Consider the following 228,461-nt stretch of genomic DNA (forward strand, 5'->3'; position numbering starts at 1 on the left):
TGCAGTGCGAGTGTCCGAGTACGGCGGGCCGGAGGTTCTGGTGCCGGTGGAGTTGCCCGACCCGGTGGCCGCCGCTGGTGAGGTCGTGCTGCGAGCCGAGGCGATCGACACCATCTACCTCGAGACGCAGATTCGCGGTGGCTGGGGCGAGATGTTCGGCATTGAGCTGCCGTATGTGCCAGGCGGTGCGGCCGCGGGGACTGTGGTCTCCGTCGGTCCGGGCGTCGATCCGTCCTGGCGCGGCCGGCTGGTGCTGGCGCGGCTGGGCACCCAGGGTGCGTACGCCGAACTCGTCCGCACCAGCATCGACCAGTTGGTGCCTGTCCCCGATGGCCTCGGTCTGCGGGAGGCAGCCGCTCTGGCGCACGACGGCGTCACTGGCATAGGAATTCTGGAGGCCATGGCTATCAAGCCGAGTGAGCGAGTGCTCATCCTCGGAGCTGCGGGCGGGATGGGAACGCTACTCGTTCAGCTCGCGCATGCGGCGGGTGCGCAGGTGGTCGGAGCTGCCCGGGGTGCGCAGAAACTGGGCCTGGTCAAGCGACTGGGCGCGGACGCAGTGATCGACTACTCCGAGGCCGGGTGGGTCGAGAACGTGCAGGCGGCCTTCGGTGGTCTGCCCGTTGACGTACTGCTCGACGGCGTCGGCGGTGCACTTGGTACTGAGGCGTTCGCGCTGGTTGCTCATGGTGGCCGCGTCTCTGCCCACGGAGCAGCGAGTGGTGGGTTCGCCGAGCTCGACGAGGCGGATGTGAGCGCGCGGGGAATCCTGGTGCGAGGGATCGAAGACGTACAGTTCGAGACGTCGCAGGCGCAGCGGTTGGCAACCGAGGCGCTCGCCCAGACCGCTGCCGGGAGTGTCCGCCCGGCGATTGCCCGGGAGTTCGCGCTCTCGGATGCGGCCGAGGCGCACCGTGCGATCGAAGCTCGTTCCATTCCAGGGAAGGCCATCCTGATTCCCTGATCAGTCCACCAAGGGGGCGCAAATGACCAACAGTGCGATGGGAACATCATTCGGCGCGGCGACCACTGCCTACGAGGCAGGTCGTCCCTCCTATCCAGCGGCCGCCGTCGACTGGATGCTCGCCGGTGCCCAGCGCGAGGTGAGCGACATCGTCGACGTGGGTGCGGGCACCGGCAAGCTCACCGCGGCGTTGGTGGGCGACGGCCGCAGCGTCACCGCCATCGACCCGGACGAGGCGATGCTCACCACCCTGGCGGGTAACCTGCCGGAGGTGAGCACCGCCGTCGGGACGGCCGAGAGCCTGCCGATGGCGGAGGCGAGCCAGGACGCCGTGGTGCTCGGGCAAGCCTGGCACTGGGTGGAGCCGGCCACAGCATCGGCAGAGATCGCGCGCGTGCTGCGGCCGGGTGGCGTGCTCGGGCTGATTTGGAACATCCGCGACGAACGCACCGACTGGGTGGCCCGGATGAGCCGCATCATCCACCTCAGCGCTGCCGAGCAACTTATCTCCGGTACGGGGCCGCAGATCGCTGCGCCGTTCGGCGAGGTGGAGCAAGAGCGGATCGAGTGGACCCGCACCATGGACCGCGCCACGATCGAGGCGATGGTCGCCTCGCGCAGCTACTACATCACCGCAAGTGACGACGATCGGCGGCGGATCGACGACGGCCTGGCCACGCTCCTTGACGAGCTGGGCCTGACCGCCGCTGATGCCACCATCGACTTCCCCTACGTCACGGTGGCCTACCGCGCCACCTGCTGATTCTCACCGGGCTGACTCGGTTGCTCGTCGGGCGTCTGCGCAACCACCGGTCGGAGATCGCGCGGTCGTGCGGTGAAGAGCGCCACTACGGTCAGCGCCGCCCAGAGCGCTGCAATCACTGCGGCCGCACCCTGCAGGCTCCACGCCTCGGTCAGCGCCGCGGCCCCCATGATGCCGATCCCTGGTGCGAGGCTGAGCAGCGCGTTCTGCGTGCCCATGACGCGCCCACGCAGAGCGTCCGGGATGTGTTCGAGCGAGAGCACCCCCACCAGTCCACCGAAGAGACCGCTGGCCAGCCCCACCACGAATGCGCCGATGAGGATCAGCGGTGTGGAGTGCAGCGTCGTGATGACGATGAACCCGAGCGTCGCACCGATCATCCCGGTCCGCAGCCACGCAGCGCGGGCACCGCCCGGCTTTGCGAGGACTGCGTAGATGCCGCTGCCGATCAGGAGCCCCACCGCGAGTGCGCTGAGCACGAACCCGAGCAGCGCCGTCTCATTCACTGCCGTGAAGTGCACGGGAAGAACCAGACCCTGAAAGCTCGCCAGCACCACGCCGCTGACCACACTGATGGCCGTGAGCAGGATCAGGATCCGGCTGCGCACCAGCGTCGACAACCCTTCGCGGAACTGATGGACGGCACCACGTGGCGCGGATGAATCGGTGGCGGCGGAGATGGCGCCGAGGCGCTTCGGGATGGTGAAGGTGATGAGCGCGGCGACCAAGGACGTGCCTGCCGTCACCCACAGCACGCTCGACCCCTCCAGCAGCGCCACCAGCGTGCCTGCGATGGCCGGGCCCACCACGAGCACCGCGGCGCCGATCGACTCCCGGATCCCGAGCAGCCGTTCCTTCGTGAGCCCGCTCTCGGCCACGATCGCCGGCAGCAGGGCCTCACGAGCGGTTTGGCCGGGGATATCGCCGAGCGAGCCGATCACGCCGAAGAGGACGAAGATGCCGACGGTGAGATCGGTGAACAGGTCGATGAACGGCAGCGCGGCTACGGAGGCGGCCGAGACCAGGTCGGTCACCACGGAGGAGGTGCGCCGGTTGATCCGGTCGATCACCACGCCCATGAAGATCCCTGCCAGGAAGGCCGGGACCGCTGTGGCCGCGGCCACGGTGCCCGCACCCAGCACACTGCCGGTGCTCTGCAGCACCACGAGCGGGATAGCGATCGCGGCGATCGAGTTCCCGAGCAGGGAGAAGACGTAGGACGCGAAGTAGGTGAGGGAGTAGCGCATGCCCTCATCTGAAACTATGACGTTACGACAAGGTCAAGGCCCGTGGTTAAAGCTCGTGGTCGAGGCGCGCGAGGACGTCGAGCTGTGGCTCGGTGAACGCCTGCGCCCGGTACTGCTCGAGCAGGTCGTTGACCCGGGCGTTCTGCAGGTCAGGCATCGGTGCGGCGGCGAGCAGAGTTCGCAGCTCGTTCGCGATCCGATCGCGCTCTGCCTCCGGTGTGGACTCGGTGACCGCCAGCAATCCGCCGATCGCTGCGGACAGGAGGTTCCGCAGTCGCGGGTCGGTTCCCATGGCCTCGGCGTGTGCGCGCACCTGCGCATGGGTGGCTGGATCGCCGGCGCTCATCAACAGAGTGAGGTCGGCCTCCAGGCGTCTCGCTGCCGCGTCGGTGAGAAAGTTGCGCGCCAGCTCGTCCAGCTCCCCGTAGTTCGCCGGCGCTTCGGGTAGCGGCGACGTCCGGGCCGCGCGGACGATCTCGAGCTGGCGGGTGAGCGTGGCGATCTGATCGCGCAGCGCCTCCTCCAGACCGGCGAGCTCGTCCTCGATGCCGCTGCCGGGCAGGTCGAGGAGCCCGCGGATGCGATCGAGCCCTAGCCCGAGTCCGACGAGGTGACGGATGCGAAGGAGGCGCGTTGCGTCCAGTACCGAGTACTCGCGGTAGCCATTGATCCGCCGCTCCGGCTCCGGCAGCAGCCCGATCTGGTGATAGTGCCGCACGGTGCGTGAGGTCACGCCCGCGAGCTCGGCCAGCTCTCCGATCCGCATCCGCACCTCCTGGTGGCAGCCTATGCGGCGGTCGTGACCCCCTGATACCCCCGTGCTCGCCGTTTCACCACCTTCTGCTCGCGGTTCTGCCACCGTGCAGCGAGCCCCTCACGGCGGCTGACACTCAGCGAACGGCGATGGCATCGATCTCGACGAGCAGGTCCGGATGGCCGAGAGCACTGACCTGCGAGAGAACCCCAGGAGGGCTCACCGATGCTGCGGCGAACGCGCGGTCGAGTACCTCGCCTGCGCCGGCCTGGAACGCTGCGACGTCCGTGACGTGTGTGTTGAGCTGGACGACGTCGCTCAACGTCATGCCGGCGGCTTCGAGAACCCGGTGGACGTTGGCGAGAGTGAGTTCAACCTGCGCGCGCAAGTCGCCCGGGTGCTGCGGTTCGCCGTCGTCGGACATCGCCGTCTGACCGGACACGAACAGCCACGATGAAGGTGCGGTGACCAGCACGCCCTGATCGTCGGCGAAGTGCCAGTTGAAGGGGTTGATGCTCGTCTTGTCAGCCATGTGCGTCTCCCATCTGTCCGAGCGCCCTGCCAGGACGAGGTCGACGCTAGAATCTCAACCATGGTTGAGGTCAATTCGCGCTCGACGCTGACGCCCGGCGAGGTTGCCGCTCGTGCCGGGGTGGCCGTGTCGGCGCTGCACTTCTACGAGCGCGAAGGCCTGATCAGCAGCACCCGGACAGCCGGGAATCAGCGCCGGTACCGCCGCGACGTGCTCCGCCGGCTCGCTTTCGTGCGGGTAGCGCAGCGCGTGGGCATCCCGCTGGCCCGCGTGCGCGATGAACTGTCCCGCCTCCCCGACGAGCGCACTCCGAGCCGACGAGACTGGCAGCGGCTCTCCGCGGCATGGCGCGACGAACTCGAGGAACGGATCCGCCGGCTCGAACAACTTCGGGACGACTTCACCAGCTGCATCGGTTGTGGCTGCCTCTCCCTGCGGCAGTGCGCGCTCGCCAACCCGGGGGACGCGTTGGGCGGGCACGGGCCGGGCCCGCGTCTGCTCGAGGAGAACTCGCGCAGCTGATCCCGCGGCCTGACCATGCTCGGCCCGCCGTTCTGCTGCGCGAACCCTGACTACGCCGGGGGCGTGCCCTTGGGTGCGGGGCCGAGGTCGCTGAGTAGGTCGCCCATGCGCTTGTACGCACGGTTGCGGTAGGCGATCAGTTCGGCCTTGGTCTCCTCGTCGAAGTCGCCGGTCAGGCCCTTGCCGTTCTTCGCCCCATGCCGTCCGGCCGCCACGGCGTCGGAGATCAACGACGGCGTCCCGAGCCTTTCGCCGTACGCCTCGCCCAGGGTGGTGTAGCCATTGGCGTAGACGTCCAGGCCGGCCTGGTCGGCGATGGCGAACGGGCCGAAGAAGCCCAGCCGGTAGCCGAACGTGGTGCGCACGATCGTGTCGACGTCCTCGACGGTGGCCACGCCCTCCTCGACGACGGCGGTCGCCTCCTTCAGGAGGGCGTACTGGAGGCGGTTCAGCACCATGCCCGGGGTGTCGGCCACCTGGGCGCCCTCGCGGCCGATGCGCACGAGGAGAGCCTTGATGGCGTCGACGACCTGCGCCGTCGTGGCCTCCCCGGCGACCAGCTCGACGCCTGGGATGAAGGGCGCGGGGTTGGAGAAGTGCACGGTGAGGAAGCGCTCGGGGCCCTGCACGGCGGGGACGAGCACGTGCACGGGGATGGTGGAGGTGTTGGTGCCGATGATCGCGTCGGGGCGGGCGGCGGCGCTGATGCGGGCGAGGACGTCGTGCTTGACGTCGGCGCGCTCGAAGACGGCTTCCTCGATGAGGTCGACGTCCGCCACGGCCTCCTCGAGGGAGTCGGCGGCGGTGAGGTTGGTGCGGATCCGGTCGGTGCTGCCCGGCTCGTAGAGGCCGTCGGCCTCGAACTCGGCGGCCTCGCGCAGGAGCCGTTCCAGGCCGGCTTGGGTGGCCTCGGGGGTGGTGTCCACGATCGTGGTGCGGATCCCGGCGTTGGCGAAGATCTGCGCGATCCCGCCGCCCATGTAGCCGGCGCCGACCACGGTGACGGTCTCGATGGTCCTGCTCATACTTAGCTCCTCAGCGGGTGGGCTGGTCGGGTCGGTTCAGGGCCGAACCCAGCACTTGACGGATGTAATCACGATTCTCGGCGCACACGCCGATGGAGTCACTGCCGTAGTGCTCGGTGCAGAACGGGCCGCGGTAGCCGAGTTCAATCGCGCGGCGGATGACCGCGCGGTAGTTGATCACGCCGTACTTCAGCGGTACCGGGGCGGAGGAGTAGGAACCGGTGGCCGGGTCCTCGTCGCGGGTGTAGCTCTTGATGTGCCAGAAGTTGCAGTACGGCAGCACCGTCTCGAACAGGTCGATCATGCCGGGTGAGCTGGGGATCGGGCGGTGCAGGCGCACCAGGTTGCCGATGTCCGGGTTGAGGCCGACGGCGTCGTGGCCGACGTCTTTGACGAACTGCACCGCATCCTCGGGGGTGCCGACGTAGGTGTCCTCGTACATCTCCAGGCTGACCTGAACGCCGTTGGCGGCGGCATGGTCGCCGAGCTCGCGAATCCGCTCGATGGCGAGGGGGCGCAGTTCCGGGTCGTCCACGTGCCCGGGCTCGAGCCAGAACCACAGTGCCTTCTGCTGCGCCGGGGTGAGGCCCTGCATGAAGCCGACGTTGACGATCGAGGCGCCGACCTCGGGGGCGATGTCGAGGAAGCGGTGGGCGTCGGCGAGGTTCTGCTCGCCGTTGGCCCGGTCGACCACGCTGCTGCGCGTCATCGAGATGGAGGAGATGCCCAGGCCCTCGTCGGCGAGCACGCTGCGGAACTCAGCCAGTCGCTCCGGGCTGAGCTTGGCGAGGGAGAGCCAGGCGTCGGTGGGGTCGATGTGATCGAAGCCGAGTTCGCGCACCTGGCGCAGCTGGCCGGCCCAGGTGGCGGCGGGGGCGTCGATCGTGGGGGTGCCATCCGGCGTCGTAGCGCCGAAGGTGAGCATGTTGCAGGCGATCGGCCAGGTCTCGGCCGTCCAGTCTGCGGGGTCGTGGGGCGTCGTTGCTCGCGATTCCATATTATATAGGATATCACTCTCGACTGGAGGCTGCGGGGTCAGACGGTCGTCGGCGATGCTTGGGCGCCGGCACTGGCCCTGTGCGTTGGAGTGGACTCCACCGAGTGCTGGCCCAAGAGACTGCCACGCGGTTCGTGGCGTGGTTCAGGGCGGCGCGGGGGTCTTCGGCGCGGATGGAGTCGCTGCCTTCAGGACGTTGCTAGCGGCATTCGCAGGGACGGCAACAGGGACGCACTGGTACTCGCGTTCACGTTTGCCGACGTTTCCGATACGAGGCTGCTGTCAGCAGTTTCTCATTACCGCTCGCAGGCTCCACTACGGGCTCTTCGGACTTCCGGTGGGGATCAGGCCTTGAGTCCTCCGGCGACGAGGAGTACGCGGAGTCGGTAGTTGGTGAGGTTGCGGTAGCCGCGGGCGAGGCGTCGGTGGAGTTCGATGATGCCGTTGATGGCTTCGGTGCCGCCGTTGTTGGATCGGTCGGTGGTGAAGTAGGCCAAGAACGCGTCCTTCCAGCGGCGTAGCGTCCGTCCAAGGCGGGCGACCTCGGGGACCGGGCGGGTGTGGAAGATCGCCAGGATGCGTTGGGCCATCGTGCGCCCAGCGCTCAGGTCGGCGCAGCGGTAGGCCGCTCGTAGGTCTTGGGTGCACCGCCAGGCGAGGTAGACACTGGTGGGCCTGGTCAGCCTCGATCGCTGTGGCCAGGCGGGCGAGTTGGCGGTCGGTGAGGTTCTCCGCCTCGGCGCGCAGGATCCTCTGGATACCGTAGAGCGGATCACCCTTGCGGCCGCGGTGGCCGAGGGTCTCTTGCTGGACCGGCGGCGGCCCTCATCAACGGTCTGGGTGCCAAGCTTGACCACGTGGAAGGCGTCGAGCACGGCGTTGGCGTCGGCGATCGCGGTCTTGTAGCCGGCGAACGGGTCCAGCGCCGCAACCTCGACTCCGGCACGGAACTCGGCACTGCGGTCGGTGAGCCAGTCGGCGTAGGCCTTCTTCGACCGCCCGGGCCGTAGGTCCAGCAGCCGGGCGCGGACCTTGCCCTCGGCGTCGCGGGTCAGGTCGACCATGCCGGTGAGCTCCTTCGCGCCACGGCGACGCGGGTTGCCGTGGTGCCAGATGTGCTCATCGACGCCGAGGCTGACCACTCCGGCGAAAGCGGGACTCATCGGCGGCCAGCTAACGTAGCCCTCGCGCAGTCCGGGTCGGGGCAGCGCAAGGTGCGCTGACGCCAGATCACCCGCACTGGCACGAAGCCGGGCACATCATGCAGCTCGCACCTTCGCCGCCCGCGGCTGGGCGTGACGACCCCACGGTTTGGACAGCCCGTCAGCTGCCAAGGCGTGGAGACCGTGACCGTCACGAGCACGTCGGTGCGCTCGACGGCCTCCACATGAATGCCCGGATACCCAGGAGTGTGTCGCAGCGGACGTAGGGATCAGTGGTGGGCGCATCGCTGCACCCCGTAGCGTTGGTCAACGTCGAGGTCCTCGGAGTGAACAGTCTGCTTGGTCGCTACTGATCATCGAGGACCTCGATCCCTACCCACCCTCAGCTACCTCCGCGAGTCCCGCTCCCCACCAGAAGTCCGAAGAGCCCCTTACCGCTCGCGTCCTGCTGGCCGCGAGTAGGGCGCGGCCATTCCGGCGGAAAGAAGCGCGCTGCCTAGATTCTCGATCCCGATCGCGATGACCTGGGGTGAGGGGCCCGTCGCACTCAGCCCAAGAAACTCGCCAGTGACGACTTCGACCGCGACAGCAACGCACATCACCCCAACCTCGCTCTCCTCGCGATCTACGGCGAATCCCCGTTCCCTCGTAAGTTCCAGTTCATAGGCTAACTCGGCGAGATTGGTGATTGAGTGTTCGGTACGTGCCTCGAGTGCTCGAGAGCCTTTGAGCAGTCGGTCGTCCTTCTCATCCAACGTTGCCGCCAGCAGCGCCTTGCCAACGCCGGTGACGTGCGCCGGGTTGACACCCCCGATGACGGAGTTTGTCCTCAAGCCGTCTATCGGGTTCACTTTGTCCAGGTAGACCACTGACGTGTCCATGAGCCGTGCCAGGTGGACCGTCAGTCCGGACCACCGCGACACCTGGACCAACTGGTCATGAAACGAAGCGACGATCGGCGACTCTGCCTGGAACCGGAAGGCGACCTCGAGCGCCGCCGGCCCGAGCATGTATCGGGAGCTGGGACCGTCCTGATGCACGAAGTCGCGACTCTTCATTGCGCTGAGCACACGATGCATCGTCGACTTCGAAATGCCGGTCGCAACCGCAATCTCGCCGAGGCTCATGCCAGCAGCGTTGTCGCCCAGGAGGGTCAGAACCCGCAAGGCGCGATCCACGCCCTGGTGGGACTCGCTCTTCGTCATCCCGTGATCCTCTCGCACTTAGCCTCGATCCACCGACCGGCACTGATGTGTTGGGCGAGTTTGGCGCGGTCGTTGTGGGGGCCTTCGGGCGCGAGGAGCTCGGCGGTCTGCCCGGCTTTTCCACTGAGGTTCCTCGGTCGTAAGGACGCGTGCCTGGGGTCAGGTGGCGGGAGAACGAGCTTGTAGAGCGAGGCTTTGGCCCAGGGCCAGTGGAGGGGTAGGTGCAGGCGCAATCGCCGGGCAGAGGTCGCGATCCGGGCGGGGATGTTGATGAGTTTGCGGCGGATCGTCGCCGTCGTGGCCCGCAGCAGGGAGGGCGCCTGGGTGGTCAACGTGGCTGCGGCGCGGGTGAGGTTGAAGGCGATGACGGCACAGATGAGCCAGGCGGCGTTGGCGGTGGACTTCCCCGAGGGCAGGTGGGCCAGCGCCTAGGCCCTCAGATCGGCATTGACGTTCTCGATGATCGCGTGAGCGCGGTGGACTTGATCGGCGGTGACGGTGTCGCGCTCGTCGGTGTTGGTGGTGGTGAAGAAGGCGTGGAAGCGCCAGGTGTCGAACAGTGTCTGCTGACCGTGGCTGTTCATGGGGTTGAGATCAGGGATGCGGCGAACCACCAGGCGGCCGGGGACCTGCTCGGCGTTCTTCTTGGCGGAGGACGCGGTGAAGGGAACCTCAGCGACCTCAGCCCGCGAGACCCAGCTGCTGGTGGTTTCGTCGTAGATCGCATCGGAGTATCTGATCGGTGTCCAGGCGTCCTCGCTGATCGAGGCGATGGCGCGTTTGACGGCCGGGTCCATCCGCACGGGGATCGAGACCTGCGCCCGGTCTTCATCACGGCGCTGACCATGGCGTGGGAGTAGAACGCCGAGTCGGCCCGTACCAGTGCTTCTCGCCCGGCCAGGTGGCTGCGGCGCACCAGGGCGAGAGTGTCGGTAGCAAGTCGGGCCGCCCCACGCGGGGACCCGGCCGAGCCTTTACGCAGGCGCTGGGCGGCGATCACCGGGGCGATGTGATCGGTGGAGACCGTGGCCAGCAGCGCGTTCAGACCCCGGATGCCGGAGTAGCCGAAGGAGGCACCTGCTTGGCGTAGCCGTGGACCTCGATGATGGTGTCGTCGATGTCGACCATCACCGTGCCGGCCTGCTCCGCGGTGCCGAGCAGACCGGTGTGCTCGGCGAGGTTCGGCAGCAACCGTGAGGCCACCGCGTCAGCCTGCCGGACGTGCCCGATGGTGAAGGACCGCAGGAACTGCCCCAGTGTCGAGGGCGCATAGCCGCGGTCGAAGACCTTACCCATCCCGCCGTGGCGCAGCAGCGCCATGTCATCAGTACGGCCGGCACCGGCGACCATGCCAGCCACCAGCGAAGACAATTTCAAACCGGCGTTGGCGCCCTTGTCGCTGGGCACGCTCAGCCGCTCATCGGCAAGGGTGCGCAGTCCCGCCTTGCGGGCCAGGGCCATCAACGGGACCAAACCCGCTGTCGACACGAGATTCGGCTCGTCGAAGGTCGCAGACGTCACGGGGCGGATGTGAGAAAGCTGCACCTACGAGATGCCCTTCTTGAACTGGCGATACGGACCCTAAGCAAGCCGTGCCTTCCCAGGTCAGAGGGGCATTCTTGAGTTCCCGCGCCCACACGCAACGCTCACCGATCGGTGGATCGAGGCTTAGCCGACTCTTCCTACCTGAGACGGGCGCGCGACAGTCCGCGCCCGTGAGCACCACGTGCTGTCGGTAATGCTCGCGGTTGCAGAGCCCGCGGGCAACTCGGCGATGGAGATCGAGGGGTCGCCCCTGCCTTCAAGGGTCTGCCGAGTCGCGTGAGTGACACGCGTTCGCTCAGAGCGCGTTCCGTTAGGCGGAACGCTGGTCGCATCAACGGAACGTCTGCTAATCTCGCACTCACACCTCAGAGTTGAGAATGGAGTTGGAAGATGACCCATGTGTCACGCCGACAAGCGCTGCGTCTCGGAATCTTCGCCACGATGACCACCACCGGAGTAGGTGTGCTGACTGGCTGTGGGTCCGAGGGTGGTGACGCCACACCGACTGCCTCCGGCAGTGGCAGCGGCAATGGGCCGCTTCTGCCGACGTATATCGAGTACACCGGAGTCACACCAGATCTCTCTTCGACGCCCGAGGGCGCGCTCGCCGGCTACTTCCGTTACCCGGACCCACAACCGCGTGCGGGCGCCGAGCATCCGGCTGCTGGACTGGACTCGGTTGAGATCCTGTACCCGACGTACCAGCCTGTGCCCCTCGAGGTCTCGGAGAACCCGTTCTGGCAGGAACTCAACGACCGAGCGGGCGCCTCAATGGACCTGCTCATGACCCCTGCGGCCAACTATGACGAGAAGTTCCAGACGATGCTTGCAGGTGGCACCCTTCCGGAGATCACGGTCATCAGCGGAACGCCGCCCCGACTGTCACAGATCCTCAGCAGCCAGTTCGCAGATCTCTCGGAGTATCTCGCGGGTGACTTGGCGGCTGAGTATCCCTCACTTGCCAACATCCCAACCGTCTCCTGGCAGAGTTGCGTTGTCGGCGGTGTCCTCTACGGCGTCCCGCAGCCTCGACCCATCGCAGGCGGTCCGGCAATGTTCTACGACGAGGCACTCGTCAACGAACTAGGGCTCGACCCGAATCCGACGAGCATGGACGACTATCGCCAACTGATGCGCGACGCTACGGACGAGAGCGCGGGAAGGTTCGGCTGCAGCAACCCGGAGCGAATGCTCATACACGTGGCCATGATGCTAGGTGCCCCAAACAAGTGGCGACAAGCAGACGACGGGTCGTTCGTCAGCGCAGTCGCTGATGAGCGAACCAAGGAGGCTCTCGCGATCACCCGATCGATGGTCGAGGATGGTATTTTCCCGCCAAACTGGGTGTCGAGCACGTACTCGGACAAGCGTGACACCTTCACCACTCGGAAGGCGATCTTTCACCCCGACGGCGACGCCGCATGGAGCCTCTTCCAGGGCCAACTGGAGGCAACTGTCTCGGCCTTGCCCAACCCTGGGCCGGACGGCCAAGCCGCGCCGCATCACTGCGGCAATCCCCGGCAGGGCATGACCGTCATTCGCAGGGACCTCGAATCAGAACGGATCAAGCGGTTGTTGTCGACGCTCGACTGGCTCGCGACGCCGATCGGCACCCTCGAGCACCTATTCCGCAAGTTCGGTACCGAAGGATCCCTCTTTACCTGGGACGGAGGCATTCCATCGCCTGTCGAAGGTGCGACGAGCCAGATCATGGACCTCCAGTACATAGTTGACGGGCCGTCCGGATTGGGCCCGGCGATAGAGGACGATGTACGCCATCGCTACGAGTGGTACGCCGCGAACTCAGAGAACCTCGAACTCGACGCCTCTCTTGGCCTCTACTCCGAGACACAGGCTGAAGTGGGGGGCAACCTCACCGCGGACGTCGCGGCGATGCAGCTAGACATCCTTGCCGGTCGCAAGGACATCGGTGAGTGGGATGACTTCGTGACGACCTGGCGTGCCAACGGCGGCGACGCCGTTGCGGCAGAGCTCCAGGAAGAAGCTAGTCGATAGATGGTCAACTTGAACATCGGTGTCATCGGGCTCGGAGCGAGGCTGCGGGTGATGCTGAGATACCTGCGCGATGCAAATCCCGACACACTCGTGACCGCCCTCGCCGATCCGGACTCAGACGCCGCAACCTGGCTTGAGTCCGTACAGGGGGTTCGACCCCGCATCCTCGACATCGAGACGCTGGTCAACTCATCACGTATCGACGGCGTCATGATCGGCACACGGGACTACCAGCATGCTGAGCAGGCAGTTGCAGTTCTGAGGACAGGACTCCCCCTGTTTCTTGAGAAGCCCGTCGTCATCGACTGGGACCAGTGGTCGATGCTGGACACCTCCTATGCGATCAGCAGTTCACCAACGGTCATCTCGTTCCCGCTGCGCCGCTCAGCCATGATTACTCAAGTCAAGGAGCTCGTCGGAGCCGGTCGGATCGGCGAGATTCAACACCTTCAGGCCATCAACAATGTTCCCGCCTACGGCATCGGCGCCTACTACCACGGATGGATGCGGGAAGAGGCTCTTACCGGTGGGCTCTGGATGCAGAAGGCAACGCACGATCTCGACTACCTGACCTATCTGATTGGGGAGGAGCCCGCCCGAGTCTCCGCAGACGAATCGAAGACCAAGTTTGTTGGCTCACGACCGGCGGGGCTTCGATGCGTGGAATGCGATGAACGACTGAACTGCCCCGAAGGTCCAGAAACGTGGGTCGCTGGAGGCGGCAAGCCGACCGCGAGATTCGAGACCTGGCGCTGTGTATTCGCTAGCGATACCGGCAACCATGACTCCGCATCGGCGATCATCAAGTACAAGTCGTTGGTGCACGCGTCATACACACAGAACTTTTATAGCAGGCGCCAGGCAGCAACACGAGGCGCCATTGTCACCGGGACCACAGGGTCAATTCGATTCGACTGGTTCCGCGGAGTGGTCACGCTGACGCCCCACTACGACGACGCCGAGGAGCGCTACACCATCAACGGGGACGAAGACGGCCACTTCGGCGGCGACCTTGAGCTCGCGCGCGACTTCATCGCCGCTTGTCGCGGGGACGAACGGCCCGGAAGCGCCGATCTGCGCGATGGCTTGACCAGTGCCGCTATCGCGCTTGCCGCGCGCGACTCGTGCGCCACTGGTGCCAGGTCTCGTGTGCCATCCCCCAAGTCCGGAGGTAGGACGTGACCGCGAGAGCCAGCGCAGACCAGGTCGATGTACTCATCGTGGGCGGTGGTCTAGGAGGGGTAGCTGCTGCGATGGCACTCTGCGATCACGGCCACCGCGTGCTGATGGTTGACGAGTACCCTTGGATTGGCGGACAACTCACCGCGCAAGCGGTGCCCCCGGATGAGCACAAATGGATCGAGACCACCTCGCCCACGAGGTCCTACCAACGACTCCGCGAACGTATCCGTGAGCATTACCGTCGTAACTATCCCCTGACAGCTGTCGCTCGCGACGACTCGTTGCTCAACCCCGGACGGGGCACGGTCAGCAGGCTGTGCCACGAGCCTCGCGTCGCGGTCGGTGCAATCTACGAACTCTTGGCGCCCTTCTTGGCAGCGGGGAACTTGGAGGTCTGGACGCAGACACGCGTCGTTGAGGTAGAGACCGCTAACGACACCATCAACGCTGTTCGCCTCGCAACGCCGCTCGGTGAGCGCCATGTGCAGGCACGGATCTGCGTCGACGCCACTGAACGCGGTGACATCATTGCCTTGGCGGGCGCCGAACACGTAGTGGGCGCCGAGGCGCAGGTAGATACCGGCGAGCCACACGCACCCGCTGTGGCCGATCCGTTCGACCAGCAGAGCATGACATGGTGTTTCGCGCTCGAGTGGGGATCCGACGACCACCACGTGATTGATCGTCCGCACGACTACGAGCGCTGGCGATCGCTAGATGCGCCCTACACTGATGCGCTCCAGTTCTCGTGGTCGGGCGTCGATCCGACGACCCTCCAGCACCGACTCATGGGCCTATTCGAGGGTGACCTCGACGGGTATCGCGTGCCAGACATGTGGCACTATCGCCGAGTGCTCGCGAGGTCCACCTTTGAGATCGGCGCCGTCCGCGAGGTTTCCATGGTCAACTGGCACCAGACCGACTACTGGCTTCGGCCGACCGTAACGCCGGACCTGCATGACGATCGCGCGCAGTTCGAGCGCGCCGCTGAGGAGGCTAAGCAACTCTCTCGATCGTTCCTCTACTGGCTCCAGACCGAAGCGCCCAACCAAGGCGGGGGAGTGGGATACCCAACTCTTCGACTTCGGCCGGACATCACCGGAACGAGCGATGGCTTCGCGATGGCGCCTTACATCCGCGAGTCCCGGCGGATCGTGGGGCTGGGTCGGGTTAGCGAACTCGACATCGGGGTCGACGCCCGCGGTCATCGACGCCCCGAGGCCGTTCCCGACACGGTCGGCATCGGGCACTACCGCATCGATCTGCACCCCAGCGCAAGTGGGCGCAACTTCGTCGACGTCGATTGCTTCCCGTTCCAGATTCCGGCCAGGGCGATGCTGCCTGTACGCATGCGGAACCTGCTACCCGCCAACAAGAACATCGGCACGACACACATCACGAACGGTGCGTTCCGGTTGCATCCGGTCGAGTGGAGCATCGGCGAAGCCGTCGGCGTGATGGCAGCTGCATGCCTTCGAAACGCCACTCCTGTGCAAGCGCTAGCACATCCGCAGGCTGTCGAAACAATTCAGGGCGAACTGGCGAACCGCGGCACTTCCCTCTCGTGGCCGGACTGGATTGTCGACGACTACCCACGCTCCCGAACGCTGTTCGTGTAGCGCGACGAAAGGTCCTTCACGATGGAAACCAGTGAATCGACGTACGCCATGATCAAACGGTCGGTCATACGCGGAACAGGCGTGTTGTCGGCGGAAGGAACCATCCTTCAAGTCGAGACCGAGGCGGCGGCGGCTGCGCCACCTTTCGACGACATGCGAGCACGGTGGGCACAGGGCCTGATCGGTGCCAACATCGAGTCGACCGCACCCGAGTACGCTGCCATCATCTCCGAGATCAATTCGAAGACCGAGTACGCACTGGCCCGTCTGGAGGCGAGCTCGACCTCGACGGCGGTGTTCACTGACATTCCGCTGGGTAGCAAGTCCCAAGCCCTGGTAGCAACGGCCGTCAGAATCCAGGAGATGGCAACGGCGTTCGCGGTACCTGGAACTGATTACACCAGTGACGGCACCGTGCTGAACAACATCATCGAGGCACTCGAAGCACTTCACCGCATTGAGTACCACGTCGGAGCGACCGAGTACGACAACTGGCACAACTGGGAGATCGGCTGCCCACAGGTCATCATCGACACCTTGATCCTGTGCCACGAAGGTATCCCGACAGCCTTGCGCGAGAGTCTCGCGGCGACGGTCGACTACTTCACCCCCGACCCCAACTACATGACCTTGCGGCAGGGGACGAACAAACTGGCGACTGGTGCCAATCTTGTTGACCTGTGCCGAGTCGTCGCTGTGGCAGGACTCGCCGTCGAAAGCCCGACCCGGGTCGCCGCCGCCGCATCAGCGCTCCCTCGCGCCTTCGGCACCGTCACAGCCGGAGACGGCTTTCACGCTGATGGTGGCTTCATCCAACACAACCATGTGCCTTACACAGGTGGCTACGGCCTCGCGCTTCTCAAGAACGCCGCACTCGTCCTTCCCGTTCTCGCGGGCACCACCTGGGAAGTGACTGACCCCCGGGTGCTCGAACTGTATGACGCGATCGAAGCGGGCTACATCCCCGCAGTGTTCAACGCCCGGATGATGGACTCGCTACGGGGACGCTATGTCGCGGTGGAGACGTCTAGCGAGTACACCACGGGACACTTGACCTTGGAGTACGTTCTGCGGCTCGCGGACGGTCTCGATCCGGGCCGACGATCGGCCTGGCGGGCTGTCTGCAAGGGCTGGCTGGATCGGTGCGCCGTCGACCCGATCAACGACGGCCGCGGAGTCCTCGACAGGCTTCCGCGCGTTGCGCTCTTCAATGATGTGCGGAACGACAGCACCGTGGCCGTCGCCCCAGAGCCGGTCGAGCACCGTAGCTACGGCAGTATGGCCCGCTCGATGCACCGGCGAAGCGGATGGGCCGTCACCGTTGCGGCCAGCAGCAAGCGCATCGCCTACTTCGAGCACGGTGGTAGCACCGGGGAGAACCTGCGAGGTTGGCACCAGGGGCTCGGCATGACCTACGTCTATGACGACGACTCAGCGCAGTACGCCGATTCCTTCTGGCCAACCGTCGATCCCTACAAGCTTCCAGGAACCACCACAGACCAGGCCCCACTCGCGGACGGCGCAGGCGGAGCGTACGGAGCGGCGCTTCCCGCGAGCGCCTTTGGAGGAGGCACCACCGATGGCGAGGACGGCTGTCTGGGTCAGGTCCTGTCTGGGCTGCTCACCGAGATCCATGCCACCAAGTCTTGGTTCTTCATCGAAGACGTCGTCATCCAGCTCGGCGCCGCGATCTCAGGCGCTAGCGGCCATCCGATCTACTCCGTGCTCTCTAACCGGAAGGTCCCCACGTCGACGGCACCCGCAGTGCATGTCGACGGTGTGCAGCAGCCCGTGGCTGCGGCATGGTCTGGTGACTTTACGGACCCAAGTTGGACCCACGACGGCAGGCATGGCGTTGTGCTTCTGGAGTCGAGCCCGGTATCAGTCGCCTTCGAGGAACGATCAGGAAGCTGGGCAGCCATAAGGCGTGGAGGGTCGACCGATGCCATCACCCGCTCATATCTGACGCAATGGATTGACCACGGAGTGGATCCTGAGGATTCCTCTTACGCCTTTGCCCTCCTGCCGACCGCAAGCGCGAAGCGGACTGCAGCGTTCGCGCGCAACCCAGGAGTCACGGTGCTGTCCAACTCGGCAGACATCCAGGCCGTGCGCAGCGACCGGGCACGTCTGGTGGCTGCCAACTTCTTCACGCCCGGTAGTCTCACCGTAGGACGCCGACCCCGCGTCATCTACGCGGACGCACCGTGTTCTGTCATGATTCGACGCAAGGGCGGATGTCTCCAGGTCAGCCTCTCCGACCCGACCCAGGAGTCGACATCTCTCGAATTGCGCCTCGAGGGGCTTGGGGCCTCCCGGTCCAGCGGAGATAGGACCGTAGCCGTTGCCCAGGAAGGGATGACAGCAGTCCTCACCGTGGACGTCTCAGGCGGCGACGGTAGGAGCCATCACGTGCAACTTGTCCAGGGGGTCTAGCGTGTCCGTTCAAACCTCATCGCAACGGGCCCGGTGGCGAAGGGTGTGGCGAAACCGCACACTTCTGTTGTTCGCTCTTCCGGGCATGATGGTCTTCATCGGATTCTTCTACCTGCCGCTGCTCGGAAATGTCATTGCGTTCAAGGACTACCAGCCTTTCATTGGCATTCTTGAGTCCGAGTGGGTGGGGCTCGACAATTTCCGGGTGCTGTGGAGCGGTGATCCGGAGTTCTTGAATGCTCTGAAGAACACCCTCATCATCACGGCTCTTCAGTTGATGTTCACGTTTCCGGTCCCCATCGCGCTAGCGCTGCTGATGAACAGCTTACTATCGCAGGCATTCAAGCGCTGGGTCCAGTCGATTCTCTATCTGCCATACTTCCTTTCCTGGGTGGTGGTAGTTGCGATCTTTCAACACATCTTGGGATATAATGGCCCTCTCGAATCCTTCATGGCTGCGATCGGTGGACCGGAGCCGCAGATCATCGGCAACCCTGACTTCTTCAAGCCGCTACTCATCCTGCAGGACATTTGGAAGAACGCGGGTTGGGGGACGATCCTGTTTCTTGCGGCCCTAGGTGGTATCGACGAAGGGCTGTACCAGGCTGCCGCCGTCGACGGCGCATCCCGATGGCGTCAACTGTGGCACGTTACGCTGCCCGGTATCCGTTCCGTCGTAATTCTCATTCTCATCCTCAGGATCGGCGACATTCTCACGGTCGGCTTTGAGCAGATCATCCTGCAGCAGCAGGCGGTCGGTCGGGACGTGTCGGAAGTGCTCGACACGTACGTGTACAACAACGGGATCCTCGGTGGAGATTGGGGAACGTCGGCCGCCGTCGGGCTCGTCAAGGGGGTCATCGGCGTCGGCCTCGTGCTACTCGCCAACAAGCTCGCGCACATGTTCGGAGAAGCTGGCATCTATCGGAAGGCCCAAAGATGAGCGTGATGGAACGTGGCCACGCCCATACCGGTCCGGAGGCCGCGACAACGCGATCGCCAAAGCGCGGCCGACGCTCTGGAGGTCTCTACGTCGGCTACAGGTCGCACTGGGCGGCCGAGGGCGCCAAGATGCTGGCCCTGGGGCTGTGCTGCCTGGTGGTCCTGGGACCATTCGCCATGGTTGTGGCAACGTCTCTCGCTGACCCTGAACAGATCGCTCGTGACGGTGGCATGGTTCTTTGGCCGGAGGTCCCGACCCTGGAGGCATACCGTGCGATCTTCACCGGTGGTCAGATCAGTGGAGCGATCGGCGTATCCGCTTTCGTCACCATTGTCGGCACTGCGGTCGCGCTCTCCGTTACCTCGCTCTTGGCCTACGCGCTTTCGCGACGAACAATGCCTTTCCGGGGGGTTCTCCTTGGAGCGGTCCTACTCACGATGCTGTTCGGCGTTGGAATCATTCCGCTCTATCTCACGGTGAAGACGTTCCACCTGCTCGACTCTCTGTGGTCCCTGATAATCCCAGTTAGCGTCTCTGCGTTCAATGTGATCGTCATGCGCCAGTTCTTCCAGAACCTGCCTGATGAGATATCTGAAGCCGCAACGATCGACGGCGCTTCCGAATTGAAGATATTCACTACTATCATTGTGCCGCTCTCCAAGCCGATCTTCGCCGCCATCGGGCTCTTCTATGCCGTCAACTTCTGGAACACGTTCTTCTCCGCATTATTGTACATCAACGACCAGAGTAAGTGGCCCATTCAACTAATCCTACGTCAATACCTTGTGAACAACGCACAGGTTGGCTTGGATGAAGTCGCGATGGCGGGTGAGATGCCGCCCGCCCAGCCGTCACTCCAAATGGCGATCTTGGTCGTTTCGCTTATCCCGATCGTGTGCGTCTATCCATTCCTTCAGAAGCACTTCACGAAGGGGATGCTGACCGGTGCGATCAAGGGCTGACAGATGCACCTTCGGAAGACGCGGCAACGTTCTCGCTCTGTCGGCGCACTCTGAACGGAAATATGGCGCGGAGTCAAGGGAAGTGGAGTATGTGCATGAACGCTGATCAGGGCATCGATGCAACGTTCGGAGCTCTCCCGGCAGCCGTAGTCCCCCCTGCGCTCCATTGGGAGACTACTGCGTGCGAGCTCCCCGCCCGCCTTCCTGAACGGATTCTTGTGACCGGAGCGGGAGGAACGCTAGGGGGTGACGTTGTGGGGCTGCTGGCTGCGCTTGGTGCGCATGTCATCGCCCTCTCGACTACCTGGCGGCGGCCTTCTGTAGCCGCTGAAGCCGTCACCGCGGATGCTGCAGATGCTGACGCGGTTCGCTCGGCGTGTGCGGGCGTGGATGCAGTTGTTCATATGGCCGCAATTCCTGGAACGGACCTCGCGGACCCGTTCCTGGGCTACACCACCAACACAGCGAGTACCTTCAACGTTCTTCAGCAGGCAGGCGAGCATGATATTCAGAGGGCCGTCGTGGCCAGCAGCATCAACGCCTTCGGTGTGCCTGCGAACCATCGTGAAATGCTCCCGGCGTACTACCCAATTGACGAGAATGTCCCCAGAGCTCTAGACGACTGGTATTCGCTGTCGAAGGCCAGCGATGAGCTCACGACCGAGATGGCTGCTAGCCAGTTCGCCATGACGGTGATCGCACTGAGGTTCCCGCTCACCACCCTCCCATCGAGGGTTCGCGCCCTCGCTGAGCCGCACCAGCAACGCCACGTCAGAGAAGGTTGGTCTTACCTTGATCGTCGAGATGCCGCGGTCGCCGTGGCTCACGCGCTCGTGGTCGATCTGACTGGGGCACACATCATTGGCTTGGCTGCCTCGGATACCTATCGCAGCGAAGACACCGAGCAACTGCTCGATTGCTACGCCCCCAGGGTGCCCCGCCGACGCCGATTCGAGGGCCGCGAGTCCCTGATCGACACCTCCCGTGCCGAGAACCTGCTCCGTTTCAGACCACGTCATCGCTGGACCGACCCCGACCCGCCCACCATCCCTTGAGCAGGGACACACCACCAGGAGTCATGATGTCAGCTGGACCGACCGAACGCCCAGATGCCTTCGCCTCGCCGTGGCCTGTGCCCGACGACGTCCGGATCACAGGGGTGAGGACCATCGTTACGGCACCCTATGGCATCCCTCTCGTAGTCGTTCGCGTGGATACGAGCGAACCGGGCTTGTACGGACTTGGGTGTGCGACGTTCACTCAGCGGTGGAAGGCGGTAGTCACCTACGTCGAAGAACACCTGGCACGGCTGGTGATCGGTCGCTACCCAGGGGACATCGGCGATCTCGTGAGGCTCGCAAAGTTCTCCTCCTATTGGCGCGAGGGCGCCGTCGGAAACAATGCAATCTCGGGCCTAGACGAGGCACTCTGGGACATCGCGGGGAAGCGCGCGGGACGACCGGTCCATGAACTTCTCGGAGGAAAGGTACGTGCTGCCGCCGACTGCTACGTGCACAGCTTTGGCCTGGACATCGAACAAGCTGTCTCGCACGCACTCGAGAAGGCAGAAGCCGGATGGCGCTACGTTCGGATCCAGGTCTCGCAGCCTGGTGCAGGTAGCTATGGATCCTCTCCGCTCGGAGGAGTCACAAGTGCATCCGCTCCCTACCCGCATGGGTGGCGGGTCTCGGAGTACCTGCGCCTCGTTCCGCGCCTCTTCGAGCAGGCGAGGAAGGTGCTGGGCGACGACGTCGAACTGCTGCACGACGTGCACTCACGGCTCTATCCGAAACAGGCCGTCACACTCGCACGATCGCTCGAGGCCTTCAATCTGTACTTCCTAGAGGACGTGCTTCCCCCTGAGCACTGGGACGCTCTCCCGGAGGTGCGTTCCGCGTCTCCGATACCTCTCGCTGTCGGCGAACTCACCACCTCCGTGACAGATGCCGCCCGTCTAATCATGAACGGCGCCGTCGACCTGATCCGCTGCCACATCTCCGCGATCGGAGGCCTCACGCCTGCGCGGAAGCTCGCTGCCGTAGCTGAACTCGCAGGCGTCCGCACTGCCTGGCATGCGCCAGGCGACACGTCACCAGTCGGAGTCGCTGCGAGTGTCGCGCTCGACGTTACCAGTCCGACGTTCGGCATTCAGGAGTGTCACGAGTTCGATGAACTCACCCAGGAGGTCTTTCCCGGCACGATTGTCCCGCAGCAGGGATGGTTAGCGCCGAACGAAGCGCCGGGATGGGGGATAGACCTCGATGAGTCCTTAGCGCTGCGCTTTCCGCCGAACCTGTCGCCGTTCGACAGCTGGGCGGCGGGCGTGCGGAGTCTCGATGGCGGCCTGCTAGCACCGTGAATCAGACCGACAGAGATCGATGAATGGATGGATTGTATGAGGTGTCGTAACGTGGGCTGGAGCCGGGATGGGTCGATGCTTGCCGCTCGTCTCAGGGTAGCGCGAGGCCGCAGGCAGTCTTGGGGTAACCCGGTCGGAACTCGCTGATGCCGCTCTTCGACAAACCCCTTGCGCAACTGCATGCCTACTACCCGGATATCGCAGAACCCGATGACTTCGACGACTTCTGGCAGGCGACTCTCTCTGAAGCCCGTGCGTACCCGCTGGGTCTCGAACTGTCGGGGCGCGCTGACACGATCCGTCATATCGATGTGTTCGACGTGACGTTCTCTGGCTTCGGCGGTCATCCGATCAAAGCCTGGTATGCCCGCCCGGCCGGCGTCAGCGCAGACCTGCCCCTCGTGGTCAGCTTCGTCGGCTATCACGGAGGAAGGGGGTATCCGTGGGATCACACCACCTTCCCGTCGGCAGGATACGGCTACTTGCGCGTCGACTCGCGGGGACAGGGATGGCTCCGGGCCGCCCCCGGGCATACGCCCGATCCCGTAGGACACGCACCAGCGGCCCCTGGGGTTATGACGCGTGGCCTTGAGAGTCCAGCCGACTACTACTACCGACGTCTCTATACAGACGCCGCGAGATCCATCGAAGCTGGTCGCGAACTACCGGGTGTCGCAAAGGATGCGGTTGTGGTCGCTGGCGGGAGCCAGGGGGGAGGTATTGCGATCGCTGCCGCAGCGATTGTTCCCGATGTAGCTGGCCTCATGACGGACGTTCCATTCCTGCAACATATCCGAAGAGCGGTTGATATAGTCGGCACAGCCCCCTACAGCGAATTGACCGATTATCTCGCTGCGCACCGAGACGCTGTCGACCAGGCTTGGCGCACAATTTCCTACTTCGACGGCGTAAACATGGCTGCCCGCGGCACCGCGCCGTCGCTCTGGTCTGTCGCGCTCATGGACACAACGTGCCCACCGTCCACCGTGTACGCATCGTACAACCGTTACGGCGGAGAGAAGCAGATAGAGGTATATCCATACAATGGGCACGAAGGAGGAGGCTCCTATCATACAGGGCTGAAGCTGAAATGGCTCGCCGAGCGATTCTGACTGGAAGGTCCACGGCGGTTCGGATGGTGTCGCCAGGAGCCGAGAAATGCTCGGAGCGGCTGCATCTTCCGATGCCTCTCAGTCGCCGAGGCAATTGCACGACGGCACGGTGAGGTCCTGGAGCACTAGATATCGACGGCCTCTGTGTGCAAACTCCGATAGTTCTTCCCAATCGGAATGTTGATGCTATCCGATTTAACCAAGAGACAAGGAGTACAAGATGCTAGACGATCATGAACAATCGAAGGGGATCGCGCGCAGAACTCTGTTCGGCGGAGCGATACTGGGAGCTGCTACATTCGCTACGTTCGCCGAATTGCGGCCCCAGGGTGCCGCCGCAGCAGCTACGTTTGACGAAATGCGCACCGCGTGGGTGGCCCAACTAATTGGGGCGGGCATAGACCCACTCGATCCCGACTATGCGCCGACGATCGCAGAGCTCGATACGTCGGCTGCGGAGTCGATCGCAGAGATCGACCGTACAATCGGCCGCACGAGTGTCTTCACCGATTACCTCCTTGCGACTGATTCTGCGAACGTCCGTAAAACAGCAAAGCGGCTGCAAATAATGGCTACGGCCTATCAGGTTGACGGCACAACACAATATCAGCAGCCCTCTGTCCTGACGGATATCATCGACGGACTACAGACCTTGCACGACAACGCCTATTACTCCGGCGCTGCGGAATACGATAACTGGTACGATTGGGAGATCGGTGCGGCCCAGGCGATCAATGACACCGTGGTTCTCCTGTTCGCCGACGTGCCGGCAACGTTGAAAGCCGACCTGGTGGAAGCGGTCGACTATTTCGTCCCGGATCCCCGCTACCGCACGGCGAATCAGCCGGTCGGACCGCAACTCCAGACGGGCGCGAACCTCATCGACAGTTGCCGGACCGTCATTATTCGAGGAATCATCGCCGAAGATGGGGCGAAGGTTGCGCAAGGAGCGGACGCCCTGCCAGCTGCGCTCGGGAGGGTGACCCACGGCGACGGCTTCTACGCCGACGGTGGCTTCATCCAGCACAACCACGTCCCATATCACGGCGGCTACGGTCTCGCCTTGGTGAAGAGTGCTGTGATGCTCCTTCCGATGCTCTCCGGCACCACCTGGGAGATTACCAGCCCGAACATCGCAGATTTGTATGACTCGATCGAGATCGGTTTCGTCCCGTTGGTCTTCGGTTCGCAGATGATGGACATCGTGCGTGGGCGCTACGTCGGCTTGTACGGAACTTCCGATCACCTCACCGGCCACCTCGTAATCGAGTACATGCTTCGGCTCGCTCAAGGGCTCGAAGGGACTCGTGCGGCGCATTGGCGGTCAATCTGCAAGGGATGGATCGAACGCGACACGTTCGATGTTGCCATCGCCGACGGTCGTGTGCCGCTCGATGTTCTCCCACGAATCGGATTAATCCGCGAGTTGATGGATGATTCGACAATCGTCGGGGCTGCCGAGGAAGTCGGACACAGAACGTTCGGAAGCATGGACCGTGCGGTTCATCGGCGGCCCGGTTGGGCCCTGGCGGTGGCGATGAGCAGCCAACGCATTTCCTACTACGAGTGGGGCCCGTTGGGTGAGAATAATCACGGCTGGTTCCAGGGCTCGGGGGTGACCTATCTATACGACGAACAAGATTCGGGGCAGTTCGCGGACAACTATTGGGCTACGGTAAATCCCTATAGGCTGGCGGGAACCACCGTGGACAACCGACCTGCCGCAAAGGGCGATGGCGGGCCCTACGGTGCAGCTGTCCCAACGAACGCTTACGCCGGTGGTGCCAATCGGGACGGGTATGGACTGGCTGGACAGAGAACCTCGGGTATTCTTACCGACATGGTGGCGAGCAAGTCGTGGTTCTGCCTGGACGACTGCATAGTGGCCTTGGGATCCGGCATCACCAGCTCCAGCGGCTACGTCGTTGAGACCACCGTTTCTAACCGCAACTTGCATGACAGCAGCACGTCTCCGGTGATCGTCGATGGGGCCGCCCAGCCAGAAACCACTCCGTGGGCGCATACGTTCACGAGTCCCGGTTGGCTGCACGACGGGCGCCACGGATATGTATTCCTCGACGCCTCCCATTCCTTCACGCTCAAACTGGCAAGGGAGCAGCGCACTGGGTACTGGACCGATGTCCACGATGCTGCTGAGGAGATCGACCCGGTGACGAATCATTTCGTCACGTCCTGGATCGATCACGGGAGCAATCCGGTCGGTGAATCGTACGCGTATGCGCTGTACCCCGGCGCGGCGCCAGGATCGATGGCTGCGACAGCCGCCGCCACCGATATCGAGATCATCTCCGATACCTCCGATCTGCACGCGATGCGTCACGCTGGAACGGGTATTGTGATGGCGAACTTCTTCGTGGCGGGCCGGTTCGACATCACTGCGACCATGGCTGCAGCGGCGTATGCTCCAGCTGCGTTCTACTTCCGCCAGGTTGGCGGAGCCATCTCTATCGCGATCTCCGACCCGACGCACCTGAGTGAATCGGTTCGGGTTAACCTTTGGAAGTGTCCGATCATCTCTTCCGCCGGCGACCCGACGGTGACCGTGACGACCAGTTCGCTAACCACATCGATCATCGTGGATACCTCGGCCAAGGACGGAGCCTCCCATCTCGTTCAGCTCGCGACATGACCACAGCGAGGGGTTAGGGGGTGCTAGTCCCCAGCGATGGGTTGCTGAGCCTCGATCCACCGATCATCTTGAGGTGTTGGGCGTGCCGCAACGCGAAGAAGCCCTGTCGGTGACCGTGCGCTTGAACCCCCAGTCACGAAGGCGATCGCCACGATCGGCGACGAGGCGTGGACTCCGATCGAATATACCGACGGCATCTTCGACCCGAGTTGGCTCACGGGATGGATCGACCGATGGCTCTGGGTCTCTGACCTGCGGTGATGCCGTCTCGACGATCGCGATCGGGGCACTAATCGGTGCCACGAGATCCGTTGAGATTGGCCTCGGGGGCACGACGAGGGCGACCTGGCGGTAGCCAATCGGGGGCGAGCGAGAACGATTTGGCACCTGTTCGCACGTCGGCTGTGGCACCTCATGGCGCCCACGCACCCTCAGGAACGCCGGATGCCGCTATGCCCTGGGTTGTGAGGGTCACGTGTGTCCGCCCTCCGGGGGTGGCGATCGTGGCGTCAGCGTCGCTACCTAACCCACGAGAGTGACTGATCGCATGCCTCCTACGGGCCGATCGGGTACTCAAGGTGAGCCAACTCGGGACAGGCGAACCGCGCGCTGCACATGTTCGCCGTCTGCCGGCTCGGGTCTGCTGCACGGATGGGTGACAGCGGTTAGCTACGCAGCCGAGTGGCTGGTGTGGTCATGATGGTCTCGTACTCGATGGGGGGCAATCGGCCGAGGCGGTCTTGTCTGCGGCGGCGGTGGTAGGTGCGCTCGACCCAGGTCACGATCGCGATCCGGAGTTGGTCGCGGGTGGACCAGGTGTGCCGGTCCAGGACGTTCTCCTGCAGGAGTGAGAAGAAGCTCTCCATGACCGCGTTGTCGCCGGCTTATCCGGCTAATCGTCTCCGGGTCTGGGTTTGGCCGGGTAACGCGGTTATCCGCGGGTGAGTCGGCGGAGCTGGGTGTCGTGGTGTCGAACGGTGTCGGCGAGGGTCTGGACGGCCTGGCGGAGGGTGGCGAGCTCGTCGGTGATCGCGGTGATGCTGCCGTCCGGCGGGGTTTGCCGGTGGTGCTCGATGGTGGCGCGGAGCTCAGGGTTGCGGTAGATCGTGGACCGGGAGATGCCCGCGCGGGATGCGACCGCGGCGATCGTGATGGGGTGTTTGTCGCGGGTGAGGTCGGCGCAGGCTCGTTCGATCTGGTTCAGCGTGGGGGCAGTCATCCGGTCTGGGTCTCCGTGTCGGCGATGAGCGCGTCGAGGCGGGCGATGAGTTTGTGGTGGCGTTCGGCTTCGTCGATCCATCCTCGCTGTTGTGCATCGCGGGCGAGAGCTTCGGCGTCGACGCGTTGCGCGGCGAGGATCGGCAGTGAGGAGGGCTCGGAGCGGTAGGACGGGCAGTGCTCGCAGATGTTCGCGTAGGTGCATGCGCCTTGCGCGGGGGCGCGGAGGCAGAATCCGCCGGCCATGCGGGACTTCAGCAGCGGGGTGTCACGCCAGTCACGGCTGCCAGTGATGGCCGTCAGCGGCAGTTGGGTGCGCCCGGCCATGTCTCCCGCCGTTGCGGCCGGGGTGTTCTGTTTCGCGAGGTCGAGGGCGCGTTCGTATTCGGTGCGGACGGTCGTGTCGAACAGCCGCCCGTAGCGCAGGCTCATCTCCGCGCTCTGATGGCCGAGGAGTGCCATGAGTGCTTGCAGGGAGACACCGGCGTTGACCAGCGCGGTCGCGTAGGTGTGCCTGAGCTGGTGAGAGGTGACGTGCCCGAGCCCGGCGACCTCAGTGGCGTGGTCAAGCTCGCGACGGACGCCCTGTTGTGTGAGTCTGCGGCCGAGGTAGGTGAACAGGAACTGCGCGGGCCGCCGATAGCGGGGGTGCGGGAGCGGACGACCATGGGAGCGGATCTGGGTGACCCGGTCGATCACCTCGAGCGTTTCGGGGTCGAGAGGGACCATGCGTTCGGTGGCGAGCTTGCCGAGCGGAACCTTCAACCAGGCTCCGTTCCCGTCGATCTCGTGGACGCAGTCCAACTCGAGATCGAGCAGTTCCCCGATCCGCAGCCCGCAGGCGCGCTGCAACCGTAGCGCCAGCGCGGCCAACTCGTTCTCAGGATGCTCGGTCAAAGCCGCAGTGAGCCGCCGGTCGGCGTCGATCGGGAGGTAGCGGGGCAGCACTTGCGGGAGTTTGGGGATGTCGTCGCGGAACAGCACTTTCCGCGAGGGTGCGGCGTCCCAGCCCCATTCGGTGATGTCGCGCAGGAACGTCGCGACAGCAACGACCCGTCGGTTGCGGTCCCCGATGCTGATCGGCGCACCGTCCTTGTCGCTGACCGCGTCGACCAGCGACGCGAGGAACGGTTCGACGTGACGGCGCCGATCCAACTCCCTCACCGACGTCAGAACCGGATCCGTCTGGGTGAGGAACTCGCCGAAGTGCTTGAGCCGGGTCGCCATCGCCGACACCGTCTTACGGTCACAGGTTGCCCGCTTGCGTTCCAGATACCCGACCAGCTCGGCCCGTAAGGGTGCGGAGACCCCAGCGAGTCGCTCCTCGTAGGGGACGGGACCGCCGCTGCGAGGCGGGGAGTCGACAACACCGAGATGGAACAGCACCATCTGGGTTGTGCTGATCGCGGCGAGGTAGTGGTTCGCGCCGCGCCCGGTGATGTGCTCGCGTTCCCGGCAAGCCGCCGCGAACTCGGCGAGATCGCCGAGAGTGAGCTGCCGCATCGGTTTGCCCGTCTGAATCAGTAGCCGTGCGGGGACCTGGGAGCCGGTCGCGAGGCGAGTGCGGGCGGTGAACCCGAGATGCTCCGCGGCATCAAGGAACCCATCGATCTCGGCCCGCAGCGGGCTGGTCTCTATCTCCCGCCAGAGCGGCGACAGCTTCCGCGACAGCAGATAGTCGTAACCGGGGCGCAGCCGGCCGTGGAGCATCAGGAACGTGATCACCGGCCGCGCCGCCGACCCCGCCGACAACCGCTCCGCAAGCGACTCGTTCGCCCAGTCCTGCGGCTCCGGCCAGCACTCGAAGAACCGGTGCGCGGCGCGCTCGTAGGACAGGTTCCCTCGACCGGTCGCGGTCAGATGGTGCAGATACGCATCCCGCAGCTGATCGCCTCGCAGGGAGGCGATCCCGGTGTCACCGCTGCTGGGAGCGGATGCGCATCCGAGCCGCATCGAACTCCGCCTTCACATGAGCAGGAGCAAGGTGGACATAGCGGGCGGTGGTGTCGACATGCGCGTGACCGAGTAGCGCCTGCATCACCGACAGATCGACCCCCGCCTCGGCCAGGACCGTCCCGAACGTGTGCCGCAACGCGTGCGGGTGCCCGCCCGTCACCCCGGTCAGGCCGCGGTGGTAACGGAACACCGTCCGCAACCCCGCCGCAGTGAGTGGGTTGCCGCGGTTCGGGCCCTTGCCGACCAGGAACAGCGTCTCGGAGTCGGACTCGGGCCGTTCGGCGAGGAGGTAGACGTCGATCACCGAAGCGACATCCGGATCCAACGGAACACGGCGCTGCTTCGCGCCCTTCCCGGTGGCTGTGACCCATCGGCCGCCGATGTCGACGTCCTTCACCCGTAGGCCGAGGACTTCCATCGATCGCAGCCCGCACCACAGCATCAGCCCCGCGATCGCCCGATCCCGCCAAGTCCGCAGACTCCCCACCAGCGTCGCCGCGTCCTGCGGTGACAGCGCGACCGGCAGCCGGCGTGGTTCCCGCAACCGCAGCGCCGATCGTGGGACCGGACGGCGAACCGTGTGAGCGAGCATCCCAGAGCGTTCCCCGCTCGTTCGCCACCGAGCCTCGCTGCCCCGCGGGACCGGGTTCCGCCTCGCAGGATCTCGCAGCCCCGCATACGTGAACAGGCCGGAGATCGCCGCCAGCCTGCGGTTGATCGTCGTCGCCGCGTAACGATCCAGCCGACGCCCGTCCATCCCGACCACGTTCGGGCTCGGCCTGCCCGGCAGGCTCGCCTCCCGACACGCCCGCAAGAACCCTAGTAGATCGTCCGTGGTGACCTCCTCGAGTGGACGCTCCTGCCCGGTCAGCCAGCGGCAGAACGCGAGCAGGTCATACCCATACGAGCGGACCGTCGCCCGCGAGTAGTTCCGATCCAGCAGATGGCTCAAGTACTCATCTACGAGCACGAACCCCGTGGCGGACTCACCGGCGAGCACCCATCCCTCGCCGCGTTCCTCCAGCCGTAACCCGCCCCTGGGCTCCATGCCACAGGTGTAGCACCACCGACCCGAAGCAACGCGCAAACACCGAGCACCGGCGTGTCGCTGACCTGCACCGACACCACCATTAGCCGGTTAAGAGGGACGCGCCGACTCTGCCCATCGAACCGACCATGTCGTGACGAACCAAAGCGCGAACGAACTTTCGACTACGAAATTGCGACCCACGGTCCGTATGCACCACGCATCCAGCCACGTCGCCGCGCCTGCTGGCAGCGTTGTTCAGGGCAGCGACAGCCAGTCGGGACTTCATCCTCGAGTCGATCGAGTACCCCACGATCCGGTTGGAGTAGACGTCCTTGATCGCACAGAGGTAGAGCTTGCCCTCATTCGTCCAGTGCTCGGTGTAGGGGTCGGGCCGGGGCGCCCTGTCAGCGTTGCGGCTGGTGGGTTTCCCCGGCCCGCCCTCCGAACCGGACGTGCTCATTCCTGAGCATCCGGCTCTCCATCTGGTTCAGGCCGTTGTAGTACTCGGCCGTGGCATCCAGGGATTCGGGATCTTGGCTCCCCGGTAGCGATAGCGGGTCACTGGGACTTGCCATGCGCGAAAGAACTCGATCCCGTCCGCCGCGATGTGCCAGCCGGGCAGGAAGTGGCGGACCACGGTGTGCTTGTTCAGCTTGGGGTGGCGCTTGTTCAGCCAGCGGACGATTCGCCAGAAGGCGAAGTGGTCGACATAGCCGAAGGTGCGCTTGGAGGCCCCGTGCTGGAAGTAGTTGCACCAGCCCCTGATCGCCGGGTTGAGCCGGCGCAGGAGGTCTGCGAGCGTGCGATGTGCGTTCCGGCGGGTCAGTAGCCGGATCTTCGCCTTGATCGAAGCAACAGACTTCTTCGATGGGTAGGTGTAGACCGTCTGCTTGGTCCCGCCGCGTCCTTGCCAGGTCCGGCGTTGGATGTGCCAGCCGAGGAAGTCGAACCCGTCCTCGATGTGGGTCAGGTGGGTCTTCTCCTCCGACAGGCGTAGGCCCATCGGTTCCAACACGTTGGCCACTTCGCTGAACAGCGCTTCGGCAGCCGCGCGTGGCCCGCGGACGAGAACGACGAAGTCATCGGCGTAGCGGATGAGTTTCATCGTCGCGCCCCCGGCACGCAGGTGCTTCGCGCGTGTCCATGATGGTCCGAGCGCTTCCCACTTGGTGGTGAAGTGCTCGTCCAGCACGGACAAGGCGATGTTGGCCAGCAGTGGTGAAGGGATCCCTCCTTGCGGGGTGCCGGTGCGGGTGTCCCTGTTCAGCCCGTCCTCGGTGAGGACACCTGCCTTGAGGAACGCGCGAATGAGCCCCAGCACGCGCTTGTCGGCGATCCGGCCACGGACCCGGCCCATGAGGGCGGTGTGGTCGATCTCGTCGAAGCACGCCTTGATGTCACCCTCGAACACCCACTCATAGGAGCGGTTGCCCGTCGTGTAGTAGTGAATCTCGGCGACCGCGTCCTGGGCTCGTCTTCTCGGCCGGAACCCATACGAACTGGGTTGAAAGTTGGCTTCGAAGATCGGCTCCAGCACCAGCTTCAAGGACGCCTGAACGATTCGGTCGGTCATCGTCGGGATCCCCAGCGAACGGGTCTTCCCGCCCGCTTTCGGGATCCGACGTTCCCGGACCGGCACCGGCGTGAACTCACCGGACTTCACCAGGCGGCGAAGTTCGGCGAGCATCCCGATCACATCCTCCGGGGCAACGAATCGCGGCACGATTCCGTCTACCCCGGCGGTGCGACCGCCCTTGTTTCCCCGCACCCGGTCCCACGCCGCCATCAGGAACGCGGGATCGTGCACGAGGTTGAACACATCATCGAACCGACGGCCAGGATTGGCCGCCGCCCAACGGTGCAGCTTCGTCTGCATCGCAAGTACCCGCGACCACGCCACCGTCGTCTCGACGAGCTCGCTGGGCCACGGAACACCCGTAGTCACCGGTGTGACTCCTTCTCATGCATCGGTTGCTGCTGAATCAGACTGGGCCCCTTCGCCATGTGGTCGGCTTTCCCGACCTCGGACTACTACGGGCCCTCCGCCCCCTGCCGCCGGCATCAGTCGGCGACGGACCTTCCCACCGCCCAGGGCTGGCTGCCCGGGGCCGGCGGGGACCGTCGGCAGGGTTCCCACGTTCACTGTTGACCGTTCGACGGGATCGGTACCCAGCTATGCCCCTGCACCCTCGCCATGACTACGCCGCAGGCCTTCGCCATGGCCTCCCGGCCCGACGACATTCTCCAGACCAGAAGTTCCCCAACCCGACCCCAAAGGGTCGGGCGGGTGCGCGGTGCGACCCAACCCATGTCCGCCAGATTCCGGGCTGGTGGGCTCTCTTGAGGGGCGTTCAGACACTGGTTCCTCGCGTATACCTCTCCGTCTCGCTAGCCGAGCCCGCACCATCTGGCAGTACTGGTACGACTCGTCGTTGTCAGGGCCGCTGTCCACCCTCACCCCCGTCCCGGGGATCAGGCTGCCCTCAGCTTCACCCCACTGCTGCGACAGCGGAGCGGCGGTGGTCTCTCACCTCCACTCGGTTCAACAGCGCCTCGTGGCGCACGATGTCGCCGATCCACAGCTCGTTGGTGGCATCGGCGGTGAACACGTGCCTGGTCGCGCCGTGCTTGTCGACCACGGCGCACAGATCGTCGTGGACGGGCGGTCCGGGCTTCTTGCCGCATCTGCCACTCTTCTTGCCGAACGCCGACCACCAGCGGTTGGCCGAGCAGATCCGCCACGCGGTCCGCTCAGCCATTGACTCGCCAGCATCGCGGGCCTCATCGACCAAGAACCTGTACCCGAACTCGCCGATCATCACGGTGAGCATCGAACAACGCGTTGGCCCGGTAGGCCTCCTCGAATTCAGCCACCGTGATCGGGCTCCCAAGCCAACGGTAGTAGGGCTGGCGAGCGAGCTTCAGTACCCGGCACGTCACCGCGACGGGGATCCCGTCACCGGCAAGCTCGCTCACGAGCGGGTACATCACTTTCCCGGCAGGTTCGCCTGGGACAGGTAGGCCGCGGCACGGCGCAGGACTTCGTTCTCCCGTTCCAGCAGACAGATCCGCTTCCTGGCTTCACGTAGCTCCCCGGACTGCAATGCACTCGCGCCGGGGCGTTCACCCTCCTCAATGTCAGCCTTCTTCATCCAGGAGTACAGGGTGGTGAAGTGGATCCCGAAGTCTTCGGCGATCTGGGAGAGCTCGACACCGGGCTCACGGTTCCGTGCGACCTTGCCGACATCGTCACGGAACTCCTTGGGGTAGGGCTTCGTCACAGTGACATCCTTCCAGCCCAACGCCAGGTTAGGCAGATCGGGTGTCACCCATCCGTGCAGCAGACCCCAAAATGCCGGAACAGACCGTATGACCGGCATCTCCTCGGCGAGGAGCAAGACAGAGCACTTTGCTGCCGTGCGTTCGCAGGTGGCGGACATCAGGTGCACCGGTATTGGGATCGCGCAAACAAGGGCTTCGAGGTCGTCGACCTGCACGCGGCTGTGGATTGGGTCGCTACGGAAGGCGACGCCCGTGGCGGTGGCATGGGCGAGCACGAGGATGCTCGGCGGATGGCTGACGGCCGGGCGCTAGAGGGGACCAGCGCCCGCTTCGGGCGCCCCCGGGCATGGTGACGACGACGTTGCCGATCTTGCGGCCCGTGTCGACATAGGCGTACGCCTCTCGAAGGTCGCCGAAGTCGAAGACGCGGTCCACGACGGGGCGGTAGGCGCCGCGGCCCATCAGCCGGCGCAGGTGCGCGGCCAGGGCGGCGTCGGCGCGAGGGAGCGGGAAGAGTGCGTGATGCCGGTCCAGCGCCCGGGCCACCGGTCCGACTGCGGCGAGAAGGAGATTCTGGCCTCCGCGGCCCATATCGTTGGAGACATAGCTGCCGCCGGGTCGCAGCAGTGGGCGAGCTGCCGCGAACGAGAGGTGACCACTGGCGGCAATGACTGCGTTGTAGTCGCCCCCGACCGAGTCGAGCCTGGCCCCGTCGCCCACATTGACCACGCGCGCTGCCCCGATCTCGGTCAGGTCCGGACGGTCCGGGGGACGCTGGTCGCAGACTGCGGTCACCTCCACCCCCTCGGCGTGGAGGAGCTGCACGAGCGCGGTCCCGATGGCGCCGGTAGCACCGTGAACCAGGACCCGATCCCCCGGCCCCACCTTGGTGACGCGAAGGCAGGCATGTGCGTAGTGCGCCCCCTCCATCCCTGGCGCCGCGTCGGCTGGATCCCATCCTTCGGGAACCGGGGCGACCAGCCCGTCCACCGGGACGGCAACCAGCTCGGCGTGGGCACCGGGACGCCCATCGATGAACCCGAACACCGCGTCTCCGACGGCGTAGGACTCGACGCCTTCGCCAACGTCGACGACCACGCCGGCGTACTCCGACCCCAACAGCTGGACTCGGGGCCGGGGCGAGCCCCACACGAGCCGGTTGATCCACGGTGCCCCGACCGGTACGCACAGTCTGTGCGGTTCACAGTGGTGGCGTGCGCGCGCACCACGATCTCGCCCCGGCCGGCAACCGGCTCGGGGACATCGTCGAAACCGACGACCTCCGGGCCGCCATACCGCCTCCGAATCGCTGCACGCACCCACCCACCCAGTATGACTACACAGCGCCTCGATCGGCCCGCTGCCTCGGAACGGGTATCGCCAAAGCTCTGTAGATCGCGCTCGCGAATGCGTCGCGCCGCCGTCATGCCCATGCCACTCAGGCGGTGCGCCCGAGATCTCGTTCTCTCGCTCGGGCTCAGCTGCAAGACCTTCGGACTGCTCTCAGCTCCGGGTCATGATCGCTCATTGAGGACGCGTCGGACGAAGTCGGCTTTCCCCGCCGTGTATGCCTCACGGTCAGTCGCGTGTTCCGCGGCCAACGCCTCTTTCAACGCCGCGTAGCCTCGCACGAGCGCAGGGTCGGCGCGAAGCGCGTCGCGGAACGCGAGCTGTTGGGCCCAGCGGGCACTGCCGGCTTCCACCAGGTGCAGGTGCGCCGCACGACGCTCGTCCACCGCGTGAACCAGGAAGCGACGCCATGGTCTGGCGTCGAGCTCGGGTGGGACGAGGTGCCAGTCAGCTCCCGACAGTTCCTGTGCGATGGCCTCCGCGCAACCGAGGTCGACCACCGCCGCCTGGACGTCGATGATCGGTTTGGCCGCAAGTCCCGGTACCGCGGTAGAACCGACGTGCTCGGTCGGGGCTACCAGCCACCGGGCGAGCGTGGCATCCAGCTCCTGGCACAGCCGCGCACCGCGCCGCTGCCATTCCTTGTGCGGTGACTGAACATGGACCTGCTCCGTTGCCCACCGCGGCCATTCCTGCATCGGAACATCGTGCCACTCGCTGATCCTGTGCTGCCGCCGGGGTGGGCTCCGCTGCCGCTAGCCTGCAAAGAATCCACGTCAACTGAAGGAGGCCGCCTCGGTGGGAGTCGCCTTGCCTGTGCTCGCGGTCGTCGTCGGGGTCCTAGGCGGCATAATGGGTGCGGGTGGTGTGCTGTTGCCGCCAGGGCTCCGGATCGGTCGGCTACCTGCAGACGGGCCTGACCGATATACGGCTGGGCACGGTGCTCGGTGCGCTCGCCGGGCTCGGGGTTGTGGCCGGAGCAGTGGTCGCCACGCGTATTCAGGCCGACGGGCTGCGGCGGATCATCGCGGTGGCATGCATCGCAGCCGGGATCTTCCTGATAGTCCGCGCAGCCCTATGAGCCGTTGGACTCCTCATCCATGGCCGGTGGCCGCGCGACCACCCTGGCGCTGACCGTACGTAGTCGTCGACGGGCCGCTCGGGCGTGCGGTTGTCGGCGACCACGAAGAGTCGCGTCAGCGGGAGCGGCCGAGGGTGGCGAGGAGGTCTTCGTGGAGTTCGAACCAGACGCGGTGTGCGGACTCGCGGTCGGTCGCTGTCACCCAGGAGGGGTCGGTCCGGGCGCGATCGAGCGCGGCGCTGAGGCGTTCGTAGTAGCCGGCGAACCGAGGTAGGTGGAGCACGAGGTGCTTCTCGAGCGTGGCCCACGCTTTGCCGGCGCGGGCGAGTTCCTCGACGGTCTCGGCGAGGCTGGTGGCCTGCTCACCGATACCCATCTCGGTCAGTTGCCAGCGTGTGCAGGCGCTGGTGACTTGCCGGTTGAGCGATTCGAACTCGGTCCTCACCGCTTCCACCTCGACACGGGCACCCGCACGGTCCAACTCCTCGGCCAGCAGCACCTCACCCAGTGTCTTGCCGGCTTCGGTGAGCGACCATCCGCCGTCATTCTCGAACTGGCTCCAGACAACCTGCCCGGCCGCCTGGGCATCGAGCAGGGCTTCATCGACGTTGGCGGGCGGGATGCCCGCCCGCTCGCTCACGGCAGCGTTTCCCGCGTAGCCGAGGATCCGCACCGTGTGGAGGACCTGCAGCTGCACATCGTTCGGTGATGTCATCGAGTCTCCAGTGCGGTGATGGTTCCGGCGGTGCCGTCGACCTCGACGAGCACGCCGTCCGGCAGACCCAAGGCGGAGGCGACGTCGGTGATAGCGGGGATGCCCAGCTCGCGGGCAATGATCGCCGCATGCGAGAGGACCCCACCGCGCATGATGACGACCGCTGCCGCTCGCGCGAGCAGCGGCGTCCATGCCGGTGACGTGGCCCGGCAGACCAGCGCCTCACCTGGTGCGAACCGGGAGAAGTCGTCCAGGCCCTCGATGATGCGCAGACGCCCATGTGCGATGCCTGGGCTCGCGGGCGTGCCGGACGCCAATCTCATCGCAGGTGTCATTGCCGGGCTTGGGGCAGCCGCGAGGGCACGGTCGGTGGCCGAGGCCCCGGTGATCGGACGGGCCTGCAGCACCCACACCTGACCGTCCGCGATCGCCCACTCCACGTCCTGCGGGCCGCCGAGGAGCTGCTCGGCGGACATCGCGGCCCGGCCCACCACTGTCGCCTGCTCGGAAGTGATCACGCTGTGCGCGGTCAGGCATTGAGGGTCGCCGCCGGGAGTGATCCTCCACCGCTCAGGATCCGCCTGTCCGGACACGAGCCGGTCACCCAGGCCGTGGACGGCCTCGATAACGACGCCCCCTCGCCCGGTGACGGGATCGCGGGTGAAAGCCACACCAGCCGCGGCCGGGCGCAGCATCGGCTGCACGATCACGGCAACCCTGCCCGGGGGCGGCTGGCCGATGACGGACGCATATGCACCCGCCTGCTCGACCGAAGCGGCGGTCTTGCGCACCTCGGTCTCGACCTGCGCCGTCGGGACGTTCAGGCTGGTGTGGAACTGGCCGGCGAACGAGGACTCGTGCCCGTCCTCGACGGTCCCCGAGGACCGCACGGCGAAGCTGGGCCCGCCGAGCGCATCCAGGACGTTAGGCGCCTCCTGCTCCCAGCCCGCGCCCGCATCGACCGGCAGCACGAAACCATCCGGGACCGCGAACCCGGCCCGCAACAGCTCACCCAGCACCACGGCCTTCGACCCGCACGCCGCGTCCGCCTCTCGCAGCGGGACGAACGCGGTCACGACGGAGCGTCCAGGCGGGCGAGCACACGCGACATCCGCTGCTGCGCGGCCTGCCCTGACCCCAATCCCAGGGCTCCGGCCATCTGCTGGAACGTGACGCCCGCAGCCCTGGCGGCGAACAACAGGCCCGCCTCCACCTGGTCCAACTCGGCCCGGGCAGCGCCGATCAGCCCCAACCCAGCCATCACAACCTCAGCGTCGACATCCTTGTCGCTCGCCTTCCATGCCGCGAGCCGCACGAGATCACAGTCGCTCGCCGGCTGCCCAGGATGTTGCCACGGCCGCTCGGACAGTTCGTCGCCACCGACGGCACCCAAGGCGGTGCGGTGAGCAGCGAGGGTGGCGGCGCGGGAGTGGTCATCCGGAGTCATGGACCCATTCCAGGTCATCAACATTGTGTTGTCAACATCGTGTTGATATTGCTTGGCTCTGGCCCGCATCAGCGACGGAGCAATGGCATATACTGCCAATGGAGGTGGTCGTCATGGCGACGAGGAACGTTGTTCTCGGTCAGCATCAGCACGAACTCGTGGAATCGCTCGTGAAGTCCGGCCGCTATCAGAACGCTAGTGAGGTGCTGCGCGAAGGTCTTCGACTCTTGGAGCGCGAGCAAGCCGAAGAGACGGCCAAGATCTCCGTGCTGCGCCAAGCCGCAGAGCAGGGCTGGGTGGACCTTGCGTCCGGGCGCTTCGATGACGTCGATAACGAGTCGCTCGACGACTTCGTCGGACAGCTTGGCCGCCGTGCGGCGCAGACCCAGTCGCCGGCCTGATGGTGGGGTATCGGCTGACCCATGCCGCCCAGGCCGACATTGTCTCGATTCTCGCCTGGTCGCACGAGAAGTTCGGTGAGGAAGCACGTAGGCGCTACGAGTCGCTGATCGCTGCAGCCATTCGAGACGTGGCTACGCACGGTGACGAGGTGGGGCGGGTGGTTCGGCCCGAGTTGGGTGAGGGAGTGTTCTCCTGGCATCTGGCACAGAGCCGCACTCGCGCGCCCGGTGGACGGGTTCACCGTCCGCGGCATTTCCTGATCTGCCGACGCGACGGTGACGTCCTGGTCGTCGGTCGGGTCCTCCACGACGCCATGGAACTACGACGGCACCTCGATCCTCAGGGACCCTGGGAGTAGTTGCCGCAAGGGGATGGACCTGCGGGACGCCAGCAGTGCGCGGGACCCAGGTGGCTTTGGTCCTTCCGCTCGCTATGGATCCCGACTCACTTCTGTACCGCGCTCGCGCGGCGCCCGACGGACCCGTACCGACCGCTGTGACGTCACCACGGGATGACGTAGCCGGTCGAGCCCTGCACAGCGCCGAACCCGACGATCGCAACAGCCACGAGGATCACCATTGCCGCAGCGGTCAACCACCAGCGGCGACGCCCCGCGGTCAAGGCGAGGGCGATCGACCCTGCGTAGACCCCCGCGACGAGGATCGTCCACAGCGCCCCGGTAGACGCCCGGTCTGCAACAGTGCAGCCCGGCGGCGGTGGATAGATCGCGGGGCAGGGAACTCCCATGGGGACCGCCACCAACCAGATGGCGGCCAGGGCGACCGCGAGGACGACAGTCGCGAGAATGACCACGCCTCGCATGCGAGCACCGCGGTACCGCGGTTGAGTCACCATCGGTCATACCGCGATGCTAATCCGCCCCCTTCAGTGGCAACAGTGTGGATGACGGCATCGGCCGCGCTCTCGAGGTGCGGCTGCAGTGAGCGGATGCGCTGTCAGCGCTCAGGCCGCCGCCCGCCCCGCCTGCCGACGCCCCGCCAGAATCAGTCCCACGAATGCAGCCGCCGCAGCAAGCATCAGGACCCCGTTGCCAACCAGCACCAGCGTCCACCCGTGACCGAACCCGTCCACAGCGACCGACTCGCTGATCGCGGCAACGTCACCGGTGGCGAGCCGATCCGCCGTCCGTGGGCCCACCCGTGAGGCGATCGCGACCACCAGACCGGCACCGAACAGGGCCAGCACGATCGAGGTCGCCCCCGATCGCGCTGTGTTCAGCAGACCGGCCGCCATCCCGATGCGGTCACTGTCCACACGCGACATCAGCTGGGCGTCACTGAGGGCAGTGAGCGAGCCGATCGCGAAGCCGAGCGCCGCCGTCGGGATGAGGGCCACCCACACCTCCCCGACCGTGGCCAGCAGACCAAAGGCGAGGTACGCCGTCGCCGCGAGAACGAGGCAGCCGGCGGCGATCTTCGGGGCGGAACCGCCGCGGTTCACCCAGCGGGAGACGATCATCGGCACGATGAACAGCGGGACCGTGAACGCGAGCATCCACGTGCCGGCCGCGGCCGCGTTCAGGCCGTGCACCACGAGCAGGTACGTCGGCAGGTACACGGTGAAACCGGACATCCCGGCCGCCGCCATCACAGCGCTGATCAGCCATGCCGAGGCGATCCGGTCGCTCAGCAGGCTCAGCTCCAGCAGCGGTGCCGAGACCCGCAACGCGCGGATGATGAACAGCGCCAGGATCAGCGCCGCACCCACCAGCTGACCGCCACCGACGGGAGCGTTGCCCGAGGTCATCGAGGAGATCCCGAGCAGCAATAGGCTCAGGCCCACGATCAGCATCCCCGCGCCGATCAGGTCGAACGGTCGCGGCTTCTCCGCCCGCGACTCCTTGATGAAGAACGTGCTCGCCACCATCAGCAGTGACGCAGCCGCGAGCACACCGAACGTGCCGCGCCACCCGACAGCGCCCACGATCCACCCCGCAGCCGAGGGCCCGATGGCCATCCCGATCCCGCCCGCGGCCCCGCAGAGCGCGAACGCCTTCACCCGGTCCGAGCCGGTGAAGGAGGTCGTCAGCACCGCCGCACCGCAGGCCATCAGACCCGCCGAACCCACACCCGCACTGATCCGCGCCGCATTGAGCACCACGATCGTGGGCGCGATCGCCGAGATCGCGATCCCGGCGGTGTAGACGCTCGCGGAGACGCGCAGCACCAGCCGCCGCCCGAACCGGTCCCCGAGCGCACCGGCGATCAACACCAGGCACGTGGTGGCGAGCAGATACCCGGTCACGAACCACTGCATCGCCGCGGGACCGGCCTGCAGCTCGGCCGAGATCGCCGGCAGTGAGATCGCTGTTCCCGACATCGTCAGGGTGCCCACCACGTACCCGGACAGCACGCAGAACAACGCGGCCCACTGACGAGCCGTCCACCGAGTCGCCGACCCCGGCCGGGAGGGGCGTCGCCGCAGCGCGAGCCGGCGTCGCGGGGCGTGGTGGACCGAAGATGTCACGGATCCCCAGCGTACCGCCGGCCGAGGGCCGACGTCGATGTGATGGTGATGACGGCGGAGCGCCACGTTCACCGACGCCGGAACTGTTGTCGGAAGATCAGCGGAGGGCGACCAAAGCCCGCCTTGCAGCCCACGTGGTCACGCTCCTGTCCCCGGCAGGTGCAAGCTCAGGTGGGGTATGGCCGCGAGCACGGCATCGACGATGAGCTCAGCTGTTTCGTCGAACCCTTCGCGCGGCATCCGGATCGTCGGAGCGGAGACGCTGATCGCGTTCAGGGTGGGGACCGGGAGAGGGAGGGCGATCGCCACTGCGCGCATCATCTCGGCGCTCTCCTCGTCGTCGACTCCGTATCCGCGCTCGCGGGTGCGCGCGAGTTCCGCATGCAGTTGATCAGGGGAGGTCAGCGTGTGCGGGGTCAGTCGCTGACGATCGGCACCTAGCAACGTGTCCACGGCGTCCGGCGGCATGGTTGCCAGCATCGCTTTGCCCATGGCGGTGGCGTGGGACGGAAGGCGACGCCCCACGGCGCTGAACATCCGCAGATGGTGAGTCGACTCCCGCTTGGCCAAGTACACGATGTCGGTTCCGTCCAGGCGGCCGAGATGGGTGGCCTCACCAAGCCGGTCTGAGATCTGCGTCAGCACCGGTTCGGTCAGATGTACCACCTCGTCAGCGTCGACGAACTTGGTTCCGGCCTGGAGAGCGCTGAGACCGACGCTGTATCTGGAGCGCGTCACTTCGTCGGTCTGCACCCATCCCCGGCGTTCCAGTGTGGCCAGCAGCTTGTGCAGACTGCTCTTCGGCACGGTGAGCTCGCGGGAGATCTCGGTGAGTGTCAACCCGCGATCGGAGTGCGCCAGCAGTTCAAGAATGTCGAGGGTCCGTTCCGACGACTTCACCCCGAGCGGTTGCGCACCCTCATCTGCCATGCGCAAAGGCTACCAAGCCGTACACATATGGGAACACAGTTCCTTCAGGGGGTTGACCCGCTCATGCGACGAGGCGTAGCGTCCACCTATAAGAAACGCGTTCCCATATGGGAACCGAGCAAGGGAGCTCATCGTGCGTGTTCGCAAGCAGGTCACCGTTCTCGGCACTTTGGCGCTGGTCAGCGCATCGTTGGCCGCGTGTGGTGGGGAGAACGAGTCGTCGGACGAGATCGTGACGCTGACCTACGCCACGCCGGTGGTGGACGAGATTCTCGAGACGGGCGAACGCCCGTTGATCGAGGAGTTCGAAGCGGCGCACCCAGGCATCGAGGTCGAGATCGAGCAGACCCCGTTCGCCGAGTACAACACCAAACTCACCACCGAGATGAGAGGTGGCGGCGGACCCGACCTGGGCCGTGTGAATCACACCGACATCCAGATGTATGCCGCAGCCGGCTTTCTACGCCCCCTCGACGACCTCGTCGCGGACGGAACTCTTGCCACGGACCGGCTCATCTCCGGCTTGGTGGACGTGGGACAGGTCGAGGGCGCGCAACTCACGCTTCCGCTCACGACGGATGCCCGGGTCCTCTACGTCAATCTCGGGCTGCTCGAGGAGGCCGGCGTGAACGCGACGCCACAGACCTGGGACGAGCTGCTCGAGGCAGTCCAGGCCTTCGCTGGCACAGACATCTACGGCTATGGCTTCCCAACCGACAACGACTACTCCCTCGCCTACGAGGCTGCCGGGCCCTACATCAACACAGCAGGCGGCGACATTCTCGACGCCGACGGCCGACCCGCTGCTTCCGGCAATCCCGGGACCGCCGACGCCCTGACCCTCCTGCAGGACATCGTCGCCACCGGGGCAGTGCCCCCGGGCCTGGACAACATTCCCGGAGACACCCTCTCCCAGTTGTTCGCCCAGCAGGAACTGGCCATGATGCTTGGCGGCCCCTGGGTACGCAGCCAGATCGAGAGCTACAGCGACGACCTCGTCTACGGCGAGGACTGGATCACCGCTCCGGTTCCGGTCCAGGAGGCCGGCGACGCTTCCTCATCCGCCGCCGGCGGGTGGCAGATCGGGATGTTCGAGGCCACAGAGCATCCCGAGGAAGCGGCCGCCCTGCTCGCCTGGCTGACCGAACCGGAGAATTTGCAGGCGCTCAATGTGGACGAGGCGTTCCCTCCCACGACGGACGGCCTCGAGGTGGCTCCGTGGGGTGAGGACGAGTTCTACTCCGCCTTCGCCGAGGTCCTGCCGAACGCCCAGGTGCCGATCACCCCGGTGGCCCGGGTCGCCGAGATCGCTGCCGCATTCGAATCCAGTCTTGAGCCGGCCGTCATCCAACCGGGCAACTCCATCGAGGAGGCGCTGGCTGCCTTTGACGCGAGTGCCGAAGAGATCCTGCAATGAGTCCGGCGACGATCCGATGACCGTCGCTACCGTTCAACGGCGAACAGGTGTGCGCCGCCCCGTCGCCTGGCCGTATGCGCTCCCGGCACTTCTTGCCCTGGTGGTGCTGCTCGTCTACCCGTTGGGCTACAACATCTGGCTGAGCATGCACATCGACCGGTTGAGCCCGGAAGATGGCACGTTCGTCGGATTCGCCAATTACGTGCAGGTGTTCCGCCAGGGTGACCTGGTTGGCACCCTTGGGCGCACACTGGTGTTCACGTTCGGGTCCATGATCTGCCAGTTCATCGTGGGCTTCGCAGCGGCTCTGGCCATGGAGCACTTCCCCCGTGGAAGCCGTGTACTGCGCCCCATCCTGCTGGCACCGTGGGTGATTCCGGCTGTGGCCGTCGGAGCGATCTGGCTGTCCATCCTCAATCCGACCAACGGAATGGCCAACGCCATGCTCGCCGTGGTCGGGATTGCGCCGGTGGAGTGGCTCTCGCACCCTGCGCTTGCGATGGGAGCGCTGATCGTGGCGAACACCTGGAAGTCGGCCCCGTACTGGATGCTGATGATCTCCGCCGGCCTCAAGACTGTTCCCAGGGAGACGGCGGAAGCTGCCCGGGTGGACGGCGCGAACTACGCGCGGCTCGTCTGGCACGTGTACTTGCCCGGGATCCGCGCCGTCCTGGCTACGACCGCGCTTCTGGCCTTCATCTGGACGTTCAACTACTTCGACCTGGTGTATCTGCTCACCAACGGTGGACCGGGTGATGCGACGACCACCCTGCCGTTCGCCATCTGGGAGTCCTCCCTCAAGTTCAGCAGATTCGACCAGGCCGCCACCTACTCCGTGCTCTCGGTCCTCGCCACAGGGCTGGCGATCGTCATGTACTTCCGCCTCGCGAGGAAGGCCCAACGATGAGCACGGCCACCATGACCGGGCCCGTTTCGTCCACCCGTCGCCGCAGACGCAGGCGCCCATGGGCGGCAGCGCTGGTGCTGGGCATCATCATGCTCGGCACACTGCTGCCGGCCTACTGGATGGTCTCCACCGCCCTGAAGCCGGCAGTGGAAGTCGCATCCATCCCGGCGACGTTGTGGCCCCACGATCTCTCCTTCGAGCAGTTCGCGGACGTGCTCGCCGACGGAGCGATCACCAGCGCCTCCTGGCGCTCGTTGCTCATCGCCGTGCTCACCACCTCCATCGTGGTGGTCCTGGGATCACTCTCCGCCTATGCCGCGACACATCTGAGGTTCCGGGCAGCATCGAGCCTGCTCTCGATGAGTTTCATCACCCAGCTCTTGCCTCAGGCGGCGACGCTGGTGCCGGTCTTCATCCTGTGGAGATACCTCGGCCTCATGGATTCACTGCCCGGGCTGATCCTGGTATACGTCGGATTCCAGCTTCCCGTGGCTGTCTGGCTGATCACCGGCCATTTCGCTGGCATACCCTGTGAGGTCGTCGAGGCTGCAAGTGTGGACGGGGCGCGACCGGCCACGACTCTCTTCCGCGTGATCATGCCGATGGCTGCCCCCGGCGTGGCGGCTGTCGCGATCTGGGCCGTGATCGCGGTGTGGAGCGAACTGTTGTTCGCGCTCGTGCTGCTCAGCAGCGACAACCAGACCGTGCCGGTCGCGCTGGCCTCGGTGGTCGGCCAGCACACCACCAACTGGGGCTACCTGCTCGCGGCCGCGACGGTCGCTTCCCTGCCACCTCTGATCCTGTTCTTCTTCCTGCAGAAGTACTTCTCCGACGGCATCTCAGGCGCCGTCAAAGGCTGACACGAAGGGTTCGCGTTCATGGACATCGACCGCATCAGCATCATCCCGACCTCGCACCTGGATCTCTTCTGGCTGGGTGACTACCGCAACTGCCTCAGCCGGGGTGACGAGCTGATCCGCCGCTACCTCGACCGTGCCGACGAGTCCGGGGACGAGACCTTCGTGATCGACACGGCGATCTTTGCTGAGCACTTCCTGCGCACTCATCCTCACTACGAGCCGCTCGTCCGCCGGCTCCTGGCAGAAGACAGGCTTGAGATCGGCGGTGCGTACATCGATCGCTGGGAGAATCTGGTGCTCGGTGAGTCCATCATCCGAAACATCCAGATCGGGCGCCGCTGGGCCAAGGACCGGCTGGGTATCGATGTCCGGCTGGCCGCACATCCGGACCTCCCGGGCCTGAACGCCCAGACAGCCCAGCTCTACCGGCAAGCGGGTATCGACTACTACGTCACCTCCCGCAAGATCTTCCACGAGGGGCGCATCTGGCGGCACGTCGCGCCCGATGGCACCGCGATGCACGTGCTCAGCTGGCCCGTCCACTACGTGTTCGTGCCGTTCGCCGAGGGAACCATGGAGCCGAGTGCCCACGACCACTTCATCGGCGATCGCACGCTGAGTCATCACGAGCTGCGAGAGCGATATCCGCACGGGACGCTCGCGATGGCCGGCTCGGCCGGTGATCTCACCGCTCCGGACACCTTCATCCAGCGGTACGGCAAGGATCTGCGCGCCTATGTCGAGCAGTACCGAACCATGTTTCCCGATGTTGAGATCGACTACGCGATCCCGGCCACGGTGGTCGCGCCCTACCTCAACGAGCATGCCGTGGTGGAGGAGCGTTCGGGGACGTTCCCGAGCGTCTGGGGAGTGGCACCCGACGAGGAGATGCGCTTCTTCCACCGCGTCCGCGCGATCGAGCGTGACCTGCTGGACGCCGAGACGGCGGCTGTGATCGCAGCTGCCGCCGGCCGGCCGCCGCTGCCTGCATCTGCCACCGCATGGCGCGGGCTCTACGGCGAAGATGCCTTCTATGCTCCGAACGACTACGCCCCACCCGGACGCGAGTTCGAGTGGCTGTGGCGGATGCAGGTGTTCACGCAGGACCACAACGGGGGTGGGGAGGACGGTGCACTCTCGATATTCCAGAAGAAGGTCCGCCATGATCGGGTTCGTGCCTATACCCGGGAGGTGCTCGACCACGCTGTTGCCGCTGATCGCATGGACCGCCCGCTCGTCCTGACGAGCCGGTTCGACTCCGCCCCCCTGCTTGAGGCCGAACCGCGCGACATACTGCTCGCATACCTGAGATCGGAAGCGGACGCTGACTCGTGGCAGATGCGGGCGCACCCGGACGGGCGAGAGTCCGTGGTCGTCTCGGCCCTCATGCCGGACTCCATCGGCCTGCACGACCTGCGGACCAGGCCGATCCCGCACCGGATTGAACTGACCGAGAACGCCGACCGCATCACCGCCAGGTCCGATGACCTGACCCTGGAGGTGGATCGCGCCACCGGAGCCAGCACCGTCCATGACCGGGCCACCGGCTTGTCTACACCGATAGCCGAACTTCCCTATGCAGTCCGTGAACTTGGCAATGATGTGACTCTCGCGACGGACGAGACCGAGCGGATCGATGCCGAACTGATCGTGGTCGAGGCGCGCGATGTGGGCCCGCTGTGCGCCCAGGTCGCTGTCGAGTGGGAGTTGCTCGGCGTTCGCTGGCGCGAGCTGTTCACCCTGTGGGCGCATGCCGGATCAGTCGATCTCGAGATCGACGTCGAGTGGCCGGCCCTGGAGGACTGGCAGATCAGAATGCCGGTGCTCGGTGCTGTGGACCGGGCCCAGCTGCGGTACGGGACCGCGTTCCATGGGTCCGGGTGGGACGACATCCCAACTGGCGCTGGACCACTGCAGCAGGACGAGGTCTCTGCGGAGGACTTTGCCTCCTATCGTGAAGTGCAGCACTGGCTCGCCGCGTACCACCCGGAGACCACGGTGGCCCTGCTCACCGAGCATCCGGCCTTCCGTAGTGTTCCCGGAGAGACCTCTGTGGTGCTGCTGCGGACACCAGCATCATGTGGTGACCGGCGTCTGCACTGGACGAACCCGGGACGCACGACCTGGGCCTTCCAGGTCCAGGTGATTCCAGGCTCTGACCCGCATGAGCCAGCGCGCCGCGCTGACCGCCGATGGCGTGCCCCTCGCCTGATGTTCGGTGGTGCCGCGCCACGGGAGATCCTGCACAACCTCGGGGACCCCGTCCGGGTATCGGCCCTCTACCTGGATGACGACGGCGCCGCGTGCCTGCGCGTGGTGAACCAGAGTGATTCGACGGCGCACGTGCAGCTTGCCGGTGAGCTGGCCACCCGCGGGGGCGCCACTGTTGACCTCCAGGGCAGCGTGCTGGAGCACCTGGAGTACCTCGACGGCGGACTGCCGCTGGCGTTGGAGCCGTGGCAGATCCGGACCGTTAAGTTCGACACGCCCTCAGCGAGCAAGCCTGAAGGCGAGGTCTCCTCGTGAACGCACCGGTCGCCGTCGACCTGGACGTGGTGCGCCGTGAGCTTACCGCGGCGGTGCTCTCGGACGTGCTGGACCAGCAGGGCCTGCGGCACCAGGCGCTCGGGGCGGGCCTGACTCTGCTCGACCAGGACACCACGATCGCTGGATACGCCTTCGGCGTGCACATTCAGCGCGTCTACGACGTGCCGGCCGAACCCTTCGCGGGACTGGTCGCAGCCCTCGACGCGATCGGCCCGGACGAGGTGTTCATCACCCCCACCCAGCGGGCCACCGATATCGCCGTGTGGGGGGAGCTGCTGTCCACGGTGTGTCAGCGCCGTGGCGCGGCCGGGGCAATCACCGACGGGCTGGTGCGGGACGTGCGGGCAGTGCGGGAGCTCGGCTTCCCCGTGATCAGCGGCGGCACCATCCCGTACGACAGCCTGGGCCGCCACGAGATCCTCGCCCATCGGGTGCCCTGCCTGATCGACGGCGTCCGGATCGAGCCGGGTGACCTGGTGGTGGCCGACAGCGATGGCACCGTGGTGGTTCCGCGGGCGATTGCCGCGTGGACGGTGCAGTCTGCCCTGCAGAAGCGGCGCGGCGAGCACGCTTTCCGGGACGCCGTCCGGCAGGGCATGTCCGCGACCGAGGCGTTCGCCCGGTTCGGGGTGCTGTGAGAGGAGACAGACCGATGATGATCGATCTTGACGGAGCGCGCGCATTGGTGACCGGTGCGACACATGGAATCGGAGCGGCTATTGCCCGCGCTCTCGCACGTGCGGGAGCGCACGTGGTGCTACACGGGCGTGACCATGACGCCGGAGCGGAGCTCGCGCACACTCTCGGCGGCACCTTCGTGGCCGGGGATTTGACCGACCCGGCCACCCCCGCACGGGTGGTGGACCAGGCGCGCCGCGGCGGCGACCTGGACATCCTGGTCAACAACGCCGGCTTCGAGGTGGGAGCCACCATTGCCGAGCTGGAGCCGGCGATGCTGGAACGCCTCATGCGGGTGAACTTCCTCGCACCGGTGGAACTGGTGCGCCGCTGTCTACCCATGCTGGAGGCCTCCCGATTCGGCACCATCGTCAACGTCACCTCGATCCACGAGTCCGTCCCGGTGGCCGGCAACGGCGGGTACGCCTGCGCCAAGGCGGCGCTCGCGGCCTTCACCCGAACCGCCTCGATCGAGCTCGGACCGCGCGGGGTGCGGATCAACAACCTCGCCCCGGGCGCCATCCGCACCGCGATGAACACCGATCTCATCGACGAGATCGGCACGGACCGGTTCCAGCGGTGGATCCCGCTCGGCCGGGTCGGCGACGCCGCGGACGTAGCTGACGCCGCGCTCTACCTGGTCAGCGGAATGAGCGGCTATGTCACCGGCACCACCCTGACGGTCGACGGTGGGTACACCAACCACCTCGTGCGCTACGCGCCCGATCCCGGACCCCCCTGAGACCCCGCGATTCGCCGCGTGTGCCGCCTGCTCCGCCAGCAAAGTGAGGACGTCGATGTTCCAGCTCAGTGAGTTTCTCTCACCCAGACCCGAGCCGTGGTGGCCGCTGCTACGGCAGGTAGGGATAGACCATGTGGTCGCGATGATGCGTGGCGGTGAGCAGGAGCAGCGCATGTACGCCTCGGTCGGTGGCACCGAGAGAGTGCCGGACGGCGCCGACGGCGTTCAGCCGTGGTCCGAGGAGGCACTGAAGCAGGACGTGGGCACCTTCGCCGAGCACGGATTCACGGTCGCTGCCGTTGAGGACACCCCGCCGCTGGACGCGGTTCGGCTGGGCCGTCCGGGCAGGGACGAAGTCATCGAGCAGGTTTTGGAGCAGGTCCGGGCTATGGGGCGGCTCGAGATCCCGGTGCTCTGCTACAACTGGATGGTCCACTCGAGCTGGTCGCGTACCCGACCCGACATCCCCACGCGTGGCGGGGCGCTGGTAACCGGGTTCAGCCGTGCGGAAGCGGAGCGGGCGGAGCGGTTCGTGGTGGATGCGACCGGCGAGAGCCTGTGGTCGGCCCTGGAGTACTTCCTCGCCGCGGTGCTGCCGGTGGCCCGTGAGGCGGGCGTCCGGTTGGCGCTGCACCCGGACGACCCACCGCTGCCGCAGGTGCGGGGGATCCCGCGGATCATGAGCTCGGTCGATGCGTTCCGGCGGCTGCGTGGCCTGGACGACAGCCCCGCGAACGCGATCACGTTCTGCCAGGGAAACTTCACCCTAATGACGCAGGACCTGCCAGCGACGATTCGCGAGCTTGGTGACGCGATCGCGTTCGTGCACTTCCGGGACGTGCGCGGCAGCGCCGCCGATTTCGTCGAGACCTTCCACGACGACGGGCAGACTGACATGCCTGCGTGTTTGCGTGCGTATCAAGACTCCGGCTTCGAGGGGCCGATGCGGCCGGATCATGTGCCGACGATGGCTGGGGAGTCGAACTCGCGTCCCGGCTATGAAGTGCTCGGGCGGCTGTTCAGCGCCGGGTATGTGCGAGGTCTGGAGCAGGCCATCTATGGTCACCCGAGCGTGCGGGATGCGGGCGGATCGCTCCGGCCGGCCCGACGTTCCTGACGTGACCTGATTGAGCGCCCACCCCGTGCCAGGCCCAACCGACGGCGCATGTTCCTGGGTGCGCGATCAGCCCTGCCCGGCGTCCCGCAGCGTCCGCTCGCGCACCCCCGCCAGGTGCACGGTCATGGCCGATAGCGCCGCCTCCCGGTCACCGGACTCGACCGCGTGCAGCACCGCCTCATGCTCGGCGATCGCCAGATCAGCGTCGCTGTGCCGCTGCTCGACGAACTGCCGCAGCCGCTCGCCGTGGATGCCGATGTGCCCGGCCATCTGCTGCAGGTACCGGTTCCCGGTCGCCGTCAGGATCGCATCATGAAAGGCCCGGTCCGCAGCTAGGTAGGCACGCAGGCGCGTCACCTCGCCTGCGCCCTCGGTGAGGTCGTCCGCCTGACGGCGTTGCTCACCCACGTGCGCGGCCAGCGCCTCCGGCAGGGCCCGCCAGGCCTCGTCCGGGACCGCCCGCAGTGCCCCCAGCTCCAGCAGCAGCCGTGCATCGAACAACTCGTCGATGGCGCCGGCATCGAGTGGCGGAGCCACCTTGTACCCGCGCAGCGCGCTGCGCATCACCAGCCCGGTCGACTCCAGCTGCACCAGCGCCTCGCGGATCGGGGTGGGGGAGACGTCCAGCCGGGTGGCGAGCGCATCGATGCCGAGCTGCGTGCCCGGCGCCCACTCTCCGGCCACGAGCAGCTCGAGCAGCGCGTCGTAGACCTCGTCGCGCAGCGCCCGCCGCGCGGCCCGCTGGTCAGCCATCCTCAGCTCACATCCGCTCCGGTGCCGCGATCCCCAGCAGGTCCAGCCCCTGGGCCAGGGTGCGCCGGGTCAGGTCCACCAGCGCCAGGCGGCGCTCGCGCACCGACCCTGAAGACGGCAGCACCGGGCAGGCCTCGTAGAAGTCAGTGAAGGCTCGCGCCAGCTCGTACAGATAGGTCGTCAGCCGGTGCGGCTCCAAGTCCTCCGCCACCGCGGCGAGCACGTCTCCCAGACCATCGATCGCCAGCACCAGCGCCCGCTCAGCCGGCTCCAGGGCGACGTCGGAGATCGCGGAAGGGACGCCGTCGGGAATCTGCACACCCTGCGAGGCGGCCCGGCGCAAGATGGAGACCATCCGGGTGTGCGCGTACTGCAAGTACACCCCGGTGTTGCCGTTGAAGGCGGTCATCCGCTCCGGGTCGAAGACGTAATCCTTGGTGCGTGAACCAGACAGGTCCGCGTACTTGACCGCCCCGATCCCAGCCTGCTCGGCGATCTCGGTCAGCGCCGCCTCATCCAGTTCGCTGCCCTTGGCCTCGGCGCCCTCACGCACCACGGTCGCGGCGGCGTCGACGGCCATATCGAGCAGGTCCATCAGCCGCACGGTCTCCCCGGAGCGGGTCTTGAACGGCTTGCCGTCCGGGCCCAGGATCGAGCCGAAGGAGATGTGGCGGGCGTCCACCTCCTCGGTCAGCCAGCCGGCGCGGCGGCCCGCCTCGAACAGCAGCCGGAAGTGCAGGCTCTGCCGGGCGTCCACGAGGTAGAGGATCCGATCCGCCTCGAGTTCGCTGATGCGGTACTTGAGCGTGGCCAGGTCGGTGGTGTCGTAGCCGTAGCCGCCGTCGCGCTTGCGCACCATCAGTGCCGCCGGCTGATCGTCGGGGCCCTTCACCTCGTCCGAGAGCACCACCAGGGCGCCGTCGGAGGTGACCGCGATGCCGGCCTGCTCCAGTTCGGCCGCCACGGCGTCGAGCTGGTCGTTGTAGGAGGACTCGCCGCGGGAGTCCGCAGCGCGCAGCAGGATCCCGAGTCGGGTGTACACCTGGTCGAAGTAGAACTCCGACTCGGCCACGATCTCCTTCCACACCATCAGCGTCTCTTCGTCACCGGCCTGCAGGGCGACCACGCGGGCACGGGCGCGGTCAGCGAACGCCTCGTCGGCGTCGAAGGTCTTGCGCGCTGCCTTGTACAGGGAGTCCAGGGCGGAGACGGTGGTGGCGTCAGCAGAGCCAGCGAGATCGCTGTGCCGCCACAGCTGCTCCGGGTGCTCGGTGATGTACTGGATCAGCATCCCGAACTGGGTGCCCCAGTCACCCAGGTGGTTCTGCTTGATCACCTCGGAGCCGAGGAAGCTCAGCACCCGGGTGAGCGCGTCGCCGATCACGGTGGAGCGGATGTGCCCCACGTGCATCTCCTTGGCGATGTTCGGCCCGGAGTAGTCGATCACCGTGCGCACGCCCGCCTGCGTGGCCGGCACCCCGAGGCGTGCGGAGGCGCGCCGCGCCTCCACCTGGGCCCAGAGCGTCTCATCCGAGATCGTCAGGTTCAGAAAACCCGGCCCGGAGATTTCCACCTTCCCGACGGCGGAGCCTGCCGTGATCTGTTCGCTCACCTTGGTGCCCACCTCGCGCGGGTTCGCCCCGACCTTCTTCGCCAGGGCGAGCGCGGCATTGGCCTGCAAGTCGGCGTGGTCGCTCGGGCGGATCAGCGGGTCGGCGCCGGCCTGCTCGGGGTAGGCAGCCGAGATGGCCGCGCCCACGGCGTCGGTGAGCTGCTGGGAGAGCGAGGGGACGGCGTCGGGGGCGGGGGAGATCTCAGACACGCCTGTCATCATCCCACTCGAGCGCGGAACGGGAGAACCTCCGCTGACGGGACCGACACGGATACGTCATTCTGCGGGCTCATGCTGCGCAAGACTGTCGCAGCTGTGTCGGTCCCGTTCTCATGAGCAGAGCATGGCGAAAGAAGCGCCGTAGCCGGTGAAGAACAGCAGAGTCTTGGCCGGTCCTGTGTGCTTGACCTCCTTCACTGCGTCAGGGTTAACTTGACGCTATGAGGTTCACGGCCAGTGCCTTCCGTCACGGGATCACTCAACGCCAGATCGAGACGGCGCTGCAGGTACCAATGCGGATGGTCGACCAGGGTGGAGACCTTCGTCTCATCATTGGAGCCACCGAGTCCGGGAACCTCCTCGAGATCGTGATGGCCGATCCCGAAGCTGCCGATGAGCGCGTCATCCACGCAATGCCCCTGCGCCCGAAGTTCTACCGCTACCTGTGAGGTGATCCCCATGATGAACAAGCACATGTCCGATGCCGAGCGCGCTGACCAGTTCCTCGACAACCTCGACCCCGATGTGACTCCAGCCGACGACCCCAGCGAACTACGCCGAATTGGTCTGGCCCTGCGTGACATTGAGGCGTCCCAGAACGAGCTTCGCGACGCCGTCGCGGCTGCGCGCACCGCCGGACGCTCCTGGTCCCAGATCGGGATGGTCCTCGGTGTCAGCAAGCAATCCGCGCAGGAGCGGTTCGGGACTAGAGCCGCAGCTGGCTGACGACCGGTCGCCGCGAGATGTCACACAGAGAGCGCCTCGTGAGTTCTGAATAAGAATCACCACATCGACCTTGGATTCCTGCTCAGCTGCGGAACCACTCCTTCAACGCCGGGTACAGCTGGGCGTAGGACTGCGCTGCGGGCGCATAGACAGCCACCAGTTCCGGGGTCGGCTGCACGCGCCGCTCCACGCCAGACATCGCCTCGGCCGCCGCAGCCACCCCACCGGGAACGAGACCCACGGCGCTCGCGGCCAGGATTGCCGCCCCGAGCGCGGTGGCCTCAGTGGTGGCGCTGATCGCCAGCGGCCGGTTCAGCACCGAGGCGAGGATCTCGATCCACGCACTCGACGCCGACCCGCCGCCGAGCACCACGATCTCCTCCACCCGCCCGGCCGGGACCTCCAGCCGGTCCAGCAGCACCTTCGTCTCGAAGCCCAGCCCCTCCAACACGGCCCGGTAGAACTCGCCCGCGCCGTGACTCTCGGTGAACCCCGCGAACGTGCCGCGCGCCTGGTCGTCCCAGAACGGGGTGGCCGAGCCGCTCAGATAAGGCAGGTAGCGGAGGCCACCGGCACCCGGATCGGTCGAGTCCAGCAGCTCCTCCAACCCGGCCGGATCCTCCGGGATCGCGCCGGCGAACGCCTTCCGGAACCACGCCACCGAGAGCGCCCCGGAGTTGATGAACCCCTCGATGGTCACGCCCTCACCGAGCGGTGAGCCGAGCAGCCGGTAGTCCCAGCTCGCGTACGCTCCCTCGGCGGCGTGCACCCCCAGCGTGATCGACGTGCCCAGGCTCAGGTAGGCCAGCCCCTTGCGAGAGACTCCAGCGCCCAGACCGCCGCTCTGCCCGTCGCCGGCACCGGCGATGATCGGCAGGCCCTCCGGCAACCCGGTCAGCTGTGCCACGTGCGCCGTGAGATGCCCGACCACCCCACCGGGCGGGACGAGCGTGGGCATCTGCTCCCGCCGCAGCCCCACCCGGGCGAGCAGCTCGTCCGACCAGTCATTACTGGCCATATCCACCAGCCCCATCGGATCCGCCGAGGCGGTCGACGTCGCGAGGTTCCCGGTCAACCGGTGGGTCAGGAAGGCGTGCACATCGGCCACATGTTGTGCTGCGGCGAGCGTCTGCGGCTCGTGGTCGGCGAGCCAGCCGAGCTTGTAGAAGCTGGGTGTGGTCGAGGGCGGTTTGCCGGAGATGTGGTGCACCGTCTCGTCCCCGAGCCGCTCCACCTGGGCGCCGGCGCGGGCATCGAGCCAGAGCATTGCCGGGCGCAGCGGCTGCAGCTGTGCGTCCAGGCAGACGAAGGACTCCCGCTGGTGCGTGATCCCGATCGCGCGGACCGTGTGCCCGGCCGCTGCCAGCTCGTTCGCAGCCCGGGTGAGCACGTCCAGCGTGGAGGCCCACCACTCCTCGGCGTCCTGTTCGTGCCACGTCGGCTCGGGCGAGTGGCGCTCGATCGAGGCGCGCGTGAGTGCGTGCACCTCACCGCTGGGTCCGAAGGCCACGGCCTTCGTTCCGGTGGTGGAGGCGTCGATCCCGATCACCACGTCCATGTGCTGCCACTCCTTCGTCGTGAAATCCGGTGACGGCGTCCCGCACCCCTGCGGGTCCGTCCGCCCTGGCGAGCAGGGCTGCCTCAGGTCGGTGTGGCCGGTGCCACCCAGGCCTCAGAGTGCGCCGCGGATCACCGCCAGCGGGTCCTGCGCACCGTCGAGGACGGCACGGATCGCCGCCAGCAGTGTGAGCCGGTCAGCGATGCTACCGAGCCGGGAGTCCACCAGCTGCGCGGCGAGCCCACTCGCGGCCACCCCTTCGACCGTCTGACCGGCCTCGCGCATGTGCTCCAAGGCCTCGGCCGCGGTCTCGCCGGCACCGATTCGGGCGCCGTAGACCTTGTTCCGGCCCGACAGTCCGGTGACCTCCAGGTCCCCCACGCCGGGGAGCCCGAAGGCCGTCTCCACCCGGCCACCGAGCGCCTCGGCCACCAGTCCCATCTCCTCGGAGGCGCGGGCGAAGATCGCGGACTTGAGGTTGTGCCACGGTTCCCCGGTGGACTGCTCGAGCCCGTCGGCATAGCCGAGCGCGATCGCGTACACGTTCTTCAGTGGGGCACAGACCTCCAGCCCGGCCTCGTCGTCGCTCACGCTGGGCCGGTAGTCCGGGGTGCGCATCAGGTCGGCAAGCGCGGTGGCTGCCCGCCCGTCGTCGGTGGAGGCGAAGGCGGTGGCGGTGAACCGGCCTGCGGCCACCTCGTTGGCCTTGCACGGGCCGCCGATCGCGACGATCACGGCGCCCGGGTCCTCGATCGCCTCGCGGACGGCCTCGGGCATCAGGTCGATGGAGCCGTCCATGCGCTGGTGGAAACCCTTGCTCACCAGGCCGAGCACGGGTCGGTGGGCCGGGTCGGCCGAGCGGGTCAGGTGCGGCGCAGCACGGCGACTCACCTCCAGCACCCCCACCGAGGCGACCGCCACGATCACCGCATCCGCGCCCGCCAGGGCATCGGCGATCCGGTCGCTCGTGAACACCTCGGCCCCCCGGGCCAGGGGGACCTTCGTGCCGGGGTGAGGGCCGCCGTCGGCGAACTCTTGAAGGAAGTGATCGTCCAGCCAGGTGCCCCACAAGGCCACCTCGTGGCCGTTCGCGCGCAGCGGAGTGGCCAGCGCCGAACCCATGGCACCGGCGCCGAGGATCGTCACGCGCGCCATCAGGGCACCAGCGCAAACTTCGAGCCACGGCCGGCGGCCATGTCTTCCAGGCTGTCCACGAGGGCCTCCAGCGGGCGGGTCTCGGTGATCAAGGACATCCCGTCCACCCGCCCGGTGGCCAGCAGCTTCACCGCAGTAGCCACGTAGCGCGGCTGGTGGTGGAAGACGCCCTTCATGGTGAGCTCCTCGTAGTGCACCCGCGAGGTGTCCAGGCTCATCAGGGCCCCCTTCGGGGTGCCACCGAACCAGACGGCGGTGCCTCCCGGGCGGACTGTATCCAGCGTCTGCTCCCACACCGGAGGCAGGCCGACCGCCTCGATGCCGACGTCGGCTCCTCGCTCACCGGGGGTGTGGGCACGGATGGCCTCCAGGCGAGCGTCGTCGTCGAGGTCGGTGATGTTCACTGTGCGCTCGGCGCCGGCGGCCAGGGCTTGCTCCAGGCGCCAGGCGCTCTGATCCACGCTGATCACGTGCGCGCCACGCAGGGTGGCCAGGCGCACGAACATCAGCCCGATCGGGCCGGCGCCGTGCACCACCACGGTGTCGCCGAGCTCGATGCCGGATTCGGCCATCCCGTGCACCACGGTGGCCAGCGGCTCCAGCGGGGCGGCGGCCTCGAATGGCAGGGTGTCGGGGATCTCGTAGGTGTTGCGCGCCACGATCGGGGCGGGCACCACGATCTCCTCGGCGAAGGCGCCGTTGAGGAAGACGAGGTTCTCGCACAGGCTCTCCCGGCCGATGGTGCACGCCCAGCAGTACCCGCACGGGGCGGTGTTGGCAGCGACCACCCGCATCCCGGGGGTGAACGACTCGACCCCCTCACCCACCTCGGTGACCACACCGGCGAACTCGTGCCCGAACCGGGCCGGCAGAGTGGGGAACAGCTTCGGGTGCCCGCGGCGGTAGGACTTCAGATCGGTGCCGCAGGTCGCGGCGGCGCGTACCTCGACGGCGATCTCTCCCGGGCCGGGCTTCTCACGTTCGATCTCCTCGATCGCGAGCTCCCCGGGGCCGCGGAAGATCGCGGCCCTCATGACGCTGATCCGTTCGGCTGGGGACCTCGGGTCATGGTCAACTCTCCTGTTCCTCGGTGACTTCGGCGACGATGACGGTCTCGACGTGCTCGCGCAGACGGCGCAGGTCCGCAGGATCGATGCCGTCGTCGACGACGACGGCATCCATCTCGGACAGGCCGGCCTGACGGTGCAGAGCACGCCGGGAGAACTTGGTGTGGTCGACCAGCAGCACCGAACGCGCGGCCTGGTCGATGAGGGAGCGCTTGACCTGCAGCGGCCCCTCCTCCGGGTGGAAGACCGCGCCCTGCCCGACGGCGGTGGCCGAGAGGAAGAAGACGTCGATCTGGATCGATCGGATCGCTTCGTGTGTGCTCGATCCCTGGAAGGACTGGAAGTCGGGGGAGAACGTGCCGCCCAGGCCGAACATCGTGGCGTGCCCGGTGGCGGCGACCTGCTCGATCACGGGCAGGAAGTTCGAGACGATCGTCAGTTCATCCCGTGCGGCGAGGCCGTCCACCAGCGCGAGGGCGCTGGTGGAGTCGTCGAGTGCGACCACCCGGGTGAGGTGGTCGGCGTCCAGTGCCTCGAGCCAGGCGAGCGCGGCGTCGGCCATAGCGCGCTTCTGCGGCAGCATGTGATGCCGGCGCAGCGCCACGTTGCGTTCCACTTCCTCGATGGGGGTGGCCTTGGCACCGGAACGCACCTTGGAGACCACCCCTCGAGCGTCGAGCTCGTCCAGGTCCCGGTGGATGGTCATCGGGGTGACGCCGAAGTGCTCGGCGAGTTCGTCGATGCGGATGAACCCCTTGGCCGAGACGATCTCCGAGATCTCGCTGCGTCGTTCCTGCGCGGCCTGGCGCCGTCTCATGCTGCCTCCTCGCGATCACATGTCGTCATCGGCCTAGTGTGACCTGTGCAGGAACGTAACACAGTGAATGTTAGAACGAAAGACTTGTACCGTTAGGAATCATCCTCTACAGTCCCTTTTCATGTGATGCGCGTTGTCGCGCCGATCACCACACACGCACCGAGACGCACGCATACCGAGACGAAGGGGTCCCCGCGTGGTACCAGCACTGCAAGTGGATGGCCTGTTCAAGGCCTTCGGCGGTGTGCCCGTCCTGCATGAACTGAGCTTCGCCGTGGAGCCCGGGTCGGTGGTCGTGCTCGCCGGTGAGAACGGAGCCGGCAAGTCCACGCTGTTCAACATCGTGATGGGCCGCCTGCCTGCCGACTCCGGAACCGTCACCCTCCGGGGAACCGAGCTCACCCACCCCTCCCCGCGGCACGCCCGTGACTTGGGTGTCGCGCTCGTTCCCCAGGAATTGGCGCCGTACGAGGACCTGTCCGTGGCGGAGAACATCGCCGTAGGCCGCGAACCCCGGGCTGCCGGCTTCGTGCTGCGTCGCCGCCAGATGCGCGCCCACGCCCGCGAGTTGCTCGCCGAGTTCGACGTCGACATCGACCCTGACCTGCCGATGAACCGGCTCTCAGTGGCCCTCACGCAGATCGTGGAGATCGTCAAGGCCACCAGCTCCGGGGCAAAGATCCTGCTGCTGGACGAGCCGACCTCTTCCATCCCCGAAGCTGAGGTGGAACGGCTCTACCAGGTGATCCGCCGGCTCCGCGATCGCGGGGTGGCCATGGTCTACACCACCCACCGGATGCAGGAGATCGAGGCCATCGCCGATCGTGTGGTGGTCCTCCGCGACGGTGGGCTCACCCTGGACGAACCGGCACGAGAGGTGCAGCCCCACCAGATCGTCACCGCGATGATCGGCCGGGAGCTCGGCACCATGTTCCCCGAGCGTCCCGCTCCGGGGACGACCCCGGTGCTGGAGGTCAACGAACTGCGCCGCCGACCCGGCCGGCCAGCCGTGGACCTCACCGTCCACGCCGGCGAGGTGGTGGGGCTCGGCGGGCTTGTGGGTGCCGGCCGATCGGCCACCCTCAAAGCCATCTTCGGAGCCAACCGCGCCGCCGCCGGGACCGTCACCGTCAATGGCAAGGCGCTGCACCGGCAATCCGTGCGCGCCTCCATCGACGCCGGCCTCGCCTTCGTGCCGGAGGACCGCAAGCGCGACGGCCTCGTGCTCGGCCGCTCGATCCTCGACAACATGACGCTGCCCTACATCGCCGACTACTCCCGGTTCGGGGTCATGCGCTCCAGTGCCCGCACCGCGGCCGCCACCCGGCACGTGGAGGACATGCGGCTGCGCTACCGCTCCCTGCACCAGCTCACCGAGACCCTCTCCGGCGGAAACCAGCAGAAGATCGTCATCGCCCGCTGGATGGACCGCTCACCGGCCGTGCTCCTGCTCGACGAACCCACCCGCGGCGTGGACGTCGGTGCCCGGAGCGAGATCTACCGCATCATCAGCGAGCTCGCGGCGACGGGCCTCGGTGTGCTCGTCGCGAGCTCGGACATGCCCGAGCTCATCGGGCTCACGCACCGGGTGCTGGTCATGCGCGACGGAGCGATCGCCGGTGAACTCGACCGCGCCGATCTCGACGCCCCGGACGCTCAAGCTCGCATCTTCCACCTGGCCAGCGGTGAGGACGCCGCCCGCCACACGACCGAGGAGGGTCGATGACCAGAACCACGCCCGCGTTCCTTGCGAACGTCCGGCAGCTCGCCGAAGGCAAGTCCGCACGCGAGGTGGCCACGGGGCTGCTCGTGCGCAACGCCATGGTGCTCATCCTGCTGGTGGTGATCTGCTACTTCGCCTACCGCAGCGCGCGCTTCGCCACGCTCGACAACGTCACCACCATCCTCATCGCTGCCGCTCCGTTCGCCCTGATCGCACTCGGGCAGACGCTGGTGATCCTCACCGGCGGTATCGACCTCTCCGTCGGATCCGTGATCGCCGTCAGTGCCATGAGCGCGGCCTGGACGGCCGTACGGGTCCCTGACCAGCTCTGGCTCGCACCGGTCGTGGCGACCGGTGTGGGACTGCTGGCGGGCGCCGTCAACGGACTGCTGGTGAGCAGGTTCTCCGTGCCACCCTTCGTGGCCACCCTGGGCATGCTCACCGCCGCCTCCGGTTTCGCCTACGCGATCGGCAACGGCGCACCGATCAACGGCGTACCCGACGGCTACGGCGCGTTCGCCAACACCGAGGTGCTCGGGATGAAGATCCCGGTGCTGCTGATGATCGTCGGCTTCGCCACCTTCTGGTTCGTGCTCCGGCACACCACGTTCGGCCTGCGCATCTACGCCATCGGCGGCAACTCCAGTGCCGCGGCGCTCGCCGGTGTCCCTACCGAGCGGACCCGCGTGTGGGTGTACCTGATCAGCGGAGGCCTCGCCGGGGTGTCCGGGCTGATGATCTCCTCCCGGGTGATCTCCGGATCCCCCACCCTCGGTCAGGGCTACGAGCTGGACGCCATCGCTGCCGTCGTGATCGGTGGCGCCAGCCTCTTCGGAGGCCGCGGCACCGTCTGGGGCACCCTGCTCGGCCTGATGCTCATCCAGACCTTGAACAACGGCCTGCAGATCCTCGTGATCCCCCCGTACTGGCAGGCCGTCATCAAGGGCGCCCTGATCGCGGCCGCGGTCGCCATCGACGTCTGGGCCACCAGACGCACCCGTTCCTGACCATCACCGACCCCCGCAAGAGATCCACCACCTGCAAGGAGGCACGAAGGTGCGACACCACACGAAGACAATGATGATTGCTGCCACTCTCGGCGGCGGGCTACTGCTCGCCGGCTGCGGCGCCGGCGATCCCGATGCCGGAGACGACTCGCTGCAGATCGGCGTCTCCGTCTACGACATGAGCTCGTTCATCACCCAGGGCCAGGAAGGGATGGAGGCCTACGCCGAGGCCAACGACATCGAGCTGCTGTGGAACTCCGCCGGGCTCGACGTCTCCACCCAGGCCGATCAGCTCGACCAGTACATCAACGCGGGCGTGGATGCGATCGTCGTGGTCCCCGTGCAGGCGGACTCCCTCGGTCCACAGCTCGTCGCCGCCTCAGATGCCGGCATCCCCGTGATTCCCGTGAACGCGGCCCTCGACGACACCACCAACGTCACCGCCTCGGTCCTGCCCGATGACGTGGCTGCCGGTGAGAGCGAGGCGCAGATGATGGTCGACGAGCTCGGTGGCGAGGGCAACGTCGTCATCCTGCAGGGCCCGCTCGGCCAGTCCGCCGAACTCGACCGCACCGAGGGCATCGAGAACGTGCTCGCGGAGAACCCCGGTATCGAGGTCCTCGCGATGGACACCGCGAACTGGACCCGCGACGAGGCCGTCAACCTCATGGCCAACTGGATCTCCGCCTTCGGTGAGGACATCGACGGCGTCATCGCCGAGAACGACGATATGGGCCTGGGTGCCCTCCAGGCGCTGAACGAGGCCGGAATGAGCGTGCCGATCGTCGGCATCGACGGCATCGAGGACGGCCTGGCCGCCGTCGCCGCCGGCGACTTCATCGGCACCCACCTCCAGCACGGCCGGGTCGAGCTGGGCGCCGGGCTGGCCGTGGCCGAGCGCGCCGCGAACGGTGAGGACGTCGAGGAGCTCTACACCTACGTCATGCCCACGGTGACGCCGGACAACGTCGAGGACGTGCAGGCCAACGTGGTCACCGACGTCGAGGCCTTCCTCGACCGCCTGCCCGAGCTCATCGAAGCGAACCTCGCCTCCGGCGACCTGTCGAACGAGGAGTGACCTATCGCCGTCGGGTGCCGGTTGCCGGTACCCGACGGCGCCTTTCGATCATGAGGAGAACGATGACCATCCATGACGCCGCCCTGGACGCCTGCGTTCGCGTTTCCCGCACCCTGGGCTCGGACCCCTCCCTGGTGCTGCACGGAGGCGGCAACACCTCGGTGAAGTCCACCCGCACCGACGTCACCGGCGAGAGCGTCGAGGTGGTGCTGACCAAGGGAAGCGGGTACGACCTCGCCTCGATCGTGCCGGAGGGGTTCACCCCGCTGCGCAAGGATCGGGTGCTGGCGCTCGCCGAGCTTGCCGAACTCGATGACGTGTCCCTGGTCAACGAGCTCAAGCAGGCGTCCATGGATGCCTCCGCCCCCTCCGCCTCCATCGAGGCGATCCTGCACGCGCTCATCCCGCACCGGTTCGTGCTGCACACCCACGCCGACGCGATCGTCACCCTGACCAACCAGACCGACGGCGAGCGGCTCACCGCCGAGACCTTCGGCGAGGACGTCTGGGTGCTGCCCTACGTCAAGCCCGGCTTCGCGCTCGCCCGCCAGGTGGCTGTGGCGCTCGCGGACGTGGACGTGCGCGCGCTCCGGGGCATCGTGCTGCGCAACCACGGCCTGTTCACCTTCGCCGATGATGCCGACGAGGCGCTGGCCACGCACCTGGAGCTGGTGCGCACCGCTGCCGCGGCACTGCCACAGATTCCCGACGGCGTCCCCTCGCCTGACGTCGACCCGCTCGCCCTGGCGGGGCTGCGGAAGGAGATCAGCGAGGCGGCCGGCGCGCCGATGGTGCTGCAGCGCCGCACCGGCACCGCGGTGGACGCCCTGCTGGGGCGCGCCGACCTCGGCGAGATCACCCAGCGCGGCCCGCTGACCCCCGAGCACGTCATCCACACCAAGCGGGTGCCGATGATGGGCACGGATGTGGCCGCCTATGTGGCGGGCTACCAGGCCTATGTGGATGAGCACCGCGGGCTGGTCGGTGGAGAGCTCACCCCGATCGACCCGGCGCCTCGGGTGATCCTGGACGAGACGCTGGGATTCCTCACCGCGGGCCGCACCGTGAAGGCTGCGAACGTGGCCGCGGACATCTACGAACACACGGCCGCCGGGATCCTGCGAGCGGAGGCGATGACCGGATTCCGGACCCTCTTGCCGGCCGAGGCGTTCGACATCGAGTACTGGGTGCTGGAGCAGCGCAAGCTGCGCGCCAAGGGCGACCCACCGCCGTTCGCGGGTGAGGTGGCGCTGGTGACCGGTGCCGCCTCGGGGATCGGACGCGCGTGTGCACAGGCGCTACGGGAGGCGGGGGCCGCCGTCATCGCCCTCGACCGGGACGCTGCGGTCACTGAAGCGAACGCGCCGGACTGGTACGGCATCGTGTGCGACGTTTCCGACGCCGACGCGGTGCGGGCCGCGGTGGCCGAGGGGGTGGGCCACTTCGGTGGCCTGGACATCCTGGTGCCCGCTGCCGGGGTGTTCGCTGCGAGCCATCCGATCGACGGGTTCCCGGCCGGGCCGTGGGCCACGAGCCTGGACGTGAACGTCACCGGGTTACTGACCCTGCTCGGCGCCGCGCACCCGTATCTCGCGCTCGCCCCGCGGCAGGGGCGCGTGGTCCTGGTTGGGTCGAAGAACGTGCCGGCGCCCGGTCAGGGTGCGGCGGCGTACTCGGCCTCCAAGGCTGCGGCCACCCAGCTCGCCCGGGTGGCGGCGCTGGAGTGGGCGCCGGACGGGATCCGGGTGAACACAGTGAACCCGGACGCCGTCTTCGACACCGCGCTGTGGTCGCCGGAGCTGCTGGAGCAGCGGGCTGCGAAGTACGGGATGTCGGTGGCCGACTACAAGCGGCGGAACCTGCTGCGCGCGGAGATCACCAGCGCCGACGTCGGTGACCTGGTGGCGGCGATGTGCGGCCCGCTGTTCGCCGCGACCACGGGCGCGCAGGTGCCGATCGACGGCGGCAGCGACCGGATCGTCTGAGAGGACCCTGCCCGGGCCCCCCAACAAGAAATCCCTCGTCGATCTGGTCAACCAGATCGACGAGGGATTTCCTTCGTGTGGGTCAGGACTTCGTGTCGCGGGTCTCCTCGGCGGCGTCCTTGACGTCCTCAGCTGCATCCTGCGCAGCGTCCTTGGTCTGCTCGGCAGCGTCCGTCACGGCTTCACCGGCGTCATCCGCAGCGTCCTTGGCGTCATCGGCCACGTCCTGTGCGGCGTCAGTTGCGGCGTCCTTGACCTTGGCCGCCTTCTCGGCCACGGCGCCGGCAGCGTCGGTGACTGCATCCTTGGCCGTGGCTGCGGCACCAGCGGCTGCTCCTGCGGCCTCCTCGGCGACGTGCTTGGCCTTCTCCGCGGGGGCGGGAGCGTCGTCCCAGTACTCCTCGGCCCACGGGTCATCGACCGGCTGGGTCCGCTTCCAGATCAGCACCCCGGCTCCGGCGACCGCAGCTCCGGCGAGTACCCATCCGATGGTCTTGCCGACCTTGTTGCTCTTCGTGGCCTTCTTCTCCTGGGCGGCGACGGCGTCGCTGGCGGCGTCCAGCACCGAGTTCGCCTTGCTCTGCAGGCCGTCAGCACCGGAGTTCGCAGCCTTGGCCGCGTCCTCCATCGCCTGCACCACACGGGGCAGCACCTTGTCCACGATGGCGTCGTGCGCCACGTCGACCGCGCCCTTGCTCTTCTCGGCGTACTCGGCGACCTTCGGTGCGGCGGCGGTGACTCCGGTGCGCCATGCCTTCTCCACCCGGGGCGTTGCCCACTCGACGGCGGAGTCCACACGCGGGGAGGCCCATTCCTTGGCCTTCTCCACCTGCGGGCCGGCCCACTCCTTGCCCTGGTCGGCGAGCTGACGCGCGACCTTGCCGGCCTCCTCGGCCTGAGCCCGAAGTTGTTCGGCGTTGACCTTCTCCTTGCGCGACATTTGACTCCCTAGCTCACGTCCCGCGGGCATCCACGGATTCTGGCGATGTGGTTCGGATGGTCCACCCCCTATCGTGCCACCCGGTCATGGGAAGTGCACACACTTGCGCGATCGGAGCGGGCCGGTCGCCCGGTCGATCGGTGTGTGCGGCTCGGGAGATGTCTGACCGGTCGGGATGCGAAGATGTCAGGTATGGACGCGATTCTGCATACCTCTGCCGGCGACATTACTGTCGAGCTCTTTCCCTTCCACGCCCCGAAGACGGTGAAGAACTTCACCGAGCTCGCGACGGGTGCGCGTAGCTGGACGCACCCGGAGACCGGGGCCGAGAGCAACGACCCGCTCTACGACGGCACCATCTTCCACCGTGTGATCCCGAACTTCATGATCCAGGGTGGCGACCCGCTGGGCACCGGTACCGGCGGCCCGGGCTACCGCTTCGACGATGAGATCCACCCCGAACTGCACTTCCAGGAGCCGCACGTTCTCGCCATGGCGAACGCGGGTATCCAGATGGGCCGCGGAACCAACGGCTCGCAGTTCTTCATCACCACGGCGGCCACGCCGTGGCTGCAGGGCAAGCACACCATCTTCGGCAAGGTCAAGGACCAGGCCTCGGCCGCCGTCGTGGACCAGATCGGTTCTGTCTCCACCGATCCCCGCAACGACCGCCCGGTGGAGGACATCGTGATCACCTCCATCGAGATCATCGAGTGACACTCCTTCGATGACTAGCTACCCCGCGGCCCCGGCCCCGGGGGGTGGCGGACAGGCCGGTCCTCCGGTCTGCCCACGCCACCCGGACCGGGTCTCCTATGTCACCTGCCAGCGCTGCTCGAGGCCGACCTGCCCGGAGTGCCAGCGGCCGGCGGCCGTGGGGGTGCACTGCGTCGATTGCGTGCGTGAGGCGAATCGTTCGGTGCGGCCGACGCGGACTGTGCTCGGCGGGCGGGTGAGTGCGAGCGATCGACCGGTGGTCACGATGACCATCATCGGGATCTGCGTGGCGCTGTTCCTTGCCTCGTACGTGTTGCCGATCATGCCCTTCTTCCGTCTGGACACCACCCAGGTGGCCGATGAGCCATGGCGCATGATCACCTCAGCATTCCTGCACAACGGGTGGCTGCACCTGCTGCTCAACATGTATGCCCTGTGGATCGTCGGTCCCTTCCTCGAGAACATGCTTGGGCGTTGGCGCTACGTGGCTCTCTACCTTGTGAGTGCGCTCGGGGGATCGGTGGCGGTGCTGCTGCTGACATCCGGTGCCTATGCGGTCGCCGGCGCCTCCGGTGCCGTCTTTGGCTTCTTCGGCGCGATCGCCGTGGTGCTGCGCCGCACCGGGCGGGATGCCCGGCAGATCCTCATCGTGATCGCCATCAACGTGGTCTTCGGATTCGTCGTGGCGGGCATCTCCTGGCAGGCCCACCTCGGTGGACTGGTGGTGGGGACCGCGCTCGGTGCGCTGTTCGCATACCTGCCGAAGGAGCGCCGCTCGGTTGGTGCTGTGCTCGGTGTGGCGGGGATGACGGTGCTGCTGCTCGGCGCCAGCGCCGCCCTGCTGGTCTAGTCCTGCGATCGACCGATCGTTCGCGCGAACGTCGAGCAACTCAGCGTTCGCCGGCGATGGACGTGCGGGTGCGAACTACACGCGTGTAGTTCTCCACAGGTTCACCCACAGCTGGGGAAATCACACGTGTGTAGTTCTCCACAGGTGGGTGCACAGCCTGTGGGTACGTCGCGGGCAGCTGACCCGCGCGCATCGGTGCGTCGGTGAGATCACCGGGGGCGACTGGCCGGTGATGCTTGCCGAACATCGACGGTCAAGTCACCGGGGGTGAGTTTTCGGTCGGTCCTGGGCTGATCATCGACGATGAGGTCACCCAGGGTGAATTTCTGGTCGGTCCTGGGCAATCGCGCATGCGGTTGGCCCGATCGAGTTGGCTGGCCTTCTCGTGATGGGGGCCAGGCCGTACCGCATCGGAAGCACAGATCCGCAGAATCACGGGCAGGTAAGCGCTAGAAATTCCTTTGCTGGACCTCTGGACATCATCGTGTACAGCGCTGTAATGTCTCGAACCGACACCGAAGTCGTCCTCCGGGAAGGATCGAGCACCGCTCATGGCATCGAGCACACCCCCCAACATCGTGGTCCTGATGACCGACCAGCAGCGCGTCGGCTGCACGGCGGCTGAGGGCGGTCCGGACACGATGCCTCGCCTCGATGCGCAGCTGGCCGGGGGAGTGCGATTCGACCGTGCCTACACCAGCTGCCCGGCCTGCGTGCCCGCGCGCACGAGCCTGCTGACCGGCCGGTTCCCCTCGGCCCATCGGGTGCGCCAGAACAGCACCGCCCAGCACGCCTACTACAGCACCGACCTGCTGGAGATGCTGCGCGCAGCCGGGTACTCGCTCCACTTCAGCGGCAAGCCGCACATGCATGCCGGGCCGGAGGACTTCGACACCTTCCACGGGCCGTTCCTGCACGACGGCGGCCCAGACGAGTCGGGAGAGCATGCGGGCTTCGACGCCTGGTTGCGCGAGCTGGACCACGCCGTGGCCACCGAGCCCTCCCCCTTCCCGGCGCGTTCACAGCTGCCCTCGCGCATCGTCGACGGCGCGATCGCCGCGATCGCCGCGATCGACTCCTCGAGACAGGATCCCTACTTCCTGTGGGTGTCCTTCCCGGAGCCGCACAATCCGTATCAGGTGCCCGAGCCCTACTTCTCGCTCTTCGACGAGGAGGACGTACCCGAACGCATGGTCGGGCCCGAAGCCCTGGACCGGATGGGGTGGCGGTTCCGGTGGCTGCACCGCCTCATCGAGGACAAGCGCCCGGGGTTCGATCAGCAGTGGCGCCGCTACCGAGCCAATTACCTGGGGATGCTGCGCCTGATCGACGATCAGATCGGCAGACTGCTGGATCATCTCGACACCCGCCCTGGCGGACTGGAGAACACCGTCTTCGTGTTCCTGACCGACCACGGTGATTTCGTCGGCGACTACGGCCTCCAGCGCAAGGGAGCCGGCGTGCCGGAAGCGTTGATGCGGATCCCGTTGTCGATCGCAGGGCCGTCCGTGCAGCCTCAGCAACGCGGCGAACTCGTCTCCATCGTGGACCTGCTGCCCACCCTCGCGGAGTGGATCGGAGCGCGGATCCCGGCGGGGGTACAGGGCCGCTCGCTGGCGCCGCTGCTGCGTGGGGAGGACGCTCCGCCGTCGGAGTTCGCCACGATCTACGGAGAGCACGGCTATGGCGGGGTCTCCTACGACGAGGACGAGCGTCCGCCGTTGCACTTCTCCTACGAGGGAGCCACGTTCGACGAGCTGAACAGCGTCACCCAGAGCGGGGAGATGCGCATGGTCGCCGACGAGCGTTACAAGCTGGTCGTGGACGACGCCGGCGAGGTTCAGCTCTACGACCTGCACAGGGACCCCGCCGAGACCCGTGATCTCAGCGGTGATCCCGACTACCGCCACGTACAGGACCGCCTGTACCACCAACTCGTGCAGTGGCTGCTGCGCGTGGCCGACGACCTGCCCGAAGGCAACTACCAGCCGAAGACCCGCCCCCACAACTGGCGCTGGGCCTGACTCAGCACCCCGACCAATGGAGGTCACCATGGCACACATCGATCGACGGACATTCCTCGGAGTCAGCGGAGCCGCGCTAGCCACCACGGCGCTCGCGGCATGCGGCTCCGGCGGTGACAGCGACGGCAGCTCGCTGCGGGTGGCCTGGTACGGCGGCCAACCTGCGCACGAAGGGGTCGAAGGGGCGCTCGACGCCTACTCATCCGATCATGGCGATATCAGCGTCAGCACCGAGAAGGCTGCCTTCGGCGATTTCTGGGACCGCCTTGCCACCCAGGTCGCCGGTGGTCAGGGTCCGGACGTCATGCGTATGTCCATGACGTACTTCGCTGAGTACGCCGACCGCGGAGCTCTGCTCGACCTCTCTGACTTCGTCCCTGACGTGATCGACACCTCCCCCCTCGACCCCGACGTCGCGACCTCTGGCCAGCTCGAGTCCGGCCTGTTCGGCATCGGCCAGTCCTCCATCACTCACGCCACCTTCCAGAACACGACGCTGGCCGAAGAGCACGGGTTGCAGATTCCGGACCAGTGGTCGTGGGAGGACTTCATCGAGTTCAGCACCGCATTCGCCGATGCTGCCGGACCTGGCAAGTACGGCACCACGGACGCGGGAGGGAACTTCCAGCAGTTCGAGGTGTGGGCGCGTCAGCACGGCACGGATCTCTTCGACGACCAAGGTCTGGCCGTCGGAGCGGACATCATCGAGGAATGGCTGGTGATGTGGGCTGAGCTGCGCGCCTCTGGGGCAGCGCCGCCCCCGGACGTCACGGCGGAAAGCAGCGGCTTCGAAACCTCTCCGCTCGCTCAGCTCAACGCGGCCATCACGTTCGGATGGGTCCAGCAGGTGGCCTTCTACCAGCCGGTGATCCCCGACCATCCGCTCCGGGTCGGGGCGGTCCCCGGGATGACAGCGGGTTCCCTGGAGGGGCAGTTCCTCAAGGCCCTCGACTTCTGGGCGGTTTCGGCCGAGTCCGCGAACGCCGACCGGGCCGCCGAGGTCGTCAACTTCCTGCTCAACGACGAGCGCGCCGTGACCTCGATCGGCCTGACTCTGGGGGTGCCGCCGTCGGAGTCCTCGCGCGAGCTCCTCGGGGTCGACCCGGACACCGCTGAAGGGCGTGCGATTGAGTACGTGAACGCGATCGCGGGTCAGACCGGCTCCTCTCCGCGGGCCTGGCCGACTGGGTACGGAGAGTTGCAGAGCACCGCCTTCCCGCGGATGAACGAGGATGTGGGCTTCGGCGACACGACGCCAGCCGAGGCGGCCGCCGCCTTTGTCGACGAGGCGGCGCGCGTGTTCGGATCATGACGGCGGAGCTTCCCTTTCGTAGCAGGCTCCGCGCGAGCCTGCCCGCCTACGCCTTCCTCTCGCCGTGGCTGGTCGGCTTGTTCGGGCTGACCCTTGGGCCGATGCTGCTCACGCTGTACTACTCGTTCACCGACTACAGCCTGCTCGCAGCCCCGGAGTGGCTTGGACTTGACAACTACACTCGGCTCGCCGGCGATCCGCGGTACCTGGACTCGCTCGTGGTCACCGGCACGTACGTGCTGTTCTCCGTGCCCTTCGAGTTGATTGCCGCGCTGACGGTGGCGATGGTTCTCAATCGGGGAATGCGTGGCCTGACGTTCTACCGCGCGATCTACTACGTCCCCAGCTTGCTCGGCGGCAGTGTGGCGATCGCGATCCTGTGGCGGCAGATTTTCGGCAGTGACGGACTGGTGAATCAGGTCCTGGCGATCTTCGGCTATGAGGGATCGGGCTGGATATCCTCACCCGATACGGCGCTGAGCACCCTGATCATCCTGCGCATCTGGCAGTTCGGTGCTCCGATGGTGATCTTCCTGGCCGGGCTCCGGCAGATCCCGGCCGAACTCCTCGAGGCCGCCGCGATTGACGGCGCTGGAAAGGTGCGGCGCTTTCTCGCGATCACGCTGCCGCTTCTCACTCCGATCGTCTTCTTCAACCTGGTGCTGCAGATCATCGGCGCGTTCCAGGCATTCACGCCGGCCTTCATCGTCTCGGGTGGGACCGGTGGCCCCAGCGACTCGACGCTCTTCTACACCCTCTATCTCTACCAGCGTGCCTTCGGCAGTTTCGAGATGGGCTACGCCGCCGCAATGGCCTGGGTGCTGCTCCTCATCATTGCCGCATTCACCGCGGCGAACTTCATGATGAGCCGCCGCTGGGTGTTCTACTCCGACGAGGGGAAACGATGACCGCCGTGAGCACGAGACGTTCCGGAGCCACCGCTCTCTCGCGCACTACCGGGCACATCGCCATCGCGCTAGTCGGGCTGCTGATGTTCTATCCGCTGCTGTGGATGCTCTCGAGTTCCTTCAAGCCGGTCTCGGAGATCTTCGGGCCAGGCTCCGGAGCGCTCATTCCTGGCAGCCCAAGCCTGGACAACTACAGCGAAGGGTGGACCGGCCCCGGGCTGCCGTTCACCCGTTACCTGATCAACTCACTCATCGTGTGCACGCTGACCGTTCTCGGTAATGTCCTCAGCTGTTCTCTGGCTGCGTTCGCGTTCGCGCGCATGCAGTTTCTCGGTCGGAAGGCGTTCTTCGCGGCCATGCTCGCCACCGTGATGCTGCCTCAGCACGTGACGTTGATCTCCCAGTACGCCATCTTCCGAGATCTGGGTTGGCTCGATACCTATCTACCGCTCGTGGTCCCCAAGTTCCTCGCCACCGAGGCGTTCTTCGTCTTCCTCATGGTGCAGTTCATCCGAGGAATACCCCGAGAGCTGGACGAGGCGGCGCGCATCGACGGTTGCTCATGGTGGGGCATCTACCGCAAGATCGTCCTTCCACTGCTCAGTCCTGCACTGGTCACGACTGCAATCTTCTCCTTCATCTGGGCCTACAACGACTTCCTCGCCCCGCTGATCTACATCTCATCTCCGGAGAAGCTCACTGTCCCGCTGGCATTGCGCACGTTCCTCGACTCGTCGGGGCAGTCGGCGTGGGGCCAGCTGTTCGCCATGAGCATCGTGACCCTGATCCCCGTCGTGGCAGCATTCGTCATCTTCCAGCGTCGCATCGTCGAAGGAGTCTCGACCACCGGCCTCAAGTAACGTGACGCCTATGACCGCGGACCCGAAGGCGCCCAGGCCCCGGTTGACGGACGTCGCCGAGATCGCTGGCGTGTCCATGAAGACGGTCTCGAACGTCATCAATGGCTACGTCCACGTCACCGAGGCCACGCGGCAGCGTGTGCAGGCGGCCATCGACGAGGTCGGCTACCGCCCCAACCTCTCAGCCCGCAATCTCGCCCGGGGCCGTGCCGGCGTGATCGCCCTCGTGGTGCCACGGTTGGAGATGCCGTACTTCGCCTCTCTCGCGGGGCGGGTGATCGAGAAGGCCGAGGCGCGGGGGTGGTTCGTCCTCATCCACGAGACCGGGGGAGAGCTCGCCGCCGAGCGCGCGGCCCTGGAGGGACACTTCCCGCAGCGGATCGACGGCCTCATCGTCAGCGCCCAGCACCTGACCCCCGATGACGTCCGCGCCCGGGCGGACGGGACACCGCTGGTGCTGCTCGGTGAGCAGGACTATCGCCACGTGGCCGACCACGTTGCGATCGACAACGTCGCGGCCTCGCGCGCCGCGGTCGAGCACTTGATCGCACAGGGATGCCGCAGGATCGCCATGGTCGGCGCCCGCCCGGAGGCCCCCGACGACCCTCGTGCCGAGGGTTACCGCCAGGCGCTCACAGCAGCTGGACTGCCCATCGATGGCACGCTCATGCGCCCCATCCACGGCAACCTCGGCGAGGAAGGTGAGCGAGCGACCCAGCGACTGCTGGCGGAGATCCCGCAGCCGCCGGACGGGCTGTTCGCCGTCACCGACTGGGTCGCGCTCGGCGCGATCCGCGCCCTGCAGCTGGCGGGCCTGCGCGTGCCTGAGGACGTCGCCGTCGTCGGTTTCGACGACATCCCTTACGCGCGCGCGGTCACGCCGTCGTTGACCACGATCGCACCAGATCGCTCCGCGATCGCCGAGCTCGCGCTCCGGATGCTGGAGGCCCAGTCAGCCTCGGGGGAGACTGTGCCGATGGACGAGAACGTTCCATTCGAGCTGGTCGTCCGTGAGTCGAGTGCCCGCCGCGCGAGTCCAGGTCGTCCTTCCGCCTGACCGCAGCGACACGGGTGCGCCAATATGCGGCACGATGGTGCCGCAGACCGGTGGATCCGTGTCGATTGCGCCATGGTATGCGGTGATGGGCCCAGCCGGTCCCAGGGTGGCCGTCAGTCGGCTTGTGCCGCTCCCCAGCCATGCCATCGGTCCAACTCGACCAGTACGCTCACGCGGGCACGATCGCGCACCGGATACGGGTTGCCCCCGTAGTGCCGCGACAGGCGATCGATGTCGACGAGTCCCTCATCGTCACGGATCTCAACAACACGACCCTGCACGCTGACATGCGTGTACCAGTTGTCCTCGGCGATCGCAGTGAGGGAGACGTGCGGGTTGGAGCGCAGGTGCTGCAGTCGCGCCCGGGCGCCGTCCAGGTTCAGCAGCAGTCGCCCGTCCTCCTCGATGAGGTACCACGTGGCCACCGAGACGGGGTAGCCATCCGGGTGAACGGTCGCCATGACCGCTGGGTTGGGCTGGCGGAGCACGTCGAGTGCCTTCTCGCTCAGTGGCGTGCGGGGCATCAGCGCCACCGCATCGTCATCACGAATCCGATCATCATCAGACCGAAGCCGACGGCCAGGTTCCAGGATCCGATACCGGGGATGGGGCCGCCAGACTGCCAGATGTAGGTGGTCACCACCCACACGAGCCCGAGGACCATCAGCGTGAGCATCGTGGGCGCCCACCAACTCGGGTTGGCCTTCGGTGCCGCGGGCTCAGGCGGCGGCGTGTAGCTGGGCTTCTTGCGGGACTTCGACTCAGGCATGCTGGAGATCTCCTCGTGACGTCTGGGGCCAATCCTACGGGCAGAACTCAGGCGACGCTCCTACCGGCAGAACTCAAGCGACGCGGCGGAACAGCGCGAACCCGTCCCAGCCCTTGGAGCCGACCGTCTGCAGTGCGGTGCCGTCCAGGCGTGGGTCACTGGCCGCGAGAGCCAGCGCCTCGTGAACGCCACGCACGTCCGGTTCCTCAGCCGAGGCGGCGTCGGCGATGCGCCCGGAGCGGACCACATTGTCGAGCACGATGAGACTGCCGGGACGGGTCAGCTCCAGGGCAGCGCGCAGGTAGGTGGCGTTGCTGGGCTTGTCCGCGTCGATGAAGACCAGGTCGAACGGCTCCTGCCCGGTGTCGATGAGCCGTTGGGCGCTCTCCGCCGCGGGACCGAGCATGATGTCGACGACGTCGCCCACACCCGCGTGGTCGAGGTTGCGCCGTGCGACGGAGGCATTCTGCTCCGAGACTTCCAGCGTGACCACTCGACCGCCCGGTCCGACGGCACGAGCGAGCCAGATCGTGCTGTAGCCGGCCAGGGTGCCCAGCTCGAGTACGCGGTGTGCTCCGATGGCGGCGGCGAGCATGGCCAGCAGCTTGCCCTGATTGGGAGCGACCGCCGCTCCCGGCATCGTGGTCTCGGCGGCAGCCTCACGGGCCGAGACGAGGGCGTCGTCCTCATCGACCAGCGTGGCCACCAGATAGTCGTCGACGGCGATCTGTGCATCGGTGCTCATGGGCCCATCGTGACACGCGTGATCGAGGCGCGCTCGAGTGTGCCGCAGGTCCTGACCGGACGCGCCCTGTCCGGAGCCAGAATGCCCACCTATGCTGGAGCCATGAGCGCACGCGGCACAGACGCTCACCGGACCGGCATCTCGCTGGGGGTGGGCGTTGTCGGCGTGCTCGCGGGGCTGCTATTCGCCACCAATGCATCCCTGTTCGCGGATCAGCAGGGCCGTCAGCCGACCGACTTCGAGGATCTGGTGCGTTCGGAGGCCTCACGCCTGGACGAGACCAACGCCCGGTACCAGGCGCTCGACGACGAGGTGAACCGGCTGCTGGCGCAGGAGTCGGAGGCCGGCAGCGCCGGGACCATCACCACTCAGATGCGGTTCGCGGCCGGGCGCACGGCGGCGACCGGACCGGGCGTCACGGTGTCGTTGTCGGACTCCCCGCTCATTCACGACGTGCCTGAGGGATTCAGCGCGGACGCCCTCCTCGTTCATCAGCAGGATCTCGAGGGCGTCATCAACGCGCTCTGGTCCGGCGGTGCCGAGGCGATCACCGTGCAGGGCCACCGGCTGGGACCGCTGACGAAGATCCGCTGCGTGGGCAACGTGCTGCTGGTGGACGGAAATGTCTACTCCCCGCCGTATGTCATATCCGCCATCGGGGAGAGTGACGCGCTGCGCGCCGGGCTCGACCAGTCTGACGCCGTGCGTGTCTATCGCGACTATGTGGACCAGGTGAGCCTGGGATACTCGGTGGTGGACGAGGATCAGCTTGAGATGCCGAGGATCGAGGGGGGCCTTTCCATGGAGTACGCACGGCTACCGGGCGAAGAACCGATCAGCTGGCAACAGCCCGCGTCAGACCAGAGAGACGGAGAGAACTCATGAGCCGTCTGGACGAGATCGCCCAGGAACAGCAAGAGGAAGCGGCACAAGTGGCTCGTCGTCAACAGGCCAAGCGGCCCCGCCCCAGTGTGGGCGCCCGGATCGTCGGCGGGATCGGTGAACTGCTGATCACCGCCGGTCTGCTGCTCGGTCTTTTCGTGGTCTGGCAGCTGTGGTGGACCGATGTCGAAGGCGCGCGTGAGGCCGGCGATGCTGTTTCAGAGTTCACCGAGGGACTCGACGTGGAGATCCCCGAGGTCGCCGGTGAGGAGCGTACTGAGGAGCCCCCGCCCGAGCCGGAGCCGGTGGAGCTTTCCGGTGACACCTTCGCAGCCTTGTGGGTGCCTGACTGGGGACTTGACTACCGGTGGCCGATCGCCGAGGGTGTGTCGCGCGATAGCGTGCTGGACGCCGGAATGGTCGGTCATTACCCGGACACGGCGATGCCGGGTCAGATCGGCAACTTCTCGGTGGCCGGGCACCGCCAGACGTACGGCCGGCCGTTCTTCCACATCGATACCCTCGCCGCCGGTGACTCGATCATCGTGCAAACCCACACCGCCTGGTACGTCTACAAGGTGACCGAGTACGACATTGTGCAGCCCACCGAGGTGGACGTGATCGCGCCGGTTCCCGGCGAACCCGGTGTGGAGCCAGGTGCGGCGATGTTGACGCTGACGACCTGCCACCCGTTGTGGTCGACCGCCGAGCGCTACATCGTGCACGCCGAGCTGGACCACTGGATCCCGCTCGAGGACGGTATGCCTGCTGAACTGTTGGAGGACTCCTGATGTACGCGGCAATCTGGCGGATCCTGCCCGGGCCGAAGGCCGTGAAGGCGCTGCTGTCCCTGATCCTCGTGGCCGCGGTGGTGGCGGTGCTGTTCCTGTGGGTCTTCCCCGCGGTCGCTCCCTACATGCCGTTCAACGACCAGACGGTCGGGACGTCCTGATGACCCGCGTGCTCGTCGTGGACAACTACGACAGCTTCGTCTACACGATCGTGGGCTACCTGCAGCAGCTGGCGGCGGAGACCGTGGTGCTGCGCAACGACGACCCGACGCTCGCCGGGGTGGGCGTGCTGGACGGCTATGACGGCGTACTCGTCTCACCCGGACCGGGGACGCCGAAGGAGGCAGGTGAGTCGTTGCGGGTCATCGAGCGCTGCGCCGAAGCGGGTCTGCCGATGCTGGGCGTGTGCCTCGGCCACCAGGCGCTCGGGGAACTCTTCGGCGGCGTGGTGACCCACTCACCCGAACTCATGCACGGCAAGACCTCCGAGGTCTCCCACGACGGCGCAGGCGTCTTCGCCGGTCTCCCCTCACCTTTCACCGCGACCCGCTATCACTCGCTTGCTGTCCAAGCCGACACGGTCCCCGAGGAGCTGGACGTCACCGCGACGACCGCCAACGGCATCGTCATGGGACTCCAGCACCGCACGCTGCCGCTGCACGGCGTGCAGTTCCACCCGGAGTCGGTGCTCACCGAGGGTGGGCACCGGTTGCTCGCGAACTGGCTCGCGGTCACCGGGGACGAGAAGGCCGTGGAACGCTCGGCGGGGATGGCCCCGCTCGTCGCTCGCTGACCGAGCGACGTCAGCCGCTGAGGGAGCCTCAGTCGCCGGAGTTCTCGCCGTTCGGATCGCCGGAGGCATCGCCGCCGTCGGTACCTGCTCCCGCGTCGGGGCCGCCACTGGTGTCGCCACTGCCGTCGGTCGCGTCGCCGCTGTCTGCACCGGCATCGTCGGTGGGTTCGTCCGTCGGTTCCTCGGTGGGTTCCTCGGTCGGCTCGGGGGCCGGGATCGAGACGACCAGCTCGACCTCGGAGTCGATCGGGATGGTCCCCTCACGGCTCTGGCTCAGCACCCGTCCCGGTGTGCCGTCGTCCTCCTGCTCGGTCACCCGCCAGCTCAGGCCCAGCTCGCGCAGCGTGTTCTGCGCCTGCTCCAGATCCTGATCGGTGAGGTCCTCCAGCACCACATTGCCAGTGCCAACGACGATCACGATCGCCCCGTCCGCCGGATGTTCGGTCTGGGCCGCCGGATCGGTCTCGATCACCTCGTTCTCTTCGACCTCCGGCTCATCGCGGGTCTGCACGCTGAAGTTGGCGGCGTCGAATCCTGCGTCCACGAGCTCCTGCCGGGCCTGTTCTTGCGTCAGGCCAGAGACATCCGGGATGGTGAACGAGTCCGGGCCGGCCGAGAACACCACGGTGACGGGACTTCCGGCCTCGACCATCGTGTCAGTCTCGGGAGACCAGGAGAGTGCTTCCCCGGCCGGAACCTCATCGCTGGCCTCGGGGTCGCCGACCACGAGCTCGAGCCCATCCTCGCCCTCGATCGGGACGCCCTCCTCGTCGACGGGCACCGTCTCGGCCAGGGTCGTACGCGCCTCGTCCTGCGTCATTCCGGCCAGGTCCGGTACAGCCACCTGCGGCGGTGCGTCGGGCTCGGCCGGTGGCCGGTTCACCAGCAGCAGCACGATGGCGACGGCGGCGATCACCCCGATCGCCGCAAGGATCCAGATGAGCGCCTTGTTGGAGCGCGGCTCGTCCTCTTCGGCCGTCTCGGCGCGGGCGTCCCGCCGGCTCGGCGGCGGTTCGGCGCCCATCCCGCCGAGCACCTGTGTGGCACCAGCCGCGCCAGCGGCAGCACCGGCGAGCGCCCCGACGGCCGGCGCGCGGACCACACCGTCGGAGACGGCAGCGTCCAGGTCGGAACGGAACTCGGCCGCCGAGGAGTACCGCTGGTCGCGGTCCTTGGCGAGCGCCTTCATCACAATCCGGTCGAGAGTCTCCGGGATGTCCGAGGCGAGACTGCTCGGGGGCCGGGCGTCCTCGCTCACGTGCTGGTAGGCCACCGACACGGCCGAGTCGCCGGTGAACGGCGGCTGCCCGGTGAGCAGCTCATACAGCAGGCAGCCGGTGGAGTAGAGGTCAGAGCGGGCATCGACCACCTCGCCGCGGGCCTGCTCCGGGGAGAGGTACTGGGCGGTGCCGACCACAGCCTGGGTCTGTGTCATCGTCGCGGCCGAGTCGGCCATGGCGCGGGCGATGCCGAAATCCATTACCTTCACCGCGCCGGTGGGGGTGAGCATGACGTTGGCCGGCTTGATGTCGCGGTGGACGATCCCGGCGTGGTGGGAGTACTCCAGTGCGGCCAGGACCCCTTGGGTGATCTCGGCCGCCTCGTCGAGGGGGAGCGCGGTCCCGTCCCGCAGCAGGTCGCGGACGGTGTGGCCCTCGACATACTCCATCACGATGAACGGAAGCGTCGTCTCCGTGCCGTCGGAACCGGTGATCGTCTCGTCCCCGGTGTCGTAAACCGACACGATCGCCGGGTGATTGAGCGACGCGGCGGACTGCGCCTCGCGCTGGAACCGGGTGTGGAAGCTGGGGTCCCGCGCCAAATCGGAACGCAGCACCTTGATGGCCACAGACCGGCCGAGCCGGTTGTCCTTGCCGATGAACACCTCGGCCATGCCGCCACGGCCGATCGGCTCGCCGATCTCGTAGCGACCGGCGAGGACCCGGGGAACGTCGTTGGCCACTTAGCGTTCCTTCACTCTCTCGGCTGGGGACTCAAGCCGTTGCACAGGCCGGACCAGGAGGGTCACGACAGCTGCTGACGGCGTTGCTGCAGCGCCCAGCCTACTGAACAACAGCACCAGCAGCGTCGTCAGCACCACAGCGGCGACCACGAGCGCGATCCAGCGCCCTGTCCGGCCCAGCCGGTCGAGCAGCCCGACCGGACCGTGTCGCGGGCTGCCGTGGGCACTGCCGTGGACGCCGGAACGCAGGTCACGGCGGGTGAGCGGATCGCCCGTTGCCGACGGCCGCGATCGGTTCTGCGGAGGTTCGTGCTGTGCCGAGGTCGGGCGATCGGAGACTGGGCGATCGGCCGCAGCCGTGTCACCGGGTGGGGCCGCGCGCTGACCTGTGCCCTCGCTGCCGGCCACCGGCCGCCATCGGGGTGGAGCCAGGTCGTCCTCGTGGGAGTCCGCATCCGCGCGCCCGCTCGCCTCAGACTGGTCCGAGGAGGGGCGACGTGCGCGTGCCGCGACGAGCGGATTCTGTCGGGCAGCCTCGGCCAGGGTGCGGCGGTGCTCACCGGTCGTCGTGGCCGGAGCTCCCCGGTGCGAAACCGGTGATCGCACGGAATCGGCAGCTCCGGAACCCACGCCCTGGGCGGGTGCACGGGTCGAGGCGGTATCCGCCGTCGGGCCAGGGTTCTCCCGCAGCCGGGAATCTGACGACGTTCCCCCAGCGGGCGGGTCCGGGACGTCCGGCGGCGCCATCGGTGCCTGAATCGGAAGGGGCGCGGCGACGGCGGTCGCCGGCGGTTCGTCGCTGCTCTCCTCCGCGAGCGGTACCCGCAGCGACTCCGTCAAGGTCTCCAGCGCGCGCGCCAGGGACGCCGCCGACCGAGGTCGCTGCTCGGGATCCTTGGCCAGCATCTGCATCACGATCTCCTGGACGCGCTCGTCCAGGTGGGAGGGCAACGGCGGCACCGGCTGGTTCACGTGAGCAAACGCGATATCCACCTGCGATGAGCCTGTGAACGGCCGCCGGCCGGCCAGCGCCTCGAAGGCGACAACGCCGAGGGCGTAGATATCACCAGCGCCAGTGGCTGCACGACCCATGGCCTGTTCGGGCGGCAGGTACTGCGCGGTGCCCATGACCATCCCGGCCGCGGTCATCGGTGCCTGGTTCGCCCCGAGGGAGATCCCGAAGTCGGTGATCTTCACATAGCCATCGCGTGTGAGCAGGATGTTCGAGGGCTTCACGTCTCGATGCACCACACCGGCCATGTGTGCGGTGTGCAGGGCGCGCGCCGTCTGCGCCAGGATCGGCAGCACCTGCGCCGGTTCCAGTGTGCGCTCGCGTCGCAGCAAGTCCTCCAGGGACTCCCCGATCACCAGCTCCATGATCAGGTAACCGGAACCGCGCTGCTCGCCGTAGTCGTACATCGCGGCGATGTTCTGGTGCGAGAGAGCGGCCGAGTTGCGTGCCTCGGTGCGCAACCGTTGCAGGAAGTGCGTATCGCCGGCGAACTCCGCCCGCAGCACCTTCGCGGCCACATGACGGCGTAGGTGCAGATCCGTAGCGACCCAGATCTCTCCCATGCCACCGGTGGCGAGCCGCTCGGTCAGCTCGTATCGTCCCCCGAGCAGCAGTCCTGCCGTGGGTGTCATTCGGCCAGCACCGCCTGGATGATCTGCCGTGCCACCGGTGCCGCGACGGACGCCCCGGTGCCCTCCTCGCCGTACGCTCCGCCGTCCTCGACCACGACGGCCACGGCGATCTGTGGATCGTCTGCCGGGGCGAAGGCGGTGAACCAGGCGTCCGGGGCGACGTCCTCCGCTGAACCGGTCTCCGCCGTCCCGGTCTTGCCCGCCACCTGGACGCCCGAGATCTGCGCGGGTGATCCGGTCCCGTTGGCGACGACGTTGACCATCAGGTCACGCATCGTTGCGGCGGTACTGGCCGAGATCGGCTCGGCGAAGACCTCGGGCTCCGTCCGCGCCGTCACCTGCAGGTCCGGTCCCCGTTCGGTGGCGATCAGATACGGGCGCATGAGGTCGCCGTCGTTGGCCACGGCTGCCGAGACCATGGCCATCTGCAGCGGCGTGACTCGTACGTCGAACTGCCCGATCGCGCTCATGGCGGTCTGCGCGGGGTCCGGGTCGGCGGGGAAGCGGCTCGGGGTGACCGACATCGGCACATCGAGCGGCTCCCCGAAGCCGAAGGCCTCCGCCTGCTCGCGCAGGGCGTCGTCACCGTGCTCGACGGCGAGCATCGCGAAGGGCGTATTGCACGAGACCTGCAGGGCGTACTCGAGCGTCACGGTCTCCCCGCCGCACGTACCGCCTCCGGGGTTGCGCAGCATCGTGTCCTGCGTGCCGGGCAGCAGATACTCCGTGGGTGCCTCGATCTCGGTCTCGGGGTCGTAGTCGCCCGTCTCAAGCAGCATCGCCAGGTCGATCAGCTTGAAGGTCGAGCCCGGTGCGTACAGGTTGCCGCCGATGGTGCGGTTGAACAGCGGATCCCCCTCGTCTTCCAGCAGCGCCGTGTAGGCGGCGTCCGCGTCGGCACTGGAGTGAGCGGCGAGGGCGTTCGGGTCGTAGCTCGGGCGAGAGACCATCGCCAGGATCGCTCCCGTGCGCGGGTCGATTGCCACCGCCGCACCCCTGCGTCCGTCGAGCGCGTCCCAGGCCGCCTGCTGCGCGGCAGGGTCGATGGTCAACTCCACCGATCCGCCGCCCTGCTCGGCGCCGGTGAACAGGGTCCGCACCCGGGAGAGCAGCAGCGAGTCGTCCGTGCCGTTGAGCACGGTGTGCGCGGCACGTTCCATACCAGTGGCCTGATAGAGCCCGTACCAGCCGGTGACCGGGGCGTACAGCGGACCGTCGGCGTAGACGCGCTGGAACCCGAACGGGTCATCGACCGGTTCGGAGAAGGCGACAGGCTCACCGGCGACGACGATCGGGCCACGGTCCTGACCGTGGTCGCGGTACAGCGTGCGCACATTCCGTGAGTCGGCGTTCAGGGACGACGCCTGGAAGTACTGCACCCAGGTGGCGCCGCCCATGAGGGCCACGAACATGACGATCACGAGTACCGAGAGCCGGCGAAGTGGTGCGTTCATGGGCGCTGGACCACCTCGGTGTGCTGGTCGTCGTCGCCGTCTTGGTCGTGCGCGTCGTTCGCGGGCACACGGGGGACGTCGTCGGCGGTGTCGTACACCGCGGCGGGGGTGCCACCTCGGCGGCGAAGGCGACCTGCGCCGTCGGGGCCCTCGCCTGTGCCCTCGTTCTGGGCACTCAGGGCAATCCGCGCGGTCTCGGCGCCGACCACCTCTCCGCCTCCCTCGGCGGCGGGGCGGCGGGAGGAGTCCGAGATGCGCACGAGGAGGCCGATGATGATCCAGTTCGCGACGAGGGACGAACCGCCGGCCGCCATGAACGGCATGGTCAGCCCCGTCAGCGGAATGAGGCGGGTGACACCACCGACGACGACGAAGCACTGGAACGCCAGGGTGAACGCGAGCCCGGAGGCGAGGAGCTTGCCGAAACCGTCCCGGACCCCGATCGCCATCCGCAGACCGCGCTGGGCGAGCACGAGATAGATCAGCAGAATCGCGATCAGCCCGGTGAGCCCGAGCTCTTCCCCCAGGGCGGACACGATGAAGTCCGAGTTCGCGTGGGTGGTCAGATGCGGGAAGCCCTCACCCCAGCCGGCGCCCATCAGACCGCCGAGCGCCAGCCCGAAGAGGCCGCGCACCAGCTGCCCGGAGCCGCCGAACTCCCGGTTGTAGATCTCGTTGTCGAGGGCGTTGAGCCAGATATCGAAGCGATCGGCCACGTGGCCGAACAGGTTGACCGCGAGCAAGGCGCCGGCCGCGAACATCAGCAGGCCGATGATGATCCAGCTCGCGCGTTCGGTGGCCACGTACAGCATCGCGACGAACAAGCCGAAGAACAACAGGGACGTGCCCAGGTCGCGCTCGAACACGAGCACGCCGATCGCCACCGCCCACGCAAGCAGCAGCGGGCCGAGGTCGCGGACCCGGGGGAGCTGCAGGCCGAGGATCTTCGGGCCGGCGAGAGTGAGGACGTCCCGGTTGGTCACCAAGTACCCCGCGAAGAAGATCGCGAGCAGGATCTTGGCGATCTCGGCCGGCTGGAAAGAGAGCGGGCCCACTTCGATCCACAGTTGAGCACCGTTGCGGTTGACACCCAGACCGGGCGTCATCGGGAGCACCAGCAGCACCAGCCCGGCCACCATCGCGGTGAACGTGTAGCGGCGTAGCGTGCGGTGGTCACGCAGGGCGATGATCACAGCGGCGGCGAGCACCGCACCCAGTGCCGTCCACATCAGCTGGCGGGGGCCGGCGGCGAAGGGGATCCCGCGGGCCGTCATGCCGATATCGATGCGGTGGATCATCGCCAGGCCGATCCCGTTCAGCGCGAGCACCAGCGGCACGAGAAGTGGGTCGGCGTAGCGTGCGCGCCAGCGCACCACCAGGTGCAGCACCACCGCCACCGCGGCGAGGATGAGTGCGTACCGGCCGAAGTCCTCAGGCAGGGCGTCGCCGGTGTTCAGACCCACCAGGGCGTATCCGCCCACCCCCAGGGCGACGGCGAGCAGCAGCAGCCACACCTCGGCCGCTCGACCGGTGCGGATCCTGCTCGGTGCGACGGTCGCCATCAGGTGAGCACCGCCGTCAGGGGGGTGGCCACGGAGCCTGGGACTCCGGTGGCGGTGGGATCTGGTGAGGGATCGTCCGTCGAGGTATCCGACGGTTCCTCGCTGGGGTCGCCGCTGGGGTCCTCGGCAGGTGGTGCGGTGGGGCCCTGCGGGAGCTGGTCACGCAGACCGGCGATGATCTCCTCCGCGTCGGTCAAACTGGTGGCCGCGATGTGGGCCTCCACCCGGGCGCGCGCGAAGGTGGGTAGATCGGCCAGCGGGACGTCGGTCACCTCGTGGACCTCGGAGAGGGCGATCGGCCCCAGTTCCTGGGGGATGCCCTGGTAGATCACCACGTTCTCACCGTCGGTGCCCACGTAGTACTGGGTCTGCGACCAGCGGTACCCGATGGTGGCGGCACCTGCGATCAGGGCGAGCAGCACCACCGTGGTGATCCCCCAGCGCAGCACTTTGCGGATCGCAGGTTCGGGCGGGTCGAGTTCGGCGAGGGCGTCCCGCTCGGTGCGTCCGACGTCGTCGGTGCCGTCCTCGGCGCTCTGTGCTTCGCGGGCCATGGCCGCGGCGCGCGCCGCGGCGCCCGTTCCACCGCGGGTGGGACGCTCCCGGTCCACGGCGGCGGCGCCGACGATCTGCGGGGCCATCTCCGGTAGATCGGTGGCGTCCACCACATCGGCGATGACGACGGTGATGTTGTCCGGTCCCCCGGCGCGCAGGGCGAGGTCGACGAGCGCGTCCGCGCACCGGCCAGGGTCGGTGTACTCACGCAGGCAATCGGCGATGGTGTCGGTGGAGACGTAGGAGGACAAGCCGTCCGAGCACAGCAGCCAGCGGTCACCGACCCGGGCCTCGCGCACGGACTCGTCCAGGGTTGGCGCGTCGGGGTCGTCCCCGAGCACCCGCAGGAGTACCGACCGCTGCGGGTGGTGCTCGGCTTCCTCCTCGGTCAACTGACCGGTCGTGACGAGGTGGTGGACGAGCGTGTGGTCCTCGGTCACCTGGGTGAGGGCGTTCTCGCGCAGCAGGTAGGCGCGGGAGTCGCCAACGTGGACCATGCCCATCTTCCTGCCCGAACGCAGCAGCGCGATGACCGTGGTGCCGAGCCCGTGGAGTTCGGGCCGGTCGCCGGTGTAGTCGAGCAGGTCGGAGTGTGCCGCCGAGATGGCCCGGCGCAGCTGGTCGAGCAGATCGTCGCCGCCGTGCGCTTCACCATCGAGAGCGGCCAGATGGGCCACCGCGACCGATGAGGCGATGTCTCCGCCGGCCGGTCCGCCCATCCCGTCGGCGAGCACGAGCAGCTGGGGCCCGGCGTACCCGGAGTCCTGGTTGACGGTGCGGACCAGCCCCACATCGGAGCGGGCCGCGTACCTGAGTGCGACGGACACGGCGGGGCCTACCGTTGCAGCTCGATGATCGTCTGCCCGATCCGGATCGGAGTGCCGGTTTCCACCGGGACTGCCTCGTGCACGCGCGTGGATCCCAGATAGGTACCGTTCCGCGAGCCCAGGTCCTCGACCCACCAACGGCCCTGATCGGGGAAGATCCGGGCGTGCCGTGCCGAGCAGTAGTCGTCCTCGAGGACGAGCGTGGACCCGGGGGCCCGTCCGATGAGGACGGCGGAGCCTCCGAGCTGCAGGGTGGTGCCACTGAGTGGGCCGGCCGTCACGCGCAGCCGGGTGGGGTTCTGGCTACCGCGGGCAGCTGCGGGGCGCTGCTGTGCCGATGGCCGGGGTTTGCTGCCGGTCAGTACGGAGCCTCGTGCCAGGACCCGGGTACCGAAGACGTCGCGGCGCAGCACGGCGATGGCGGACAGGACGAGCAGCCAGATCAGCGCCAAGTAGCCCAGCCGCAGGAGGGTGACGATCAGTTCGCTCACGCCGGGGCACCGGAATCCTCGGTGCCGGACCAGAACATGATCCGGGTGCGCCCGATGGTCAGGGTGTTGCCGTCCACGAGGGTGGCGGCCTCGACGTGGTGGCCCTCGACGTAGGTGCCGTTCGTGGAGCCGAGGTCGGTGGCCACGACGCCGTCCGGCGCGATCCGGATCTCCAGGTGACGACGGGAGACGCCGGTGTCGTCGACGATGATGTCCGCCTCCGAGCCGCGGCCGATCACGGTGACCGGTCCGGTGAGCAGGTAGCGCTGGCCGTCGATGTCCAGGATCGGGTGTCGCCGGCTCGGGCTGTCGGTGGTGGCGGGTGCGACAGCGCCGCGCTTGGAGGAGGAACGCACGCGGAAGCGCCCGGGCTCAAGGTCCTCGGCCTGGTCGAACTGGACGTCCACGGGGCCGACGAAGACGTAGTGCTGGCTGGTGGCGTGATCGGTGGCCGCGGAGATCATCTCCTCGGCCATGGCATCCTCGCCCCAGTCCAGGACCTGGTCATAGTCCTTACGGGCGAGCTCCACAGTGAACGTGTTCGGCACCACGGTGCGGCCACGGGAGAGGGCAGCGGTGCGCTCATCCATGTCCCGCCGGATGGCGCTGGCGATCTCCACAGGCTTGAGGTCGGAACGAAATGCCTTCGCGAAGGCATTGTTCACCACCCGTTCGACACCCTTCTCGAACCGGTCGAGGACTCCCACCGCGCACCTCCTGAGGACCTCATCGCTACGGACCCGCCGCTGTGGCCCACGGGCCTGTGCAGGTCCCACGAGCCGCGGCGGGCATCGTTCTCCCTTGGAATCGTATGCTCTCGCGCGCGTCGGCGGGGAACGGCGTGCCGGGGAAGGGGCTCATGATGCGGGTGGCCGGGTTGCAGATCACGGCAGGCGGCGGCCCGGTCGGGCTGGGCAGCCGGGAACGTGGGCCGGTGTGTGCTTGCTGACAGCGACGCGTGGAATTGGCTGGCGCACGTGGCGATCGTGTAACCTAATCTTCGGTGTTCGCGTCGCCTCGGCGGCGTGGGTCCACCAACTTGCGCGAGTGGCGGAATAGGCAGACGCGCACGGTTCAGGTCCGTGTGCCCGAAAGGGCGTGGGGGTTCAACTCCCCCCTCGCGCACAGATGCCCCAGGTCTACGGCCTGGGGCATTGTGTTTTCACGATCACACCTCAGGATGGATCCGTGGGTCGGAACACCGGGGATTCGGCCCGTCCTGCGGGACGTCCGATCGGCATGAGGCCGAGGAGGGTCTCGCCCTGGCTACACAGCGCGGATGCCAAGCGTGCTGCCGCGGTGCCATCGAGTCCCCCGACGAATACGGTGCCGAGTCCGGTTGCAGCCGCCCATAGGTACACGTTCTGGGTGATGAGGCCGGCTTCGAGCCAGGCGAAACGCTCACCTTGGCCTGGTGGGAGCTCCTCAAGATGCTCGTCGGCACGCTCGATATCGGAACTGAGCATCAGGATGAGCGGGCAGGTCGTGAGCCAGGGTGCGTCGATCGTCGCCTCGGCGAGGCCGGCGCGGTGGTCGCCGCTGTGGACGAGGGTCAGGTGATGGTCGCGGGCCGAGTACCGGTACGCCCCAGGCGGCAGACCATCGACATCACCCGAGATCACCGTTGTCGTGACGAGATAGCGGCCGCGAGCCGAGGCGTGGGCGCGCCCGTCGCGCATGCTGGCCGCAGTCCACAACACGCTGCCGACGGTGTCCAGATCGACCGGCTCGGCGTCGTACTCCTTCACCGACCGGCGATCCGCCCGGATCTCGGCGAGGCACGGTGGAGCGCTGTGCGGCAGTGCGAGAGGTGTCATCAGTGTCCGATCCTCCCATTCGCGCACTGGCGGAGGCTCGCTTCGGCGAGTCATCCCCGGTGCCGGGCGTGCTGTGTTGGCCCGGCGCGCCGCGTCCCGTGCTGCAGCCGCTCCTGCCACGACATGCTCATCAGGCCGAGCAGGACCAGCAGCGCGGCCACCGCCGTGAGGCGCCACGACTCCTGCGGGCCGAGCATGGCCCCGGTTTCGGCCAGCTCGGGCGCGGGCGGCGTGGGTTGTTCGGGCGCGGGTTCAGCGGACGTGCGGTCTTCCACCGGCTCCTCCGGCGTCCCCGGCTCCGCAGGCGCACTCACCGCCGTGGTCTCGTTCGGCAGCCCGCACACGCCTTCACCGACGACCTCCCGCCGGTCACCACGCTCCCGCACCAGGCGTTCCACCCAGAACACGTTCCCCGGGGATTCCACGCTCACCGGTTCGGACTCCACCTGCCCACCGCCCTCGATCTGGACGGTCGAGCCGGCCACCGGTTCCGCCTCGCACACGGCAGCGACCTCCGGGCGCTCGGCGACGACATGGCCGTCGCTATCGAGATCCAAGGGCGCGAGGTCACCGGCCGCATAGGCAGCGAACTCCACCGACCACTCCCACCCGTCGTCGGCGCCGATCACACCGTCCGGGTCGCTCACCTGCGCGACATCGCCGAACGGCTCACCCGGTGCCGCGATCTCCTGCGCCTGGGTGGTGACCGTCGGTACCCGCGCCACCTGCAGCATCTCGGCCTCGTCGTAGGGGGAGGTCTGCCACGGGTCCACCCGGGCGTCGCCGTCAAAACTGGTCACGATCACGTAGTGCCCCACCCTCGACGGCGCAGCCTCACCCTCGAACAGCACGCTCACCTCACCGTTCACGGCAGATGTGCTCACCTCGCCCGCGACCTGCGCATTCGCCAGGTCCACCGGGTGGGTCTCCTCATCCGGGCGCTGCTCGAACGGTCCGTACAGGCGGTGCGTCACCATTGGCTCATCACCGGCCCAGGAGCCCTCGAGTCCGCCGAAATCCGGGTGATCCTCCGGGAATCCGGTGAGTACCACCGTGTCGCGCACACTGTCGCCCGGCAGGATCAGCTGGTCGGCCGGGTCCACCTGCGAGGACGCCCCGGCCGGATGCGGCACCGTCGCCGTCTCCGGTCGCTCGAAGAACGGTGTGGTCACGTCCTCGCTCAGGTACTGCCGGACCTCGGGGCTCTGCGACTCGCGCCGCATCGTCCACACCCAGGTATAGAAGCCCGGCTCGGACGCCGTGAAAGCCTCCGACGGGTACGTGCCCGGACCGGTCACCGTGAGCGACGTTGTCCCGGCCACCGGCTGATCAGCCGGAACGGCAGACTGCTCGGACTGCGGCCGGTCGTAGGGGCCGTACAACGTTCCCTCGAAGGTCACCGGCACGCCTTCACCCGCTCCCTGCTCTTCTCCCTGCCCCTCGGCCTGCCCACCGATCTCCCCGACGGCGGCCCATCCCTCTCCCGTCACGGTCACCTCGTCCACCAGCTCATCGCCCAGGTCGACCCGTTCCTGCGCGACGACCGTGGAGATCCCGGGCTGGAAGCCCACGATCGCCGTCGCTGAAACACTGGCCTCCACACTCTGCCGACGGCCTGCGGGGAACAGCCGCTGGGAGGAGGCATCGCCGTCGAGAGGGTCCATCCGGTGCAAGGCGTCGGGGAGCCCGGCCACGGTCAGCCGCACCGTCACCTCGCCGTTGCCCGTGACCGCGAGATCCTGGCTTCCGGGCCGAGCCTGCGACGTTCCTTCGAGAGTCGTGGATCCGTCCTCCCACGTGGCGGGCCCGCTCAAGCTCGCCTGCCAGGCGTACCCGGGCAGCCAGTCTCCGGCCGCGTCACGGACTCCGATCCCGTTCACCTCGCCGGCGTCCGTATCCAGGGAGAGGTCGCCGGCGCGGTACGGACCGGCGTTCTCCCGCGCCTCGGCGATCATCGCGTCGGCCCGCGCACTCGCGCCCGCCGCGATGCGGTCGGCCTCGAACCCCTGCCAGTCGAGCTCGGCCCCGGCCAACCGGATCGTCGCGAGATCGGCCGCCACCGCCTCCCGCAGGTCGCTGGTGTCGGCGAAGACCGCCATCACATACCCGAGCTCGTGGATCACCTCCCCGCTCACCTGTGGCGCCAGACGTCCGTCGTAGCGTTGCGGCCTCAGCGAGGAGACCGGATAGGGGTCGCTGTACACGGAGGCGGTCTCTCCGTCGGCGTCGGGATGGCCGGGACCGAACTTGGCACCGTCGAGTGCGCAGACGGCCCGGTCGCCGTCGGCGGCGATGAAGTTGCCGAAGTAGGAGCCGCCCGGCGTCCACCCGCCGGCGTCGCGCTGCCACCCGCTGGTCTCGGCCACTGCCGCCGGACCGGCACTCAGAAAGGTCGCGATGATGCAGATGGCGAACGTCAGGATCGCGAGCGCGCGTCGCGGGACGGGCGACACAGCATGGGAAGGGCGAGGTGAAGTGGTCATGTCCGGGATCTTCATCCGGCCCGGTCTGACCGCGCTGAGCACCTGGGTGGGGGCTGTGGACGGCGGTTCCGGAGCGCAACACCTGTGGATGGCGCGCCGTTGTCCGTGGTTCGTAATCCCCTACGCCTGTGGCGAGCACGGGTGCGCGGCAATGATGGGAGCATGCGAACCCGATGGATGGCCACCGCGGCCCTGGCCGGACTGCTGCTCGCGAGCTGCGCCGGGACCGACGAGAGCATGTCCGCCGATGACCAGGACGGCATGACGTCGGACGAGATGATGACCGAACCGGAGGAGACGTCCTCCGACATGACCGGCGAGGAGACGCCGTCGGGGGAGACGGAGCAGACGCCGTCGGAAGACATGGCTGACGAAGCCGAACCGATGGACGTGCCGGAGACGTTGGCATTCACCGCCACCACCCTCGACGGCGAGCCCTTCGAGGGGGCCACGCTGGCGGGAACGCCCACCGTGCTGTGGTTCTGGGCGCCATGGTGCCCCACCTGCCGTGCGCAGATCCCGAACATGACCAGCCTCGGCGAACAGTACGCGGGGGAGGTGAACGTCGTCGGCGTCGGCGGGCTCGATACCGCCGAGGCGATTGCCGACCTTGCCGGGGACATCCCGAACCTCCAGCACCTCGTCGACGATGACGGCGAGGTGTGGTCCCACTTCGGCATCACCTACCAGAGCACGTACGTGGTGCTCGATTCCCATGGTGAGATCGTCGACGAGGGCACCCTCTCCGACGAGGAGCTGAACGCTGCCGTTGCTGAACTGACATGATCGACGCCTCGGCCGCCGCCCTCGCCCTCGGCGCGGGCCTGGTCGCGGCCGTCAATCCGTGCGGTTTCGCCCTGCTCCCGGCCTATCTCAGCCTGTTCGTCATCAAGGACGCCCCACCCACCCGGCGCGGCGCGATCCTCCGGGCGCTGCGCGCGAGCCTGGCCCTGACGATCGGCTTCTCGGCCGTTTTCGTGACGTTTGGTCTCGTGGTCGCTCCGGTTGCGGCCGGCGTCCAGGCCTACCTGCCGGTGTTCACGGCTGGGCTCGGTCTTGCGTTGCTGGGCGTCGGAGTCTGGGTGGCGCTGGGGCGAACCCTTCCCAGCATCCGCCTGCCGCGGCGGAAGGGACCGGTGAAGCCTGTCACCGCCACCTGGGGCTCGATGATCGGATTCGGAGCCTCGTACGCGGTGGCCTCGATCGGCTGCACCATCGCCCCCTTCCTGGCCGTCGTCGTCACGGCATTCCGTGCCGATTCCGCCGTGAGCGGGATCGTTCTGTTCACCCTCTACGCGCTCGGGATGGGGCTCACGGTTGCGGTGGCCGCGACGGCGACCGCCCTCGCCCGGCGAGGCATCATCGGTGCGATGCGCCGCACCGGTGGAGGGTTGCCGCGAATCGCCGGCGGTGTGCTCGCCCTGGCAGGGGCGTACGTGGCCTGGTACGGCATCTGGGAACTGCGGGTCCTGCACGCCGGCGCAGGGCCGGACCCGATCGTGGAGGCCGCTGCGGTGCTGCAGCGGTGGCTCGCGGAAGCGGCCGGGGCTCTCGGGGTGGCCGGGCTGGGGGTGGCGCTCGCGGTGCTGCTCGTGCTCGCGCTGATCCGCCGACGGCGCAACGCACCCGCGCGGGACTGAGCGACCTGGCGTTCGAATCCACTTCCGGCGTTCGAATCCACCTGTGGGTAGCCGGAACTGGATTCCAATGACGGTAGTGGATTCGAACGGGAGTCCGGCTCAGTGTGAACGCAGCGCCTCCTGACCCACTTCGGATCTCGTTCATGGACGTTCGCCTTCGCGTCGATGACTGTTCACCTTCTGGTGGGCAATCCGTCCACGATGTCTCACTAGCGTGGCCGTGACGTCCAGACGGGCGCTCTCCCCACCCCGCACGCCCACCGAAAGGCATCGGCCCATGCGTTCGAATCCGCGCCAGAACCTGCGCAAGACCACGCTCGTGACCGCGCTCGCCGCGACGACGGCCCTCGCCCTCGCCAGCTGCAGTTCCGAGGCCTCCGGCTCAGAAGGCACCGACTCCGACGGCGGCAGCGACTCCGCCGACTCCGCCGGTTCCACCCAGACCGAGTGGCCGGAGGAGATCACCATCTCCCTCGTCCCCTCCGTCGAGGGTGAAGACCTGGCCGAGGCGCTCGACCCGCTCACCACCTACCTCTCCGACGGCCTCGGCATCACGGTCGAGGGCGTGGTCGCGACCGACTACGCGGCCACCGTCGAGGCGCTCGGAGCCGACCAGGCGCAGGTGCTCATCACCGACGCCGGCTCCCTCTACAACGCGATGGAGCAGTACGACGCCGAGCTGATCCTGCGTGACGTGCGTTTCGGGGCCACCTCCTACGCCTCGATCGCCATGACCAATGACCCCGGCACCTACTGCGCCGACGAGGTGGTCACCGCGACCTACGGCGCGACGGGAGACGAGCTCTCCTACTGCAACGGCACCGAGGCCGGTCCGGACGCCGCCGGGCAGGGGCCCGCCGGGCAGGAGGCGCTCGCGAGCATCGCCGAGGGCACCCCGGTCGCACTGCAGGCGGCCACCTCCCCTGCCGGCTACCAGTACCCCGTCGTCGCTATGCGTGAGCAGGGCATCGACACCGATGCCGGCATCCAGCAGATCCCGGTCGAGGGCAACAACAACGCCGTTCTCGCGGTGGCGAACGGCGACGCCGAGGTCGGGTTCGCCTACTGGGACGCCCGCTCCACGGTGACCGAGGAGGTGCCGACGGTCGGTGAGGACGTCGTGGTGTTCGCCTACACCGAGATGATCCCCAACGGTGGCGTCGCCGTCGCCCCGAGCCTGCCGGAGGACCTGGTGGCCGAGCTCACCACCCTCATGGACGACTACGCCGACTCCTCCGACGAGGCCGCCACGGTCATGTTCGACCTGGTCGGACTTTCGGACTGGAGCGCCGACACCGCCGAGGACGAGATCACCCGCTACGGCGAGATCCTCGCCGAATTCAGTCAGTGAGCCCAGGTCAGTCAGTGAGCCCAGGTCAGTCAATGAGCCCAGGTCAGTCAATGAGTGCAGCTCAGCCGGTGACGACACACTCCACGACCGGGGGCGCGGCGGCCGAGACCGCCGCGCCCTGGGCCCTCTCGCTCACCGACGTCTCGGTCACCTACCCGAACGGGACGCAGGCGCTGAAGAACGTCACGGTGCACATCGAGCCTGGTGAGATCGTCTCGATCGTGGGCCTGTCGGGCTCGGGGAAGTCGACGCTCATCCGCACGATCAACGGTCTGGTTCCGGTCACCTCGGGCACGGTCACCGCTGGTGGTCACGACGTTACGCGCGCCCGGGGGCGGGCCCTGCGGGAGCTGCGCGGCCACGTCGGCATGATCTTCCAGGGCTTCAACCTGGCCGACCGGGTCAGCGTGCTCGACAACGTGCTTGTGGGCCGGTTCGCGCACACCCCCACCATTCGCACCGTGCTGGGCCTGAACCGCGCCGCCGACCGCGAGCTGGCGCTGCGCGCACTGGACTCGGTGGGCATGCTCGAGAAGGTCTGGACCCGCGCGGGTGCTCTCTCCGGTGGTCAGAAGCAGCGCGTCGCGATCGCACGTGCGCTCTCGCAGGAGCCGTCGGTGATGCTGGCCGATGAACCCGTGGCGAGCCTCGACCCGCCGACCGCGCACGCCGTCATGAACGATCTGGCCCGCACCAGCAGCGAACGCGGCCTGACGGTGCTGATCAACATTCACCTGATGGACCTGGCACGTCAGTACACCCAGCGCATGATCGGCCTGCGCGACGGGGAACTGGTCTACGACGGCTCGGCGGCCGAGGCCACCGACGCCGACTTCGAGCAGATCTACGGTCGCCCGATCCAGGGCCGGGACCGCCTGGGGAGCGTGTGATGCCCCCGACGGCGTCCCCTCCCCGTGCGTCCGCCTCACCTGAGGCCGTGTCTGAGTGGGGACTGCCGCCGCGGCCCCGCCGAGCCGGGCGGCGAGCACTGGTTCTGGTTGCCTTGTGCGCCTTCACCGCTCTCACCTGCTGGCCCGCGATCGGCGGTGTGGAGATCGACCTGGCCGGGCTGGTGCGGAACTGGTCCAACGGGGCCGACAAGATCGCTCAGCTGCTGCGACCCGATCTGTCGTTCCTGCCGCGCACGGTCGCCCCGATGTTGGAGACCCTGGCGATGGCTGTGGCGGGTGCGGCGTTCGCGGCGATCGTCTCCATTCCGCTGACCCTCGCTGCCGCCCGGCCCAGCAACCCGAACCCGGTCACGCGCCAGCTGGTGCGATTCTGTATCAACGTCAACCGGGCCGTCCCGGACCTCGTCTTCGCCACGGTGCTGGTCGCGATGGTGGGCGTCGGGACCCTGCCCGGCTTCCTCACCCTCTTTCTGTTCGACCTCGGCGTGGTGGTCAAGCTGGTCTCCGAGGCCGTCGACTCCGCCGACCATCCCTACCTGGAGGCGGGTACCGCCGCGGGCGGCACGCAGGCGCAGATCAACCGCGCGACGGTGCTGCCGCAGTCCTGGCCGTTGTTCGCGAACCAGTGGCTGTACTCCCTGGAGCTGAACGTCCGTATCTCGGCGATCCTCGGGATCGTCGGCGCCGGCGGGATCGGCCGGCTGCTGGATGAACGCCGTGGGTTCTTCGCCTACGACGACGTCTCGGTGATCATCCTGGAGATCCTCGTGGTGGTCGTGGTCATCGAAGTCATCTCGAACGCGCTGCGCAGGAGACTGCGATGAGCCGGCGCGAGGTGGCGCAGTGCCACGACGAGGTGGCGCCCGGCTCAGCCGAGCCGGTCCCCAGCCCCGGTGCCGTGGAGCAGACCACGGTGACGTCCACACCGGCAAGCACCCCGGCCCTCCCACCCAAGCCCTCTCGCGTGACGGCCACCCTCACTGCCGTGGTGACGGGCGCCGTCGTGCTGGCTGCGACAGCCGGGCTGAACATCAGCTGGACCGAACTCGGCGACGTCCCCGGCCGGGTGGTGGAATACCTGCGCCTGATGTTCGCCGACCCGAACTGGGAGAAGCTGCCCCGGGCGCTGTTCGAGACCTGGCGGTCGATCTCGATGGCGTGGCTTGGGGCGATCGGATGCGTGGTCGTCTCCATCCCGCTGGGGATGCTGGCCGCGAGCGGGATGGGCCCGGCGTGGCTGCGCGTGGGATTGCGTGCGATCTTCGCCGTCATCCGGGCCGTGCCTGAGGTGATCATCGCCCTGGTGCTGCTGACCGTCACCGGCCTGACGCCGTTCACTGGCGCCCTGGCGCTCGGTATCGCCGGTATCGGGACCCAGTCCAAGTGGGTGTACGAGGCGGTCGAGTCGGCCCCGACCGGAGCTACCGAGGCCGTGCGTGCCGCCGGGGGATCTACTGCCGAGATCGCACGCTGGGCGATCTGGCCGGCGGTCGCGCCCGTGCTGATGTCCTTCGCCCTGTACCGGTGCGAGATCAACATCCGCACCTCGGCTGTTCTCGGACTGGTCGGTGCCGGAGGGATCGGTTCGATGCTGTCGAACTACACCAACTACCGCGAGTGGGACACGGTGGGCATGTTGCTCATCGTGGTCGTGGTGATCACCATGGTCTTCGACCTGATCTCCGGGTCGATTCGCCGGCGCATCATGGAGGGAGCGCGTGTCCGTGACGTGGACGGGACCGGCTGAGGCTCCGGTGTCGGCGCGGATCGCCGCGCTGGCACCCTCGCTGCAGCCGAGCGAACGGCGCGTGGTCGATGCGATCGCCGCCGACCTCGCCGCCGCGGTGGAGTGCACCGCACAGGAGATCGCCGACCGGGTCGGTGTGGGCCGGGCGTCGGTGATCCGCACTGCGCAGAGCCTCGGGTACGACGGCTACCCGCAGCTGCGGGTGGCGCTGGCACGCGAGGTCGCCCTGGCTCCGGCCACCGCGACCGCCGACGACTCGCCCATCGGCAGCCTGCGCGCCGCGGTCGACCGGTTCGCGCGCGCACTGCCCCACCTGACGGCGGCCCTCACCCCCGCGGACGTGGAACGGTTCGTGGCGGCGCTGGACCAGGCTCCCCGGGTGGTGCTCGTGGCCGCCGGTCTCTCCGCACCGCTGGGGCTGAGCATGGCGATGCGGCTCAGCGCCGCGGGCCGGCCGGCCGAGTACCTGCCGGACACGCTCTCCCAGCTGATCGCGGCGCGCAGCCTGGAGCCGGGCTCGGTGTGCCTGGTGATCTCCGGCTCGGGAGCGAACCAGCCGAGCCTCGATGCGGCCGCGGCCGCACACGAGGCCGGGGCGCGGGTGCTGGTGCTGACGTCCTTCGCGCGGGCGCCGATCGTCGAGCACGCCGACACGGCGCTGGTGATTCCCGCCGTCAGCGACTCCTTCTCCGATGAGCTGGTGCACACCTCCCGTGCCGCTCTCGCACTCGTGATCGAGGCACTGGTGGACCAGGTGGTGACCCGGCGCGGGAGCCGGGGGCGGGAAGCGCGTGATGCGGCGCTGCGGCTGATCGGCGGGCGGCTGCGGGAGTAGGGGCGGACCATCCCTGACCGTGTCGGGTGGCGTTCGTTCGGTCCCTTCGGTGGCATTGTCCGGTGGCGGCCTGGTCGTGGGCTTCCGGGGCGCCCGTGCAGATCACCAGTGGTGAGGCGGCGCACGTGCTGTGAACGGTCCGTCGCGGCGTCGACCTGGCTCAATCCGCGCCTGGGGTTGACCGGAGGTACTCGCTGCCGTATGTTCCTATCTCGGAACGCGTTTTCCCAGGAGGGGCACGGCTCCGCCTCCCGGTATAGGCGCCGCTCTTTCGGGCCAGATTGCATACTGCAACGCCGCAGAAACCAAGGACTAGGGATAGATGGCTCTTCCAACCACGACGCGATCGGGCAAACGCAATCCCGACACAGCGCCAACGGGGCGTCAGGGAGCCGGCGGCGCTCCGCCCCGCCGGCTGACGCGCCGGGAACGCATCGCGGTCGCAGTCCGGCGTGACTGGATGCTGTGGCTGTTCGCGCTTCCGGGCATGACGCTCATCCTGCTCTTCCAGTACCTGCCACTGGCGAACAACGTGATCGCGTTCCAGGACTACCTGCCGTTCCTGGGTATCTCCGGGTCGCCGTGGGTGGCCTTCGACAACTTCTCCGTGATCACCTCGGGTGACCCGGCGTTCCTGAATGCGTTGGTCAACACACTGCTGATCACCCTGGTGCAGACGGCATTCGTATTCCCCGCTCCGATCGCGCTGGCGCTGCTGCTCAATTCGTTGGTATCGGAACGGATCAAGCGCTCCGTCCAGTCGATCCTCTACCTCCCGCACTTCCTCTCCTGGGTGATCGTCGTCTCGGTGTTCCAGCAGGTGCTCGGTGGTTCCGGGATGATCAACAACTTCCTCCGCTCGCGCGGGTTCGAGGCCCTCGACATCATCGGCAACCCGGATGCATTCCTGGCCCTCATCACCTCTCAGGTGATCTGGAAGGACACGGGCTGGGCGACCATTCTGTTCCTCGCCGTGCTGGCAACCATTCCCTCCGAGCTGTACGAGGCGTCGTCGCTCGACGGCGCCGGACGAATGCGGCAGATGTGGCATGTCACGCTCCCGGGCCTGCGGGCGATCATCATCCTGCTGCTCATCCTGCGCCTGGGGGACGCCCTCACTGTCGGGTTCGAGCAGATCATCTTGCTGCAGCCCGCCGTGGGCCGGGACGTCTCGGAAGTGCTGGACACCTACGTCTACAACCACGGTGTCCTCGGTGGGAACTGGGGTGTTTCGGCCGCCGTCGGGCTGGTCAAGGGAGTCGTCGGGGTTGTGCTCGTGCTCGGCGCCAACAAGCTCGCCCACATCTTCGGCGAGGAAGGGGTGTACCGCCGTGGCTAGAACCGCCATGCGACCGCGCCTGATCGACGGTCAGTACCGGCCGCACCCAGGAATCCGCGCTCTCAAGGGCATCGTCCTGACCATCACCTGCGCACTCGTGATCGCGCCGTTCGTGGCGATCGTTGCCACGTCACTGGCCGATCAGCAGCAGATCGCCCGTGCCGGGGGCATGGTCCTGTGGCCGGAGACGGCATCGCTGAGTGCGTACACCGCGATTCTGTCCGGCGGCGTCATCACCCGGGCCGCTGTCGTCTCGGTCGGTGTCACCGTGGTCGGGACGTCACTGTCATTGTTCGTGAGCACCTTGCTCGCCTACGCGCTCTCGCGGCCTTACATGGCAGGCCGCGGTGTCATGCTCTGGTTGCTGCTGGCGACCTTGCTTTTCACGCCGGGGATGATCCCGACGTATCTCACGGTCAAGCAGCTGGGTCTGATCGACTCGTGGTGGGCGCTGATCCTGCCGATGGCGGTCTCGGCGTTCAACGTGATCGTGATCCGTGCATTCTTCCAGAACGTGCCGGGTGAGCTGATCGACTCCGCCCGGATCGACGGCGCGAACGAATGGATGGTCTTCAGCAGGATCTGCATCCCGCTGTCCAAGGCCGTGCTGGCAGTGGTCGGACTGTTCTACGCCGTCGGCTACTGGAACAACTTCTTCAATGCGTTGCTCTACCTCAATGACTCCTCGATGTGGCCGTTGCAGCTCGTCCTGCGCACCTACGTGATCAACGGCTCGGCGCTTTCCAGCGACGAACTCGGCTCCCCGACGGAGATGCCACCGGGTGACGCCATCCAGATGGCGATCCTCGTGATCTCGATCGTCCCCATCCTCTGTGTCTACCCATTCCTGCAGAAGCACTTCGCCAAAGGCGTGCTCACCGGCGCGGTCAAAGGCTGATCGCCCCACCCATTGGAGGATCCATATGAACCTGTCCCGTCGAAACCTGCTCCGCTTCGGTGCGCTCACCGGTGCTGCCGTGGCTGCCCCCTCGCTCGCCGGCTGCCGTACCCAGGGAACCGCCGGCCCCGCCGACCCGGGCGCCGCAGCCGCCGATGTGCTGCCGACCTTCCAGCAGTACACGGGCGTCACCGCGGACGTCCCGGGCGAGCCCGGTCGCTACAGCGACCTGTTCTACCGCTATCCGGAGCCAGTGAAGGCGATCACGGAGGTGCCCGGCGACGGCGGTGACGTCACCTGCCTCACAGTTGCCTCGGTGGCACCGCCACCGCTGGAGTCCAACCCGTTCTGGCAGGCCTTCAACGAACGGCTGGGCATCAACTACGTTCCCACCCTGACGCCGTCGCCGGACTATCCGTCCAAGTTCGCCACCATGACCGCCGGAGATGAACTGCCCGACCTGTTCACGATCGTCGTCGATCAGACGGCAGCGCTCGATCAGCTGCTCGCCGCGAAGGCGGCCGACCTCACCGACCACCTCGCCGGTGACGCGATCCTCGACTACCCGTTCCTGGCGAACCTCCCCACGATCTCCTGGCAGGAGACGATCTTCGGCGGCCGCATCCGGGCGATCCCGATCGTCCGTGGCTACATGACCTCGCTGATGATGTACGCCCGCAAGGACCTCCTGGCAGAGAAGGGCATCACCGAGGAGCCGGGTTCGTTCGAGGAGTGGTATGCCGCCCTGGAGGAGATGAACGCGCCGTCGGCCAACACCTGGGCGCTGGCTTCGATCCCGACCGACTTCGTGCGCCAGATGCTGCGTCTGCCGAACAACTGGTACCTCGACGGCGACCGGATCGTGAGCGCCTATGCCGCCGAGGGCCAGGAGGAGGCGCTGGAATCGATGCGCCGCATCGTCGAGGCCGGGATGGTCAATCCCGACGCCGCCACCGCCAGCGACAGCGATCAGCGCGCGTGGTTCCAGAACGGCTCGGCCTCCTACGGATGGTGGACGATGAGCTCCTATCCGGCGCTCGCAGTCGACCCGACGGGTGAGCAGGACGGCTACATCGGCGACGGCGTGCCCGTGCCCGGGTACGAGTCCGGTACCGGCACCCCCTTCCTGGGCGAGCCGAACGTCACCCTCACCGGTATCAACGCTGCCTCCACCGAGCGGATCGAGACGCTCCTGGCGGTCGCGAACTACCTCGCTGCGCCGTACGGCACTGAGGAGTACCTCTTCCGCAAGTACGGGCTCGAGGGTGAGCACTTCACGATGGCCAACGGCGAGATCACGCAGGATCAGGACCGCGGGGGCGAGCGCGGTATCGGCCACAACTACATCTGCGACAGCCCCTGGGTCATTGCGGCCACGCCTGAGACGCGGGAGCCGATGCAGCGCTGGCAGGACTTCGAGAAGGTCTTCACCGAGGAGTTCGCGGTCGATCCCACCGCCGGTCTGTACTCCTCGACGGCGTCCCGGAGCCTTGCCTCGCTCAACCAGACCATGAAGGCGCTAGAGCTCGACATCGTGCTCGGCCGGCAGCCTGTCTCCGCCTGGGCCGACGGCGTGGAGAAGTTCCGCGCCGATGGCGGTGCCCAGATCGAGGATGAGCTCAGCCAGTCCTATGCCGAGGCCAACGCCTGAACTGCCGTCCCATCCGCGGGCGCCGGGTGAGGAATCCGGTGGCGATGGCCGCACACGAGGACGCCGCTACTCGGCTCCGTTCCAGTTCTCAAGCGAATCAGGTGACATCAATGAGGAGACACCCATGCCCATCGACTCACATCTACTGACCACTCTTACCCGCCGACACCTCCTGACCGGCATGGCCGCCGTCGGACTCGGTGCCGGAATTGCCAGCGCGCCGGTGAGCGCAACCGCATCCCCGCCGCGGCAGCCCGAGTTCGGGCACGATATCTTCGTCGACCCTGTTCGCGGCGACGACAGTTGCAGCGGTACTCAGCCGCAGCGCCGTGGCCGCAGTCACAACGGCCCGGTCGCCACGCTTGCCGCGGCGATCGGTTGCGTACGAGCCTCCGACTACGCCGGCGCTGATGTTGTGATCTGGCTCCGCGCAGGTCACCACCGCCTCGAGGACACGCTCGAGGTCAACGGTGGGGACGCCGTCGGGAACCTGACCCTGGCCACCTACCCGGGCGAGCGGGCAGTCATCACGGGCTCCCGCGTGCTCTCCGGCTGGCAGGAGACTCAGCACGCGGGGCGGCGGGCCTGGCAGACCCAGGTGCCGGACATCGACGGCGAACCCTGGTATTTCCGCCAGCTCTACGTCGACGATGCGCGGCGGCCGCGTCCACGGTTACCCAAGGCTGTCAATGCTGTGGTCGAGAACCACGAGGCCGTCTCGGATCTGGACATGCAGTTCTACCACTTCGACCCCGCCACCCAGGCGGGCACCGGTGCGCGCACCTTCGTCTACCGCGAGGGTGACATCGATCCGTCCTGGTCGCGGCAGCAGGACATCGACGTCGTCTGCATGCGCGAGTGGTTCGACGAACGCGCACCGCTGCAGTCCGTCGCCGCCGCGACCCGGGAGGCGACAGTAGCGTTCCGGCCCTATCACACCAAGACGTGGCCGGAACGGATCTACTACCTGGAGAACGTCTACGAAGCTCTGACGGAGCCGGGGGAGTGGTACCTCGACCGGGCCACCAGCACCGTGACCTATCTACCCCACGATCACGAGGAGCTGGACGAGGTCGAGATCTCGGCACCTGCGGTGCGTCAACTGCTCCAGATCGCCGGGACGCCGGACGCGCCGGTCATCGGGGTCCGCCTGCACGGTCTCGAGCTGCGCCACACCGACTGGGACTACTGGCGGATGAAGTCCTGGATGAGCGGCCAGTCGGGCTGCCACACGGTGGGTGCGGTGGACGTCATCAACGCCCACGACATCGAGATCACCGGATGCACGGTGAGCACTGTCGGTGAGTTCGGCATCACGGTGGGCGAGAACTGCCAGGACGTGACCGTTTCGGGCAACCGCGTCACCGAGACAGGCTCCGGCGGCATCAAGATCGCCAGCTGGCTCAGCCGACCCGACATCGACGAGCTGGCCACCGGCGGCAACCGCATCAGTGACAACGAGGTCGACCACATCGGCAAGGTCTTCCACCTCGGCGCCGGCATTCTCGCGATGGACGTCTTCGACACCGAGATCTCCCACAACCATGTGCACGACACGTTCTATACGGGGATATCGGTCGGCTGGCGGTGGAGCTTCACGGAGTCCGATATCGGCGGGAATGTCGTGGAGCAGAACCACATTCACGACATCGCCAAGGGCATGCTCTCCGACCTGGCCGGCATCTACACCCTCGGACGCCAGCCTGGCTCGACGGTGCGTAGCAACCTCATCCATGACGTGCGTGCCAAGAGCTACCCCTCCTCCGGGATCTATGCTGACGAGGGCAGCAGCCTGATGAGGTACGAGCACAACCTCGTCTACGGTTGCGGCACCGGCTTCTGCGCGCCGAACCAGAGCGCCGGCAACATCGTCCGCAACAACATCTTCGCCGACTACTACCAGTTCGGTGTGGGCGGGGGGCTGAACGAGACCGCCGGTCTGGCCGACTTCACGATCGACGTCAGCCAGAACATCGTGGCCTCCGCCGGTGTGCCTGTGTTCTTCGGTGGGCGCGGCTTCGATCCGGCCGTGACGAGGGTACGCAGCGAGAACAACCTCATCTGGGACTACTCGACCGATCTGGAGGACACGGGCGTCGCCTCCCCAGGCGGTGACGCGGTCTCGATTGTTGCTGCCGACGGGACGCCGGTACCTGGCGCCGAGATTCGGGTGACGCTCACTGACGCCGAACCGGACGCCTACGCTTTCAGCCCGCTACAAGTACCCGTCACGCTCGCCGCAGACAGCGTCTATCACGTGGTGATGCACGTGAAGTCGCTCGGAAACTACTGGCACAACCCCTCGCCGGTGACGACGACCGACGCCGCGACAGTTCTCGGGGACGTGTACCGCTCCAATGCGGACGGGTCCTACCGCACCGGTGCGACTCCGGGCAGCTTTGGACCGGTTGCTCTGCGTTATCTCAGCGATGGGACCGAGACCGACTTCGTGACTGCGGCGGACCCCAGTGAGGCACGGCTGCGAAACGACTACTCCGGGCAGCTCGGCATGACGATCAGGACCGGCCCGGAGCCGATGACAGTCACAGCGCTGGGTCGGTGGCGGTCAGGCAAGAACTGGTGGGGATTGTGGCAGGACGCTGGACTGGACCAGGCCTCGGTGCTCGATGACCCATTGTTCGAGGACCGAGCCTCCGCTCACTACCGACCCACTGCCGCGTCGCCGGCATGGCAGGCCCCGGTGGCGTTCGAGCCCATCGACGTCTCCCAGGTCGGACCTCGATGACAGCTGGTTCGGACGACGTGCGGGGTGGGCCTGCGGGGCGACGCCCCGCAAGCCCACCCCGCACGTCCCACCCGGGTGCCTCGTTGTCCGCATGCCAGCGACGAGCCGTCGTACTGTGGCCTCATGACAGCGGCACCGCAGCGGGCTCGGCTCAAGGATGTCGCCCGGGAGGCGGGCGTCTCGCCGGCAACCGCCTCGCGCGTGCTGAACGGGAGCGATCGCGCGGTCGCGGAGGAGTTCCGCGCACGGGTGCTCGCTGCCGCGGAGAAGGTCGGGTACTTGCCCAACCTTGCCGCGCAGGCGACGGTACGCGGTCACTATCCCGCGATCGGTCTGGTCGTCGGGGACCTGCGGGACATCTTCTTTGCTCGAGTGGCCCACGGCGTCATCCTGGAGGCGACGCGGCACGATCTCGTGGTCAACATCCAGTCCACGGAGGGCGACCCCGGACGCGAGCAAAGCCTGATTCGCGATCTGCGCCGGCAACGCCCGCAGTATCTCGTGCTCGTCCGCAAACGGGACGAGGACCGTGCTCGTACGCAGCTGTTGTCCGAGCTCCATCAGTTCGAGGTCGAAGGGGGGCGGGCGGTGGTCGTCGGCGAATCGACCGACCTCGTACCCGCAGTGCGTCCCCCCGACTTCGATGGTGGCAAAGCACTGGCCATCGCACTGGTCGGGCTCGGGTACCGCTCGTTCGCCGCGATCTGCTCGACGGACAAGACATCCTGGCGCGAGCGACTCGACGGGTTCCGCACGGGATTGTCCGCCGCCGGGATCGCATTGCCCGACTCGGCCATCGCCACGACCGAGCACTCGCTCCCAGGCGGTGTCGCGGCGATGGCGGAGTTGCTGGCCAGGCGAGGACCGCTCCCGGAACTCATCTTCGCAATCGAGGATGCGATCGCATTGGGGGCGATCGCCGAGCTGCGGCGCAACCGCCTGGACGTGCCGCGGGATGTCGCGGTGTCTGGATACGGCGACCGCGAGCTGGGCGTCGTCGATCCCACCTCCATCACCCTCTCGACCGTGCGCACCCCGTTGGAGGAGATGGGGGCTCTGGGCGTACGCAGCTGCGTGAATCCGCTGGCGCCCGCAGCGCCGTTGATCCCCCAGGTCATCCTGCGTGGAACAACCCCCCGGGTGAGGGCACTGAAGGACTGACACCGGAGCAGGTGCCCGCGCGGTCGAGGCGGGCCTGCGGGAGGCCTCGGCTCGGGATCGGGCCGCGCCGGCAGTCTGTCCTGTCCGCGATCCGGAGTGTGCCGTGCGGAGTACACCCTTCCGGAGCCGTTGCCGGGTTGCCGGCACGAGGTGCGCTGCCCTGACCGCAGCACGTCGCGACGTGCGCATGCCTAGCGAAAGACCATGACCGTGATCTATCAGTCGATTGGATGCCATGACCAGCATCACTGCCCCTGAGGTGGGCAAACGCCATCCCACCGTTGCCGAGTTCGATGCGATGCTCATCGGATTGGGTCGCCGTGCGGGCGACCATGCGTTCGACCCTGAGGTCGGCCTGATCGTCGAACCGTCCGCCTACAACCCCATTCACACTCGGATGTGGACGGGACAGCGTCACCCGTACCGGGAGAGCATGGAGTATGCCCTCGCGTTGCTGGAGACCGGGCAAGTGCCGTTGGCTGAGCAGATCCTGCTTCAGGTGATCGCCGACCAGGACGTGGATCCAGAGTCGGCGACCTACGGCATCTGGAGCTACTTCCAGGAAGAGCCGTTGAGCGAGATGGTTCCACCGGACTGGAACTGGGCCGACTTCCTCGGGATCTCCCTGGCTTTGGTGCTTCTGCGCCATAGCGCAGCGCTGTCTGAGGGTGTGGTGTCAGCTGTCCGGGCGTCCTTGCGCCACGCAGCGACGTCCATCCGGCGACGCAACGTCTCGATGGCGTACACGAATATCGCGGCCAAGGGCTCGTTCGTGACACTCGCGGCGGGGATGCTGCTCGACGACGACGAGATGGCCTCCTATGCCCGTGATCGGGTGCGCAGGCTGCGCGACCAGATCCGGACCGACGGCAGTTTCGCCGAGTACAACAGCCCTGGATACTGGGCGATCACGACCGAAGCGGTGACCCTGATCACCCAGTACATCCAGGACGAGCAGGCACGGGAGGACGCGCGCGAGATCCTCAACGAGCTCTGGTCGCACCTGGTGCAACGTTGGTGGACTCCTGGCGGACAACTTTCCGGGCCGATGGCCCGCGCCTACCGCGACAATCAGGGCGAGAACGCCTCGGTCCTGGCCCTGCTGGCGAAGGCGACGGGGATGCGGGCCCCCTTCGACCCGCCGCCCTTGCCGATCCAAGCTCCCCACCGCGGCGGTCTCGGGCTCGTGGTGCCATCGATCGTGGAGATCGATGTTCCGCTGTGGGTGCGGCACGGGCTGCTTCACAGCACCCTCGGTACGCTGCGCGAGCAGTTCAGCGTCACTGCGTGGCCGAGCGAGGTGCCGGCGGCCGTCGTGGGCACGACCTGGAGGGGGCAGACCGCAACCGTCGGATCGGCAAACACCGGCGATTTCTGGCTGCAACGTCGCCCTCTGCTCGGGTACTGGTGCGAACCGGAGGATCGTATCTGGGAGGACGTTCACGTCCTTCGCCTCCGTGCACTCAAGAACGGCCGTGACTTCGCCTCCGGCCAGTTCCATTCCGTGCAGGACGAGGGTGATGTCGCGTGGATCGCTGGGTTCTGCACTCCCGGCGGGGATGAGCACATCATCCTGAACCCCATCGAGGAAGGCACGGCCATCCCAGTGGAGACGCTGCAGGTCCGGCTCGATCTGGCGGGAGCCACGAACCTGCGGATGCACATCAACGACCGTGTGATCGAGGACGTCGAGAGTGAGGTCATGGCCGGGGACCTCATCACGGCCGAGGTGAGCGGGTTCAGCCTGGCGGTTCGTATCCGAGCAGCGGTGTTCGGCGATCACGAGCCGCGTATCCGACTGGTCCGCACGGACGACGGCTGGCAGCTGGTCTGCGACCTGATCGACGAACCCGGCGAGTTGGTGCTGCGTGACGTGGGCCGCGCCTACGTGTGCGGGACGGTGAGTGTGTCTGGAACGCCTCACGGCGCCAACGGTGTGATCAGCGAGGTCCGCACCGACGACGGCGCAGTATCCCTGACGTGGCCGAGCCGGACCGGTAAGCGACTCCTCGTCGCGGCTCCGAGCGCCGTGACCACCCACGAACGTCACCTGGAGCTCCACCGGTCCACCATTGACGGAGTGAGCCTCGCCGACGGCAGCGTCTAGTCCGTCCGGTGACCGGTCGGGCGATCAGCCCGAGATGAGCATCCGCGGCGGTGCAGATGTAGCTGCGGTGCATGGGGCTTGCGGCTGCTCCGACGGCATCGCCGGGGCCTCACCGCTCCAGCAGCACCAGCGTCTCGAAGTGCTCGGTGTGCGGGAACATGTCCAGCACTTGCGCCCTCACCGTTCGCAGTGACGGCATCGCGGTGAGGTCGCGCGCGAGGGAATCCACGTTGCAGCTGGAGTAGAGCACGTGCCGCACCCCAGAGCCTTCCAGCCACCCGGCGAGATCCGCCCCGATACCGCGACGCGGGGGATTGACCACCACCAGATCTGGCTCCTGTGCGGCGCCCAGAGCGAAGGCGGTCGCGTCACCGGCCTCGAATCGGACCCCGCCCCCCGCGTCGGCGGCGCTCGCAGTCGCCGCCGCGACCGCTTCCTGGCTCGACTCGACACCGATCACCTCAACCCCTGGGCGCGCCAGGTGCAGTGCGAACCCACCCACGCCGCAGTACAAGTCCCAGGCCGTGCGGTAGGTCAGCTCCGCCGTCCAGGATGCTGCGAGCGTGTACAGCGCACCGGCCATCTGCGAACTGGTCTGGAAGAAGCCCTGCGGCCGCAGATACATCTCCACATCCCCTACCCTCATCGGCAGTAGCGCCCGCTCGGTGAGCACGATCTCTTCCTCACCCTCGAGAACCGCGCTGTGGGTGGGATGCAGGTTCACCGACGCCACGGCCAGGTGCGGTAACCGGTCAGTGAGCGACGGAAGATGTTTGCGGATACGGGGCACCGACTCGGTGGACCGCAGCACGAACCGCACCAGCAGCTCACCGGCGGGGGAGGCTGTCACCAGCACGTACTTCAGTTCACCCCGGCGGGAGGTGACGTCATAGGGCACCAGACGGGCCGCCGTCATGAACTCCGCCAGCACCGGAAGCGCCGCAGCCACCACTGGCTCGTGCAGCGGGCACTCGCGCAGATCCTGCACCGCCCCGTCCGCCCTGAGGATTCCGAGCCGCGGCTCGGCCACGGTGCCGCCGGCGACCATCTTCGCCTTGTTCCGGAACCCGGACTGCGCCGAGGCGAGGGGTTCCTCCCAGAGTGTAGGGACGCCGTCGAGGGCTTCTCGGGTGCGGGCATCCTTGCGCGCGAGCTGGTCGGCGTACGGAACCTCCAGGAGCGTGCACGAACGACACTGCTCGGCCTCGTAGTAGTCGCAGTGCACACGGTGAGGGTACGCGGCCCGGAGGCTGCGCCGCTGAGGTCACACCAGCATGAGCGCGAGCATCGGAGCTGGAACGGCCCACACCGGACCACTCACATCCAGGACCGACTTGGTGGCCAGGATGCCTCGCCCGTACTTGCCTGTGAGGGTGCGGGCTTCGCTCCTCCACCCCTGTGAGACCCACTTCGACTCCATCGCAACGCTCATCACCGTTCCCTTCGGTGACGGGAGCGAGACGGGAGCCAGATCGATCTCCTTGTCGTTGCTCGTCCTGCCGTACCCGATGGTGTCGCCTGCGATCCACCGGCCATTGCTCAGCTGTTCGATCGCACGGGCAAGATGTACCCCGATCGCCTGCTCCGTCAGTGCAGTCATGGCCGGTGTCGATGCGCCCGCTCGAAGCCGGGATGGCATCCATGCCAGCAGTGGATCGACCAGATAGTGCTTGGACTGCGTGCGCGGAACTATCCGGCCGTTTGCGTCCCGTTGGGGGCAACGGAGCACCGCGAACGAGGCAACCATGCGATGCAGGCGCGTATCCAACAACTCGCGACTGCGACCGAGCTCGATCGCCGTGGGGTTGACGGCCAGTGGGCTGGTGGCGCGCGCCGCCAGTGCCTCGAGCAGGAGCGGGATCGATTCGTCGCCCGCGTCCGGGTCGACATCGCGCTTGAGCCACCCTTCGAGGTCCAGCAGGTACTGGTCTGAGACCATGCCGTTGCGGACGTGTTCGGAGACAGCACGAGGGAATCCCCCCACACTCATGTAGTCCTGCCATGCCAAGTCGTAGTCGTCGACCAGGAACGACAACTCCTCCAAGCCTCGCCGGGCGGCCTCCGACTGTAGTGATGCTGGATGGCTTGCCGCGGGCAGCGGCAGGTCATAGCGGCTGACAGCCAGGAACTCCCGGAACGACATCGGGAGTAACATGCGCCGTCTCCTGATCTCGGATCCAGCGCGCCCCGCGATCAGATTGCCGGTGATGTCCTCGGTCTTGTCCCACCGCGAACCCGTGGCAACGACGGTGTCGAAACTGAAGTCCGTGTTGTCGCGCTCTCCCTTGAACAGCGCGGACCAGCCCCTGATCGAGGTGACTTCGTCGAACAGCCAGACCCGGGGCCGAAGCGTGTCGCGATCGATCGCCGCGGTTTGTGCACGTGCGATAACAAGGACTCGGCGCAGGTCGCGCAGGTTCATTCCGTCGCAGGGCACATGTATGACTTGGCGCGGGTCGATATCAGCGCGCGCGCAGAGGCTCGCGACAGTCTGGAGCACGACGACGGACTTGCCGATCCGGCGAGGTCCGGTCAGCACGACCAGCCGGTCGGTCACCGGGCCCGTGGCGACGTCGTCGAGAATCGACGCACGGTAGCCGACATCGTAGGAGGCTAGGCCTGTGAGGGCGGGGTGTCGCGTGCTCCATACCGTGGCGTCGGTTCCGAGGCTTGCGGCTGCCCACCACGGGTTGGATGACACCAGCTTCTGGCGGATCTCATCGTCACGCATGCTCCGACACTAGCATTGAGTGCCACATCAAGGGGGAGGGTTGATGTGTCTCGTCCCGCATTAAGGGGGAGGGTTGATGTGTTTGAGCCCGCATGAAGGGGGAGGGTTGGTGTGGGATGCCCCGGTCGCAGTGGCATGGGCCTACGCTTGTCGCTCATGCGGGTCACCATGCGCGACGTCGCCGAGCGCGCCGGCGTCTCGGTCAAGACCGTCTCGCGCGTGGTCAACGGCGAACCCCACATCCGCCCCGAGACCCAGGCGCAGGTACGCACCGCCATCGCCGAGCTCGGCTGGCACCCGAATGCCTCCGCTCGCACCCTGCGCACCGGCCGGACGGGCGTGATCGCCATCATGGTGGCCGAGCTGCGCCGCCCTCTGCTCGCGGCGATGGTGGAGGCGCTGGTCACCGAGGTCGACCGGCACGGCCTTCATGCTGCCGTCGAGCCGATTCACGACGACGCAGCTCGCCTTCGCGAGGTCCTCGCCTCACGTGGACGAACCTTCGACGCGCTGCTGGCGGTGGATGCTCCCGAGTTGCCTGAGGTCACTGATGACGACGGCCCTGTCGTCCGCGTCGACCTCACCGCCGTCGTGCCCACCTCGGGTCATGATCGCGTCTACGTCGACCGCGAGCAGGCCGCCGACCTGGTGCTGCGTCACCTGCGATTGATGGGGCGTTCCCGGATCGTGCGTCTCGGCCCTGGGTCGCTGGACTTCCATCCCGAGGCAGCGGCAATCCCGGCCCTCGCCCTGGAGGGGCCGGACCGGCGTGCGGGCTACCGCGGCGCGCAACGGGCGATCGTCGATCAACCGCAGGTGGACGCTCTGGTGTGCGGAACGGATGAGATCGCCCTCGGGGCGCTCGCCGGCTTGTATGCGGCGGGGATCGAGGTGCCGGGCCGGATCGCCGTGACCGGCTTCGGTGACCTGGAGGACGGCAGGTTCGCGACGCCGTCGTTAACCACACTCGATCCGGACCCGGCGGGTATGGCGCGTGCTGCGGTGGATCTGGTTCGGGGCCGACTGCGTGGGGCCGCCGATGAGCAGGGGCGTGACCTGGCTGTCCCCGTATCCCTGATCCGGCGCGAGTCCACGATGGGGGCGAGCCCGAGATGAACGGCAAGCCCACTCTCGATGACGTCGCCGCGGTGGCAGGCGTCTCGGCCAAGACAGTCTCGAACGTGCTGCTCGAGCGCCCACATGTCGCCGAAGCGACCCGTGCGCGGGTGCGTGCGGCGGTGCAGAAGGTCGGCTATCAGGTGAACCGCGCCGGCCGTGGGCTGGCGTCGGGCCGCAGCGGGCGTATCGCCGTCGTGGTGCCCAAGCTGTACCAGCCCTACTTCGCCGAGATCGCCGAACGGCTGATCGTGGCCCTCGGCGACGCCGGCTTCAGCTCGACCCTGCGCATCGCGCCGGACGCCCACGCGGAGCGGGATGCCGTGCTCGGGGTGACCACCGCCGACGCGGACGGCGTCATCATCTGCCCGCACCGCCTCACCACCGAGCTGCTGGGAGGTCATGTGCCGAGCCGGCCGGTCGTCCAGGTCGGCGGTGGCCGTACCGGCCTGATCGATGTGGTCGTGATGGGCGAGAGCACGGGGTTCGAGGCCGTCACCCGGCACCTGCTCGACTCCGGGCGGCAGCGCCTGGCGCTGGTGTCGAACTCCACCAGGAGTGGCCGCCCCGAGGGCGCGCGGTACGACGCCTTCGTGGCAGCGCACCGCGCCCGCGGGATGGAGCCGGACCCGGCCCTCATGGTGGCCGGTTCGGACTGGGACCGGCGCGTCTCCGGCTACGAGGCCATGACGGGCCTGCTGCGTTCCGGCGCCGAGTTCGACGCTGCGGTCGGGATCAACGACGCCGTCGCTGTAGGAGCGATGCGGGCGTTGCGCAGCCATGGCCTGCGGGTGCCCGAGGACGTCGCGGTGACCGGTTTCGACGACACCGACGAAGCCGGCTTCACCGTGCCGCCGCTGACCTCGGTCAGCCCTGAGCAACAGGAGATGGTCGCTGCCGCCGTGCAGATGCTGGTGGAGCGGCTGGACGGTCTTGACGTCGCGCCGCGTGAGCACCTCACCGGTGCACACCTGGTGCCGCGGGCATCCTCCGGCGCTCGGCGCTGACCTGATCGGCGGCCCCTCTCGTGAGCGTAGATCGCGCCCTCTCCGCAGGAGTGACGATGAGGGTGCCGGACCCTCGAGCGAGCATGGTCCCACGGGTGTGCGCTGGGTGTGATGCCGTGTGAAGCAATGTTAGACTGCCCAGGCTCGAGCAACGGAGGTAGCACGTGATCCCGGACCAACGGCGCGAGGAGTTGCTGCGATACCTGCGCGAATCCCCCATTCTCTCCGTCCGCGAGCTGACTGAGCGGCTCGGGGTCTCGCACATGACGGTGCGGCGAGACATCGAGGTGCTGGAGCGCGCAGGGCGCGCCTACTCGGTCCCTGGGGGCGTACGACTAGCGGGCCAGTTGGAGGCCGAACCCTCGCGCGATGACAAGGAGACGGTCGATGTCGGCCACAAGCGTGCGATGGCTCGCGCGGCTGCCGATCTCGTCAGCGACGACATGACCATCTACCTGGACGCCGGGACCACGATCCTGGCGATGGTTCCGCACATCGTCGCACGTCAGCGGCTGACAGTCGTGACCAATGACTTCAGCACTCTCGACGCGCTCGTCGATGTCGAGACGGTGGACGTCATCCACGTCGGGGGACTGCTCGATCACCGCAACCGTTCCTCGGTCGGCCGCCTCGCGGCAGCGACTCTGCGCAGCCTCAATGTCGACATCGCCTTCATCAGCTCCAGCAGTTGGGATGCGGTTCGTGGTGTCACGACCCCGCACGAGGCGAAGGTCGACGTCAAACGGGCGGCGTTGGACGTCTCTGCCAAACAGGTGCTCGTCGCCGGCAGCGTCAAGTACGGGCTCTTCGCCACGCATCGCGTCGCCCAACTGGGTGAGTTCGACAGTGTGCTGACCGATGACGAACTACCCGAGGGCGCGGCCGCGGCTGTCCGTGATCGGGGGACGGAGCTGGTGCTCGCGACCGACCCGGCGGGTGCGCCCAGGTCACTGGTGGGCTGAGCTGCCCTCGACGTCCCAGCACGAGCGGTAGTGCTCGGCCAGTTCGTGGGCTTGAGCATCGGTGAGTGGTGTGAAGTTCTGAGCACCCAGGTGGAGCAGGACCTCGGCCGCGGTCTCGAGCTCGATCGCCGCCTCCGCGGCCTGGGGAATCGTATGACCGGCAACGATCGATCCGTGGTTCTGGAGCAACGCAGCGCGGAACATGAAGGTGCGCTTGTCGAGCTGCGCGGCATGCTCGTCGGAGCCAGGGGGTGCGTATGGGATCAAGGGGGTTTGTCCGACCCGCATGACGAAGTACGGGGTGATCGGAGGCAGGGCGCTGCGCTCGGAGTAGGGCGGCAAGCAGGATGCCGCGACGGCGTGGGCTGAGTGCAGATGCACCACCGCCTGGGTGTGGGGATCCTTGCGATAGAACGCCAGATGCAGCGGCGCCTCTTTCGTTGGCCGGGGACCGCTGAGGTGCTCACCGTCGAGGGAGAGTTCGGCCAGGTCGTCCTCGGTGATGGTGGACATACTGGATCCGGTTGCCGAGAGGTAGAGGCTGCTACCCACGCGGACGCTGATATTGCCTGAAGTGCCAGGGCTGAGTCCGAGAGAGGCGAGGCGGTGTGCCTGGTGTACGAGCTCGGTGATCTGTGTCGGCGCAGCCGCCGGGGCGAGGGGGGTCATGTCAGTCGCCTCCAGGCGTCGGTGAAGAAGTCGGGTCCGCCGAAATTGCCGGACTTGAGGGCGAGGGCGACGGGCGTTCGACCGCCGGTGCCGGACGTGAAGGTCCAGGCGACGCCCGGGTCGATGGTCTGGCCCAGGATGAGGTCATGTGCGCCGAGAGCATCGACCACAGCGCCGGAGGTTTCGCCGCCGGCGACGATGAATCGGCGGATGCCGCTGCCCGCCAGCCCTCGTGCCAGGTCGGCGAACGCGGCCTCCAATGCTGCCGCCCGGGCAGCGCCGTCGGGGGAGGTTGCCTCGACCCGCCCTGGGGACTGCGCCGGTGCCACGATGACGACGGACTCAGGGTTCGTGGCGAATCTCGCCTGCGCCTCGGCGCGAGCCCGCTGCACGCCCTCACCCAGCGCATCGAGGTCGAGCCGAAGGATCGGCACGTTCGCTGCTGCGGCGCGCGCGAGCTGGATGTGGGTCGCCTCCGAAGCGCTGCCGGCCAGCACCACCCCTGGCCCGCTCCGTAGGTGCGTCGGGGCGGGTAGCGATGCGTGCGATGACGGGCCGCTCATACCCAGCGCGAGTCCTGATCCGCCGGTGATCACCGCATCGGTGGCGGTGGCGGTCGCGATCGTGGTGAGGTCGTGGTCATCGATGGCGTCGACGACGACGTACCGAACCCCCGCCTCGTCGAAGGTGTCGAGCGCCGCCCGGACGGCGCCAGGACCCTCCCGCACCGTCTCCAGGGAGAGGAGGCCGACCTGGGCTGCGGTCTGGGAGGCCAGGACACGGCGGATGTCCGGATCTGTCATCGGCGTGAGTGGATGATGAGCGAGCGAGCTCTCGCTCAGCAGCCGGTCTCCGACGAAGAGATGGCCACGGTAGAGCGTGCGGCCGTTGGCCGGGAAACTCGGGACCACCACGGCCGTGCGTGCAGACATGCGCTCGATGACCGCATCGCATACCGGGCCGATGTTCCCGCGGGGAGTGGAGTCGAACGTGGAACAGTACTTGACATAGATCCGTTCAGCGCCCGCGGCGAGGAGCGCCCCAAGGCTGGCGAGACTCTGACCAACGGCATCCTCGACCGGGGCAGTGCGGGACTTCAGTGCCACGACGATCGCATCGGCTGACTCGGATGAATAGCCGGCCGGCGGCAAAGTCTCCGGAACGCCGAAGTGCAGGTGCGTGCGGAATCCCCTCGACACCAGGTTACTGGCGAGGTCGACGGCTCCGGTGACGTCGTCGGCGATTGCTCCGAGCATCCGGCTCTCCTCCTACGCGTCGATGCGGCCCACTCGATCTGTGACAGCATGTTACATGCTGTTCTGGAATGTTATAGCCCTGGTAGGCTCGGAATCCGGTCATGGTCCCTGACCGGTACCGAGACGAAGGATCGCGCCGACGTGAACGTCCCCGCCCATCTCGACACCCCTCCTGTGACGCGTGTGGCATTGACCGGTGCTGCCGGTGGTTTCGGTCGTACCGTCCTGCTCGCGCTGCGCACCCATCCGGCGCAGCGGCCGACTGTGCTGTGCGATCTCGATCTCGGGGCGCTGCGCAGCACCATGGTCTCGCTCGGCTATGCCGATCACGAGCTGCAGGAGTGTTCCGCCGGCGAGAGTGTGCGTCAGGCCGTCGCTGCTGGGCACATCGCCCTGGTCGAGACCATCGCGCACCTGGACCCGGCGGCCTACGACGTGCTGATCGAGTCGACGGGTGTGGTGGGGGTGAGCGCACGTGCCGCCGTCGCAGCGATCGATGCCTCCCGGCCGGTGGTCCTGGCGAGCAAGGAGACCGAATCGCTCTTCGGTCGGGCGCTTGCACGACGCGCCCGCGCCCGCGGCGTCGTCTCGACCACGGGCGCCGGTGATCAGCCGGCGAATCTTCTCGCCCTGCTGCACTGGGCGCAGCGCCTCGGCCTCGAGGTCGTCGCAGCCGGGAAGTCGAGCGAGTACGACCTTGTATTGGACCGCGCCACCGGGAGGGCGTCGGTTCTCGACAACGCGACACCGGCATCCCGGCTCACCGATCACTGGAACCTCGGCGAGGACATCGGGGCCACACTCGCGGCGCGGCGGGCAGCGGTGGGGCAACTGCGCCTGGGCGCAGCGGCGGATTACTGCGAGATCGCCGTCGTGGCCAACCTGTCCGGGCGAGGCGTTGACGTGCCCGGGCTGCACTATCCGATCGTTCGCTACCGCGAACTGGCCGACGTCTTCCGCACCCGCTCCGACGGCGGCATTCTGTCCTCCAGTGGCGTCCTGGACGTGTTCGTGCTGCTGCGGGAGGCTGATGAGGCGAGTTTCGCCGGTGGCGAGTTCATCGTCGTGCGGTGTCACGATCGCGAGGTGGCACGCATGCTCGAACAGAAGGGCCACGTGGTCAGCCGTAGCCACGACCATCTCTGCATCGGCCTCCCGTTCCACCTCATGGGACTGGAGATCCCCGGCACCATCGCCGACGTCGTGGCCGGTGTCGCTGCCGGAGAACCGAGCGAGCGGAGGCTCGCGATGGTGGCCTGCGCTGCGGCGGATCTGCCCGCCGGCACCGCGTTCACCGTCACTGGGCACCACCACGAGATCGAGGGCACGAGACCGGAGCTGGTCTCGAGCCACGACGCCGGTCCACACCTTGTCCCGTACTACCTGCTCGATGGCGCCCGGCTCCGACATCCGGTCGCCGCGGGAGCCGCGATCCGGTACGCGGACGTGGAGGGTATTGACCCGCTGCTCCTTGAGCTTGCCGCCGAAGACCGTATCGCCGACCGCAGTCCCGCCGAAGGAGTCTCATGACCGCCACCGCACGTGCCCTCGTCGACCCGAGCTTCTCGTTGGGCGAGATCGACCCCAGGGTGTACGGATCGTTCGTCGAGCACATGGGGCGCTGCGTCTACGACGGCATCTACGACCCCGATCACCCGACCGCCGACGAGGATGGCTTCCGCGGGGACGTCGCCGATCTTGTCCGTGAGCTCGGGCCGACGATCCTGCGCTATCCCGGGGGCAACTTCGTCTCCGGCTACCGGTGGGAGGATGGCGTCGGCCCGCGTGCGGACCGGCCGGTACGACGAGATCTGGCGTGGAAGAGCATCGAGCCGAACCTCGTGGGTACGAACGAGTTCCTGCGCTACTGCCAACGTGTCGCTGCGGAGCCGATGATGGCCGTGAACCTCGGCACTCGAGGAATCGAGGCCGCCACTGCGCTCGTCGAGTACACCACCCTCGCTGAGGGTTCCTACTGGTCCGACCTGCGCCGGTCGCACGGGGTGGCCGAGCCGTGGGACGTGCGCGTGTGGTGCCTGGGTAACGAGATGGACGGTCCCTGGCAGCTCGGCCACAAGACTGCGTATGAATACGGGCGCCTTGCCGCCGAGACCGCCGTCGCGCTCCGGCGAGTCAATCCGGAGATCGAACTGGTCGCCTGTGGCACGTCCAAGCCGGTCATGCCCACCTTCGCCACCTGGGAGGCGCAGGTGCTGGAACAGTGCTATTCCCATGTCGACTACATGTCGATGCACATGTACGTCGACCCGGACCTGGCCGACGATGTGCCGACCCTCCTCGCCTCTGGCCTGGAGATCGATGCCTATATCGACTCGGTGATCGCCGCATCGGACTTCGCCCGCGCCGCCGGCAAGCACAGCCGGCCGATGCCGTTGTCGTTCGACGAATGGAACGTCTGGTACAACTCCCGGCCGCGGGAGATCGGCGTCTGGCCCAGCGCCCCCGAACTCATCGGTGACATCTACTCGATGGCCGACGCCCTCGTCGTCGGGAGCTTCATCAACTCGATCTTGCGGCACTCGGACCGGGTGCGCATGGCCTGTCTGGCGCAGCTGGTGAACGTCATCGCCCCGATCCGCACCGAACCGGGCGGCGGCCAGGCGTGGCGGCAGTCGAGCTTCTACCCATTCGCACTGGCGAGCAGGTTCGGGCGCGGTGAGTCGCTGCGCGTGGGCCTGCAGGCCGGACGCCATGACACGGCACGCCACGAGGACGTCCCCGACCTCGACGTCGCAGCGGTACGCGATCCCGCGAGCGGAACCCTGACCTTCTTCGTGATCAACCGCGATCTCTCGAACACCATCCCGCTGGAGCTCGCTCTCGGGGGCTTCACCGGGTTCGAGGCGGGTGCACGGATCGAACACACCGTGCTCACCGGACCGTCGGCGGCGGCAACCAACAGCGCCTCGCAACCGGACACGGTCGTCCCGCGCGCGGGACGGAGCGGGCGGTGGAGCGGCGAAGCCATCGCCATCGAACCCCTGTCGTGGAACATGATCCGCCTGCACACCGCAACAGTTGGTAACACTCAAAGCACATCGATTCACATGTGATGTGAATATTTGGTATAGTGGTGTCGTCCCGCGCGGCGCTGGAGCTCCGGGATCGTCTGCTTCAAGGAGGAATCACATGGCTGTTCACTCTTCCCACGCATCGCGACGATGGCTCGGGATCGGTATCGCTGCACTTGCCAGCCTCGGCTTGGTCGCGTGCAGTTCAAGCGACCCGGGCGGCGCTGCTCCCGGGGACGGGGGCGATGAGGGCGGCGTCACGACGGTGACCTTGTGGGCCTGGTATCCCGAGGTACAGCAGGTGGTCGATGTCTTCAACGAGAATCATGACGACGTCCAGGTCGACCTGGTCAACGCCGGTGTCGGCGAGGACGCGTATGCGAAGTTGCGGACCGCGCTGGAGTCCGGAACCGGCGCGCCCGATGTGATCCAGATGGAACTCAGCGAGCTGCCGAGCTTCCAGGTGATGGACGGGCTCCTCGACATCGCACCGCACGGGGCGAACGACGTCGCCGGCGACTACCCGGACTGGGTGTGGGAGCAGGTGTCGCAGGACGGCGCCGTCTACGCCATCCCCGTCGATGCCGGCCCCATCGCCTCGATGTACCGCGCCGATCTCTATGACGAGTACGGACTGGAGCCAGCCCAGACCTGGGACGAGTACCGCGCGAATGCGCAGGCACTCCAGGCTGCGGACCCGGATCTGTACATCTCGGCCTTCCAGATCGGCAATGCCTCGAATCTCGTCGGGTTGATCCAGCAGGCCGGCGGAGAGCCCTACGGCTACGACTTCGAGAATCCTGAGGACGTCACGATCGACTTCGACAACGAGATCACCCGGAGGGTGCTCAACTACTGGGGTGACCTCATCGATGAGGGACTGGTCGCCGCACAGCCGTATCACTCGACCGAATGGGATAACGGCATCGCTACCGGCGCCTATCTGACGACCATCGAGGCGGCGTGGCGCCCCGGCTATCTGAGCAACGTGGCCGACTCCACCGCAGGGCAGTGGCGAGTGGCACCGATCCCGCAGTGGGAGGAAGGTGATGATCTGCAGGGCAATCACGGCGGATCGACCTTCGCGGTGACGAGTCAGACGGATTCCCCCGAGGCCTCGGCTCAGGTCGCGATCGAGATCTTCGGTTCGGACGAGCCGTGGGAGGTCGGCATCGAAGAGGCGTTCCTCTTCCCCGTCTACAACCCGGTCGCGCAGTCCGAGGAGTTCCTGGAGCGCCCGTATGAGTTCTTCGGCGGGGAGTCCGCGAACGAGGTGTTCGTTCCGGCCGCTCAGTCGGTGAGCCCCCTCGAGTTCACTCCGTTCGACTCGTTCGCCAAGTCGACGATCAATGAGCAGGTGGCCGCCGCGATCGCGGGCGAGCAGACCATGGATGAGGCCGCCGCCGAGATTCAGCGAATCCTCGTCGAGTATGCACAGTCCGTTGGCATGACTGTCACTGAGCCCTGAGCCCTGAGCCCTGAGCCCTGAGCCCTGAACCCTGAGACCAGAGCCCGGTGCCGGCAACGGCACCGGGCACCCCACGTCCACAAGGATCGCCATGACCAAAGCCATTGCCGCCGACCACGTCGGTAGCACCACCGCGGCGGCGGGATCGACATCCGGTCCGACCCTGAAACGCCGTCGGACACAGGCCGAGAGCCGTGGCCGGTACGGATGGGTGCTGCTGGCTCCGTTCGCCGCCACCTTCGTGCTCTTCCTCATCGTGCCGCTGGCCTACGCGCTGTGGCTGAGCCTCCACTCGCGCTCGATCACGGGTTCGCAGAACTGGGCCGGATTCGACAACTACATCCGCGTCTTCAGCGACTCCTCCTTCCTAGGAGGCCTGGGGCGGGTGCTGCTGTACGGGGTGCTGCAGGCGCCCATCATGCTCGTCCTCGCGTTGGTGCTGGCCCTGATGCTGGACGCGGTCACCACACGTCTGTCCCGCCTGTCCCGCATCGTCGCGTTCATGCCCTACGCGGTGCCCGCGGTGATCGGTGTGCTGATGTGGGGTTTCCTGTACAGCCCGCAGCTCGGACCTGCCAGCATCCTCACCGCTCTGTTCGGGGATGCGGCACCGGATCTGCTGGGATCGAACCTGGTGCTGTACTCGCTCGTCAACATCGTGACGTGGCAGATGACCGGCTACAACATGATCATCATCTATGCGGCACTGCAGGGTCTGCCGCGCGAGATCTACGAGGCGGCCCGTATCGACGGCGCCGGCGGATGGAAACTCGCGACGCAGATCAAGCTACCGCTGGTAGCGCCGGCCGTGGTGCTCTCGACCGTGTTCACCATCATCGCGACGCTGCAGCTCTTCTCGGAGCCGAAGGTGCTGCAGTCGACGCGACCTGACGCGGTACCCGCGGACTTCACGCCGAATATGTACGCCTACAACCAGGCGTTCGCGTACGGCCAGTTCAACTACGCCGCCACGATCTCGTTCGTGCTCGGTGTGGTCATCATCATCGGCTCGTACATCTTCCTGTACGTCACTCGCCGAAGGAGTGGACTCCATGACTGATCTCGCTACGGCGACGGGCGTCAGGGCCGGTGGGGCACCGCATCGAGTGCGATCCACACCGTCAGGCGGCCGGGCGCGCCGCCCGATGAGCATCGGTCGCATCGCGTTGATCCTGGGATTAATCGTCTCGATCGTCTACTTCTTCCTACCGTTCTGGTGGCTCGGGGTGGCATCGACCAAGTCCACCGGCGATCTCTACACCAGCCCGTCACTGTGGTTCGCCGACGGGTTCGCGTTCTTCGAGAACATCGCGCGCACATTCGCATATCAGAACGGCATCTTCTTCACGTGGATCTGGAACACGATCCTCTATTCGGTCACGTCGGCCGTGGGCGCTACCGTGCTGGCCACCATGGGAGGGTACGCGTTCGCCAAGTATCGCTTTCGCGGACGGAAGGTCTCGTTCGCGATTCTCCTGGGCGCGGTGATGATCCCTAATACCGTGCTGGTGCTGCCGACCTACATGATCATGTCGAACCTCGGCCTGGTGAACACGATATGGGCCGTGATCCTGCCCGGGCTGCTGAACCCGCTCGGCGTCTATCTGGTGCGCATCTATGGTCAGGATGCGGTCCCGGACGAGGTGCTGGAATCAGCACGCATCGACGGCGCCAAGGAGTTCCGGATCTTCACGCAGATCGCGCTCCCGATGCTGCGCCCGGCGATCGCCACTGTGCTGTTGTTCTCCCTGGTGAACACATGGAACAACTTCTTCCTGCCGCTGGTGATGATTTCCGACAACAGGCTCTATCCGCTCACCGTCGGTCTCAACAACTGGCGTGCACTCGCGACCATCGACGGTAGCGCCGGGCAGGACCTGTACCCACTCCTGATCATGGGCTCACTGCTGGCCGTGGTCCCGCTGATCATCGCGTTCCTCGCGATGCAGCGTCAGTGGCAGAGCGGACTGGCGCTCGGTGCGGTGAAGTAGGGAGACGGCGACCGGAGGCGGACGAAATCGACGGTCATACTGCCAACCAGGCTCGTATACGCACTCGTTGGCAGTATGACCGTCGATTTTTCTGACCACCTTCGGGGTCAGCCGGCCGACGGCCGATGGCACCCAGCGCCCGTCACCTGGAGCCGGGCGCGATCAGGCTCAAGGTGAACGCTCACATCCATCCGTGTCTTGCTATTGACAACGCTGAATGGTGGCGCCTACTGTCGACCGCAGTTCACGCAAAGGAGCACATGTGACGCAGCAGCAGGTGGCCCCCACCGCCTCCCCTCCCTCGCCAGGTTCCGGCCGCCCGGCCGAGGTGGCCCCCGCCATCCCTCGCAGCACACCGGCGCATCGTCCCCTCGACCTGCGCTCGGTCCGGCTCAGCCCGGATGGCGCCCTCGGTACGTGGCAGGGCCTCAATGCCAAGGCCACCATCGGCCACTGCATCGCGAACCTCGAGACCTCCGGTGTGATCGACAACTTCCGCCGGGTGATCGGTGAGTCCGGTGCCGACTACCGCGGCTTCGTCTTCGCCGACTCCGACCTGTACAAGACCATCGAGGCCGTCGCGTGGGAGATCGGCCGCACTGGCACCCACGAGTGGGACGCCTGGCTCGACGACGTGATCGACCTGGTGGCCCGCGTGCAAGAGCCGTCCGGTTATGTGATGACCTGGATCCAGGGCGTGCACCCGGAGAAGAAGTTCGCCGAACTCGAGTGGACGCACGAGATGTACGTGCTCGGCCACATGATCCAGGCCGCGGTCGCGTTGTCCCGCGCTGCCGGACGCGACGACCTGCTCAGCATCGCCCGACGCTTCGCCGATCTGCTCGACCGCCGCTTCGGACCTGGCCGGGACGAAGGCATCTGCGGGCACCCACAGATCGAGACCGCGCTCGTGGAGTTGTACCGCCACACCGGCGCCGACCGCTACCTTGCCCTCGCCCAGCGGATGGTCGACCTCCGTGGGAAGGGCCTGCTCACTCCCGGGCATCTTGGGGCGACCTACTTCCAGGACCACACCCCTGTACGGGAGGCGAGGGACGCCGTCGGGCATGCCGTGCGTCAGCTGTACCTGAACGCCGGGGTGACCGACGTGCAACTGGAGACCGGCGACGCAACCCTGATGCAGGCGATGCACGCGCAGTGGACAAGCGCCCACCACCGCAAGATGTACCTCACCGGCGCGTTCGGCTCCCGGCACCGGGACGAGGCCTTCGGCGACGACTACGAGCTTCCCTCCGATCGTGCCTACGCCGAGACCTGTGCCTCCATCGCTGACGTGCACTGGACCTGGCGGATGATGCTGGCCAGCCCGGATCTCGTGCCGGAGTACGCGGAGACGATCGAGCGCGAGCTGCACAACGCCCTCGCTGCTGCCGTGGACTCCACTGGCACCCGGTTCTTCTACGCGAACCCGCTGCAACTGCGACCGGACCGGTTCAGCGAGGAGAACGCCCCCCGCGACCGGCAGCACTGGTACTCCTGCGCCTGCTGCCCGCCGAATCTGGCGCGACTGGTGGCCCAGCTCGGCTCCTATGTGGCTACGGCAAGTGAGCAGGAGCTGGCGCTGCACCTGTTCGCCGACGCCGAGATCGACGTACCCGCTCACCTGGGCGGTGGCGCCCTGCGTGTGAGCACGGCCTATCCCGACGACGGCCGGGTCACCTTCGCTCTGGACGGTTCGCCGAGCTTGCGCTTGGCCGTGCGGGTACCGAGCTGGTCAGCCTCCACCACTCTCGACGGCGGACCGGTCACCCTGGACGACGACGGCTACCTGCGCGTGGACCTGGAGTCTGCGGCGCCCCTCACGCTCTCCCTCGACCTCACCCCCCGGTGGACCCGCGCCCACCACCGCGCCGACGCGCTGCGCGGTGCACGGGCGATCGAAGTAGGTCCTCGGGTGTACTGCCTGGAGCAGGTGGACCTGCCCGAGGGTGTGGCCGTCGACGACGTCCGCGTGGCCGCCGACGCCGAGCTGGAGACAGTTGCCGGCCCGGACCGCACGCGGGTGCGGGTGGAGGGCTTGGCGAGGGACGCCGTCGAAGGCCTCTACCCGGCCACAGGCCGCGGCAATCCGAGGAATCCAGAGGGATCCCGCGCTGTGACCCTGACCGCCGTCCCGTTCTCGACCTGGGGAAACCGAGGCAGCACCGCGATGCGCGTGTGGCTGCCGATCATCTGACACGTGCGCGGCCGAGCGGCCGTGCCGGACTCGAGGAGGAGTCGTATGTACCGCATCAGGAAGAGCCGGTCCGTGCCGGCAGTGGCCGCTGTGATGGCGGGGGCGCTGGCATTGAGCGCCTGCTCCGGTGGAGACGGGGATGAAGGCGGCGGTGGTGGCGACACCATCCAGATCCTGGTTCTCAAGCACCCGCTGACCGGTGCGATGGCCGATATGGGCTGGGTAGCCGACCTGGAGGAGGCGGCCGGGGTCACCATCGAGTGGGAAGAAGTCTCAGCCGACTGGGACCAGAAGAAGTCCACGATGCTGGCTGCCGGGGACATTCCGGATCTGGTGGTCGGGACCAACGCGATCACCAACGCCGACCTGGCCACCTTCACCGGCCTGTTCGAAGACCTCAGCGACGATATGGACGCCCTGCCGAACGTGGCGGAGATGTTCGACGCGGTACCCGTCACACAGGAGATGGCGACCATGCCGGACGGCGCGGTGTACTCCCTGCCCAGCTACCGGCGCTTCTGGCCGGAGACGGGAACCCGCCAGTTCATCAACCAGCAGTGGCTGGACACCCTCGGCCTCGAGCAGCCGACCACCTGGGACGAACTGCACGAGGTGCTGCTGGCCTTCAAGGAGGAGGACGCCAACGGCAACGGCGACCCCGACGACGAGATCCCGATGGACTGGGCGCCGGCCGGTGATGACGGGTTCGGGCTGTTCCAGCCGACGGTGCTGCTCGGCAGCCTCGGCCTGCCGATCGCCGACGGTGGTGGCCAGGGCTACTTCGTCGAGGACGGCCAGGTGGGCAACTTCCTGATCGACGAACGCTATCGCGAGCTCATCTCCTTCCTGCACGAGCTCTACGCCGACGGGTTGATCAGCCAGGACGTGATGACGCAGGACTATTCGGCCTACCAGTCCGTGGCCCGCGGCGATGGCGACAGCGCACGCGTCGGCTTCACGTGGGGCTGGACCGGTTCGGACCGCGTCGGCGCCCAGCTGGTCGAGCAGTATGCGCCGCTCGCACCGCTGCAGGCCGATAGCTCCATCGGTGCGGACGAGGTCACCTGGTCCTTCGACTCCTACCTGCTGAACTACGGCGTCAACTCCATCACGATGTCCGCGCAGTCGGACAACCGTGAGGGTGCCCTGGCAGTGATCGACGCCTTCTACGATCAGGACATCTCGATCCAGGCGCTCTGGGGCGAGCTGGGGGAGAACCTCGAATCCGCCGGGGAGGACGCCTATGAGGTGCTGCCCCCCGCGGACGGCGAGTCCGATCCCTCCACGTGGAAGTGGACCACCACCCTCGCCGACAACAGCCCCGGCTGGATCCGGGAGGACATCGACGTGGTGCTCCCCACGGATCTGCAGGAGGCGGCTGACCAGTCGGAGCCGTTGGATGCCGCGATCGCGAACGTGGACCCGTCCACCGACATCTTCCCGTCCCAGTTGATCCGTATGAGCGAGGAGGATCTGAACCAGCTGGCGCTCAACAACACCGCCGTCTTCGGCATCGCGATGCAGCGGTGGGCCACCTGGATCACCGAGGGTGGCGCAGACTCCGGCTGGGACGCCTACGTGGCCGAGGTGGAAGCCGCCGGGTTGACGCAGAACCTCGAGATCCACCAGCGCTTCTACGACGAGTTCGCGGCCTCGCAGGGGTAGTGACGCCGTCATCTGATGAAGGTGCGGCCGGCAGGGTCGAGTGACCCCACCGGCCGCACCACCACCGATCGAAGGAGATCGCTGTGACTGTGACGAGGAGCGGGCCCGCCCAGGGGACGGCCGTGGCGCCCTCACGCGGCCCCACCCGCACGCGACCGAAGGGTCTGGCCGGGCTGCGCCGGCACGTGCACCGGTACTGGCAGCTGTGGGTGATGGCCCTCCCGGCCATCGGCTTCGTGGTGCTGTTCGCCTACGTTCCGATGTACGGGCTGCAACTCGCCTTCCGGGAGTTCGACTTCACCGCCGGGCTCACCGGGGGCGAGTGGGTCGGGCTGAAGTACTTCCGGCAGTTCTTCGAGAGCCCGCAGTTCTGGACTCTCATGCGCAACACCGTGGTCATCAGCGTCACCACGCTGGTGGTCGGGTTCATCGCACCGATCGCTCTGGCGCTGCTGGTCAACCAGGTGATCGGGCGCCGTCGGAAGAGGTTCCTGCAGACTGCGACCTATCTGCCGCACTTCATCTCGATCGTGGTGATCGTGGGGATGCTGCAGGTGTTCCTCTCCCCCTCCTCTGGGCTCATCACCCGGGTGGCCGAGATGGTGGGGGTCTCAGGAGCGAACTTCCTGGGCGACACCAGTGCTTTCGTGCCCGTCTATGTGATCTCCGAGGTGTGGCAGCACGCCGGGTGGAACAGCATCATCTACCTCGCGGCGCTCGCGAGTGTCGACACCCAGCTCTACGAGGCTGCCCGGATCGACGGTGCGGGGCGGTTCACGATCATCCGCCACATCGACGTACCCGCGCTGGTGCCGACGATGATCGTGCTGTTCATCCTGAACATGGGCACGGTGCTGAGCACCGGCTTCGAGAAGATCTTCCTCATGCAGAACCCCCTGAACCTGGGGGTCTCCGAGGTACTCGCCACCTACGTGTACAAGATCGGCATCCTGTCGAACCAGTTCAGCTATGGCACCGCGATCGGGCTGTTCAACACCCTGATCAACTTCACGTTCCTGGTGATCACGAACCAGGTGGCCAAGCGCCTCTCCAACACGAGCCTGTGGTGATCCCATGAGACTGTCAGCCCTCTCCCGCCGCACCCCTGGCGACATCGCCTTCACGATCGGTCTCGTCCTGACCTGCGCCCTGGTGCTGTTCCTGACGCTGTATCCGATCTACTTCGTCGTGATCGCCTCCGTCAGCGATCCCACGATGGTCGCCACCGGGCGCGTGTGGTTCATGCCGCAGGGGATCTCCTGGTTCGGGTACGAGCAGATCCTCGCCGATGAGCGCATCTGGACCGGGTACCGCAACACGATCCTCTACACGGTGGTGGGCACCGCAGTGAACCTGCTGGTGACGCTTCCCGCCGCCTACGCCCTCTCCCGGCGCGAGTTCAAGCCGCGGAGGGTGCTGATGTTCTTCTTCGCGTTCACGATGTTCTTCAACGGCGGGCTCATCCCCATGTATCTGCTGCTGCGGGACCTGAACCTGCTCGACAACTGGCTCGTGTTCATCCTCCCGACGGCGGTCAACGTCTACAACCTCATCATCGCCCGGGCGTTCTTCGAGAACTCTCTGCCGGAGGAGCTGTACGAGGCCGCCACGATCGATGGGTCGAACTACTTCCAGTTCTTCCTCAAGATGGCCGTGCCGCTGTCGATGGCGATCATCTCGGTGATCGGTCTGTACTACCTGGTGCAGCACTGGAACGACTTCTTCACCGGTCTGGTGTTCGTGCGCGATTACGACAAGCAACCGCTGCAGATCGTGCTGCGCGACATTCTCATCTCCAACCAGGCGTTCTCCGGCGGCGCCGGTGGTGCCGGGGGATCGGGAGGCAGTTACGCGCAGCAGTACGCCGACCAGATCAAGTACGGCGTGATCGTGGTCTCCACCCTGCCGGTGATCGTGCTCTACCCCTTCCTGCAGCGGTACTTCGAGAAGGGCGTGATGATCGGGTCGGTGAAGGGCTGATGCACCACCTCCTCGATTGGCACCAGCGGATCGGGCGCCTCGGCCTGCGGCTGCTGTGCCTGCACCTGCTCTGGATGGCGTGGACGCTGCGCGGCGGCGTCCTCGCCGGGATCTTCCCCGCCACAGCCGCCCTGCACGGGGTGCTGCGCGATGACATCCGGCACGCCCTCCACTATCCGGGCGAGCCCCTCGGACTCGACCGAGCAGGCCGCCGGGCGTTGCGCACCCGCTTCGCCGGGCTCTGGCGGGCCGAGTTCGGACCGGCGAACGGTCTCGGCGCCGTGCTCACCGTGGCGTGGGCGCTGGTGATCGTGGACAGGATCGTGGTGGGAACCCTCGACCTCGGCGGCCTGGGCCCCGTGCTCGCCGGTGGCCTGACAGTGGCCGGGGCGGTGCTCGGTGTACTGACCGTGCTCGTGTGGCCGCTCCAGGCGCACTTCGACGACGGAGCGTTCGCACTGCTTCGGCGCAGCGCCGTGCTCGCCGGTGGGCGCCCGGCCACGGCGGCGCTCGCGGCCCTCGGGGTCGGGGTGATCCTGTGCGCCTACTACGTGATACCTGGGCTGATCCCGGTGCTGGGCGTGGCGGCCCCCGCCGCGCTGGCCACCAGTGCGCTGTGGCGCACCGGGGTCCTGGCTGCGCCGCCGAGCACTCCACACGCCGGCACCACCCCACACGGGAAGGACCCGATCGGCCAGAGCGACCGGAATGAACGGACCGGCCGAACGCTGCAGCACGCCTGACGCACTCCACACCGAGAGGACATCGATGTCCACCACCCCCGCGACCGACCGAGTTGCCACCGCACCCGTGCTGCGCTCGCTCGCCTACGACGGGCGGGTGCGCCTGGCGGGTGCCCTCGGCGAGCGAATCGCCGATGCCGCCCAGACCTACCTCAGTATGGATCCCGCCGACGTCCTGCACGGCTTCCGGGAACGGGCCGGCCTGCTCGCCCCGGGGCAGCCCATGACCGGATGGTCGCGGACCACCACGGAACCGACTTTCGGGCAATGGGTCAGCGGGCTGGCCCGTCTGGGCGTGACCGCAGGGATCCCCGAGGCCTCCGCCCGGGCGATCGAACTGGTGGAGGGATATGCCGAGACCGTCGGCTCCGACGGCGACACCCGGATGTCGCTCTACGGCTACGAGAAACTCGCCTGCGGGCTCGTCGATACCGCGCTCTACGGCGGCCACCTGCCAGCCGTGGACCTGCTGAACCGGACGGTCGAGTGGGCCGCCCGCACCCTCGAGCGTGACCGGCCGCCCGCCCACGCCGCCAACTTCGCCGGCGGCATCATCACGCCCACCTCACACGCCCGCACCATCGAGTGGTACACCCTCGCCGAGAACCTGCACCGTGGGTACCTCGCCGGCGCCGCCCCCGCTGTCGAGGACTTCGCCGGGCTGTGGCACTACGACTCCTACTGGGACCGCTTCGCCGAAGCGCCCACGCCCGGCCGCCCGTGGGACGTGCCCGTCTGGTTGCACGCCTACTCTCACGTGAACACCTTCGCCTCGGCAGCGGCCGCCTACGAGGTGACGGGCGATCAGCACTACCTGGACGTCCTGCGGAACGCCCACGACTACCTCACCACCACCCAGACGTATGCCACCGGTGGGTATGGCCCGAGCGAGTTCACCCTCCCCGAGGACGGGTCGCTCGGGCGCAGCCTGGAGTGGCGTACCGACACCGCTGAGATCGTGTGTGGCTCCTGGGCGGCGTTCAAGCTGTGCACCGCCCTGCTGCGGTTCACCGGTGAGGCGCGCTACGCCGACTGGGTCGAACAACTCGTGTTCTCCGGGATCGGGGCCGTCACGCCGGTCCGCCCCGGGGGCCAATCGCCCTACTACCAGGACTACCGGCTCGGGATCGCCACGAAACTGCCGCATTGGGACGACTGGCCGTGCTGCTCCGGAACCTATCTGCAGTGCGTGGCCCACCTGCCGGATCTGGTCTACCACGCCCACGACGGTGGACTGTCGGTCGCCCTGTACGTCCCCTCCTCCGTGACGTGGGCCCAGGAGGGGCGCGAGGTCACCCTGGACCAGCGCACCGATTTCCCCGTCGGGGACACCGCGACCTTGACGCTCAGTCTGCCGGACGGTCCGGCGACCTTCACGCTGCGCCTGCGGGTACCGCCGTGGAGTGAGCGATTCACGGTGACCGTCAACGGGGAGGTGACCTCCGCCGTCGTGGGGGAGGGCGGGTGGCGTGAGCTGAGGCGTGAGTGGCACGACCGGGAGGAGGTGCGCATCACCCTGGGTGCCGGGCTGCGGGTGCTACCGGTGGATCGCTGGCACCCGAACCGGGTGGCGTTCGCGCACGGGCCGGTGGTGCTGGCGCAGAATGCGGACTGGACGATGCCGATCTCGTTGCCCACACCGTGGGAGATGGTGGACCTGGATTGTGCCTTCACCCGCGACGACGATGGCCTGACCTACCGTCCGGTGGGGGTGGGCACCGCCCGACTGCCACTCGGGTGGATGGGGCCGCTCGCCGACGTGCCGGACCGCATCCCCTACCGCATTTACCACGACCTCGACGATCCCCGGATCGTGTAGAAGGAGATCTGTTGACACTCGAACCGCTCACCACCATCATCCACCGCGGCGTCGTCGGGGAGATGGGCTCCCTGTACACCCGCCTCCTGGTCACCGACCCCGACGGCCCGAACGCCGGAGCCCTCTTCCTCACCTGGGAGTTGCGGCTCGGGGTGGCCGACGACGGCGGCCCCTCCTTCCCGATCTGGCGCAGCCTGGACGGTGGGCACAGCTGGGAGCACCTCGCGGACGTGGCCGATGCCCTCGGGCAGGGGAACCGGTACCAGCCGATGATGATCGAGCTGACCGACGATCTCGCACACCTGCGCCGCGGGGATCTGCTGCTCGCCGGGAACTCCATCCCCGCCGACGGTTCGTCGACCACTCTCGCCCTGTACTCCTCCTCTGACGGCGGAGCCTCCTGGGCGTATGAGTCGACCATCGATTCGGGTGGCCCGGCGATCTACTCTCCGCGTAGCGATGCCGCCACCACATCGGTGTGGGAACCGGATCTGCAGGTGATCGACGGCACCCTGCAGTGCTATCTGGCCGACGAGCGGGACAAGGCCGCCGGGATGCTGCAGACGATCACACGACGCTCCACCACCGATCTGCGTACCTGGTCGGAGAAGGACCTGATCTGCGGGATCGCCGACCGCCACCACCGACCCGGCATGTTCGTGGGCACAGGCCAGATGCCCGATGGCGTCCACCGCGCCGTGATCGAGGTGGTCGGCCCGCCGGAGGTGCCGATCCACCTCCTCACCAGCGACGACGGCCTGGATTGGGGCGATCCATCCGCGATCGGGCTTGCGTTGGTGGCCACCGACGGCACCAGCATCTCCGGCACCCCGAACCTTGCCTGGCGCGAGGTGGGCGGCCAGGTGGAGATGATCGCGACCGGCCGGACCAGCCTGCGCGACGGCGTGGCCGGCAACCGGGCGCTGCGCAGCCTCGACCTGGGCCGCACATGGACCTCGTTCGAACTACCCACCCCAGCCGAGCGTTCACTCACCGGGGACGGGTCCGGCTACTCCCAGTCGGTGCGGTGGAACGCCGCGGGCGAGCTGGTGCACGCCACCACGGTCCGTTCGCCCAGCGGCAGCCACGATGTGGTGGTCACGGTGGCAGCGCGGCAGAACTGAACGGCTGGCCCGCTGGCGTCGCGGTTGGGGCTCTGGTGAGCAACCACGGTCGGGGTTGGTCACCGGGTCAACAGTGGGTCCGGCACCGCTTCGGCGCCCCGGTTTTGTCGGACCCGACAGCGCGCCGCGATGCCGGCGATCGCCACACTGGGAGAAACCGAGACCTGGAGGATGCATGACGATCGCCGCAGCCGCTCCCCGTGACTACCTGGTGCGCCCGTGGGCCGGTACCTGGGTCCGCGACCTTGCCCTCATCGGCGGGGCCGTCGCACTGACGGCGCTGCTCGCCCAGGTCTCCATCCCGGTCCCCGGATCCCCGGTGCCAGTCACCGGGCAGACACTCGCCGTCGTCCTCGTCGGAGCGACCATGGGCTTGCGGCGTGGTGTGGCAGCGATGGGCGCCTACGTCCTGCTCGGTGGGCTGGGCCTGCCGATCTACTCCGACGGTGCCGGGGGCGTGGCGGTCGTGGTGGGGCCGACGGGAGGCTACCTGCTCGGCTTCATCCTCGCGGCCGCCGTCATGGGCCATCTCGCTGAACGCGGCTGGGACCGTACGCCGCTGCGCACGCTGGCACTGGGGCTGACAGGCCAGGTGCTCGTTTTCGCCGTCGGGGTACCGTGGCTCGCCCTGGTGGCCGGGTTCGCTCCGGCCGAAGCGATCGCGGCAGGATTCACGCCGTTCATCGTCGGGGGGCTAGTCAAGGGGGCGATCGCCGGGATGCTGATCCCGGCCGCGTGGCGGGTGGTCAGGCGAGGTCAGCGCCCGGCCGAGCAGGGATAAAGCAGGGCAGACATGGGACTCGGGGACAGACACCACTAGGCTCGGCCACGTGAACGATCGCCCTGCTCCTGGTCGCCGGTTGCGCCCCGGGCGGCGCCCGGCGAACCGGCCCCGGAAGGGACCGGAGCCCGAGGTTCCCATCGTCGACACCGACGGCGTTCCGGAAGCCTCCCAGGTACCGCCGCTGCGGCCGGCCGTGCCCCTGCGGGCTCGCGAGCAGACCGGGCCCTCCGCCGTCGTGCGCCCATGGTCGTTGCGGGAACAGGCACGGCGGATGGTCGCCGGGAAGGGGCCGCCCACGCTGCCGTTCCCCGGCTCGCGTTTCCTCTCCTCCCTCAGCGCCGAGGAGGAGCGGTCCGTGCTGGACCTGGTGCTGCGTGCCGGGGAGGCGATGGTCGCCACCGGTGCGCCGGTGGGTGATGCCACCGCCGAGATGCTCCGGATGGCCGACGGGCTCGGTGTGAAGAACCTGAGCGTCGACATCACCTTCATCTCGGTCACGGCCACGATCGACCGGGACGACGACCCCGTCACCAAGGTGCGGGTGATCAGCACCCGCACGTCCGACTACAGCCGGCTGACCGACATCAGTCGCCTGATCGCGGAGATCACCCGGAAGCAGCTGAGCATCAACGAGGCCCATGAGCGGCTGACGGAGATCCTCACCGCACCCCACCCCTACCGGCGGGCAGTGGTGACCGGCGCGCTCGGGATGATGGCGGCATCGGTGGCGGTGCTGCTCGGCGGTGGCTGGGCGGTCGCCCTGCTGGCGGCGGCGACCACGATGGTGATCGACCGGGTGCAGCGATTCCTGCGCCACCGAGGTTTGCCGTACCTGTTCCAGCAGGTGGTCGGCTCGGGGATCGCAACCGTGGTGGCTGTGGTGCTGCTCTGGGGCCAGAACACGTGGGGGTGGGACCGTGCGCTGTTCCCGCCCTCCCTCGTGGTCGCCTCCGGGATCGTGGTGCTGCTGGCGGGCCTGGCGCTGGTCGGGTCGGCGGAGGACGCGATCGCGGGCTTCCCGCTCACAGCCGCGGCCCGCACATTCGAAGTCGGCCTGTACACCGTGGGGATCGTGGCAGGAATCGGCATCGTGCTCGAGGTCGGGCGCCAGTTCGGGGTTCCGTTGAGCATCGGTGACGCCGGAGCCGGTGTGCATGTGCACCCGCTGCTGTTCATCGGCGCCGGTGGCGCGATCGCCGCGGCCTGGGCAGTGGCGAGCTATACCCGGATCCGCACCGTGGGTCTGGTCGCACTGGTGGCGGGGGTGGCATCCGCTGCGTACGTCGGAGTGACCGCCTTGGGGGTGAGTCCTTCGGAGAACCAGTTCGGTGCCGCAACGGCCGCATTCTCGGCGGCTCTGGCGATCGGGCTCCTGGCGGGTGTGCTGAGTGAGCGGGTGCGGGTGCCGACGATGGTCATCTCGGTGTGTGCGGTCACGCCCTTCCTGCCGGGCCTGACGATCTACCGGGCGATGTACAACATCGTCGACACCGGCTTCATTCTCGAAGGGCTCGATCTGCTGGTGCGCGCCGGCTCGATCGGTTTGGCGCTCGCGGCCGGCGTGACTCTCGGGGAGTATCTGGCCACGCCGCTGACGTCCGAGGCCGATAAGTGGCAGCGGCGCATGATGGCCCGCGCCCGCGGCTCCCGCATCTGACCACCTCTGGTGCGTGTGCCGCTGTGCCGCGGCGTGGCGCCTTGGTGTGCCGATAGTCGCGGGGCCACGATGGGAGCAGTTCCGACGAACGGCGAGGAGGCCAGGCGTGCGGATCGTGGTGACAGGTGGATCGGGCCGGCTCGGCACCCAGGTGGTGCGGCGCATCCGTGAGCTCGGGCACGTGGCCGTGCCGGTCAGCCGTCGGTGGGGCATCAACCTCACCACCGGGCAAGGGCTCGGCACCGCTCTCGCTGGAGCCGACGCCGTGGTCCACTGCGCCAGCAACCCCTGGCGGCCTCGCGGCACCGACGTGGAGGGGACGGCGCAGCTACTCGCCGCCGTCGCAGCGCAGGAGCGGCCAATGCACCTGGTGCACGTCTCGATCGTCGGGTGCGATGCGAACCCCTACACCTACTACCGGGCCAAGGCTGCAGCAGAGCGCCTGGTGATGGCCTCCGGGCTCCCGGCGACGATCGTTCGCGCCACCCAGTTCCACACCCTCGTCGCCGCTCTCGCCCGGCGTGCGACCATCGGGCGCACCGACGTCGGGCTCGACGCCGCCACCCAGCCGGTGGATGCCGGATGGGTGGCCACCGAGCTGGCTGATCACGCGCTCGGACGTGCCCCCGACGGTCCGGTGCGGGCTCTCGACCTCGCCGGCCCCGATGTCCTCTCCGTCTCCGACGCACTGACCGCGGTCCGGGTGCACGACGGACGGCCGGCCAGTCATCACCTCCGGGTGCCGGCCATCGGAGGCACGCTCCAGGCGTTTGCCCGCCGCACCAATCTGCCGGGACCGCAGGTGCGTATCGGGGGTTGCACTTTCGACAGCTGGCTGTCGCGGCAACCGGTGCCCTCCGGGCACTGACGGAGAGTTCGGAACGTCTAGCCCACGACGACGTCCCCCGGCTCGACCATTGTCCGGTGGACGCCCTCCAGCAACAGCCCGGCCTGCACGCCAGCCTCGGCGACCGTGCCGCGTTGCTGGAACATCTCGACGCCAGCGATGCGCGACGCCACGACGACCTGGCCTGAGCGCAGAACGGTGACGTGCTGGCCCTCGGCGAGGCTTCCCGAGTCGACCGTGCCGGCGACCACGGTGCCCCGCCCGGTGATCGTGAACACCGATTCCACGGTGAGTGAGCCGGCCGTGAACTCGGTCGGCCCGGTCGTGGTGGCGGAGTCCTTCGCCTTGCGCTTGCGCCAGAACATGCCTCCGACGGTACAACGCCGAACGAGCGGGACGCAGAGCGATCAGCGCACGTCGGCCGCGTCGAGCAACTCGGCCGTGCTGTGCTCGGCGATCGCGGCCATGCACGGGTCATCGTCGGCGTGTGCCGCGAACACACCCGCGAGGCTCGCTGCCCACGCCCGGGCACGTGACCACAGGGCGTCGTCACCGCCGTACCCGTCCGGAAGGCCTGACCCGGTGCGGTCCGCCGTCGCATAGGCGACCACGAACGCCGCCCGACCACGGGCCGTGAAGGTGAGCCACGCCGTCGCCAGATCAGTCGCCGGATCCCCGGCCGTGACATCGCCGAAGTCGAGGACCGCCGTCAACCGGTGCCGGTGCGTCAGCAGGTTCAGCGGGTGCGGATCTCCGTGCACCCACACCGGCGGGCCGCTATAGGCGGGCACATGCGCGTGCCGCTCGAAGACGGCGGCCAGCTCCTCGCGGCGCGGTACGGCCGGGTCGGCCAGTCTCGCCCGGATGGCCTCAGCCCGCTCCGCCAGCGGTACTCCACGCACCGGGTTGGCCGGCGCGTCCGGATCGGCCGGGCGATGCAGGGCTGCGAAGAACTTCCCCAGCCGTGCGGCCCAGGCATCGCGTGCCAGCGCGGGATCGTGCGCAGCCGGCCGGCCCTCGATCCACCGCACGATCGACCACGCCCACGGGTAGTAGGCAGTCGGTCGCCCGACCCGGACGGGCTCGGGGACCGGCACCGGCAGGAGTGGTGCCAGGCGCGGCAGCACGAGCTGCTCGTGTTCCACCAGCCGGGCCGCCGCCTCGCGACGCGGCAGGCGCGCCAGCAGCGTCGAACCCAGGCGGACCATCACGTTGTCCCAGCCGTTCGCCACCACCCGTAGCGGTCGTTCGGCGAGCTCGGGATGCTGATCGGCCAGCAGGCGGCGCACGAGATCCTCATCGATGTGGACCTCGGCCGCCGGTGTGCCCGCCATCAGGAAGTGCCTTCGTGCAGAGCCGCCAGTGCCTGACTCAGGTGCGGGTACCGGAACGTGAAGCCGGTGCCGCCCAGTCGCTCCGACGTCGCGTGGCGGCCGGTCAATGCCAGCTGCGGATCGGTGCGCAGCACCACCGCGGCCGCCCGGAGCAGCAGGGCCGGCGTGGGCGGAGCCCAGGCAGGACGGCGCAACGTCCGCCGCATCCCGGCCATCAGTTCCGCATTGGTCACCGGGTGAGGGGATGCCGAGACCAGCACCCCCTCCGGGAGGTTCACCGTCTCCTCCAGGCCGAGTGCGGCACAGGCCATCGTGAGCCAGTCGGTGAGGTGGATCCAGGAGAACCACTGCCGCCCGTCGGCGATCGGGCCACCGAGCCCCAGCTTGACGGGCAGCAGCAGCCGGTTCAGCACAGGTGAGTCGCCACCGAGCACGATCGAGGTGCGCAGGATCCGGACCTGCTCGGCCCGGGCACCCTCGACCGCGGCCTCCCACAGGGCGGCCACACCGGTCATCTGCGGCAGCCCTGGCGGGATGTCCGGCACAGGTGAGGGCTCGGTGAGGCGAGCATCCGCGCCATCGGACCAGATCGCCGTCGTGGATGCCTGCAGCCAGTGCCGGACGGCGCCGCTCGCCTGGTGTGAGGCGGTCACCAGCGCTCTCGTGGCGTTCACCCGGGACGAGCGCAGCTCGGCGATGTTCGCCTCGGTGGGGCGGCAGTCGACCAGCCGGCCGGCCAGGTTCGCCACCCGGACGTCCTCCCCGTCCAGCTCACGGGCCCACGGGCCCATGGTGTGGCCGTCCCAGGCAACCTGCCGGACGTCGAGGTCCTCGCGCGGGGAGCGGGTCAGCACCACCACCTCGGCACCACGCGCGGCCACGGCGCCGGCGAGAGCCCGGCCGAGGTAGCCGGTGCCGCCGGCGATCACCACACGCGCCGGCATCACGCCTCCGTGTTGCGCGCGTTCGCAGCATCCGGACCCGCGGTGACCGGGGGCAGCGCGGACCACGGGAAGGAGATCCACCGGTCAGTCCGTCGCCAGGTGTAGTCCGGTTCGATCACCGAGCGGGGTTTGGTGTAGAGCACGGCGCTGCGGGCTTGCGCGGGCAGGTGCTGCGAGGCCGGGCCACCGGGTGTCGGGGAGCCGGTGCGCAGCAACCGCATCACCATCTCCAGGGTGCGGCCGGAGTCGGCGACGTCGTCCACCACCAGCACCTTCGCACCCGCGAGCACGGAGGTGTCCAGCAGCGGCGGCAGCACCTGCGGTTCGGCGAGTGTCTGCTCGACGTCGGTGTAGAACTCGACGTTCATGGTGCCCATGGCCTTCACCCCGAGGGCGTAGGCCACGGACCCCGCGGGGACGAGGCCGCCGCGGGCGACGGCGACGACGAGTTCAGGCAGCCACCCGCTGTCGGCGACCATCTGCGCGAGTTCGCGGGTCGCGTCTCCGAACCTGTTCCATGGCAACACTTCGCGCGGCGGCGGGGCAGTGGCACTCATGGGCCCGACCTTATCCGCCGTGAACCCGGTGACCTCCATCTACCTGTGCGGTGCCCGGTGTCGCGCCCGATAGCGTGAGGCGCATGCCCGTGCGCCTCATCGCCACCGACCTCGACGGCACGCTGCTCGCTCCGGACCTGTCGGTGAGCCGACGTACCCGCCGGGCGCTGGACGCGGTCCGTGCTGCCGGGATCGACGTCGTGCCCGTGACGGCGCGCCAGCCGATCGGATTGCGGGAGATCGCCGTGGACGCGGGGTTCACCGGGTGGGCGTTGTGCGGGAACGGGGCACGCGCCTATCACCTGGATCGCGGTGAGACGCTGTTCGAGGCCTACCTGACCGTCGCCGCTCAGACCGAGCTGGCGCGGGCGTTGCTCGATGTCGTCCCTGACGTCGTCTTCGTCTCGGTGCGCCAGGGCGGTGAGCAGTTCGTGGCGCAGGAGGGCTACGCCGATCTCGCCGAGTTCGCCGACCACAAGCGCGACCCGGCCACCATGGGCGCAGTGAGCCTGGCGGAGGTGCTGGCCGAACCTAGCCTGAAGCTGGTGGTGCGCCGGCCCGGGATCGACAACGACGAACTGGTTGCCACCATCCGCGGCCTGGGGGTGACCGGCTTCGAGGTCACCCACTCGGGCGCGCCCTTCGTGGAGGTGCTGGCCGAAGGGGTGACCAAGGCCTGGGGCCTGGCCCGGCTCTGCACGCATCTGGGCCTCACCCCCGCTGACGTGCTCGCCTTCGGCGACGCTCCGAACGACGCCGAGATGCTCGCCTGGGCCGGCCGCGGGATCGCGGTGGCGAACGCCGCTCCGGTCACGCGCGAGGCAGCGGACGAGATCACCGCGGCCAACGATGAGGACGGCGTGGCGGCTGTGCTCGAGGCTGTCCTGCGGGAGTGAGGTGCTGGTGCGGCAGGGCCGCACCAGCACGCGTGGCTCACGCCAGGCGAGGCCGGCGTCAGGGCGCTACTTGTCGAAGGCGTCCTTGACGTTCTCCCCGGCCTGCTTCAGGTTGGCCGCCGCTTGGTCCTTGCGGCCCTCGGTGGCGAGGTCGGAGTTGTCGGTCGCCTCGCCGACGGCCTCCTTCGCCTTGCCAGCTGTTTCCTGAGCGGTGTTCTTGATCTTGTCCCCGATTCCCATGTCCTCTTCTCCTCTCGATACCCGTGTACACGAATGGGGCGGAGTGCCCCGGCGGGTGGCGGTGCCACCCACGACTGTGGTGTTTCACCCGATGCGGCGCGGCGCCTCCCGCCCGGTGAGGGCGAGCCGGATGTCCCCGACGGCGTCCTCTGCGCCGAGCATGTCGCGCGCCTGGGCCGCCACCTGCTCCACGAGGTCTGCCACGCGCGCCAGGTCTGCCGTCGCGGCCACGGTGACGGTGCCTTCGAGCACGGTGCGGCGCCGTCGGCGGACGAAGGCGAAGCGGGCGCGGACGACCTGGGGGTCGTCGGCGCAGACATGTGCGGCAGCAGCGGTCACGGCGCCGGGCTCGACGCCGACCAGGACGGATGCATCGCGTGTCACCGTGTGTGCCGGGCGGCTCAGGAGGCGCAAGCGGCGGATGGCCCAGCCGGCCACCAGCACCAGCAGGATCGCCGCAGTGACCGCAGCGACGACCGGCGCATTCTGCTGCGCGAGTGCCGCTGCGGCCCGGCCGGTGATGTCCCATGGCAGTTCCGGCCGTCCCCAGGGCCACTGTTCCAGGACGGCGGGAGCGAGCACCAGCGCGCCTGCGAGTACCAGCAGCAGACCGGCCACCGCCGTGACCACGCGTGCAGTGACAGTTCCGGGGCGGCGCCTCATCGCCGGTCTCCCGTGGGCCCCGATCCGTCCGGTGTCCGCACCTGCGGCCGGATGCGGAACGACCCCGCGACCAGAGCGAGTCGTCGCTGCACGGCAGCGTGCACGTCCTCACTGATCCCATCGAGCCCGGTAGCCGTCACGTGCACGCGGATGCGGCGACCCGAGACTGTGGTGGTCGCGGCCAGCACCCCGTCCACCTCTCGTGCAGCTGCCGAGGCAAGGCGGGCCAGATCGACGGTGCGCAGGTGCAGGGCCGGCGCAGCGCTTAACCGGTGCACGCGCTGCCGACGCGGCCAGGCGAGCACCAGGAGCAGCACACCCAGCGCGACCGCCGCGGCTGCCACGATCGGCACCCACCGGCTCTGCGCACTGATCAGTTCGATCCCATGCTCCAGCCAGGACGGATCCGGTATGACTGCCCAGGCGGCCAGGGCGTGCTGGCTCAAGAGGGCAGCCACACCGACGAGCACGAGCAGCACCAGGACGACGGCCACCCGCAGCCCGGGGCGGTTGCTCGCCCCCGGGGCCGCCGCAAGCCGCGGCACGTCGGCACTGGGTGTCTCCGAGGTGGCAGGAGTGCTCATCGGATCGACCTCGCTATCGGAGCTGATGGCGGCAGGACCGTGACGACCTTCACCTCCACGTGGTCGGCGCGGACCTGGGCCAGCACGGCCAGGTCGTGCCGGACGCGCTCGGCGATCCGTGCTCCGGCCGTGGCCACCGGCTCGGGCCAGTACGTCGAGGTCTCCACCTGGACCCGCGCGCGCTGCCCGGCGACGTCGGCGTGCGCCCGGGTCTTCGGACGGTCGCCGGTGCGACCGTCCCGGGAGGCCTCGGCGGCTGCCTGCTCGGCAAGCCGCACGATCACCCGGTCAGCGATCGTGGTCGTGCCGGGCACCTCAGCCACGGCGGCGCCCCAGCAGGCTGCGCAGGTCGAGCGTGCCGTCGAGCTGGGCGCCGAGCACGGTGCCCACGGCGCCGAGCACGAGGGCGAGCAGGAAACCGGTGAAACCGCCCGTGATCGCCGCAATCGCGATCAGCAGGCCGGCGATGAGGCCGATGGCGGTCGCATTCATGATGTGCTCCTGATGGGTCGCTCGGTCGTGGCCACATCGTCCACATGGATCACCACCTCGAATCCAGTGGCCGCCGCGACGGCCGTGTGGACGAGGCCAGTCGTGGCAGGGATGTCACGGTCAGGGGCGAGCACGACGTGCACGTGCATGACGCCGTCCTCGACGCGGACGCCGGGAACCGTCGCCCCGGGAAGGTAGGTACGAACCTCGGCGAACTTGCCGGCGTGCAGTTCCGAGACCCCGTCGATACCCAGTGCCACCTTCCGGGCACGGGTGGCCGCCTCGGCCGTGGTGGACGGGTCGAGGCGGCCCGCAGCGGGCGCGAGATCGTCAGTGGACACGGGCCTCGGCCGGTTCCTGCTCGGACTCCTCTTCCTGCTCGCCCTGCAGGTGCACGTCGGTGACGGCGACGTTCACCTCGACGACCTTCAGTCCGGTCATCCGTTCGATGGAGGTGGCGATGTTCTGCCGCACGCTGGTGGCGACGTCGGCGATCGCGACCCCGTACTCGGCCACGAACTCCACATCGACGGCGCACTCGACGGCGCCGACCTCGACCTGCACGCCCTGGCTGTAGTTGGTGGAGCCACCGGGGATGCGCTCGCGGATAGCACTGAACGCGCGCGCCGCGCCCCCGCCGATCGCGTACACGCCTGTGACCTCGCGCGCCGCGATCCCGGCGATCTTGCTCACCACCTGGTCAGCGATGGTGGTCGAGCCCAGATCCGAGTTCAACGGGCCTTGCGGGCGCTCCATCTCGGTGGACGCGGACTGGTTGGTTCCGGACTTCTCGGCCATGGGGGCACCTCTCCTTGATGGGGTGTGTCGTCTGGTGAGTTCCGCCTGCCACCCCAGACGTCACGGTCCACTGTATGTGTTCTGCGTCACACGTATGCTGTGGGTGTGCCCGATCCTGCCGACGCCGATCTCGTTCGGCGAGCCCGGAACGGGGAGAAGGTCGCCTTCGAGGAGATCGTGCGCCGGCACGGACCAGCGATGTACCGGTTCGGCTTGCGGATGCTGCGGGACGAGCACGCGGTACGCGACTGCGTGCAGGAAGCGTTCGCCTCGGCATGGGAGGCTCTGGACCAGTTCCGGGGGGATGCGGCGGTCAAGACCTGGTTGTTCTCGATCCTTGCCAACAAGGTGCGCCGCTACCTGCGCAGCCAGGGTCGCACCGTTCCTGCAGAGATCGATGAGACGGCGATCCGCAGCCCCGCGCAGCACGAACCCGAACGCCGGGCGATCGCCGGGACGATGATGGCTGCGCTGGAGGAGGCGCTCGACGAGCTCCCGCTGGCGCAGCGCGCATGCTGGATCCTGTACGAGGTGGAGGGGTTGAGTTATCGGCGCATCGCGCAGATTCAGGGGATGTCGGTGGACGCCGTGCGCGGGGCCATCTACCGTGCTCGCCAAGGCCTGGAACGGAGGCTCGAGGCATGGAGATGAGTCGCGAACGTGATCTCGGCCCGCCCTCGGACCTCCTCGCGCGTGCGGCGGGGGAACTGAGGCAGCTCACCGACGACGGGTGGGTGCGCGCCGAGCAAAGCGTGCTGGACCGGGTGGCGCGCGCCCTGCGCAGCGCGCGCCCGGTACGCGGCCGGCACGAAGGCGGTGACTTCTTCCTTTCCTCGACGGTGCTCAGTGCCCGGGTGGGGACGCGGGTGGACTCGATACCGGGGGTGCGAGCGTCGTCGGTGCGCATCATCACCGACGACGTCGATCACCTCGAGGCGGTGACCTTGGCCGTCAGCGTGGCCTATGGGCAGACGATCGCCGACGTCGGCTCACGAGCGCGAGGAGAAGCTGCGGCGGCTGCCTCCGAGGCGCTCGGGGTGCAGGTGCGAACCGATCAGGTCACGGTCGACGTGCTGGTGGAGGACGTATTCGTCGACGAGGCCCGCGATGATAGCGGGGCAGACGATGCCGGCGAGGACTGACGAGTTCGCCTCGCGTGCGATCGCCGCCCTGGAGCGGGCGGCCTTCCTGCTCGAACGGCGCCTCGCCGACACGCATCGGGTGCAGGCGTTCCGCCGCGCTGCCCGCCGGCTGCGTGCCACCGATACGACGGAGTTGAGCGAGCGGATCGACGCCGGAACCCTGAGCGAGCTGCGGGACGTCGGTCCCCGAACCGCGCAGGTGGCGGCCGAGGCTGCCAGGGGATCGGCGAACCCCTACCTGGACGAGCTCGAGGCCGGTGCGGGGCCGCTGACCAAGGGCGGTGAGGAGGTCCGCGCGTGGCTGCAGGGGGATCTGCACACCCACTCCGACGCATCCGACGGCGGGAGTCCGGTGCGGGAGATGGCCTTGGCTGCGATCGCGGTCGGTCATGGGTATCTCGCACTCACCGATCACTCCCCGAGCCTGACTGTGGCCCGCGGACTGACGGCTGACCGGCTGCGCGACCAGCTGGCGGAGGTGGCTGATCTCAACGCCGAGCTGGCGCCCCTGCGGATCCTGACCGGTATCGAGGTCGACATCCTGCCCGACGGATCGCTGGACCAGGATCCGGATCTGCTGGACCAGCTCGACATCGTGGTCGCGAGCGTGCACTCCAAGCTGGCCATGCCGGCCGAGGCCATGACCCGCCGGATGGTGCGAGCGATCGCGAATCCGCGCGTGGACGTCCTGGGGCACTGCACCGGACGTAAGGTCGCGGGCCCGAGGCGACGGCCGCCGTCGGAGTTCGACGCCGAGATCGTGTTCGAGGCGTGCCGGCGGTTCGACGTCGCGGTCGAGATCAACAGCCGCCCCGAACGGGTGGACCCGCCGCAGGATCTGCTCGAACTCGCCCTCGACATCGGGGTCCTGGTCGCGATCGACTCCGATGCTCATGCGCCTGGCCAGCTGGACTTCCTCGACTACGGCTGCGCGCGGGCGGCTGAGCACGCGATCGCGCGCGATCGGATCCTCAACACCTGGGATGCTGACGCCCTGCTGGAGTTCACCAGGGCTTCGTGAGGTCCTCACCGCGGTCTGTGGCTCACCAGTGGCGATCCGCCAGCTCAGCGCAGCCCCGCGGAACCCGAGGGCCCGACCGCACGTTAGATTGGGCACCCAGGCTCACCATGACGAAGGACCTCCATGGCCACACGTACCGCCACGATCGCCTCACCCGTGGGACTGCACGCGCGACCTGCCGCCGTCTTCACGCGCGCCGTCGAGGACACCGGGCTGCCGGTCCGGATATCGAAAGCGGGGTCAGTCCCGCAGGACGCCACGAGCATTCTGGGCGTCATGAGCCTCGGTGTCGAACACGGCGACGAGGTCACCCTCCACGCCGACGGGCCGGAAGCGGACTCCGTACTGGCGGACCTGGCTTCCCTGCTCTCCCGCGACCTGACGGCCTAGCGGCGTGGCGCGCGGCGAAGAGGTGGATCGCAGGATCCACGAGGCTGCGCTGGAGCTGCTGCGCTCCCGGGGCCCGGCGGCTGTGACTGTGGAGGCCGTCGCCGCCGAGTCCGGGGTGGCGCGCACGACGATCTACCGGCGTCACCGGGACCGGGACGAGGTGCTGGAGTCCGCGCTGAAGGAGATCGCGGCGACCAATCTCCTCACGCCGACCGAGGACGTCTGGGCCGATATGCGGCAGGCGATCGAGCTGCTGATCGCGACCTTCCAGCAGAACCAGGGCGTCGGGGTGTTCCTCGGTCTGATCACGGGGGGCGACCCCGAGCTGGTCGAGCTCATCCGCGCCAAGCTGCTCCGCCCTCGTATCGAGCTCGGGATCATGCGGATGCGAGCAGGTGTGGCGACCGGTCAGATCAGGCCGGATGCCGATGTGGAGACCGCCGCCGACCTGGTGCTCGGGGCCGTGGCGGCACGTTTCGCGCACGCCGGCACGTTCCCACAGGAGTGGATCGACTCCGTGGTGGACCTGGTCAGGAGCGCGCTCGAGGTGCGTTGATGGTGATGTCCGACGGCGTAGCTCACGTCGTGAGATCCGCCTCATCGCCGGTGGTCATGACCCATCCGGATCCGGCCGGGCTGCGAATCTGTTCCGAGCGCTGGTACGCGTAGGGCGAACCGCGTAGAGTCGGGCCAGGGTCGAACGCTACAGTCTGTGTAGCGTTCCAGTGGCGCATCGCATACGAACTCCGAACGAGGAACCATGGCCTTCAACATCGACCGCTTCACCCGGGACTCCGTCCGGGTGAACTGGGAAGACCTCGACCTCGACGTCTTCCGCGAGGACCCACTGCCGGCGGAGTCGCTGCGCACGCTGCGCTACATGTGCGATGTGGAGTATCACACCGTCTGCTACCTGCGGGACATGCTCGTGACCCCCTCCCGCGGTGAGGGCGAGGTCAACGCGTTCATGACGATGTGGAACCGTGAGGAGTTCTGGCACGGTGAGGCACTGGCGCACGTGCTGGACCTGCACGGCATCACGGTCTCCTACGACGAGCTGAAGGCCAAGCGGGTCAAGCTCGGGTGGCGCGACCGGATCGCCCCGGTGAAGCAGGCGATGCTCTCCAACATCATCGGTAAGGACTTCGTCGCAGTTCACATGATCTGGGGAGCGGTCAACGAATGGTCGGCGTCGGCCGCGTACAAGCGGCTGGCGGTGCTCGAGGGGCACCCGGCACTGGGGGTGCTGCTGAAGCGGATCGCGGCCCAGGAGGCGCGCCACGTGGCCTTCTACGCCACCCAGGCTCGTCAGCGGCTCGAGGGCAACCGGAAGGCGCAGAAGCTGGCGAGACTGGCGTTGTCGACCGCGTGGCGGCCCGTCGGTTCCGGGATCGCCTCAGACGATGAGGTCACACATGTGATGGGTCACCTGTTCGGCGGTGCGGACGGGCGCAAGGAGATCCGCGCCATCGATGCCCACATCGCGAAGCTCCCGGGGATGGAGGGTCTGACGATCGTGTCGGACTCTCTCGATGCCCGCGGGATCGCGGCCTAGCTGGTGAGGAGCCCCACGGAGTGAGTGCGTCATCCCCCACCTTCGATGTGCGCGCCTACGTGCGCGAGCCGGTCGACCTGCGTCCGGACCAGCTGGACCTGGAGGCCATGGCGAACCTGCCTGCTCTGGTGGCCGGCGCCGTCGGCCATCTGTGGAGCGTGGAACGGACGATCCTGGACCTGATGCGGGACCTGCTGGTCACGCCCACGCACGCTGAGGCACGGGTGACGGCGTTCCTGGGGACTTGGGCGTACGAGCAGTTCTGGATCACCGAATCGCTGGCCGCGGTGCTCAGGCTCGGGGAGGAACCCACGGACCCGCCTGACTCCGGCCTGGGCGCGCTGCGACGGATCTGGGACGAGCGAGTACGGCCGACGGTGGACGCGGTCCGGACGAATCTCCTCGGTAGTGATGTGGTGGCCGCCCACATGGTCACCGGCTGGCTGAACACGGCCGTGGTTGCGCTCGCCTACGAACGACTGGGCGCGATCGCCCCGCGGTTGCGGCCCTTGACGGCGGCCGTCGCGCCGATCAAGTCACGGCACCTGGCGTTCTACGAGGACGAGGCACGTGCTCGGTTGAGCGGGTCCGCCGGTGCCCTCCGGCTCGCGCGACGTACCGTCACCCGATGGCAGTGGCCCGGGGTGCGCTATTGCGGGCATGATGCGGCAGCTGGCCCCGTGCGGACGTTGCTGGCCGACCCTGCCGCGCGGCCCGGTGTGCGGGCCGTCGACGCAGGCGTCGCGGCGCTGACTGGGCTGGGGGATACGGCGCCGCTGCGGGTGGCACTGGGCGGATTCGTGAAGCGTTCACCCGTGGGTGGCACCGCAAGGGCCTCGACCCGCGTACAGTAACCGGGGTGTCGGACCCTCTGAAGAACGCCCACATCCTGGTGACCGGTGCCACCGGATTCGTCGGTCAAGCCGTCGTGGAGAAGCTGCTCGCGACCCACCCGACGACGCGGATCACGCTGCTCGTGCGCCCGCGTGGTGCCCTGGCTGCCGAGGACCGGGTGCGCAAGCTGCTGAAGAAGCCCGTCTTCGGGCCGTGGCGTGAGCGCATAGGTGCTGACGCCGCCGAGGCCCAGTTGGCGGAGCGGATCACCGTCCTGGCCGGCGACCTGGGTGATGTGCCGCCGCTTCCCACGGACCTGACCCACGTCGTGCACTCCGCCTCCACGGTCTCCTTCGACCTGCCGATCGACGAGGCCTTCGCCGCCAATGTCGGTGGGCCGGTGAGTCTGTACGAAGCGCTCGAAGCGACCGGTGCGGATCCGCACGTGGTGCACGTCTCCACGTGCTATGTGGCGGGTCTGCGCAAGGGGCTGGCCGAGGAACGTAGCCTCGACCATGACGTGGACCGTCGCGTCGAGACCACGCGCGCGCTCCGGGCCCGCGAGTCCGCCGAGGCTGCCTCGCGCCGGCCGCAGGTGCTCGACAAGATCGTCGCCAAGGCTCGCGCCACCCATCGTCGCGCCGGGGCTCAGGCCGTGGCACAGGCAGCGGAGGAGGCGCGCCGGGCGTGGGTGAACGATCAGCTCGTCACCGCGGGCCGTACCCGCGCCACCTCACTCGGGTGGCCGGACGTGTACACCTTCACCAAAGCACTCGGTGAGCGGGTCGCCGAGGATCTGTGGGCCGGTGCCGGGCACCGCCTGTCGATCGTGCGCCCGACCATCATCGAGAGCTCGTTGCAGCACCCGTTCCCCGGCTGGATCGACGGGTTCAAGGTGGCCGACCCGCTGATCGCCGCCTACGGGCGCGGCATGCTGCCGGAGTTCCCAGCGCTCGCGGACTCCATCCTGGACGTCATCCCCGTCGACCACGTGGTGAACGCGATCCTCGCCGCGGCGGCGAGCCCGCCGGACGTCGCGGAGGAGCCTGACGAGACCACGGTGACGAGCGTGGATCCGCGGACCAGAGCCGCCTACTACCAGGTGGCCTCCGGCAGCCGGAACCCGCTGCGGTTCGGCACGATCCTGCGCCTGCTGCGGGAGTATTTCGAGCAGCACCCGCTCACTGGTGATGACGGGTCGTTCGTGCAGGTGCCGAACTGGACCTTCCCGCACGGGCCGGCGGTGCAGCGGTCGCTGCGTCGCCGGGAGATGGCGGTCGATGTCGCGGACTCGCTGGTGGGCAAGTTGCCGCCGAACGACACCACCCGCTCGTGGATCTCCTCGGTGTACAAGGCCAAGCGCGACCTCGGTACCCTGCGCAAGTTCACCGATCTGTACCAGGCGTACACGCAGACCGAGGTGGTCTTCGACGACACCAACACGCATGCCTTGCATGAGGCTGTCCCGGCGGAGCGGAGCGAGGAGCACGGCTTCGACGTGTCCGCGATCGACTGGACGTACTACATGAAGGAGGTGCACGTCCCGAAGGTGCCGGGGCTGATGCGCGCCCGTCGGCCGCACAGCAAGCCGAGCACGAGCGCGAAGAGCCTGCCGCAGCGTGAGGACGTGCTCGCCGTGTTCGACCTGCACGGCACGGTCGCGGCGGCGAGTCTGATCGAGCACTACGTGTGGGTCGAGCTCGCGGCCAAGGGCGCGGTGCCCGCACTTCGCGGGCTCGGCGGGATGGTCGCCTCCTCGGGTACCTACCTGCAGGCCGAGTGGCGCGACCGGGGCGACTTCATCCGCTCGTTCATGCGCCGGTACGCGGGGGTGGATGAAGCGGTGCTGCGCGAGGTGATCGCCACGAAAGTCACGCCGTCGCTGCGGGCGAGGCTGTTGTCGGAGGCTACGGAGCGGATCGCGTTGCACCGCGCCGCCGGTCACCGGACGGTGCTGGTCAGCGGTCAGATCGACGTGTTCGTGGAACCGCTCGCTGACATGTTCGATGTGATCGTGGCCGGGCAGATGGAGAAGGACTCGGGCGGTCGCTGGACCGGTCACCTGGCGAGCTCGCCGCTCGTGGACGAGGCGCGCGCCTCGTGGCTGCGCCGGTACGCCCGCGAGGAGGGGATGGACCTGGCGGGCTCGTACGCCTACGGCGACACCTACGCCGACCGGCCCTGGCTGGAGGTGGCGGGGAAGCCGAACGTGGTCAACCCGGACGCCACCCTGTACCGCTATGCCCGTGAGAAGCGCTGGCCGGTCCACTCGTGGACCACGACGGCGGAAGGTAGGTTCTCGCCCGTCCTCCGTTCGCTGGGGTCGCGTCGATGAGGGGCAGGTCTCACACCACCCCGGTACCGATCGCCGGGACTGCGATGGTGACAGGCGGGACCTCCGGGATCGGCTTGGCTTTCGCGCGGGCACTGGCCGCACGTGGGTGCGACCTGGTGCTGGTGGCGCGGAACCGCCAGCGCCTGGATGCCACGGCCGAGGCGCTGCGCTCCGAGCACGGTGTGGCTGTGGAGACGCTTGTGGCCGACCTGGCCAGACGTGGGGACGTCGACGTCGTCGCCCGGCGTCTCGAGGACGCGGGCGCGCCGGTGGACATCCTGGTCAACAACGCCGGGATGGGCGTGCACACGCCGCTGACGTCCACCGAGATCGCGGTGCACGACGAGGCGATCGACGTGATGATCCGGGCGGTGCTCGTGCTCGGCGGGGCGGCGGCGCGGACGATGGAGCAGCGTGGGAGCGGCATCATCGTGAACGTGGCGTCGGTGGCCGGCCAGGTGGCGATGGGCTCCTACTCGGCGATCAAGTCCTGGGTGGCGACGTACTCGGAGTCCCTCAGCCTCGACATGGAGGGCAGCGGGGTGCAGGTGATGACCCTGATGCCCGGGTGGGTGCGTACGGAGTTCCACGAACGCGCGAAGATCCGGACGAGTTCGATCCCGGGCGCGCTGTGGTTGGACGCGGACGATCTGGTGACCGACTGCCTGGCCGACCTGGAACGGGGGCGGACCAGGTCGATACCATCCAAGCGGTTCCGGGTGATCTCGTGGCTCGCGCAGCGCCTGCCGCGCGCCGTGGTCCGGAGAGCGACGGCACGGATCAAGAAGGGGCGCCGATGAGCACGAGGGACGAGCGCAAGCGCACCTCGCGCTACCACTCTGCCGTGCACCGGTGGGCCCGGTACATCGCGCAGCGGTTCATCTTGCGCCCGATCGTGTTCTCGAACGTGCGGGTGACCGTCGAGGGTGAGCGACATGTGGCGGACCTCGACGGTCCCTTCATCGTCGTGGCCAACCACTCCAGCCACCTGGACGCCCCGCTGTGCATCACGGCGCTGCCTTACTCGGTGACCAAGCACGTCGCGACGGCGGTGGCGGCCGACTACTTCTACCGCTCGACCTGGCGCAGTTCGCTGACGTCGTTGTTCTTCAACTCCTACCCGGTCGAACGCGGCAAGGCGCGTGGGAAGTCGTCGGGACTGTCGGTCTCGCTGTTGCGGCAGGGGGTGCCGTTGCTGATCTTCCCGGAGGGAACGCGTTCGCGCACCGGTGAGATGGCCGACTTCACGCCCGGTGCGGCAGCCCTGGGCCGGGCGTTGCGGGTGCCAATCGTGCCGGTGGCACTGGTGGGTGCTCACGATGCGATGCCGCCGGGCACGTTCTGGCCCAAGACCGGCCGGATGCCGGTGAAGGTGCTGATCGGTAAGCCGGTGCGGGTGCGCCCCCGGGAGGCGCTTGCTGACCTGAACGCACGACTGACCGCACGGGTGCGGGCGATGCACACGATGCAGACCTCGTACGTGCTGGTCACCGATGACGACCGTCCGTCCAGTTCCGGTGAGTCGGAGCTGCCGGACGCACAGGAAGGGATCTCATGAGCGACGTCGTGCACCAGAAGTGGTGGGGCTGGGGTGTGGAGGGTGTGGCCTTCAACCCCGACAACAAGCCGGGCTTCGCCCCGTTCGTCCGCAAGGTGATCGGGATCGATGTGACCGGGCCCGCTGGGAGCCCGCCCTCGTTCGACGAGCTGGACGTTCCGGCCTCGCGCCTTCCGGACGAGCTCGGCGCCACGTTACGTCGGCTGGTGGGCGACCACCAGGTCACCACGGACGACATGGATCGCGTGGTGCACACCTACGGCAAGGGCTTGCGTGATCTGGTGCGGGTGCGTGCCGGTGACCTGCCGCGGGTACCGGATGTGATCGTGTACCCGGCGAACGAGGACGAGGTCCGCGCGGTCGTCGACGCTGTGGTGGGTGCCGACGCCGTGCTCATCCCCTTCGGTGGTGGGTCCAACATCTCCGGGTCGCTGACCCCGCAGGCGGACGAGGACCGCACCGTGGTCTCGCTCGACCTGGGGCGGTTGAACCGGGTGCTGGAGATCGACTCCGATGCCGGGCTGGCACGGGTGCAGGCCGGTGGCCTGGGTCCGGACCTGGAGGAGCAGCTCACTGAGCGCGGCTGGACGATGGGGCACCAGCCGGACTCGTTCAAGCACTCCACTCTCGGCGGTTGGATCGCGACCCGGTCCTCGGGTATGCAGTCCGACAAGTACGGCGATATTGCCGAGATCGTGCGCGGGCTGACCGCGGTGCTTCCCGGCAAGGTCCTCACGCTGCGGCCGCTGCCGAGCACGTCCACCGGTCCGAGCGTGCGGGAGATGATCCTCGGTTCGGAGGGCCGGCTCGGTGTGATCACCGAGGCGTGGGTGCATGTGCACCGGCTGCCGGAGAACCGCGAGGTCATCGCCTACCTCTTCCCGAACTGGGCTGCGGGGATCGCCGCGATGCGCGACATCTCGGTCTCGGATGCGACGCCGTCGATCACCCGCGTCTCGGACGCGAATGAGACGGCCTTCTCGCTGGCTACCCGCAAGGAGTCCAAGGGCCTGTCCTCCAAGGTGGGCGAGGGGCTGTTCGAGCTGCTCCGCCGCCGCGGATGGGACCTGGAGAAGGTCTGCATCTCCTACATCGGCTACGAGGGCGGTTCGGCGAAGGTCCGTGCCGACAAGTCCGAGGTCGGGAAGATCGTCGGCGAGCACGGCGGCATCAAGCTCGGCAAGGGCCCGGGCGCGATGTACGACCAGAAGAAGTTCGACACCCCGTACCTGCGGGACTTCCTGCTCGACCGCGGTGCGCTCGGCGATGTCTCCGAGACCGCGGCGCCGTGGTCACGCCTGGGTGAGGTCTACGTCTCCACCGTGCGAGCGGCGAAGAAGGCGTACGAGGAGGTGGGCGTGCAGGGGTTCATCATGTGCCACCTGTCGCACTCCTATCACTCGGGTGCATGCCTGTACTTCACGTTCGCCTTCCCGCCGCGCGAGGACACTCCGGAGCTGGAGCAGTACGACGTGGTGAAGTCGGCGATCCAGCAGTCGTTCATCGACCACGGAGGGACCCTTTCCCACCACCACGGGGTGGGCACCGACCACGCCCCGTGGATGGAGCAGGACATCTCCGAAGCCGGTGTGGACCTGATGGTGGGACTCCTCTCCTCGGCCGACCCGGGCCGCAACCTGAACCCGGGCACGCTGCTTCCGCCCGAGCGGGAGTGGTGAACCACCTCCACCCGCGCGAACGCTGATGTGTTCGGCATCTGACGCACAGATGCCGAACACATCAGCCTTCGCGCAGTAGCGGGCCCTTGCCTCCTGGGTCTCGGTGCTCTTGACTGCGTGATGTGACCTCACCGGACGTGGACCGCGACCAGAAAGCTACCGCGCCCCCCACCCCACCCTGGCGCTACGCCGTCGGGATGTTCGGGACATCGATCCCGATCAACCTGATCAAGGGCTCGATGATCCTCTACTACGTGGACATCCTCGGCCTGGATGTGCGGGCGTACGGGGTGGTCATGGTGATCTACGCGATCATCGACGCCCTCGACAACCCGCTGCTCGGCTTCCTCTCGGACCGCACGCGCACCCGCTTCGGCCGCCGCCGGCCGTGGTTGCTCATCGGGGCGCCGCTACTGGCCGCGTGCATGATCGCGTTCTTCTCCGCACCCACCTCGCTGGACGGGATGGGCCTGGTGCTGTGGTTCGCGGTGTTCGCCATCCTGTGCGAGGCCTTCGACTCGATGCTCAACGCCAACTACGGCGCCCTGCTGCCGGAACTGTTCCCGGCCGAGCGCCGCCGCGCGGTGGCAAACTCGATGCGCCAGGGATTCCAGCTGGTGGCACTGGTGATCTCCCTCGCCGTCACCCCGGTGCTGACCACGAGCGTGTTCGGCACCGAGACCACCACCGAGGGCTTCACCACCACCGCGATCATTTACGGCGCGATCGCCGTCGTCGTGATCGCCTTCATGGTCCTCTCGGTCCGGGAGAACCCGCGCTACTCCACCCGCGAGCGCCCTCGGTTCCTGCCGGCGATCGGTTCGGTGCTGCGCAACCCGCTGTTCTGGCAGGTGGGCCTGGTGGGTGCCTGCTACGGCATCGCGATGGCGCTGGTGCTCAGCGGTGTGCAGCTGTACGTGCGCTACAGCCTCGGCCTACCCGTGGCCAACGCGCTGTACCTGCAGGGCGCCGTGATCGGGGTGACGGCCCTCGCGCTGCTCGCCTGGACCCGGCTCGTCGCGCGGTTCGGGGCGCCGCGGATGTGGCGGATCGCGTTCCTTGTCCTCGCCGGCGGATTTGTCGCCCTGTTCTTCGCTACGGATCTACTCACCGGCATCCTCGCCGGGGTCGTGCTTGGCCTGGGATGGTCCGGCATGCTCGCCACCAACGACCTCATCGTCGCTCGCGTACTCGACGGCGACGCCGCCCGCCACGGTGAGCATCGCGAGGGCCTGTTCCTCTCCGCGTTCGGGTTCTTCGGCCGCCTCAACGGCGTGGTCACCGGGCTCGCGCTGACCTCGCTGGGCGTGTTCTTCGGCTACAACTCCGGCGACGATCCCGGCAGCGACCCGGGCTTCGCGTTCCGCGTCTACCTCACCGTGTATCCGTTCGCGCTGACGGTGATCGGCGCCGTCGCCTCCCGCTTCGTGCGGCTCCCCGAGGCCGGTGCGCCGCGATGAGACGCCTGGTCCTCACCGCCGACGACCTGGGACGAGACGCGGCCACGACCGCGGAGATCGTCGCCCTTGCGCGCGAGGGACTGATCACGGCCACCACGGTGATCCCTGTGGCGCCTGCCTCCGCCGAGGCAACCGAGCAGATCACGACGGCGCAGGTCGCCACCCGTGTCCACCTCACGTTGACGAGTGAGGCCAGCGAGACCAGCACGACGAGCGAGTTGGGCGTGGCTGCGTGGCGACCGCTCGCCGATGTCCCGAGCCTGGTTGAGGCCGACGGGAGCCTGACGACCGATCCGTACCGGCTCGGTGCGCGCGGCAGGACCGAGCACGTGCTCACGGAGCTCGAGGCGCAGCTGGCGTGGACCCGCGCGCAGGGCCTTCACGTCACGGCCGCCGATTCCCATGCCGGCACCCTCTACGGTCTGCACGGCCAGTCCTGGCTGGAGCCGGCACTGCGCTGGTGCGCCCGGCACGGCCTCGGCTTCCGGCTGCCGCGCGACCTCGCCCCCTACCTGGGTGGCCCGGCGCCAGAACCCCTGCGCTCCGCCCACGCGGCTGCCGTGGCCCTGGCCGACGAGCTCGGCGTGCCGATCCCGCAGACGATGATCACCAACGACCGCACGGCCGCCGAGTGGGGCGACTACGAGGCGTTCAGGCGCGGCATGCTCGCCCGGGTCGCCACCCTGGGGGAAGGCACCAGCGAACTGTTCCTCCACCCCTCGTCCGCTCCGGAGATCCGGGCGTGGGAGGCGCGGTTGCTGCGCGATCCTGCCCTGCGGGAGACCTTTCGTTCCGAAGGCATCACCCTCGTGGCAGGGTGGTGAGCGTGGCACCCGCCGTGCACCGCCTGCGCCTCGGCCGCGCCGATCTGCTCACGACGCCGTACCTCGCCCTCGGCTTCGAGGTGCCGCCTGGGTGCGCCTCGCTTGAGGTGAGGCTCGAGTATGACCGGACGTCCGCCGTCGTGGATCTGGGGTGCGAGGGGCCCGCCGGCTGGCGGGGGTGGTCCGGTGGGGCGCGGGAATCGTTCGTGATCGGGGCCGACCGTGCGACGCCCGGATACCTGCCCGGGGAACTGGAGGCGGGGGAGTGGACCGTGCAGCTGGGGCTGTACCGCTTGCCCGCCGAGCCGATCGAGGTGACGGTCACGGTGCTCACCCCAGCCGAATCCGACGTGATGCCGGATCCCGCTCCGGTCGCTCCGCAGCAGGCGGCCCCGCGTGGGAGCACCCGTGGCCTGCCCGCCGAGCCCGGGCTGACCTGGTATGCCGGGGACCTGCATGCGCACAGCACGCACTCCGACGGCGAGCAGTCCCTGGCCGAGCTCGCGGCTCTCGCAGTGCAGGCGGGATTGGACTTCCTCGCCGTTACCGAGCACAACACCGTCTCCCACCACCGGCTGCTGCCGGAGGTGGGGCGGGCGCTGGGGATCCCGCTGCTGCCCGGGCAGGAGGTGACCACCGATCGCGGGCATGCGAACGTGTTCGGTGAGGTGGGCTGGATGGACTTCCGCCGGCCGGTGGCCGAGTGGATCGCCGACGCGCAGGCACGTGGTGGGCTGGTGAGCATCAACCACCCGCTGGAGGGGGAGTGGGCGTGGCAGCACCGGTTGGATGCGTGGCCGGAGGCGGTGGAACTGTGGCACGTCACGTGGTTCCGGGATCTGCGTTCCACGCAGCCCTGGGGGCTGTGGCCGCACTGGCGCCAGGATGCGGTGCTGCTCGGCGGCAGCGACTACCACCACCCCCGCCACGGGTACCTCCCCGGTACGCCGACCACGTGGGTGGCGGCCGAGTCGCCTGAGCCGGAGGCGGTCCTCGCGGCGATCCGGGCGGGACGGACGGCGATCTCGCACCCGGGTCCGAACTCCGCGGCGCTGCTGCGGGTGGGGGAGGAGCTGGTGGCCGAGGGTGCCGAGGGGGCAGTGCTGACCGATGCTGACGGCCGGGCACAGGTCATCAGGCAGGCGCGTGCGCGGGTGAGCCTGGACCGGGCGGGGCGGGGGCCGTTCCGGCTCACCTCACCGGATCGGGAGCTGCTGGCGATCAGTCCGTGACCCACTGCACTGTGACCCGGCACGCTGTGGGCAGGCCCACCCGACTGTGCACGGACCAGGGGATTCGTTACCTCCTGGACACCCGCTCCGTCGTCGAGGGTGTGGACAGGAGGCACCCGTTCTGTGGACAACTCCTCCGTGTCGTGGTGTACCCACACGTCGGTCCCCAGGCCGTACACAGGAGAGGCTCAGAAGTCCACAGCAACACGCCGTCTGCCTGTGGATGACACGCGTGTAACTCGACACGCCAACACAACCCCTTGGGGTCTGCCGCACCGGCCACCACTAGGTGTAGTGTCTTTCTTGTCGCTCACGATCGAGGCCGACGTAGCGGCACGAGCGAATCACACGGTTGTAGTTACAGTGCAGGAACTTGCGGGGCGAGACCGGGTGAGGACGAGACGAAGGATGAGGAAGGGACGCGGAGAACAATGACCATCACCGTCTTCAGCAAGCCGGCGTGCGTGCAGTGCGATGCCACCTACCGTGCGCTCAAGAAGCACGGCCTGGAGTACGACGTGGTGGACATCTCCACCGACGCCGAGGCGCTCGAGTCCGTCAAGGCGCTCGGGTACCAGCAGGCACCTGTCGTGTTCGCCGGCGGCGATCACTGGTCCGGTTTCCGTCCGGACAAGATCAAGGCGCTCGCCGCGGCGAACGTCACGCAGTCCTCGGCCGCGCTGGCCTGATCGCACTGATCTGATCGTCCCGACTGGCCGATCGGCTCGAAAGGGGGCCCGCACCGTGCCGGGCATCGTGTATTTCTCCTCCGTATCGGAGAACACGCGCCGATTCGTGGACCGGCTCGAGCTGCCGGCCGCGCGGATCCCGCTGCGGCCGGTGGATGCACCCCTGCACGTGAAGGACCCGTATGTGCTCTTCACGCCGACCTATGGGGGCGGCGACGGCCAGGGTGCGGTGCCCAAGCAGGTGATCCGGTTCCTCAACGATGAGCACAACCGGTCCCTGATCCGTGGGGTGGTGGCCGCAGGGAACACGAACTTCGGGTCCGCCTACTGCCTGGCCGGGAACATCGTGGCACGCAAGTGCAAGGTGCCCCATCTGTACAACTTCGAACTACTAGGAACCGCTGAGGACGTCACGCGCGTCCGTGAGGGATTGGGACAGTTGTGGCTGCAACAGTGACCGAGGACGCCATCGAGGTGGCAGCACCGAACGAGTCCGGGATGGATTACCACGCGCTCAACGCGATGCTGAATCTCTACGGCCCGAACGGTGAGATCCAGTTCGACAAGGACCGGGAGGCGGCGCGGCAGTACTTCCTGCAGCACGTCAACCAGAACACGGTCTTCTTCCACAACCTCGCCGAGAAGCTCGACTACCTGGTCGAGCACGGCTACTACGAGACCGAGGTGCTTGAGAAGTACTCCCGGGAGTTCGTGCAGCGGCTCTTCGACCACGCCTACGGCAAGAAGTTCCGCTTCCAGACGTTCCTGGGTGCCTTCAAGTACTACACCTCGTACACGCTGAAGACCTTCGACGGGAAGCGGTACCTGGAGCGGTTCGAGGACAGGGTCGCGATGGTGGCGCTGACGCTGGCCGACGGTGACGAGGACTTCGCGATGTCCATGGTCGACGAGATCGTCTCCGGCCGTTTCCAGCCGGCCACCCCGACGTTCCTGAACTCGGGCAAGAAGCAGCGCGGGGAGCCGGTCTCCTGCTTCCTGCTGCGCATCGAGGACAACATGGAGTCGATCGCGCGGGCGATCAACTCGGCACTGCAGCTGTCCAAGCGTGGCGGTGGTGTGGCACTGCTGCTGAGCAACGTGCGTGAGCACGGGGCGCCGATCAAGAAGATCGAGAACCAGTCCTCCGGGGTGATCCCGGTGATGAAGTTGCTCGAGGACTCCTTCTCCTACGCCAACCAACTCGGGGCGCGTCAGGGCGCGGGCGCGGTGTATCTGCACGCCCACCACCCCGACATCTACCGGTTCCTCGACACCAAGCGCGAGAACGCGGACGAGAAGATCCGCATCAAGACGCTCTCCCTGGGTGTGGTGATCCCGGATATCACCTTCGAGCTGGCGAAGAACAACGAGGACATGTACCTGTTCTCCCCGTACGACGTCGAGCGCGTGTACGGGGTGCCCTTCGCGGAGGTGAACGTCACCGAGAAGTACCGCGAGATGGTCGACGACGGGCGGATCAAGAAGAAGAAGATCAAGGCGCGCGAGTTCTTCCAGACTCTCGCCGAGATCCAGTTCGAGTCCGGCTACCCGTACGTGATGTTCGAGGACACGGTGAACCGGGCGAACCCGATCAAGGGCAAGATCACGCACTCGAACCTGTGCTCGGAGATCCTGCAGGTCTCCACCGCGTCGACCTACAAGGACGACCTGTCCTATGACCACGTCGGCAAGGACATCTCCTGCAACCTGGGGTCGCTGAACATCGCACTCACCATGGACTCCCCGGACCTCGGCAAGACCGTCGGTACGGCGATCCGGGCGCTGACGGCGGTCTCGGACCAAACTCACATCTGGTCGGTGCCCTCGATCGAGCAGGGCAACAACGACTCCCACGCCATCGGCCTCGGGCAGATGAACCTGCACGGCTATCTCGCCCGGGAGCGGATCCACTACGGCTCCGAAGAAGGTGTGGACTTCACCAACATCTACTTCTACACGGTGCTGTTCCATGCGCTGACCGAGTCGAACAAGCTGGCCATCGAGCGCGGGAAGGCGTTCAAGGGGTTCGAGGATTCGAAGTACGCCAGCGGCGAGTTCTTCGACAAGTACCTCCAGCGAACGTGGGAGCCGGCCACCGAGCGGGTGCGCCAGCTGTTCGACGAGGCGGGCGTGCGGCTACCCACCCGGGAGGATTGGGCGGCGCTGAAGGAGTCGGTGCAGGCGCACGGCATCTACAACCAGAACCTGCAGGCGGTGCCGCCGACCGGTTCGATCTCCTACATCAACAACTCCACCTCCTCGATCCACCCGGTGGCCTCGAAGATCGAGATCCGCAAGGAAGGCAAGATCGGGCGGGTCTACTACCCGGCGCCGTTCCTGACGAACGACAACCTGGAGTACTTCGAGGACGCCTACGAGATCGGCTACGAGAAGGTGATCGACACCTACGCCGCAGCCACCCAGCACGTGGACCAGGGCCTGAGCCTGACGCTGTTCTTCAAGGACACGGTGACCACGCGTGAGGTGAACAAGGCGCAGATCTACGCCTGGAAGAAGGGCATCAAGACGCTCTACTACATCCGCCTGCGTCAGCTGGCGCTGGAGGGCACCGAGGTGGAGGGTTGCGTCAGCTGCGCATTGTGATCCACGACGGCGGAGCTCACCTCGCGTGAGGCCGTCACCTCTTGCAGGACCTACTCTTCGCGTGAACCAAGGAGCACCACCCGTGTCAGAGAAGCTCAAGCTCGTGAGCAGAGTGTCGGCGATCAACTGGAACCGGATCCAGGACGAGAAGGACGTCGAGGTGTGGAACCGCCTCGTGAACAACTTCTGGTTGCCGGAGAAGGTGCCGCTCTCGAACGACATCCAGTCCTGGCACACCCTCACCGAGGCCGAGCAGCTGATGACCACGCGGGTGTTCACCGGTCTGACGATGCTGGACACGATCCAGGGCACGGTGGGTGCGGTCTCGCTCATCCCGGATGCGCTCACCCCGCATGAGGAGGCCGTCTACACGAACATCGCGTTCATGGAGTCGGTGCACGCGAAGAGCTATTCCTCGATCTTCTCCACGCTGATCTCCACCCAGGAGATCGACGAGGCGTTCCGTTGGAGCGAGGAGAACGAGAACCTGCAGCGCAAGGCCGAGATCGTCCTGAACTACTACCGCGGTGACGATCCGCTCAAGCGCAAGGTCGCCTCCACGATGCTGGAGTCGTTCCTGTTCTACTCGGGCTTCTACGCCCCGATGTACTGGTCCTCCCGGGCGAAGCTGACCAACACTGCGGACCTGATCCGGTTGATCATCCGGGACGAGGCCGTGCACGGGTACTACATCGGGTACAAGTACCAGAAGGGCCTGGAGAAGGAAACGCCGGAGCGGCGGCAGGAGATGAAGGACTACACCTTCGAACTGCTCTTCGAGCTCTACGACAATGAAGAGGACTACACCGAGGCGCTCTACGACCCGCTCGGCCTGACCGAGGACGTGAAGGCGTTCCTGCGTTACAACGCGAACAAGGCGCTGATGAACCTCGGCTACGAGGGGATGTTCCCGAAGGAAGCCACCGCGGTGAACCCGGCGATCCTGTCTTCGCTCTCCCCGAACGCCGACGAGAACCACGACTTCTTCTCCGGGTCCGGTTCGTCGTACGTGATCGGTAAGGCCGTCAACACCGAGGACGAGGACTGGGATTTCTGATCCGGACCTGTCTGGTGCCTCCTTCCAATGAACGGAGGGAGGAGTCCCGAGATCGACCAAGAGTTCTGACATGGCTGCCGAGATGCACCCGTGGTCATCCCGTTTTCGTGAGTTCGCGGCTCAGGGCGCTAGGCGGCTGAGCCTGACAGGATGTGTCGGTGGGTGCGCATGATGGGGGAGCGTTCATGCTCGTTTGCTTCCGGAGATGCGTAGATGCATTGCGCAGAGGATGTAGCCGCGGCCGGTCGCTCGGACCACCTGCTCCCAATTTGGCGAGTTCTGACACTAGGAGTTGAGTAGTTCAGCCATGGCCACGAGGGAAGTCGAGGAGCGTGCGGTCCACACGATCAAAGGCTTACTCCTGGCCTGTCCACGACTGGATGATCATCTGAAGACCGCTGACTCGGGCCCTCTCACCGATGGCCACATCGACTTCCATTCCCGTGACGATGACAGAGTCGAGACCTTCCGAGCAAGAGTCTCCGTTCAGGTTAAGGGCCGGAGTTTCGAGCCCGGTAGTAAGCCGCGCGCATCCTTTTCGTTCCAGAGATCGCACCTCCAGGGCTACCTGAGCCTGAAGGGTATCCTCTTCTTCGTCGTGGACATCGACTCGAAAACGAAAGCCGCCAGACCCTACTACGCGATACTCAACCCGCTCAAGCTTGACGACCATCTGAAGAGCGCCCGTGGGGACCAGAAGAATATCTCAATCAGGGTCAAGCCGGTGCCGTCTAGCCCTGAAGCGCTCGAAGACATCGTGGCGCTTGCCCACAAGAAGTCCGATGAGAAGCCAGGGAGCGTCGCCGATCTGAGCATCCTGGGTGAGAGTTCCAGGTTCAACATCCACACCGATGGTTCGATCCGCTTTGATGGACGAAGCCTTCTGGAACTCGACCCTAAACGCGATGACTACTTGGTGACCGCTGAAACCGACTTTGGTGAGCAGGTAGTCGAGCAGGCAGCGATCAAGTTTATCCCTGAGGACTGGCTGATAGGCAAGTCCCTTGATTTCGCTGTGGTCGCTGGCGGTGTAGCCATCGAGCAGCCGTTCCGTAGGCGTCTCGATGAAGATACAGTTGCGCTGGAGTTGAACGACAGCCTCAGGGTGCTACTGAAGCGCCCTGTTGGTGGCCAACAAGCGATCAAGTTGCAGTTCGATATGAGCCGGTACCTCCACTCTAGAGTCGAAACCTTGGAGTTCGTCTTCGGCATGCTCGATCAGCGGGGATTCTGGCTGGGCGATACGTTCGTGCAGCAGAACGAAGCGGCTTTGAGTGACGAGGATGGACTGCGTGCGCAACTGGAGTACCTGCAGTCTCTTGCGGCGGTCTTCAATTCTATCGGAGCTGACACCAAACTCATCGACCTTGAAGAGATCACCGACCGCCAGTACAAGCAGCTCGTGGACCTCTACGACCCTCTAGTGAGTAGGGTTGAGGCCAAAGCTGATCTGCCCGGTCCGGGTCGGATCCTCCAGCCCGTGGGCAAATGGCGAATCGAGCTAATATGTTTTGAAGGCTCCGAGCCGGGCAACTTCAAGGTGCGCCACCTGTTCGATCCCGAACTGATGATGCATTTCGCCGCGAGTGTTGAGACGGACGAAGGCGTGAAGCGGCACCTTGTCACGCCCTATGATGCCTTCGTCGACGACGAACACCTTCCGTACACCCTGAACCTCCGGCTCGATGGAATGGTCGACTACTACCGCAAGATCTCCGAATACGCGGAGATCACTAGCTTTGCTACGCAGACGGTCCTCCGCCTCGTCAACAGCTCTGACCAGGTGCCAGAGCGTAGGAAGGAGTTCCTCGGCGCGGCGATGGCGCTGAACGACTGGCTCATCGAAGCAGGTGACGAGCGAGCACCGTACGTGATCAACAGACTCCAGATCGTCGCACGCCAGCGTGAACTGATCTCTGAGGAGCGTGATTTGCTTCGGGCCATCAAGCATACAGGCGACCCTGACGAGTTGATTAGAACTCTCGTCGCCTACTCCTGCTCCGTCCTCCTGGGTGATACGGAGGAAGCCGATTTCGTATTTAGTCGCTTTGAACCGGAAACGCGGTCTCAGGTCAAGACGTGGCCGATCTGGACATTGCATGATCAAGGGCTTCCAGACCACTCTGAGAAGCGCGTAACTCCGGAGTGGATCACTGCCTGGAGCTTGACCGAGGAGGGGCGAGCGAACAGTGGTGGCGCGGAGCGCCTGAAATGACGCGAGCCCTGGGCCCTGTCGTCCGGCAGGAACTCCCGAGGCTCACTTCCGCAGTCACCTCGATGGTGCGGCATCTTTCCAGGTTACGCCAGAAGATGCACGTCGACAATCGCACACAGGGAGCGAATCCCACGCTCGGGGCGCCGGGGTCGCAGGCGCTGATGAACCTCGGCTACGAGGGGATGTTCCCCAAGGGGGCCACCGCGGTGAACCCGGCGATCCTGTCCTCGCTGAGCCTGAACGCGGACGAGAACCACGACTTCTTCTCCGGGTCCGGCTCGTCGTACGTGATCGGTAAGGCCGTCAACACCGAGGACGAGGACTGGGATTTCTGATTCGGTGAGTTCGTGGCGTTGGGTGCCGTCTGCTACCGCACGGAAGCCGTGACGGTGAACTTCGGATCCCGCACGATCTGTCGGGTGGTACCGACGAGCGCCCCCAACTGCGGCCGATAGCGCAGGTGCGAGTTCCACACGCACCACAGCTCGCCACCGGGTCGCAGCACGCGGGCCGCGTCGGCGAACAGGCGCGGCGCGATCCGAGCGGTGACCGCAGCGCCGGAGTGGAACGGCGGATTGAGCAGAATCAGATCGGCCGACGCGTCGGGCTGGGCGCCCAGTGCGTCGTCCCGGACGACGGTGACGCCGGGCGGCCCGCCGAGAGGTGAATGCGGAGCCGATCCGCTCGCAGCGGCGACTCCGTTGGCCATGGCCGTCGCGGTTGCCGACGCGACGGCCGCGGAGGACTGGTCGGTGGCGATCACCCGCGCATCGGGGTGCGCCCGTGCGTAGGACACCGCGAGGACGCCCGTGCCGCACCCCAGGTCGATCACCCGCGACGCGTCGGGTGCCTGGTCGAGCACGCTGAGCAGCAGACGTGTGCCGATGTCGACGCCCGCGCCGGCGAACGCGGCGCCGTGTGCGCAGATCGTCAGCCCCGTTGCCTCGTCGCGTTCTGTCCGCGGCCAGGTCAGTGCGCCGGGGCGAGCGCGGCGTCCGCTCGAGCCCGGGCGCACGGCGGACGGATCTACGCGGGCTCGAGGATCCGAGGCGCGCAGCACCCTCGACTTGCCGACGCCCCTGTCGGCCGTGACCGTGGCGAAGTGCCGGGCCAGCACACCGTTCATTGCGGGTGTCATGTGCTTCACTCGCCCGCCCGCAACGACGTGAACCGCCGGGTCGGCGTGATCCGCAATCAGGCCCGCGATCTCGTCGAGCGCGCCGAGCGACCGCGGTAGCTGCATCAGCACGAGCGTCGCGCCTGCGAACAGGTCGCCGTCCAGCGGGTGCCAGGTCACTCCTGGCACCACGATGCTGTCGACGTCCGACGCCTGCGCCAGCCCGACGGCGACCGCGTTCAAGCGCGCCGCTCGCTCTCCGGAGAGGGCGTCCTGATGTACCAGTACTCGGAGGCCTGCGGCAGCCAGTGGCAGCGCCAGCGCCCCATACCGATCCCCCACCACGACCACGCTCCCGACGTGTGACGTTGCCGTGGGTGTAGCCGGAATGTGCTGCTTCGGATGTTCGAACGCGTGAGACGGGCGCATCTCGCGAGCGGACTCCGGACGATCGAGGCCGGCCGATTCCAGAATCAGCCGATCGCTTGCGTCTGCGGCCACGAGATCGTGCGCCTCGACATCCGGCCGCCGCCGCATGTGTGGGGCGAACGCGTCGAACGCTTCGCGGACCGTCGACGCCATACCGTCCACACTAGGGCACCTCGGTGCGTCCGCTGGCGGCGAGAATGCTCCGCCTGATCGCATCGGTTGGATGGCGTAAGCGAGAACAGGCAACTGGTTGTTCTCGCTACAGGCAGGCGCGCTCGATGAACCAGGCTTCATTTCCTGCGCATGGGCATGAGGTGCTCGAGCAACCCCATCGTGGATGTGCGGGAGGTGATGCGCCTGACCGGAGCCTCCCAGGCTCGCGCATACGCAACGATCGAGCGACTCACCGACGCCGACGTGCTGCGACCGATCACTCAATCCGGGAGGGACGAAGCCGACCTGATGGTGAACAGGCTCCGGTTGCATTGACGTGGCGCGTTTCGATGGGCGTCAGGGCCGCGTGCCGATCGGCGCACGGGCCACGGACTGCCCGATCAGGTGACGACGAGGGATCTCTGGCAACTCCAGACAGGATCCGGTGGACGGCCCCAGGCCGAGGCGCTGATGACCGCTAGCAACTGGACGTTGACCGGCTCAGGTTCTTGACTGCGAGGTGCGGGCGCGCCGCCTGCACCTCGCGCTGACGTTGCTCAGCCGCCACCAGAACTCAGGGATCGAACGGCGTATGGCGGATCCACTGGACCCCCTGGTCGGTCAAGATGTGCCGGCCGCTCCTGGTCGATGTCGAAGACGATCCGCTCACCCACGTAGCGGACGACGACGAGTTGCACCGGGACGTCGTGCTCGTCGACGAGCAGCAGCCGCTGCACCATCAGGGCAGTGCCGATCGCGACGTCGAGGAGCTTGGCGTGCTCAGGTGCGGCGGCCTCGGCCGTCATGGTGCCCCGGGACCGCACCGGACGGTGACCGCACTCACCCAGTGCCGCGTGCAGGGAACCGGTCAGGTCGGCGTCGCGAACGGCGGCGCACCGTAGCGGCAGGACGGCATCCTCCACAGCGAAAGGGACGCCGTCACCGTTGAGGACCCGGCTGAGCGTGATGACCGAACTGTCACCTGGCTGGTCGAGGTCCGCGTTCTCGTCCCGGCTTCCGTCCCGTTCGGACATGCTCACCACGACGGCGGACGGGATGCGACCCTGTCGTCTCATGTGCTCGGTGAACGAGAGCAACCGGCTCATCCGCCGGTGGACGGGCTGCTCGGCCACGTAGGTGCCGCTGCCGCGCACCCGGTACACCCGGCCCTCGGTCACCAGCGTGGCCACGGCTTGCCGCGCCGTCATGGGGCTCACCTGGAAACGTTCGGCGAGCTCGCGATCCCCCGGAAACTGGTCGCCCGGTGTGTAGTCGGTGAGCTCGTCCCGGAGCTGCTGGGCGATCGTCGCGTGGGCCGGCCGGGTGTCCGCCGTCATTATTGCCCTCCAGAGCCGTACGTGGTCAGGTTATCTAGAGTACTGCATTTGAGTGATCTAGTACGCTGAGGTGCATGTCCGTGTCACGTGAGTCCCGACCAAACATCGTTCTGATCCTCACCGACGATCACGCTGCACATGCGATCAGCTGCTACGGGAGCAAGGTCAACCACACCCCGCACATGGATCGGCTCGCCGCCGGGGGAGCCAGGCTCGACTCCTGCTTCTGCACGAACTCGATCTGTTCACCCTCACGTGCTTCGATCCTGTCCGGCACCTACGGGCACGTGAACGGCGTCACCAGCATCTACTCCCACATCGACTACCGCGTCCCCAATTTCCCCCAGGTGCTGCGCGAGTCGGGCTACCGGACGGCGCTGTTCGGCAAGTGGCACCTGGGCGAGACCGAGCCGCACCTACCGCGCCCCGAGGACTTCGATGCTTGGCAGGTCTTCCCCGGCCAGGGGGAGTACAACGATCCCGTGATGATCAGCCCCGACGGCGAGACGACAGTTCCCGGGTACGCCACCGATATCGTCACTGACCTGAGCCTGGACTGGCTGGACGAGCAGTCCGGCGAAGACCCCTTCTGTCTGATGATCCACCACAAGGCGCCGCACCGGCCGTGGGTGCCCCACCCCAAGCACCGGGAGCTGTACCCGGTCGGCAGCATCGCCGAGCCGGACACCCTGTTCGACGACTATGCGACCCGGAGTGAGGCGGCCTCGGCCGCGAACATGCGGATCAGCGACGATCTCCCCGACCGTGATATCCGCGAGGAGATGCCCCCAGAGCTCGCCGGCGAGGAGAATCGCGAGGAGCGGACCCGGTGGTTCTACCAGCGCTACCTGCGCGAGTACCTGCAGACCGTGCAGTCGGTGGACGACAATGTCGGCCGCGTACTGGACCACCTCGAGGAGCGGGGCCTCGCGGACAACACCATCGTCGTCTACACCTCCGACCAGGGCTTCTTCCTCGGCGACCACGGCTGGTACGACAAGCGCTTCATCTACGAGGAGTCCTTGCAGATGCCGCTGCTGATCCAGTGGCCCGGGCGGATTGCCCCGGGCACGGTGACGGATGAGATCGTGACCAACATCGACTTCGCGGCCACCTTCCTCGAGGCATGCGGCATCGATCATTCCGAGGCGCTCCCCACCGGTCAGGGCCGCAGCTTCCTGCCGCTCCTGGAGGGTGAGACGCCCGAGGGCTGGCCGGAGTCGATGTACTACCGCTACTGGGAGCACGACGATCCGAACCATCACGTCTGGGCCCACTACGGCGTCCGGACCAAGACGCATAAGCTGGTCTACTTCTACGCCGACGGGCTCGGTACGGACGGGTCCTCCGACAAGACATTCCCACCCGCGTGGGAGATGTACGACCTCGTCGCCGACCCGAACGAGCTCACCAACATCGCCGACGATCCCGCCCACGCGGAGACACGGGCCGAGCTCGAGCGTGAGCTGGCGCGGCTGCAGGAGCAGTATCGGGACGCGCCGTACGCTGACTGATCGCTGGTGTACGTCGCGCGGCTATCGTGAGGCCATGCCGCGCATCCTGATCACCGGGATGTCCGGGGCGGGCAAGACGACGCTGCTGGAGGAACTGGCGCGGCGCGGGCACCGCACGGTGGAGACCGACGTGGACGGGTGGGAGTCCGCCGTCGGGCGCTGGGATGAACAGCGGATGGCCGACCTGCTGGACCGCCACGAGGACATTGTGGTCGCCGGCACCGTGGAGAACCAGGGCAGGTTCTACGACCGGTTCGAGACGGTCGTCCTGCTCAGTGCGCCAGTCGATGTGCTGCTCGAGCGCGTCCGCACGCGTACGAACAACCCCTACGGGAAGACCGAGGCGCAGCAGCGGGAGATCCGGCGATACGTCGTCGAAGTGGAACCGCTCCTGCGTCAGGGGGCAGACCGGGAGCTGGACGGCCGACGCCCCGTCGCTGATCTCGCCACTGAGATCGAGACGCTCGGAGCGGTCTCGTGACATGTCCGACCGGTGCCCACCAGCGCGGGAGAACCTGCGAGTCAGGTCCAGAGCCGCTCCACCGGCAGTGAATGGAGACGGTCCTCTGCCTCGTAGCCGACCTGGCCGAGATGGAAGGCCACGCCCGCGACGAAGGCGGATCCGAGCCGATCCCGCAGCTTCCTCAGCCCTGCGAACTGCTTTCCCTCTACTCGCTCACCAGCCTTGACCTCGATACCGACGACGGTCCCGTCGTGACGCTCCAGGACGAGGTCGACCTCGTCACCATCGCGAGTCCGCCAGTGGCCGACAGTAACCAGCGAACTCATCCAGGTTGCCTGCCGGATCGTCTCCTGGACCACGAACGACTCCAGCAGATGCCCGAACTCCGTCATCGCCGAGGGGTCCAAACGCTCCACCTTGGCGCTGCTCAGCCGCATCACATGAGCGCCGACTCCCGAGTCGAGGACGTGGACCTTCGGCGCGGATACGCTCCGCGACGACACAGTGGTTCCCCACGCCGGCAACGTGTCGATCAGGAACAGAGACTCCAGCAACTCGATGTATGCGGTCGCTGTACCCCGCGACGACTCCAGCCCCTGCGCGACCTTGCTGACATTGAGTAGTCCGGCGGTCTGGCCGACGATTCGCATCAGGATGTGCCGCAGGTCCGCCTTGCGATGGATGCGCTGGATCTCCCCAGCATCTCGTTCCAATGACTGCCGCACGTGCCCTTGCAGCCAGCCCCTTCCAGCAGCAGTACCGGCGTCTCCTCGAGACCCTTCCGGAGCACCGGGCTGAGGCGGCGTGTGATCAACTCGGTCGTGTCTCAACAGTACGCGTGAGTGGCGATCAGCCGCATCGGTTTCTAGCAATCAGCCGTACACGTTTCTCTGAACTAGCCGCGCTCACCCCCCGGAACTAGCCGCACACTCGCTCGCACTTCTCAAGTATTCACCCAGTGAATACACCCAGTGTATAGTCGCCGCCATGACAGTCCCGATGGCGCTCCTGGCTCTGCTCGACGACGGCCCTGCGCACGGCTTCGTGCTCAAACGCAGATACGACTCCGTGCTCGGTCAGGAACGCGAGCTCCGGTACGGCCAGGTGTACGCGACCCTCTCCCGGCTGGAACGTGACGGCTTCACCAGCGGGGTCGGTGTCGAGCAGGGGGAGGGGGCGGAGCGGAAGGTCTACGCGATCACCGACGACGGTGTCGCGGAGCTGGACCGCTGGCTCGCCACCCCACACGAACCGGGTGGGCGCCCTACCGAACTGTTCACCAAGGTCATCCTCGCCCTGGTGGCCGGTCGCCCGGCGGAGCAGATCCTCGACGCCCACCGCCGCAGCTACTTGGCGCGGATGCGTGAACTGACCGCAGCCCGCCGAACCGGGGACGTGATCGATCGCCTCGCCGGGGACCACCAGATCGCCCACCTGGAGGCCGATCTGAACTGGATCGAGATCGCCGCAGCCCGGCTGGGCGACCTGGAGCGGACGATCGGTGCGGAGAAGGAGGCACGGCGATGAGCGACCAGTCGGCGGCCCCCGTCTTGGCAGGACGTGGTCTGGAGTGCGCGATCGGGTCCACCCACGTGCTGCGTGGCGTCGACATCGAGATCGCACCCGGCGAAGTGGTGGCCCTCATGGGCCCGTCCGGCTCGGGCAAGTCCACCCTGCTGCACCTGCTGGCCGGGCTGCTCCGGCCCGACGCCGGAACCGTCACGCTGTCCGGTCAGCGATTGGATACGCAGCCGGACCGGGTCCGCTCCGCCCGGCGGCTCCGCGAGCTCGGGTTCGTGTTCCAGTTCGGTGACCTCGTGCCTGAGCTCACCGTCGTCGAGAACGTTGAGCTGCCGCTGCGCCTGCTGGGCGAGCAGCCGGCCCGGTGCCGCGAGCGTGCGCTGGAGATGCTGGACCGCCTCAGCGTGGCCGACGAGGCCGATCGACGCCTCAGTGAAGTCTCCGGCGGCCAGGCGCAACGTGCAGCGGTCGCCCGTGCGCTGGTCCACTGGCCCGCCGTCATCCTCGCCGACGAACCCACCGGCTCACTCGACACCGTGACCGGGGAACTCGTGCTGGAGGCGCTCGTGAGCGCTGCCTCCGACCAGGGAACAGCCGTCCTGCTCGTCACCCACGAGATGCGGGTGGCGGCCTGGTCCGACCGAGATATACACCTGCGCGACGGCGCCGTCGTCGACGCGGGAGTGCCGGCGTGAGGGTGCTGCTCCGGCTTGCCATCAGTCTGATCCGCGCCGGCGGATGGCTGCGAGCAGGGTCAGTGGCCGGCGCTCATGTGCTGGGTGTCGCGATTCTTCTCGGCGCCCAGGCGCTCCCCGATGCCGTGCACCCGGGCGGTCTGGCCGACAACCCGGTCGCCCGGAACCAGTTCACTGCGATTGTCGGCGTGCTCGTCGTCCCCGTGGCCATCCTCCTGCTGACTGTCGGGCGAATGTCCTCCGGCGTTCGTGACCGGCGCCTGGCCTCCCTGCGCCTGCTCGGGATGAGCACCGGCCGCTCCGTCATCGTGGCCGCACTGGAGAACGCCATCGTGGCCCTCGCCGGATCGTTGGCCGGTCTCGCAGCCTTCCTTGCCCTCACACCAGCCGTGGAACGCTGGGTCGCCGCTGGGCCCGCGTGGTTCGTGGCCCCGTTGCGCACCACCCCCACGACGGCGGCCCTCACCATCGCCGGTGTGGTGGCCCTGTCCGTGGTGGTCGCCACGGCGCCTATGGGCCGGCTCCTCACCGACCCTCGCAGCGAACGCACCGAGTCCGCCCGGCGCACCCCCAGTCCATGGCGACTCGTCCTCCTGGTGCCGACGACCGCCGTCCTCGGGTGGCTCACGCAGGTGGACCTCGTCACGACGTCGAACAAGACTGTCGCGCTCGCGCTCCTGACCGGCGGTCTGCTCGGGGCGGTCACGATCGCGCTGGCGGCACCGGTGCTCGCCTCGTGGGCCGCGCGCGTCCTGGTCCGCCGCCGATCGACCGGGCTGCTGCTCGCGGGCCGGGCCATTCAGGTAGCACCCGCCAGCGCGAGCCGCCTGGTGGCTGGGATCGGAGTAGTCGTGTACCTGGTGATGGCGTCGGCCGCCGTGCTGGGCGCGTTCCAGAGCACGCCGCAGTACCGGTACGCCGAGCAGGTGCTGACGGATGGTCCGCAGGAGATCCGCGTGATGACCGCGGGCGCCGACACGCGACCGCCGATCGAGGACCTCGACGCGGTTGCTGATCACCTCATGACCGTCGAGGGAGTCCACGGATGGGTGCCTGACTACGTGGCTGTGGACGCACAGTGCGACCCGGCGAGCAGCGGGGCACCGTGCGCGGAGATCTTCATCGGCACGTGCGAGCAACTCCAACTGCTCATCGTGGCGGAGGGATGCCGCGACGATCGTGCTGCGGCCGTGGAGTGGCTCCCGAGCGACCGGTCGATCGATGAGATCGGCGTACCGCCCGATGTCGATGATCTCGGCGGCGTTGTCGAGCTGCGTACGCTCGACGAGGAGTGGCTCGCCGTGCCTCTCGATGCTGAGCCGATCCGTTACGACCCCGAGGCCACGCTGGAGGAGTGGGTGTACCCCAGTCAGATCGGCGTCTTCGTGCCGATCGACCTGGTGCGTGAGGAGATCGGGGAACCGGCCCGGATCACCATGATCGCCGACGGCGGTACGGCCGTTCAGGCCGAGGTGATCACGATGGCGGAGCAGCTGGGCATGGAGGCATGGGCGTACCCCACCTGGGACTACGACGAGGTGCTTCGCGTGCGCACGGTCGTGTGGACGCTGTGCGCGATCGTCGTGGGGATCGGACTGTTCGCCCTGGCGCTGACCTCGGTCGATCGCGCGCTGGAACGTCGCCGGGCGGTGGCGCGGCAGGTGGCTATCGGCGTTCCCTTGCGCGTGCTCCGGACCGGGCAGGTGCTGCAGACCCTGATCCCGCTGCTCGCGTCACTCGCCCTCGCGCTGCCGTGCGGGTGGTTGCTGTTCGAGGCCTACCGGCACGTCGTCGAACTGCCCGTGATTCCCGCACGGGATGTGCTGACGGTGTTTCTCGCGGCGACCGCGATCGGCACGGTGGTGGTCTCCGCCGTCACCCTCCCCCTGACCCGGTCGCGGTTGACGGCGGACCTGCTCCGGACGGAGTAGCCCTCCCAGATCCAGAGTCCATTCCATGCTGCTCTCAGCCCACCTCCGCGCCCGCGCGGGTGGCGTGAGTGTCGCGCATCGCGCATGCAACGACACTCACGCCGCCCTCGCGGCCACGCCGTGTGGTCACGCCGCGGAGGGCTACTTGCCTCCTGTAGTGGCGATTCCCTTGACGAGGAACTTTTGCCCGAACAGGAACGCGAGGAACATCGGCACCAGCGAGACGATGGACATCGCGAACATCGCACCCCAGTTGGAGCCGGAGGTTGCGTCCAGGAAGGAGCGCAGGGCCACCGGGACGGTGTACATGTCGGGGCTGGTCAGGTAGATCAGCGGGGTGAAGAAGTCTGACCAGGTCCAGATGAAGGTGAAGATCGCCGTCGTGGCCAGGGCCGGGATCATCAGCGGGATCAGCACCTGACCGAAGATGCGCAGGTGACCGGCGCCATCGATGGTGGCGGCCTCGTCCAGCTCGCGGGGGATGCCGCGGATGAACTGCACCATGAGGAACACGAAGAACGCGTCCGTGGCGACGAACTTCGGTAGCACCAGCGGTAGGAAGGTGTTCACCATGTCGAAGGCGTTGAACAGGATGTACTGCGGGACCACGATCACGTGGATCGGGATCATGATCGTCATCAGCATGATCGCGAACCACAGCCCACGCAGCCGGAACTTCAACCTCGCGAAGGCGTAGGCGGCCAGGGAGCAGGAGATCAGGTTCCCGATGATCGCACCGGAGACCACGATCAACGAGTTGACCAGGTACCAGTCGAAGGCCTGGGACAGGGCGAACCAGCCCTCGGAGTAGTTGGCCAGGTAGAGCTCGTTGATCCATAGCCCGGGGGCGCGGAAGATGACCTCGGTGGGGCGCAGCGAGGAGACGATCATCCACAGCAGCGGGTAGATCATCAGCAGGCTGACCGCGATCAGCACGGCATGTTTGACCAGGCTGCGTGCGTGGTCGGCAGGGGTGCGGGGGGCGTCGATCTCGCCCGCGATCGTCTCAGTCATCGTAGAACACCCAGAACTTGGCCAGCAGGAAGTTCACCGCAGTGAAGGTGGCGATGATGGCCAGCAGTAGCCATGCCATCGCGGAGGCGTACCCCATGTCGAAGCGGGTGAATCCCTGCTCATACAGGTACAGCGTGTAGAACAACGTCGAGTCCGAGGGCCCACCGGTGCCGTTGGAGACCACGAACGCCTGGGTGAAGGCCTGGAAGGCGTTGATGATCTGCAGCACCAGGTTGAAGAAGATGATCGGCGACAGTAGCGGCATCGTGATCCGCATGAACTGCGAGATCCGGCTCGCCCCGTCCAGGGCGGCGGCCTCGTAGTACATCGTCGGGATCTGACGTAGCCCGGCCAGGAAGATCACCATCGGGGAGCCGAACGTCCACACGTTCAACAAGATCAGCGTCCACAGTGCATAGTCCGGGTCCGAGACATACCCGGTGGTCGCATCCAGGCCGAGCAATTGCAGCACCTGGTTCACCAACCCGGTGGTGCCGAAGATCTGGCGCCACAGCAACGCGATCGCGACCGATCCGCCCAGCATCGAGGGCAGGTAGAACACCGACCGGTAGAACGCCAACCCGCGCATGCCCTTGTTCAGCAGTACCGCCACACCCAGGGCCAACGCCAGCTGCAACGGCACACCCACACCGACATAGATCAGCGTCACCTTCAACGACTGATGCAACCGGTCATCGGTGAGCATCCGCTCGTAATTGTCCAACCCCAGGAAGTTCGGAGCCTGGATCAACGAATAGTCCGTCAATGACAGGTAGAACGACGCCAGGATCGGACCCAACGTGAAGACGAACAACCCGACCAGCCACGGCAACAAGAACAGATATCCCGCCTTGTTATCGTGCGACGTCTCCTTACGCCGCGCCGCCTTCTCCTCCGGCGTCACCGGCCCCGTGCGCCGCAGCTTCGACAGCTCGGAGATCGCGCTCATGTGCCGATGGCTGCGCTGAGTTCGTCGTAGAAGCCCTGCGCAGCCTCGTCGAGGGTGGCGTCCCCAAACAGCAGCTCCGTGGCGTGACGCTGCAGGAACACGTCCGTCTGCCCTCCGGGCGGCGGCGCGACCGGAGTCTGTGCCAGCTCGGGCTCAATGTCCTCGATGAACTGGGAGACTCGCTGCTGCGGCTCCGACAGCTGATCCCGGATGGCTGCGGAGATCTCGCCGTTCGGCGGGATGCCCCGCTCGGCCAGCTCGATCTCGGCGGCTGTCTGGCTGTTCATCCACCAGTTGACCAGCGCCACCGCACCCTCGGGGTCTTCGGTGGTCGCGGAGACCGACCACAGCATCGAGGCCTTGTACCAAGCCGCGCGCTGCATCGCATCACCCTCGATGCTTGGGTAGCGCAGGAGCCGGAACTCGGTTCCCGCCGACGTCTCCAGTGCCTGCAGCTGGTTCGACCAGTACTGAGCGATCGCCGTGTTGCCCACGACGAAGTCCGCCTGGTCCAGCGGCTTGCTGAAGTCCTCGTTGATCGCCGAGGGGCTGGGAATGGCGCCGGCATCGGCAAACCGCATCCCGAGGTCGAACCATCCGCGCAGGTCGTCAACCTCGAAACCGATCTCGCCGCCCTCGGCGAAGAGGCTCTTGCCCTGCTGGCGCAGCCACGCCTCGAAGAGCGCGTCGCTGGCGATGATCGCCTGAGTTCCGGTAGCCGCGCCGCTGTCCGAGATGGCAGTGGCGATCTCCAGCCAGTCCTCCCAGGTCCAGGTCATGTCATCGGGCACGTCCACGCCAGCGGCCTCGAAGAGTGCGGGGTTGGCGAACACCATCGGCGTGTTGATCCCGGCGTTCATGCCGTAGAGCGAGCCCTCGATCATTCCGGAGTCCGCGGTGCCCTCGATGAAGCCGGACGTATCCGCTCCGTGCTCGGAGAGATCGAGCAGGGCCCCGCGCTGCCCGTACTCACTGATGTATCGCATGTCCATCTGGATGATGTCCGGTGCGTTGCTGCCCGCGGTCTGCGTGGCGAGCCGGTCCCAGTAACTGGCCCACTCGCCCGGTTGCGGGGAGATCGTGACTCCTGGGTTCTCCTCCATGTACGCGTCGAGCGCGTCCTGTGTGTTCGCGTTCCGGACCTCGTTGCCCCACCACGTGAACTGGAGCGAGGAGCCGTCGTCGGAGTCGCTCGAACCGCCTCCGCGGGAGCAGCCTGCAACGGTCGCACCGACTGCGCCGAGCGAGGCCATGGCCATGAATTGACGCCGGTTGGGTCGCATCGCCTGAGTCCTTTCATCGTCGAAAGCGGTGTGCCCATCGGCACACGCTTGACGATAACCGCGACCCGCATCAGGTGCGCGGCGAGTTGCCAACTATTGCCGTGCCGGTGGAATTGCCACCTTTGTCACCCGCAGCATTCCGCCGTCGGGGATCTTCATGCGTCCTCGAGAGCCATCCCGGTGCGGTCTGGCAGCAGCACCGCGCCCACGCATGCCACGACGAAGGCGGCACCGATCACGGCGAACGTGACACCCAGCCCGCCCGCCACGTGGAGGTAGCCGACCGCGAGCGGAGCCAGGATGGAGGCGATCCGGCCGAACGCTGCCGCACTGCCCGCGCCGGTGCCGCGCAACGCCGTCGGATAGAGCTCGGGCGTGATCGCGTACAGCGCTCCCCAGGCCCCGAGGTTGAAGGCCGAGAGCGCCATCCCGGCGGCCAGGATCGTTGCCACCGACTCAGCCTGCCCGAACAGCAGCGCAGAGACCGCCGAACCCGCCAGGAAGGTGATCAACGTGGTGCGCCGACCCCACGTCTCGATCAGATAGGCGGCCGCGGCGTAGCCCGGGAGCTGGGCGAGGGTGATGATCAGCGTGTAGCCGAAGCTGCGCACCAGGTCGAAGCCCTGCTCCACCAGCAGTGAGGGTAGCCAGATGAAGGCCCCGTAGTAGGCGAAGTTCACGCCGAACCACACGATCCACAGGCCGGCGGTCCGACGGCGGAGTCTGGCCTGCCACAGATCGCTCCAGCGGGCGCGGGGCGCACCCGGGCGCCCGCCCGGGTTCCGGGCCCGGTTGCCGGCCGGGCTGTCACGTTGCGTACCCGGACCCTCACCAGGGTGTGCGTCTGTGCGCGGGGAGGTTGCGCCGTCGGGATCCGCGCGGTAGACCCGCTCGGGAAGGGGCGCCGGGATACCTGCCGAGGCCTCGTACCGGCGCACGGCTGCCTCCGCCTCAGCATGGCGGCCCGTGCTCTCGAGGAATCGCACCGACTCGGAGAGCCGTAGACGCACGAACAGGGCGTACGCCGCTGGTGCCATGCCGATGAGGAACGCCCACCGCCACCCGTTCTCCAGCGGGACGACGAAGTAGCCGACGAGCGCGGCCAGGATCCACCCGAGCGCCCAGAACGCCTCCAGGATCACCACGATCCGGCCGCGGATCTTCTTCGGGGCGAACTCGCTCACCAGGGTCGAGGCAACCGGCAGCTCCGCACCGAGCCCGAGGCCGACAATGAAACGCAGCACCATGAGGGCCGCCAGGCCCCCGGCCGCGGCCGAGGCGCCGGTGGCCAGACCGTAGACCAGCAAGGTCAGGGCGAATACCTGACGGCGGCCGATCCGGTCGGCGAGCAGACCACCCAGGCTCGCCCCGAGCGCCATCCCGACGAAGCCGATCGAGGCAAGCCAGCCACGCTCGCCGCCGCTGAGCCCCCACTCCTGCGCCAAGGCGGCGAGGATGAAGGAGATGAGCCCAACGTCCATCGCGTCGAGGGCCCATCCGATCCCCGAGCCGCCGAGCAGTTTGGTGTGCGCTCGGGTGAAGGGCAGGCGATCGAGACGCTCGGACCGGGTGAGGGCGTGCCCTTCTCCGGTCTGGCTCGCATCCGTGGACATGCCCGCATCCTTCCAGGCGCCACCGACAACGGCGCGTGGGTGCGGCAGATCGGCCGGTCGTCTCACCTGGTGATCGAGATCGTGGCCCTCAGAATCGTGGCCCTCAGACCGGTGGCCAGGTGACGGGGACGGGGAGACGTTCGGCGACGTGCTCGGGCAGATGCTCCGGTGTGTCGCCGGATGCCCCGGCGAGGGCGTGACCGTCACCTGGCAGGGACGCGAGCGCGGGCCGGAGCAGGGGTGCAGTGAGCCGGGCGACCAGATGGTGCATGGCTCTCCGGCCGAGCTCGACCCCGTCCACGTCGACCATCGGTGCCTGCGGGCGGCCGACGACCACGATGCCCGACTCGTCCGGGTGCGGACGTGAGGACCAAGAGGCGCGTTCGTGCTGCTGGAGGCCGAACAGTGCGCCCAAGCCGAGGTCGCTGGCGTAGGGGAGGGCCACCGTCGCACCGCTGCCGAGGAGTTCATCGACACTGGCCACGCCCGCGTCGAAGGTCGGCGGGTACGGGCCCAGGACGGCGAGGTCCACACCCTGAGCTGTCGCCGCCTCCCGGAGGGCGTGGGTGCGCTGCCCACTCTGCCAGGAACGGTCCGGGCCGCCGAGGAATGCGATCCGCCGGTGCCCGGCATCGGCGAGCGCCGTCAGCAGCTCGACGAAGGCGCCAGCGGTGTCTGCCACGACCGACGCGGTTCCCGTGAGCTCGCGATCCACGAGCACGGTCGGCCGGATGGAGACGGCGGTGCGGAGCGTCTCGTCGGTGCACCGCGGCGCCACCACGACGGCGCCATCGACCTGCTGAGCCAGCCGCTGGTAGCGCAGGAGATCTTCACCGTCGGCGAGTTCGTTGACGGCGACGGTGATCTGCAGGCCGTCCCGCGCCCCCCGTTCTTGTGCCCCGCCGATGATCGGGGTGAAGAAGGAGTTCGTGAGGGTGGGGACGACGAGTGCGATCACACCGGTGCGACCACGGGCGAGCTCGCGAGCCGCCCGGTTGGGGACGAAACCGAGTTCCACCGCGGAGGCGAGGACGCGCTCGACGGTGCGTGGGGCGACGAGCTGCGGGTGGCTGAGCGCGCGCGAAGCCGTCGACTTGGAGACGCCGGCATGTGCGGCGACGTCAAGCAGTGTGGGCACCCAACCTCCTGGTATCGAGCGGTATCGAGCGGCATCAAGCCCCAGGTGGTGGCTCACGCCGGAATCAGGACTGGACGCACCCCGAGAGCATCTGGTTCCATACTCTAGCGAATGGAACCGGTTGTGGGAGCGGTTGCGGAGACATTGACGCGAACTGCTCCACCAGCTGGTCACGACCAGGACCCCGAACCAGGCGAGGTAGGTATGCGCGGACACCGACGCAGCCTCATGCTGCTTCTGCTGCCCGGGCTCGTGCTGTTGCTCGCCGGATTCCTGGTGCCGGCGCTGATCATGCTGCTCGCGCCGCCGGACACCACCACCGGCGAGGTGCTGGCCCGGCTGGCACGGATGCTGACCGATCCCTATGACCTGACGATCATCGGGCGGACACTCGGCCTTGGCCTGATTGTGACCGTCACCTGCGTGGTCCTCGGATTCCCCATCGCGTACCTGCTGGCGCGCTCGCAGTCGCGTTGGGCCGGCGTGCTGCTCGCGGTGGCGATCTTCCCGCTGCTGCTGTCGAACGTGGTGCGCACCTTCGGATGGCTCGTGGTGCTCGGCTCCCAGGGTGCTGTCGGGCAGACGCTCGTGGCCCTCGGGATCGTGGACGAGGCCCCGCAACTGCTGTACACACCGCTGGCGATCGTGCTTGGTCTGGTGCAGCTCTTCCTCCCACTCGCGGTGGTCTCCTGCTACTCGGCGCTTGCCCAGGTCGATGCCAGCCTGGACGAGGCGGCCCGCGGGCTCGGAGCCGGCCGGGCGCGTACGTTCTGGACCATCGTGGTGCCGCTCTCATGGCCCGGTGTGGTGGTGGCCGCGACCCTCGTCTTCGCCGGTTCGATCACCGCCTACACCACGCCCTACCTGCTCGGCGGCTCGCGGCAGCGAATGCTCTCCACCCAGCTGTTCCAGTACTCCAGCTCCACGATCGACTGGGCAGCCGCAAGCGCGACGGCGATGATCATGACCGTCCTGGTGTTCGGGGTGGCCGCACTCTCCTCGGTGATGGGACGGAGGGCAAGGACCTCATGAACACGCGCCGCCCCGTGGCTGCCTCGCTCGCAGTACTCGGCTACATCGTGATGATCGCACCGCTCTTCTTCGTGGTGATCACCGCATTCACCGCCGGTTCCACCGTGCGCTTTCCTCCGGACGGGTATTCCCTGCGGTGGTTCGAGGCCGCGGTCACCTACCAGCCGTTCATGTCGGCGCTCGCGTCCAGCCTGCAGCTGGCCGTCTTCGCGGCGATCGCGTCGCTCGCGCTGGGTGTTCCGGTGGCGCTGGCCATCCATCGCGGCAAGATCCCGGGCAAGGGGCTGTTGGAGGGGATGTTCCTCTCCCCGCTGATCGTCCCGGAGCTGGTGGTGGGCCTGGCGCTGTACCAGCAGTTCATGATCGGGCTGGGGATGAACAACCTCACCACGCTGGCGATCGGGCACACCGTGCTGATGTTCCCCTACGCGGTACGGGTGACAGGCGCCTCCCTGGCGCTGATCGACCCGGCCGTGGAGGACGCCGCCCGTGGCCTGGGTGCCACGCCCATGCGGACCTTCTTCACCATCACGCTGCCGTTGCTGCGCCCAGGGATCTTCTCCGCGGCGCTGCTGGCGTTCGTGACGTCGTTCAACAACGTGCCGCTGTCGCTGCTGCTGCAGAGCCGCGAGTTCCGCACTCTGCCGGTCACGATGCTCGACTACGTCCAGCAGAACTACGACCCGATCGTCGCCTCGACCTCGGTGCTCATCCTCGCCGGCACCGTGCTGGTGGCCGTCGTGGCCGAGCGCACCGTGGGGTTCGCCAAGATTTTCGGAGGGATCAACCGATGAGCGTGACGAGTGCTGCCCAGTTTCAGGCCGTCTCCCAGGTGTTCGGCGACTTCACCGCCGTGGACGCGATCGACCTGACAATTCCCGAGGGCAAGCTCACCACGCTGCTCGGGCCCAGCGGTTGTGGCAAGACCACCAGCCTGCGGATGCTCGCCGGATATCTGCGCCCCACCGGTGGCCGGATCCTCATCCGCGGTGAGGACTTCACCACGGCCCCGCCGGAGAAGCGCAACCTCGGCATGGTCTTCCAGTCCTATGCGCTGTTCCCGCACATGAGCGTCGCGGATAACGTCGGCTACGGGCTCAAACTGCGGCGTGTCTCCGGCTCCGAGCGGGCGAAGCGGGTCACCGAGGCGCTGGAGATGGTGGGCCTGGCGCACCTGGCCGGCAGCCGCCCGAAGCAGCTCTCCGGAGGGCAGCAGCAACGGGTGGCGATCGCCCGCGCCGTCGCGATCGAACCGGACCTGCTGCTCTTGGACGAACCGCTGTCCAACCTCGATGCGCGGTTGCGACTGCAGATGCGTGCCGAGATCCGCCGCATCCAGTCCGAGACCGGGTTGAGTGTCGTGCTCGTCACCCACGACCAGGACGAAGCGCTCGAGATGAGTGACCAGATGGTGGTCATGAAGGACGGCCGGATTCAGCAGCAGGGCGCTCCGCAGGACGTCTTCCCGGCTCCGGCGAACAGGTTCGTGGCCGAGTTCCTCGGGTACGAGAACTTCGTCCCCACTGCCGACGCACAGGTGACGGTACGGCCCGAGCACCTGCACGTGGATGCCCGTCAATCGCCCGCGGAGACCTCCGACGGCCTCTCGCTGGACGGGCGCGTCACTGACCTGGCCTACCGCGGGGTCGATGTGCTCGTCACTCTCGCCGCCGACGCCCCAGGGCGCTCGGAACCGATCCGGCTCGTTGCCGACCTGCGCGCCAGCACAGCACCCGACCTGCGGATCGGGGATGACGTGGCGATCACCGCATCACCAGGTCACCTCGTCACCCTGCCCGCCTGACCGTCCCGATCTCACTTCACCGATCCCTCCTCACCATCCAGACCGATCCCCCTCCCCTTCGAAAGGACCGTGCGATGTTCCCCTCCCGCCGGCATGTCACCGCCCTCGCCGCCGTTGCAGCCACTTCTCTGGTGGCCGCAGGCTGCTCCTCCTCCGACGACGGAGGTTCCGATGGCGGTTCCACCGACACCATCGTGGTGAGCACCTTCCCGTTCGGCGTGGAGGAGTTCACCGAGGCCGTCGTGGACCCGTTCACCGCCGAGACCGGCATCGAGGTCGAGCTCGACACCGGATCCAATGCCGACCGTCTCTCCCGGCTGCAGCTCGAGGGTGAGGACACCGGCATCGACGTGATGCTCATGTCCGACGCCTACGTCGCCATCGCTGAGCAGGACGGACTACTCCAGCCGGTCACCCAGGAGGACGTGCCGGCACTCGCTGAGATCGCCGGCTTTGCTGTGGATGACGCCTACTCGGGCCCCGCATACAGCTACCAGCTGAACGGGATGCTCTACAACACTGATGAGCTGAGCGAGGAGCAGGCGGCCGACTGGGAGCTCTACGCCGACCCAGCCTTCGCCGGGCAGGTCGCCCTTCCGGACATCGCCGTGACCGCCGGCCAGCTCACCGTCTCCGGGGTCGCGGACACGTACGGATCCGGGCCCTACGACGTCGACACCGCCTTCGAGACGATGGCCGGCTGGGCGCCGAACGTGCTGCAGTTCTACAGCTCCACCACCGAGTTCACGAACCTGCTCACCCAGGGTGAGATCGTCGGCGGGGTGGCACTCAACGGGTTCGCCACCAACCTGATCGCCTCCGGTGAGCCGATCGGCTGGGTCCCGCCGGCCGAAGGGCGATACATGGCCACCAACCGCGCCGTCGTGCCGGCCGGTGCCCCGAACGCCGAGGGTGCGTTCGCGTTCATCGACTACCTCCTGTCGGTCGAAGCACAGCAGTCCTCTGCCGAGATCGTCGGCGACCTGCCGGTGAACCTGGAGGTGGAGATTCCCGCCGAGCTGACCGCCGTCGTCGGGGACATCGCTCAGGACCCGACCGCAGCGGGCTACGCGACCCTCGCCCCGGCCGAAACTGTCGACAACCGCAACGAGTGGGTGGACCGCTTCGCACGCGAGGTCGTGGGCGGCTGATGACTGAACCGTCGATCACAGAGCATCCGACGGCGGAGCCGTCGAGCATGCAGGCACCGGCACCGTCCGCCGGGGCTGCCCTCGACCTGACCCGGCTCCCCAAGGCCGACCTGCACTGCCACCTGCTCGGTACCGTCCGGGCGAGCACCTTCGGTGATCTCGCCCGGCGGGAGGGGCTGGCACTGCCGGAGGATCCGGAGCAGATCTTCGCCTCGATCAATTCCCACCCGCCGGACCCAGAGCTGTATCGGCACACCCGCATCCCGATGCCGCAGGGGCGTAGTGAGGACGAGCCGGAACGGTCGTACTCGCTGTTCCAGGCATCCGGATGGGTACGGGAGGTGTTGCGGGATGCCGACGATCTCACCCGCGTCACCTATGAGGCGTTCGAGGCCGCGCACTGGGCCGGCACCTGGCACCTCGAGGTGTCCTTCGACATGATTCCCGAGCACCTGCGCCACCTCGGCTATGCCGGGTGGGTAGAGGCGCACGCGGAGGGCGTCCGGATGGCCGAGCGGGACTTCGGGATGACCGGTCGGCTGCTGGCGGCGATCGACCGCAGCGGCACCGGTGACGAAGCGCTCGCCTGGGTGCGCACCGTCGTCGACCACCCGCACGAGTACGTGGCCGGCATCGGACTGGACAACTTGGAGACCGCCGGGCCGCCCGAGCGATTCGCTGACGCCTACCGGCTTGCCGGCGAGGCGGGTCTGAAGCGCACCGCGCACACCTCTGAACACGTCCCGGCTGCCGTCAATGCGGTGACCTGCCTCGATGTGCTGGGGTGCGATCGACTCGATCACGGGTACTTCGTGCTCGAGGACGACGCCGTGGTGGCGCGGATGGTGGAGGAGCAGGTGCCGTTCTCGGTCGCTTCGACCACCTCACGCCGGTCCTGGCGACCGTGGCGCAAGGCCTCGATCGCCGCGATGGTGGAGGCGGGGATGAACGTCTACCCGTGCTCGGACGACCCGGGGATGTTCCCCACCAGCGTTCTCAACGAGTACGAGATCCTCTCCCGCGACGTGGGTGTCAGCGACGAGCGCCTCGTTCAGATGGCGCGTGCGAGCTTCGAAGCGTCCTGGTTGCCTGCGGAGCAGAAGGCCTGGCTGTGCGCTCAGTTCGACGAGACGGTCGCGACGCTCCAGCCGCGCTGACCAGAATTGCTCGTCGATCTGGCTGGTCAGCCGAGGGCTTGCACCAGTGGGGCGAGCATCCGCGGATCGGTCTGCAGGATGAGAGTGGTCACGCAGCTCGCCTCCCAGCGTGTGAGCTGGGCAGTGATGTCCGACGGCGTCCCCACCAGGGCCACGTCCGTCACCAGGTCCGTGGGGATGGCTGCCGTAGCGCCTGTTTTGTCGCCGGCCAGGTACTTCGCGGTCACCTCGTCGCAGACGTCGCGGTAGCCAGCGCGGGCGATCGCTTCGCGGTGGAAGTTGGTGCTCTCCGAGCCCATCCCACCGATGTACAGCGCGAGGTGGGGGCGCACCTGGTCGGCGGCGCTCTCCAGGTCCTTGCCAATCACGGCCGGCACCGCAGCGCTGACCTCGAACTCCTCCCGGGGTGAGCGGGTGCCGTCCCTGCGCGCGAATCCGGTCTCGAGGTTCTCCCGGTACTCGGCATCGAGGGCAGGGGAGACGAAGGCGGGCAGCCACCCATCGGCGATCTCGGCCGCCAACGCGGTGTTCTTCGGACCCTGGGCTGCGAGGTGGATGGGCAGGTTCGCGCGCAACGGGTGCACGGTGGAGCGCAGTGCCTTGCCGAGGTGAGCTCCGCCGTCGTGGGGGAGCGTGAAGTGCCGACCGGAGAAGGTGACGGGGGCTTCCCGGGCGAGCACCTGGCGGACGATCCCCACGTACTCGCGGGTGCGTTCCAGTGGCCGCGGGTAGGGCTGGCCGTACCAGCCCTCCACCACCTGCGGCCCGGAGGCGCCCAGGCCGAGGATGAAGCGCCCACCGGAAAGGTGGTCCAGGGTGAGCGCGGCCATCGCGGTGGCGGTGGGTGTGCGGGCGGCCAGCTGCGCGATCCCAGTGCCCAGGCGCACCCGGTTGGTCTGCGACCCCCACCAGGCCAGTGGGGTGAAGGCGTCCGACCCGTACGACTCGGCGGTCCAGACCGAGTCCAGGCCGAGCTCGTCGGCGGCGCGCACCGCTTCGGCAGCACCTGCCGGGGGGCCGGCCGACCAATAGCCCGTGTGGAATCCGAACCTCATCGGCTCATCTTCGCACCTGCGGTACTCCACCTCACTCCCGTGGGATGACGAGATGTTCGCAGGGTGGTGGCCGGTGGCGCGCGAGGTTGTGCCCTCCGGCGGTAGTGAAGTGCCAGTGGTTGTGGTGCCGGGTGATGGTGATGTCGCGTTGATGGACCAGGGCATGGTGGTGCCAGCACAGCAGAATGGCGTTGGTGGAGCTGGTACGACCTCCCCGCGACCACCAGGTGGGGTGGTGGATCTCGCCCCACCCCGGCGGGCTGGTGCACTCGGGGTACTGGCAGTGCCGATCGCGTGCCCAGATCGCTTTGGTCTGGGCGGCGGTGTGCAACCGTTGGGCGCGGCCGACGTCGAGAGGCTGACCGGCGGGGTCGAAGATGACCCGGGTGAACTCGCCGTCGCAGGCCAGGTGGGCGAGCTGGGCATGACTGATCGGCGTGCCGTCGGCAAGAGTGGCCGGCTCAGCGCCGGTCATCTGCTGGTGATCGAGCCCGACCGCGGGGATGCAGGGTGCGTCGGGCTCGGCCGGGCATCCGGGTAGGTGCACGTCCATCAGCCCGGGTAGTGCCGAAGCGCGCTCGGGAGCACAGGACTCGCCGCTATCGCCGCTGCCAGCGCTCTCACTCGTGCCGCGGATGGTGCGCCCGGCGCGACCTGTCCTCGCGTCTCGCCCTGAGAGGCTGGTGCTGGTGCTGGTGCTGGTGCTGGTGCTGATGCTGCGGTGGCAGGTGCACCGAGGGCGCCCGTTCGCCGGTGCGGGTGTCGTGACAAGGCGGTGCAGCGTGTCGACGGGGACGTGCACCAGCAGGTGGGGGCGTACCCGCGCTGACGCCTGGGCTCCACCGTTGTCGAGAACGCGGCGGGCCATGGCCACCAGGGCGTGGGCATTGCGCTGAGAGCGGGTGCGATCATCGTCGGCGGCCGGTACTCCGATGATGGCGTCGAGAGTCTGCGCGAAGAGGTGACCGTTGGAGTGCTCGAGCCAGCCATCGACCCGGTACCCGCCAGTGGTGGCCGAGACAAACAGGTGTTCCTTGGCGGACTCCACCCGCCAGTTCCGGTCGGCGGCCTCGGGATCGGCCTGAATTGCCCAGGTCTTGACCAGCCGGGTGAAGGAGTCGGCATCCAACCGCCGCGCTTGCTCCACGAGAAACCGCTCACCGACGTCAGGGTCGCTCAGGCGCTCGCGCAGGACGGTGGTGGTGGTTGTGTGCCGGGCCAGTGCGGCGGCATGATCACCGCTGATGACCCCGGCCGCCTGCGCTGCGCTGGTGTGGGGCAGGTGATCGCGCAGTGTGCGCGACAGGTGCACTCGGGTGCGGGTCTTGTTGCCGTGCCCACCGGTGGCGTTCGCCCACCAGGATGCGATCGTGCGTGCCCCGCTCACGGCCCAGATCCCGTCAGCTTCGACCGCGGTCATCGCCGCCGAGGTCAGTGCATCCACCCGGCGGCGAGTCTGCTCGAGTTGGCCCACCAGGTCGGGCAGGACCGCCGAAGGGAGGGAGTGCAGATCCGTGGCTAGCAGGTCATCCAGGATCGCGGTGACCACTTCCAGGCGGCCGGTGGCGTCCGATGGATTCACGTGCTCACCGAGCAGGTCCCGCACCGCCTGCGCCGGGGAGGTCTCGACGTGACTCGTGGTGCTCATCCCGACCTCCCCAACCCTTTCCGGATCTGCTCGCCTGCCTCCCTTCAACCATAGAACATCTGTTCGCCTCCGGCAAGGGTTTTCGTTGGAATAGCAAGGAAAAAACCGGACCCGGGTTGTGGATGAACATGCATCGGGAATGCACCCTGTGGACGGAGAGGCATCGGGCGCGCAGGGTGTGGACACAGCTGCATCGACCGGGCGCCGTGGGCGGTGCTGGCATCAGGCACGCACTGCGGGGAAGCATGGTGCGGGCACGCCCGCTTCGGGACCGCGCTGCACGGACAGGCACCACTGTGGGGCGCAGGTCGCACCGCGCAGCACAGTGATCCGCGTTCGCTGAACGAGGGGGCTGCGGCTCAGTCGTCAACGCATGACCTTGACCAGCTCATGGGGGCCGGGGGCATCATCAGGTGGGAGACCGCAGCGAGGCGCCCGGCCGATCGGGTGAACCGGCGATCGACCTGAAGCAAGGGAGTCCCCAGATGACCACGTACCTGATCTCGTTCCCCGGCGAGGCCATGGAGTTCCCAGCGGAGGACTTCGAGGCCGTGGTCGCGGACTCGCATGCCGTGATCGAAGCGGCCAAGGAGGCAGGTGTGTACGTCTTCGGCGGCGGTATCGACGAGGCTGTCCCACCGGTTCTCGTGGCCAGTGACGGCACCGTGACTGCGGGGACCCACCCGGGTCACACCGTGCCCAACGGCGGGTACACGATTCTGGAACTTCCCTCGCGGGAGGCGGCACTCGAGTGGGCGGCCAAGCTCGCCGCCGCCTGCCGTTGCTCGCAGGAGGTCCGGCAGTTCCAGTACGACCCGGCCAGCTGATCGTTGCGCCCAGCATGACTACGCGTGGCGAGTCCATGCCTGCCTTGCTGGCCAGTGCCACCATGAACCGGCCAGCGGCCAGGCGTATGAGGTAGCCACGCTGTGAGCCGTGGGTCTGACAGCTTCACCCGAGCAGTACCTGCGCTGCGGTCAATCCGAGCCAGCTGTCAGACAGTGGCAGGTGCCTCGACACGTTCCCGCACGGCCACACCGTCGGGCCCTTCGAAGCGGCGACCCCAGCCGGTGGCGACGGCCACGATCAGGACCGCGGTCAGGGCCAGCGGGTACCAGGTCGCGCCGAAGATCGCAGGAGTGTCGAGGGCGGGAGCGACATCATGCCCATCGGTGAGTAGCGCGCCGATGAACAGGAACGCGCTGAACACAGGCACCACGCAGGAAACGCCCATCGCGAAGCAGTCCATCACGTTCGTCCGCCGGTAGGGGTGCAGGCCCTGGCGCGCCCCGATCTCGTCCGCCACCGGCCCGAAGGTGAGCATCGAGGCCGAGTTCACGCCGCCGAACAGCACGGTGGTGGCACTGACCCCGAGCCCGATCGCCGCCTCCGCGCCCCGCGGGGTTCCGGCCAGGCGGCCCCGCGCGAGTCCGTCCACGATCCGGTTCAGCACGCCGGCCGCACGCAGCACGCCCATGATCCCGAACACCGCGGTCACCAGGCACACCGTCGGCAGCAGCGCGGATACCCCGCCGACCAGGAACCCGGTCGCATGTCCGTCGGTCACCCCGATCACACCGGACGGCTCCAGCAGACCGACGAGGAGCGCCGTCACGGTCCCCAGCGCCAGCCCGGCCGTGACGGCAAGGAAGATGTTGCGGGTACGGAACGCGACAATCAGCATCACGGCCATCGGGATCAGCATGATCAGCCCGAGTGGGTTCGCGCTCTCGGCGAGCTGGGTCTCGTCCACGGCGCCGCCTCCGGCGCCTCCGAAGATGACGAACCCGACGGCGCTCAGTCCAGCTGCCACCAGGGCGTACCGTGCCCGGCTGGTCACCACGCCGCCGATATCCGCGGCGCCCTCCTTGCGACGGAACCGCTGCGTGGAGGCGGAGATGATCGTGGTGTCCGAGATGGGCGCGAGGTTGTCCCCGAAGATCGCCCCGGAGACGATGGCGCCGGCGAGCATGGTCGGATCGGCGCCGAGCAGCACACCCGCCGGGTAGAAGATCGGGAACGCGGTGAACATCGTGCCGATCGATGAGCCCGTGGCCATCGCGATCAGGCAGCACGCCGCGAACGAGAAGAGCGTGAGGACCGCCCCGCTCATCCCGGCCTGGTCGGCGATCCAGACGAACCCGCCGGAGACGTCGGAGTCCTTGATGAGCTGGCCCAGCATGCCGACCATGAAGAGCACCACGATGATCGAGACAGACGTCGGGCTGCCGATGCCCGCCATCACAGCGTCCCAGAACTTGGTGTAGCGCCGAGCCAGCAGCGCGCCGATCAGCAGTGCGATGAACCCGCCCGTGGCGAGCGCGGTCATGTCGAAGGCGTCCAGCACCACGAAATAGAGCACGCAGAACACACCGAAGATCGCCACCGGCACGAATGCCATCGCCCAGCCACCGCGGAAGGTCAGTGCCTCGTCGGTCTGGTCCTGGTCAGTCATGTCGTCTCCACCCCACACTCAGACGCGCACCGTCGCGCGCACGTCGCCCCGGACGGTACACCGCCTCCACGCTGCTGTGCAATCACACTGCACATGTGCAGTGAGACTGTATGCTAGCTGCATGATCGGGGGACGACTACGCGACCTGCGCGCCGAGCAAGACCTGAGCCTGCGCGCCCTGGCCGAGCGGACCGGCCTCTCGGCCACCCTGCTCAGTCAGATCGAGCGGGGCAAGGTCGAACCGAGCTTGAAGTCGCTCCGACTGCTCGCCTCGGTGCTCGGCCAATCCGTCGGAGAGCTGTTCGACTCCTCCGAGTCCTTGACCGTGCGAATCTCCCGACCCGGGGAGCGCTCCCGGATCACGTCCCCTCGCGGGTACATCCAGTACGAACGCCTCGCCCCCAGCAACGGCCAGCTCGAAGTGCTGCGCGGGGTGCTCGCGCCGGGCGAGGTCTCCAGCGACGAACCCTGGTCGCACCCCTCGATCGAGTGCGTCGTGGTGCTGGCCGGCACTCTCACCGTGCACGTGGCCGAGACGGCTCACGAGGTCACCGCGGGGGAGTCGGTCACCTTCGACTCCCGTCAACCGCACCGCTATCAGAACGTCACCGACGGCGTGGTCGAGTTCCTCGTCTCCGTTGCCCCGCCGTCCCCGTAAGGAAGAGCCATGGATCGCCACAGCATCGACTGGACCGGGTACATTCCGGCCATCACCACCCCGTTCAGCCGCGACGGCGCACTCGACCTGGACGCTCTCGCCGGCCAGATCGCCTGGATGCGCGAGCAGCGACTGCACGGCATCATCCTCGCCGGCACCAGCGGCGAGTGGTTCAGCATGTCGGCCGCCGAGCGCGCGGACCTGTTCACCGAGGGCGCCCGCGCCGCGGACGGGTCGATGTGGGTGATCGGCGCCTGCAACGCCTTCACCGCTGAGGAAGCCATCGGGCACGCCCATGCGGCCGAGCGGGCCGGGCTGGACGGCATCCTGCTCACCCCGCCGCCCTACATCGTGCCGAGCCGGGCCGAGGTGGTGCGCTTCTACCACGACGTCTCCGACGCCACCGACATCCCGTTGTGCGTCTACAACTGGCCCCGCGGCTGCATCGTGGACCTGGACACCGACACGCTCACCGAGCTGGCCGCGATCGAGAACGTGGTGGCGATCAAGAACTCCACCGGGAACTTCTCTCAGTTCCTGGCCGGGATGTACGCCCTCGAGGACTCGGTGCGCTACTTCGGACTGCCCACCAGCGAGCTCGGCGCCGACCTGGCGCTGCTCGGCCACGGCGACGGGCTGATGGGCTCGGGCGCCCCGCTCGGCGCCGACCACTCCGACTACTGGCGCGCCATCGACGCCGGCGACCGGGACCGTGCCGTGGCGCTCGGCGCCCGCGACCGCGTGGTGATGCACCGGTGGTTCCAGCCCGATTACGGCGCCCGGTTCGGCAACCAGCAGGCCATCATGAAGACCGCACTGCGGCTGCAGGGCGTCCCCGCCGGCTATGTGCGCCGCCCGCTGCTCGAGCTCACCGACGACGAGGCGGCGATCATCGCCGGAACCTTGCACGACCTCGGCATCGAGACCGTGCCGCTGGCCGACTGACCGATGCCTGCGCACTACGACGCGGTCATCATCGGCGGTGGTCTGCTCGGCTGCACCATGGCCTGGATGCTGGCCCGGGACGGCGCCACGGTGCTGCTCGCCGAGCGCGATGAGCTCAACGCGCACGCGTCCGGGCAGAACGCCGGGAGCCTGCACTTCCAGCTCGAGTACCGGATGGTCGAGCAGGGGATTGAGGCTGCCCGCACCGCTGCCGAGGCGATGCCGTTGCACCTGGCCGCCGCCGAGCTGTGGTCGGGCCTGACCGACGAGCTCGGTGAGGAACTCGGGGTCGCCCAGCACGGCGGGCTGATGCTCGCCGAGGACGCTGAGCAGGCTCGCGTGCTGGAGGCGAAGACCCAGCTCGAACAGTCGTGGGGTCTGGACGTGCATTTGCTCGACGGGAACGAGGCCCGCCGGATCGCGCCGTATCTGGCCGACGAGGTCGTCGCTGCCGCGTACTGCCCGATCGAGGGCAAAGCCGACACCCGGATCGCCGCCCCCGCGTTCGCGCGAGGCGCCACCGGCACCGGTGCGCAGGTGCGCACCCGGACCGAGGTGGTCGCCCTACGCAGGTCCGGTACCTCCTGGCTGGTGGACCTGCGAACACCCGACGGCGAAGGTGCCGACGAGCGGGTAGTGACGGACGCCGTCGTGCTCGCTGCGGGGGTGTGGACCGGTGAGCTGGGCGCACTGATCGATGCCCGGCTCCCCACCATCCCGATGGCACTGACGATGACCGCCACGACCGCGCAGGAACCGACGATCGCGCACCTGGTGCAGCACGCCGGCCGACGGCTCTCCCTCAAGCAGGCCCATGCGGGGAACGTGCTGATCGGGGGCGGCTGGCCGGCCCGGCTGCTCACCGATGCGGCCGGACGCCCCGACTTCCGCCGCCGCCCCGAACTGATCGGCTCCTCCGTGGCAGGCAACCTCGCCGCGGCCGTGCGTGCGGTGCCGTGGGTCGCGTCCGTGCCCGCGCTGCGCACCTGGGTGGGCACCACCACCGTGACCCCGGACCAGCTGCCCCTGGTGGGCGCGGTCCCGGGCAACGCCGGGGTGTTCGTGGCCACCGGCGGCTCCGCGTTCACGCTGGGACCGAGCTTCGCGCAGGTGATCGCCGACCTGGTGCAGCACCGCCGGCCTGACCACGACCTGAGCCCGTACGACCCCGCCCGGTTCGACAAGGAGGCTGCATGAGCGGCTATCGGCGCCTGGACGTGCGGCGTGGGAAGCCCGTGCAGGTCACCGTGGACGGCGAACAGATACCGGCGCACCAGGGGGAGACCCTGGCGGCGGCGCTGCTCGCCGCCGGTGTGGACGAGTTCCGGCGCACGCGCACCGGCGACCCGCGCGCCCCGCTGTGCCACATGGGCACTTGCTTCGAGTGCGTGCTCACCGTGGACGGCGCGCCGCTCACCCGCGCCTGCCTCACGCCGGTGCGGGACGGGATGGTTGTGACCCGAGAGGCAGGGCAGTCGTGAAGGCGGTGACGATCGTCGGGGCCGGACCGGCTGGGCTCGCCGCGGCCGCGGTGCTGGATGCCCACGACGTGCCGGTGCTGCTGGTGGACGAGCAGCCCCGCCCCGGTGGACAGATCTTCCGCCAACCTCCAGCCAGCTTCCCCGGTGCGGAGGCCGCCTACACGGCCGGCTATGGCTGGGGCAGGGATCTGGTGACCGTGCCGGAACGCCCGGGCATCGCCTTCGCCGGCTCCACGACGGCGCTCGGTGTGCTGCACGAGCGAGTTGATGAGGGCGGGCACGGGCTGGTCGCCGGACCGGCAGGCCCGCGCACCGGGCCGGACCGGCTCAGTGTGGTGCTCCGCGGCCCGGACGGGGTGCGCTCATACGAGACCGCGGCGCTGCTCGTGGCCACCGGCGCCTACGACATGCCCGTGCCGATGCCCGGCTGGACGTTGCCCGGGGTGGTGATGGCCGGTGCCGCGCAGGCCATGGTGAAGAGCCAGAAGATGGTGCCACCCGGGCCGATCGTGCTCTCCGGTGCCCACCCGTTGCTGCTGGTGGCGGCCGACCAACTGGTGCGCTCCGGCGCCGAGATCTCCGAGCTGGTGCTCACCCGCGGCCTGCCCGGACCGCGTGAGGCCTGGGCGGCGCTGCCGGCCGTGCCCGGGCACGTCGCGATGCTGGCCGAGCTCGGGGCCTCGGTCGCCCGGCTGCTCCGTGCGGGCGTGCGGATCAGAACCCGCAGCACGGTGGTAGGTGCCACCGGTGCGGACCGGGTGCAGGCCGTGCAGATCGACCGGCTGGATCCCCACGGCCAGCCGGCTGGGCGCCCACGGACCGTCGACGCCGCCACGCTCGTGCTCGGGTACGGCTTCCAGCCCTCCACCGAGCTGGCCCGGCAGGCCCGGTGCCGCCTGCATCATGACGCCATGGCCGGTGGCTGGGTGGTGGACCACGACGGCACCGGCCGCACCACGGCACCGGGGGTGTACGTGGCCGGCGAACCGACTGGCGTGGCCGGGGCCGAGGCCTCACGGGCCGAGGGTGTGCTTGCCGCGCTCTCGATCGTGGCGGATCTGGGTGGCGCGGTGTCTGCGCGGCAGTGGCGCGACGCGCGGCGGGGCGTGCGCGCTGCGGCCCGGTTCTCCCGTGTGGTTCAGGAGCTGTTCCAGGTGCCGCCGGCACTGCTGGATGCGCTCGCCACCGAGGAGACGGTGGTCTGCCGGTGTGAGCTGGTCAGTGCCGGGAAGCTGCAGAGCACGCTGGATCGGAACCCGCAGATGTCCACTGTCAGCGCCGTGAAGCTCGAGTGCCGGGCGGGTATGGGCCCCTGCCAAGGGCGCTATTGCGAGGCGAGCGTGAGCCGTGCGCTGTGCGCGGCGCGAGGGCGCCGTCCGGACCAGGCCGGATATGCGGCCGCGCATCTGCCCATCAAGCCGGTTCCGGTGAGTGACCTCGCCACGCTCACTACCGACCCGGACGCTCCTGCATCGGGTGGGGTGCGCTGATGACCTCAGGGGGTGGGCGGCGTGACCGCAAGGATGATCTGCGCCGGGGCATCGGTGTGGTTGGCGAACAGGTGCGGCAGCCTGGAATCGAAGGTGATCGACTCGCCGGTGGCCACCTCGTAGTCCTGCCCGTCCACCGTGGCGGTGATCTGCCCGGACAGCACGTAGACGCACTCGGTGGAGACGTGCCCCCACGGTTCAGTGGCGCTCCGGTCGCCGGGTGCCAGATCGGCACGCAGCACCTCCAGGTCACCGCGCCCGGGCGTGAGGCGCTCGTAGGTGATCTGCCCGGCCGGAGCCTGCATCCGGAACCGTTCACCGGCTCGCGAGACGTGGACCGGCGGCGCGTCCGGTTCGCGGAAGAGGTCCGCGAGGTCGGACTCGAACACCTTCGCCAGTTTGCGCAGGGTCTCGACGCTCGGGTCGGTCTTGCCGTTTTCGATCTGACTGAGCAACGCCACGGACAACCCGGTGCGCTCGGCCAGCGAACGCAGCGTCAGCGACCGCGCACGGCGCAGCACTCGCAGGCGGTCACCGATCACAAGCCCTCCCGTGTTTCATTTCGATGAACATTTTCACCAAGGCTATACACTGGCCACGATTGCATGGTCTCATACCGGCAATCGGAGCCACCGGAGTTTCGACCACGCTGACCCAGCGACGAGGCCGGCACGGTCGACTGAATGGAGACATCATGGGAGCGCGACCTGGACGCGTCGGAGCGGCCGTAGCCGTTGCCGTCGCCCTGACACTGACGGCATGCACGGCCGGAGGGAGCGGAAACGGCGGCGGTGCTGCTGGCGGTAGTGATTCCGACGGCGGTGCCACCCAGGGCGGGACTCTCACCGTGAGCACGTCCTTCGTGGTGAACAGCCTGGACCCCGGTCAGGTGTATGAGGCGACCGGCGCTCTGGCCGTGCACGCCATGTACGACACGCTCGTCACCTTCGAAGGGTCCGACGTGACCACCCCGGTGCCGCTGCTCGCCGAGTCGTGGGAGGTCAACGACGACGCCACCGAGTTCACCTTCACGCTCACCGATGGCGCGGTCTTCTCCGACGGGACCCCGGTCACGGCCGAGGACGTCGTCTTCAGCATCAACCGACTGCACAACCTCCAGGGCAGCCCGGCGGTCACTGTCGAGGGGCTTTCGGCCAGCTCGCCGTCCGAGGGTGTGGTCGTGGTGACCAGCGAGCAGTCCAACCCGAACGTGCCGACCATCCTTGCCATGCCCGCGGCCGGCATCCTGAACGCCGAGGCCACCGAGGCGGAGGGCGGCACCGCCGCGGAGGATGCCGCCAGCGCGGACGCCGCCACCGAGTTCCTGAACGGGGAATCCCTCGGCTCTGGTCCGTACGTGCTCGACTCCTTCGACCCGGCGTCCGAGATCGTCCTGACGGCGAACCCGGAGTACTGGGGCGAGACGCCCGGATACCAGCGCATCGTGATCTCCAACGTGGAGGCCGAGACGCAGAAGCTCACCATGCAGCGCGCCGAGGGCGACCAGATCGCACTCGACCTCTCCGGTCGCCTGCTCGAGGACCTGCCGGAGAGCGTGCAGGTCTCGGCCAGCCAGGACACGTTCTACTTCCTCACCCTGCACCAGGACCCGGCGATCTCGGAGATCACCTCGAACCCGGACTTCGTCCGCGCGCTGCGTGCCTCCATCGACTATGACGGCCTGGCCGCGCTGTTCGGCGAGGACGCGCTGCCGGCTGCCGGGATGGTGCCCACCGCGTTCCCGGGCGCCCTCCCGGAGAGCGAGGCACAGCAGCAGGACCTCGCCGCCGCGGCCGACCACCTCGAGGCCTCAGGCATCACAGACCCGACCGTCGAGCTGATGTACCCCGCCATCACCTACCGCGGTGTGGACCTGGGCACCATCGCCACCAAGATCCAGTTCGACGCCGACCAGGCCGGTATCGAGATCGTGCTCGATCCGCAGCCGATCGCCTCCTTCCTGGAGGCCCAGACCGCCGGCGAGGTGCCGTTCCGGTTCAGCCCGCAGTCGCTGAACTACCCGGTGGCGGCCTCCCTGGTGAACAACTTCGCCCCCGGCCAGGCCAGCGCCACGCGCACCGGTTGGACCGAGGACCGGGCTAGCGAGGAGATCATCGCCGCCGGTGCGGCGGTGCAGAGTGCACCCGACGCGGAGAGCCAGATCAGTGCGATCCAGGATTGGCAGCACCTGCTGAACGAGGACAGCCCGTACGTGACGCTGGCATACAACTCCGGCGTGGTGGCGGCCACCGAGACGATCGCCAACGCCGAGTACTCCCCGGCCGGGTGGCAGGTGGACCTGCGGGCGGTCGCACCGCAGTGATGGCATGAGCACGACAACCACGTCACCTGCGTCCACTGTTTCTCGTTCCGCGGCCCGGCGACTCCGGGTGGGCGGGTACGCCCTCGGGGCGTACCTGCTCCGCCGGCTGGTGATCACCGCGGTGCTGCTGCTCGGCGTCACCGCCGTCACCTTCCTGCTGGTGCAGCTGGTGCCGGGGGACTCGATGACCGCCACGCTCTCCGAGGCGGCCCTGCAGGACCCCGAGATCGTGGCTGCCTATCGCGAGCGGTGGGGTCTCGATGAGCCCGTGCACGTGCAGTACCTGGTGTACCTGCAGAACGTGCTCACCGGTGACCTCGGCGTCTCCCAGCAAACCGGCCGGTCCGTGCTCGGCGATCTGATGACCTACGTGCCGGCCACCCTGGAGATCGCCGTCCCGGCGATGCTGCTCTCCCTGCTCATCGGTGTGGCGGTCGGCCTCTACGCAGCCGTCCGGCACGGCCGTGCGGGTGACCAGGTGGTCCGTGCGGGCACCCTGCTCGGGTTGTCCACGCCGCCGTTCTGGCTCTCCCTGGTGGTGCTCTACGTCTTCTTCTTCGTCCTGGGCATCTCGCCCTCGGGCGGGCGGCTGAGCACCTACTGGGTGCCGCCGGAGCAGGTCACCGGGGTGATGAGCCTGGATGCCCTGCTGGCCGGCGAACCGGCCATGGCCTGGGACGCCGTCCAGCACGCGGTGCTCCCGGTGCTCGTGCTGACCGTGCTGACCGTGGCCACGCTCGTGCGGTTCGTCCGCTCGGCGATGCTCGAAGTACTCGACCAGGACTACATCCGCGCCGCCCGGGCCAAAGGGCTCCCGGGCCGGACCGTGCTGCTCTCGCACGTGCTGCGTGCCGGGCTGGTGCCGGTGATCACGGTGAGCGGACTTGCCTTCGCGGCCCTGCTCTCCGGCACGGTGCTGGTGGAGCAGATCTTCTCCTGGCCGGGGGTCGGGCAGTACGCCTACCGAGCCGCCGCGGCCCTCGATATGCCCGCCATCCTCGGCGTCAGCCTGTTCGTGGCCGTGGTGTACACGGTCGTCAACCTGATCGTCGACCTGTTGTACGGACTGATCGACCCGAGGATCCGGCTGTCATGAGCATCGAACCCCGTACCGACGATGTCGTGGCCCAGACCGACGACCGGGTGGACCGCGCCCTCGGACGGCGCCGCTGGGCGGGCCGGCTCCGCCTCTCCCAGATCCACTCCACCTGGCGCCAGCCGTCCGTGGTGCTGGCGATGGTGCTGCTGGCCGCCTGGGTGCTCGCCGCGCTGCTCGCCCCGGTGCTCGCCGGCCAGGACCCGATCGCGCAGTCCGGTGACCTGTACATGCCACCCTCGGGTGCGCACTGGTTCGGCACCGACGAGCTCGGCCGGGACGTCTTCGCCCGGGTGGTGCACGGAGCCCGGCTCTCCCTCCCGCTCGCCGTGATCATCGTGGCCTGCGCCCTCGCGATCGGTGGCCTGCTCGGCCTGCTGGCCGGCTACCTGGGCCGCGGCTTCGATGAGGCGATCATGCGGATCACCGACCTGGTGTTCGCCTTCCCGCAGATCATCCTCGCGATGGCCGTGGCCGCCGCTTTCGGCCCGAGCACGCAGAATGCGGTGATCGCGCTGGTGATCGTCTCCTGGCCGGTCTACGCCCGGGTGATCCGCTCGGCCGTGCTGAGCATCCGCTCCTCGGACTTCCTCGCTGCCTCCCGGCTGCTCGGGGTGGGGCCCTGGCGTGCCCTACGCAAGGACGTCCTGCCGAACAGCGTGGGTCCCGCCGTCGTGCTGGCCACGCTGGAGCTCGGCAACGCCGTGCTGATGTTGGCGGCCCTGTCCTTCCTCGGCCTCGGCCCGCGCCCGCCGGCGCCCGAGTGGGGCGCGATGATCGCGGCCGGGTCCAAGGACCTGTCCATCTGGTGGGTGAGCGTGTTCCCCGGCCTGGCGATCCTCACCGTGGTGCTCGCCTTCAACGTGATCGGTGACGCGCTGCGCGACCGCCTGGACCCCCGCTACGCGAAGGGACTGTCATGACCGCGCTGCTCGAGGTGGAGAACCTCGGCGTCCATCTGCCCGGTGACATGCCCGTCATCCACGACGCCACCCTGCGCGTGGACGAGGGGGAGGTCGTCGGGGTCGCCGGGGAGAGCGGGTCCGGGAAGTCGATGACGGCGTCCGCCCTGCTCGGTCTGCTGCCTCCCGGGGCGCGCACCAGCGGCGCAGCCCGGTTGCACGGGGTGCCCCAGCCGGGCGGTAGCGGCACCTCCACGGTGGATCTGCTCGGCCTGCGCGGTGCGGAGTGGAACCGGGTGCGCGGCACCGAGATCGCGATGGTCTTCCAGGACGCGACCGCCTCGCTGCACCCGATGCTGAGTGTGGGCCGCCAGCTCACCGAGCACATGCGTGTGCACCTGGGCATGGACAAGTCCGCGGCCCGCCGTCGCGCGGTCGAGCTGCTGGACCGGGTGCGGATCCCCGACCCGGACCGCGCCCTGCGGGCCTACCCGCACCAGTTCTCCGGCGGGATGCGGCAGAGGGTCGCGATCGCCAGCGCCCTGGCCTGCCACCCGCGACTGCTCATCGCCGACGAGCCCACCACCGCCCTGGACGTGACCGTGCAGGCCGGCATCCTGCGCCTGCTCGATGAGCTGCGCACCGAGACTGGCCTGTCGGTGCTGTTCGTCACCCACGATCTCGGCGTGCTCGCCTCACTCACCGCTCGCTCGTACGTCTTCTACGCCGGCCGGGTGATGGAGACCGCCCCCACCCCGGAGCTGGTGACCCGGCCGCGCCACCCGTACACCGCCGCGCTGTTGCGCGCACGCCCGCACGCCGATGAGAGCTGGGACCAAGGGGCTCGCCAGCCGCTGCAGTCGATCCCGGGCAGCCCGGTCACCCCGGCCACGGCCCCGCCCGGATGCCCGTTCGCACCGCGCTGCACGCACGCGATCGAGGAGTGCACGACGGCGGTCCCCACCTTGAGCGCAGCCGGCCCAGCCGGCCATGAGCTCGCCTGTGTGGTCCGCCCTGATGTGACGGAGGCTCTGGCATGAGCGCGAGGAGCTGTCAGGTTCTGCCGCAGGCCGGTACGGCGAGGGACGAGGGGTGCCGGAGGGAGGCACCGCAGTGGTCATGCGAAAGGGGTACAGCATGAGCGAGCAGCAAGCCGCCCTCGAGGTCACCGATCTTGAGGTCACCTTCCGCAGCCGTGGCCGTGGCACGGTGCATGCCGTGGACGGGGTGAGCCTGAGCGTCGCCCGTGGTGAGGTGGTCGGTCTGGTCGGGGAGTCCGGGTGCGGGAAGTCCTCCTTCGCTCGTGCCGTCGTCGGGCTGGAACGGGTGTCCGGTGGGTCGGTGCGCCTGGACGGCCGCGAGGTGCAGCCGGTGGGCTGGCGGGTGCGCTCCGACGTGCGTGTGCAGATGGTGTTCCAGAACCCGTACTCCTCGTTGAACCCGCGGCGCACCATCGGCTCCCAGATCCGCGACGGCATCCCCGCCGACGTGGCCGACCCCGAGGCCGATGTGGCCGATCTGCTCGAGCGGGTGGGCCTGGGCGCCGAGGCGGCCACCCGGTACCCGCACCAGTTCTCCGGCGGTCAGCGCCAGCGCGTGGCGATCGCCCGGGCACTCGCGCCCCGGCCCGAGATCCTGATCGCCGACGAGCCGGTGACTGCCCTGGACGCCTCCGCGCAGGCACAGATCGTCACCCTGCTCACGTCCCTGGTGCGGGACCTGGACGTGGGCATGCTGTTCATCTCCCACGATCTCGCGCTGGTACGCCAGATCGCCGACCGGACCGCGGTGATGTACCTGGGCCGGATCGTTGAGGACGGCGCCACGGATACCGTCTGGGGCGACCCGGCGCACCCCTACACGCACGCCCTGATTGACGCCATCCCGCGGATCAGTGCGCAGGCCACCCTCCCAGAGACACTGGCCGGGGAGGTGCCCGACGCCGCACACGTGCCCACCGGGTGCCGGTTCCGCCCCCGCTGCCCGTCCGCCATGGACATCTGCGCCGAGGATCCGCCGGTGGTACGGCTGGGGGACCGGCACGCCGCCTGTTGGCTGCACATCGAGACCAAGGAGAAGCACCACGTATGAGCACCAGCGAGGCCCGCGGGCCGATCGTGCTGACCAACTGCGCCACCTGGGACGGGTCGTCGGCGACCACTCAGACCGGTCAGGCGATCGTGATCGGCGCCGACGGCACCATCGAAGCCATCGGGGCTCAGGCAGAGGTGCTCGCCGGCCTGGGTGAGCACGGCACCAACGTACCGGCGCAGGTGGACCTGGGGGGCGCCGTCGTGGTCCCCGGCCTGGTGAACATGCACGTGCACCTCGGGCTCGGCCTGCCCGGCCCGATGCAGGACGCGCTGCACGGTGCCAGCGACGCCGAGCTGGTGCTGCTGATGGCCGGGAACGCGCGCGAGGTGCTGCACGCCGGCGTGACCACGGTGCGCCTGGTCGGGGAGACCCGGTACACCGACATGGCGCTGCGCACCGCGATCACCCACGGTGCGGTGGATGGTCCCCGGATCTTCACCGCCGGGCACGCGCTGTGCTGCACCGGCGGGCACGGGCACGACTCCGACGGGCTCGAGGCCGACGGTGCCGACGGGTTCACCCACGCCACCCGTGCCCAGCTGCGTGCCGGGGCCGACCTGATCAAGGTGTGCATCTCCGGCGGGATCGCCGGTGAGCACGAGTCCATCGACACCCCGCAGCTCACCGACGAGGAGATGGCCGCGGTGCTGCGCACCGCGCACGACTGGGGCCGCAAGGTCACCGCGCACGCCGGACCGGCACCGGTGATCACCCGCGCCGTCGAGCTCGGCCTGGACTGTGTGGAGCATGGCTACGAGCTCACCGCCGAGCTGTGCGACCTGATGGCCGCGCGGGGCGTGAGCTACGTGCCGACGATCACGGTGAGTCGGTGCGAGGAGTTCTTCCGCGCCAACCAGGTGCCCGAGTGGATGATGAACCGGGCGCTCGCGGCCGGTCCGCGGCACTGGGAGAGCCTGCAGCACGCGATCGCCGCCGGGGTGGAGATCATCATGGGCTCCGACATGCCGCCGCAGGCGCCGTTCGATGGGACCACGGCCACGGTGCGGGAGATCGAGTTCATGGTGGAGGCGGGGATGAGCCCGCACGCGGCGATGGTCTCCGCCACCAGCGCGGGAGCGAACTGGTTGGGCCGCGCCGGGGAGATCGGGGCGCTCGTGCCCGGCGCCGCGGCCGACCTGCTGGTGCTCGACGGCGACCCGCTCGCCGACATCTCCGCGCTGCGGTCGATGCATGCGGTGGTGCAGGCCGGGCGTGCTGTGCGCGACGATCGAGGGATGTTGCACGCACTGACCGGGAGCCCGTGATGGACGAACGCCGCACCGAACTGCATGATCTGCGCGTGGTGGTGGACCGGATCGAGGGGCGCTCGGTCTGCGGGATGGCGCCTGGGGATCACCTGGATGTGACCTGCTCGAGCCGGATCAGCATCCCCGAGGGCAAGCACTTCTGCCTTTACGCCCTCTCTGCAGTGCTGCCGCTGCTGCCGGCCGCACAACGTGCCGTGGATCCCGGGGACTGGCTCGCCACCGACAACGAGGTGGCCTGCCCGGACCCCGACGAACGGCTGATCATGCGGATCGAGCGCACCGGCCGCACCAGCATCCCCACGGAGGAGCTCACATGAGTGTGTCGTTGACGATCGCGCTGCAGTCGGACAAGCACGCCACCGACTACGCTCGCCTCTCCCGCGCCGTCGAAGCGCACGGGTTCGACGGACTCTCGGTGTACTCCGACCTCGGCTTCCAGCCGCCGATGGCGCCGCTGATGGTGGCCGCCGACGTGACCGAACGGCTGCGGCTGGGCCCGTCCTGCCTGAACCCCTACCTGCTGCACCCGGTGGAGATCGCCGGGCAGATCGCCGCACTGGACGAGGCCTGCGGTGGTCGCGCCTACCTGGGCCTGGCCCGCGGGTCCTGGCTGCAGCAGGTGTGCGTGACCCAGGATCGCCCGCTGGCGCACTTGGAGGACACCATCGAGATCGTCCGGCGGCTGCTCGCCGGGGACACCGGCGGTTACACCGGGCGCGCCTTCTCGATCGAGCCCGGCTTCCGGCTGCACTACACGCCGGTGCGGCCGGAGGTAGACGTGCTGCTCGGGGTCTGGGGACCGCGCGGTGCGGCCCTGGCCGGGCGGCTCGCTGACGAGGTGAAGATCGGCGGCTGCGCCAACCCGGACATGGTGGCGCAGATGCGCACCTGGCTGGACGTTTCGTCGGTGGCCGCCGGTCGCGGCGCCGGGGCGGTGGGCGTGTGCGCCGGTGCCGTGACCGTGGTGGACGACGACGGTGACGTGGCCCGTGGATTGGCCCGCCGCGAGGTGGCCATGTACGTGGACGTGGTGGCCGCACTCGACCCCACCGTGGAGGTGGAGGACGAGCTGCTTACCCGCCTGCGCGACCTGCTCGCCGAGGACCGCCCGGACGACGCCGGCGCCCTGCTCAGCGATGACCTGCTGGACCGGTTCGCCTTCGCGGGCACCCCGGCGCAGCTGGTGGAACACACGCTGCGCCTCGCCGACGCGGGTGCGGACCGGGTGGAGTTCGGCACCCCGCACGGGCTCACCGGCACCGGCGGGATCGCCCTGCTGGGTTCGCAGGTGGTGCCCGCCGTGCGGGCCGCGCTCGGCGAAACGGAAGGATCGCGCCGATGAACACGCGCCACGAGGCGGTGCGCGCCATCGCCGACGACTACGTGCGCGCCCGCGCCGCCGACGATCCCGAGGCGGCGGCCGCCCTCGGCCAGACGCCGGAACTTGTGATCGGCGATCTGTCACCGGACGGCTTCGCCCGGCGGCACGCTACCGACGTCGAGGCGTTGCGCCGGCTGACCGCGCTGGGCGCCGAAGCGCCCGAGACCGCGGAGGACCCGCTGGCCGCAGCGCTGACTGAACGCCTGCGCAGCGACATCGCCCTGGACGAGGTGGGCTTCACCCGCCGGCTCCTCGCACCACTGGCCACCCCGGTGCACCAGGTACGGCAGGCCTTCGACGACCTGCCCCGCTCCAGCGACGCCGACTGGCAGCGGGTAGCGCTCCACCTCGAGCACGTCCCGACGGCGTACGCCCAGTTCCGTGAGACCCTCACCGCCCAGGCCGCCGCGGGGAACATCGTGGCAGCACGACAGGTGCGCACCGTGGCCGAGCAGTGCCGCCGCTGGGTGGACCAGGGGTACTACCCCGGTGTGGTGGCCGGCTATGACAGCGGGGGCGCCACGGCGGCTCGGCTCGCCAGCGGAGCCGAGCGGGCTGTGGAGGCCACGTCGTCGTTCGCCCAGTACCTCGAGACCGAGCTGGCGCCTGCTGCCCCGGTGACGGACGCCGTCGGGCGGGACACCTACACGTGCACCAGCCAGGCGTTCCTCGGCGCGAGTGTGGACCTCGATGAGCTCTACGACTTCGGGTGGGAGCTGATCGACGAGCTGCGCGGGCGGGCCCGCGCCCTGGCCACTGAGATCGTCGGCACGCCAGACGTGGCGGCGGCGGTGGCAGCGCTCGATGCCGACCCGGATGGCCGGGTCGCCGTCGGGGACGAGCTGCAGGGCTGGTTGCAGGGCCGCATCGACGAGACCATGGCGGCGATCGACGGGGTGCTGGTGGACGTGCCCTCCCGCACCCGCCCGGTGGAGGCGATGCTCACCACCGCGGCGTCCGGGGTGATGTACTACACCGCGCCGGATGCGCAGCTGACCCGGCCCGGGCGCGTCTGGTGGACGGTACCCGAGGGGACCGAGAGCGTCGCCACCTGGCACGAGGTCAGCACCGTGCACCACGAGGGCGTGCCCGGCCACCACCTGCAGCACGCCGTCACCTACGCCTTGGACGACCTGCACCCGTGGCAGCGGCTGCTGTGCCACGTGCACGGGTACGCCGAGGGCTGGGCGCACTACGCCGAGGAGCTCGCGGGTGAGCTCGGACTCCTGCGCACCCCGGGGGAGGAACTCGGCATGGTGTTCGCCCGGCTGTGGCGCGCCTGCCGGATCGTGATCGACATCGGCCTGCACCTGGAGCTGCCGATCCCGGCCGACGCCCCCGGTCTGCCGGCGGGTGCACGGGAGTGGACCCCGCAGCTCGGTGCCCAGATGTTGCACGAGGTGGCCCAGGTGGATCCGGTGACGGCCGGGTTCGAGGTGGACCGCTATCTCGGCTGGCCCGGTCAGGCGCTCGCGTTCGCTGTGGGGGCGCGCCTGTGGCGGCAGACCCGGCAGAGCGTGCAGGCACGCACGGCGGGCACCTTCGATCTGCGCGAGTTCCACACCGCTGCGCTGCGGCTGGGCCCGATGGGGCTGGACCCGTTGCGCACGGCCCTGACCCGAACCTTCACCGAGGAGCGACCATGACTCAGCCGCAGGACCGCGCCGATCACGACGGCGCAGTCGCCGAGACCATCCGATCGCTGTACCTGGCCTTGGGGGACAGGGCTGCCTTCGATGCCCACCTTGCCGAGGACATCACCATCTGGGAGTCCGACGCCCCGGACCTGATCGATGGCGTGAGCGGGTTGGACGCGCTGCGCGACGAACGCGCCGGGCGGGCCAGCGCCGCCGACAGTGCGGCACCGGCGTGGGTGGCCCCGGAGGACATCCGGGTGGACCGCTGGGCCGAGGCGGCAGTGGCCCGGTTCGTGTTGCGAGCGCACTATCCCGATCGGGAGGACGAGACGTTCCGGGTCACCGACGTACTCACCCCAGTCGGGGGCCGGTGGAAGATCGTGCACCACCACGCCGAGCGCTACCCCCACTCCTGAGCCCTCAGAGCTGCGGCGCCACCTCACGGGCGATCAGGTCCAGGTGATCCAGATCTGAGAGGTCAAGGATCTGCAGGTAGGTGCGCTGCACGCCCTGGTCGGCGAGCCAGGCCAGCCGATCGGTGACCTCGGCGACAGTTCCTGCCACCCCGTGCTCACGCAGCTCAGCCGGTTCCCGGCCGATCGCGGCCGCGCGCCGTTGAAACTCCGCCTCGTCCGCGCCCACGCAGGCGACCAGCGCGGCCGAGTAGGTGATCTCGGCGGGGTCGCGCTCGATCGCCCGGCACGCCTGCCGCACCCGATCGAAGCCGGCGGCGATCTGGTCGAGCGGCGCGAAACCGAGGTTGAAGTCGCTGGCGTAGGTGGCGGCGAGCGCGGGGGTGCGCTTCTTGCCCTGGCCGCCGATCACGATCGGTACCGGCGATTGTGACGGCTTGGGCAGCGCGGGTGAGTCGCTGAGCTGGTAGTGCTCGCCCGAGTACGAGAATGTCTCGCCGGTGGGGGTGCTCCACAGTCCGGTGACGACGGCCAGTTGCTCCTCGAGGATCCCGAACCTCTTGTCCGGGAACGGGATGCCGTAGGCCGCGTGCTCCTGGGCGTACCAACCAGTGCCCAGGCCCAGTTCCACCCGCCCGCCGGACATCGCGTCCACCTGCGCCACCTGGATGGCCAGCACCCCTGGGAGGCGGAATGTCGCTGAGGAGACCAGGGTGCCGAGCCGGATCCGCGAGGTCTCCCGTGCCAGGCCGGCAAGGGTCACCCAGGAGTCCGTGGGGCCGGGCAGCCCGTCCGTGCCCATCGCCAGGTAGTGGTCGGAGCGGAAGAACGCGTCGAAGCCGAGGTCTTCTGTGGCTTTCGCGACCGCGAGCTGATCGTCGTAGGTGGCGCCTTGCTGGGGTTCGGTGAAGATGCGCAGCTGCATGGGTTCAGCCTGCCACGCTCCGCCCGCGTCCGGTGCCGACCGTTGTCGCCACCGGACGCTGATACCGACGGCGCATGGCACCTACCCGCCCAGCGCCCACGCGCCGAAAAACCCCTGGCGCGTTCCGCCGTCGGGATCTACGGTGGTGCGCACACGGGAAAGGAGGTGATCCGAGAAGTGAATTTTCTTCGGACGCGTGAGGTGACTGTCCGCTAGTCGCCCGTCAATGACACGGACGGACCGCCGTCTCGTCAGTGCGCGCGCACTAGCGAGACCACGGCAGTCACCGGAAGCCCGCGGGGGCCACCATTCGTCCAGGTGGCACTCGGCAGCCGCCGAGAACCCGCGGGCTTCGTCGTGCTCCCGGCGCCGGTCCGCCCGGCCTGCCGTCAGGAGAGCGCGAAGACGAGGGCGGCGATACCGAAGATGATCGCCAGCACCCCCAGCGTCGCCGCCAGCGTGATGCCGAAGACTTTCCCGAAGCTCCAGAACTTGGTCGGAACGTTGTAGGTGGCGAGCCGGTCGGTCCACCAGCGGTGCGGCGGGATTCCTTCGGCAGCCACGCGCTGGTTGTACTGTTCCACCGACTCACCCTGGTGCGGGGTGGGGTGAGCGCCGCCGAGGTCCACCTTCACCTTCGCGTTCGCGGTTCGCAGGGTCAGGTAGCACTGTGCCGCCCCGGCGTTGCCCATGTAGCTGGCCTTGGTGATCTCCTGCGGGCGGGCGTGGAACACCAGCTCCTGGTCGCCCAGAGGAGAGCGGTCGATCACCTGGATCTGGTCGTCAGCCGTCCAGACCAGCCGGGCAGGCTTCGTCTGGAACACGGTGACGCCGGTACTGCGGGTGACGTTCAGGCTGACGTCGCGGGCCTGGCCGGGCATGGACAAGGGGATCCTCCTGAGTCGATGGGACGCACTGAGACTAGCGGGAGTATCAGCGGGCACGATGCCCGATCCATCCTGGATGCCGGGCGGCTGAGGTGTCGGACCCGGACGCTAGTCTCGTGCGCATGGCAGTACTCGGAGCTCATGTGGACCAGGCGGACCTGATCGGCGAGGCACAGGCGCGGGGAGCGCAGCTTGCGCAGATCTTCATCGGGGACCCGCAAGCCTGGAAGGGGCACGCCGTCGGATACCTGGACGGTCCGGCCGCGCTGAAACAAGCCGCCGAGGACGCTGGGATCACGCTCGTGGTGCACGCCCCGTATGTGATCAACGTGGCCACCACGAACAACCGGATCCGTATCCCGAGCCGGAAGATGCTGCAGAAGCAGGTGAGCCTTGCTGCTGAGATCGGCGCCATCGGGGTGGTGGTGCACGGTGGGCACGTTCTCGCCTCCGATGATGAGGCGGCCGGCTTCGACAACTGGCGTAAGTGCATCGACCAGCTGGACGCAGAGGTGCCGATCTTCATTGAGAACACCGCCGGCGGGAACAAGGCGATGGCTCGCGGGGTGGAGAAGCTGGAGCGCCTGTGGGCTTCGGTGCTGGAGGCTGACGGCGGCGACCAGGTGGGATTCTGCCTGGACACCTGCCATGCCTACGCAGGCGGGGAAGAACTCGCCGGGCTCGTCGAGCGGGTCACGGCGGTCACCGGTCGGATCGATCTGGTGCACGCCAACGACAGCCGGGATGCATTCGACTCCGGGGCCGACCGGCACGCCAACCTCGGTCAAGGGTCGCTGCCAGGAGATGAACTCGTCGAGCTCGTCCGCCAAGCCGGAGCACCGGTCGTGGTGGAGACGCCGGGTGGCGTGGCCGAGCACGCTGCCGACCTCGCCTGGTTGCGTGAACGCCTCGGCTGACCCTTCGTGGGATGAACGGAACGAACCGCGTTCCCACGAATACCCGATCGGTCCAGTCGGTCAGGCGGCGGCGGCGCTGCGCGACACGGTGATCCCTGCCGTGGTCGGTTGTGGCTTGGGGATTGTTGTGGTCGTCGCGTTTGGTCTCGTGATCGAGGAAGGGATCCTGGGCGACGTGGTGCCCGAGAGCACACTGCGCTCGTGGATTCCCGCGACGATGGGCCTCCTCGGCGTTGCCATAGCTGTCGCCGGACTCACTGTGTGGCTTTGTGACGCCGTTATCTCGGTGTGTACTGCACGGGCTCTGGCACGGGTCGCGGCCCACGGCGGCGATGAGCGGGTGGTACCGATCTGGCACCAATGGCCGAGCACCAAGGTCAGCGTCGGGGGCGCGCTCGTGGGCGGCCTGATTGGGCTCATCGTGGTGAGCGTGCTCGTGGCTGTCGTGACGTTCTTTATGGGACTCCAGCACCCGGTGGTGTGGAACGTGACAACCGGGGCGGGCGTCGTTGTCGGACTTGCCTGGCTCGGGATCGTCCTCGTCCGCCGAGTGCTCCGGCCGATGTACCAGCGAGCAGCAGCCGAGGCACACGCGCACTGGCCCGCGCGTCTGCGCACGCGGGCACTGCGCCAGGCCCACCTGCTCGAACCGGGCGAGCATCGAGCCCGGCCTCCCGGCCCCGCCGCTCGCTCTGGCCGGGCTGCGAGCCGGGCCGGTGGCTTGCTGCTGGCCGCGACGATCCCATGCGCCGTTCTCGGCTTGACGATCCGCCAGCCCGGTGGAAGATACACCGAGCCACGGGAGTACGGACCCGAGCTCGAACGGATCATCGACATCAGCTTCGCCACGATGGCGGTGCTCGGCGTCCTGGGTGGGGCGGCAGCCATCGTGGGCGTGATCGTGCGCGGTGTCGTGAACACGCGCGAACGCGCCGCTCTCCACGCGCGTGTCGCGGACCCTGCCGCGGACCCACCTTCGCCAGTCGTGGTGGCACGACACATCCGACCGGATTCTCTCGATATCGCCGAACTGCTCGCTGGCATCGGTAGCGCGGCGAGTGTGGCCGCCTTCTCCGCACTGGTGGTGGCTGATGCCGGCCACGAATCCCTTGTGCACATTCAGCCGCTGATCCGCCTCGTGCTCGTGCTCACTCTCGCGGCACTGGTGCTGGCGTGGATCGCTCAACTCCTTGAGCGGGTTCTTGGCAGGCGATCACGCAACGTTCTCATCGCGCGCTGGCCGGCGCGGCGATTCCCGTCGGGTCGGTGAGCCCCGCTCAGCTTCACCGGCAGCGTGCGCCGGTTGCCTCGGGTGCGCCCCTGCTCAGCCCGTGCTTGACCGTTCGTGCCCCGTGATGGCGGCGTCCCACGCCTGTGTCAGTTCCCGCGCCCGGGTGCGCAGCTCATTCAGTCCGACGCCCGGGGCGAACAAGGAGCTTCCGATCCCGAACCCGGTGGCTCCGGCCCCCACCCACTCCGCCATCTGCTCGGCTCCGACGCCACCGACCGGGATGAGCTCGACCGCAGGCAGGACCGCCAGCCAGGCGCGCATTCCGGCCAGGCCCACCTGCTGGGCCGGGAACAGCTTCAGTGCCCCGGCTCCCGTGTCGATCGCTGTGAACGCCTCCGAGACGGTCGCCACCCCTGGATAGCTCGCCAGCCCCGCAGCCACGGTCGCGGCGATCACCTCGGGGTTGGTGTTCGGGGATACCACGAGCTGACCGCCGGCCTCCTTCACGGAGGTGACCTGCGCCGTCGTGAGAACGGTGCCGGCCCCCACGCGCGCGTCCTGCGGAAGCGACTCTCGCAGGATCTCGATGCTGCGCAGCGGCTCCGGAGAGTTCAGCGGCACCTCAAGCGTGCGGAAGCCCGACTCGTAGAGCACGGATCCCACCTCGGCCGCGTTGGTGGGCTCGAGTCCGCGCAAGATGGCGATCAGACCGGTCATCAGTGAGCTCCTTCGATCAGCCCGGCCTGTCGAGCCAGGTGAACCAGCGCGGAGGAGGTGACGTCCTCCGGGGCAGGCTCAGCCCGCACACCGGCCAGGGTCAGGGCACGCCGGTAGCGGTCGGTGAGCCCGGCTGAAGCCACGACGGACACCGTCTCCGGCTGGTCGCCAAGCCAATGCAGCGCACCCGCTATCTCGCTGCCGATGAGCACTCCGGACAACTCCTCACGCACCCGCTCCGGTGGCACCTGCTCCAGCAGGGCGCGAGCGCGGACACCAAAGGCCAGGGCCGCGGCACCGAGACCCGCCCCGGCCAAACCGTGGTGCACGCCCATCTCAAAGGCGGGCCAGTCCGGCGCCTCCGGCGCCTGCGAACCGACGACCTGCGCGAGCGTGCCGTGGGTGGTCAGCAGGGCGAAGAGCTCACCGGTCATGGCCGTGTGGAAGCCGGTGAGGCTGCCGTCGGTGAGCAGGGCCCACTTGGTGTGAGTGCCCGGCAGTGCGACCACACCGTCACGGTGACCGGCCAGCACCAGGCCCAGCAGCTGCGTCTCCTCCCCGCGCATCACACCACCGTGGGTGCACACGCCGGGCACCAGGTGCACCGGACCCCAGGGTCCAGCCACCTCCGTCAGGGGTGCGCCGTCGAGCAGGTCCACCGGGGTCGGAAGGTAGGGGGCCTCGCGCCATCCCTTCGCGCTGCCGACCATGCCGCACGCGATCACAGCAGGTCGGGTGGCGGCCCAGCTCCCGGCGAGGCGGTCGAGCGTGAGGGTGTACGCGCTGGGCTCCTGCCCGACCGTGAGGATGCCCTCGTGGCTGTGCGTCGAACCGAGGACGGTGCCGTCCGCGGCGACGGCGGTGAGGCGGACCGAGGTGGTGCCCCAGTCGACGGTGAGCAGTGCAGGTTCCACGCTCTCTACCCAACCGTGAACGGGTGCCGGGTGTCGACCTCGTCCGGCTGCCGGGACGAGCATGGTGAGTTCTGCCCGTGCTCGCGGGCGCCGCCGGGCCCGCTATAGCGCTAGATTCCTCCTCATGGTGATCTGGCGTGGCTGGGGTATCCTCGGCCTTCTGTTCGTTCTGCTCGTTGGTGTCGGCCTCGGCGGCCTGTTCCGCCTCGTGATCGGAGACGAGTACGAGCCGCTGCCGATCGGGCTCGGTCTCGCCGTCGCAGGCGTCATCCTGTTCTTCGTCGGGCGGTGGTTCCAGGCCTGGGACGCGCGCCGACGTGCGGACAAGTACATCGCCTCGCGGCGCCCGGAGGTGGAGCAGACGGTTGCGTCCGGTCGGTTCCAGCCAGTGCCCGGGTACCAGCCGGCCAGCCGCGAGGAGGCTGAACAGCTCGCAGCCGAGATGCTGGAGAAGGAACATGCGCAGGTCGTTCGGCGCTTCCGCGGGCATCACACCCTGTTCTTCATCCCGATGCAGTACTTCGGGCTCGTGATCGCGGTGCTCGGCGGCGCGATCGGGGCTCTAGGACTCGCTGGCTGAAGCCTGACCACGCACGGACCGACCACAACAACGAAACGACGCCCCCGCAGCCAGGCTGCGGGGGCGTCGTGCTGAGTTCGTCTCGCCGCTACTCGGCGATGGCCTCGTTCGCGGCATCCTGCGCCTGCTGCAGCGCCTCCTCCACCGGCAGCCGCCCAGCGAACATCTCCTCGAAGTACGGGGCGATCGCGTTCGCGCCGGCGTTGGCCCGCGGGCCCAGGGGAGCGGCGATCGTCTGACCTTCAGCGGCGGCGATGAACTCCGAGGTGTCCACGCCCTGCTCTTCCCAGTAGCTGATGAAGGACTCCTGCGCACCGGTCGCGGCCGGGAATGCCGCGCCATTGGCACCGAGCGGTTCCTGACCCTCAGGGGTGCCGAGCCAGCGGAGCACCTCCAGGGTGGCGTCCATGTTCTCACTGTCAGCGTTGCCGACCGCGGCGACGCTGTGCACCACGCTGACCCGACCTTCCGGGCCCTCCAGCATCGGTGCCAGCCCCCACTCGAACTCGGCATCGGCCATGTGCGGCAACGAGTACTGCCCTGACTGGAACAGTGCCATCCGCCCCTGGACGAACAGATCGCGGGCGAGATCGCCGTTCTGGTTCGTCTCGGCCGCTGACGGGGAGACGTGGTGGGTGTTGATCAGGTCCACCAGGTACTCGAACGACTCGACGCCGGCGGGGCTGTTGAAGGCGTACTGGTCGCCGTCCTGGTACTGGGCGCCGTTGGAGCCGAGGAAGTCGATGTAGATCGCCTGCAGATCGTTCTGGGCGTTGAAGGCGTACTGCTCGATGCTGTCCGGGTCGAAGCCGTCCTCGGCGGCGGTCGCGCCGCTGGAGTCGACCGTCAGGTCCAGGGCTGCTGGAAGGAACGTGTCGTTCTCACCGCTGGGGTCCCAGCGCAACGTGGCCGGGTCGATACCGGCCTCCTCCAGCAGGTCGGCGTTGTAGAACAGCGCGATCGAGTCGGTCAGCTGGGGAACGCCCCAGACTGCCTCGTCCCGGGTGTAGAGCTCGACGGCGGAGCTCACCAGGCCATCGTTCTCGCCCAGCTCCTCGCTGACGTTGATGAGGTTGCCGTTGTCGGCGTAGATGCCGAAGTTCGAGGTGTTCGTCCAGAAGATGTCAGCCATCGTGCCGGAGCCGATGTCCTGCGGCAGGCGGTCCCAGTAGTTGGCCCATGGGACGGTCTCGACGTCGACCGTGATCTCCGGGTTCTCGGCCGTGAAAGCGTCGAACGACTCCTCGTACGCAGTGGCCGCGGCTTCGTCCCACAACCGGAAGGTGACCGTCGTCGTGCCTTCCGAGTCCTCGCTGTCGGGGTCTGCTGAACTGCCGGGCGAGCAAGCCGCCAGCGTGAGTGCGGCGACGCCGAGCGTCGCGATGCCGATCCCGGCCCGGGTCCGTGTGGGGGTCCTCATCGATTCGTCATCCCTTCCTCAATATCGCCCGGCACCGAGCCGCGGCGATCTGTGGGAACGGTAACCGTGGATTGGCCGCGTGTATGCCCTCGCGCGTCCATGCGAGGCGAATCGTTACCTTCCGCAACGCTGAGTACTGCGGCATCGGCGCTCGCGATGCCGCAGTTCTCAGCGGTCGGCTTGAGGCAGTAGCGCTGTCAGCGACCCGCGGGAGCCGGTTCCAGCGTGATCGGCTGCGCGGCAGGAGTGCAGCACCCGCCGCCCTGCTCAGGCTCGTCGAACAAGCCCGCTCCGCCACAGACTCCCGTATCGGGCAGCTCCAGCTCCACCCGTTGTGCCGCCTCCTCGTCGCCCGCCAGCTGGGCGACGACACTGCGCACCTGCTCGAACCCGGTGAGGGTGAGGAATGTGGGGGCCCGGCCGTAGGACTTCGCGCCGACGATGTAGAACTCTGGTTCCGGGTGAGCCAGGTCGGCCGCGCCGGTCGCGGCCACGGATCCGCAGGAGTGGATGTTCGGATCCACCTCGGTGGCTACGCGCGGCGGAGCCTGCAACCGGACATCGAGGTCGAGGCGCACCTCGGACAAGAACGTGTGGTCGGGCCGGAAACCGGTGAGCACCACCACGTGGTCGGCGCGATCCAGCCGGCGGCCGTCCTCGGCGCTGACGATCACCGAACCGTCGACCAGGTCGATCCGCTCGGTGCGGAAGCCGGTGGCGAGCTGCACCAGACCGGACTCGACCGCCCGCTTGGCTCGCTGACCCAGGGCTCCACGTTCCGGCAGTTCGTCCGCCTGGCCGCCGCCGAACGTGTCGCCCACCTGTCCCCGGCGCAGCACCCAGGTGATGCGCGTGGTGGGGTCTCGCCGAGCCACGCGGGCGAGGTTCGCGATCGTCGTCGCGGCGGAGTGGCCGTTGCCGATCACGACGGTGTGCCGGCCGGCGTAGCGGGAATCCGCCTCGGGGATGCGGTAGGTGAGTATTCCGCCGGTGGCCGCGTCGCGTTCTCCCACCGCCGGCAGTCCGTCGGCACCGGCGGGGTTCGGGGTCGACCACGTTCCGGAAGCGTCGATCACTGCGCGCGCCTCGACGCGCTCCTCTCCGTTCGGCGTTTCGATGTGCACGGTGAAGGGCTGATCCTCGCGCCCGGAGTCCACCGAGAGGTCGCGGCCCTTGCGTCCGACACCGACCACACGGGCCGAGTATCGGACCCGATCGCCGAGGGCGGCCGCCAGCGGCTCCAGGTACTCCGAGACCCACTGGGCGCCGGTGGGATAACCCTGATCCGGTGCGCTCCATCCAGTCCCCTCCAGCAGCCGCCGGCTGGCGCCGTCGATCAGCTCCGGCCAGGGCGAGAACAACCGCACATGACCCCACTCGTCCACCGCTGCAGCGGGCTGGCGCCCGGCTTCCAGCACCAGCGGTTCCATGCCTCGCTCCATGAGGTGGGCTGCGGCGGCCAGGCCCTGCGGGCCGGCTCCGATGATGACGACGGGGTTCATCACTGTGCTCCATTCATCGACGTTCTTCGATGAGTCGAGCATCCACTTCAGATCGACAGATGTCAATATGACGGGCAGAATGATCGGTATGACCGCCACCCGGACCATCGTGTGCTGCACCGAGGTCGGCCCAGCTCTGGCTGGACGCGACGTGGAACGGATTGCCACCGTGTTCAAAGCACTCGGCGACCCCACCCGGGTGAAGCTGCTCTCGCTGATCGCTGCCAGCGATGCGGGGGAACTGTGTGTGTGCGACCTGACCGAACCCGTCGGACTGTCCCAGCCGACTGTCTCCCACCACATGAAGGTGCTCGTCGACGCCGGTCTCGTGCAGCGGGAGCAGCGGGGCCGGTGGGCGTACTACCGGCCGTCCACGGAGGTGCTCGTGTCGGCGACCCGCGAACTCATCGGTACCCAGCCCTAACAGCCCGGCGGCCGGCGCCGTAGGCGTTGATAGCCGGCCTGCCGCGTCAGTCACAATGTCGGTATGCCACGTCGCGTCCGCCATCGAGACGATGAGTACTTCGCGCTGACCACGTTCCGGCGAGATGGGACGCCAGTGTCCACTCCGATCTGGCTCGCCCCCGCGGACGGGCGACTGTACGGGTATACGCCGAGTCGTTCGTGGAAGGTGCGGCGGATTGCCCGGGACCCGCGGGTCGAGTTCGCGGAGGCGACGTTCCACGGCGTGCCGACCGGCGCCTGGCGACGCGGGGAGGCTCGGGTGATGTCCGGTGCAGAGCTGCGGGTGGCGAAGCGGGCGATGACGGCCAAGTACGGCAACCGATTTCGATGGTTCACGATCGTGACGCTGCTGGGCCGGCCGCGCCGGCGCGGTGGTCGTGCGGTCGGACTTGAGGTGACTGTGGACCGGGAAGGACTCTCGCGCGCGACGTAGGTCAGCGATCGCCGTCGATCACGCCTGCAGCCCCACCGGGTGAGTCCGCCGAGGCGCCTCGCAGCCGGAACGCCACCGGCGCGAACGCCGCGATTGCCACCGCCAGCACCGCGAATCCCCACGTGTAGCTCGACGCCGCCACCACCAGACCGAGCAGCACCGCACCCACGCCGACACCACCGTCGTAGGCGATGTTCCACACCGTGCTCGCCGTCCCCAGGCCGTTTCGCCCGGCCCGGGTCATCACCGTGACCAGCGAGTCGTTCTGCACCGCCCCGAAACCGAACCCGAAGACGGCAGCGGCCACGACCGTCAGCGCACCGGCCTCTGCCCCGGTGGTCAGCGCCACCCCGAGCATCCCGATGGCGCTGATCACCGCGGCCGGCAGGAGCAGCCGGCCGGCACGTACCCGGTCCCCGATCCGACCGGCCAGCAGCCGCCCGAGCACCATCAGCGCCGACAGCGCGAACAGCGCGACGGTGGCCGTACCCGGGTCCGGCACTGCGATCGGTACGAAGGTCATCGCGCCACCGAGCGCGACAGCCGTGGCCGCGAAAACTGCGGTCGGAGCCAGGAACTTCGCCCAGGTGCGCATCGGCAGGTGCCCGCTGCCACTGCCGGACCCGGCGTGGGAGCGCCCGCCGGAGATCGCGAACGCCAGTGGGACCGCGAGCACCGCCAGCACGCTGGCAGTGATGAACATCGGCGCGAAACCCCACGTCTGCGCGAGCCACACACCGGCCGGCAGGGCGACCACGTTCGGGAGCCCAGCCGCGACGCCGTACACACCGGTCGCCGTCGCGAGCTTGCCTGCCGGTGCGAGCTCGGCGGCGAGGGCCGCCCCGGCCACTACCACGAGGGCGAACCCCACTCCACGCACACCGGAGATCAGCACCAGTGGGGCTACGGCCGTCGATGCGAGGTAGGCGGGTGTGGCCACGCCGAGCAGCAGCGATCCCACCACGATCATCTGCCTCAGCGTGGCGATCCGGAAGATCCACCCCATCGCGAGCTGGGTGAGCACCGTGGTGGCCATCATCGCGCCGGTGATCGTGCCCACCAGCGCCTCGCTCGCACCGCCCTCGGCCGCCCACAACGGCGCCACCGGAAGCATCAGTGCGTAATTCGCAAGCGCGCCGACCGTGGCAACCAGCAGCAGCACCATGTCACGGTGGAAGAGGCGGTCCGGCGCGGTGTGCACCCTCCCTGCCTATCGCATCCGGGCCCACCCGTCACCTTTGCCATCGCCGCGGCATACGCTGGCTCGGTGACCTTCACCACCCGTCCCGAGCTCACCGGCACCCATGGCATGGTCGCCTCCACCCACTGGCTCGCCTCCGCCAGTGGGATGGCGGTCCTGGAAGCCGGAGGCAACGCGTTCGATGCCGCGGTCGCCTCCGGTCTGGTGCTGCACGTGGTCGAACCGCACCTGAACGGCCTTGGCGGCGATATGCCGGTGCTCTGCCACGAGGCGAGCACAGGCCGGACGTTCACGGTCTGCGGCCAGGGCGTGGCGCCGTCGTCGGCTACGCCTGAGGCGTACGCAGCGCACGGCATCGAGGAGATCCCGGGCACCGGACTGCTCGCGGCCACCGTGCCAGGAACCTTCGGCGCCTGGATGCTGATGCTGGAGCGCTACGGCACGATGAGGCTGCGCGAGGTGGCCGGGTACGCGATCGGATACGCCCGCGAGGGGTACCCCTTCCTCGCGCAGGCCGCTGCCACCGTCGCTGGACTGGAGCAGGTGTTCGGCGATCACTGGTCCGCCTCCGCTGATATCTATCTGCCCGATGGCAGGCCTCCGGTCGCGGGTGAACGGTTCCGCAATCCCGTGCTGGCGGCCACGCTCGAACGCCTGGTGGCCGAGGGGGAGGCGGCCGGGCCGGGTCGCGAGCAGCAGATTGAGGGTGCGCGCCGGGCCTTCTACTCCGGGTTCGTGGCCGAGCGCATCGACGCCTTCGCCGCGACAGAGCAGTTTGATGGTGTGGGCGACGGGGCCCACCGCGGCTTCCTCACCGGCGCCGACCTGGACGCCTGGCGCGCGCGCGAGGAGGAGCCGCTCACGGTCGACTTCGCTGGGGTGCAGGTGGCCAAGACCCAGCCATGGGGTCAGGGGCCGGTGCTGCTGCAGCAGTTGGCCATGCTGGAGACCTTCGATCTGGCGGAGATGCCGACCGCTGACCTCGTGCACACCGTCACCGAGGTGGCCAAGCTCGCCTTCGCCGACCGGGAGGCCTGGTACGGGGATCCCGAGTATGGCGACGTCCCGATCGAGGACCTGCTCAGCCCGGACTATGCCGCCGAGCGGGCACAACTCGTGGGCAACAGCGCCAGTGGCGAGCTGCGCCCCGGCAGCCCGGGTGGCCGGGCGCCGCGTCTGCCGGCACGGGTACTGGCCGCGATGTCCGACGGCGGAGCCTGGCCGGACGGGTTGGCCACCCCTGGTCAGGGGGAGCCAACCGTCGCCCGTGGCGACACCTGTCACCTGGATGTGGCCGACCGGTGGGGGAATGTGGTGGCCGCAACTCCGTCGGGTGGGTGGTTGCAGTCCTCCCCGACGATCCCCGGGCTCGGATTCGCGCTCGGTACCCGGGCGCAGATGTTCTGGCTCGAGCAGGGTCTGCCGTCGTCGTTGGTGCCGGGGGCGCGGCCGCGCACCACCCTGAGCCCGGGGATGCTCCTGGGCGAGGGCAGGGTGCTGGGGTTCGGAACGCCCGGCGGTGACCAGCAGGACCAGTGGACCGTGCCATTCCTGATCAACCATCTGGTGCTCGGTATGGGCCTGCAGGCAGCCATCGATGCGCCGTCCTGGCACTGCACGCACTGGCCCAGCTCGTTCGCGCCGCGGGTGGCCCAGCCACGCGGGATGCGGATCGAGGGGCGAGTCGGTGCCGAGGTGGTGGCCGAGCTGCGGCGCCGGGGGCATGAGGTGGACGTGGCTGGGGAGTGGTCCCTGGGCAGGCTCAGTGCCGCCGGCACCGGGACGGACGGGATGCTCCACGCGGCGGCGAACCCGCGTGGGATGCAGGGGTACGCCGTCGGCCGCTGACGATTGATCTCGAGGCAACAGGGTGCACCGATTCGGCGGCGGTGCGTGTCCCCGCGAGAATGGGGGAATGACACACACCCCCCGGCACATCGTGGTGATGGGCGTCTCCGGCAATGGCAAGAGCACGATCGGTGCTGCGCTCGCGGACCATCTTGGCGCGGTCTTCCTGGAGGGCGACGAGTTCCACCCGGAGGCCAACGTAGCCAAGATGAGCGCCGGAACGCCGCTCACCGACGACGACCGGTGGCCCTGGCTGGACGTGCTCGCCGCCGAGATCGCCCGCCGGGCCGCGGCCGGGGAACGCACCGTGCTGGCCTGCTCGGCTCTGCGCCGCGCCTACCGCGACCGGCTGCGGGCCGGGTTGCCTGACCTGTTCTTCGTGCACCCGGTGGCCGACTACGACACCATCCATGCCCGGATGCAGGCCCGGGACCACTTCATGCCCCCGGCACTGCTGACCTCTCAGTTCGACACGCTCGAAGCATTGCGCGACGACGAGTCCGGCGAGGTCGTGGATGCCACAGCGCCGCCGAACGTCGTGATCGCGGAGGCGATCGCCGCGGTCGACTAGAGACCGCGGTCCCCGCCTACCACTCGCGCTACCGAGCCTCCGATGCCGGGGCGAGCGCGTCCCGGTACGTAGCCACCGCCGAAGCAGCGTCGCTCATCACCAGGTCCGCGTTGATCACGGCACCCGCCTGCGCGCCCGCCGCGGCCGCCGGCCCGACCTGCGCCGCCATATCGGTGACATTCCCCGCCGCCCACACGCCCGGGACGTCCGTCTTCCCCGTCATCGCCTCCACCGGGATGTGCACGCCCATCCCGCTCGGGTGCTCGGTCGGGGTGAGGCCGAGGCTGGTGAGGAAGCCCGCCCGGGCCACCATCCGTGTGGCGACGGCGATCGCCTCCCTGGCCACGAGGGTCCCGTCGGCGAGGCGTACGCCGGTGATGGTTCCCGCGGACTGTTCGACCGCCGTCACCTGGCCCTCGACGATGCGGATGCCAACGGCAGCCAACTTTTCCCGCTCCTCGGGCGCCAGGGCGGCCTCGTGGGAGAAGACCGTGACGTCGTCGGAGAGCTGGCGGAACAACAATGCTTGGTGCACTGTCATCGGGCCGGTGGCCAGCACCCCGATCGCCCGGTCGCGGACCTCCCAGCCGTGGCAGTACGGGCAGTGCACGACGCCGTGGCCCCACTGCTCGGCCAGTCCGGGTACGGGTGGCAGCTCGTCCACCACCCCGGCGGTGACGAGGATGCGGCGCGCCCGGGTGGTGCGTCCGTCGGCCAGGCGCACCTCGAAGTCGCCCACGCTCCCGACGACGTCGCTCACCTCCCCGGAGAACACCCCGCCTCCGTAACTGCGCACCTCCTCCTGACCGCGCGCGATCAGCTCGGCCGGGGGAGTGCCTTCGCGGGCAAACAGCCCGTGCACGGCATCGGCCGGTGCGTTGCGGGGCTGGCCGGCATCGATCACGGCCACGCTCCGGCGTGAGCGGGCCAGCATCAGCGCGCCGTTCAGTCCGGCGGCGCCGCCGCCGATCACGACGACGTCGTAGGAATCCTTCAACTGGGTCATGGGGACCACCTCCTGCAACTCAGAATGCGTGCCGCCCCCCCATACTGGCAAGCATCATTGCCGATATGGCAAACTCGGATGATGGACGACGAGCTGGAGCAGGCGCTGGAGGGCATCGGAACGCGGTTACGTGCCCTGCGCACCGAACGTGACATCACCCTCACCGAGCTGGCGCGAACCACCGATATCTCGGTGAGCACGCTCTCCCGGTTGGAGTCGGGCTCGCGCAAGCCCACGCTGGAACTGTTGCTGCCCTTGGCACGGGCCTACGGCGTCTCGCTGGACGAGCTCGTCGATGCGCCGCCCACCGGCGATCCGCGGATTCACCTCAAGCCGGTGAAGGCGCACGGGATGACGATGCTGCCGCTGACGCGTCGCCCCGGTGGTATCCAGGCCTACAAGCTGGTGATCCCGGCCGGGCCGATCGCTCAGCCTGAGCCGAAGACGCACGAGGGGTATGAGTGGATGTATGTACTCAACGGGCGGTTGCGGGTGGTGCTGGGCGAGCACGACCTGGTGATGGAACCAGGAGAGGCGGCCGAGTTCGACACCCGCGTGCCGCACTGGTTCGGCTCGGCCGACGGTGAGGCCGTGGAGTTCCTCAGTCTGTTCGGCACTCAGGGGGAGCGGGCGCACCTGCGGGCTGCGCCGCGCAAGCGCTCCGGGGGGTAGGTGCCTTCCTGGCCCACCTCCTGCAGTGCTCTGGGCGGGCGGGAGGTGATGGTCAGGCCCGCCCTCGCTCAGCGCTGCTCGCTCACCAGCAGCGCATGAGCTGGCCCGTCGAGGGCTTCGAAGGTGTGGGGTTCGGTGCCGTTGTAGGTGATGAAGTCGCCCGCCTCCAGGGTCTCCTCGGCGCCGACCGGTCCTAGCCGGACCCTGCCGCTCGCGATGTACACGTGCTCGATCGTCCCCGCTGCATGGGCCGCCGCGAGATGTGGCTGTCCCGGCTCGGCTGTGATGCGGAAGAGGTCGCGGCGCGCCCCTGGCGGGCAAGCTGCGAGCAGCGTGGCGAGGTAATCGGCGTCGGTGGCCTGCACCGAGGGCCCCGAGCCGGCGCGGATGACGTCCACCGACGCCCGCGGCGGTGCGATGAGCTGAGACAGCGGCACACCCAAGGCGGTCGCGAGTGCCCACATGGTCTCCAGGCTCGGGTTGCCGGCGCCTGCTTCCAGCTGGGAGAGCGTGGACTTCGCGACGTTCGCCAGTCGCGCCAGTTCGGTGAGGCTGTAGCCGCATCGCACGCGTTCCCGGTGGATGCTGGCCGCGATCACCTCGCGTGGTAGCCCTTGCACCATGTTCGCTAGAACCTCCATCGTGTTCGACTTGCCGAACGCCCATTGTCTGGTTCATCATAACGATCATGCGTTCGGATCGTCGAACACTCGACAGGCTCGGGGTGGTGAATGTGGCCGGATCGGCATTGCGGGACCCGCTCGTGCGCGGCGGGCTCTCCATGGGTCTGGCGGTCGCCCTCATCGGTATCGCCTACGGCGCGCTCACCGTCGACGGCGGCCTGCCGGTCTGGCTCGCGCCGCTCCTTGGTCTCGTGGTGCTGGCGGGCGCCTCCGAGATGCTGTTCGTGGGATTGGCTGCGGGTGGCACCAGTCCGTGGCTGGCCATGGTCGCGGCCCTGCTGGTCAACACCCGGCACCTTCCGTATGGGATGGCGGTCCGGCGCCTCCTCGGGCGAGGCTGGTCCCGCGTGATCCGTACGCATGTCATGAACGACGAGTCGGTGGCCTACGGACTCGCCCAGCGCGATCCGGACCGCGCTCGCCGTGCCTACGCGATCGCCGGCTTCTCCGTGCTGGTCGGCTGGCCCGCCGGAGCCCTGGCCGGTGGGTTGCTCGGCCGGGTGATCGACCAGCAAGTCTGGGGGCTCGATGCCGTCTTCCCTGCCGTGATCCTGGCGCTACTGTTGCCCGCACTGCGTGAGAGCCGGTTGCGGCTGCCGGTGCTGGTGGCGGCGGTCGTCTCGGTGACAGCGGTGGCCTGGGCCCCGGCCGGGCTCGCCCCCGTCCTGGGGCTGCTCGCCCTCCCGCTGGTGCTGCTGCGGAGGTGGCGTCATGCCTGAGCTGCTGACTGTGGTGCTCGCCGGCCTCGGCCTGGCCGTGGGGACCTATGCCATCCGTACGACCGGTGGTGTGGCGGGTGAACTGCTGGAGTCCCGTCCGCGTGTGCAGGCATTGATGGAGGATGGAGCCGTCCTCGTCCTTGCCTCGGTCATGGCTACCGCCGCCCTCACCGACGGCGCAGCGTTCGCTGGGTATGCCCGCGTGGCCGGCGTGGCGCTCGCCGGTGTGCTGGCCTGGCGTGGAGTGCCGCTTCCCGTGGTGCTGGTGGTGGCCGCCGCCAGTGCGGCCGGGCTGCGCGCGCTGGGGGTGGCGTGACTCCGGCTTCTACCGTCGTTGCCGACGTGTGCGCTGGGCAACGACGACGGCGATGCCACCGCCGATCATCACGAGCGCCGCGATGGACCACGCGAGCACGTCGCTTCCGGTCCGGCCGAGTTCGGACGGAGCATCGTTGGCGGATCCGGCTGTGCCTGAATCGCCTGAATCGTCCGTTTCCTGAGGATCGGGATCCGGTACGCCCGGTTCCTCGGTGCCCGGATCCGGCTCCTCGGAGTCGGTGCGGGTGACGTGCGCGACGAAGGGCTGCGAGGTGACGGGCGAGAAGTTGTCGGTGCCGGTGTAGACCGCCACGAGGTGGTACGTGCCGGGGGTGTCGAAGACTGGTGCGAGCTGTGCGGCACCCTCGGAGTCGAGCGTCGCACTCGCGATCAGTTCCCCGCTCGGATCGCCTTCCCGGAGTTCGACCGTGCCGCTCGGGGACGCGCTCGACGTCGTCAGGGTGGTCAGAGTCGTCAGGGCGGACGAGTCGAACTCGGCACTCACGGAGACGGCCACGGGAAGTGCATCTCCTGCGACGGCCTCCGCGGATGCGTCGACGTCGATCACGGTGCTCGCCCGCGACATCTCGTACGTCACGGTGCCCGATGCATCGAGGTGGTGGTCGTCACCGGTGAACTCGATGGTGTCGGTGTGCTCACCAGCGTCGAGGCCGGAGACCTCGAAGTGAGCGACGCCGTCGTTGATCTCGACGGCCTCACCGTCGCGCGTTGCGGTGCCGGTCTCGATCGCCGGGCACAGCGCGCTGCCCGGATCGCTGTCGCACGCGGCCGGGTCGATCTCGGCGAAGAACCTCGCCGAAATCTCCACCGGACCTGGGTACACCCACCCGCCGTCGGGCGGTTCGGCCAGTGGCAGCACGCGCACCGGTGCCTTCTGCACGGTCCTGTGGAGCTCATCGGAGGTCGACGTGGCATACCGCGCCTCATCGCTCTCGAACGTCGCCGTCAGGGTGTAGTCACCGGCCGGTAGCGAGGTGTCGAGTGTGGCGACGCCCGCGATGTCCACCGGCGTGGTGCCGAGTTCGCGGGAGACACCGGCCTCATCCACCGCGGTGAACGTGACGGTGCCTGAGAGGGGAACGATCCCCAGCTGCTCGTCCCTCGTCGTGACTGCGAGCAGCCGTACCGGCTCGCCATCGACGGGCCCGGAGTCGCGGATCGGACTGGATGCCGCGAGCGAGGTCGTCGTGCCGACGACGTGTTCGTAGATCCGCACGACGCCGTCGTCGTTCGCATAGTTCGTCAGCTGCGTCGATTCGTTGAGGACCGCCCCGCCGCCGTCCGGCTCAGTCATCCAGAGCACGCCTGGTTCGGGCACGGGAATCTCGCGGTAGCCCGAACCGAAGTCCGGCGCATACACCCGTGTGGTCAGTTCCTCGTCCGCCTCGGCGTCCGTGGTGCCCGGGTGCCGCACGAACTGCACGTCATAGTTGTGATTGGTGATGATGCTCGGGGGATCCACATTCGTCAGCGCGATCACCCCGTTGTTGACGATGGTGCCGGTGCCGGCGATCCGCCCGGCGCCGATCGGGTCCTCCACGGACCCCAGGATCTGCCCGGTCGGGCCGACGGTGAACTCGCCGTCGTCCCAGATCAGGTCGCCGTCGAAGATCGGGGTGCGGGTGTAGAGGGTGCCGTTGATGACGGCGATCCCGTCCCCTGAGCCCCATGTGCCACCGATCGCTGTGGCACCACCCGCAGCGATGAGCGTCGCGTCCGGGCCGAGCGTGAGGCTGCCGCCGATCCCCCCGTTGGATCCGCCCACTGCTGCGGATTCCACCATGGTGCTGCTGGTGGCCAGGACGTAGGCCTGATCGGTGATGGTGACCGTGCCGCCGTTCCCGCTCACCTGGACGTCGCCGATGTCTCTGTGGAAGCCGCCGCCGATCGCGGCACCGTCGCCGGCTCGGGCGCGGACCGTCGCATTGCCCGAGATCTCGATCTCGCCGGCATGGGTGTTCGCATGGTTGGTGCTGCCTCCGATGGCTGCGTCGCGCCCCAACCCGCGGGCATACACACCGATATCTCCGGTGACCGTCAGTTTCGCACCCAACGGCACGGCGATACCCTCAAACGCTTCGAGCCAGCTGCACTCGTCCTCGGGATACGCTTCGGGGTCAGCCATGACGTCCAAGTCGCAGCCCGGCCCCACGGTGTTGGTGATGGTGAAGTGGTTGCCGGGTTCGACGATCATGCGCAGTGAGGGCAACCAGCCGAATCCGCGCAGATCGAGGGTGAGATCGCATTGCACCCTGGCGTTGGCGATGGAGTTGTCGTACTCGCCGCCGTCGCCGGGCACAACGATGCTCCCATCGATGCAGTCTGGGCCGAGAAGTTCGTGCGCCTCCTCCCAGGTGTCGAACACCCGAACGTCCGCGGCGAGTGGAGCGACCGCGGTGTCATCCGGTGAGGATGGCGGGTCCTGCGTGTCCGCGCCGGCGGCCTGTGGAGCGATCGCGCCGGTGATGACCGCCGCGGTCGCAGCGATGACGGCGAGCGTGCGGGTCATTCGTCGCGCTGCGATACGCATGCGTGACCTCTCCCTGTGCTGGTCGGTCTCGGAACCCCGTCAGCCCCGATCTGGAGAATATAGTCCGCTTAAGGGTTTGGGCAACCGAGGCCGCGGTGAACTCCTGGCGACCTTGTCACGTATCAGGGTCTTCTTGGGCCACTCTTAAGCGTCGGAAGGCTCCGCGACCCGCGTGGAGCCGCCGGAGACGAAACGGAGCGGATCGATGACTCGTCACGCAAAGACTGCCCGGTGGGCCACCCTGGTTGCCGTGGTCGCGATGGCCACGGTGACCGGATGTAGCGGCCTCATCGAGGGAGGTGTCGAGCGGGTCGTCGAGGAGGCCGCCGAGGCCGAGGGCGAGAACGTCGACGTCGACCTCGACTCCGAGGACGGTGGGTTCGTCGTCGAGAGCGACGAAGGGTCGTTCTCGGTTGGGGGCGATCTGCCGGACAGCTTCCCCGCAGACGTCCCCTTGATCGAAGGTGAGATTCTCAGCGCTTCGGCCATGGAGTCCCAGGAAGGGTCGGGCTGGGCCGTTCAAATCCAGGCAACGGGTGAGGACGCCTTCGAGCGCGCCGAGCAGTCGCTACGGGACGCGGGCTTCGGCGAGTCCGAGGAGTCGTACTCGATGAGCTCGGGGGATATGGAGATGGTGGGCCTCGCCAATGATCAGTGGCAGGTCACGCTCAGCTCCATCACGAGCGAAGGTGTGGTCAGCTACACCGTGATCGAGCTGTAGCGCGGGCGCACCTCCTGCCGGACCCGCCGGCGAAACCTATGATGAGGTCGACAGGAGGTGGCCTCATGCGTCGGATCATGGCCGGGATCGCAGCATCGCTGCTGCTCGTCGGTTGTGGTGCCAGCGCTGAGGATCCCGATGCCACCACGCTCGGGCCGGACGGCTCGACCAGTGCAGAGTCAACCACCGACGGCGCGACGGCCGACGCCGACCCGCAGCAGTCCTGGGACGAACGCTACGGCGACCTATCCGACCAGGAGCGCGCCGCCGTCGAGGACCTCGCCGAACGACTGAGTGTCTCCTACGACCAGATCGCTCCTGAGCCGCTCGAGGAGGTCACCTGGCCCAACGGGGCGATCGGCTGCCCCGCTCCCGGTCAGTCGTACACGCAGGCGCTGGTCGAGGGCTACCGCCTCATCCTCACCCACGACGGTGAGGAGTACGCCTATCACGCCGCCGAGGACGGTGAACTGTTCTACTGCGCTGACCCGGCCGGCGACGCAGGGTCCGGTACCGAGGCCGAGTGAGCCGGTGGCGGCAGGCGATGAGTGTCACCTCACACCGGCGCCAGTTCGGCCCCACCCTCCCCCGCCGTTAGAGTCTGCGGTGGAGGGAGTCGCCACTTATGCAGGCCGACGGAACGTCGTTACAGGACATCGCCGCGGAGGCCCATCGCCGCCGCACCATCGCCGTCATATCCCACCCGGACGCAGGAAAGTCCACGCTGACCGAAGCGCTGGCCCTGCACGCCCAGGTGATCGGGGAGGCGGGCGCCGTGCACGGCAAGGGCAACCGGTCCGGCGTCGTCTCGGACTGGTTGGAGATGGAGCGCAAGCGCGGCATCTCCATCACCTCGGCTGCGCTGCAGTTCGCCTGGGGTGACCTGACGATCAACCTGCTCGACACCCCCGGCCACGCCGACTTCTCCGAGGACACCTACCGCGTGCTCACGGCGGTCGACTGTGCCGTGATGCTGATCGACTCCGCCAAGGGCCTGGAGCCGCAGACCTTCAAGCTGTTCGAGGTGTGCAAGCGCCGCAACGTTCCGGTGATCGCGTTCATCAACAAGTGGGACCGCCCCGGGCGGGAGGCGCTGGAACTGATCGACGAGATCACCGAGCGCCTCGACCGGGATCCTCAGCTCGTCACCTGGCCTGTGGGGATCGGCGGCTCAGAGTTCGGCCTGCTCGATGTGGCCTCCGGGGAGGTACACGCCTACCGGAAGGCGCCCGGCGGTGCTCAGCTCGCGGAGGACGAGACCCTCGATCCTCCGGCCGCGGCCCAGCACTTCGGCGGGGACGACGCCCGTGCCCGTGAGGAAGCCGGGCTCCTCCCCGTGCTCGACTCCAGCGCTCCCAAGGCCGCCGTGATGCCGATCCTGTTCGGCGCCGCGCTCAGCAACATCGGCGTACGCCAGCTGTTCGAGACCATCGACCGGTGGGCACCCGCTCCCGGTGACCGCCCGACGCGCAGTGGCGACGACCGGCCCGTCATCGGGGCCTTCTCCGGCTTCGTGTTCAAGATGCAGGCAGGGATGGACCCCAAGCACCGCGACCACGTCGCCTACGTGCGGGTCTGCTCCGGGGTGTTCGAACGCGGCATGATCCTCACCCATCAGCCCACCAAGCGAGCGTTCGCCACCAAGTACGCCCTCTCGATCTTCGGCCGCGACCGGGAGGTGACCGATCGCGCCTACCCAGGGGACGTCGTCGGGCTGGTGAACGCCGCCAACCTCGCCGTGGGAGACACGCTCTACGACCCTGAGGGGCCGGCGGTGGAGTTCCCGCCGATGCCGGCCTTCGAACCGGAGCACTTCGCCTCGGCGCGCGTGGCCGACCCGAGCGCCTCCAAGAAGTTCCGCCGGGGGATGGACAAGCTCGTGCAGGAGGGTGTGGTGCAGCGCCTCGTCTCCGACCTGCGCGGTGACGGGAACCCGATCCTGGCCGCGGTCGGACCGCTGCAGTTCGAGGTGGCCGCTGACCGCATGGAGCACGAGTTCGGTGCTCGACTGATCCTGGACACCCTGCCGTACTCCCTCGCCCGGAAGATCGACGAGGCCGGCGCTTCCGAGATCTCCGGGATGCACGGGGTGGAGATCGCCCGCCGCCACGACGGCACCCGCCTGGCCCTGCTGCGCGACATCTACCTTGCCCGCTCCATCGGCCGCACCCACCCCGACGTGACTCTCACACCGCTGCTCGCCGACGCCACCTGATCGCTGCTCGCCACACGCCACCGCGGCGATCCCGATTGCGGTGGCCGTGGCGGCGTTGATCGTGCGGGAACCGGAGCTCGGGATCAGTCGTACGGTCTGAGCGGAGTGGACGATTCGCAGCGAACCAGAACGCCACCGACGAATCTTCCTACCGCGCCAGGTCTGGCCAGCGACGACGCAGTTCCGTTGCGAACCCGCGGAGATTGATGCGCTCGAAGTGCCCGAGCAGTTCGAGCAGGGTCAGGCCGGGCCGAGCGGTCTCGGCCGCCTGCCGCTCGAGAGCGCGCCGCACCAGTTGTGGGTAGACGTCAAGCTGGTCGAGAAGGAATTCGTCGGGATGCACCGCGACCAGGTTGCTTCGGGGAAAGCGCTCTGCATGGCGGCAACTCGTGTGACGGCCTTCTCCTTGGCGATCCGCTCGGCAAGATTTTCGGACGAGCTCATTCATGACGTCGACTGACCAGTGCGGCCTGACGACGTCTGCCTCCGCCAGTCTCAGGAGCGTGTCAGTGAGAGACGCCGGGTAGAGGACATTGGTGTCCAGGAAGACCGGGAAGAGCATCCGTCACCGTGTTTTCGGCGGCGGGCCGTCGAGCAGGTCGTACAGGCCGTCGTCCTCCGCGTCGCGGGCCATCTCATCCAGCGCTGCCGCGCGTTCGTTGCGCAGCTGCTCGGCGTATGCAATCAGATCGTCGATGCGGACGTAGCGGTGGCGCCCAGGTTTGATGAAGGGGATGGCGCCAGACTCCAGGAGCTTGACCAAAGTTGGCCGGGAGATGCCGAGGTAGTTGGCGGCCTCCTGGGTGGTGAGTTGGGCGTTGAGGGGGGCCACGTGGATCGCAAGGCCGTGCTTCATCGCTTCGTAGACCTGGAGCAAGATCTCGAAGGCTTCTCGGGGCAGCGGGATTTCCTCGTTGTGAGGACCGATGAGCGCGGGTCGCTCAGTGGTTGCCGCCGCCATGGCTTCGAGTTGTTCGGCGAACTTTTCCGTGACGGACTCTGTCTCGGACGAGGGGACGTAGGTTCTTGGGCTGCCGGAGTTCGCCGGCCGGGCCGGGTTGGCGGTAGGCATGAACCCAGCGTAATCGAAAAAAACGAAACGCGGAGGTTACACGTGGATCGAAGACCCCGTCGGCAGCACTGGCTTCAGCGTGTAGCGCGAGTTCCCCCAGGTCACGTACAGCAGCGGTGCAGCCGCCAGCCCGACGGCGAGGGCGGGGTGGATCACGAAGAGTCCCCCGAGCAGGGCGAACACTGCGAACGACGCCAACGTCAGGTACCAGCGCCGCACACCCAGGTAGAGGGAGGCGCGCAGGACGTCACGCAGCCGGGCATCCGGGCGCTCGACGGTCGCGACCAGGGCGAGCAGCGCCGTCGAGGCGGCCAGCGCGAACAGCACCACGAAGAACGGGGTGAGCACCGCACCCCACGGTGAGCCCCACAGGGCGAGCACATCCACCACGAGCACCACCGCCGTCAGGGACAGGCCCAGCCCGAGACCGAGGGAGCGGCGCAGGTGCCGTGCCCACGAGCGCCAGAACGTGCGGATGACCTCCGTGCCGCGGGTGGTGGAGTAGTGCGTGAAGACGGCGAAGGCAGCGGTGAGTGCGGGCGTGGCGAGCACGCCCGCACCCAGTAGCGCCGGCCACGAGGTGACCGGGTCGGTGCTGACCAGCAGCACCAGCAGCGGGATCGTGGCGAGCAGCAGCATGGCGTTGGTGCCGAGTACCAGGTACCCGACGCCGATCACGGTCTCCCAGGTGTCGGCGGAGGGCATGCGCAGCAGGCGCCTGCGCGCCGGCTGCCCGCCTCGCCCGGTACCCGCCATGCTCGCCATTGTCAGCCCTTCAGGCCCGCGGTGGCGATGCCTTGCACGAAGTAGCGCTGCCCGAGCATGAAGATCAGCGCGATCGGCAGCACCGAGATCACCGAGCCGGTCATGATCAGCGCGTACTCGGCGTTGTACTGCGAGACGAAGGACTTCAGACCGATCTGGATGGTCCAGATGTCGCGGTCACGCAGGTAGATCAGTGGGCCGAGGTAGTCGTTCCAGGTGTTGACGAACGTCAGCAGCGTCAGCGTGGCCACGGCCGGTCCGGAGAGCGGCAGCACGATCTTGCGCCAGATCGAGTACTCCGAGAGGCCGTCGATGCGCGCCGCCTCGGAGAGCTCCTCCGGGATGGACTCGTAGTACTGCTTCATCAGGAACACCCCGAACGCGCTGAACGTCTGCAGCGCCAGGATGGACCACAGCGTGTTCGACAGCCCGACCTTGGAGAGCATGATGAACTGCGGGATCATGTACGCCTGCCACGGCACGGCGATGGTGGCCACATAGGTCAGGAACAGCACGTCGCGGCCGGGGAAGCGCAGCTTGGAGAAGCCATAGGCCGCGAAGGAGCCCGTGAGCACCTGCAGGAAGGTCACGCTCACCGAGAGGATCAACGTGTTCTTGACCCAGGTGAGCATGTCGGCCTTGGCCCAGATGTCCAGGTAGTTGCGCCAGACCACCGGGTCCGGCAACCACTGGATCGGCACGGAGAAGACCTGGTTGTTCGTCTTCAACGAGGAGGTGACCATCCAGAAGAACGGCAGCATGATCGCGGCCGCGGCGATGATCATCGCGACGTACAGCGCGATGCGCGCGGCCAGCTTGCGTCCGCGGCGGGGATCCTGACGCAGCGCCGGGGCGGGGGAGGTGCCCGGGCGGTCGAGTGTCACGGTCGCCATCAGACTTCCTTCCTCTTGTTCAGCAGGAACTGCACGACCGTCAGCCCGAGGCAGATGAAGAACAGCACCACGGCCACGGCGGAGGCGTAGCCGAAGTCGTTCTCCTCGAAGCCCTTGCGGTAGATGTACTGGGCGAGCACGAGCGTGGAGGTGCCCGGTCCGCCGTCGGTCATGACCAGGATCAGGTCGAGCACCTTGAAGCTCTGGATCGTCAGGATCACGGTGACGAAGAAGGTCGTCGGCCGCAGGCTCGGCACGGTCACGTTCCAGAACCGCTGGATCGCGTGGGCGCCGTCCACCCGGGCTGCCTCGTAGAGCTCACGTGGGATGGCCTGCAGTCCGGCGAGGAAGAGCAGCATGTAGTAGCCCATCTCGCGCCACACGCTGGTCAGCACCACGGCCGGCATCGACCAGGTGGCCGAGGTGGTCCATCCGGGCGGGTTGTCGATTCCCAGCGCCATCAGGAACTGGTTGATCGGCCCCGAGTCGGGGGAGAAGAGCATGTTCCACACCACCGCGATCGCCACGATCGAGGTGATGTAGGGGAAGAAGGCGACGGTGCGGAAGAACGCGATCCCGCGCATCTTGTGGTTGAGCAGCAGCGCCAGGCCGAGTGAGACCGCCAGGGTCAGCGGGATGTGCAGCACCGCGTAGTAGCCGGTGTTGATCAGCGCCGTGTGGAACGTGCCGTCGGTGAGCAGCCGGGCGAAGTTCTCCAGGCCGATCCAGTTGGCCTGCCCGAACGCGTTCCAGGACGTGAAGGCCAGGTAGAACAAGGTGACCACCGGCACGAGCGTCAGTACCGCGAAGCCGATGAAGTTCGGGAGGATGAAGGTCCACCCGATGAAGGTGTTGCGCAGCGTCAACCGACTGCGGTTCCGGCGCGGTGGGGGTGCCGGTGCAGCGGGGGCGTCCACGGCTGTCGTCGCCATGGTTCTCCTCCTCGATCAGTGGTACCGGCCGGCCCGTGGTGGGCCGGCCGGTACCGGGAAACTAGCGTGGATCAGCCGAGGACCTCGGACTGAGCCCGGTCCATCGCCTCGGCGATGCCGTCGGCCGGGGAGACCGTGCCGGACAGGATGGCCGAGTGGGCGTCACTGAGGATGTTCTGCAGCGTCGCAGTGTCGGCCGAGACCGGGTTCTCCGGACGGACCTCGTGCGTGGAGAACGCGAACTGCGAGAGCTCGTCGGTCGGAACGCCCTCGATCGAGAAGTAGGTCTCGGTCACCGCGTCGTTGGTGATGGCGGGGGTGATGCCGATCTCGGCGAGCGCCGAGGCCGCGTCCTCACTGGCGACGAATGCCAGGAAGTCCTTTGCCGCGGCAGCCACGTCAGCGTCCACGGCCGGGTTGATGCCGATACCGGTCGGGTCGGCGAAGGTCACCGGGTTGTCCGTGGTGCTGGAGTCCAGCTGAGGGGCCGGAGCGAAGCCCCAGTTGAACTGCTCGGCGTCGCCGCTCTCCTGCTGGGCCAGCAGCGTGGCCACGTACCAGGAGCCCATCGGCATCATCGCGGCCTGCTGGGTGCCGAACTGGGACTGGTAGGTCACCGAGTTGGTGGTGACAGCGCCGAAGTTCATCTGGGCGCCCGCATCCTGCAGCTCGACGATGCGCTCATACCACGGCACGAGGTACTCCCACTCACCGGAGAGCACGTCCGCTGCCGGGTCCTGTGCGTTGGCGAAGCCCTGCAGGGTGGACTGCCAGCTGTGCTGGTAGGTGCCCAGTGCGTCTCCGCCGAGTGCCTCTGTCAGCTCCTCGGCCGTGGCGGCGTAGTCGTCCCACGTCCACGAACCGTCCGGGTAGTCGATCCCGGCCTGGTCGAAGAGGTCCGTGTTGTAGTACAGGTACCAGGCGTCCTGGCGGTAGGGGATGGCGTAGGTGGCGCCGTCGACCGTGTAGGCGTCCACACCGTTCACCTCGTCACCGACCTCGATATCGGACAGGTCGAGCAGCTGCCCGCCGTCCTGATAGGTCACGAAGTTCTTCAGGTTCTTCAGCACGTACATGTCCGGTGCCGAACCCGCCGCCAGGTCGGCGATCATCTGGGTGTCGTACTCGGTGGCGTCGTACTCCTGCAGCTCCACGGTCACGTCCGGGTTCTGCTCGTTGTAGGCGTCGGCCAGCACCTGGAACTCCGGGGTGGTGGCCAGGCTCCAGCCGGCGAGGGTGATGGTGTCGACATTCTCTGCGTTGCCGGCGTCACCTTCACCTCCTCCGGCGGTGTCGTCGCCGCCACTGCAGGC

Annotated in this window: 215 protein-coding genes, 1 tRNA gene and 4 pseudogenes (2 of these 220 cut by a window edge); 133 read left to right on the top strand and 87 right to left on the bottom strand. The window is 67.9% G+C overall.

Annotated features, from left to right (window positions below; genetic code table 11):
- Both IM660_RS00265 and IM660_RS00270 read left to right on the top strand, forming a co-directional pair.
- Nucleotides 1-964, top strand: the 3' portion of a protein-coding gene (locus IM660_RS00265) for a zinc-binding dehydrogenase (protein ID WP_193497470.1). It extends 5 nt beyond the left edge of the window; 964 of the gene's 969 nt are visible here — the last part of the coding sequence; the start codon falls outside the window, past its left edge; its stop codon occupies nt 962-964.
- 22 nt (nt 965-986) lie between these two features.
- The gene (locus tag IM660_RS00270; protein ID WP_193497471.1) at nt 987-1,727 is read left to right on the top strand and encodes a class I SAM-dependent methyltransferase; all 741 of its coding nucleotides are present in this window, start codon (nt 987-989) and stop codon (nt 1,725-1,727) included.
- Here IM660_RS00270 and IM660_RS00275 read toward each other — a convergent pair.
- The 3 genes from IM660_RS00275 to IM660_RS00285 form a co-directional block, all read right to left on the bottom strand.
- On the bottom strand, nt 1,709-2,974 hold the full coding sequence (locus IM660_RS00275; protein ID WP_193497472.1) for an MFS transporter: 1,266 nt from the start codon (nt 2,972-2,974) through the stop codon (nt 1,709-1,711). The genes IM660_RS00270 and IM660_RS00275 overlap by 19 nt on opposite strands.
- Nucleotides 2,975-3,020: 46 nt before the next feature.
- On the bottom strand, nt 3,021-3,740 hold the full coding sequence (locus IM660_RS00280) for a MerR family transcriptional regulator (protein ID WP_193497473.1): 720 nt from the start codon (nt 3,738-3,740) through the stop codon (nt 3,021-3,023).
- Nucleotides 3,741-3,864: 124 nt separating this feature from the next.
- Nucleotides 3,865-4,260 (bottom strand): RidA family protein, encoded by a 396-nt coding sequence (locus IM660_RS00285; protein WP_193497474.1) that lies wholly within the window; start codon nt 4,258-4,260, stop codon nt 3,865-3,867.
- A 60-nt stretch (nt 4,261-4,320) separates the two neighbouring features.
- On the opposite strand from IM660_RS00285, the gene soxR reads away from it, so the two are divergent.
- Nucleotides 4,321-4,782, top strand: a complete 462-nt coding sequence (gene soxR / locus IM660_RS00290; RefSeq protein ID WP_193497475.1) for a redox-sensitive transcriptional activator SoxR — start codon at nt 4,321-4,323, stop codon at nt 4,780-4,782.
- A gap of 50 nt (nt 4,783-4,832) precedes the next feature.
- Here soxR and IM660_RS00295 read toward each other — a convergent pair whose 3' ends face one another.
- The 5 genes and pseudogenes from IM660_RS00295 to IM660_RS00315 form a co-directional block, all read right to left on the bottom strand.
- Complete coding sequence (locus tag IM660_RS00295; RefSeq protein ID WP_193497476.1) at nt 4,833-5,807, bottom strand: 3-hydroxyacyl-CoA dehydrogenase family protein; 975 nt, start codon at nt 5,805-5,807, stop codon at nt 4,833-4,835.
- A gap of 10 nt (nt 5,808-5,817) precedes the next feature.
- Nucleotides 5,818-6,804, bottom strand: a complete 987-nt coding sequence (locus tag IM660_RS00300) for a sugar phosphate isomerase/epimerase family protein (protein ID WP_193497477.1) — start codon at nt 6,802-6,804, stop codon at nt 5,818-5,820.
- Nucleotides 6,805-7,148: 344 nt separating this feature from the next.
- Nucleotides 7,149-7,967, bottom strand: a complete 819-nt coding sequence (locus IM660_RS00305) for a transposase (RefSeq protein WP_193497478.1) — start codon at nt 7,965-7,967, stop codon at nt 7,149-7,151.
- A gap of 431 nt (nt 7,968-8,398) precedes the next feature.
- The gene (locus tag IM660_RS00310) at nt 8,399-9,172 is read right to left on the bottom strand and encodes an IclR family transcriptional regulator (protein WP_193497479.1); all 774 of its coding nucleotides are present in this window, start codon (nt 9,170-9,172) and stop codon (nt 8,399-8,401) included.
- 200 nt (nt 9,173-9,372) lie between these two features.
- Nucleotides 9,373-10,717: pseudogene (locus IM660_RS00315) on the bottom strand (IS1380 family transposase); the annotation flags it as partial.
- A 441-nt stretch (nt 10,718-11,158) separates the two neighbouring features.
- Here IM660_RS00315 and IM660_RS00320 point away from each other — a divergent pair.
- From IM660_RS00320 to IM660_RS00365, 10 genes are all read left to right on the top strand, one after another.
- Nucleotides 11,159-12,733 (top strand): extracellular solute-binding protein, encoded by a 1,575-nt coding sequence (locus tag IM660_RS00320; protein WP_193497480.1) that lies wholly within the window; start codon nt 11,159-11,161, stop codon nt 12,731-12,733.
- The gene (locus IM660_RS00325) at nt 12,734-13,915 is read left to right on the top strand and encodes a Gfo/Idh/MocA family protein (protein WP_193497481.1); all 1,182 of its coding nucleotides are present in this window, start codon (nt 12,734-12,736) and stop codon (nt 13,913-13,915) included. It abuts the gene before it with no gap.
- On the top strand, nt 13,912-15,534 hold the full coding sequence (locus IM660_RS00330) for an FAD-dependent oxidoreductase (RefSeq protein ID WP_193497482.1): 1,623 nt from the start codon (nt 13,912-13,914) through the stop codon (nt 15,532-15,534). Before IM660_RS00325 ends, IM660_RS00330 begins: the two co-directional genes overlap by 4 nt.
- Before the next feature lie 21 nt (nt 15,535-15,555).
- The gene (locus IM660_RS00335) at nt 15,556-17,970 is read left to right on the top strand and encodes a polysaccharide lyase 8 family protein (protein ID WP_193497483.1); all 2,415 of its coding nucleotides are present in this window, start codon (nt 15,556-15,558) and stop codon (nt 17,968-17,970) included.
- A gap of 85 nt (nt 17,971-18,055) precedes the next feature.
- Nucleotides 18,056-18,913 carry an ABC transporter permease gene (locus IM660_RS00340; RefSeq protein WP_193497484.1) on the top strand — a complete coding sequence of 286 codons (858 nt, stop codon included), beginning with the start codon at nt 18,056-18,058 and terminating at the stop codon, nt 18,911-18,913.
- Nucleotides 18,910-19,875 carry a carbohydrate ABC transporter permease gene (locus IM660_RS00345; protein WP_246465061.1) on the top strand — a complete coding sequence of 322 codons (966 nt, stop codon included), beginning with the start codon at nt 18,910-18,912 and terminating at the stop codon, nt 19,873-19,875. Before IM660_RS00340 ends, IM660_RS00345 begins: the two co-directional genes overlap by 4 nt.
- Nucleotides 19,876-20,087: 212 nt before the next feature.
- Nucleotides 20,088-20,930, top strand: a complete 843-nt coding sequence (locus tag IM660_RS00350) for an NAD-dependent epimerase/dehydratase family protein (RefSeq protein WP_425503888.1) — start codon at nt 20,088-20,090, stop codon at nt 20,928-20,930.
- Between the two features lie 77 nt (nt 20,931-21,007).
- Complete coding sequence (locus tag IM660_RS00355; protein WP_246465063.1) at nt 21,008-22,234, top strand: enolase C-terminal domain-like protein; 1,227 nt, start codon at nt 21,008-21,010, stop codon at nt 22,232-22,234.
- Nucleotides 22,235-22,380: 146 nt separating this feature from the next.
- Nucleotides 22,381-23,346 carry an acetylxylan esterase gene (locus IM660_RS00360; RefSeq protein ID WP_193497487.1) on the top strand — a complete coding sequence of 322 codons (966 nt, stop codon included), beginning with the start codon at nt 22,381-22,383 and terminating at the stop codon, nt 23,344-23,346.
- 220 nt (nt 23,347-23,566) lie between these two features.
- On the top strand, nt 23,567-25,996 hold the full coding sequence (locus tag IM660_RS00365; protein ID WP_193497488.1) for a polysaccharide lyase 8 family protein: 2,430 nt from the start codon (nt 23,567-23,569) through the stop codon (nt 25,994-25,996).
- 665 nt (nt 25,997-26,661) lie between these two features.
- Here IM660_RS00365 and IM660_RS00370 read toward each other — a convergent pair.
- The 10 genes and pseudogenes from IM660_RS00370 to IM660_RS00415 all read right to left on the bottom strand — a co-directional run.
- A pseudogene (locus IM660_RS00370) lies at nt 26,662-26,877 on the bottom strand (integrase core domain-containing protein); the annotation flags it as partial.
- Between the two features lie 50 nt (nt 26,878-26,927).
- Nucleotides 26,928-27,215, bottom strand: a complete 288-nt coding sequence (locus tag IM660_RS00375; RefSeq protein ID WP_193497489.1) for a DUF6262 family protein — start codon at nt 27,213-27,215, stop codon at nt 26,928-26,930.
- On the bottom strand, nt 27,212-29,167 hold the full coding sequence (locus IM660_RS00380; RefSeq protein WP_193497490.1) for a tyrosine-type recombinase/integrase: 1,956 nt from the start codon (nt 29,165-29,167) through the stop codon (nt 27,212-27,214). Before IM660_RS00380 ends, IM660_RS00375 begins: the two co-directional genes overlap by 4 nt.
- Nucleotides 29,130-30,218, bottom strand: a complete 1,089-nt coding sequence (locus IM660_RS00385; protein ID WP_193497491.1) for a tyrosine-type recombinase/integrase — start codon at nt 30,216-30,218, stop codon at nt 29,130-29,132. Before IM660_RS00385 ends, IM660_RS00380 begins: the two co-directional genes overlap by 38 nt.
- A gap of 100 nt (nt 30,219-30,318) precedes the next feature.
- Nucleotides 30,319-30,579: pseudogene (locus IM660_RS00390) on the bottom strand (DDE-type integrase/transposase/recombinase); the annotation flags it as partial.
- A 108-nt stretch (nt 30,580-30,687) separates the two neighbouring features.
- The gene (ltrA, locus tag IM660_RS00395) at nt 30,688-32,145 is read right to left on the bottom strand and encodes a group II intron reverse transcriptase/maturase (protein WP_246465064.1); all 1,458 of its coding nucleotides are present in this window, start codon (nt 32,143-32,145) and stop codon (nt 30,688-30,690) included.
- Between the two features lie 544 nt (nt 32,146-32,689).
- A complete protein-coding gene (locus IM660_RS19710) occupies nt 32,690-32,959 on the bottom strand; it encodes a hypothetical protein (RefSeq protein ID WP_210769047.1) in 270 nt (89 codons plus the stop codon).
- Nucleotides 32,960-33,187: 228 nt separating this feature from the next.
- Complete coding sequence (locus IM660_RS00405) at nt 33,188-33,481, bottom strand: transposase (RefSeq protein ID WP_193497492.1); 294 nt, start codon at nt 33,479-33,481, stop codon at nt 33,188-33,190.
- Nucleotides 33,482-33,716: 235 nt separating this feature from the next.
- Nucleotides 33,717-34,805: a zinc-binding dehydrogenase gene (locus IM660_RS00410; protein ID WP_425503851.1), complete on the bottom strand. Its 1,089-nt coding sequence runs from the start codon at nt 34,803-34,805 to the stop codon at nt 33,717-33,719.
- Between the two features lie 191 nt (nt 34,806-34,996).
- Nucleotides 34,997-35,530, bottom strand: a complete 534-nt coding sequence (locus IM660_RS00415; protein WP_193497494.1) for a GrpB family protein — start codon at nt 35,528-35,530, stop codon at nt 34,997-34,999.
- Between the two features lie 164 nt (nt 35,531-35,694).
- Here IM660_RS00415 and IM660_RS00420 point away from each other — a divergent pair, with 164 nt between their 5' ends.
- Nucleotides 35,695-35,913: a hypothetical protein gene (locus IM660_RS00420; RefSeq protein WP_193497495.1), complete on the top strand. Its 219-nt coding sequence runs from the start codon at nt 35,695-35,697 to the stop codon at nt 35,911-35,913.
- A 115-nt stretch (nt 35,914-36,028) separates the two neighbouring features.
- Here IM660_RS00420 and IM660_RS00425 read toward each other — a convergent pair whose 3' ends face one another.
- Genes IM660_RS00425 through IM660_RS00435 form a run of 3 tightly spaced genes read right to left on the bottom strand, consistent with a single transcriptional unit; the run spans nt 36,029 to nt 38,075 of the window.
- Nucleotides 36,029-36,628, bottom strand: coding sequence for a hypothetical protein (locus tag IM660_RS00425; RefSeq protein WP_193497496.1), 600 nt, complete (start codon nt 36,626-36,628; stop codon nt 36,029-36,031).
- Complete coding sequence (locus IM660_RS00430) at nt 36,625-37,704, bottom strand: PEP/pyruvate-binding domain-containing protein (RefSeq protein WP_193497497.1); 1,080 nt, start codon at nt 37,702-37,704, stop codon at nt 36,625-36,627. The genes IM660_RS00425 and IM660_RS00430 overlap by 4 nt, the downstream gene beginning before the upstream one ends.
- Entirely contained in the window at nt 37,701-38,075 is a 375-nt protein-coding gene (locus IM660_RS00435) for a hypothetical protein (protein ID WP_193497498.1), read from the bottom strand. Before IM660_RS00435 ends, IM660_RS00430 begins: the two co-directional genes overlap by 4 nt.
- A gap of 98 nt (nt 38,076-38,173) precedes the next feature.
- Between IM660_RS00435 and IM660_RS00440 the strand changes: the two genes are divergently transcribed.
- Nucleotides 38,174-38,476 (top strand): type II toxin-antitoxin system ParD family antitoxin, encoded by a 303-nt coding sequence (locus IM660_RS00440; RefSeq protein WP_210769048.1) that lies wholly within the window; start codon nt 38,174-38,176, stop codon nt 38,474-38,476.
- Nucleotides 38,476-38,835: a type II toxin-antitoxin system RelE/ParE family toxin gene (locus IM660_RS20010; RefSeq protein WP_193497499.1), complete on the top strand. Its 360-nt coding sequence runs from the start codon at nt 38,476-38,478 to the stop codon at nt 38,833-38,835. The genes IM660_RS00440 and IM660_RS20010 overlap by 1 nt, the downstream gene beginning before the upstream one ends.
- 143 nt (nt 38,836-38,978) lie before the next feature.
- Here IM660_RS20010 and IM660_RS00450 read toward each other — a convergent pair whose 3' ends face one another.
- From IM660_RS00450 to IM660_RS00460, 3 genes are all read right to left on the bottom strand, one after another.
- On the bottom strand, nt 38,979-39,299 hold the full coding sequence (locus IM660_RS00450; protein ID WP_193497500.1) for a hypothetical protein: 321 nt from the start codon (nt 39,297-39,299) through the stop codon (nt 38,979-38,981).
- A 141-nt stretch (nt 39,300-39,440) separates the two neighbouring features.
- Nucleotides 39,441-40,964: an MFS transporter gene (locus tag IM660_RS00455; RefSeq protein ID WP_193497501.1), complete on the bottom strand. Its 1,524-nt coding sequence runs from the start codon at nt 40,962-40,964 to the stop codon at nt 39,441-39,443.
- Between the two features lie 138 nt (nt 40,965-41,102).
- Nucleotides 41,103-41,894, bottom strand: coding sequence for an IclR family transcriptional regulator (locus tag IM660_RS00460; protein WP_193497502.1), 792 nt, complete (start codon nt 41,892-41,894; stop codon nt 41,103-41,105).
- 133 nt (nt 41,895-42,027) lie between these two features.
- Between IM660_RS00460 and IM660_RS00465 the strand changes: the two genes are divergently transcribed.
- From IM660_RS00465 to IM660_RS00495, 7 genes are read left to right on the top strand one after another with little or no spacing between them, the layout of a single operon-like run.
- Nucleotides 42,028-43,311 (top strand): ABC transporter substrate-binding protein, encoded by a 1,284-nt coding sequence (locus IM660_RS00465; RefSeq protein WP_193497503.1) that lies wholly within the window; start codon nt 42,028-42,030, stop codon nt 43,309-43,311.
- Nucleotides 43,312-43,327: 16 nt separating this feature from the next.
- Entirely contained in the window at nt 43,328-44,218 is an 891-nt protein-coding gene (locus IM660_RS00470) for a carbohydrate ABC transporter permease (RefSeq protein WP_193497504.1), read from the top strand.
- The gene (locus IM660_RS00475) at nt 44,215-45,078 is read left to right on the top strand and encodes a carbohydrate ABC transporter permease (RefSeq protein ID WP_193497505.1); all 864 of its coding nucleotides are present in this window, start codon (nt 44,215-44,217) and stop codon (nt 45,076-45,078) included. The genes IM660_RS00470 and IM660_RS00475 overlap by 4 nt, the downstream gene beginning before the upstream one ends.
- A gap of 18 nt (nt 45,079-45,096) precedes the next feature.
- Nucleotides 45,097-47,604: a glycoside hydrolase family 38 N-terminal domain-containing protein gene (locus tag IM660_RS00480; protein WP_193497506.1), complete on the top strand. Its 2,508-nt coding sequence runs from the start codon at nt 45,097-45,099 to the stop codon at nt 47,602-47,604.
- Entirely contained in the window at nt 47,601-48,263 is a 663-nt protein-coding gene (locus IM660_RS00485; protein ID WP_193497507.1) for an RraA family protein, read from the top strand. The genes IM660_RS00480 and IM660_RS00485 overlap by 4 nt, the downstream gene beginning before the upstream one ends.
- A gap of 14 nt (nt 48,264-48,277) precedes the next feature.
- A complete protein-coding gene (locus IM660_RS00490; RefSeq protein ID WP_193497508.1) occupies nt 48,278-49,045 on the top strand; it encodes an SDR family NAD(P)-dependent oxidoreductase in 768 nt (255 codons plus the stop codon).
- Nucleotides 49,046-49,100: 55 nt separating this feature from the next.
- A complete protein-coding gene (locus IM660_RS00495; protein WP_193497509.1) occupies nt 49,101-50,162 on the top strand; it encodes a mannonate dehydratase in 1,062 nt (353 codons plus the stop codon).
- Nucleotides 50,163-50,228: 66 nt separating this feature from the next.
- On the opposite strand, the gene IM660_RS00500 is transcribed toward IM660_RS00495, so the two are convergent.
- Together IM660_RS00500 and argS are read right to left on the bottom strand one after the other, a co-directional pair.
- The gene (locus tag IM660_RS00500; RefSeq protein WP_193497510.1) at nt 50,229-50,915 is read right to left on the bottom strand and encodes a GntR family transcriptional regulator; all 687 of its coding nucleotides are present in this window, start codon (nt 50,913-50,915) and stop codon (nt 50,229-50,231) included.
- Between the two features lie 7 nt (nt 50,916-50,922).
- Nucleotides 50,923-52,737 (bottom strand): arginine--tRNA ligase, encoded by a 1,815-nt coding sequence (argS, locus tag IM660_RS00505; RefSeq protein ID WP_246465065.1) that lies wholly within the window; start codon nt 52,735-52,737, stop codon nt 50,923-50,925.
- A gap of 230 nt (nt 52,738-52,967) precedes the next feature.
- Here argS and IM660_RS00510 point away from each other — a divergent pair, with 230 nt between their 5' ends.
- Together IM660_RS00510 and IM660_RS00515 are read left to right on the top strand one after the other, a co-directional pair.
- On the top strand, nt 52,968-53,195 hold the full coding sequence (locus IM660_RS00510; RefSeq protein WP_193497512.1) for a hypothetical protein: 228 nt from the start codon (nt 52,968-52,970) through the stop codon (nt 53,193-53,195).
- Nucleotides 53,196-53,205: 10 nt separating this feature from the next.
- On the top strand, nt 53,206-53,472 hold the full coding sequence (locus IM660_RS00515) for a hypothetical protein (RefSeq protein WP_246465066.1): 267 nt from the start codon (nt 53,206-53,208) through the stop codon (nt 53,470-53,472).
- Between the two features lie 82 nt (nt 53,473-53,554).
- Here IM660_RS00515 and IM660_RS00520 read toward each other — a convergent pair whose 3' ends face one another.
- The 4 genes from IM660_RS00520 to IM660_RS00535 all read right to left on the bottom strand — a co-directional run bounded on the left by IM660_RS00520 (nt 53,555) and on the right by IM660_RS00535 (nt 58,069).
- Nucleotides 53,555-55,030, bottom strand: coding sequence for a xylulokinase (locus IM660_RS00520; RefSeq protein ID WP_193497513.1), 1,476 nt, complete (start codon nt 55,028-55,030; stop codon nt 53,555-53,557).
- Between the two features lie 114 nt (nt 55,031-55,144).
- The gene (locus tag IM660_RS00525) at nt 55,145-56,185 is read right to left on the bottom strand and encodes an NAD(P)H-dependent glycerol-3-phosphate dehydrogenase (RefSeq protein ID WP_193497514.1); all 1,041 of its coding nucleotides are present in this window, start codon (nt 56,183-56,185) and stop codon (nt 55,145-55,147) included.
- Nucleotides 56,185-57,219: a zinc-dependent alcohol dehydrogenase gene (locus IM660_RS00530; protein WP_193497515.1), complete on the bottom strand. Its 1,035-nt coding sequence runs from the start codon at nt 57,217-57,219 to the stop codon at nt 56,185-56,187. Before IM660_RS00530 ends, IM660_RS00525 begins: the two co-directional genes overlap by 1 nt.
- Before the next feature lie 37 nt (nt 57,220-57,256).
- A complete protein-coding gene (locus tag IM660_RS00535; RefSeq protein WP_193497516.1) occupies nt 57,257-58,069 on the bottom strand; it encodes a DeoR/GlpR family DNA-binding transcription regulator in 813 nt (270 codons plus the stop codon).
- A 196-nt stretch (nt 58,070-58,265) separates the two neighbouring features.
- Between IM660_RS00535 and IM660_RS00540 the strand changes: the two genes are divergently transcribed.
- From IM660_RS00540 to IM660_RS00555, 4 genes are all read left to right on the top strand, one after another.
- On the top strand, nt 58,266-59,795 hold the full coding sequence (locus IM660_RS00540; protein ID WP_193497517.1) for a sugar ABC transporter ATP-binding protein: 1,530 nt from the start codon (nt 58,266-58,268) through the stop codon (nt 59,793-59,795).
- Nucleotides 59,792-60,799 (top strand): ABC transporter permease, encoded by a 1,008-nt coding sequence (locus tag IM660_RS00545; RefSeq protein WP_210769049.1) that lies wholly within the window; start codon nt 59,792-59,794, stop codon nt 60,797-60,799. The genes IM660_RS00540 and IM660_RS00545 overlap by 4 nt, the downstream gene beginning before the upstream one ends.
- 49 nt (nt 60,800-60,848) lie before the next feature.
- A complete protein-coding gene (locus IM660_RS00550; protein ID WP_281389274.1) occupies nt 60,849-61,877 on the top strand; it encodes a substrate-binding domain-containing protein in 1,029 nt (342 codons plus the stop codon).
- Nucleotides 61,878-61,939: 62 nt separating this feature from the next.
- Nucleotides 61,940-63,862 (top strand): bifunctional aldolase/short-chain dehydrogenase, encoded by a 1,923-nt coding sequence (locus IM660_RS00555; protein ID WP_210769050.1) that lies wholly within the window; start codon nt 61,940-61,942, stop codon nt 63,860-63,862.
- Nucleotides 63,863-63,944: 82 nt separating this feature from the next.
- Here the strand turns inward: IM660_RS00555 and IM660_RS00560 are convergent, their stop codons facing one another.
- Nucleotides 63,945-64,802 (bottom strand): hypothetical protein, encoded by an 858-nt coding sequence (locus IM660_RS00560; protein ID WP_193497519.1) that lies wholly within the window; start codon nt 64,800-64,802, stop codon nt 63,945-63,947.
- A gap of 192 nt (nt 64,803-64,994) precedes the next feature.
- Between IM660_RS00560 and IM660_RS00565 the strand changes: the two genes are divergently transcribed.
- A complete protein-coding gene (locus IM660_RS00565; RefSeq protein WP_193497520.1) occupies nt 64,995-65,519 on the top strand; it encodes a peptidylprolyl isomerase in 525 nt (174 codons plus the stop codon).
- A 96-nt stretch (nt 65,520-65,615) separates the two neighbouring features.
- Here the strand turns inward: IM660_RS00565 and IM660_RS19980 are convergent, their stop codons facing one another.
- A complete protein-coding gene (locus IM660_RS19980) occupies nt 65,616-65,783 on the bottom strand; it encodes a hypothetical protein (RefSeq protein WP_343072050.1) in 168 nt (55 codons plus the stop codon).
- Between the two features lies 1 nt (nt 65,784).
- Here IM660_RS19980 and IM660_RS00570 point away from each other — a divergent pair, with 1 nt between their 5' ends.
- The 6 genes from IM660_RS00570 to IM660_RS00595 all read left to right on the top strand — a co-directional run bounded on the left by IM660_RS00570 (nt 65,785) and on the right by IM660_RS00595 (nt 72,530).
- Nucleotides 65,785-66,369: a rhomboid family intramembrane serine protease gene (locus tag IM660_RS00570; protein WP_343072051.1), complete on the top strand. Its 585-nt coding sequence runs from the start codon at nt 65,785-65,787 to the stop codon at nt 66,367-66,369.
- Nucleotides 66,370-66,920: 551 nt separating this feature from the next.
- Nucleotides 66,921-68,393, top strand: coding sequence for a sulfatase-like hydrolase/transferase (locus tag IM660_RS00575; protein ID WP_193497522.1), 1,473 nt, complete (start codon nt 66,921-66,923; stop codon nt 68,391-68,393).
- Nucleotides 68,394-68,421: 28 nt separating this feature from the next.
- Complete coding sequence (locus IM660_RS00580; RefSeq protein WP_193497523.1) at nt 68,422-69,705, top strand: ABC transporter substrate-binding protein; 1,284 nt, start codon at nt 68,422-68,424, stop codon at nt 69,703-69,705.
- Nucleotides 69,702-70,613, top strand: a complete 912-nt coding sequence (locus tag IM660_RS00585) for a carbohydrate ABC transporter permease (RefSeq protein ID WP_193497524.1) — start codon at nt 69,702-69,704, stop codon at nt 70,611-70,613. The genes IM660_RS00580 and IM660_RS00585 overlap by 4 nt, the downstream gene beginning before the upstream one ends.
- Nucleotides 70,610-71,473 (top strand): carbohydrate ABC transporter permease, encoded by an 864-nt coding sequence (locus tag IM660_RS00590; protein WP_193497525.1) that lies wholly within the window; start codon nt 70,610-70,612, stop codon nt 71,471-71,473. Before IM660_RS00585 ends, IM660_RS00590 begins: the two co-directional genes overlap by 4 nt.
- A 10-nt stretch (nt 71,474-71,483) precedes the next feature.
- On the top strand, nt 71,484-72,530 hold the full coding sequence (locus IM660_RS00595; RefSeq protein WP_193497526.1) for a LacI family DNA-binding transcriptional regulator: 1,047 nt from the start codon (nt 71,484-71,486) through the stop codon (nt 72,528-72,530).
- Between the two features lie 113 nt (nt 72,531-72,643).
- Here the strand turns inward: IM660_RS00595 and IM660_RS00600 are convergent, their stop codons facing one another.
- From IM660_RS00600 to IM660_RS00610, 3 genes are all read right to left on the bottom strand, one after another.
- Entirely contained in the window at nt 72,644-73,054 is a 411-nt protein-coding gene (locus IM660_RS00600) for a TIGR03618 family F420-dependent PPOX class oxidoreductase (protein WP_193497527.1), read from the bottom strand.
- Nucleotides 73,054-73,299: a cell division protein CrgA gene (locus IM660_RS00605; RefSeq protein WP_193497528.1), complete on the bottom strand. Its 246-nt coding sequence runs from the start codon at nt 73,297-73,299 to the stop codon at nt 73,054-73,056. Before IM660_RS00605 ends, IM660_RS00600 begins: the two co-directional genes overlap by 1 nt.
- 73 nt (nt 73,300-73,372) lie before the next feature.
- The gene (locus IM660_RS00610) at nt 73,373-74,044 is read right to left on the bottom strand and encodes an O-methyltransferase (RefSeq protein WP_193497529.1); all 672 of its coding nucleotides are present in this window, start codon (nt 74,042-74,044) and stop codon (nt 73,373-73,375) included.
- A 102-nt stretch (nt 74,045-74,146) separates the two neighbouring features.
- Between IM660_RS00610 and IM660_RS00615 the strand changes: the two genes are divergently transcribed.
- Genes IM660_RS00615 through IM660_RS00630 form a run of 4 tightly spaced genes read left to right on the top strand, consistent with a single transcriptional unit; the run spans nt 74,147 to nt 76,510 of the window.
- Complete coding sequence (locus IM660_RS00615) at nt 74,147-74,929, top strand: DUF881 domain-containing protein (RefSeq protein WP_193497530.1); 783 nt, start codon at nt 74,147-74,149, stop codon at nt 74,927-74,929.
- The gene (locus tag IM660_RS00620) at nt 74,926-75,717 is read left to right on the top strand and encodes a class E sortase (protein ID WP_193497531.1); all 792 of its coding nucleotides are present in this window, start codon (nt 74,926-74,928) and stop codon (nt 75,715-75,717) included. Before IM660_RS00615 ends, IM660_RS00620 begins: the two co-directional genes overlap by 4 nt.
- Complete coding sequence (locus tag IM660_RS00625; RefSeq protein ID WP_193497532.1) at nt 75,717-75,878, top strand: hypothetical protein; 162 nt, start codon at nt 75,717-75,719, stop codon at nt 75,876-75,878. Before IM660_RS00620 ends, IM660_RS00625 begins: the two co-directional genes overlap by 1 nt.
- Entirely contained in the window at nt 75,878-76,510 is a 633-nt protein-coding gene (locus IM660_RS00630; protein ID WP_193497533.1) for an aminodeoxychorismate/anthranilate synthase component II, read from the top strand. The genes IM660_RS00625 and IM660_RS00630 overlap by 1 nt, the downstream gene beginning before the upstream one ends.
- A 28-nt stretch (nt 76,511-76,538) precedes the next feature.
- Here the strand turns inward: IM660_RS00630 and pknB are convergent, their stop codons facing one another.
- The 7 genes from pknB to IM660_RS00665 are packed head-to-tail and all read right to left on the bottom strand — an operon-like array spanning nt 76,539 to nt 85,713.
- Nucleotides 76,539-78,473, bottom strand: coding sequence for a Stk1 family PASTA domain-containing Ser/Thr kinase (gene pknB, locus IM660_RS00635; RefSeq protein WP_193497534.1), 1,935 nt, complete (start codon nt 78,471-78,473; stop codon nt 76,539-76,541).
- Entirely contained in the window at nt 78,474-80,117 is a 1,644-nt protein-coding gene (locus IM660_RS00640) for a serine/threonine-protein kinase (protein ID WP_193497535.1), read from the bottom strand.
- Nucleotides 80,114-81,571 carry a peptidoglycan D,D-transpeptidase FtsI family protein gene (locus IM660_RS00645; RefSeq protein ID WP_193497536.1) on the bottom strand — a complete coding sequence of 486 codons (1,458 nt, stop codon included), beginning with the start codon at nt 81,569-81,571 and terminating at the stop codon, nt 80,114-80,116. Before IM660_RS00645 ends, IM660_RS00640 begins: the two co-directional genes overlap by 4 nt.
- Nucleotides 81,568-83,133, bottom strand: coding sequence for an FtsW/RodA/SpoVE family cell cycle protein (locus IM660_RS00650; protein ID WP_193497537.1), 1,566 nt, complete (start codon nt 83,131-83,133; stop codon nt 81,568-81,570). Before IM660_RS00650 ends, IM660_RS00645 begins: the two co-directional genes overlap by 4 nt.
- Complete coding sequence (locus IM660_RS00655) at nt 83,133-84,515, bottom strand: protein phosphatase 2C domain-containing protein (protein WP_193497538.1); 1,383 nt, start codon at nt 84,513-84,515, stop codon at nt 83,133-83,135. Before IM660_RS00655 ends, IM660_RS00650 begins: the two co-directional genes overlap by 1 nt.
- Before the next feature lie 8 nt (nt 84,516-84,523).
- Entirely contained in the window at nt 84,524-85,006 is a 483-nt protein-coding gene (locus IM660_RS00660) for an FHA domain-containing protein FhaB/FipA (protein ID WP_193497539.1), read from the bottom strand.
- Nucleotides 85,003-85,713, bottom strand: a complete 711-nt coding sequence (locus IM660_RS00665; protein ID WP_193497540.1) for an FHA domain-containing protein — start codon at nt 85,711-85,713, stop codon at nt 85,003-85,005. Before IM660_RS00665 ends, IM660_RS00660 begins: the two co-directional genes overlap by 4 nt.
- A 334-nt stretch (nt 85,714-86,047) precedes the next feature.
- Here IM660_RS00665 and IM660_RS00670 point away from each other — a divergent pair.
- A tRNA-Leu gene (locus IM660_RS00670) sits at nt 86,048-86,131 on the top strand.
- Between the two features lie 50 nt (nt 86,132-86,181).
- On the opposite strand, the gene IM660_RS00675 is transcribed toward IM660_RS00670, so the two are convergent.
- Complete coding sequence (locus IM660_RS00675; RefSeq protein WP_193497541.1) at nt 86,182-86,823, bottom strand: SagB/ThcOx family dehydrogenase; 642 nt, start codon at nt 86,821-86,823, stop codon at nt 86,182-86,184.
- Nucleotides 86,824-86,873: 50 nt separating this feature from the next.
- Nucleotides 86,874-89,306 carry a hypothetical protein gene (locus IM660_RS00680; RefSeq protein ID WP_193497542.1) on the bottom strand — a complete coding sequence of 811 codons (2,433 nt, stop codon included), beginning with the start codon at nt 89,304-89,306 and terminating at the stop codon, nt 86,874-86,876.
- Nucleotides 89,307-89,468: 162 nt separating this feature from the next.
- On the opposite strand from IM660_RS00680, the gene IM660_RS00685 reads away from it, so the two are divergent.
- The 13 genes from IM660_RS00685 (at nt 89,469) to IM660_RS00745 (ending at nt 105,692) form a co-directional block, all read left to right on the top strand.
- Nucleotides 89,469-90,092: a TlpA family protein disulfide reductase gene (locus IM660_RS00685; RefSeq protein ID WP_193497543.1), complete on the top strand. Its 624-nt coding sequence runs from the start codon at nt 89,469-89,471 to the stop codon at nt 90,090-90,092.
- Nucleotides 90,089-90,946: a cytochrome c biogenesis CcdA family protein gene (locus tag IM660_RS00690; RefSeq protein ID WP_193497544.1), complete on the top strand. Its 858-nt coding sequence runs from the start codon at nt 90,089-90,091 to the stop codon at nt 90,944-90,946. Before IM660_RS00685 ends, IM660_RS00690 begins: the two co-directional genes overlap by 4 nt.
- Before the next feature lie 277 nt (nt 90,947-91,223).
- On the top strand, nt 91,224-92,297 hold the full coding sequence (gene phnD / locus IM660_RS00695; protein ID WP_193497545.1) for a phosphate/phosphite/phosphonate ABC transporter substrate-binding protein: 1,074 nt from the start codon (nt 91,224-91,226) through the stop codon (nt 92,295-92,297).
- Between the two features lie 50 nt (nt 92,298-92,347).
- Entirely contained in the window at nt 92,348-93,187 is an 840-nt protein-coding gene (gene phnC / locus IM660_RS00700; RefSeq protein WP_193497546.1) for a phosphonate ABC transporter ATP-binding protein, read from the top strand.
- Nucleotides 93,188-93,234: 47 nt separating this feature from the next.
- A complete protein-coding gene (gene phnE, locus IM660_RS00705) occupies nt 93,235-94,032 on the top strand; it encodes a phosphonate ABC transporter, permease protein PhnE (protein ID WP_246465069.1) in 798 nt (265 codons plus the stop codon).
- Nucleotides 94,029-94,955, top strand: a complete 927-nt coding sequence (gene phnE, locus IM660_RS00710; protein ID WP_193497548.1) for a phosphonate ABC transporter, permease protein PhnE — start codon at nt 94,029-94,031, stop codon at nt 94,953-94,955. The genes phnE (IM660_RS00705) and phnE (IM660_RS00710) overlap by 4 nt, the downstream gene beginning before the upstream one ends.
- Nucleotides 94,927-95,790: a MurR/RpiR family transcriptional regulator gene (locus tag IM660_RS00715; protein ID WP_193497549.1), complete on the top strand. Its 864-nt coding sequence runs from the start codon at nt 94,927-94,929 to the stop codon at nt 95,788-95,790. The genes phnE (IM660_RS00710) and IM660_RS00715 overlap by 29 nt, the downstream gene beginning before the upstream one ends.
- A 322-nt stretch (nt 95,791-96,112) precedes the next feature.
- Nucleotides 96,113-97,129: an ABC transporter permease gene (locus IM660_RS00720; protein WP_193497550.1), complete on the top strand. Its 1,017-nt coding sequence runs from the start codon at nt 96,113-96,115 to the stop codon at nt 97,127-97,129.
- Nucleotides 97,122-98,027, top strand: a complete 906-nt coding sequence (locus IM660_RS00725; protein ID WP_246465070.1) for a carbohydrate ABC transporter permease — start codon at nt 97,122-97,124, stop codon at nt 98,025-98,027. Before IM660_RS00720 ends, IM660_RS00725 begins: the two co-directional genes overlap by 8 nt.
- Before the next feature lie 25 nt (nt 98,028-98,052).
- Entirely contained in the window at nt 98,053-99,678 is a 1,626-nt protein-coding gene (locus IM660_RS00730) for a substrate-binding domain-containing protein (protein WP_193497551.1), read from the top strand.
- A 124-nt stretch (nt 99,679-99,802) separates the two neighbouring features.
- The gene (locus tag IM660_RS00735) at nt 99,803-102,424 is read left to right on the top strand and encodes a right-handed parallel beta-helix repeat-containing protein (protein WP_193497552.1); all 2,622 of its coding nucleotides are present in this window, start codon (nt 99,803-99,805) and stop codon (nt 102,422-102,424) included.
- A gap of 123 nt (nt 102,425-102,547) precedes the next feature.
- On the top strand, nt 102,548-103,585 hold the full coding sequence (locus IM660_RS00740; RefSeq protein ID WP_193497553.1) for a LacI family DNA-binding transcriptional regulator: 1,038 nt from the start codon (nt 102,548-102,550) through the stop codon (nt 103,583-103,585).
- A 235-nt stretch (nt 103,586-103,820) separates the two neighbouring features.
- Nucleotides 103,821-105,692 (top strand): alginate lyase family protein, encoded by a 1,872-nt coding sequence (locus IM660_RS00745; RefSeq protein ID WP_193497554.1) that lies wholly within the window; start codon nt 103,821-103,823, stop codon nt 105,690-105,692.
- A gap of 109 nt (nt 105,693-105,801) precedes the next feature.
- On the opposite strand, the gene rlmC is transcribed toward IM660_RS00745, so the two are convergent.
- Together rlmC and IM660_RS00755 are read right to left on the bottom strand one after the other, a co-directional pair.
- A complete protein-coding gene (gene rlmC / locus IM660_RS00750) occupies nt 105,802-106,917 on the bottom strand; it encodes a 23S rRNA (uracil(747)-C(5))-methyltransferase RlmC (protein WP_193497555.1) in 1,116 nt (371 codons plus the stop codon).
- 39 nt (nt 106,918-106,956) lie between these two features.
- Complete coding sequence (locus IM660_RS00755) at nt 106,957-108,423, bottom strand: AAA family ATPase (protein WP_193497556.1); 1,467 nt, start codon at nt 108,421-108,423, stop codon at nt 106,957-106,959.
- 156 nt (nt 108,424-108,579) lie between these two features.
- Here IM660_RS00755 and IM660_RS00760 point away from each other — a divergent pair, with 156 nt between their 5' ends.
- The 3 genes from IM660_RS00760 to IM660_RS00770 all read left to right on the top strand — a co-directional run bounded on the left by IM660_RS00760 (nt 108,580) and on the right by IM660_RS00770 (nt 111,508).
- A complete protein-coding gene (locus IM660_RS00760) occupies nt 108,580-109,539 on the top strand; it encodes a LacI family DNA-binding transcriptional regulator (RefSeq protein WP_246465071.1) in 960 nt (319 codons plus the stop codon).
- Nucleotides 109,536-110,546, top strand: a complete 1,011-nt coding sequence (locus tag IM660_RS00765; protein WP_193497557.1) for a LacI family DNA-binding transcriptional regulator — start codon at nt 109,536-109,538, stop codon at nt 110,544-110,546. The genes IM660_RS00760 and IM660_RS00765 overlap by 4 nt, the downstream gene beginning before the upstream one ends.
- A gap of 164 nt (nt 110,547-110,710) precedes the next feature.
- On the top strand, nt 110,711-111,508 hold the full coding sequence (locus tag IM660_RS00770; protein WP_193497558.1) for a DeoR/GlpR family DNA-binding transcription regulator: 798 nt from the start codon (nt 110,711-110,713) through the stop codon (nt 111,506-111,508).
- Here the strand turns inward: IM660_RS00770 and IM660_RS00775 are convergent.
- Both IM660_RS00775 and otnK read right to left on the bottom strand, forming a co-directional pair.
- The gene (locus tag IM660_RS00775; protein WP_193497559.1) at nt 111,494-112,177 is read right to left on the bottom strand and encodes a class II aldolase/adducin family protein; all 684 of its coding nucleotides are present in this window, start codon (nt 112,175-112,177) and stop codon (nt 111,494-111,496) included. The genes IM660_RS00770 and IM660_RS00775 overlap by 15 nt on opposite strands.
- Nucleotides 112,174-113,433, bottom strand: coding sequence for a 3-oxo-tetronate kinase (gene otnK / locus IM660_RS00780; protein ID WP_193497560.1), 1,260 nt, complete (start codon nt 113,431-113,433; stop codon nt 112,174-112,176). The genes IM660_RS00775 and otnK overlap by 4 nt, the downstream gene beginning before the upstream one ends.
- A gap of 141 nt (nt 113,434-113,574) precedes the next feature.
- On the opposite strand from otnK, the gene IM660_RS00785 reads away from it, so the two are divergent.
- The 15 genes from IM660_RS00785 to IM660_RS00855 all read left to right on the top strand — a co-directional run bounded on the left by IM660_RS00785 (nt 113,575) and on the right by IM660_RS00855 (nt 132,761).
- Nucleotides 113,575-114,963, top strand: coding sequence for a homoserine dehydrogenase (locus IM660_RS00785; RefSeq protein WP_193497561.1), 1,389 nt, complete (start codon nt 113,575-113,577; stop codon nt 114,961-114,963).
- A complete protein-coding gene (gene arfA, locus IM660_RS00790; RefSeq protein WP_193497562.1) occupies nt 114,960-116,507 on the top strand; it encodes an arabinosylfuranosidase ArfA in 1,548 nt (515 codons plus the stop codon). Before IM660_RS00785 ends, arfA begins: the two co-directional genes overlap by 4 nt.
- 76 nt (nt 116,508-116,583) lie before the next feature.
- Entirely contained in the window at nt 116,584-117,933 is a 1,350-nt protein-coding gene (locus tag IM660_RS00795) for an ABC transporter substrate-binding protein (protein WP_193497563.1), read from the top strand.
- A gap of 91 nt (nt 117,934-118,024) precedes the next feature.
- Nucleotides 118,025-118,993, top strand: a complete 969-nt coding sequence (locus IM660_RS00800) for a carbohydrate ABC transporter permease (RefSeq protein WP_193497564.1) — start codon at nt 118,025-118,027, stop codon at nt 118,991-118,993.
- Nucleotides 118,986-119,924, top strand: coding sequence for a carbohydrate ABC transporter permease (locus tag IM660_RS00805; RefSeq protein WP_193497565.1), 939 nt, complete (start codon nt 118,986-118,988; stop codon nt 119,922-119,924). Before IM660_RS00800 ends, IM660_RS00805 begins: the two co-directional genes overlap by 8 nt.
- Before the next feature lie 262 nt (nt 119,925-120,186).
- Nucleotides 120,187-122,121, top strand: a complete 1,935-nt coding sequence (locus IM660_RS00810) for a glycoside hydrolase family 127 protein (protein WP_246465072.1) — start codon at nt 120,187-120,189, stop codon at nt 122,119-122,121.
- A 45-nt stretch (nt 122,122-122,166) separates the two neighbouring features.
- A complete protein-coding gene (locus tag IM660_RS00815; RefSeq protein ID WP_193497567.1) occupies nt 122,167-123,786 on the top strand; it encodes an extracellular solute-binding protein in 1,620 nt (539 codons plus the stop codon).
- Nucleotides 123,787-123,869: 83 nt separating this feature from the next.
- Nucleotides 123,870-124,856 carry an ABC transporter permease gene (locus tag IM660_RS00820; RefSeq protein ID WP_246465073.1) on the top strand — a complete coding sequence of 329 codons (987 nt, stop codon included), beginning with the start codon at nt 123,870-123,872 and terminating at the stop codon, nt 124,854-124,856.
- Nucleotides 124,857-124,860: 4 nt separating this feature from the next.
- Nucleotides 124,861-125,766 (top strand): carbohydrate ABC transporter permease, encoded by a 906-nt coding sequence (locus IM660_RS00825; RefSeq protein WP_193497568.1) that lies wholly within the window; start codon nt 124,861-124,863, stop codon nt 125,764-125,766.
- Complete coding sequence (locus tag IM660_RS00830) at nt 125,766-126,509, top strand: YesL family protein (protein WP_193497569.1); 744 nt, start codon at nt 125,766-125,768, stop codon at nt 126,507-126,509. Before IM660_RS00825 ends, IM660_RS00830 begins: the two co-directional genes overlap by 1 nt.
- Nucleotides 126,510-126,534: 25 nt before the next feature.
- A complete protein-coding gene (locus IM660_RS00835; protein ID WP_193497570.1) occupies nt 126,535-128,328 on the top strand; it encodes a beta-L-arabinofuranosidase domain-containing protein in 1,794 nt (597 codons plus the stop codon).
- 11 nt (nt 128,329-128,339) lie between these two features.
- Complete coding sequence (locus IM660_RS00840) at nt 128,340-129,452, top strand: sialidase family protein (protein WP_193497571.1); 1,113 nt, start codon at nt 128,340-128,342, stop codon at nt 129,450-129,452.
- Between the two features lie 175 nt (nt 129,453-129,627).
- Complete coding sequence (locus tag IM660_RS00845) at nt 129,628-130,233, top strand: biotin transporter BioY (RefSeq protein ID WP_193497572.1); 606 nt, start codon at nt 129,628-129,630, stop codon at nt 130,231-130,233.
- Nucleotides 130,234-130,282: 49 nt separating this feature from the next.
- A complete protein-coding gene (locus IM660_RS00850) occupies nt 130,283-131,893 on the top strand; it encodes a threonine/serine exporter family protein (RefSeq protein ID WP_193497573.1) in 1,611 nt (536 codons plus the stop codon).
- Nucleotides 131,894-131,999: 106 nt separating this feature from the next.
- The gene (locus IM660_RS00855) at nt 132,000-132,761 is read left to right on the top strand and encodes an SDR family oxidoreductase (RefSeq protein WP_193497574.1); all 762 of its coding nucleotides are present in this window, start codon (nt 132,000-132,002) and stop codon (nt 132,759-132,761) included.
- Between the two features lie 17 nt (nt 132,762-132,778).
- On the opposite strand, the gene IM660_RS00860 is transcribed toward IM660_RS00855, so the two are convergent.
- From IM660_RS00860 to IM660_RS00875, 4 genes are read right to left on the bottom strand one after another with little or no spacing between them, the layout of a single operon-like run.
- Nucleotides 132,779-133,105, bottom strand: coding sequence for an EF-Tu/IF-2/RF-3 family GTPase (locus IM660_RS00860; RefSeq protein WP_193497575.1), 327 nt, complete (start codon nt 133,103-133,105; stop codon nt 132,779-132,781).
- 42 nt (nt 133,106-133,147) lie between these two features.
- Entirely contained in the window at nt 133,148-134,074 is a 927-nt protein-coding gene (locus IM660_RS00865) for an aminoglycoside phosphotransferase family protein (protein WP_193497576.1), read from the bottom strand.
- Nucleotides 134,074-135,018, bottom strand: coding sequence for an epimerase (locus IM660_RS00870; protein ID WP_193497577.1), 945 nt, complete (start codon nt 135,016-135,018; stop codon nt 134,074-134,076). Before IM660_RS00870 ends, IM660_RS00865 begins: the two co-directional genes overlap by 1 nt.
- Nucleotides 135,018-135,575, bottom strand: a complete 558-nt coding sequence (locus IM660_RS00875) for a phosphoribosyltransferase (protein ID WP_193497578.1) — start codon at nt 135,573-135,575, stop codon at nt 135,018-135,020. Before IM660_RS00875 ends, IM660_RS00870 begins: the two co-directional genes overlap by 1 nt.
- Before the next feature lie 83 nt (nt 135,576-135,658).
- Here IM660_RS00875 and IM660_RS00880 point away from each other — a divergent pair, with 83 nt between their 5' ends.
- Nucleotides 135,659-136,471: an HAD family hydrolase gene (locus IM660_RS00880; protein ID WP_193497579.1), complete on the top strand. Its 813-nt coding sequence runs from the start codon at nt 135,659-135,661 to the stop codon at nt 136,469-136,471.
- Nucleotides 136,472-136,537: 66 nt separating this feature from the next.
- Here IM660_RS00880 and IM660_RS00885 read toward each other — a convergent pair whose 3' ends face one another.
- The 7 genes from IM660_RS00885 to IM660_RS00915 all read right to left on the bottom strand — a co-directional run bounded on the left by IM660_RS00885 (nt 136,538) and on the right by IM660_RS00915 (nt 139,248).
- Nucleotides 136,538-136,711, bottom strand: coding sequence for a CsbD family protein (locus IM660_RS00885; protein WP_193497580.1), 174 nt, complete (start codon nt 136,709-136,711; stop codon nt 136,538-136,540).
- 84 nt (nt 136,712-136,795) lie between these two features.
- Entirely contained in the window at nt 136,796-137,374 is a 579-nt protein-coding gene (locus IM660_RS00890) for a hypothetical protein (RefSeq protein WP_193497581.1), read from the bottom strand.
- Entirely contained in the window at nt 137,371-137,958 is a 588-nt protein-coding gene (locus IM660_RS00895) for a DUF6286 domain-containing protein (protein WP_193497582.1), read from the bottom strand. The genes IM660_RS00890 and IM660_RS00895 overlap by 4 nt, the downstream gene beginning before the upstream one ends.
- Entirely contained in the window at nt 137,955-138,281 is a 327-nt protein-coding gene (locus IM660_RS00900) for a hypothetical protein (protein WP_193497583.1), read from the bottom strand. The genes IM660_RS00895 and IM660_RS00900 overlap by 4 nt, the downstream gene beginning before the upstream one ends.
- Complete coding sequence (locus IM660_RS00905; RefSeq protein ID WP_159619061.1) at nt 138,274-138,450, bottom strand: DUF2273 domain-containing protein; 177 nt, start codon at nt 138,448-138,450, stop codon at nt 138,274-138,276. Before IM660_RS00905 ends, IM660_RS00900 begins: the two co-directional genes overlap by 8 nt.
- Nucleotides 138,447-138,791: a hypothetical protein gene (locus tag IM660_RS00910; protein ID WP_193497584.1), complete on the bottom strand. Its 345-nt coding sequence runs from the start codon at nt 138,789-138,791 to the stop codon at nt 138,447-138,449. Before IM660_RS00910 ends, IM660_RS00905 begins: the two co-directional genes overlap by 4 nt.
- Nucleotides 138,781-139,248 (bottom strand): Asp23/Gls24 family envelope stress response protein, encoded by a 468-nt coding sequence (locus tag IM660_RS00915; RefSeq protein WP_193497585.1) that lies wholly within the window; start codon nt 139,246-139,248, stop codon nt 138,781-138,783. Before IM660_RS00915 ends, IM660_RS00910 begins: the two co-directional genes overlap by 11 nt.
- 105 nt (nt 139,249-139,353) lie before the next feature.
- Here IM660_RS00915 and IM660_RS00920 point away from each other — a divergent pair, with 105 nt between their 5' ends.
- The 20 genes and pseudogenes from IM660_RS00920 to IM660_RS01015 form a co-directional block, all read left to right on the top strand.
- Complete coding sequence (locus IM660_RS00920) at nt 139,354-139,899, top strand: RNA polymerase sigma factor (protein ID WP_193497586.1); 546 nt, start codon at nt 139,354-139,356, stop codon at nt 139,897-139,899.
- Complete coding sequence (locus IM660_RS00925; protein ID WP_193497587.1) at nt 139,890-140,390, top strand: hypothetical protein; 501 nt, start codon at nt 139,890-139,892, stop codon at nt 140,388-140,390. Before IM660_RS00920 ends, IM660_RS00925 begins: the two co-directional genes overlap by 10 nt.
- The gene (locus IM660_RS00930; protein WP_193497588.1) at nt 140,374-141,411 is read left to right on the top strand and encodes a PHP domain-containing protein; all 1,038 of its coding nucleotides are present in this window, start codon (nt 140,374-140,376) and stop codon (nt 141,409-141,411) included. The genes IM660_RS00925 and IM660_RS00930 overlap by 17 nt, the downstream gene beginning before the upstream one ends.
- 123 nt (nt 141,412-141,534) lie before the next feature.
- Nucleotides 141,535-141,801: an HPr family phosphocarrier protein gene (locus IM660_RS00935; protein WP_193497589.1), complete on the top strand. Its 267-nt coding sequence runs from the start codon at nt 141,535-141,537 to the stop codon at nt 141,799-141,801.
- Nucleotides 141,802-141,805: 4 nt separating this feature from the next.
- Nucleotides 141,806-142,357, top strand: coding sequence for a TetR-like C-terminal domain-containing protein (locus tag IM660_RS00940; RefSeq protein WP_193497590.1), 552 nt, complete (start codon nt 141,806-141,808; stop codon nt 142,355-142,357).
- Between the two features lie 204 nt (nt 142,358-142,561).
- A complete protein-coding gene (locus IM660_RS00945; RefSeq protein WP_193497591.1) occupies nt 142,562-143,356 on the top strand; it encodes a ferritin family protein in 795 nt (264 codons plus the stop codon).
- Nucleotides 143,357-143,376: 20 nt separating this feature from the next.
- On the top strand, nt 143,377-144,210 hold the full coding sequence (locus IM660_RS00950) for a hypothetical protein (protein WP_193497592.1): 834 nt from the start codon (nt 143,377-143,379) through the stop codon (nt 144,208-144,210).
- 5 nt (nt 144,211-144,215) lie between these two features.
- Nucleotides 144,216-146,525, top strand: coding sequence for an HAD-IB family phosphatase (locus IM660_RS00955; RefSeq protein WP_246465074.1), 2,310 nt, complete (start codon nt 144,216-144,218; stop codon nt 146,523-146,525).
- Nucleotides 146,522-147,325 carry an SDR family NAD(P)-dependent oxidoreductase gene (locus IM660_RS00960; RefSeq protein WP_193497593.1) on the top strand — a complete coding sequence of 268 codons (804 nt, stop codon included), beginning with the start codon at nt 146,522-146,524 and terminating at the stop codon, nt 147,323-147,325. The genes IM660_RS00955 and IM660_RS00960 overlap by 4 nt, the downstream gene beginning before the upstream one ends.
- Nucleotides 147,322-148,083: a lysophospholipid acyltransferase family protein gene (locus IM660_RS00965; protein WP_193497594.1), complete on the top strand. Its 762-nt coding sequence runs from the start codon at nt 147,322-147,324 to the stop codon at nt 148,081-148,083. Before IM660_RS00960 ends, IM660_RS00965 begins: the two co-directional genes overlap by 4 nt.
- Nucleotides 148,080-149,762, top strand: coding sequence for an FAD-binding oxidoreductase (locus IM660_RS00970; RefSeq protein WP_193497595.1), 1,683 nt, complete (start codon nt 148,080-148,082; stop codon nt 149,760-149,762). Before IM660_RS00965 ends, IM660_RS00970 begins: the two co-directional genes overlap by 4 nt.
- 122 nt (nt 149,763-149,884) lie before the next feature.
- Nucleotides 149,885-151,222 carry an MFS transporter gene (locus tag IM660_RS00975; protein ID WP_246465075.1) on the top strand — a complete coding sequence of 446 codons (1,338 nt, stop codon included), beginning with the start codon at nt 149,885-149,887 and terminating at the stop codon, nt 151,220-151,222.
- Nucleotides 151,219-152,046, top strand: a complete 828-nt coding sequence (locus IM660_RS00980; RefSeq protein ID WP_193497596.1) for a carbohydrate deacetylase — start codon at nt 151,219-151,221, stop codon at nt 152,044-152,046. The genes IM660_RS00975 and IM660_RS00980 overlap by 4 nt, the downstream gene beginning before the upstream one ends.
- A gap of 2 nt (nt 152,047-152,048) precedes the next feature.
- Entirely contained in the window at nt 152,049-153,278 is a 1,230-nt protein-coding gene (locus tag IM660_RS00985) for a CehA/McbA family metallohydrolase (RefSeq protein ID WP_210769051.1), read from the top strand.
- A 431-nt stretch (nt 153,279-153,709) separates the two neighbouring features.
- Entirely contained in the window at nt 153,710-153,967 is a 258-nt protein-coding gene (gene nrdH, locus IM660_RS00990) for a glutaredoxin-like protein NrdH (RefSeq protein ID WP_159619085.1), read from the top strand.
- Between the two features lie 55 nt (nt 153,968-154,022).
- Nucleotides 154,023-154,424, top strand: a complete 402-nt coding sequence (nrdI, locus tag IM660_RS00995; protein WP_193497597.1) for a class Ib ribonucleoside-diphosphate reductase assembly flavoprotein NrdI — start codon at nt 154,023-154,025, stop codon at nt 154,422-154,424.
- Nucleotides 154,425-154,465: 41 nt separating this feature from the next.
- Nucleotides 154,466-156,571, top strand: a complete 2,106-nt coding sequence (nrdE, locus tag IM660_RS01000; protein ID WP_193499159.1) for a class 1b ribonucleoside-diphosphate reductase subunit alpha — start codon at nt 154,466-154,468, stop codon at nt 156,569-156,571.
- A gap of 82 nt (nt 156,572-156,653) precedes the next feature.
- A complete protein-coding gene (gene nrdF / locus IM660_RS01005) occupies nt 156,654-157,628 on the top strand; it encodes a class 1b ribonucleoside-diphosphate reductase subunit beta (protein ID WP_193497598.1) in 975 nt (324 codons plus the stop codon).
- 307 nt (nt 157,629-157,935) lie between these two features.
- The gene (locus IM660_RS01010; protein WP_193497599.1) at nt 157,936-159,843 is read left to right on the top strand and encodes a hypothetical protein; all 1,908 of its coding nucleotides are present in this window, start codon (nt 157,936-157,938) and stop codon (nt 159,841-159,843) included.
- A 149-nt stretch (nt 159,844-159,992) separates the two neighbouring features.
- Nucleotides 159,993-160,178, top strand: a pseudogene (locus IM660_RS01015) (class 1b ribonucleoside-diphosphate reductase subunit beta); the annotation flags it as partial.
- A 32-nt stretch (nt 160,179-160,210) separates the two neighbouring features.
- Here the strand turns inward: IM660_RS01015 and IM660_RS01020 are convergent.
- Nucleotides 160,211-161,542 carry a class I SAM-dependent methyltransferase gene (locus tag IM660_RS01020; protein ID WP_246465076.1) on the bottom strand — a complete coding sequence of 444 codons (1,332 nt, stop codon included), beginning with the start codon at nt 161,540-161,542 and terminating at the stop codon, nt 160,211-160,213.
- A gap of 156 nt (nt 161,543-161,698) precedes the next feature.
- Between IM660_RS01020 and IM660_RS01025 the strand changes: the two genes are divergently transcribed.
- A complete protein-coding gene (locus IM660_RS01025) occupies nt 161,699-161,878 on the top strand; it encodes a hypothetical protein (RefSeq protein ID WP_193497600.1) in 180 nt (59 codons plus the stop codon).
- Nucleotides 161,879-162,099: 221 nt separating this feature from the next.
- Here the strand turns inward: IM660_RS01025 and IM660_RS01030 are convergent, their stop codons facing one another.
- Nucleotides 162,100-162,879, bottom strand: a complete 780-nt coding sequence (locus IM660_RS01030) for a GntR family transcriptional regulator (protein ID WP_193497601.1) — start codon at nt 162,877-162,879, stop codon at nt 162,100-162,102.
- A 74-nt stretch (nt 162,880-162,953) separates the two neighbouring features.
- Here IM660_RS01030 and IM660_RS01035 point away from each other — a divergent pair, with 74 nt between their 5' ends.
- Together IM660_RS01035 and IM660_RS01040 are read left to right on the top strand one after the other, a co-directional pair.
- Entirely contained in the window at nt 162,954-164,393 is a 1,440-nt protein-coding gene (locus IM660_RS01035) for a sulfatase family protein (RefSeq protein ID WP_193497602.1), read from the top strand.
- A 34-nt stretch (nt 164,394-164,427) separates the two neighbouring features.
- Nucleotides 164,428-164,874, top strand: a complete 447-nt coding sequence (locus tag IM660_RS01040) for an AAA family ATPase (protein WP_193497603.1) — start codon at nt 164,428-164,430, stop codon at nt 164,872-164,874.
- A gap of 41 nt (nt 164,875-164,915) precedes the next feature.
- Here IM660_RS01040 and IM660_RS01045 read toward each other — a convergent pair whose 3' ends face one another.
- Entirely contained in the window at nt 164,916-165,581 is a 666-nt protein-coding gene (locus IM660_RS01045) for an ATP-binding protein (protein ID WP_193497604.1), read from the bottom strand.
- A gap of 262 nt (nt 165,582-165,843) precedes the next feature.
- Between IM660_RS01045 and IM660_RS01050 the strand changes: the two genes are divergently transcribed.
- Genes IM660_RS01050 through IM660_RS01060 form a run of 3 tightly spaced genes read left to right on the top strand, consistent with a single transcriptional unit; the run spans nt 165,844 to nt 169,003 of the window.
- Nucleotides 165,844-166,383 carry a PadR family transcriptional regulator gene (locus IM660_RS01050; protein ID WP_193497605.1) on the top strand — a complete coding sequence of 180 codons (540 nt, stop codon included), beginning with the start codon at nt 165,844-165,846 and terminating at the stop codon, nt 166,381-166,383.
- Nucleotides 166,380-167,072 (top strand): ABC transporter ATP-binding protein, encoded by a 693-nt coding sequence (locus IM660_RS01055; RefSeq protein ID WP_193497606.1) that lies wholly within the window; start codon nt 166,380-166,382, stop codon nt 167,070-167,072. The genes IM660_RS01050 and IM660_RS01055 overlap by 4 nt, the downstream gene beginning before the upstream one ends.
- Nucleotides 167,069-169,003 carry an FtsX-like permease family protein gene (locus IM660_RS01060; RefSeq protein ID WP_193497607.1) on the top strand — a complete coding sequence of 645 codons (1,935 nt, stop codon included), beginning with the start codon at nt 167,069-167,071 and terminating at the stop codon, nt 169,001-169,003. The genes IM660_RS01055 and IM660_RS01060 overlap by 4 nt, the downstream gene beginning before the upstream one ends.
- 141 nt (nt 169,004-169,144) lie before the next feature.
- Here the strand turns inward: IM660_RS01060 and IM660_RS01065 are convergent, their stop codons facing one another.
- From IM660_RS01065 to IM660_RS01085, 5 genes are all read right to left on the bottom strand, one after another.
- A complete protein-coding gene (locus IM660_RS01065; RefSeq protein WP_193497608.1) occupies nt 169,145-170,017 on the bottom strand; it encodes a carbohydrate ABC transporter permease in 873 nt (290 codons plus the stop codon).
- Nucleotides 170,010-170,966 (bottom strand): carbohydrate ABC transporter permease, encoded by a 957-nt coding sequence (locus tag IM660_RS01070; RefSeq protein WP_193497609.1) that lies wholly within the window; start codon nt 170,964-170,966, stop codon nt 170,010-170,012. Before IM660_RS01070 ends, IM660_RS01065 begins: the two co-directional genes overlap by 8 nt.
- Nucleotides 170,963-172,249, bottom strand: a complete 1,287-nt coding sequence (locus IM660_RS01075) for an ABC transporter substrate-binding protein (protein WP_193497610.1) — start codon at nt 172,247-172,249, stop codon at nt 170,963-170,965. The genes IM660_RS01070 and IM660_RS01075 overlap by 4 nt, the downstream gene beginning before the upstream one ends.
- 155 nt (nt 172,250-172,404) lie before the next feature.
- Nucleotides 172,405-173,862: an MFS transporter gene (locus tag IM660_RS01080; RefSeq protein WP_193497611.1), complete on the bottom strand. Its 1,458-nt coding sequence runs from the start codon at nt 173,860-173,862 to the stop codon at nt 172,405-172,407.
- A 103-nt stretch (nt 173,863-173,965) separates the two neighbouring features.
- Nucleotides 173,966-175,000: a LacI family DNA-binding transcriptional regulator gene (locus tag IM660_RS01085; RefSeq protein WP_193497612.1), complete on the bottom strand. Its 1,035-nt coding sequence runs from the start codon at nt 174,998-175,000 to the stop codon at nt 173,966-173,968.
- A 228-nt stretch (nt 175,001-175,228) separates the two neighbouring features.
- On the opposite strand from IM660_RS01085, the gene IM660_RS01090 reads away from it, so the two are divergent.
- The 5 genes from IM660_RS01090 to IM660_RS01110 all read left to right on the top strand — a co-directional run bounded on the left by IM660_RS01090 (nt 175,229) and on the right by IM660_RS01110 (nt 180,144).
- Nucleotides 175,229-176,032, top strand: coding sequence for an ABC transporter permease (locus tag IM660_RS01090; protein WP_246465077.1), 804 nt, complete (start codon nt 175,229-175,231; stop codon nt 176,030-176,032).
- Complete coding sequence (locus IM660_RS01095) at nt 176,029-176,826, top strand: ABC transporter permease (RefSeq protein WP_193497614.1); 798 nt, start codon at nt 176,029-176,031, stop codon at nt 176,824-176,826. Before IM660_RS01090 ends, IM660_RS01095 begins: the two co-directional genes overlap by 4 nt.
- Nucleotides 176,823-177,836 carry an ABC transporter ATP-binding protein gene (locus IM660_RS01100; protein ID WP_193497615.1) on the top strand — a complete coding sequence of 338 codons (1,014 nt, stop codon included), beginning with the start codon at nt 176,823-176,825 and terminating at the stop codon, nt 177,834-177,836. The genes IM660_RS01095 and IM660_RS01100 overlap by 4 nt, the downstream gene beginning before the upstream one ends.
- A gap of 74 nt (nt 177,837-177,910) precedes the next feature.
- Nucleotides 177,911-178,987 carry an ABC transporter substrate-binding protein gene (locus IM660_RS01105; RefSeq protein WP_193497616.1) on the top strand — a complete coding sequence of 359 codons (1,077 nt, stop codon included), beginning with the start codon at nt 177,911-177,913 and terminating at the stop codon, nt 178,985-178,987.
- Nucleotides 178,987-180,144 carry an adenosine deaminase family protein gene (locus IM660_RS01110; RefSeq protein WP_246465078.1) on the top strand — a complete coding sequence of 386 codons (1,158 nt, stop codon included), beginning with the start codon at nt 178,987-178,989 and terminating at the stop codon, nt 180,142-180,144. Before IM660_RS01105 ends, IM660_RS01110 begins: the two co-directional genes overlap by 1 nt.
- 26 nt (nt 180,145-180,170) lie before the next feature.
- On the opposite strand, the gene IM660_RS01115 is transcribed toward IM660_RS01110, so the two are convergent.
- Together IM660_RS01115 and IM660_RS01120 are read right to left on the bottom strand one after the other, a co-directional pair.
- Nucleotides 180,171-181,199 carry an LLM class F420-dependent oxidoreductase gene (locus IM660_RS01115; protein ID WP_193497617.1) on the bottom strand — a complete coding sequence of 343 codons (1,029 nt, stop codon included), beginning with the start codon at nt 181,197-181,199 and terminating at the stop codon, nt 180,171-180,173.
- A 31-nt stretch (nt 181,200-181,230) separates the two neighbouring features.
- The gene (locus tag IM660_RS01120) at nt 181,231-182,847 is read right to left on the bottom strand and encodes an HNH endonuclease signature motif containing protein (RefSeq protein WP_193497618.1); all 1,617 of its coding nucleotides are present in this window, start codon (nt 182,845-182,847) and stop codon (nt 181,231-181,233) included.
- A 485-nt stretch (nt 182,848-183,332) separates the two neighbouring features.
- Here IM660_RS01120 and IM660_RS01125 point away from each other — a divergent pair, with 485 nt between their 5' ends.
- Nucleotides 183,333-183,674, top strand: coding sequence for a YciI family protein (locus IM660_RS01125; RefSeq protein WP_193497619.1), 342 nt, complete (start codon nt 183,333-183,335; stop codon nt 183,672-183,674).
- A gap of 167 nt (nt 183,675-183,841) precedes the next feature.
- On the opposite strand, the gene IM660_RS01130 is transcribed toward IM660_RS01125, so the two are convergent.
- Nucleotides 183,842-185,302: a Na+/H+ antiporter NhaC family protein gene (locus tag IM660_RS01130; protein ID WP_193497620.1), complete on the bottom strand. Its 1,461-nt coding sequence runs from the start codon at nt 185,300-185,302 to the stop codon at nt 183,842-183,844.
- 121 nt (nt 185,303-185,423) lie between these two features.
- Here IM660_RS01130 and IM660_RS01135 point away from each other — a divergent pair, with 121 nt between their 5' ends.
- From IM660_RS01135 to IM660_RS01155, 5 genes are read left to right on the top strand one after another with little or no spacing between them, the layout of a single operon-like run.
- Nucleotides 185,424-185,960 (top strand): helix-turn-helix domain-containing protein, encoded by a 537-nt coding sequence (locus IM660_RS01135; RefSeq protein ID WP_193497621.1) that lies wholly within the window; start codon nt 185,424-185,426, stop codon nt 185,958-185,960.
- A 9-nt stretch (nt 185,961-185,969) separates the two neighbouring features.
- Nucleotides 185,970-186,905: a dihydrodipicolinate synthase family protein gene (locus IM660_RS01140; protein ID WP_193497622.1), complete on the top strand. Its 936-nt coding sequence runs from the start codon at nt 185,970-185,972 to the stop codon at nt 186,903-186,905.
- Between the two features lie 3 nt (nt 186,906-186,908).
- Nucleotides 186,909-188,102 carry an NAD(P)/FAD-dependent oxidoreductase gene (locus IM660_RS01145; RefSeq protein ID WP_193497623.1) on the top strand — a complete coding sequence of 398 codons (1,194 nt, stop codon included), beginning with the start codon at nt 186,909-186,911 and terminating at the stop codon, nt 188,100-188,102.
- Nucleotides 188,099-188,386: a (2Fe-2S)-binding protein gene (locus IM660_RS01150; RefSeq protein ID WP_193497624.1), complete on the top strand. Its 288-nt coding sequence runs from the start codon at nt 188,099-188,101 to the stop codon at nt 188,384-188,386. Before IM660_RS01145 ends, IM660_RS01150 begins: the two co-directional genes overlap by 4 nt.
- On the top strand, nt 188,383-189,876 hold the full coding sequence (locus IM660_RS01155; RefSeq protein WP_193497625.1) for an FAD/NAD(P)-dependent oxidoreductase: 1,494 nt from the start codon (nt 188,383-188,385) through the stop codon (nt 189,874-189,876). Before IM660_RS01150 ends, IM660_RS01155 begins: the two co-directional genes overlap by 4 nt.
- A gap of 5 nt (nt 189,877-189,881) precedes the next feature.
- Here IM660_RS01155 and IM660_RS01160 read toward each other — a convergent pair whose 3' ends face one another.
- Nucleotides 189,882-190,418, bottom strand: a complete 537-nt coding sequence (locus IM660_RS01160) for a cupin domain-containing protein (protein WP_193497626.1) — start codon at nt 190,416-190,418, stop codon at nt 189,882-189,884.
- Between the two features lie 152 nt (nt 190,419-190,570).
- Between IM660_RS01160 and IM660_RS01165 the strand changes: the two genes are divergently transcribed.
- The 10 genes from IM660_RS01165 to IM660_RS01210 all read left to right on the top strand — a co-directional run bounded on the left by IM660_RS01165 (nt 190,571) and on the right by IM660_RS01210 (nt 200,993).
- On the top strand, nt 190,571-192,199 hold the full coding sequence (locus tag IM660_RS01165) for an ABC transporter substrate-binding protein (protein ID WP_193497627.1): 1,629 nt from the start codon (nt 190,571-190,573) through the stop codon (nt 192,197-192,199).
- 4 nt (nt 192,200-192,203) lie between these two features.
- The gene (locus IM660_RS01170; RefSeq protein ID WP_193497628.1) at nt 192,204-193,295 is read left to right on the top strand and encodes an ABC transporter permease; all 1,092 of its coding nucleotides are present in this window, start codon (nt 192,204-192,206) and stop codon (nt 193,293-193,295) included.
- Nucleotides 193,292-194,218: an ABC transporter permease gene (locus IM660_RS01175; protein WP_193497629.1), complete on the top strand. Its 927-nt coding sequence runs from the start codon at nt 193,292-193,294 to the stop codon at nt 194,216-194,218. The genes IM660_RS01170 and IM660_RS01175 overlap by 4 nt, the downstream gene beginning before the upstream one ends.
- Nucleotides 194,215-195,237 carry an ABC transporter ATP-binding protein gene (locus IM660_RS01180; RefSeq protein WP_193497630.1) on the top strand — a complete coding sequence of 341 codons (1,023 nt, stop codon included), beginning with the start codon at nt 194,215-194,217 and terminating at the stop codon, nt 195,235-195,237. The genes IM660_RS01175 and IM660_RS01180 overlap by 4 nt, the downstream gene beginning before the upstream one ends.
- A gap of 97 nt (nt 195,238-195,334) precedes the next feature.
- A complete protein-coding gene (locus IM660_RS01185) occupies nt 195,335-196,288 on the top strand; it encodes an ABC transporter ATP-binding protein (RefSeq protein WP_193497631.1) in 954 nt (317 codons plus the stop codon).
- Complete coding sequence (locus IM660_RS01190) at nt 196,285-197,556, top strand: amidohydrolase family protein (protein WP_193497632.1); 1,272 nt, start codon at nt 196,285-196,287, stop codon at nt 197,554-197,556. The genes IM660_RS01185 and IM660_RS01190 overlap by 4 nt, the downstream gene beginning before the upstream one ends.
- Nucleotides 197,556-197,876: a TIGR04076 family protein gene (locus tag IM660_RS01195; RefSeq protein ID WP_089773902.1), complete on the top strand. Its 321-nt coding sequence runs from the start codon at nt 197,556-197,558 to the stop codon at nt 197,874-197,876. Before IM660_RS01190 ends, IM660_RS01195 begins: the two co-directional genes overlap by 1 nt.
- On the top strand, nt 197,873-198,901 hold the full coding sequence (locus IM660_RS01200; RefSeq protein WP_193497633.1) for an LLM class flavin-dependent oxidoreductase: 1,029 nt from the start codon (nt 197,873-197,875) through the stop codon (nt 198,899-198,901). Before IM660_RS01195 ends, IM660_RS01200 begins: the two co-directional genes overlap by 4 nt.
- Nucleotides 198,898-200,586 carry a DUF885 domain-containing protein gene (locus IM660_RS01205; protein ID WP_193497634.1) on the top strand — a complete coding sequence of 563 codons (1,689 nt, stop codon included), beginning with the start codon at nt 198,898-198,900 and terminating at the stop codon, nt 200,584-200,586. The genes IM660_RS01200 and IM660_RS01205 overlap by 4 nt, the downstream gene beginning before the upstream one ends.
- Nucleotides 200,583-200,993: a nuclear transport factor 2 family protein gene (locus tag IM660_RS01210; protein ID WP_193497635.1), complete on the top strand. Its 411-nt coding sequence runs from the start codon at nt 200,583-200,585 to the stop codon at nt 200,991-200,993. Before IM660_RS01205 ends, IM660_RS01210 begins: the two co-directional genes overlap by 4 nt.
- Nucleotides 200,994-200,997: 4 nt before the next feature.
- On the opposite strand, the gene IM660_RS01215 is transcribed toward IM660_RS01210, so the two are convergent.
- Nucleotides 200,998-201,915, bottom strand: a complete 918-nt coding sequence (locus IM660_RS01215; RefSeq protein ID WP_193497636.1) for an LLM class F420-dependent oxidoreductase — start codon at nt 201,913-201,915, stop codon at nt 200,998-201,000.
- Between the two features lie 389 nt (nt 201,916-202,304).
- Nucleotides 202,305-202,796 (bottom strand): hypothetical protein, encoded by a 492-nt coding sequence (locus tag IM660_RS01220; RefSeq protein WP_193497637.1) that lies wholly within the window; start codon nt 202,794-202,796, stop codon nt 202,305-202,307.
- Between the two features lie 128 nt (nt 202,797-202,924).
- Here IM660_RS01220 and IM660_RS01225 point away from each other — a divergent pair, with 128 nt between their 5' ends.
- Nucleotides 202,925-203,719 carry a deoxyribonuclease IV gene (locus IM660_RS01225; RefSeq protein WP_193497638.1) on the top strand — a complete coding sequence of 265 codons (795 nt, stop codon included), beginning with the start codon at nt 202,925-202,927 and terminating at the stop codon, nt 203,717-203,719.
- Entirely contained in the window at nt 203,703-204,989 is a 1,287-nt protein-coding gene (locus IM660_RS01230) for a hypothetical protein (RefSeq protein ID WP_193497639.1), read from the top strand. The genes IM660_RS01225 and IM660_RS01230 overlap by 17 nt, the downstream gene beginning before the upstream one ends.
- Before the next feature lie 54 nt (nt 204,990-205,043).
- Here the strand turns inward: IM660_RS01230 and IM660_RS01235 are convergent, their stop codons facing one another.
- Together IM660_RS01235 and IM660_RS01240 are read right to left on the bottom strand one after the other, a co-directional pair.
- Nucleotides 205,044-205,667, bottom strand: a complete 624-nt coding sequence (locus IM660_RS01235) for a 2-dehydro-3-deoxy-6-phosphogalactonate aldolase (protein WP_193497640.1) — start codon at nt 205,665-205,667, stop codon at nt 205,044-205,046.
- On the bottom strand, nt 205,667-206,581 hold the full coding sequence (locus IM660_RS01240; RefSeq protein WP_193497641.1) for a 2-dehydro-3-deoxygalactonokinase: 915 nt from the start codon (nt 206,579-206,581) through the stop codon (nt 205,667-205,669). The genes IM660_RS01235 and IM660_RS01240 overlap by 1 nt, the downstream gene beginning before the upstream one ends.
- Nucleotides 206,582-206,705: 124 nt before the next feature.
- Here IM660_RS01240 and IM660_RS01245 point away from each other — a divergent pair, with 124 nt between their 5' ends.
- Nucleotides 206,706-207,161 (top strand): hypothetical protein, encoded by a 456-nt coding sequence (locus tag IM660_RS01245; RefSeq protein WP_193497642.1) that lies wholly within the window; start codon nt 206,706-206,708, stop codon nt 207,159-207,161.
- 88 nt (nt 207,162-207,249) lie between these two features.
- On the opposite strand, the gene IM660_RS01250 is transcribed toward IM660_RS01245, so the two are convergent.
- Nucleotides 207,250-208,581 carry an ABC transporter substrate-binding protein gene (locus tag IM660_RS01250; RefSeq protein WP_193497643.1) on the bottom strand — a complete coding sequence of 444 codons (1,332 nt, stop codon included), beginning with the start codon at nt 208,579-208,581 and terminating at the stop codon, nt 207,250-207,252.
- Nucleotides 208,582-208,778: 197 nt separating this feature from the next.
- Nucleotides 208,779-210,083 carry an NAD(P)-binding domain-containing protein gene (locus IM660_RS01255; RefSeq protein ID WP_193497644.1) on the bottom strand — a complete coding sequence of 435 codons (1,305 nt, stop codon included), beginning with the start codon at nt 210,081-210,083 and terminating at the stop codon, nt 208,779-208,781.
- A gap of 88 nt (nt 210,084-210,171) precedes the next feature.
- Between IM660_RS01255 and IM660_RS01260 the strand changes: the two genes are divergently transcribed.
- Nucleotides 210,172-210,507 carry an ArsR/SmtB family transcription factor gene (locus IM660_RS01260; RefSeq protein WP_246465079.1) on the top strand — a complete coding sequence of 112 codons (336 nt, stop codon included), beginning with the start codon at nt 210,172-210,174 and terminating at the stop codon, nt 210,505-210,507.
- A gap of 63 nt (nt 210,508-210,570) precedes the next feature.
- Complete coding sequence (locus IM660_RS01265; protein ID WP_193497646.1) at nt 210,571-210,981, top strand: PPOX class F420-dependent oxidoreductase; 411 nt, start codon at nt 210,571-210,573, stop codon at nt 210,979-210,981.
- 1 nt (nt 210,982) lies between these two features.
- Here the strand turns inward: IM660_RS01265 and IM660_RS01270 are convergent, their stop codons facing one another.
- Nucleotides 210,983-212,182: an MFS transporter gene (locus IM660_RS01270; protein WP_193497647.1), complete on the bottom strand. Its 1,200-nt coding sequence runs from the start codon at nt 212,180-212,182 to the stop codon at nt 210,983-210,985.
- Between the two features lie 108 nt (nt 212,183-212,290).
- Between IM660_RS01270 and IM660_RS01275 the strand changes: the two genes are divergently transcribed.
- Nucleotides 212,291-214,030, top strand: a complete 1,740-nt coding sequence (locus IM660_RS01275; RefSeq protein ID WP_193499162.1) for a gamma-glutamyltransferase family protein — start codon at nt 212,291-212,293, stop codon at nt 214,028-214,030.
- A gap of 67 nt (nt 214,031-214,097) precedes the next feature.
- Nucleotides 214,098-214,601, top strand: a complete 504-nt coding sequence (locus tag IM660_RS01280; protein WP_193497648.1) for a gluconokinase — start codon at nt 214,098-214,100, stop codon at nt 214,599-214,601.
- Nucleotides 214,602-214,629: 28 nt separating this feature from the next.
- Here the strand turns inward: IM660_RS01280 and IM660_RS01285 are convergent, their stop codons facing one another.
- A complete protein-coding gene (locus IM660_RS01285; RefSeq protein ID WP_193497649.1) occupies nt 214,630-215,607 on the bottom strand; it encodes an NAD(P)/FAD-dependent oxidoreductase in 978 nt (325 codons plus the stop codon).
- Between the two features lie 81 nt (nt 215,608-215,688).
- On the opposite strand from IM660_RS01285, the gene IM660_RS01290 reads away from it, so the two are divergent.
- Entirely contained in the window at nt 215,689-216,279 is a 591-nt protein-coding gene (locus IM660_RS01290) for a helix-turn-helix domain-containing protein (RefSeq protein WP_193497650.1), read from the top strand.
- Between the two features lie 68 nt (nt 216,280-216,347).
- Here the strand turns inward: IM660_RS01290 and IM660_RS01295 are convergent, their stop codons facing one another.
- Entirely contained in the window at nt 216,348-216,920 is a 573-nt protein-coding gene (locus IM660_RS01295) for a helix-turn-helix domain-containing protein (RefSeq protein ID WP_193497651.1), read from the bottom strand.
- Nucleotides 216,921-216,967: 47 nt separating this feature from the next.
- Here IM660_RS01295 and IM660_RS01300 point away from each other — a divergent pair, with 47 nt between their 5' ends.
- Together IM660_RS01300 and IM660_RS01305 are read left to right on the top strand one after the other, a co-directional pair.
- Nucleotides 216,968-217,681 (top strand): AzlC family ABC transporter permease, encoded by a 714-nt coding sequence (locus IM660_RS01300; protein ID WP_193497652.1) that lies wholly within the window; start codon nt 216,968-216,970, stop codon nt 217,679-217,681.
- The gene (locus IM660_RS01305) at nt 217,674-217,997 is read left to right on the top strand and encodes an AzlD domain-containing protein (RefSeq protein ID WP_193497653.1); all 324 of its coding nucleotides are present in this window, start codon (nt 217,674-217,676) and stop codon (nt 217,995-217,997) included. The genes IM660_RS01300 and IM660_RS01305 overlap by 8 nt, the downstream gene beginning before the upstream one ends.
- 9 nt (nt 217,998-218,006) lie before the next feature.
- On the opposite strand, the gene IM660_RS01310 is transcribed toward IM660_RS01305, so the two are convergent.
- Entirely contained in the window at nt 218,007-220,550 is a 2,544-nt protein-coding gene (locus tag IM660_RS01310; protein WP_193497654.1) for an Ig-like domain-containing protein, read from the bottom strand.
- 205 nt (nt 220,551-220,755) lie between these two features.
- On the opposite strand from IM660_RS01310, the gene IM660_RS01315 reads away from it, so the two are divergent.
- The 3 genes from IM660_RS01315 to IM660_RS01325 all read left to right on the top strand — a co-directional run bounded on the left by IM660_RS01315 (nt 220,756) and on the right by IM660_RS01325 (nt 223,486).
- The gene (locus IM660_RS01315) at nt 220,756-221,271 is read left to right on the top strand and encodes a hypothetical protein (RefSeq protein ID WP_193497655.1); all 516 of its coding nucleotides are present in this window, start codon (nt 220,756-220,758) and stop codon (nt 221,269-221,271) included.
- A gap of 65 nt (nt 221,272-221,336) precedes the next feature.
- Complete coding sequence (locus IM660_RS01320; protein ID WP_193497656.1) at nt 221,337-221,798, top strand: hypothetical protein; 462 nt, start codon at nt 221,337-221,339, stop codon at nt 221,796-221,798.
- Nucleotides 221,799-221,896: 98 nt separating this feature from the next.
- Nucleotides 221,897-223,486: a peptide chain release factor 3 gene (locus IM660_RS01325; RefSeq protein ID WP_193497657.1), complete on the top strand. Its 1,590-nt coding sequence runs from the start codon at nt 221,897-221,899 to the stop codon at nt 223,484-223,486.
- A 148-nt stretch (nt 223,487-223,634) separates the two neighbouring features.
- On the opposite strand, the gene IM660_RS20045 is transcribed toward IM660_RS01325, so the two are convergent.
- The 6 genes from IM660_RS20045 to IM660_RS01355 all read right to left on the bottom strand — a co-directional run.
- Complete coding sequence (locus tag IM660_RS20045) at nt 223,635-224,048, bottom strand: VapC50 family PIN domain-containing toxin (RefSeq protein ID WP_484593307.1); 414 nt, start codon at nt 224,046-224,048, stop codon at nt 223,635-223,637.
- Nucleotides 224,049-224,051: 3 nt separating this feature from the next.
- Nucleotides 224,052-224,558, bottom strand: a complete 507-nt coding sequence (locus IM660_RS01335; RefSeq protein ID WP_193497659.1) for a helix-turn-helix domain-containing protein — start codon at nt 224,556-224,558, stop codon at nt 224,052-224,054.
- 36 nt (nt 224,559-224,594) lie between these two features.
- Nucleotides 224,595-225,314, bottom strand: a complete 720-nt coding sequence (locus IM660_RS01340; RefSeq protein ID WP_193497660.1) for a DUF624 domain-containing protein — start codon at nt 225,312-225,314, stop codon at nt 224,595-224,597.
- Between the two features lie 11 nt (nt 225,315-225,325).
- Nucleotides 225,326-226,216: a carbohydrate ABC transporter permease gene (locus IM660_RS01345; protein WP_193497661.1), complete on the bottom strand. Its 891-nt coding sequence runs from the start codon at nt 226,214-226,216 to the stop codon at nt 225,326-225,328.
- The gene (locus IM660_RS01350) at nt 226,216-227,148 is read right to left on the bottom strand and encodes a carbohydrate ABC transporter permease (protein WP_193497662.1); all 933 of its coding nucleotides are present in this window, start codon (nt 227,146-227,148) and stop codon (nt 226,216-226,218) included. Before IM660_RS01350 ends, IM660_RS01345 begins: the two co-directional genes overlap by 1 nt.
- 71 nt (nt 227,149-227,219) lie before the next feature.
- Nucleotides 227,220-228,461 carry the 3' portion of an ABC transporter substrate-binding protein gene (locus tag IM660_RS01355; RefSeq protein ID WP_193497663.1) on the bottom strand. Its footprint extends 60 nt past the window's final position, so 1,242 of the gene's 1,302 nt are visible here — the last part of the coding sequence; its start codon lies beyond the right edge, outside the window — the gene reads right to left on this strand; the stop codon is at nt 227,220-227,222.

This window comes from Ruania alkalisoli (genome assembly GCF_014960965.1).
In the GTDB taxonomy this organism is placed as follows: Bacteria; Actinomycetota; Actinomycetes; order Actinomycetales; family Beutenbergiaceae; genus Ruania; species Ruania alkalisoli.

Bases quoted from the DNA above. Each gene is read 5' to 3' on its own strand.
- IM660_RS00270 (WP_193497471.1), top strand. From the start codon at position 987: ATGACCAACAGTGCGATGGGAACATCATTCGGCGCGGCGACCACTGCC.
- IM660_RS00275 (WP_193497472.1), bottom strand. From the start codon at position 2,974: ATGCGCTACTCCCTCACCTACTTCGCGTCCTACGTCTTCTCCCTGCTC.
- IM660_RS00280 (WP_193497473.1), bottom strand. From the start codon at position 3,740: ATGCGGATCGGAGAGCTGGCCGAGCTCGCGGGCGTGACCTCACGCACC.
- IM660_RS00285 (WP_193497474.1), bottom strand. From the start codon at position 4,260: ATGGCTGACAAGACGAGCATCAACCCCTTCAACTGGCACTTCGCCGAC.
- soxR (WP_193497475.1), top strand. From the start codon at position 4,321: ATGGTTGAGGTCAATTCGCGCTCGACGCTGACGCCCGGCGAGGTTGCC.
- IM660_RS00295 (WP_193497476.1), bottom strand. From the start codon at position 5,807: ATGAGCAGGACCATCGAGACCGTCACCGTGGTCGGCGCCGGCTACATG.
- IM660_RS00300 (WP_193497477.1), bottom strand. From the start codon at position 6,804: ATGGAATCGCGAGCAACGACGCCCCACGACCCCGCAGACTGGACGGCC.
- IM660_RS00305 (WP_193497478.1), bottom strand. From the start codon at position 7,967: ATGAGTCCCGCTTTCGCCGGAGTGGTCAGCCTCGGCGTCGATGAGCAC.
- IM660_RS00310 (WP_193497479.1), bottom strand. From the start codon at position 9,172: ATGACGAAGAGCGAGTCCCACCAGGGCGTGGATCGCGCCTTGCGGGTT.
- IM660_RS00320 (WP_193497480.1), top strand. From the start codon at position 11,159: ATGACCACCACCGGAGTAGGTGTGCTGACTGGCTGTGGGTCCGAGGGT.
- IM660_RS00325 (WP_193497481.1), top strand. From the start codon at position 12,734: ATGGTCAACTTGAACATCGGTGTCATCGGGCTCGGAGCGAGGCTGCGG.
- IM660_RS00335 (WP_193497483.1), top strand. From the start codon at position 15,556: ATGGAAACCAGTGAATCGACGTACGCCATGATCAAACGGTCGGTCATA.
- IM660_RS00340 (WP_193497484.1), top strand. From the start codon at position 18,056: ATGATGGTCTTCATCGGATTCTTCTACCTGCCGCTGCTCGGAAATGTC.
- IM660_RS00345 (WP_246465061.1), top strand. From the start codon at position 18,910: ATGAGCGTGATGGAACGTGGCCACGCCCATACCGGTCCGGAGGCCGCG.
- IM660_RS00360 (WP_193497487.1), top strand. From the start codon at position 22,381: ATGCCGCTCTTCGACAAACCCCTTGCGCAACTGCATGCCTACTACCCG.
- IM660_RS00365 (WP_193497488.1), top strand. From the start codon at position 23,567: ATGCTAGACGATCATGAACAATCGAAGGGGATCGCGCGCAGAACTCTG.
- IM660_RS00375 (WP_193497489.1), bottom strand. From the start codon at position 27,215: ATGACTGCCCCCACGCTGAACCAGATCGAACGAGCCTGCGCCGACCTC.
- IM660_RS00380 (WP_193497490.1), bottom strand. From the start codon at position 29,167: ATGCGGCTCGGATGCGCATCCGCTCCCAGCAGCGGTGACACCGGGATC.
- IM660_RS00385 (WP_193497491.1), bottom strand. From the start codon at position 30,218: ATGGAGCCCAGGGGCGGGTTACGGCTGGAGGAACGCGGCGAGGGATGG.
- IM660_RS19710 (WP_210769047.1), bottom strand. From the start codon at position 32,959: ATGGCTGAGCGGACCGCGTGGCGGATCTGCTCGGCCAACCGCTGGTGG.
- IM660_RS00415 (WP_193497494.1), bottom strand. From the start codon at position 35,530: ATGCAGGAATGGCCGCGGTGGGCAACGGAGCAGGTCCATGTTCAGTCA.
- IM660_RS00425 (WP_193497496.1), bottom strand. From the start codon at position 36,628: ATGACATCACCGAACGATGTGCAGCTGCAGGTCCTCCACACGGTGCGG.
- IM660_RS00435 (WP_193497498.1), bottom strand. From the start codon at position 38,075: ATGACTCCGGATGACCACTCCCGCGCCGCCACCCTCGCTGCTCACCGC.
- IM660_RS00440 (WP_210769048.1), top strand. From the start codon at position 38,174: ATGGAGGTGGTCGTCATGGCGACGAGGAACGTTGTTCTCGGTCAGCAT.
- IM660_RS20010 (WP_193497499.1), top strand. From the start codon at position 38,476: ATGGTGGGGTATCGGCTGACCCATGCCGCCCAGGCCGACATTGTCTCG.
- IM660_RS00450 (WP_193497500.1), bottom strand. From the start codon at position 39,299: ATGCGAGGCGTGGTCATTCTCGCGACTGTCGTCCTCGCGGTCGCCCTG.
- IM660_RS00460 (WP_193497502.1), bottom strand. From the start codon at position 41,894: ATGGCAGATGAGGGTGCGCAACCGCTCGGGGTGAAGTCGTCGGAACGG.
- IM660_RS00470 (WP_193497504.1), top strand. From the start codon at position 43,328: ATGACCGTCGCTACCGTTCAACGGCGAACAGGTGTGCGCCGCCCCGTC.
- IM660_RS00475 (WP_193497505.1), top strand. From the start codon at position 44,215: ATGAGCACGGCCACCATGACCGGGCCCGTTTCGTCCACCCGTCGCCGC.
- IM660_RS00480 (WP_193497506.1), top strand. From the start codon at position 45,097: ATGGACATCGACCGCATCAGCATCATCCCGACCTCGCACCTGGATCTC.
- IM660_RS00490 (WP_193497508.1), top strand. From the start codon at position 48,278: ATGATGATCGATCTTGACGGAGCGCGCGCATTGGTGACCGGTGCGACA.
- IM660_RS00495 (WP_193497509.1), top strand. From the start codon at position 49,101: ATGTTCCAGCTCAGTGAGTTTCTCTCACCCAGACCCGAGCCGTGGTGG.
- IM660_RS00500 (WP_193497510.1), bottom strand. From the start codon at position 50,915: ATGGCTGACCAGCGGGCCGCGCGGCGGGCGCTGCGCGACGAGGTCTAC.
- IM660_RS00510 (WP_193497512.1), top strand. From the start codon at position 52,968: ATGAGGTTCACGGCCAGTGCCTTCCGTCACGGGATCACTCAACGCCAG.
- IM660_RS00515 (WP_246465066.1), top strand. From the start codon at position 53,206: ATGATGAACAAGCACATGTCCGATGCCGAGCGCGCTGACCAGTTCCTC.
- IM660_RS00520 (WP_193497513.1), bottom strand. From the start codon at position 55,030: ATGGACGTGGTGATCGGGATCGACGCCTCCACCACCGGAACGAAGGCC.
- IM660_RS00525 (WP_193497514.1), bottom strand. From the start codon at position 56,185: ATGGCGCGCGTGACGATCCTCGGCGCCGGTGCCATGGGTTCGGCGCTG.
- IM660_RS00530 (WP_193497515.1), bottom strand. From the start codon at position 57,219: ATGAGGGCCGCGATCTTCCGCGGCCCCGGGGAGCTCGCGATCGAGGAG.
- IM660_RS00535 (WP_193497516.1), bottom strand. From the start codon at position 58,069: ATGAGACGGCGCCAGGCCGCGCAGGAACGACGCAGCGAGATCTCGGAG.
- IM660_RS00545 (WP_210769049.1), top strand. From the start codon at position 59,792: ATGACCAGAACCACGCCCGCGTTCCTTGCGAACGTCCGGCAGCTCGCC.
- IM660_RS00555 (WP_210769050.1), top strand. From the start codon at position 61,940: ATGACCATCCATGACGCCGCCCTGGACGCCTGCGTTCGCGTTTCCCGC.
- IM660_RS00560 (WP_193497519.1), bottom strand. From the start codon at position 64,802: ATGTCGCGCAAGGAGAAGGTCAACGCCGAACAACTTCGGGCTCAGGCC.
- IM660_RS00565 (WP_193497520.1), top strand. From the start codon at position 64,995: ATGGACGCGATTCTGCATACCTCTGCCGGCGACATTACTGTCGAGCTC.
- IM660_RS00570 (WP_343072051.1), top strand. From the start codon at position 65,785: ATGACCATCATCGGGATCTGCGTGGCGCTGTTCCTTGCCTCGTACGTG.
- IM660_RS00575 (WP_193497522.1), top strand. From the start codon at position 66,921: ATGGCATCGAGCACACCCCCCAACATCGTGGTCCTGATGACCGACCAG.
- IM660_RS00580 (WP_193497523.1), top strand. From the start codon at position 68,422: ATGGCACACATCGATCGACGGACATTCCTCGGAGTCAGCGGAGCCGCG.
- IM660_RS00585 (WP_193497524.1), top strand. From the start codon at position 69,702: ATGACGGCGGAGCTTCCCTTTCGTAGCAGGCTCCGCGCGAGCCTGCCC.
- IM660_RS00590 (WP_193497525.1), top strand. From the start codon at position 70,610: ATGACCGCCGTGAGCACGAGACGTTCCGGAGCCACCGCTCTCTCGCGC.
- IM660_RS00595 (WP_193497526.1), top strand. From the start codon at position 71,484: ATGACCGCGGACCCGAAGGCGCCCAGGCCCCGGTTGACGGACGTCGCC.
- IM660_RS00600 (WP_193497527.1), bottom strand. From the start codon at position 73,054: ATGCCCCGCACGCCACTGAGCGAGAAGGCACTCGACGTGCTCCGCCAG.
- IM660_RS00605 (WP_193497528.1), bottom strand. From the start codon at position 73,299: ATGCCTGAGTCGAAGTCCCGCAAGAAGCCCAGCTACACGCCGCCGCCT.
- IM660_RS00610 (WP_193497529.1), bottom strand. From the start codon at position 74,044: ATGAGCACCGATGCACAGATCGCCGTCGACGACTATCTGGTGGCCACG.
- IM660_RS00615 (WP_193497530.1), top strand. From the start codon at position 74,147: ATGAGCGCACGCGGCACAGACGCTCACCGGACCGGCATCTCGCTGGGG.
- IM660_RS00620 (WP_193497531.1), top strand. From the start codon at position 74,926: ATGAGCCGTCTGGACGAGATCGCCCAGGAACAGCAAGAGGAAGCGGCA.
- IM660_RS00625 (WP_193497532.1), top strand. From the start codon at position 75,717: ATGTACGCGGCAATCTGGCGGATCCTGCCCGGGCCGAAGGCCGTGAAG.
- IM660_RS00630 (WP_193497533.1), top strand. From the start codon at position 75,878: ATGACCCGCGTGCTCGTCGTGGACAACTACGACAGCTTCGTCTACACG.
- IM660_RS00640 (WP_193497535.1), bottom strand. From the start codon at position 80,117: ATGACACCCACGGCAGGACTGCTGCTCGGGGGACGATACGAGCTGACC.
- IM660_RS00645 (WP_193497536.1), bottom strand. From the start codon at position 81,571: ATGAACGCACCACTTCGCCGGCTCTCGGTACTCGTGATCGTCATGTTC.
- IM660_RS00650 (WP_193497537.1), bottom strand. From the start codon at position 83,133: ATGGCGACCGTCGCACCGAGCAGGATCCGCACCGGTCGAGCGGCCGAG.
- IM660_RS00675 (WP_193497541.1), bottom strand. From the start codon at position 86,823: ATGACACCTCTCGCACTGCCGCACAGCGCTCCACCGTGCCTCGCCGAG.
- IM660_RS00680 (WP_193497542.1), bottom strand. From the start codon at position 89,306: ATGACCACTTCACCTCGCCCTTCCCATGCTGTGTCGCCCGTCCCGCGA.
- IM660_RS00685 (WP_193497543.1), top strand. From the start codon at position 89,469: ATGCGAACCCGATGGATGGCCACCGCGGCCCTGGCCGGACTGCTGCTC.
- IM660_RS00690 (WP_193497544.1), top strand. From the start codon at position 90,089: ATGATCGACGCCTCGGCCGCCGCCCTCGCCCTCGGCGCGGGCCTGGTC.
- phnD (WP_193497545.1), top strand. From the start codon at position 91,224: ATGCGTTCGAATCCGCGCCAGAACCTGCGCAAGACCACGCTCGTGACC.
- phnC (WP_193497546.1), top strand. From the start codon at position 92,348: ATGAGTGCAGCTCAGCCGGTGACGACACACTCCACGACCGGGGGCGCG.
- phnE (WP_193497548.1), top strand. From the start codon at position 94,029: ATGAGCCGGCGCGAGGTGGCGCAGTGCCACGACGAGGTGGCGCCCGGC.
- IM660_RS00720 (WP_193497550.1), top strand. From the start codon at position 96,113: ATGGCTCTTCCAACCACGACGCGATCGGGCAAACGCAATCCCGACACA.
- IM660_RS00730 (WP_193497551.1), top strand. From the start codon at position 98,053: ATGAACCTGTCCCGTCGAAACCTGCTCCGCTTCGGTGCGCTCACCGGT.
- IM660_RS00735 (WP_193497552.1), top strand. From the start codon at position 99,803: ATGCCCATCGACTCACATCTACTGACCACTCTTACCCGCCGACACCTC.
- IM660_RS00740 (WP_193497553.1), top strand. From the start codon at position 102,548: ATGACAGCGGCACCGCAGCGGGCTCGGCTCAAGGATGTCGCCCGGGAG.
- IM660_RS00745 (WP_193497554.1), top strand. From the start codon at position 103,821: ATGACCAGCATCACTGCCCCTGAGGTGGGCAAACGCCATCCCACCGTT.
- IM660_RS00755 (WP_193497556.1), bottom strand. From the start codon at position 108,423: ATGCGTGACGATGAGATCCGCCAGAAGCTGGTGTCATCCAACCCGTGG.
- IM660_RS00760 (WP_246465071.1), top strand. From the start codon at position 108,580: ATGCGGGTCACCATGCGCGACGTCGCCGAGCGCGCCGGCGTCTCGGTC.
- IM660_RS00765 (WP_193497557.1), top strand. From the start codon at position 109,536: ATGAACGGCAAGCCCACTCTCGATGACGTCGCCGCGGTGGCAGGCGTC.
- IM660_RS00775 (WP_193497559.1), bottom strand. From the start codon at position 112,177: ATGACCCCCCTCGCCCCGGCGGCTGCGCCGACACAGATCACCGAGCTC.
- otnK (WP_193497560.1), bottom strand. From the start codon at position 113,433: ATGCTCGGAGCAATCGCCGACGACGTCACCGGAGCCGTCGACCTCGCC.
- arfA (WP_193497562.1), top strand. From the start codon at position 114,960: ATGACCGCCACCGCACGTGCCCTCGTCGACCCGAGCTTCTCGTTGGGC.
- IM660_RS00795 (WP_193497563.1), top strand. From the start codon at position 116,584: ATGGCTGTTCACTCTTCCCACGCATCGCGACGATGGCTCGGGATCGGT.
- IM660_RS00800 (WP_193497564.1), top strand. From the start codon at position 118,025: ATGACCAAAGCCATTGCCGCCGACCACGTCGGTAGCACCACCGCGGCG.
- IM660_RS00805 (WP_193497565.1), top strand. From the start codon at position 118,986: ATGACTGATCTCGCTACGGCGACGGGCGTCAGGGCCGGTGGGGCACCG.
- IM660_RS00815 (WP_193497567.1), top strand. From the start codon at position 122,167: ATGTACCGCATCAGGAAGAGCCGGTCCGTGCCGGCAGTGGCCGCTGTG.
- IM660_RS00825 (WP_193497568.1), top strand. From the start codon at position 124,861: ATGAGACTGTCAGCCCTCTCCCGCCGCACCCCTGGCGACATCGCCTTC.
- IM660_RS00830 (WP_193497569.1), top strand. From the start codon at position 125,766: ATGCACCACCTCCTCGATTGGCACCAGCGGATCGGGCGCCTCGGCCTG.
- IM660_RS00835 (WP_193497570.1), top strand. From the start codon at position 126,535: ATGTCCACCACCCCCGCGACCGACCGAGTTGCCACCGCACCCGTGCTG.
- IM660_RS00845 (WP_193497572.1), top strand. From the start codon at position 129,628: ATGACGATCGCCGCAGCCGCTCCCCGTGACTACCTGGTGCGCCCGTGG.
- IM660_RS00860 (WP_193497575.1), bottom strand. From the start codon at position 133,105: ATGTTCTGGCGCAAGCGCAAGGCGAAGGACTCCGCCACCACGACCGGG.
- IM660_RS00865 (WP_193497576.1), bottom strand. From the start codon at position 134,074: ATGGCGGGCACACCGGCGGCCGAGGTCCACATCGATGAGGATCTCGTG.
- IM660_RS00870 (WP_193497577.1), bottom strand. From the start codon at position 135,018: ATGCCGGCGCGTGTGGTGATCGCCGGCGGCACCGGCTACCTCGGCCGG.
- IM660_RS00875 (WP_193497578.1), bottom strand. From the start codon at position 135,575: ATGAGTGCCACTGCCCCGCCGCCGCGCGAAGTGTTGCCATGGAACAGG.
- IM660_RS00880 (WP_193497579.1), top strand. From the start codon at position 135,659: ATGCCCGTGCGCCTCATCGCCACCGACCTCGACGGCACGCTGCTCGCT.
- IM660_RS00885 (WP_193497580.1), bottom strand. From the start codon at position 136,711: ATGGGAATCGGGGACAAGATCAAGAACACCGCTCAGGAAACAGCTGGC.
- IM660_RS00890 (WP_193497581.1), bottom strand. From the start codon at position 137,374: ATGAGGCGCCGCCCCGGAACTGTCACTGCACGCGTGGTCACGGCGGTG.
- IM660_RS00895 (WP_193497582.1), bottom strand. From the start codon at position 137,958: ATGAGCACTCCTGCCACCTCGGAGACACCCAGTGCCGACGTGCCGCGG.
- IM660_RS00905 (WP_159619061.1), bottom strand. From the start codon at position 138,450: ATGAATGCGACCGCCATCGGCCTCATCGCCGGCCTGCTGATCGCGATT.
- IM660_RS00915 (WP_193497585.1), bottom strand. From the start codon at position 139,248: ATGGCCGAGAAGTCCGGAACCAACCAGTCCGCGTCCACCGAGATGGAG.
- IM660_RS00925 (WP_193497587.1), top strand. From the start codon at position 139,890: ATGGAGATGAGTCGCGAACGTGATCTCGGCCCGCCCTCGGACCTCCTC.
- IM660_RS00930 (WP_193497588.1), top strand. From the start codon at position 140,374: ATGCCGGCGAGGACTGACGAGTTCGCCTCGCGTGCGATCGCCGCCCTG.
- IM660_RS00935 (WP_193497589.1), top strand. From the start codon at position 141,535: ATGGCCACACGTACCGCCACGATCGCCTCACCCGTGGGACTGCACGCG.
- IM660_RS00945 (WP_193497591.1), top strand. From the start codon at position 142,562: ATGGCCTTCAACATCGACCGCTTCACCCGGGACTCCGTCCGGGTGAAC.
- IM660_RS00960 (WP_193497593.1), top strand. From the start codon at position 146,522: ATGAGGGGCAGGTCTCACACCACCCCGGTACCGATCGCCGGGACTGCG.
- IM660_RS00965 (WP_193497594.1), top strand. From the start codon at position 147,322: ATGAGCACGAGGGACGAGCGCAAGCGCACCTCGCGCTACCACTCTGCC.
- IM660_RS00970 (WP_193497595.1), top strand. From the start codon at position 148,080: ATGAGCGACGTCGTGCACCAGAAGTGGTGGGGCTGGGGTGTGGAGGGT.
- IM660_RS00980 (WP_193497596.1), top strand. From the start codon at position 151,219: ATGAGACGCCTGGTCCTCACCGCCGACGACCTGGGACGAGACGCGGCC.
- nrdH (WP_159619085.1), top strand. From the start codon at position 153,710: ATGACCATCACCGTCTTCAGCAAGCCGGCGTGCGTGCAGTGCGATGCC.
- nrdE (WP_193499159.1), top strand. From the start codon at position 154,466: ATGGATTACCACGCGCTCAACGCGATGCTGAATCTCTACGGCCCGAAC.
- IM660_RS01010 (WP_193497599.1), top strand. From the start codon at position 157,936: ATGGCCACGAGGGAAGTCGAGGAGCGTGCGGTCCACACGATCAAAGGC.
- IM660_RS01020 (WP_246465076.1), bottom strand. From the start codon at position 161,542: ATGGCGTCGACGGTCCGCGAAGCGTTCGACGCGTTCGCCCCACACATG.
- IM660_RS01025 (WP_193497600.1), top strand. From the start codon at position 161,699: ATGAGGTGCTCGAGCAACCCCATCGTGGATGTGCGGGAGGTGATGCGC.
- IM660_RS01030 (WP_193497601.1), bottom strand. From the start codon at position 162,879: ATGACGGCGGACACCCGGCCGGCCCACGCGACGATCGCCCAGCAGCTC.
- IM660_RS01035 (WP_193497602.1), top strand. From the start codon at position 162,954: ATGTCCGTGTCACGTGAGTCCCGACCAAACATCGTTCTGATCCTCACC.
- IM660_RS01040 (WP_193497603.1), top strand. From the start codon at position 164,428: ATGCCGCGCATCCTGATCACCGGGATGTCCGGGGCGGGCAAGACGACG.
- IM660_RS01050 (WP_193497605.1), top strand. From the start codon at position 165,844: ATGACAGTCCCGATGGCGCTCCTGGCTCTGCTCGACGACGGCCCTGCG.
- IM660_RS01055 (WP_193497606.1), top strand. From the start codon at position 166,380: ATGAGCGACCAGTCGGCGGCCCCCGTCTTGGCAGGACGTGGTCTGGAG.
- IM660_RS01065 (WP_193497608.1), bottom strand. From the start codon at position 170,017: ATGACTGAGACGATCGCGGGCGAGATCGACGCCCCCCGCACCCCTGCC.
- IM660_RS01070 (WP_193497609.1), bottom strand. From the start codon at position 170,966: ATGAGCGCGATCTCCGAGCTGTCGAAGCTGCGGCGCACGGGGCCGGTG.
- IM660_RS01075 (WP_193497610.1), bottom strand. From the start codon at position 172,249: ATGCGACCCAACCGGCGTCAATTCATGGCCATGGCCTCGCTCGGCGCA.
- IM660_RS01080 (WP_193497611.1), bottom strand. From the start codon at position 173,862: ATGTCCACGGATGCGAGCCAGACCGGAGAAGGGCACGCCCTCACCCGG.
- IM660_RS01090 (WP_246465077.1), top strand. From the start codon at position 175,229: ATGCTGCTTCTGCTGCCCGGGCTCGTGCTGTTGCTCGCCGGATTCCTG.
- IM660_RS01095 (WP_193497614.1), top strand. From the start codon at position 176,029: ATGAACACGCGCCGCCCCGTGGCTGCCTCGCTCGCAGTACTCGGCTAC.
- IM660_RS01100 (WP_193497615.1), top strand. From the start codon at position 176,823: ATGAGCGTGACGAGTGCTGCCCAGTTTCAGGCCGTCTCCCAGGTGTTC.
- IM660_RS01105 (WP_193497616.1), top strand. From the start codon at position 177,911: ATGTTCCCCTCCCGCCGGCATGTCACCGCCCTCGCCGCCGTTGCAGCC.
- IM660_RS01110 (WP_246465078.1), top strand. From the start codon at position 178,987: ATGACTGAACCGTCGATCACAGAGCATCCGACGGCGGAGCCGTCGAGC.
- IM660_RS01115 (WP_193497617.1), bottom strand. From the start codon at position 181,199: ATGAGGTTCGGATTCCACACGGGCTATTGGTCGGCCGGCCCCCCGGCA.
- IM660_RS01120 (WP_193497618.1), bottom strand. From the start codon at position 182,847: ATGAGCACCACGAGTCACGTCGAGACCTCCCCGGCGCAGGCGGTGCGG.
- IM660_RS01125 (WP_193497619.1), top strand. From the start codon at position 183,333: ATGACCACGTACCTGATCTCGTTCCCCGGCGAGGCCATGGAGTTCCCA.
- IM660_RS01130 (WP_193497620.1), bottom strand. From the start codon at position 185,302: ATGACTGACCAGGACCAGACCGACGAGGCACTGACCTTCCGCGGTGGC.
- IM660_RS01135 (WP_193497621.1), top strand. From the start codon at position 185,424: ATGATCGGGGGACGACTACGCGACCTGCGCGCCGAGCAAGACCTGAGC.
- IM660_RS01140 (WP_193497622.1), top strand. From the start codon at position 185,970: ATGGATCGCCACAGCATCGACTGGACCGGGTACATTCCGGCCATCACC.
- IM660_RS01145 (WP_193497623.1), top strand. From the start codon at position 186,909: ATGCCTGCGCACTACGACGCGGTCATCATCGGCGGTGGTCTGCTCGGC.
- IM660_RS01150 (WP_193497624.1), top strand. From the start codon at position 188,099: ATGAGCGGCTATCGGCGCCTGGACGTGCGGCGTGGGAAGCCCGTGCAG.
- IM660_RS01165 (WP_193497627.1), top strand. From the start codon at position 190,571: ATGGGAGCGCGACCTGGACGCGTCGGAGCGGCCGTAGCCGTTGCCGTC.
- IM660_RS01170 (WP_193497628.1), top strand. From the start codon at position 192,204: ATGAGCACGACAACCACGTCACCTGCGTCCACTGTTTCTCGTTCCGCG.
- IM660_RS01175 (WP_193497629.1), top strand. From the start codon at position 193,292: ATGAGCATCGAACCCCGTACCGACGATGTCGTGGCCCAGACCGACGAC.
- IM660_RS01180 (WP_193497630.1), top strand. From the start codon at position 194,215: ATGACCGCGCTGCTCGAGGTGGAGAACCTCGGCGTCCATCTGCCCGGT.
- IM660_RS01185 (WP_193497631.1), top strand. From the start codon at position 195,335: ATGAGCGAGCAGCAAGCCGCCCTCGAGGTCACCGATCTTGAGGTCACC.
- IM660_RS01190 (WP_193497632.1), top strand. From the start codon at position 196,285: ATGAGCACCAGCGAGGCCCGCGGGCCGATCGTGCTGACCAACTGCGCC.
- IM660_RS01195 (WP_089773902.1), top strand. From the start codon at position 197,556: ATGGACGAACGCCGCACCGAACTGCATGATCTGCGCGTGGTGGTGGAC.
- IM660_RS01200 (WP_193497633.1), top strand. From the start codon at position 197,873: ATGAGTGTGTCGTTGACGATCGCGCTGCAGTCGGACAAGCACGCCACC.
- IM660_RS01205 (WP_193497634.1), top strand. From the start codon at position 198,898: ATGAACACGCGCCACGAGGCGGTGCGCGCCATCGCCGACGACTACGTG.
- IM660_RS01210 (WP_193497635.1), top strand. From the start codon at position 200,583: ATGACTCAGCCGCAGGACCGCGCCGATCACGACGGCGCAGTCGCCGAG.
- IM660_RS01215 (WP_193497636.1), bottom strand. From the start codon at position 201,915: ATGCAGCTGCGCATCTTCACCGAACCCCAGCAAGGCGCCACCTACGAC.
- IM660_RS01220 (WP_193497637.1), bottom strand. From the start codon at position 202,796: ATGCCCGGCCAGGCCCGCGACGTCAGCCTGAACGTCACCCGCAGTACC.
- IM660_RS01225 (WP_193497638.1), top strand. From the start codon at position 202,925: ATGGCAGTACTCGGAGCTCATGTGGACCAGGCGGACCTGATCGGCGAG.
- IM660_RS01235 (WP_193497640.1), bottom strand. From the start codon at position 205,667: ATGACCGGTCTGATCGCCATCTTGCGCGGACTCGAGCCCACCAACGCG.
- IM660_RS01245 (WP_193497642.1), top strand. From the start codon at position 206,706: ATGGTGATCTGGCGTGGCTGGGGTATCCTCGGCCTTCTGTTCGTTCTG.
- IM660_RS01250 (WP_193497643.1), bottom strand. From the start codon at position 208,581: ATGAGGACCCCCACACGGACCCGGGCCGGGATCGGCATCGCGACGCTC.
- IM660_RS01255 (WP_193497644.1), bottom strand. From the start codon at position 210,083: ATGAACCCCGTCGTCATCATCGGAGCCGGCCCGCAGGGCCTGGCCGCC.
- IM660_RS01260 (WP_246465079.1), top strand. From the start codon at position 210,172: ATGACCGCCACCCGGACCATCGTGTGCTGCACCGAGGTCGGCCCAGCT.
- IM660_RS01265 (WP_193497646.1), top strand. From the start codon at position 210,571: ATGCCACGTCGCGTCCGCCATCGAGACGATGAGTACTTCGCGCTGACC.
- IM660_RS01275 (WP_193499162.1), top strand. From the start codon at position 212,291: ATGGTCGCCTCCACCCACTGGCTCGCCTCCGCCAGTGGGATGGCGGTC.
- IM660_RS01280 (WP_193497648.1), top strand. From the start codon at position 214,098: ATGACACACACCCCCCGGCACATCGTGGTGATGGGCGTCTCCGGCAAT.
- IM660_RS01285 (WP_193497649.1), bottom strand. From the start codon at position 215,607: ATGACCCAGTTGAAGGATTCCTACGACGTCGTCGTGATCGGCGGCGGC.
- IM660_RS01290 (WP_193497650.1), top strand. From the start codon at position 215,689: ATGGACGACGAGCTGGAGCAGGCGCTGGAGGGCATCGGAACGCGGTTA.
- IM660_RS01295 (WP_193497651.1), bottom strand. From the start codon at position 216,920: ATGGAGGTTCTAGCGAACATGGTGCAAGGGCTACCACGCGAGGTGATC.
- IM660_RS01300 (WP_193497652.1), top strand. From the start codon at position 216,968: ATGCGTTCGGATCGTCGAACACTCGACAGGCTCGGGGTGGTGAATGTG.
- IM660_RS01305 (WP_193497653.1), top strand. From the start codon at position 217,674: ATGCCTGAGCTGCTGACTGTGGTGCTCGCCGGCCTCGGCCTGGCCGTG.
- IM660_RS01310 (WP_193497654.1), bottom strand. From the start codon at position 220,550: ATGCGTATCGCAGCGCGACGAATGACCCGCACGCTCGCCGTCATCGCT.
- IM660_RS01315 (WP_193497655.1), top strand. From the start codon at position 220,756: ATGACTCGTCACGCAAAGACTGCCCGGTGGGCCACCCTGGTTGCCGTG.
- IM660_RS01320 (WP_193497656.1), top strand. From the start codon at position 221,337: ATGCGTCGGATCATGGCCGGGATCGCAGCATCGCTGCTGCTCGTCGGT.
- IM660_RS01325 (WP_193497657.1), top strand. From the start codon at position 221,897: ATGCAGGCCGACGGAACGTCGTTACAGGACATCGCCGCGGAGGCCCAT.
- IM660_RS20045 (WP_484593307.1), bottom strand. From the start codon at position 224,048: ATGCTCTTCCCGGTCTTCCTGGACACCAATGTCCTCTACCCGGCGTCT.
- IM660_RS01335 (WP_193497659.1), bottom strand. From the start codon at position 224,558: ATGCCTACCGCCAACCCGGCCCGGCCGGCGAACTCCGGCAGCCCAAGA.
- IM660_RS01340 (WP_193497660.1), bottom strand. From the start codon at position 225,314: ATGGCGGGTACCGGGCGAGGCGGGCAGCCGGCGCGCAGGCGCCTGCTG.
- IM660_RS01345 (WP_193497661.1), bottom strand. From the start codon at position 226,216: ATGGCGACCGTGACACTCGACCGCCCGGGCACCTCCCCCGCCCCGGCG.
- IM660_RS01350 (WP_193497662.1), bottom strand. From the start codon at position 227,148: ATGGCGACGACAGCCGTGGACGCCCCCGCTGCACCGGCACCCCCACCG.